Genomic DNA, 226,503 nt, shown 5'->3' with positions numbered 1-226,503 from the left:
TTCCGACGACACTACGAACCGCTACGGAAGTTTCGTTTCTCTGCCACGCGGAATGGGGCGTGAAGAATATTATCCGCGATGCGCCGTCACGACAAAAGAAGCTCCGTGGCGACGGATCTCTCGTACGGGTACGGGGTCTCCGCCGGCAACAGCGAGGCGGCGGAGTCCAGTTCGCCCGCGCGCACGTGTTCGTGCACGCGGTGGGCCAGCGGGGTCACGTCCGTGACGGCCACGGTCCACTCGTCCGCGTACTTCCGGGCCGCGTCCCCCGAGAGCCCGAGCTGGAGCGAGCGGTACGGCAGCGCGGTGAGCCGCAGATCCCGCTCCGGGTCCCACTGCACGCGAGCGGGCGCCCGCTTCAACTCCCGCTTCCAGGAGGCCTGATCGGCGTGCACGCCCCGGGTGTAGTGCGACAGACACGCGTGCCGCAACGCCCAGTCGAACCCGTCCCGCGAGATCTCGACGGCGAGAACGGTCTCCTGCCCCTCCTTGAGCCCCCACCCGCAGCGGTACATCATCCAGAGGAACGAGGGCTTGATCCATGTCATCCGGTCCCGCTTCCACACGTCGGGAAACCGCCCGTCCCGCGCGGCGGGCAGTCCGATGGCCGGCGGATACGCCTGGTACACGGTGATCGTCTCAGCGGTGTGCAGCGCGCGGATCTGGCGCGTCGGTGTCGCGGTCACAGGTCCCCGTCCTTGTGCGGCAACGCATCGCGCAGGGTCAACCTGCGCCGTGGCCGGTCGATTTCGGTGACGACGACCGTGACGTCCTCACCAGCCTGAAAGGCCTGCTCCCTCGTTCCCGCGAGCGACCGGGGGAGATCCCGAAGATGGACCAGTCCCTCGATGCCGTCGGCGACCCGGACGAAGACGCCGAACGGGACGACCTTGGTGACCTGCCCGTGCAGCCTGCGGCCCACCGGGGTCGCTTCGGCGAACGCCGCGAAGGGATCCGGCCGCATCGCTTTCAAGGACAGCCTCGCCTCTCCGTTCCAGTCGTCGAACTGGAGGAATTCACAGGAGACTTGCTGTCCGACCCGAACGACGTCCGATACGGCTTCCACGCGCCGCCAGGACAGTTCGGGGATCGTGATGAAGCCGACGCCGGGGAAGACGGGGTGGTCGGGGCCGTCGTCCAGCGACACGAACACGCCGAAGCGCTCGATCGCGGCGACGGTGCCGGTAAGGATCTCACCGCGCTGACGTGAGGTCAGGAACGCCCAGAGTTCCGGGTTCTCGGTGGCGGTCATCGCCAGCCGGACCCGACCCCGGTCCAGGTCAACGGCTGTCACCGCAGCGGTGATCCGCCGGCCGACCGTCACGGCCGTAGCCGCGTTCCAGCGCCAGGAGATGTCCGCCGGCCGGACGCTCCCCAGCGGGCGCGCGGCGAATCCGTCCAGGACCACCGCCAGCCCGTCCGACCGCGTGATCTCTGCGACGGTCCCACTACAGAGGTCACCGACGCGGATCTCAGCCAGAAAGTCCCGCGTAGCCCGATCCCCTGACGCCGCCCCCATGCCGTCCACCGTCTCATGGGCGGCCCGGTGATGGCGTGGTCGGGCTAGGACAGTTCCTCACCCTTGAGCGCCCCGACGAAAGAGGCCCACGCCGGGGCGGGAAAGGCGAGTGCGGGGCCGTGGGGGTTCTTGGAGTCGCGGACGGGAACGTGCGCGTATCCGTCCGCGACTTCCAGGCAGTTGCCATTGCCGCCGCCGCTGAAGCTGGACTTGCGCCAGTGCTCACTGTCGATCATGTTCGTATTCCTTTGCTACGGCCCTGGGCAGGGCGAGCGACTACGACAGGTCACCGCCCTTGAGGGCGGCGATAAAGGAGGTCCAGGCCGGAGCCGCGAAGGCAAGTGCGGGGCCTTGGGGGTTCTTGGAATCGCGGACAGGGACGTGCGCGTATCCGTCGGCCACTTCCAAGCACTCGCCCTGCGGGCTTTCCCCACCGCTGTAGCTGGACTTCCGCCACCGCTCACTGCTGATCATGTTCATGCTCCTCTGCTGCGTTTCTGATGAGAGTGAGGGACTCTTTGTGCGACAACGCATCGCCCAGGGCCAGATCGTAGGAAGCCTGACACTGACTGACCAGGGCCGGGTCGTCAATCAGGTTTCCGGACATGAGCCCCTCGGCGTAGGCGACCGGCGGAGCGTCATCGAAGCTCATCAAGTACAGCATGCCGCCCAACAGGGCATGTTCTCCCGCCTTGAAAGGCAGGATGTGCAGCCGCACGCGTCCGCGCTCCCCCATGTCCGCAATCTTGCGGAGCTGTTCAGCCATCACACGTGGACCGCCGACTTGCCGCCGGATCGCCGCCTCATCCAACAGCGTCCAGGCCACCGGACCTGACGGGCTGTCAAGGAGCCGGGCACGGGTCATGCGGGTGACAACACTCTCGTCAACCTCCTCGGGTCGGTGATTGGGGCGGTACGCACGGAACAGCGCACGCGCGTACGCCTCCGTCTGGAGGAGGCCCGGGATCAGCGAGTGTCCGTACTGGCGGATCTCCGCGGCATGGCGCTCCAGCTCCGCCACCGCTGCGAAGTAATCAACGAACTTCGGGTCCAGGTCGCCCAGCCACCGCAGGAAATACCCGTCCGTCCCCAGCGCCTGGTCCAGGCGCCTCGCGTCCTCCGGGTTGGGTAAGCGGCGGCCCGCCTCGAAGTGGCTGATCAGCGTGGGCGAGCACACCACCACCTCGCTCAGCGCCTCCTGCGTCAGGCCCGCCGCCAGGCGGCGCAGTCTCAGTTCTTCGCCGTACTTCTCCCTGAGCGTCCGCGACTTCCGTGCCTCCGGCATGGGACCAGCTCCTCACTTGAAACGCGTGCTGTCAGGCGAAATCACCTAGAAGCGTAGCGAGTCAAGCTCCAGGCTGTGAGCGAATCATCACATTCAGCAACGGACTTGGACTTGGAGGTGGCGGCCAGATGGCTCTCGACCCGAACGGCACCGTCGTCATGCGGTGGAGTCGGCATCCGCGATGTGTGGGGCTGGCGCGGCTGGAATTGCGGAAGGCTCTGGTCGGGTGGGGGCTGTCCGCCTTGGAGGACTCCGCCGTGCTCGTTCTCTCCGAGCTGCTCACCAACGCCGCGCGGCACGCGCGGGTTTCGCCGGGGCGGGAGATCGAGACCCGGTTCTTCGGCACGCCAGGGGGTCTGCGGATCGAGGTGCACGACGCTTCCTCCGACAAGCCCGAGCAGCGGACGGAAGATCTTGATGCCATCGGCGGGCGCGGGCTCGTGCTGGTTGCCGCGCTGGCGGACGCTTGGGGCGTCAGTGACCGGCTCGGGCCGGGGAAGCTCGTGTGGGCCGAACTCGCGCCCCCGCCGGAGAGTTGAGCCAACCAACGCGGATCACACGGCGAACCCCCTCGCCAGCGTCGCGTCCACGCGCGTGAAGTGTCCGCCGTCCTTCTTGAGCGCGCCCCCGATGATCGCCCCGTCGGCCCCCGCCCGGGTCGCCGCGATACCGGCGGGGCCGACCCGGCCGCCCACGACCAGCGGCGTGTCCGGCAGCGCTTCCCGGATACGGGCGATGGCGTCCAGCGCGTCGGGCACTCCGGAGTCCTTGGTGACGACAAGAACGTCGGCGGCGCCGAACTTGACGGCCTCCACAGCGGCCCACACGTCGTCGGCGCCCCTGGCCAGCGGCAGGCTCGTCGCCTCGTTCACGTCGGCCCAGATCCGGACGTCGGCGCCGAGCCGGGCCCGTAGCTCGGCTGTGGCCAGGCCGCAGCCGGCCATGATCCCGTCCGGGCCCACCGCCGCGCCGGTGAGCAGCTTCACCCGGATGAACGGCGCCCCCACGGCGTAGGCGACGGCGAGGGCGCCGGGACCGTCGTTGTGCGCGACGTTGACGCCCAGCGGCAGCGGGCTCGCGGCGCTCACCTCGGTGGCGACGCGCGTCATGATCGCGATGGTGGAAGGGGCGACCGTCGTCTGGGCGGGTACGTCGCAGGCGTTCTGGATCATGAGATGGGTAAAACCGGCGTCGGTGAGGGTGACCGCGTCGGCGACGGCCTGGTCGATGATCTCCGACAGCGGTGTCCCCCGGTAGTTGGGGATGCCGGGCAGCGGGGGGAGATGGACCATCCCCACCAGCCGGAAGGCGGGTGTCTCGGTCATGGGTCTGTCCTCTCGGTGAGAAGAAGGGCGGTTCTGTTACGTGCCGGGTGAGCCTCGGAGCCGTACAGAAAAAATCACCCTCGGGGCTGTACGGCGCGCCGCGCGGCGCGCCCCGCCCGGATCGCGGCGACCACCTCGGACGGATGGTCCACCACCGTGACGTGGGCCAGGTCCTCGGGCCCGACGATCAGGTTCTCGGCGATCGCCGCCAGCAACGCGCGCCAGGCGGGGCCGACCGCGACCACGGGGGGAGCCGCGGGCTCGGTCTGGAGGGCGGACCACACCACGGTGGTTTCCGCGAGCGTCCCGATGCCACCGTCGAGGGCGACGATCGCGTCGCAGCCCAGCAGATGGCCGAGACGCTCGGGATAGCCGTCGGACCAGCGGTGTTCGGTGGTCCACCGGTTCGGTACGAGGTCGGTCCAGCCCCGCATCGGAAGACCGACGACCCGCCCGCCCGCGTCGGCCGCGCCGCGCGAGACCTCGGCCATCAGGCCGCCGTAGCCACCGGTGAGCAGCGTCCACCCCTGCCCGGCCACCTGGGCCCCGACCTCCCGGGCCGTCGCGCACCGGGGGTCGTCACCGGTCAGCCGTGCCGAGCCCAGGACACCGACGGAAAACCCGCTATCCGGAGACGAGTTGGTAGCCACGGACGCCCTTCTTCTCCGACAGGGTGATGAGCGCGCCACGCAGCACGCCCTCGGAGTACTCGCTGCCGGGGTTGATGGAGCGGGTACGTCCGAAGCGGGCCTCGCCGCGCGATTCGTGGATGTGGCCGTGCAGTCCGAGCAGCGGCTCGTACTCCTCCAAGGCCTCCCGGACCGCGGAGGAGCCGACTCCGGTGATCACCGGGCTGCCCGACTTCATGACCGGGCGGAACTCCTCGTCCAGCGCCATGGCCTGGTCGATCATGGTGTCCTTCGGCGGGACGTGGAGATTGAAGATGCACCGCGACATGTCCGGCACGGCCGCCGCCTGGTGGTCGATCAGCTGGCGCAGCTTGTCCTCGGGCAGCTCGCGGGGCGAGTCCCAGGGGGTCGGATTGGAGTAGCCGACGCTGACCAGGGTGTAGCCCTGCTCCAGCTCGACCATGGTCCGGTCGGGGTTGATCACCCGCGCGGAGGTGCCGAGCAACTCGTCCACGAAGAACGGGTCGTCGTTGCCGGGGGCGAGCAGGCAGGTGATGCCGGTGCCGTCGAGCCGCTCCTCGGCCAGCTCCAGCCAGGACCGCAGGGTGGCGTGCATGACCTCCCGGAACTTGGCGTCCACCAGCTCGGGCCGGTCGCGGAACGTGGCGATCTCGTCCGGGGTCGTCTCGTAGACGTAGTAGCCGGCGTCCGCTATCTGCTTGCGCAGGGCGGGCAGTTCCCCGGCCTCGACCTCGCGGCGGCGGCCGAACAGGAAGCTCTCGTAGCGGCCCTGGCCCGCCTCCACCACAGGGACCAGCATCTTGCCGGTGATGTCGCCGCCCATCAGCAGGATCTCGGCGCCGTAGAACTTCCCGGCGTTGAGGAACTTGCGGAAACAGCGCTCCGACCCGTGGATGTCGGTGGCGAAGAAGAGTTTGGTGTCCTTAGCGCGTGACAATGGTCTGCCCTACTTCCTCGGGGAGTTCGTACCAGGAGACCCGTCGTCCGATCTTCGAACGGGTCTTCCACTTCAGGGACTTCGGGGCGGCTTCGAGCCCGCCGCGCAGCCGGAGGACCCGTTCGGCGACGCGGTCGGCGAGGACCGGTTCGAGCAGTTCACGGGCCACGTCCGGGATCCGGTCCAGGTTGTCGGTGAGTGTCGTGTACCAGCCCCAGTCCCCCGAGGTGATCCGGATCAGACGGCCCAGCTCGATGGCGTCGACCCCGTCGGAGCCGTCGACCACGTCGTGGGTGAGCAGCAGCGTCACGGCGTCGATCAGGTCCTTGCGGTTGATCTGCACCACCTGGAGTTTGGTGAGCAGCAGATCGGACGGGAAGAGCGTGCGGTCACCGGTGTCGAGCCGGTCGGCGAGCGCCACACCGTGGCACATGTCGAAGCGGCCGACGAACACGTCGATCTGGCGGTCGTTGGGCTCGTCGTAGAAGAGCATCCGCTTGTCGCCGCGCAGGTTGTTGAACCGCTTGTTCGGCGTGTAGCCCAGTTCCTCCATCGCCGTACGGAACGGGGCGGACCGGTGGGGAGGGATGACGAGGTCGATGTCGCCGTAGGAGCGGGAGAGGCTTTCGGGCATCGCGGTGTGACGGTGCTCGGCGATGGCCAGGCCGCCGAGCAGGCGGGCGACGCAGCCGCGTTCCGCGAGGCCGTCGATCAGCCGTACCGCCTCGGCTTCGATGTCGGATTCGGGTACGTCGGTCATGCCGGTTCTCCGATCGTGGCGCGGTGAATGGTGTCGTAGTGTTCGGCCTTGACCTCCTCGGAACCGAAGTTGTAGCTGCGCTTGCCCAGCGTGTCGGCCAGGTGGAAGCCGATCAGGCTCAGCGGCAGCGCGGCCAGCAGCGGGGTGAACTCCTCGGGCAGGCCCGGCGCGAGGGGCAGCAGGTGCGCGGGATGGGCGGGCTCCCGGTCGGAGACCAGGATCGGACGGCCGCCGATGAAGTCGATCTCGGCGATGATCTCTTCGGCCCGGTCGTAGCCCGCGCCGTCGGGGGCGACCAGCACGACCGGTGTGCCGGGGGTGGTGACGAAGTACTCCTCGTGCGCCCACTCCTCCGTGTTCGTCGAGACACCCATGATCTGCGGTCCCTCGAAGAGCTTCGCGGCACCGAACCGCGCGCCGGCTTCGTTCGGTCCGGCGCCGAGGAAGGTCACCCAGGGCTGGTCGCGCAGCATCAGCGCGACCTGTCTGGCCGGCTCGGCGTTGGCCTTCAGCGTCGAGCGGGCGAGTTCCGGGCCGGTCTCCAGCACCGCGCGCGCCGCCGAGGTGTCCCGGCCGCGCGCCGTACCCCAGCGGAGGGCGAGGTCCAGCAGGGTGGTGACCATGCCCAGGTACGTGCTGGTGCCCGGCGAGAAGCCGAGCGTCGGCACGTCGATCGGCAGCAGGTGCTGGGCCGCGCGGGCGAGCGCGCCCTCGGGGTTGTTGGTGAGCGCGATAGTGAGGTGGCCGAAGCGTTCGGCCTGCACCAGGGCCTCTGTCGTACGCCCGACCTTGCCCGAGAACGAGACGCCGAGGACGGCCGACCGGGGCGGCAGATACCGTACGCGATAACGGGCCAGGTCCAGGGCGTGCACGCCCTCGGCGGCCACCCCGGCGTGCTTGGCGAAGGCGAGCGCGGTGGCGGATCCGGCGAAGGCCGAATCGCCGCAGCCGGTGAGGTACAGGTGCTCGATGCCGTGTTCCACCAGCAGGTCCGCGATGGCCTGGACGGCGCCGTCCGCGTCGCGCAGGTGGTCCTCGATCACCTCGGGCACGGTGTCGATCTCGTCCATCATGACGGAGATCTCGTACGGCTCCGGGTCCTGGGCCGCTGTGGCCCCGTTCTCGGCCGACGCATCCCCGTCCTCGGCCGGCGTATCACCGCCGTGGTCGAGGCGGCGGTCCGACCCTGCCGGGTCGAGACGCCGCGCCGCCTCGGCCGGGTCGGTGTCGGCCAGCGTCATCGAGCCGAACGACGTCACCGCGAAACTGGCGGAGGCGCACCCCCGCCGGACGGCGGCGAGCAGGGACTCGCCCCCGCCCAGACCGGCCGCCAGGCCACCGCAGAACGCGTCGCCCGCGCCGGTAGGGTCGACGGCTTCCACCGGGTGGGCGGGGACGAGGACCGGGTCCTCGCCGAGGCGGCAGGCCAGCGCCCCGGCGGCGCCGAGCTTGACCACCACGTCGCGCACTCCGTGGGTCCGCAGGTCGGCCACCGCCCGTTCGGGGTCGTCGTATCCGGCCAGGTCCGCCAACTCCTCGCGGCTCGGCACGAAGACATCCACCCGTGCCGCCAGTGCCAGCACGTCCGCGCGCGGCTCGTGCGCCCACCCCTCATGGGTGTCGAGGGTGATGACGGCGCCCGGCGCCTGTGCGCGGACCGCGTCCACGAGCGCCGCCGACGCCGGCAGCGGCATCGCGGCGATGTGGACGACCGGCGCCGGGTCGGCCGTGAGCCACCGGACCGGCAGGTCACCAGGCCGTACGGCGACCTCGCGGGAGCGCTCGGCGGGGGTGCGGTACACCCACTCGCGCGAGCCGTCCTCGCCGTAGAGCACCCAACTGCGCACGGTCGGGCCGGGGATGGGGACCACCCCGGCGGTGTCGATGCCCAGCGCGTCGAGCCGGGCGAGGTGTTCGGCGGGGAAGTCCTCTCCCCGGCGGGTGACGACACCGACCGGCACCTGCCACAGCCGCGCCCCGGCGGCGCTGTAGACCGCGTTGCCGCCCGGACTCGCCATGCTGGTGCGTCCGTCCGGGAGGACGACGTCATCGATGGTCAGGTTGCCGACGATGACGACCTGCGGTGTGACGACTTTCGGTGTCTCGGTCAGCTCGTTCATTGTTTCTTCCTCCACGGTGGGTGCCTCCTTCGGCCGGGTGGTGCGGGTGGGATCCCTTCGGCGGGACCCCACCCGTGGGATCACTCCGGGGATCACTTCGGGGGATCACTCCGTGGCATCACTCCGGGGGGATCTCACGGAACACCAGGCCGAGGTCGACGCCCCTGCGGCGGTTCAGCAGCAGCGCGGCGAAGTACCAGATCACGCCGGACACGACCACGCCGACCATGAAGTACAGCGACAGGGCGCGGGTGACGCCGAAGGTGGAGTTGATGGAGTCGTTGAAGATGAACGCCATCAGGAGGGTGCCCAGGGCCAGGACGCCACCGGCGCCGGCGAGCGTGATCAGCGGAACTCCGAGGACGCGCTTGCCGCCGGCCGACTCCCACACGTCCCGCAGCCGCCAGGGGAAGACGATGCCGGCGATCGACACCACGATGAACGCCGCGATCTGGGCGAGCAGCGCGCCGAGGAGTGTGGCGTTGGCGACGTTGGTCAGCAGTATCAGGGCCAGGATGCCGGTGACCGTACAGAACGCGATCGCCTTGACCGGAGTGCGGAACCGCTCGCTGACCTCGCCCAGTTGATGCGGCACGGTGCGGTCGAGCGACCAGGCCAGCATGTAGCGCGTGGCCTGCATCGCCGACAGGGGCGTACCCATGACGGCCCAGATGACGAACGCGATGCCCATCAGCGCCAGCAGGAAGATGTTGTGGGTGAGCAGCGCGGCCAGGAAGTTGAATCCGGGGGGCAGGCCACCGGGCAGGCCGAGCTTGTCGGGCTGGTTGTTCGCGAGGTAGCCGAGGCTGCCGAGCCACTTGGCCGAGACGTTCGAGGTGAGCAGCCAGGTGATGAACGCCAGGACCGCGCCGTTGGCGAACACGCCGCCGACCATCGCGAGGTACTGGCTGCGCGAGGCCCGCTTGATCTCGCCGCCGATCTGCGCCGAGCCCTGCGCGTAGCCGACCACGAAGAACACCCAGGGAAGCATCAGCAGCGTCTGCGACAGGCTGAATCCGCCCGACGCGTGGTAGCCGGCCTGTGCGGCGGCGGACTCGATCTGGTCGAACTTCAGACCGCCGGACCGGTCGGCGAAGCTGTCCCAGCCGGACGGGATGTGACCGCCGCGCAGGAGCAGCAGACCGACCGAGACCAGCAGACCGACACCGGCGACGAGGAACAGCACCTTCTGGAGCCGCCAGTACGCCTGGCCGCCCGTGACGAGCATGACGCCGAAGCCGACCGTGATGACCGCGCCCAGCAGGATGACCCACCACTGGGTGTGGATGCCCAGGAAGTCCTGTTTGGAGAGCAGTTCGTTGCTCATGTCGGCCCAGACCTGCTGGCCGGTGACGACGCTGATGGTGGTGAGGGCGACGGGCACCGCGAAGGTGAGGGCGAACCAGGCGTTGAAGCCGATCCAGAAGAAGATCATCCAGAGCCCCTGGCTCCAGGAGAGCAGGAAACCGACGATCGGGTGCAGTGTGCGGCTGACGAAGACGTAGTCACCGCCGGAGCGGGGCATCGCTGCGGAGAACTCCGCGTACACCCACAGCAGCGTGACGGCCATGAGTATGGTGCCCAGGATCACCGCGGTGAGTATGTTGCCGCGCGGGAAGGCGGTCTGTGCCTGAAGGAACAGGAAGACCGCGCCGACGGCGACGTTCATGCCGAGCGTGTTCATGATGACGGCGTCGAACAGCGACACCTCACGGATCAGCCCGGTGGACTTACGGACGAACACTCCTGCGGCGGCCTCGGCCTCGTTGGTCGGCAGAGTCTTTCTGGTTGACGCCACAACTCCTCCTTGCTGGCGTACCGCGAGAGCGGTACGGGGGACGCGCGAGCGGTACGGGGGGACCGGGGGGACGGGGGGGGACGCGAGAAGCGGTACGGGGGCGCGCGAGCGGTGCTGGGGACGCGCGTTGATCAGTCTTCGACCGGCCCGATGAGCCGGACGACGGAGTCGTCGCGGCGATGGCTGTCGATCTGGAACCGGAACCGTGAGGGGTGGTACAGCACCCGCGAGTACTCGGTGGGAACGCCGTTCTGGTCCGCCGTGACGGCGACGACCTCCAGCACCATCGAGCGCCGGGGCAGTCCGAGTACGACGCTGTCCGGCGCGGTCAGCTCCGCGGCACCGACGAGATTGCGGGCCGACACCATCTCGACGCCGAAGTCCTGGGAGAGACGCTGATAGAGCGAACCGGACAGATCGGTGCCGGCCAGCGCGCCGAACCGCCCCGCGTCCAGGTACGCGTTCAGCAGAGCGATCGGCTCCCCGTCCAGCGTCGCGAGACGGCGCACGTGCAGCATCCCCCTCGGCAGGCCGCCCAGCGCGTCGGTGACGTTCTCCTCCGCCTCGACCACCGACGCGCCGAGCACCGAGAGGCTCCAGGGCCGCCCGGTCTCCCGCAGCAGGTCCGAGAAGCTCGAAAGGCTCGACAACTGCTCGTCGACCTTCTGCTCGCAGACGAACGTCCCCCGGCCACGCGAACGTGCCAGGTAGCCCTCGGCCACCAGCGCCAGGATCGCCTGGCGCACCGGGGCGAGACTGACGCCCAGCGTCTTCGCGAGATCGCGCTCCTGCTGGATGCGCTCCCCGGCGGCGAGACGTCCGTCGTGGATCTGCTCTTTGATCGCCGCTGCGACTTGGTGGTACAGCGGCGTCGGGGAGTCCCGGTCCACAGTGATCTCAAGTGGCCGAAACCCGCTCGCTATGGTGACTGGCGATTCCATGGCCGGAACTCTACAAAGTTATAAACTTCTGTCAACGCTCTCGACCGAACTGGTTTTGGCGGCCGGGCCGCGCATGGGATGCCCCTCGCCACCGCCCCGACCTGGTGCTATCTGGAGCGGCTGCGTCACGCCACCAGTCATCGCGCTTCCGCGCGGCACGTCCGACGGCCCGTCGGATAAATCCGACGGGCCGTCATATGAAGCTGATACTGCGTCAGGAGCTTCTACTGACAGTCGACTTCGGCTGCCGCTCCAAATGCGTCAGTGGTTACGGGGGAAGCCCAGGTCCACGCCATCCGGGGCCTCGGACGGGTCCGGCCAGCGGGTCGTGACGACCTTGCCGCGTGTGTAGAAGTGCACGCCGTCGTTGCCGTAGATGTGGTGGTCGCCGAAGAGGGAGTCCTTCCAGCCGCCGAAGGAGTGGTAGCCCACCGGCACCGGGATCGGCACGTTCACGCCGACCATGCCGGCCTCGACCTCCAGCTGGAAGCGGCGGGCGGCGCCTCCGTCGCGGGTGAAGATCGCCGTGCCGTTGCCGAACGGCGACGCGTTGATCAGGGCGATGCCTTCCTCGTACGTCTCCGCGCGGAGCACCACCAGCACCGGGCCGAAGATCTCGTCGCGGTACGCGTCCGAGTCGGTGGAGACCTTGTCGAGGAGGGACAGGCCGATCCAGTGGCCGTCCTCGAAGCCCTCGACCGTGTGGCCCGTACCGTCCAGGACGACCTCCGCGCCCTGGGCCGCCGCGCCCGTGACGTACGAGGCGACCTTGTCGCGGTGGGCCTTGGTGATCAGCGGGCCCATCTCGGAGGCGGGGTCGTTGCCGGGGCCGATGACGATCTTCTCGGCGCGTTCGCGGATCTTGTCGACCAGTTCGTCGCCGATCGCGCCGACCGCCACGACCGCCGAGATGGCCATGCAGCGCTCACCGGCGGAGCCGTACGCCGCCGAGACCGCCGCGTCCGCCGCCGCGTCCAGGTCGGCGTCCGGCAGGACCAGCATGTGGTTCTTGGCGCCGCCGAGGGCCTGGACCCGCTTGTGGTTCGCCGAGGCCGTCGTGTGGATGTGCCGGGCGATCGGCGTGGACCCCACGAAGGAGACCGCCGCGATGTCCGGGTGGGCCAACAGCGCCTCCACCGCGACCCGGTCGCCGTGCACCACGTTCAGCACGCCGTCGGGCAGCCCGGCCTCCGAGGCCAGCTCCGCCAGGAGGTTGGCGGCGGACGGGTCCTTCTCGCTGGGCTTGAGGACGAAGGTGTTGCCGCAGGCGACGGCCAGCGGGAACATCCACATCGGCACCATCGCAGGGAAGTTGAACGGCGTGATGCCCGCGACCACACCCAGCGACTGGCGGATCGAGGAGACATCGACCCGGCTGGAGACCTGGGTGGACAGCTCGCCCTTGAGCTGCGTGGTGATCCCGCAGGCCAGCTCCACGATCTCCAGGCCGCGCGCGACCTCGCCGAGCGCGTCGGAGTGCACCTTGCCGTGCTCGGCGGTGATCAGCGCGGCGAGGTCGTCGCGGTGGGCGTCGAGGAGGGCGCGGTAGCGGAAGAGGATGCCCGTCCGCTGGGAGAGGGACGACGTGCCCCAGGTCGCGTACGCGGCCTTCGCGACGGCGACCGCCGCGTCCACCTCCTCGGTGGAGGCCAGCGCGACCTGGGTGGTGACGGCTCCGGTCGCCGGGTCCGTGACGGGACCCCAGTTGCCCGAGGCGCCCTCGACGGTCTTGCCACCGATCCAGTGGTGGACGGTCTTCATTGCGTTACTCCCTCAGAAATCGCGCTCACAGGACGCGCCCACGGATCGCGGCTACGGATCGTGCTCACAGATGGTGGCGCCGGGCCCGGGTGTGCCGGTCGTACTCCTCACGGGCCTTGACCGCCGCCGCGCGGGTCGCGGTCTCCGCCACGGGAACATCCCACCACGCCTGGGCCGGTGGCACGCCCGACACTGTGTCTGCGGTTTCGGTCTCCACGTAGACACATGTGGGGCCCTCGGCCGCGCGCGCCTCCGCGAGTGCTTCGCGCAGGTCACGGACGGTCTTGGCGCGGATCACCCGCATCCCGAGCGAGGCCGCGTTGGCGGCCAGGTCGACGGGGAGCGGGGCGCCGGTGAAGGTGTCGTCCCCGGCCCGGAAGCGGTACGCCGTACCGAACCTCTCCGCGCCGACCGACTCGGAGAGGCCGCCGATCGAGGCGTACCCGTGGTTCTGGACCAGGACCACCTTGAGGGGCAGCCGCTCCTGCACGGCCGTGACGATCTCGGTCGGGTTCATCAGGTACGTTCCGTCCCCGACCAGCGCCCAGACGGGCCGTCCTGGCGCGGCGAGCTGGACGCCGATGGCCGCCGGGATCTCGTATCCCATGCAGGAATAGCCGTACTCGACGTGGTACTGGTCCCGGGAACGGGCCCGCCACAGCTTGTGCAGGTCGCCGGGGAGCGAACCGGCCGCGTTGATGACGATGTCCTCGTCCGTCACCAGCGCGTCCAGCGCGCCGAGAACCTGGGCCTGGGTGGGCCGGGTCAGCTCCTCGTCGGTGGACAGGGCGGCGTCGACGCGGTGTTCCCAACGCTCCTTGTCCTCCCCGTACTCCACGGCGTAGGCGGGGTCGACCCGGTGGCCGGCGAGACCTGCGGTCAGCCCTTCCAGTGCCGTACGGGCATCCGCCACCAGCGGGTCCGCCGCCAGCTTGTGGGCGTCGAAGCCGGTGACGTTGATGTTGAGGAAACGGACGTCGGGGTGCGCGAACAGGGTGGCGGACGCCGTCGAGAAGTCCGACCAGCGCGTGCCGACCCCGATCACCAGGTCGGCGGTCCTGGCGAGTTCGTCGGCGGTGGCGGTCCCGGTGTGGCCGATGCCGCCGACATCGCTGGGGTGGTCGAAGCGCAGGGAGCCCTTGCCCGCCTGGGTGGAGGCGACGGGCACCCCGGTCGCGTCGGCGAACGCGGCCAGGGCGTCCTCCGCGCGGCTGTGGTGGACCCCGCCGCCCGCGACGAGCAGCGGACGGCGCGCTTCCCGTACGAGCCGGACCGCCTCGGCCAGTTCGTACGGATCGGGCGCCTGGCGGCGCACGCGCCAGACGCGCTCGGCGAAGAACTCCTCCGGCCAGTCGAACGCCTCCGCCTGTACGTCCTGCGGCAGCGCGAGCGTGACCGCGCCGGTCTCGGCCGGGTCGCTGAGGACGCGCATCGCGGCGAGCGCGGCCGGGATCAGCGCCTCGGGGCGGCTGACGCGGTCGAAGTAGCGGGAGACGGGCCGCAGGGCGTCGTTGACGGTGACGTCGCCCGCGAAGGGGGCTTCGAGCTGTTGGAGGACGGGGTCGGCGGGACGGGTGGCGAAGGTGTCGCCGGGGAGCAGCAACACGGGCAGGCGGTTGATGGTGGCGAGGGCGGCGCCGGTGACGAGGTTGGTGGCGCCGGGGCCGATGGAGGTGGTCACGGCGTGCGCGGAGAGGCGGTTGCTCTGGCGGGCATACCCCACCGCGGCGTGCACCATGGCCTGTTCGTTTCGTCCCTGCAAGTACCTCATGTCCCCGCCGGACTCGACAAGGGCTTGGCCGATACCCGCCACGTTGCCGTGCCCGAAGATGCCCCAGGTGGCAGGGATCAGCCGCTGCCGGTGGCCGTCCCGCTCGCTGTACTGGCGGGCGAGGAACGTGATCAGCGCTTGGGCGACGGTGAGACGGCGCGTGCTCATCGGGGGTCCTCCTCGGCTCGGTCTCCGGCGGCGGTGGCGCGGAGTTCGGTGGCCTGCGGCGCGGCGGTGGCTTCGTACAGCGGCAGGCGCGGGTCCACAGGCCGGCCGGGCCAGGTGTCCCGGATCCAGCCGTGGTCGGGGTGGTCCCGGATCAGCCACTCCCGGGACTCCCCCGGGCCCGCCATCACGTTGAGGTAGTACATGTCCCGGCCGGGCGCGGCGATGGACGGGCCGTGCCAGCCGTCGGGGATGAGGACGGTGTCGCCCGTACGGACCTCGGCGAGGACGTCCGTACCACCGGGACGGGAGGGCGAGACGCGGTGGTAGCCGAGGGCGTCGGTGCCGCGGCTTCCGCCGCCCTCACCCCCCGAGTCGATCTCGAAGTAGTAGATCTCCTCCAGCTCGGACTCGACGCCGGGCGTGTGCTCGTCGTGCTTGTGCGGCGGGTAGGACGACCAGTTGCCGCCCGGCGTGAGCACCTCGACCGCGATGAGCCGGTCGCACTCGAAGACGCCGGCGGCGGCGAAGTTGTTGACCTGGCGCGAGCAGTTGCCCGCGCCGCGCAGCTCGACCGGAACCTCCGGCGCGGGGCCGTAGCGAGCGGGGAGTCGTCGCTCGCACTTCGCTCCTGCCAGGGCGAAGCGGCCTCCCGCACCGGAGGCGATCTGCGCATGGGCATCGCGCGGTACGTACGCGAAGTCGGTGACCCCGCCGAACACGCTTTCCCTGCCCAGCAGTTCAAAAAACTCGCCCTCCGTGTGCACCGTACAACCGCCGGTGAGCGGAAGCACGATCCATTCACTGTCCCCCGTGGCGAGCGTGTGGGAACCGCCCGGGGGCAACTCCAGGACACGCAGGGCGCTGTGGGCCCAGCCGGCCCGCTCGGGGCCGATGTCCAGGGCGTAGGGGCCGCGTGCCGAACCGCCCGCCCGCACATGGCGGTCGGACGACCGGTCGTGATGGTTCGTCATGGGGTGTCCGTACCCTCCTAGAGCAGTCCGACAGCGGTGTCGACCGCCGCGGCCACGTCACCGTCGACCGGATAGAGCAGCGAGCGGCCCACCACCAGGCCCTGCACGGTGGGCAGTTGCAGCGCCTTGCGCCACTTCTCGTACGCGCCCTCCTGGTCGTCGCCGATCTCACCGCCCAGCAGGACCGCCGGGAGCGTCGAGGTCTCCATCACCCGGGCCATATCGTCCGGGTCCTGGGTAACGGGAAGCTTCAGCCAGGTGTACGCGGAGGTACCGCCGAGTCCCGAGGCGATGGCTATCGAGCGCGTCACTGCTTCGGCGGACAGGTCCGTACGGAGCCGGCCGTTCTCGCGGCGGCAGATGAACGGCTCGACGAAGACGGGGAGCCGGCGCTCGGCCATCGCGTCGACGGCGCGGGCGGCGGAGTGGAGGGTGTCGACCGACGCGCTGTCCTGGTAGTCGATACGGAGCAGCAGCTTGCCGGCGTCGAAGCCGGAGCGGGCCAGATCCTCGGGGCGGTGCCCGGTGAAGCGGTCGTCCAGCTCGAAGGCGGCGCCGGCGAGGCCGCCGCGGTTCATCGAGCCGATGACGACCCGGTCCTCCAGGGCGCCGAGGAGCAGCAGGTCGTCCAGGATGTCGGCGGTGGCCAGGACGCCGTCCACGCCGGGGCGGGAGAGGGCCAGGCAGAGCCGCTCCAGCAGGTCGGCGCGGTTGGCCATGGCGAGGCGGCGGTCACCGACGGCGAGGGCGCCCCGGGCGGGGTGGTCGGCGGCGATGATCATCAGCCGGCCCGTGGAGCGGATCAGGGGGCGCCTGACCCGCCGGGCGGCGGCCTCGGCGACGGCTTCGGGGTGGTGGGTGCGCAGCCGGACCAGCTCCGACACGTCGACGCGGGTCATGAGGCGTCCCTTTCGGGCTCGGCCGGCATCGGTCCGCCGGCGAGGACCTGGGTGACCTCGCTGTCGTACGGCATGGCGGACGAACAGGCGAGGCGGCCGGCGACGATCGCGCCCGCGGCGTTCGCGTATCTCATGGTGTGCTCCAGATCCCAGCCGGCCAGCAGGCCGTGGCAGAGGGCGCCGCCGAACGCGTCGCCGGCACCGAGTCCGTTGACCACATCGACGGGGACGGGGGGTACTTCGGCGGTGGCGCCGTCGCGGTGGACGGCGAGGACGCCCTTGGGGCCCTGTTTGACGACGGCCAGCTCGACACCGGCGGCGAGCAGCGCGCGTGCGGCGGCGTACGGTTCGCGCTCCCCTACGGCCACCTCGCACTCGTCCAGGTTGCCGACGGCCACGGTGGCGTGGCGCAGCGCCCGCGCGTAGACCTCCCGGGCGGCGGCCTGGTCCGGGCCCGGCTCCCTGTCCTCGTTCCGCCCAGGGCCCGGCTCTCCGCCCTCCGGCCAGAACATCGGCCGCCAGTCGAGGTCGAAGACGGTGATCCCGCCCCGGGCGCGTGCCTCCAGCGCCGTGAGGGTGGCCGTACGGCTGGGCTCCGCACACAGGCCGGTGCCGGTCATCCAGAAGATCCGGGCGGACCTGATGGCGTCCAGGTCCAGTTCGTGCGGGTGGATCTCCAGGTCGGGGGCCTTGGGCTGCCGGTAGAAGTAGAGCGGGAAGTGGTCCGGCGGGAAGATCTCGCAGAAGGTGACCGGGGTCGGGTACCGGTCGACCGGCGTCACCCAGCGGTCGTCCACCGCGAACTCCCCGAGGGCCTGGTGGAGATAGTCCCCGAAGGCGTCCCGGCCGGTGCGGGTGATGACGGCGGTACGGCGGCCCAGGCGCGCGGAGGCGACGGCCACGTTGGTCGCGGAGCCGCCCAGGAACTTCCCGAAGGTGTCCACCTGGGCCAGCGGGACCCCGGTCCGCAGGGGATAGAGGTCGACCCCGATCCGCCCCATGGCGATGACGTCGTACGGCTCGTACGGCTCGGGCATATGTGTTCCTCCGGTCTCGGCCACCCCAGGTGTAGTGCTCCGCCCCGCGCCCTGTCAATGTTTTGTCCTGACATTCGGACGAAGGCTTGACACTCTTTCCGAATGGCCGGAAAGCTGACCGTTATGACTTCATCCGTACCCCCACTGAACCGCATCCGCGTCGGGTCGGCCCCCGATTCGTGGGGGGTGTGGTTTCCCGACGACCCGCGACAGGTGCCCTGGCGGCGTTTCCTCGACGAGGTGTCCGAGGCCGGCTACGAGTGGATCGAGCTCGGTCCGTACGGCTATCTGCCGACCGATCCCGACCGGTTGGGCGAGGAGACCGCGAAGCGCGGGCTGAAGGTCTCGGCCGGGACGGTCTTCACCGGGCTGCACCACGGCCCCTCGGTCTGGGAGAAGACCTGGGAACACGTTTCGGACATCGCGGCGCTCACCCGGGCGATGGGCGCCGACCATCTGGTGGTCATCCCGGCCTTCTGGCGCGACGACAAGACCGGTGAGGTGCTGGAGGACCGGACCCTCACCCCGGCGCAGTGGCGCGACCTGACGACGCAGACCGAACGCCTGGGCCGGGAGGTGCGGGACCGTTACGGCCTGCGGATCGTCGTCCACCCGCACGCCGACACCCACGTCGACACCGAGGAGAACGTCAACCGCTTCCTGGACTCCACCGACCCGGAACTCGTCTCGCTCTGCCTGGACACCGGGCACTACGCCTACTGCGGCGGCGACAGCGTCAAGCTGATCGAGACGTACGGCGAACGCATCGGCTACCTGCACCTCAAGCAGGTGGACCCGGAGATCCTCGCCGAGGTCGTGGCACACGAGGTGCCGTTCGGGCCGGCCGTCGGGCGGGGCGTCATGTGCGAACCGCCCGCCGGTATCCCCGCGCTGGAGCCGGTGCTGGCGGCGGCGGGGCGGCTGGACGTCGACCTCTTCGCGATCGTCGAGCAGGACATGTACCCCTGCCCGCCGGACAAGCCCTTCCCCATCGCCACCCGCACCCGGCGCTTCCTGCGGAGCTGCGGGGTCTGAGCACGGCACCACAGCGACGCCTCCGGGCGTCCATGACCGCTCGGGCGATCATGTGCCGTATGTGTCACAAGAATCCCCTTTCTGTCACACATATCTCCATTACGCGGGTCTTCCGTCACAGGGGGGCGACAGACCCAGTCTCCTCATCACTCTCCGTCGTTCATCGGGCACAGGCTGAGTGATCGCCAGCGTCTCTGCCGCAGCTCCCCCGACGGCCCCACAGGCCGCCCCTGCGGCGGACGCAAGGAGGTGCCACTGATGACGGACAAAGGACTCTGGTCGTACAAGGAGATCGCGGCGCACATCCGGGTGCAGCCGGACACCGTCCGCTCGTACCGGAAACACGGGCTGCTCCCGCCGCCCGACCATGTGGAGAACGGCAAGCCCTACTGGTACGCGGACACCGTCCGCACCTGGGTGGCCAACCGGCCCGGCAACAGAGGGTCCAGATGATCCTGACGCGCCGGACCTGACGGGCCGACAACACAGACAAAGGGGGCGATGACCCGGCCGGGCCCCGTACCGCTCATCGGTACGGGGCCCGGCCGGGTCTCATACGCCCGCCGTGTCCCGTTCCCGTACGGGCGGCTGCCCGCCGTCCCGCGTGTCCGTCACCGGCTCCCCCGCCCCCTCGCCCTCGCTGAGGCCGAAGCGGTCGTGGAAGCGGCGCAGCGGCCCCGGTGCCCACCAGGTCGCCCTGCCCGTCAGTTTCATCACCGCGGGGACGAGGAGGCTGCGCACCACCATCGCGTCCATGATCACGGCGAGGGCTATCCCGAGGCCCAGCATCTTCGTGTTGGTGACCCGGGAGGTGCCTATGGCCACCATCACCACCGCGAGGATCACGGCCGCCGCGGTGATCAGCCCGCCGGTGCGCCGCAGACCGAAGGCCACCGCCCGGTCGTGGTCGCCGCTCCGGTCGTACTCCTCCTTGATCCGGGAGAGCAGGAACACCCCGTAGTCCATGGAGAGTCCGAAGGCGATGCAGAACATCAGGACCGGCAGGGTCGTGTCGATGTCCCCGGTCGGGGTGAAGCCGAGCAGTCCCGAGAGATGGCCGTCCTGGAAGACCCAGACCACCGCGCCGAACATCGCCGTCAGGCTCAGCGCGTTGAGCACCACCGCCTGGACCGGGATCAGCACACTGCCGGTGAGGAGGAAGACCAGCACCAGGGTCACCACCACGATGATGGCCAGCGCCCAGGGAAGCTGGTCCGCTATCGCGCCCTTGGAGTCGACCAGCGTGGCGGCCGGACCGGTCACCGAGGTGCCGAACGGCGCGGGCACCGCGCGGAGATCGGTGACGAGGTGCTGGGCCGCCTCCCCGATCGCCTCACCCCGGGAACTGACGGTGAAGTACGCGTGTGTCCCCGAGGTCACCGGGCCGTCGACCCGCAGCACCCCCGGCAGGGCCGCCGCCCGGTCGCGGTAGTCGGCGTACGCGGCCGGCGTGGCGGCCCCCTCCGCCACCACGTACAGCGCGCCGCTGGGGCCGGCCGGGAAGCTGCGCCCCATCTCCTCCTGGACCACCCGGGTCTCGGCGGTCGTGGGCAGCTGGCGGTAGTCGGACGAGCCGAACGTGACGCCCAGGAAGGGCAGTCCGAGCAGGACCAGACCGGCGGTGGTGGCCATGGCGAAGAGCGGGGCCCGCCGCATCACCAGCGCCGCCGTACGCCCCCATCCCGAGGCCTCCTCGGCCGCTGCGGCCTTCGCGGCGGCTGCGGGCCGCCCGGCCGCCGACGCCGTACCCGCGGGGGCCGTGGCGGGCTTGCGTCCGCGCCGGCGCAACAGCTTCCGCAGGTCCAGTGCGTTCACCCGGTGTCCCAGCAGCATCAGCGTGGCCGGAAGCAGGACGAGCGCCGCGACGGCCGCCAGCAGCACCACCGCGATTCCCGCGTAGGCGAAGGACCGCAGGAAGAACTGCGGGAAGACGAGCAGCGCGGCCAGCGAGGCCGCCACGGTCAGCGCGGAGAACAGCACCGTCCGCCCCGCCGTACGCATCGTGGTGCCCACGGCCTCGCGCACCTCCGCCCCCGCCGCCAGCTCCTCGCGGAACCGGCGTACGACGAACAGCGCGTAGTCGACGGCCAGTCCGAGGCCCAGCGCCGTGGTCAGGTTCTGTGCGAAGACCGAGACGTCCGTCAGCTCCGTGATCCCGCGCAGCACCGCGTTCGTCCCCAGGATGGCGACGATGCCGAGACCCAGCGGAAGCAGCGCGGCGACCGCGCTGCCGAACACCATCACCAGCAGCACCAGCGTGACCGGCAGGGCGATCAACTCGGCCCGCAGCAAGTCGTCCTGGATCAGGGTCTGCATCTCGTGCTGCACGGCCACGGGCCCGCCGAGCGAGACCGTCAGGAGCCCGCGCGACCCCTCGTATGAGGGCGCTATGCGGTCCAGCACCTCGGCCGCGGTCTTCTCGTCGCCCTCGATCCTGGCCGCGACCAGCGCCTGCCGTCCGTCCTTGGCGCGCAGCGCGGAGGCACCCGCCTGCCAGTACGAGCCGACTCCCGTGATCCCCCGTTCGGCCGCCAGCCGGTCCGTGAGCTTCCGGGCCTCCGCGGCGACGGCGGGGTCGTCGACGCTCCGGGTCCCGCTGTCGACGAGCAGGAGCAGATTCGGCTGGGAGGCGGGGAACTCCCGCTCCAGCGCCTTCGTCGCGTAGCTCGACTCCGCGTTCGGGTCCTGCCAGCCGCCGCTCGCCAGCCGGTCGCCGACCCCGCTCCCCGCGACCACGGCCAGCGCCGTGACGACCAGGGCCAGCAGCAGGGTCAGGCGTGGACGCGCCGTGACGAACCTGGTCCAGCCACCGCGGCGCGGCTCGCTGTTGACATCGGACATGGTGCGGTGTCCCCTTCACCGTGACCCAAAGTAAGGGTCGGACAGCGCCATAGAATGGCAAATACGAGTCGTCGCTCGCATTGATCCAAGAATGCGAGCGCCCACTCGCGTTTGTCAACCCGATCAGGAGAGCTGGGGATAACCGTGCAGGAGGCGAAGAGGAGCGGCGGCGCACCGGCGGCCGGGGAGGGCGCCGGCGCGGGCGCGGGAGCCGCGGACGGAGCCGACGCGGGAACGGAGAAACCGCGCCGCCGGCAGGCCCGTGGCGAGCGGCGCATCGCCCAGCTGCTCGACGCGGCGGCCAACGTCTTCTGCACCACCGGCTACACCGCCGCGAGCACCAACTCCATCGCCCGGGAGGCCGGCGTCTCGCCCGGCACGCTCTACCAGTTCTTCCCGAACAAGGAAGCCATCGCCGTCGAGCTGGGCGACCAGTTGCTGCGGCGCTGGCGCGAGACGTACGGCCAGGCATTCCTGCCCGCGCACCTGAACCTGCCGCTGGACGAGCTGCTGGACGCCGTCCTCGACCCGCTCATCGAGTTCAACCAGGCGAACCCGGCCTTCGCCGTACTGATCCAGGGCTCCGAGATCCCGGGCCACGAGACGTTGCGGCACGAGAAGCTCCACGGCGGCCTGATGGAACGGACCGAGGAGATCCTGGCCGGGTACCTGCCGGACGCGCCGCCGGCCGACATCACCAGGACCGCGAACACGATCTTCGCCGTCTTCAAGGCCGGACTCGGACTGATCCTCACTCACGAGGGCGCCGAGCGCGACGCGTACACGAAGGAGCTGAAAACCGTCCTCCACCGCTACCTGAGCCCGCTCGTGGGCGAGGCGGGCTGCTGAGCCGACACCGGACGGATCGGGCGGGGCGGCGGGGCGCGGGTGCCGCGCGAGGGTGACCCCCGGCTTCGCTTTCATACCCCCTAGGGGTAAAGTTCGAAGAGTCGGGGCGTCATGGGAGAGGCGTCACGCGTTTCCCGCGATCCCCCGGCGCACCCCGAAGCGGGTACCGATGCTCTCGAATGCTCTCGAAGAGGAGAACGCCATGACCACCGAGACGACGACCGAGTCGACCGAGGCCTCCGGCGGAGTCACCACCGTCTACCAGGTCAAGGGCATGAGCTGCGGCCATTGCGAAGGTGCCGTCTCCGGTGAGATCTCCACGATCGAGGGCGTCACGTCCGTCCAGGCCACGGCCGCCACCGGCCAGGTGACAGTCGTGTCCGAATCGGTACTGGACGAGAGCGCCGTACGCGCCGCCGTGGACGAGGCGGGATACGAGCTGGTCGAACACGTCTGACCGTCGACAGTCACATAATCGTAGGTCTGGGTGTGGGTTGAACCCTTGTTTCCGTGGTTTCCGACCTCGATGGCCTGTAGCTCTACATGTGAGCCACAAGACCTTCACAAAGAGATCTAGATCACATAGATTGAGGGGTAACCATTCGGGCAGCTCGCGTGTCTTAGAAGGCGATGCCGGAGAACGTCTTGGGGGACGTTCGAAGGCATGTCATGGGACGTCTTGGGGGACGTTCCGGACAGGCGCGATCGACCGGGGCACGTGCACCGCGGGGAGCTTTGAGCGGCCCTCCCGTACGTACGTACCCCGGTCAGAGCGCAGCGAGAAGCCCGCTGTTGGTTTCAGCAGACGCCCGGTCCGGATCCCGTGGGGGGAATCCGCATCCGGGGATATGGAGAGCGCCCCGCTCGCCGACCCGTGGGGGGATCGGCGGCGGGGCGCTTTTCGCTGTCCGCAGGCCTGTCTTGCGGGCCTGTCCTGCGGGCCTGTCCGCGGGCCTCCTGGGAAGCCCGCGGCGCCCGCGAGGGTCAGCGGCCCTCGACCGGGACGAAGTCGCGCAGGACCTCGCCGGTGTAGATCTGGCGCGGGCGGCCGATGCGGGATCCCGGCTCCTTGATCATCTCGTGCCACTGGGCGATCCAGCCGGGCAGCCGGCCGATCGCGAAGAGCACGGTGAACATCTCGGTCGGGAAGCCCATGGCCCGGTAGATCAGGCCGGTGTAGAAGTCCACGTTCGGGTAGAGCTTGCGCTCGACGAAGTACTCGTCGGCCAGCGCGTGCTCCTCCAGCTTGAGCGCGATGTCGAGCAGCTCGTCGGACTTGCCGAGCGCCGACAGGACGTCGTGCGCCGCCGCCTTGATGATCTTCGCCCGGGGGTCGAAGTTCTTGTAGACGCGGTGCCCGAAGCCCATGAGCTTCACGCCGTCTTCCTTGTTCTTCACCTTGCGGATGAAGGAGTCGACGTCGCCGCCGGCCGCCTGGATACCTTCGAGCATCTCCAGGACGGAGGCGTTGGCACCGCCGTGCAGCGGGCCCCACAGGGCGCTGATGCCCGCGGAGATCGAGGCGAACATGTTCGCCTGCGAGGAGCCGACCAGACGCACGGTGGACGTCGAACAGTTCTGCTCGTGGTCCGCGTGCAGGATGAAGAGCTTGTCGAGCGCGGCGACCACGACCGGGTCCGGCACGTACTCCTGCGCGGGGACGGAGAACGTCATGCGCAGGAAGTTCTCGACGTACCCGAGGTCGTTGCGCGGGTAGACGAAGGGGTGGCCGATCGACTTCTTGTACGCGTACGCCGCGATCGTCGGAAGCTTGGCGAGCAGCCGGATCGTCGAGAGGTGGCGCTGCTTCTCGTCGAACGGGTTGTGACTGTCCTGGTAGAACGTCGACAGCGCGCTGACCACGGAGGACAGCATCGCCATCGGGTGCGCGTCGCGCGGGAAGCCGTCGTAGAAACGCTTGACGTCCTCGTGCAGCAGCGTGTGCTGGGTGATCTCGTTCTTGAACGAGGCCAGCTGGTCGACGGTCGGAAGCTCGCCGTTGATCAGCAGGTACGCCACCTCGACGAAGCTGGACCGCTCGGCCAGCTGTTCGATGGGGTAACCGCGATAACGGAGGATGCCTTCCTCGCCGTCGAGGTAGGTGATCCCGGACTTGTAGGCGGCGGTGTTGCCGTACCCGCTGTCCAGTGTCACCAGGCCGGTCTGAGCACGGAGCTTTCCGATGTCGAAGCCCGAATCGCCGACGGTGCTGTTGATCACCGGATAGGTGTACTCGCCGTCGCCGTACCGCAGTACTACCGCGTCGTTCGCGTCGTTGTCGCGTTTCTCGCTCACGTCATCCCTCACCGACGTAGTGCCTCTTCTTCGAGGTGCCCTGACTGTCTCTACCATCCCCCATTTGGCTCAGGAGAGTGCACTCGGGGTCGGCCATTAGGCCTATCCGCGGCACTCAGTGCCGCGAACCTGTTCATCCTGCCTTCTTCGCACTCGTTCTGAAAGTCCACGCGCTCAGGTACCTGCGACGGGCCGGCTGTCGGAGAGCTGGACGCCGGACAGCCGGTGGTCGAGGGCGGTGAAGCGTCTGCCCGCCGAGACCGTCCGTACCGCCTGCCCTATGGCCTTGCGCGAGCCGACCAGCACCACCAGTTTCTTGGCGCGGGTGACGGCGGTGTAGAGCAGATTCCGCTGGAGCATCATCCAGGCCCCTGTCGTGACCGGGATGACCACGGCCGGGTACTCGCTGCCCTGGGAACGGTGGATCGTCATCGCGTACGCGTGCGCCAGCTCGTCCAGCTCGTCGAAGTCGTACGGCACCTCTTCGTCCTCGTCCGTCAGCACCGTCAGCCGCTGGTCCTCCAGATTCAGCGAGGTGACCACCCCGACCGTGCCGTTGAAGACCCCGTTCTCGCCCTTCTCGTAGTTGTTGCGGATCTGGGTGACCTTGTCCCCCACCCGGAACACGCGGCCGCCGAGCCGCTTCTCGGGCAGGTCGGGGCGGCCGGGCGTGATGGCCTGCTGGAGCAAGCTGTTCAGCGCCCCCGCGCCGGCCGGCCCCCGGTGCATCGGTGCCAGCACCTGGACGTCACGCCGGGGGTCCAGCCCGAACTTCGCGGGGATACGGCGGGCCGCCACCTCCACCGTGACGCGGCCCGCGTCCTCCGTCTCGTCCTCCACGAAGAGGAAGAAGTCGGAGAGGCCCTGGGTGATCGGGTGCACCCCCGAGTTGATGCGATGGGCGTTGGTGACCACGCCCGACTGCTGGGCCTGGCGGAAGATCCGGGTGAGCCGGACCTGGGGCACGGGCCCGCCCTCCGCCAGCAGATCCCGCAGCACCTCCCCCGCCCCGACCGACGGCAGCTGGTCGACATCCCCCACCAGCAGGAGGTGCGCGCCCGGCGCCACCGCCTTCACCAGCTTGTTGGCCAGCAGCAGGTCGAGCATGGAGGCCTCGTCCACCACCACCAGGTCCGCGTCCAGGGGTCTTTCCCTGTCGTACGCCGCGTCCCCGCCCGGTTTCAGCTCCAGCAGCCGGTGCACCGTTGACGCCTCGGCGCCCGTCAGCTCGGCCAGCCGCTTGGCCGCGCGCCCGGTGGGGGCGGCCAGCACCACCTTGGCCTTCTTCGCGCGCGCCAGCTCCACGATCGAGCGGACCGTGAAGGACTTCCCGCAGCCGGGGCCGCCCGTCAGGACGGCGACCTTCTCGGTCAGCGCCAGCCGGACCGCCTGCCGCTGCTCGGGCGCCAGCTCCGCGCCCGTACGGTCCGCGAGCCACGCCAGCGCCTTGTCCCACGCGACGTCCCGGAAGGCCGGCATCCGGTCCTCACCGGTCCGCAGCAGCCGGAGCACCTGGGCGGAGAGGGACAGCTCCGCGCGGTGGAACGGGACCAGGTAGATCCCGTTGACCGGCTCCCCGCCGTCCGGCCCCGGCACGCGCTCGCGCACCGCCCCCTCGTCCTCCGTGGTCAGCTCGGCCAGGCACTCGATGACCAGGCCCGTGTCGACCTGGAGCAGCTTCACGGCGTCCACGATGAGCCGCTCCTCGGGCAGGAAGCAGTGGCCCTGGTCGGTGGACTGCGACAGCGCGTACTGGAGGCCGGCCTTGACCCGCTCCGGGCTGTCGTGCGGGATGCCGACCGCCTGCGCGATCCGGTCCGCGGTGAGGAAGCCGATGCCCCAGACGTCGGCCGCGAGGCGGTACGGCTCGTTCTTGACCACCGAGATCGAGGCGTCCCCGTACTTCTTGTAGATCCGCACCGCGATGGAGGTGGAGACGCCGACCCCCTGGAGGAAGATCATGACCTCCTTGATGGCCTTCTGCTCCTCCCAGGCGGCGGCGATCATCTTCGTCCGCTTGGGCCCCAGCCCGGGGACCTCCACGAGCCTCTTCGGCGCCTCCTCGATGATGTCCAGGGTGTCCAGCCCGAAGTGCTCCACGATCCGGTCCGCGATGCGCGGCCCGATGCCCTTGATCAGGCCGGAGCCGAGGTAACGGCGGATGCCCTGGATGGTGGCGGGCAGGATGGTGGTGTAGTTCTCCACCGTGAACTGCTTGCCGTACTGCGGGTGCGAGGCCCAACGCCCCTCCATCCGCAGCGACTCGCCGGGCTGCGCCCCGAGCAGCGCGCCGACAACGGTGAGCAGATCGCCGCCCCGGCCGGTGTCGACCCGGGCGACCGTGTAGCCGTTCTCCTCGTTCGCGTACGTGATGCGCTCAAGGACGGCTTCGAGCACGGCGAAGGCGGAGGCCGGGGCGGGGGTCGCGGTTGGCGTGGAGGTCGGACGAGTGGACTGGTTGGGCATGAACTGACGCTACCGCCCGACTCCGACATCGTGCCGAGCCTGTGGATAACTTCCCTGGAGGGCGTCTCCGGTACACCCCGATGCGCTACCAGGGGCCCGGTCGGAAGACCGGGCCCCGCGCGCTCCCCCCAGCGGCAAGGCTTCCTGATCCCCCCGGATCCGTCCCCCGAAAACCTTGCCGACCTGTACGACTCATCTCACGCTGAGATGGTTGCACGAATTCGCAGCGTTATTTTTTTGAGGCCGCGTCACTGAGGGAGGGAGTGCGTGACATACCGCTCCACGACCTCCGTCAGCAGCTCCACGCCGTCCCTCTTCCACAGCTCGTCGTTGAACAGCTCCACCTCGATCGGCCCTTCGTAACCCGCGGCGTCCACCCGTGCGCGCCAGGCCCGCAGGTCGACCGATCCGTCGCCGAGCTGGCCGCGGCCGTTCAGGACTCCGGCGGGAAGTGGGGTGGTCCAGTCGGCCAGTTGGAAGGAGAACACGCGGTCGGCGGCCCGGGCGACGGCCGCGGGCGCCCGGTCGTCCCACCAGACGTGGTACGTGTCCACGACCACACCGACCTGTTCCGCCGGGAAGCGTTCGGCCAGTTCGAGGGCCTGGTCGAGGGTGGAGACCACACACCGGTCCGACGCGAACATCGGGTGCAGCGGCTCGATCGCGAGCCGGACACCCCGTTCGCCGGCGTACGGTGCCAACTCGGCCAGCGCCTCGGCGATCCGCTCCCGGGCTCCGGCCAAGTCCCGGCTGCCGGGCGGCAGTCCGCCGGAGACGAGGACCAGCGTGTCCGTGCCGAGCGCCACCGCCTCGTCGATCGCCGCCCGGTTGTCGGCCAGGGCCTCGGTACGTCCGGCCGGGTCGCTCGCGGTCAGGAAACCGCCCCGGCAGAGTGTGGTGACGGTGAGCCCGGCGTCCCGTACGAGCTTGGCGGCGGCCTCGACTCCGTACTCCTGAACAGGCGCACGCCACAAGCCGATACCGGGGATTCCGAGCCGTCCGCAGGCCTCAATCAGTTCCGGGAGGGAGAGCTGTTTGACCGTCATCTGGTTGATGCTGAATCGGGTGAGGTCGGGGGCGTTGGCGGTGGCGGTGGCGGTGCTCGGATCTGTCGTCATCGGCTCACTCCGTATACGTCCAACAATGACCTCATCCGTGCCTCCGCCACCGCCGGGTCCGGGAACAGGCCCAGCCCGTCCGCCAGTTCGTACGCCCGCGCCAGATGCGGCAGCGAACGTGCCGACTGGAGTCCGCCGACCATCGTGAAGTGGTCCTGGTGGCCCGCCAGCCACGCCAGGAACACCACACCCGTCTTGTAGAAGCGGGTGGGTCGTCGGAAGAGGTGGCGGGACAATTCCACGGTGGGATCGAGCAGTTCGCGGAAGCCCTTCACGTCACCGGTGTCCAGGACCCGTACCGCCTCCGCCGCCACCGGTCCCAGCGGGTCGAAGATCCCCAACAGGGCGTGGCTGAAGCCCTGTTCGTCGCCCGCGATCAGCTCGGGGTAGTTGAAGTCGTCGCCCGTGTAGCAGCGCACGCCCCGGGGCAGCCGGCGGCGCAGCTCGGTCTCCCGCCGGGCGTCCAGCAGCGAGACCTTGATGCCGTCGACCTTGTCGGGATGGGCGGCGATGACCTGGAGGAACGTCTCGGTGGCGGTGTCGAGATCCTCGCTGCCCCAGTACCCGTCGAGCGCGGGGTCGAACATCGGTCCGAGCCAGTGCAGTACGACGGGCTCCGCCGCCTGGCGCAGGAGGTGCCCGTAGAGGTCGAGGTAGTCGTCGGGGCTCGTCGCCGCCGCCGCGAGCGCGCGTGAGGCCATGAGGATGGCCTGCGAGCCGGTCTCCTCGACGAGCGCGAGCTGCTCCTCGTACGCGGCCCTCACCTCATCCAAGGTCCTTACGCCCGACGGCAGTTGGTCGGTGCCCACACCGCAGGCGATACGGCCGCCGACCGCCTTCGCCTCGGCGGCGGAGCGCCGGATCAGCTCCTCGGCGCCCGCCCAGTCGAGTCCCATGCCGCGCTGCGCGGTGTCCATGGCCTCCGCGACCCCGAGCCCGTACGACCAGAGGTGGCGGCGGAAGGCGAGCGTGGCGTCCCAGTCGACGGCGGCGGGCGCGTCGGGGCTGGTGTCGGCGTAGGGGTCGGCGACGACGTGCGCCGCCGAGAAGACCGTACGGGAGGTGAGGGGGGCGGGGCGGGGTGAGGAGACGACGAAGTGCGCGGGTTCCGTGCGGGGTGTGTACGTACGCAACTCCCTTCCGGCGGACGGCAGTCGGAGGGTCACAGCGTCAGCTCCGGTACGTCGAAGCGGCGCCCCTCCGCCGAGGACCGCAGTCCCAGCTCGGCGAGTTGGACCCCGCGCGCGCCCGCGAGGAGGTCCCAGCGGTACGGCTCGTCGAGCGCGAGGTGGCGCAGGAACAGTTCCCACTGCGCCTTGAAGCCGTTGCCGAACTCCCCGTTGTCCGGCACCTCTTGCCACTGGTCGCGGAAGGACTCGGTGACGGGGAGGTCCGGGTTCCACACCGGCTTGGGGGTGGCGCTGCGGTGCTGCACGCGGCAGCGGCGCAGACCGGCGACCGCCGAGCCGTGCGTACCGTCGACCTGGAACTCCACGAGTTCGTCGCGGTTGACCCGTACCGACCAGGCGGAGTTGATCTGCGCGACCACGCCGCCCTCCAGCTGGAAGATGCCGTACGCGGCGTCGTCGGCGGTGGCGGCGTACGGCTTGCCCCGCTCGTCCCAGCGCTCGGGAATGTGCGTGGTGATGTGGGCCTGGACGGTGGTGACGCGGCCGAAGAGTTCGTGGAGGACGTACTCCCAGTGGGGGAACATGTCGACGGTGATGCCACCACCGTCCTCGGCGCGGTAGTTCCAGGAAGGGCGCTGGGGGTCCTGCCAGTCGCCCTCGAAGACCCAGTAGCCGAACTCCCCCCGTACGGAGAGGATTTGTCCGAAGAAGCCGCCGTCGATGAGGCGCTTGAGCTTGAGCAGGCCCGGTAGGAAGATCTTGTCCTGGACGACGCCGTGCTTGATGCCGGCGCTCCGGGCGAGCCTGGCGAGGTCGAGGGCACCGGCGAGGTCGGCGGCGGTCGGCTTCTCCGTGTAGATGTGTTTGCCGGCGGCGATGGCTTTTTTGATCGACTCGACGCGGGCCGAGGTGACCTGCGCGTCGAAATAGAGGGAGATCGTGTCGTCCGCCAGGACGGCGTCCAGGTCCGTCGACCATTCCGTGAGGCCGTGGCGCTCGGCGATCTCTTTCAGGGCGTGTTCGCGGCGCCCGACGAGGACCGGCTCCGGCCAGAGCACCTCGCCGCCGCCGAGGTCCAGTCCGCCCTCTTCGCGGATCGCGAGGACGGAGCGCAGCAGATGCTGCCGGTACCCCATCCGCCCCGTGACGCCGTTCATGGCGATCCGCACTGTCCTGCGTGTCACGAAGTTCCCTCCATACGGCCGTAGCAAGCGCTTTCTATAGGGTATGAAGCTAGCCTGCGATTCCGGGACGGACAAGAGCCGGGCCGGGATCTCGCCCCTCGTGGCCACCTCGTGGTCCGCCTCGTGGTCCGGTCCGTGGTTCGCCTCGGGGTCCGGTCTGCGGTCCGGTCTGCGGTCCGGTCTGCGGTCCGGTCCGTGGTCCGGTCCGTGGTCCAGTCCGTGGTCCAGTCCGTGGTCCAGTCCGTGGTCCAGTCCGTGGTCCGGTCCGCCTGGCACTCACCCCCGTACCCCTCGGAGGAAAGCGATGACAGTAAGCCCGCTCTGTGGAGGCGAACGATGACGGTCACCCTGGCGGATGTGGCGGCCCGCGCGCGGGTGTCGCCCGCCACCGTGTCCCGTGTGCTGAACGGCAACTATCCGGTCGCCGCGACCACCCGGGAGCGGGTGCTGCGGGCGGTGGACGAGCTGGACTACGTACTGAACGGGCCCGCCAGCTCGCTCGCCGCCGCCACGTCCGACCTGGTCGGCATCCTCGTCAACGACATCGCCGACCCCTTCTTCGGGATCATGGCCGGGGCGGCGCAGACGGAGATCGGCGGCCAGGAGGGCACGGGGCGGGCGGGCGGCGAGAAGCTCGCCGTCGTCTGCAACACGGGGGGCTCGCCGGAGCGCGAACTGACCTATCTGACTCTCCTCCAGCGCCAGCGGGCGGCGGCCGTGGTCCTGACGGGCGGGGCCCTCGAAGATCCGGACCATATCGCCGCGATGGCCTCGAAACTGGCGAAACTCGCCGACGCGGGGACGCGGGTGGTGCTGTGCGGACGGCCGCCGCTGCCGGACGGCGAGGCGATAGTGGCGGCGCTGGCGTTCGACAACCGCGGGGGCGGGCGGCGGCTGACGGAACACCTGCTGGCGTTGGGGCACCGGAAGATCGGCTATGTGGCGGGGCCGGCGGAGCGTACGACTACGCGGCATCGGCTGGAGGGGCATCGGGCGGCGTTGGGGGCGGGTGGGTTCGGCGGGGTTGATGGGGTTGGGCTCGGTGATCAGGAGCTGCTGACCGTGCACGGGCCGTACACCCGGCGGTCGGGGTACGAGGCGACGCTTGAGCTGCTGCGCCGGGCGCCGGATCTGACCGCCGTGATCGGGGCGAACGACACGGTCGCGCTGGGGGCGTGCGCGGCCGTCCGCGACCAGGGGTTGCGCATCCCGCAGGACATCTCGGTGGCGGGCTTCGACGACCTGCCGTTCTCGGTGGACGCGATGCCCGCGCTGACGACGGTACGGCTGCCGCTGTACGAGGCGGGGGCGCGGGCGGGGCGGCTGGCGATGGGGACGGAGGCGCCGCCGCCGGGCGGGATCGCGACGATCGGGGCGGAGCTGATGGTGCGGGGGTCCACGGGGGCGGCTCGGGTCGTGGGGTGAGGGGGGTGTGGTCGAGGGTGGTCGGAGGTGGTTCGGGGGTGGTTCGGTCGAGGTGAGGGGGTGTGGTCGGGGGTGACGGGGTACTGGGGTGTGATGGCTTGATGCCCTGGAATGCGTCGGGCAGAGGCCTCGTGCAGATGCCTCGGCCCAGACGCCTCGGCCCAGATGCCTCGTACAGAAAGGACCCATCTCGTGAAGTTCGCCTTCTCCACCCTCGGAGTACCGGGCCTGCCCATCCCTGAGGTCGTCGGCCTCGCCACCGCCACCGGCTACCAGGGCGTGGAACTCCGCGCCCACCCGGAGGAACCGGTCCACCCCGGCATCGGAGCGGCCGAGCGGGCCGCGGTGGTGGACGACTTCAAGCGGGCCGGCGTCGAGATCCTGACGGTCGCCGGGTACGTACGGGTCGCCGACACGACCGCCGACGAGGACGCCGTACGGCAGGAACTGAACGACCTCCTCTGGCTGGCCCGGGACCTGGGCGCCGCGAACGTCCGCGTCTTCCCGGGCGGCGGGGACCAGGACCCGGCGGAGGCCGACGCGGCGGCGGCGAGGCGGCTGGGCGCGGCGGGGGAAGTGGCCGCCGACTTCGGCGTACGGATCCTGCTGGAGACCCACGACTCGCACCGCACGGGGGTGGACGCGGCGCGGGTGCTGGGGACGGTGGGGCACCCGCAGGTGGGCGTGTTGTGGGACGTGATGCACACGTGGCTGGGCGGGGAGGACCCGATCACCACGCACGCGGTACTGGCGCCGCACCTGGGCTACGTACAGGTCAAGGACATCGCCTCGGCGGAGGACATGACTCCGCTGGCACTGGGGGCGGGGGTGCTGCCGCTGGCGGAGTGTATGGCGCTGCTGGCGCAGGACGGTGGGGACGGTGGGGACGGTGGGGACAGTTGGGTGTGCTGGGAGTACGAGAAGCGCTGGTATCCCAAGGCGGCGGAGTTGCAGGGGCTGTTGGAGGCGGGGCGGGGGTATTTGGAGGGGTTGGTGGGTGGGCGTTGAGGTGGGTGGGCGTTGAGGTGGGGGGACGTTGACGTGGGGGCGTACAAGTAGGTAGGTGTACGTGTACGAGTACGTCGGCCCGGTCGCGGTCAGAGCCGCTTCGGTGCGGCCGGACGGTGAGGGTGCGGAGATCCGTTCTCCCCGGGACTTCGCGTCCTGGATCGCCGCGCGAGCGGGTGAACTGACGGAGCCGTTCACCTTCGTGGTGGATGGGGCGGGTGTGCTGCGCCTGGCGCCGCGCCGCAGCGAACATGTGGCCTGCGCGGGCGGCGGGGCGGTCCTGAGCGCCGGGGAGATGGCCTTCGTACGGGAGGACGACCGGTGGGTGGTCGGCGAGGTCAGCAACCAGTCCACGGGCTACTGCCCTGACGGCAGCTCCTGGCCGTCGGTGGCGGCGGCACTGGAGGGGGCGGGACTGGCGCATCCACCGGGCTTCACCCACGAGGTGGTGTTCCGCCGCTGCCAGGGCAGGGGCATGGATCCGCAGTGCCGAGAGGTGAACGTGGTGCGGGAGGGGGACTTCTTCTGCGTGTTCTGCGGGGGTGAGCTGCCGGCGGAGTGGAATGCGGGGGTGAGGAGCGTTCCAGGTTGGGTGCGGGCTCAGACCAAGGAGTAGTCGGGGGCACCCGGCATGAATGAGGCGGGTGGGGCCGCCCCTTGCGGTTGAGTGTCGCGGTTTCGGGCCGGGCGTCAAGGGCGCTCCTGCGTCGCGTCGGCTGCGCCGATTCCACTGCGTTCCACCCTTGACCCCCACCCCGAAACCGCAAGGGAAGGCTGGGGGGGGCGGCCCGGGGGAAGGTTCCCCGACAACCCCCGGATGCGGTCGGGCTTTCGTCGCGGACCGCGCCTCTCGGCGGGGTGTTGCGCACCACTTGAATGGGGCGGTGGCCACTCGTCTCGGCGGCTGACGACCGCCCGTTGGCCAGCGCACAAGCACCGTGTCTGTGGTGAGTGGGTGGTGGGGCGGTGGTGGTGGGGACAGGCGGCTGGTCTGGCCCGTTTCGGTGGGTTGTTTGCTCTGAGAGCCCTTTAACGCAACACAGGACACAAGACCGGGCGGGACGAGCCCCCGGGAGTCCTCAAAGCTAGGGCAAATGGGGTATTTGGCCTGGTGGGGTGTGGTGGTGGGCAGTCTCGGCGGCCGACTGCCGCCCACCGGCCCTCACGCAGGCGTCAAGCCGGAGCTGGGTGGGTGGTGGGGGCATTTTTGCGGTGGGTGGGGTGGCTGCCGGGCCCGTTTCGGTGGATTGTGTGCTGTCAGAGCCCCTTAACGAAACACAGGACACAAGACCAGGCGGAAGAGGCCCGCAATGAGCCTCAAAGACTGGGCAAATAGGGCATTTGGTCACCAGGGTGGGCCGGGGCCCTGCCCAACCCCGCAGCTGACCACGGATCTCAGACACGGTGCCTGCACACCCACCAACAGACGGTGGCTGGCCGCCGAGACGACTCGCCACCGCCCCATTCAAGTCGTGCGCAACACCCCGCCGAAAGGCGCGGACCGCGACGAAACACCAGGGACAAACAAGCCCCCCGGGGACCCCTCCCCCCGGGCCGCCCCCCTCCGCCTTCCCTAGCGGGGCCGGGGTGGGCGTCAAGGGTGGAACGCAGTGGAATCGGCGAAGCCGACGCTCCGCAGGAGCGCCCTTGACGCCCACCCCGGCCCCGCGACAATCAACAACAAGGGGCGGCCCCACCCCGCACACAACAACCCGGGCACCCCCGACTACCCCTCGGCCCGAACCCGCACCCAATCACCCTCCCGCACCAGCCGAGGCAAACAGTCCGTCTCCCCAAGCCTCCACCGTCGTCATCACCACCACCACACCCGAGAAGCTCCGCGCCTTCATCACTCGGCCTCATCCTCGGCCTCAAACTTGGCCTCAAACTTGGCCTCAAAGCACGCGCGTTCGATCACTTCGTTGCCGCCGCCGGCCCCCAGCAACCCCGCTGAATTAAGCTTTGCTTACGTATGGGTCGAGTCAGAGTCATCTGGCCGGATCTGAGGAGGGGTGGTCATGCTCGATCTCGGTCGGCTTCGTGCTCTGCACGCCGTTTCCGTCCATGGGTCCGTCGGGGCCGCCGCCTCCGCCCTCGGGTATACCCCCTCCGCCGTTTCCCAGCAGATCACCAAGTTGGAGCGGGAGACTCGTACAACTCTGCTGGAGCGGCGGGGGCGTGGAGTGGTGCTCACCGACGAGGCTCGGCATCTCGCTGCCACCGCCGAGCAGTTGTTCGCCATCGTCGAGCGGGCCGAGACCACGTTGGAGGAGCGTCGGGGGCAGCCCACCGGGCAGCTCGTCGTGGCGGCGTTCGCCTCCTCCGCGCGTGGGTTGCTTCCCCCTGTGCTGGCCGAACTCGCCCTGCTCCACCCCACCTTGGACATTCGGCTGCGCGAGATCGACCCTCACCTGTCCTCCGACCTCGTGGCCCGGGGTGTGATCGACCTCGCCGTCACCCACGACTGGGACATCGCCCGGCTCCCCACCCCCGAGGGGGTGGAACAGGCCGTCATCGGTGACGATCTGTGCGATCTGCTCGTGCCGGACGGGCATGCCCTCGCCGCGCGTGCCGTCGTGCGGCGGGCGGATCTGCGGGGGCTGCGGTGGATCTGCCAGCCGCCCGGCACCGTCTGCCACGACTGGCTCGTGCGTACGCTGCGTGCCGCCGGATGTGAGCCCGATCTGGCTCATCAGGCCGAGGAGAACCACACCCAGATCGCCCTGGTCGCGGCCGGGTTGGGCGTCGCGATGGTTCCCCGGCTGGGGCGGGGGCCGCTGCCCCCGGGCGTACGGGCCCTGACGCTCGAACCTGTGCCCTCGCGACGGTTGTACGCGCTGTGGCGTGCCGGTGCCGCGCGGCGGCCGGCCGTCACCGCCACCGTGGCGGCGCTGCGGCGGCGTTGGCCCGAGGTTGCCGCCGTAGCCAGTTGAGGGGGTGGTCCGCCGGGCGGGCCCTGTTCGGCCCGCCCGGCGGAGGTGCCTTACGGCCTCAGCGTCTGCTGACGCTCCACCTTCTGGCGGTCCAGCTTCGCGTCGAACGGCGCGAGCGGCTTCGCCTTCGCCGCGTCCTGCTGTACGGCCGCCGGCGCGACGCCCGCCCAGTCGAGGATCCGGGCCGTGGCCTTCGCCGACTGGTCGGGGTTCAGGGCCGCCACGTTGGCGCCGTGGTTGGCGCCCGGGGCGACGTACACGTAACTGTCACGCGCGCCGCGCCCGACGCGGAACTGCTCCGCGCCCCACGGGTCGTTCTGCCCGTACACAAAGAGCATCTGGTCCGCGTGGTGCCGCACCCAGCTGTCGACGTCCGGCATCACCCGGGGGTCGAACTTCATGGGGATGTCGCGCGGCACGAAGTTGCGCGGCGGCTGGTAGCCGTAGCGGCTCAGCTTGCCCAGGTGCGGCTGCTTGATGTCCGGCGAGCCCAGCTGCGTACCGGCCTGGTAGTAGTACGGCGTGTACGTCGCGAGGCCCTGGTCCGTGTAGGCGGAGAAGCCGGAGATCGCGTCGATGATGTCGTAGATCTCCTGGTCGGAGGCGGTGGCCGGCGGGATGCTCTCGCAGTCCGCGAGCAGGCTGTACTGCCAGAAGGCCCAGACGAAGTCCAGGACGACGGCTTCGTACGCCTTGTCGAGCGAGCCGACGGTGGTGAAGGTCGCGCCGTTGGCCTCGGCCCACTCCGCGTACGTCTTCTCCAGGGGCTCCCGCCGGATCAGCGCCTGGCGCTGCACGGCGTTGAGCTTGTCGCGGCACTCCTTGGTGCCGACCTTCTCGAAGAACCGGTCGTACGCCGAATCCTCCTTGTTCACCACGTCGTTGGGCGCGACGTACGCGACCACGCCGTCCATGTCACGCGGGTAGAACCGCTCGAAGTAGGTGGCGGTCATGCCGCCCTTCGAAGCGCCCGTGGAGAGCCAGTTCTTGGTGTAGATCTTCTTCAACGCCGTGAAAATACGGTGCTGGTCGCTGGCGGCCTGCCAGATGTCCAGCTTCGACCAGTCGGCCGGCTCCGGGCGCGACGGGGTGAAGAAGCGGTACTCCATCGAGACCTGGTTGCCGTCGATGATGCGCGTCGGCTCACTGCGGCTCGGGTTGGTGGAGACGTTGTAGCCGCCGGTCGAGAAGACCGTGGGGCGGCTGGTGTCCTTGTGCAGCAGCGTGATGCGCTGCTGGAAGGTGCCCTTGGACGGGTGCCGGTGGTCCACCGGCTGGGTGTAGTTGAGGACGAAGTAGCGGTAACCCTCGTACGGCTTCTCCTGGATCAGGCTCATCCCGGGGATCGCCAGGACGCGGTCCTTGATGTCCGTGGTGTCGGTGACGGCCGTACCACTCGCGGACTTCTGGTCCGCGGCGGTGGCCGCACCCGCTGTTGCCACGGTGCCTATGATCAGCGACAGCGACAACAGCCATCTCAGCGTCTTGCGCATGCACTCTCCCTGTGTTCATGACAGACACCGAGAACCTAGCGTCCTGCACCCGGAATCAACCAGCAGTCGGGAGAACGCGCGTGATCGGAACCATGGGAGCATCGACGGCCATCGCGGCCGTGGTCGGGCTCGTTGTCGTAGTCGGCGCCGCGATAGCGGTGGCGGCCTTGCTCAAACGATGAAGCCGGGGAGGGCAGCTCCGCCGGCCCCGCCCGCCTCCGTGGAAGCAACCTTCCCGGGCTCCCGCGCGTCGTACGCATGTACACCCGACTGATGACAGGGGCATGCGTGTTCGCCGGGACTGGGTTGGGCGGGAGTGGGTTGGGCGGGACCGGGTCGGGGAAGCGCGCGCTGCCGCGCTGGTTCGCGGCGGGGACGGCTGTCGTCGCGCTGGCGGCGCTCGTTCTGGCCGATCCCGCCGCGGCGGATGCCGCGCCGCTCTCCGTGTGCTCGGGGCAGCCGCAGAAGACCGTGCCCTTCGCCCACGGCGAGTTGCGGATCTACAAGGCGCGGGGGTACGCGTGCGCGCTCACCGTCGCCGACCGCCCCGGCGCCAAGCGGGCGATGCGGGTGAGCCTCCAGGCGCGCGGCGGCAGCCCGTTGGTGGACAGCGGGGACTTCACGCAGCACGCGGGGCCGGTGACCGTCCACGCCCTCAACCGGTGTGTACGGGCCTCCGGCGCCATCTCCGGCGCCTCGGCGTCCACCGGGTGGGTTCTCTGCTGATCGCGGGTCGGCGACGAGCCGCCTCACACCACCGCCGCCGTCTCCTCCTCCTCGCCGATGAAGCTGCGCCACAGCTTGGTGTAGCGGCCGTTCAGCGCCAGCAGTTCGTCGTGCGTGCCGTCCTCCACCACCCGCCCGTGGTCCATCACCACCACCCGGTCCGCCCGCGCCGCCGTGGTGAGGCGGTGGGCGACCACCAGGGTCGTACGGCGGCCGGTGAGGCGGTCCGTGGCCTGGTTGACCAGGGCCTCGCTCGCCAGGTCCAGCGCGGCGGTCGCCTCGTCCAGCAACAGGACGTCGGGGTCGACCAGTTCGGCGCGGGCGAGGGCGATCAGCTGGCGCTGGCCCGCCGAGAGGTTACGGCCCCGCTCGGCGACCTCGTGCACATACCCGCCGTCCAGCGTGGCGATCATCTCGTGGGCACCCACCGCGCGAGCGGCGGCCTCCACCTGCGCGTCGGTCGCCTCGGGGCGGCCGTACGCGATCGCGTCGCGGATCGTTCCCGCGAAGAGGTACGCCTCCTGCGGGACCACCCCGAGCCGGTGGCGGTACGCCGTCAGGTCCAGGTCGCGCAGGTCCGTACCGTCCGCCGTGACCCGGCCGCCGGTCGGGTCGTAGAACCGCGCGACGAGCTTCACCAGCGTGGACTTGCCCGCGCCGGTCTCGCCGACGAACGCCACGGTCTGGCCCGCCGGGATCCGCAGGTCGACGCCCATCAGGGCGGCCTCGTCGGCGAGTTCACCGTCCTGGCCGGTGTAGGCGAAGTTCACGCCCTCGAAGGCGATCTCCCCGCGCAGCGACAACACGTCGAGCGGCGCATTCGACGCCGCCGTCGTGGTGGGCTCCCGCAGCAGCTCCTGGATGCGGCCCAGCGAGACGCTCGCCTGCTGGTAACCGTCGAAGACCTGCGACAGCTGCTGCACGGGGGCGAAGAACAGGTCGATGTAGAGGAGGTACGCGACCAGCGCGCCGGTCGTCAGCGTGCCCGCCTCCACCCGTCCCGCGCCGACGATCAGCACGGCCGCAGCCGCCACGGAGGAGAGCAGCTGGACGAACGGGAAGTACACCGAGATCAGCCACTGCCCGCGCACCCGCGCCTCGCGGTAGTGGTCGCTGCGGCCGGCGAAGCGCTCCGCGCCGTCCCGCTCGCGCCGGAACGCCTGGACGATCCGCAGGCCGGAGACGGACTCCTGGAGGTCGGCGTTGACGGCGCTGATGCGCTCACGGGCCAGTTCGTACGCCTTCACGCTCTTGCGGCGGAAGAAGACCGTCGCCACGAAGAGCACCGGCAGGGTCGCGAAGACCACCAACGCCAGTTCCACGTCGATCGCGAGGAGCACGACGAGGATGCCGAAGAAGGTGACGACGGAGACGAACGCGGTGACGAGCCCTGTCTGGAGGAAGGTGGACAGCGCGTCCACGTCCGTCGTCATCCGGGTCATGATCCGGCCGGTCAACTCGCGCTCGTAGTAGTCGAGTCCGAGCCGCTGGAGCTGCGCGAAGATCTTCAACCGCAGGGAGTAGAGCACCCGTTCACCGGTACGGCCCGTCTTGCGCGTCTCGCCGATCTGCGCGAGCCACTGGACGAGCACGACCAGCAGCCCGAGACCGGACGCGACCCACACCGCGCCGAGGGCCATCCGCTCGACGCCCTGGTCGATGCCGTGCCGGATGAGGACGGGCAGGGCCAGGCTCATCGCGGCGTCGACCGCGACGAGCGACAGGCTCACCAGCAGCGGCAGCCCGAAGCCGCGCAGCAGCCTGCGCAGTCCGTACGACTCCTCGGCGGCGACGGCACGCGCCTCGTCGATGTCCGGGAGGTCGGTGGCCGGCGGCAACGCCTCGACCTGCGCGAGCAGTTCGGGAGTGGCGCCGGGGGCGGCGGACTCCTCGGCGGCGATCTCGTCCCGCTCCCACAGGGCGGGCGTGATGCCGCGCTCCGCGTCGAACTCGGCGTCGATCTCCTCCTGTACGGAGCGGTCCTCCTGGACGGCCGCCGTTGCGCCGGCTGTTGAGCCCGCCGGCACGTTCGTCTTCACGAGGGCGGGCACGTGCCCAGGGGAGACCTCGCCCAGCTCGTCCGGGTCCGTCAGCAGCTTCCGGTAGAGGGCCGAGCGCCGCTGGAGCTCGTCGTGGGTGCCGATGTCGGCGAGCCGGCCGCCGTCCAGCACCGCGATCCGGTCGGCGAGATTCAGGGTGGAGCGGCGGTGGGCGATGAGCAGCGTCGTACGCCCGGCCATCACCCCGCGCAGCGCCTCGTGGATCTCGTGCTCGACCCGGGCGTCCACGGCGGAGGTGGCGTCGTCCAGGAGCAGCAGCCGGGGGTCGGTGAGGATCGCGCGGGCGAGCGCCACACGCTGGCGCTGGCCACCGGAGAGGGTCAGGCCCTGCTCCCCCACCTTGGTGTCGTAGCCGTTCGGCAGGTCGCTGATGAAGCCGTGGGCCTGGGCGGCGCGGGTGGCCCGGAGGATCTCCTCCTCGGTGGCGTCCGGCTTCCCGTACGCGACGTTGGCGCGGACGGTGTCGGAGAAGAGGAAGCTGTCCTCCGGTACGAGCCCGATGGCCGCGCGCAGGGAGGCGAAGGTCAGCTCGCGGACGTCGTGGCCGCCGACGAGGACCGCGCCGTGGTTCACGTCGTAGAAGCGGGGGACGAGCAGCGAGAGGGTGGACTTGCCGCTGCCGGAGGAGCCGACGACGGCGACGGTCTCGCCGGGGCTCATCTCCAGCGAGAAGCCGTCGAGGACGGTCCTGCCGTCGTCGTACGAGAAGGACACGTCGTCGAACTCGACGGAGGCCCCGGCGTCCGCCGGCAGCTCCTTCGTGCCGTCCTCCATCGTGGGCTCGGTGTCGATCAGCTCCAGGACACGTTCCACCCCGGCGCGGGCCTGCTGGCCGATGGTCAGGACCACGGCCAGCATCTTGACCGGGCCGACGAGCTGGGCGAGGTAGGTGGAGAAGGCGACGAACGTGCCGAGGGTGATCTCGCCGCGCGTGGCGAGCCAGCCGCCGAAGGCGAGCATCGCGACCTGGCCGACGGCGGGGACGGCCTGGAGAGCGGGGGTGTAGCGGGCGTTGAGCCTGATCGTACGGAGGCGTCCCGCGAAGAGCTTGCGGCCGACCTCGCGGAGCTTGCCGGTCTCCTGGTCCTCCTGCCCGAAGCCCTTGACGACCCGGACGCCGGAGACGGCGCCGTCCACGACCCCGGCGACGGCGGCGGCCTGCGCCTGGGCGTACCAGGTGGCGGGGTGGAGGCGGGTGCGGCTGCGGCGGGCGATGAACCAGATGGCGGGGGCGACGGCGAGGGCGATGAAGGTGAGGGGCAGGGAGAGCCAGGCCATGATCCCGAGCGAGATCAGGAACAGCAGGACGTTGCCGATGGTCATCGGCAGCATGAAGAGCAGGCCCTGGATGAGCTGGAGGTCGCTGGTGGCGCGGCCGATGACCTGGCCGGTGGAGAGCTTGTCCTGGCGCCGTCCGTCGAGCCGGGAGATGGTGGCGAACATCTCCGTACGGAGGTCGTGCTGGACGTCGAGCGCGAGGCGTCCTCCGTAGAAGCGCCGTACGTACGCGGAGACGTACACGAGGAGCGCGGCCAGGAGCAGGAGGCCGGTCCAGACGCCGAGGGAGCGGTGGCCGCCGCCGATGACGTCGTCGATGACGACCTTGGTGATCAGCGGGACGAAGGCCATCACGGCCATCCCGAGGAGCGAGGACCCCAAGGCCAGCACCACGTTACGGCGGTACCGCCACGCGTACCCGGTGAGCCGCCGTGCCCAGCCCCGCTCCGCCGCCACTGCCGCCGCCACTGATGCCTCCCGTTCGGCCGACCGACCTGATCTGCCGGAATGCCCAACGCGCGCGTCGGCGGATTTCATCCCTCCGCAACAATTCGTCGCCCCTGGAACAGAAAGATGGGCCGCTGGTCCTAGGACGCGACGTAGGTCTCGTCCTAGGACATGCGGCCCTTTGCAGGAGGGTCAGCGGGTGGCGGGGACTGCCTCGCGGGCTGCCTTCTCCGGGGTGGCCGGGACCGCCTCGTACGGTGTCGAGGGCACCGCGTGGAGAGCGGCCTTCGCCTTCGTGGCGGCGGGATTGAGGTCCTTGTGGATCGCCTTGGCCACCGCCTGGATGGTGTTCACGCCGTCGTTCATCGTCTTGTTGTCGTGCGTGAGCACGGTGATCAGGTAGTTGTGGCCCTTGCCGGTGAAGGCGCCGATGCTGTGCACGCGCCACCCGTGGGTGGACCGGGACAGCCAGCCGTTCTTCAGCTGGACGGTGGCGGTGGCCGGGGCCCCGGCCGGGACGCCCCAGCGCTGGGACGTGACGACCTTGTTCATCTTGCCGAGGATGTAGCTGCGCGAGTTGTCGCTCAGGACCGTGTTCTTCGAGGTGATGAGCGCGAGCAGCCGCTCCTCGTCGTGCGCGGTGATCTGGGTGAGGCCCCAGTACTGCCCGGCGCCCGGCGTGGTCTGGGTCAGGGCCGCGGCCTTGAGGAAGCCCTTGATCTTCGTCGGGCCGAGCTGCTTCCAGAGCGTGCTGGTCGCCGCGTTGTCCGACTTGGTGATCATGGCGGTGGTGAGGTCGACCTCCTTCTTCGTGAGAAGGCGGTTCGTCTTCTTCGCGTCCCAGAGCAGGGTCGCGAGGACGGTCACCTTGACCACGCTGGCGGAGTCGAACTTCTGCGTCGCGCGCAGGCTGCAACGTGTCTTGGTCGTGCGGTCGTACACCGAGACGGCCGCGGTCGTCTTCCGGCCCTTGAGGGCCGCGGTGATGTCCTTGGAGAGCTTGGCGGCGAGGCCCGCCTTGTCCGAGGTGCAGGTGACCGTGGGTGTGGCGGCCGTGGCGGGCGCCGCGGCGGCGGCCACCGGCACGAGCACACCCGCGGCCAGCGCCACGGAGAGCGCGCCACGGGCACGCCGGGACGCACGTCCGGATATTCGTCGGTTGGTCATGAGAAGTGTTCCGCCCCCGTCACTACGTCTGCATGTCTGCACTTCTGTACGTCTGCACGTGGTACGAGCGCACAGTCCGGCGCACTCGCAGACATGACAGCCGGACGGGGGCGAATGGTTGTACGAGCGTCTCGCCCTTTACCGAACCGTGCCGAGGTGCGTCGGGGCGAACATCCTCAGCCGCGCCGGGAGCACCACCACCGAGGGGCCCGGCGACACGAGCGCCTTCGCCAGGTCCTCGCGCAGCGACTCCGGAGTCGTACGGACGGCAGGGACGCCGAAGGATTCCGCGAGCGCCACGAAGTCCGGCCCGGTCAGGTCCGTCCCGGTGGTCTCGCCGTACGCGTCCGTCAGGTACTCCCGCAGGATGCCGTAGCCCCCGTCGTCCACGATCAGCCAGGTGACCGGCAGGCCGTACTGGCGGGCGGTGGCCAGTTCGGCGATCGAGTACAGCGCGCCGCCGTCGCCGGAGACCGCGAGGACCGGCCGGGTGGGGTCGGCCGCCGCCGCGCCGAGGGCGGCGGGGAAGGCGTACCCGAGGCCGCCCGCGCCCTGCGCCGAGTGCATCGGTCCCGGCCAGGCGGCCCACGCCCAGTAGGTGAGGATCGTCATGTCCCAGAAGCTCGCGGCGCGCGCGGGCAGCGCGTCCCGTACCGCCGCGAGGATCCGGCGCTCCGGTTCGAGGTGCCGGCCCGCGATCCGCGCCTCGACCGCGTCGAGGACCGCGCGGACCGACCCGGCCGCCTCGGTGGCGTCGCGCCGGTCGGCGGACTCCAGCGGTTCCGACTCCAGCAGCGCCGACAGCGCGGCCCTGGCGTCGGCGTGGATGCCCAGCGCGGGGTGGTTGGCCTCCAGCTTGCCGAGGTCCGCCTCGATCTGGATCACCCGGCCGCGCGGGGCGAACGTGTGGTAGTTCGAGGACAGTTCACCGAGTCCCGAGCCGACGACGAGCAGGACGTCCGCGTCTTCGAGGAAGTCGGTGGTGTGCCGGTCCTCCATCCAGGAGCGCAGGGACAGCGGGTGCTCCCAGGGGAACGCGCCCTTGCCGCCGTACGTCGTCACCACCGGCGCGGCCAGCTTCTCGGCCAGCGCGCGCAGCTTGCCGGACGCGTCGGCCCTGACGACCCCGCCGCCCGCGACGATCACCGGGCGGGCCGCGCCGGCCAGCAGGTGGGCGGCGACGGCGATCAGTTCGGGGCGCGGCGTCAGCTCGCGCGGGGTGGCGTCCACGGCGGTGACCTGCGGGAGGGTCGTGGGCGCGCTCAGCACGTCCGCGGGGATCTCCACCCAGACCGGGCCGTGCGGGGCGGTGAGCGCCGACTCCCAGGCGGCGGCGATCGCCGACGGGATCTGCGAGGCCGTACGGACGAGGTGCACGGACTTCACGACGTCGCGGAACGACGCCTGCTGGTCGCGCAGTTCGTGGAGGTAGCCGTGGCGTCCGCCGCCGAGGCCGGCGCGCGGCACCTGGCCGGCGATCGCCAGGACGGGCGCGGACGCGGCGGCGGCCTCCTGGAGCGCGGCGAGGGAGGTGAGGGCGCCGGGGCCGGTGGAGAGGAACAGCGGGGCGACCTCGCCCGTCGTACGGCCGTACGCGTCGGCCGCGAAGCCCGCGTTGTTCTCGACCCGCAGGCCGACGTAGGTGAGAGGGGAGCGGCGCAGGGCGTCGAACAGGGCGAGGGTGTGCTGTCCCGGCAGCCCGAAGACGGTCGTCGCGCCGAGCCCGTACAGCGTCTCGGTGACCAGGTCGCCGCCGGTGCGGCCGGCGGGCGGGGAAAGGGCGGCGGCGAGCTGCGCGGGGGTGAGGCGGGGGGTGTCGTGGTCGTGGTCGTGCATCACTTCGCTCCGGAGCCGCGGTCCGCCGCAACAGCACGGAGATCGCGGGCGGGCATCACAGCGCCCCCGCGCCCAGGTCTCGGGCGTCCGCGATCTGGCGGGACATGATCGTTGTCAGTTCGTACGCCGTGTGCGAGGCGGCGACGGACGTGATCTCGGCGTGGTCGTACGCGGGCGCGACCTCCACGACGTCCGCCGAGACCAGCCGGCAGGAGGCGAGCCCGCGCACGATCTCCAGCAGTTCGCGGGAGGTGAGCCCGCCGGCCTCCGGGGTGCCGGTGCCGGGCGCGTGCGCCGGGTCCAGCACGTCGATGTCGACGGAGATGTAGAGCGGGCGGTCCCCGATGCGCTGCCGCAGCTGGTCGGTCACCTCGTCCACCCCGCGCCGCATCACGTCGGCCGAGGTGACGATCCCGAAGCCCATCTTCGCGTCGTCGTCCAGGTCCTTCTTGCCGTACAGCGGACCGCGTGTGCCGACGTGCGAGAGCGCCTCCGTGTCGAGGATGCCCTCCTCGACCGCCCGGCGGAACGGGGTGCCGTGGGTGTAGGCGGCACCGAAGTACGTGTCCCAGGTGTCGAGGTGGGCGTCGAAGTGCAGCAGCGCGACAGGCCCGTGCTTCTTCGCGACGGCGCGCAGCAGCGGCAGCGCGATGGTGTGGTCGCCGCCGAGCGTCATCAGCCGGGCGCCGGTCCCGAGCAGGTCGCCGGCCGCCGCCTCGATCGTGTCCACGGCCTCGTTGATGTGGAAGGGGTTCGCCGCGATGTCCCCGGCGTCGGCGACCTGCGCGAGCGCGAACGGCGAGGCGTCCTGCGCCGGGTTGTAGGGGCGCAGGAGCCGGGAGGCCTCGCGGATCGCGTTGCCGCCGAAGCGGGCGCCGGGGCGGTACGAGACCCCGGAGTCGAAGGGCACGCCGACGACGGCGACGTCGGCCCGGCCGCCCACCTCGTCGAGCCGGGGCAGCCGGGCGAACGTGGCGGGCCCCGCGTACCGCGGGACGCGGGACGAGTCGACGGGGCCGCGCGGCTGCTCGGTGCTGCTCATCCGAAATGCCTTTCTTCGTACGATCGGGGTGCCGGCCGACCGTACCAAGCGAGCGGCACCTCTTCCTAAGGAAGTCGCGGGGACGCCCCGTCCTGTCGCGGGGACGTCCCGTCCTTCCTAAGGAAGCCGCTTGGGTGCCTCCTCCTAAGAAACCCGCAGCGTCTTCAGCGCGCCGCCCCAGGCCACCACCTGGTCGAGCACCGTGGTGAGGGTCTCCTCCAGCCGGGGCGTCGGCTTGAGGGCGGAGTAGTTCTCGAAGTTCGCGTGCAGGTCGAGCGCGACCTGCGCGCGGACCGTCGCGACCTGGAGCTCGGCCAGGGACAGCCGCAGGTGCTCCACCGCGCGGACCCCGCCGGCGGCGCCGTAACCCACGAACCCCGCCGCCTTGTTGTTCCACTCGGCGTACAGGAAGTCGAGGGCGTTCTTCAGTCCGGCGGGGACCGAGTGGTTGTACTCGGGCGTCACGAAGACGAAGGCGTCGAAGCCCGCGATCGTCGCCGCCCAGTCCTTGGTGTGCTGCTGGCCGTACTGGGCGGCGGCCGGGGGCATGCCCTCGTCCAGCAGGGGCAGACCGACGTCCGCGAGGTCGATCAGGGTGAACTCGGCGTCGTCGCGCTTGGTCGCGACCTCCATCACCCACTTCCCGACGGACTCGCCGACGCGGTTGGGGCGGGTGCTGCCGATAATGACGGCGATCTTCAGCATTTTTGCCTCTTTCGGTCGTTCCGCTGTTGAATGTCTCCTATCACCCACGTGATCAGGCCGGGCGGTGACACGACTCACGCGGCCCCGGAAGGTGTTGCGCCCGCCCACCCTGGACACCTTCACAAACTCCCCGGTAACTTAAATTGAGCAAGCGCTTAGGACAGCGGGCGCTGAGGAATCGAGTCGCGGCCGCGCCGTGGGGCGGCAGCCGCAGAGGGAGGGCCCGAGCCGTGCGCCGTACCGTGTACAACGAGGACCACGAGGCGTTCCGGGAGACCATCCGCGCCTTTGTCGAGGCCGAGGTCGTCCCCGTCCACGACGCGTGGCTGGCGGCGGGCCAGGCCCCCCGCGACTTCTACTACAAGCTCGGTGAGCTGGGCATCTTCGGGATCGAGGTCCCGGAGGAGTACGGCGGCGCGGGCGAGGAGTCGTTCAAGTTCCAGGCCGTCATCTCCGAGGAGTGCGCCCGCGCGGGTGTCTCCTTCGGCGGCTCCGGCGTCCATGTCGCGCTCTGCCTGCCGTACTTGAAGGCGTACGCGACCGACGAGCAGAAGAAGCGCTGGCTGCCCGACTTCGTCAGCGGCCGGACGATGTACGCGATCGCCATGACCGAGCCGGGCACGGGCTCCGACCTGGCCGGCATGAAGACGACCGCCAGGCTCTCCGAGGACGGCACGCACTACGTGCTCAACGGCGCCAAGACGTTCATCACCGGCGGGGTCCACGCGGACCGGGTCATCGTCTGCGCCCGCACCGCCCCCTCGACCCCCGAGGACCGCCGCTTCGGCATCTCGCTGCTGGTCGTGGACACGAAGACGCCGGGATACGCGGTCGGCCGCAAGCTCGACAAGCTGGGCCTGCGGACCTCCGACACCGCCGAGCTGTCGTTCACGGACGTCGAGGTGCCGGTGGACGACCTGCTCGGCGAGGAGAACAAGGGCTTCTCCTACCTGGGCCAGAACCTGCCGCAGGAGCGCCTGGCCATCGCCGTCGGCTCGTACGCGCAGGCCGCCGCCGCGGTGCGGTTCGCCCAGCGGTACGTGCAGGACAGGACCGTGTTCGGCAAGACCGTCGCGTCCTTCCAGAACACCAAGTTCGAACTGGCCGCCTGCAAGGCCGAGGTGGACGCGGCGGAGGCCGTGGTCGACCGCGCGCTGGAGGCGCACGACCTGGGCGAGCTGACGCCGGCCGAGGCGGCGTCGGCGAAGCTCTTCACCACCGAGGTCGCCCACCGCGTGATCGACAAGTGCCTCCAGCTGCACGGCGGCTACGGGTACATGAACGAGTACCCGATCGCCCGGCTCTACGCCGACAACCGGGTGAACCGCATCTACGGCGGCACCAGCGAGGTCATGAAGACGATCATCGCCAAGTCGATGGGTCTGTAGACACGGCCCATGAGTCCTGTAGGCACGGCCCATGAGTGAGGACATCAACGCCTTCGGCGAGCTGGACGCCCTGGACGACCTGCTCGATCTGCTCGACCTGGAGCGGATCGAGCGGGACATCTTCCGCGGCGTGAGCCGCTTCGGGGTCGTCCCCCGCGTCTTCGGCGGCCAGGTGGCCGCCCAGGCGCTGGTGGCGGCGGGGCGTACGGTCCCCGAGGACCGCCTGGCCCACTCCCTGCACGCGTACTTCCTGCGCCCCGGCGACCCCGCCGCGTCGATCGTCTACACCGTCGACCGCATCAGGGACGGGCGCTCCTTCTCCGCGCGCCGGGTGGTCGCGGTCCAGCACGGGCAGCCGATATTCCACCTCTCGGCCTCCTTCCAGCCGGCCGAGGAGGGTCTGGAGCACCAGGCGCGGATGCCGGACGCGCCGGACCCGGAGACGCTCCCGACCGCCGCCGAGACGCTGCCTCTGTACGCGGACCGGTTCGTCGACCCGGGCGTCGCGGACCGGCTGCTGGTGGCGCGGGGAGCGGTCGACCTGCGGTACGTGGACGCGCCGCCGTACGGCTCGGTGGGCGCGCCGCGCGAGCCGCGCTCGCGGGTGTGGTTCCGTACGGCCGGGAAACTCGCCGACGACCCGCTGCTGCACGTCTGCCTAGCCACGTACATCTCCGACATGACCCTGCTCGACCCGGTCCTGCTGGCCCACGGGCGCGGCGGCTGGGCGGTCGGGGACGTGGTGGGCGCGAGCCTGGACCACGCGATGTGGTTCCACCGCCCGTTCCGGGTGGACGAGTGGCTGCTGTACGACCAGGAGTCGCCGTCGTCGTCCGGCGGCCGGGGACTGGGTCAGGCCCGGATCTACACGCGGGACGGCAGGCTGGCGATCTCGGTGATCCAGGAGGGCGTGGTCCGGACGCCGCGTGACTGACCGCGGGCCGTCCGATCGCACGTCGTCCTACGGAGGACGGTGAGCGCGCACGACAGGCGGGGGGGTCAGATCAGCCCGGCCTCGTTGAGCAGGTACGCCGTCATCGGGTCGTAGAAGCGCGGGTCCGTCACGTGGTCGTCCAGCGGGACGGTCACCTGGAGCGTGCCCTCGGCCTCACCGATGAACAGCGCCGGGTCGTTGCAGTCCGCGTACCCGATCGCGTCGAGGCCCCGCTGGCCCGCGCAGCCCGCCCAGCCGTGGTCCGCGAGGACCAGGTCGGGCAGGGGGCGCCCCTCGCGCTCCAGGCCGTCCAGGATCGCCCGCATCGGCTCCGGCGAGTGGGTGTGCCAGAGGGTGGCGCCGCGCTCCAGCACGGCCACGTCGGCGAACTGGAAGACCATGCCCTCGTCGGCGGTCAGGCCGCCGGGGATCCGTACGATCTCGCATCCCGCGCTCCGCAGCGCGTCCGCCGTCTGGCGGTGGACGTCCAGCAGGCCGCCCGGGTGGCCGGTGGCGAAGAGCACGCTCTCGCGGCCCGAGGCCGCCTTGCGCAGCCGCGCGGCCATCCGTTCCAGGGCGTCGACGGTCAGCTCGGGGTCGATGGTGTCCTGCCCGGCCCGGTGCTCCGGGTCGTCGCTCACTCCGCAGCGCTCGGCCATCACGGCGAGCACGTCCTGCTCGTCGGTCCAGCGGTCCCCCAGCTCCAGGCCGAGCCAGTAGTGGCGGTCACCGTTGGCAAGCTTGCGGTAGTGCGAGAGGTTGTTGTCGCGGGGCGTGGCGACGTCTCCCGCGATACGGGTTCGGACGAGGTGGTCGACAAGGGCGGCGCGGCTCGGTATCGGCATGAGCCCATTGTGCCGTCAGGTGTACGGGCTGTGCCCCTCGTCCCGGTTTCCGGACAGGTCGCCGACCGGATCGCCGGCCCGTTCGCCGGTCGGTTCGTCGGCCGGATCGCCGGCCCGTTCGCTCGCCGCCTCGCCGAGCGCGGCGAAGGCGCCGTGGGCCAGGCGGCGCAGCAGCGATTCCATCGCCGTGCGGCCCGGCAGGCCCGTGCCGTACGAGCCGAGGTGCGGGGTGGAGTTCAGCAGGCCGAAGACGGCGTGGACGGCGCCGCGCGCCTGGGCCTCGGGGATGCCGGGGTGGACCTCCCGCACGACGCCGACCCACAGCTCCACGTACTGGCGCTGGAGCTGGCGCACCAGCTTGCGGTCACTGTCCCTGAGGCGGTCCAGCTCGCGGTCGTGGAGGGTGATCAGCGGGCGGTCGTCGAGGGCGAAGTCGATGTGCCCGTCGATCAGCGAGGCCAGGACGGCGGCGGGCTCCGGGGCCACGGGCGTCACGCCGGGCGCTCCCATCGGCCGCGGGGCGGCCCCCGCGCCCCGTACACGCTGCCTGCCGCCCTCCAGCAGCCGGCCGCTGATCCCGACCAGCAGCTCCGCCAGCATGGCGTCCTTGCCCGCGAAATGGCGGTAGAGACCCGGGCCGCTGATGCCGACGGCGGCCCCTATCTCGTCCACGCCGACGCCGTGGAACCCCCGCTCGGCGAAGAGGCGCGCCGCCTCTTTGAGGATCTGCTCGCGGCGGGTCGGGGCCGCGGTCCTGGTGCTCATGGGAAATCATTCTAGACAGAGCTGTTAGCGGTCGTTAACCTGGACGCGTAGGTTAACGCTCACTAACCCAGCGAGGGAGCTACGAGCGATGCGGCAGGCACCTGTGCTGGCGAGCGCGGCGGATCCGTCCGCCGAGGCCTGGCGGGCCAACGAGAGCGCCCACGAAGAGCTGGCCGACGGCCTGCGCGCCCGGCTGGCGGCGGCCCGCCTCGGCGGCGGCGAGAAGGCCCGCGCGCGGCACACGGCGCGCGGCAAGCTGCTGCCGCGCGACCGCGTGGACACGCTGCTGGACCCCGGCTCGCCCTTCCTGGAGCTGGCACCGCTCGCGGCGGAGGGGATGTACGGCGGGTCCGCGCCTGCCGCCGGGGTGATCGCCGGGATCGGCCGGGTCAGCGGCCGTGAGGCGGTGATCGTCGCCAACGACGCCACGGTCAAGGGCGGCACGTACTACCCGATGACGGTGAAGAAGCACCTCCGCGCCCAGGAGATCGCGCTGGAGAACCGGCTGCCGTGCCTGTATCTGGTGGACTCGGGCGGTGCCTTCCTGCCGATGCAGGACGAGGTCTTCCCCGACCGGGACCACTTCGGTCGGATCTTCTACAACCAGGCGCGGATGTCCGGCGCCGGGATTCCGCAGATCGCCGCCGTGCTCGGCTCGTGCACGGCCGGCGGGGCGTACGTCCCGGCGATGAGCGACGAGGCGGTCATCGTCCGGGGCCAGGGCACGATCTTCCTGGGCGGCCCTCCTCTGGTGAAGGCGGCGACGGGCGAGGTCGTGACGGCGGAGGAACTGGGCGGCGGCGAGGTCCATTCCCGTACGTCGGGGGTCACGGACCATCTCGCGGAGGACGACGCGCACGCGCTGCGGATCGTCAGGACGATCGTCTCCACGCTCCCCGCGCGCGGCGCGTTCCCCTGGGACGTCGAGCCGGTCGAGGAGCCCAAGGTGGACCCGGCGGGGCTGTACGGAGCGGTGCCGGTGGACTCCCGTACGCCGTACGACGTCCGCGAGGTCATCGCGCGGATCACGGACGGCTCGCGGTTCGCGGAGTTCAAGGCCGAGTTCGGTACGACGCTGGTGACGGGCTTCGCGCGGATCCACGGCCACCCGGTCGGGATCGTCGCCAACAACGGCATCCTGTTCTCCGAATCCGCCCAGAAGGGCGCGCACTTCATCGAGCTGTGCGACCAGCGCGGCATCCCGCTGCTCTTCCTCCAGAACATCTCGGGGTTCATGGTCGGCCGGGCGTACGAGGCCGGCGGCATCGCCAAGCACGGCGCGAAGATGGTCACGGCCGTGGCGAGCACCCGCGTGCCGAAGCTGACGGTGGTGGTCGGCGGTTCGTACGGGGCGGGCAACTACTCGATGTGCGGCCGGGCCTACTCGCCCCGCTTCCTGTGGATGTGGCCCAACGCCAAGATCTCGGTGATGGGCGGCGAGCAGGCGGCGTCCGTGCTGGCGACGGTGAAGCGGGACCAGTTGGAGGGCCGGGGCGAGGAGTGGCCGGCGGCGGAGGAAGAGGCCTTCAAGGACCCGATCCGCGCGCAGTACGAGACCCAGGGGAACGCCTACTACGCGACGGCCCGGCTGTGGGACGACGGCGTGATCGACCCGATGGAGACCCGCCAGGTGGTGGGTCTTGCCCTGACCGCGTGTGCCAACGCCCCGCTGGGTGAGCCCGGCTTCGGCGTCTTCCGGATGTGAGGGTGGGAATGTTCGACACGGTTCTGATCGCCAACCGCGGCGAGATCGCGGTGCGTGTCATCCGTACGCTGCGCCGGCTCGGGGTGCGGTCGGTCGCGGTGTTCAGCGACGCGGACGCGGACGCGCGGCATGTGCGGGAGGCCGACACGGCCGTGCGGATCGGTCCCGCCGCCGCCTCGGAGAGCTACCTGTCGGTGGAGCGGCTGCTGGAGGCGGCGGCGCGCACGGGCGCGCAGGCGGTCCACCCGGGGTACGGCTTCCTGGCGGAGAACGCGGAGTTCGCGCGGGCGTGCGCGGCCGCCGGCCTGGTCTTCATCGGCCCGCCCGCCGACGCCATCGCCCTGATGGGCGACAAGATCCGCGCGAAGGAGACGGTACGGGCGGCGGGCGTCCCGGTCGTGCCCGGATCGTCGGGCAGCGGGCTGACGGACGCCGAACTGGCCTCCGCCGCCCGGGAGATCGGCATGCCGGTGCTGCTCAAGCCCTCGGCGGGCGGCGGCGGCAAGGGCATGCGGCTGGTGCGGTCGGAGTCCGCGCTGGCGGAGGAGATCGCGGCGGCGCGGCGCGAGGCGCGCTCCTCCTTCGGGGACGACACGCTGCTGGTGGAGCGCTGGGTGGACCGCCCGCGCCACATCGAGATCCAGGTCCTGGCGGACGGACACGGGAACGTCGTCCACCTCGGCGAGCGCGAGTGCTCGCTCCAGCGCCGCCACCAGAAGGTCATCGAGGAGGCCCCGTCCGTCCTGCTGGACGCGGCGACGCGCGCGGCGATGGGTGAGGCGGCGGTCCAGGCGGCCCGGTCGTGCGGGTACGCGGGCGCGGGCACGGTCGAGTTCATCGTGCCGGGCGGCGACCCGGGGTCGTACTTCTTCATGGAGATGAACACCCGCCTCCAGGTCGAGCACCCGGTGACGGAGCTGGTCACGGGCCTGGACCTGGTGGAATGGCAGCTGCGGGTCGCGGCCGGTGAGGAACTGCCCTTCGCCCAGGAGGACATCACGCTCACGGGGCACGCGGTGGAGGCCCGTATCTGCGCGGAGGACCCGTCCCGGGGCTTCCTTCCCACGGGGGGTACGGTCCTGTCGCTGCGCGAGCCCTCGGGCGACGGCGTGCGGACGGACTCGGGCCTGAGCGAGGGCACGGACGTCGGCAGTACGTACGACCCGATGCTCTCCAAGGTCATCGCGTACGGCCCCGACCGCGCCACGGCCCTGCGGCGGCTGCGGGCCGCCCTGGCCGACACGGTGACGCTGGGCGTGCCGACCAACGCCGGTTTCCTCCGCCGCCTCCTGGCCCATCCGTCGGTGGCGGCGGGCGACCTGGACACGGGGCTGGTGGAGCGGGAGGTGGCGGGGCTGCTGCCGGCCGGGGTGCCGCCGGAGGTGTACGCGGCGGCGGCGGCCGTGCGCCAGGCCGCGCTGGAACCGGCCGCGTCCGGAGGGTGGGTGGACCCCTTCTCCGTACCGAGCGGCTGGCGTCTCGGCGGCGCACCGGCGCCGGTCGTCCATCCGTTGCGAGTGACGGGACTCGAACCCGCGATACACGAGACGCGCCCCACGGACCGCTTCCGGGTGGAGCAGGACCGGGTCACGGTCACCGTGGACGGGGTGACGCACACGTTCCACCGGGCCGGGACGTGGCTCGGCCGGGACGGCGACAGCTGGAACGTGACGGACCACGACGCGGTGACGGCCGCCCTCCTCGGCGCGGCCGGGGCGGGCGGGACCCACTCGCTGACCGCGCCGATGCCCGGGACCGTCACGGTGGTGAAGGTGGCGGTCGGGGACGAGGTGACCACCGGGCAGAGCCTGCTGGTGGTCGAGGCGATGAAGATGGAACACGTCATCTCCGCGCCGCACGACGGCACGGTCACCGAGCTGGACGTGACGCCGGGGGCGACGGTCGCCATGGACCAGGTGCTGGCTGTGGTGACCCCGGAGGACGTCCCCCAGCCCGTCGTCGGTCCACCGTCCGCCGCCACCCCGCAGGAGGAGTCGTGACCGAAGGACTGCCCATGGCCGTCCCCGCGCAGGGGTTGCCGGCCCGGGTCCGGATCCATGAGGTCGGCGCGCGCGACGGCCTCCAGAACGAGAAGGCGATCGTCCCGACCGCGCTCAAGGCGGAGTTCGTGCACCGCCTCGCCGACGCCGGGCTGACCACCATCGAGGCCACCAGCTTCGTGCACCCGAAGTGGGTGCCCCAACTGGCGGACGCCGAGGAGCTGTTCCCCGCCCTCGCCGACCTCGGCGGGGTCGCCCTGCCCGTCCTGGTGCCCAACGCGCGCGGCCTGGACCGCGCGCTGGCCCTCGGCGCCCGCCGGGTCGCCGTGTTCGGCAGCGCCACCGAATCCTTCGCGAAGGCCAACCTCAACCGGACGGTCGACGAGTCGCTGGCGATGTTCGCGCCGGTGGTGGCCCGCGCCCGCGAGCAGAAGGTCCACGTCCGCGGGTATCTCTCCATGTGCTTCGGCGACCCCTGGGAGGGCCCGGTCCCCGTGCACCAAGTGGTGCGCGTGGCCAAGGCGTTGATGGACCTCGGCTGTGACGAGCTGAGCCTCGGCGACACCATCGGCGTCGCCACGCCCGGGCATGTCCAGACCCTCCTCGCCGAGCTGAACGAGGAAGGGGTGCCGACCGACGTCATCGGGGTGCACTTCCACGACACCTACGGCCAGGCGCTCTCGAACACCCTGGCCGCGCTCCAGCACGGAGTGACCACCGTGGACGCCTCGGCGGGCGGCCTGGGCGGCTGTCCGTACGCGAAGAGCGCCACCGGAAACCTCGCCACCGAAGACCTCGTGTGGATGCTCGACGGCCTCGGTGTGGAAACCGGCGTCGATCTCGGCCGGCTCACCGCCACCAGTGTGTGGCTGGCCGAACGGCTGGGCCGCCCCAGCCCCTCCCGTACCGTCCGCGCCCTCTCCCACAAGGAGTGACTGACCCGATGTCCCTGGACCACCGGCTCTCCCCCGAGCACGAAGAACTGCGCCGCACCGTGGAGGCCTTCGCGCACGACGTGATCGCGCCGAAGATCGGCGACCTGTACGAGCGGCACGAGTTCCCGTACGAGATCGTCCGCGAGATGGGGCGCATGGGCCTGTTCGGGCTGCCCTTCCCCGAGGAGTACGGCGGCATGGGCGGCGACTACCTCGCCCTCGGTATCGCCCTGGAGGAGCTGGCCCGGGTGGACTCCTCCGTGGCGATCACGCTGGAGGCGGGCGTCTCCCTCGGCGCGATGCCGGTCTTCCGGTTCGGCACGGAGGAGCAGAAGCGGGAGTGGCTGCCGCGGCTGTGCTCGGGCGAGCTGCTCGGCGCGTTCGGCCTGACCGAGCCGGACTGCGGCTCGGACGCGGGCGGTACGCGCACGACGGCGGTCCGGGACGGCGACGAGTGGGTGATCAACGGGACGAAGTGTTTCATCACCAACTCGGGTACGGACATCACGGGTCTGGTCACGGTCACGGCCGTCACCGGCCGCAAGGAGGACGGCCGCCCGCTGATCTCCTCGATCATCGTCCCGTCCGGCACCCCCGGCTTCACGGTCGCGGCCCCCTACTCCAAGGTCGGGTGGAACGCGTCCGACACCCGCGAACTGTCCTTCGTGGACGTCCGGGTGCCGGTGGCGAACCTGCTGGGCGAGGAGGGCCGGGGGTACGCGCAGTTCCTCCGCATCCTGGACGAGGGCCGGATCGCGATCTCCGCCCTCGCGACAGGCCTGGCGCAGGGCTGCGTGGACGAGTCGGTGTCGTACGCGAAGGAACGCCACGCGTTCGGCCGCCCGATCGGTGCCAACCAGGCCATCCAGTTCAAGATCGCCGACATGGAGACGCGGGCGCACATGGCCCGGATCGGGTGGCGCGACGCGGCGTCGCGCCTGGTCCAGGGCGAGCCGTTCAAGAAGGAGGCGGCGGTGGCGAAGCTCTACTCCTCGACGGTCGCCGTGGACAACGCCCGGGACGCCACACAGATCCACGGCGGATACGGCTTCATGAACGAGTACCCGGTGGCCCGCATGTGGCGCGACTCCAAGATCCTGGAGATCGGCGAGGGCACGAGCGAGGTGCAGCGGATGCTGATCGCGAGGGAACTGGGCCTGCCGTCCTGACCCTCTCCTTGCCCGCCTTGACCTGAAGCGGGGTTGAGGTCCTACGTTCGTCCTCACCGGCCGGGAAGCCACCGGCACCCGGATCTTCCGACGGTGAGGACGGACGATGGAGTACTCACACAGCGACGAGGAACTGCTCACGCAGCCGATCGGCTACTGGAGCTCGACCGCCGGGAAGGCCGTCGTCACGGCCATCCGCGAGGGCCTGGCAGGGTTCGGCGTCACCCAGCCCCAGTGGTGGATCATGGCCCAGCTGGCCACGGGCGAGAACGGCCGCTCCCGCGAAGAGGTACTGGCGGTCCTCTGGGGCTACCTGGACGTGGGCGAGGCCCTCGTACCGGAAATCGACACCCTCCTGGACCGGGGCCTGATCACCCCGGACGCCGGGGGCCGCCTGCACCTGACGGCAGAGGGGGAGGCCCTGTTCCAGGAGTGCGCGGCGTTCCAGAAGACCATGCGGGCCCGGGTGCACACGGGCATCACGGACGAGGAGTACGTCACCACCCTCAAGGTGCTCCAACGCATGATCCACAACGTGGGCGCGAAGGCGTGGCACCACTAGACGCACCATGTACGTGGCCTCGATCGGGGACGGCCGGCCGGTCATCGACATGCTCGTCGGGGCGTTGCAACGGCTGGTGATCTATCCCGATCAGGGGTTCATGACGAGACAGGTCGTCCCCGACGAGGTGACCGCCGCGTATGAGCGGCTGTGTCGCGCGGGGTTCACCCGCCGTCAAGGCCGGCCAGGTCATCCCCCGTACCACCGAGCCGATCTTCTCGTACGACAAGTGCGCCCCGATCCTGGACGACCTGGCCGCCGCCCTCGAAAAGGCGAAGAAGGTCGCCTGACCTGCTGCCGGTGGTCTCCGTCCTGCTGGGCGCGCTGGTGCTCGGCGAGGATCTCGGGCTCCGGGGGGTCGCCGGCATGGTGGTCGTGCTGGCGGGGGTGGCGATGACACGACGCCGGGGGGCGACGCCCCGGCTTCGGGGGGAGCCGGACGGGCGCCGGGGGTTCTCGGACCGAACCCCCGGCGCCCTGCCCTCCTCAGACGAGAGCCGCCAGAGCCGCCAGACCAGTCGAATCAGTCGAATCAGTCGGACCAGTGAGACCCCTCACTCCGCCGGCCACGGCACCAGCGGCGAGCGGTAGTAGTCGATCCCCAGGGCCGTCATCCGGGGCCCCTGCGCCGCCAGCCGCACCTTGAAGGCGGACCAGTCGTGCGTCGCCGCCGGGGACCAGCCCAGCTCGGCCACCCCCTGGAGCCTCGGGAACGTCATCGTCTCCAAGTGGTCACTCGTCGAGAGCGTCTCCGTCCACAGAGGCGCCTCCACGCCGAGGATCGCGCTCGCCGGCACCCCCGAGGCGGCGAGATACGTCGCCGGATCCCAGTCGTACGCCCGGTCCACCTCGATGTACCCGGCCCACGTCTGGCCCAGCACGGTCGACGGGTCGTACTTCATGTCCAGGTACACCCGGTCCGCCGGGGAGAGGACCAGCCGGGTGCCGCTCCTCGCCGCCGCCGCGACCTGCTCGCGCACCGCCGCGCTCGTACGGTCGCGGCCCCAGTACTGCGCGACCGCGCCCTCGACGGGGTGCGCGCCGGTCAGCTCGTGCCAGCCCACCACCGTCTTGCCGTACTTCCCCACGACGGCCTGCGCCTTCTCCATGAAGGTCACATAGTCCTCGTGGCTGGTGGCGTGCGTCTCGTCGCCGCCGATGTGGAGGTAACGGCCGGGGGTGAGCGCGGCCAGTTCGCGGACCACGTCGTCCACGAAGTCGTACGTCACCGCCTCCGGCACGCACAGCGAGCTGAACCCGACCTGGGTGCCGGTGTAGAGCGGCGGCGCGACGCCGTCGCAGTTCAGTTCCGCGTACGAGGCGAGCGCCGCGTTCGTGTGGCCCGGCATGTCGATCTCCGGGACGACCTCCAGGTGGCGCGAGGCCGCGTACGCGACCAGTTCGCGGTACTGCGCCTTGGTGTAGTAGCCGCCCGCGCCACCGCCGACCTGGGTGGACCCGCCGTACGTCGCGAGCCGTGGCCAGGAGTCGATCGCGATCCGCCACCCCTGGTCGTCGGAGAGGTGCAGATGGAGGGTGTTGATCTTGTAGAGCGCCAACTGGTCGATGTAGCGCTTGACCTGACCGACCGTGAAGAAGTGCCGCGAGACGTCGAGCATCGCGCTGCGGTACGCGTACCGAGGCGTGTCCGTGATCGTGCCGCCCGCGACCGTCCACGGGCCGCTCTGCCGGCTGCTCCTCTCGACCGTGGCGGGGAGCAGCTGGCGCAGGGTCTGCACGCCGTGGAAGAGCCCGGCGGGGCGGTACGCGGTGATCGTGACGCCGGTACGCCCGGACTCCAGCCGGTAGCCCTCCTCACCGAGGCTCCGGTCGCCGGAGCCGGCGCCCAGCCGCAGCCGGACACCGCCTCCGGGGCCGAGCCCGAGGTCGGGGACGACCGGCAGGGCGTATCCGGTGGAGGGGCGCAGGACGCCGGCCAGGTACGAGCCGACCGTACGCGCGGCCTTGGCCTGCCCGGGGCCCGCGACGACCCCGATCCAGGTGAAGGGGGTGATCGTGTACGGCGAGCCGCCCGGCCGGACGGACGCCGGTACGGGGACGACGTCTCCGAGGGAGCGGGGGGTGGGCGTGGGGGTGGGGGTCGGGGAGGCGGGCCGGTCGGAGGGCGCCGGCGCGGCGGCGACGGAGGAGATCCCGGCGGCCACGACCAGCAGGAGCGATCCGAACATGCGGAAGAACGTTCTGTGCTGTCTCACAAAGGTGTCCCTTCGACAGGGCGACGAGGTACTCACCTGTGGGGGTGCGGACGGCCGAACCTCCCCATGGGACCCGCCCGCGGCTACGGCGGTCAAGACGCCCTGCTGCGCCAGCCCGACACCGCTCCCGGGCGACTCCGACCACTTCCTGCCCGAATTCGGGCAGAAATGTTGCGTACGGCGGCGCACACCAGCAGTATCAACGGGTGCTCGAACGACGCCCGTCGCACGACGACCTCATCGACCACTTGGTCCGCAGCACCGCGCTCCAGCGCGGTGAGGCCGCCCGGGTGATCCTCGACGTGCTGGCCTACTTCGACGAGACGACCGAGGACTACGTCCGCCGCCGCCACCGGGAGATGCAGGCCGGGGGCGCCGTGAACGCGGAGATCTTCGAGCGGATCGCGGCCGAGCTGCCGTACCGCGCGGTGGCACCGCCGGAGCTCTCGCTCCGGCAGCTGCGCCGCATCGTCTACGGATAGGTGCTGTCCGGGCGGACCACGCAATCAGGAGGGGCAGAGACTGTCATGTGCGGAATCGTCGGTTACATCGGAAAGCGTGATGTCGCACCGCTGCTGCTGGAGGGCTTGCAGCGGCTGGAGTACCGGGGGTACGACTCCGCCGGCATCGTCATCACCGGCAAGCCGGCCACGGGCAAGGCGGCCACGCTGCGGATGGTCAAGGCCAAGGGCCGCGTCCGTGAGCTGGAGGCCCGGGTCCCCAAGCGGTTCGCGGGTACGACCGGCATCGCGCACACCCGCTGGGCCACCCACGGCGCCCCCAGCGACGACAACGCGCACCCCCACCTGGACGCCGAGGGCAAGGTCGCGCTCGTCCACAACGGCATCATCGACAACGCCTCCGAGCTGCGCGTGAAGCTGGAGGCCGACGGGGTGGTGTTCGCCTCCGAGACCGACACCGAGGTCCTGACGCACCTGATCGCCCGCTCGCAGGCCGAGACGCTGGAGGAGAAGGTCCGCCAGGCCCTCCGGCTGATCGAGGGCACGTACGGCATCGCCGTGCTGCACGCCGACTTCCCGGACCGCATCGTGGTCGCCCGCAACGGCTCCCCCGTCGTCCTCGGCATCGGCGAGAAAGAGATGTTCGTCGCCTCCGACGTCGCCGCGCTCGTCTCCCACACCCGCCAGGTCGTCACCCTCGACGACGGCGAGATGGCCACCCTCAAGGCCGACGACTTCCGTACGTACACGACCGAGGGCTCCCGTACGTCCGCGACGCCGACCACCGTGGAGTGGGAGGCCGAGTCGTACGACATGGGCGGCCACGACACGTACATGCACAAGGAGATCTCGGAGCAGCCCGAGGCGGTCGACCGGGTGCTGCGCGGCCGGATCGACGACCGGTTCTCCACCGTCCACCTGGGCGGGCTCAACCTCGACGCCCGTGAGGCGCGCGGGGTGCGGCGGATCAAGATCCTGGGCTGCGGCACGTCGTACCACGCGGGCATGATCGGGGCGCAGCTGATCGAGGAGCTGGCCCGGATCCCGGCGGACGCGGAGCCGGCGTCCGAGTTCCGCTACCGCAACCCGGTCGTCGACCCCGACACCCTGTACGTCGCGGTGTCCCAGTCCGGCGAGACGTACGACGTGCTGGCCGCCGTCCAGGAGCTCAAGCGCAAGGGCGCGCGGGTGCTGGGGATCGTGAACGTCGTCGGTTCGGCGATCGCCCGGGAGACGGACGGCGGGGTGTACGTCCACGCGGGCCCCGAGGTCTGCGTCGTCTCGACCAAGTGCTTCACCAACACCGTGGTCTCCTTCGCCCTGCTGGCGCTGCACCTGGGCCGGATCCGCGACCTGTCGGTCGCCGACGGCAAGCGGATCATCGCGGGGCTGCGGAAGCTGCCCGCCCAGATCGCCGAGATCCTCGCGACCGAGGGCGACATCGAGAAGCTGGCCGGTGAGTACGCGCACTCCAGGTCGATGATGTTCATCGGGCGGGTACGGGGCTATCCCGTGGCGCGCGAGGCGTCGCTGAAGCTCAAGGAGGTCTCGTACATCCACGCCGAGGCGTATCCGGCCTCCGAGCTGAAGCACGGTCCGCTCGCGCTGATCGAGCCCGCGATGCCGACGGTGGCGGTCGTGCCGGACGACGACCTGCTGGAGAAGAACCGCGCGGCGCTGGAGGAGATCAAGGCGCGGGACGGGCGGATCCTGGCGGTGGCGCACCAGCCGCAGGAGAAGGCCGACCACACCATCATCGTGCCGAAGAACGAGACGGAGCTGGACCCGATCCTGCTGGGCATCCCGCTCCAACTGCTGGCGTACCACACGGCGCTGGCGCTGGGCCGCGACATCGACAAGCCGCGGAACCTGGCGAAGTCGGTGACGGTGGAGTAGGCGCGCGGCAGGCGTGGAGGAGGCGTGGAGTAGGCGCGCCTGCCGGTGTGTCCGGTGCTGTTCGGGGGTCTACGGAGCTTCTCCTGACGCGCCCTCACGTGCCGGGCGCGCCAGGAGCGGAGGGCCGGCGACGCCCGGCGCCGGCCCTCGTCGCTGCCCAAGGACAGTCAGGTCCTCAAGGACAGTCGGGCCCTCAAGGACCGTCAGATCCTCAGCCGGCGGCCGTCACACCCCGGCCGGCAGCGCGTCGACGCGGGAGGGCGGTGGGCCACTTGGCGAGCGCGGCCGTCGCGCCGTACCAGGACGCCAGGCCCGCGAGGGCGGCGAGCCAGCCGCCGACCTTGGCCAGGCCTCCGCTGTCCGCGAACTGGGCGACCCCGAGCAGCAGCAGCGCGACGGTCAGCAGACCGTACGTGCCCTGGACGAGCGGGCCCGAGCCCGCGGCGCCTATGGTGAGGCTGAGGGCGAGGAGCGCCCACAGGATCAGGAAGAGTCCGGCCGCGTCCGCGGAGACCTGTTCGCCCGCGCCGGTGCCCCAGGTGAACCAGAAGGCGCCGAGGCCCGCGAAGGCCGTACCGGTGAACGAGTCGCCCGCCCGGAAGGCGAACAGACCCGCGACGAAGAGCGCGACCCCGCCGACGTACAGGGCGAGGGTGACGGCGTCGGCCGCCGTCACCCCGTCCACCACGTCGGTGAGGCCGATTCCGAAGGCCAGCAGGGTGAGTCCCAGCGCGAGATGGCCGAGAACCGAAGTTGAGGTTGCGCTTCCCGCGGAGACGTCATTGTCCACGGCGGGCTCCCTTCACGAAGTGCGGGTGCTGTTGTCCCAGCGACCGTTATGTACCCTTCGCAAGGGCGCAATCCACCTCTCGGAGTGAGTAAATTCACGCCGGGGGCAAGGAAGTTGACGGACGATCAGCGTTTCTGGGCGCTCGACGCGGGAAGAACAGGCGGTTTCGCGGGACGACGGCCCGGACGATCACGGCGTACCGGACCACGGCTTACGGGATGACCACCACGGGCCGCTGCGCGCGCCGCGCGAGCCGGCCGGCCACCGAGCCGAAGATCCGCCCGACGATGCCGTGCGTCGACCCGACCACGATCGCGTCCGCCGAGTACTCCTGGCCGACCTCTTCCAACTCGTGGCAGATGTCACCGCCGCGCTCCACCAGGATCCAGGGCACCTCGGCGAGATAGTCCGCGCAGGCCAGTTCGAGGCCGAGCACCTCGGTGCGGTGGTCGGGAACGTCCACGAACACCGGCGGCTCACAGCCCGCCCAGACCGTGGTCGGGAGCCTGTTGGCGACATGAACGATGATCAGGCCGGAGCCGAGCCGCCGGGCCATGCCGATGGCGTACGCGAGCGCCCGCTCACTGGAGGTGGAGCCGTCGAAGCCGACGACCACTCCGTGCCGGAAGGCGGGATCGCAGGAGGCGCGCGTCTGTTCCACCGCCAGCGGGTCCGACACGGGGTCGGCTACCTGCTTGCGGTCCGCGGGTTCAGGGATTTCGTGACCGGCCATGGGCGTCTCGGCGAAAGAGGTCCTCTTGGGAAAGGATCAACAAGTGGCGTGGCGTGCGGAGCATGTGACGGATCTGTGTCCTGTGTCCGGGAATCATCTTCCCAACTCCATACCCCCAAGGGTACGGCGACACTCCTCTGGTGCACAGAGTTCGCAGCCCCTTACGCGGCGTTTCAGGGAGCATGCACGAGGGCGCCCAGGATCGCAACGCCGGATGGCATCTACAGCTGTCCAGCGGAGTGGGCGGAGTGACCGGAGGGGCGCGCTCCTCGTTGGCCATCGGCCACGCCGCCGCCGCCAAGGAGCTCCCGTGCCCGCACCGTCGACCGTCACGTCATCCGTTCGGGTGTCCGCCGAGGCGCCCGCCGGGAGCCCGGGGCCGGCCCCCGGCCGCGCGTCCGGCCACGCCCCCGGCGCGGTCCGCGAGGACGCCCCGCGCCCGCCGCGCTCCCCGGCGTCCGCCCGGCCCCCCGCCGAGGCGGCGGACGATCTCCTCCGCTGGGCGGTGTTCAGCTGCCTGCTGGTCCCTGTCGTGCTCACCGTCTACGGGACGTCCTTCGGAGGGACCGCCTCGGCGGCGTTCGGTCTCGCCGCCGTGGCCGCCGTCTGCCGGCTCCTGCTGCGGCGGTCGGAGCGGACGGCGGCGCGGCCGTGCGCCGAGGAGGCGGGGGCGGACGCGGGGGCGTCGGTGGGGGCGTCCGCGGGGGCGGACGACGTACGGGACGGGGAGGCCCGTACCGCCCGGGAAGGCGATGCGGCACATGCGCCCGGAATGTACGGAACGGCCGGAAGCCGACGGTCCCGTGGCCGACAGGGGGCGCACCGGGGCTCACGCGCGTGTGAGGGGAGTGCGCCGGGAGACTGATGGTCTTCGCACAGACACACCCATCGCTTTTCGGCCAACTTTGCACATGAACCGAAGCCTTGGCGAAAAGGCCTGTCAACCCCCTTGCCACCTGGGAAGAAAGGACTGAACCGGCCCTCCGCACCCTACGGGGACGGGCCATGCGCGCGAGGCCCACTTCCCTGCGCGGCCCGCGAGTGGAACGCTTCGTGATCGAATGCTTCGCGCCAAGTTGCCTTGTCGACATAACGCCGGTGGGAGAACTTGTCACGCCGGCACCACGGGACACAGTAGATTCGATCATGAGGATCCAAGGCTGGGGACCCGTGCAGAACCGAGGGGAATCGTGCAGGAGCGAGAGGCCCGACAAGAACGGGGAGACGCGAACACCGAGGGGGGCTTAGCGACATGAGCCAGGACTCCACTGCCGCGCCGGAGTCGGCACGGAAGCTTTCCGGGCGCAGGCGCCGGGAAGTTGTCGCCGTGCTGCTTTTCAGCGGTGGGCCCATCTTCGAGAGTTCCATCCCCCTCTCCGTGTTCGGAATCGACCGCCAGGACGCCGGGGTTCCGCGCTACCGCCTGTTGGTCTGCGCCGGAGAGGAAGGACCGCTGCGGACCACCGGCGGACTCGAACTGAGCGCGCCGTACGGCCTGGAGGCCATCAGCAGAGCCGGCACGGTGGTCGTACCGGCCTGGCGGTCCATCACCTCACCACCGCCCCCGGAAGCGCTCGACGCGCTGCGCCGGGCGCATGAGGAGGGCGCGCGGATCGTGGGTCTGTGCACCGGCGCGTTCGTGCTGGCGGCGGCCGGTCTGCTGGACGGCCGGCCGGCCACCACCCACTGGATGTACGCGCCGACGCTGGCCAAGCGGTATCCGTCCGTCCATGTGGACCCGCGCGAGCTGTTCGTCGACGACGGGGACGTGCTCACGTCCGCCGGCACGGCGGCCGGAATCGATCTGTGTCTGCACATAGTCCGGACGGACCACGGCGCGGAGGCCGCGGGCGCGCTGGCCCGCCGGCTGGTGGTGCCGCCGCGGCGCAGCGGCGGCCAGGAGCGCTATCTCGACCGGTCGCTGCCGGAGGAGATCGGCTCCGACCCGCTGGCCGAGGTGGTGGCCTGGGCGCTGGAGCATCTGCACGAGCAGTTCGACGTGGAGACGCTCGCGGCCCGCGCGTACATGAGCCGGCGGACCTTCGACCGGCGGTTCCGCTCGCTCACCGGCAGCGCGCCGCTCCAGTGGCTGATCACGCAGCGGGTGCTCCAGGCCCAGCGGCTGCTGGAGACCTCGGACTACTCGGTCGACGAGGTGGCGGGCCGCTGCGGCTTCCGCTCCCCCGTGGCGCTGCGCGGCCACTTCCGGCGGCAGCTGGGGTCCTCCCCCGCGGCCTACCGCTCCGCCTACCGGGCGCGCCGCCCGCAGGGCGAGCCGGGGCCGCACGGGGTCACGGAGCCGGTCGTACCGGCGCAGGCGTCCGCGCAGTCCCGGCGGACCGCCGCGGCGGCCGGGGCACCCGGTCACGCGTCGGCGTCGTCACCGGTGGCGGACCAGGGAAAACCGGGTTCCGACCTGTACGCGGCGGGTCCGGGACGTCCGAGTCTGCCCGGCCAGCGGAGCGCTCCGTAGGGTGCGCCCCGTAGGGTGAGGCCCATGAACGACCGCATGGTGTGGATCGACTGCGAGATGACCGGGCTCTCGTTGACGGAAGACGCACTGATCGAGGTGGCCGCCCTGGTCACCGACTCGGATCTGAACGTGCTCGGTGACGGGGTGGACATCGTGATCCGCCCGCCGGACCGGGCGCTGGAGACCATGCCCGAGGTGGTACGGCAGATGCACACCACCTCGGGCCTGCTCGACGAGCTGGCGGCCGGCACGACGCTGGCCGCCGCCGAGGAGCAGGTGCTGGCGTACGTACGCGAGCAGGTCAAGGAGCCGGGCAAGGCGCCGCTGTGCGGAAACACGGTCGGCACCGACCGCGGCTTCCTGCTGCGGGACATGCCGGCGCTGGAGGGCTACCTCCACTACCGGATCGTGGACGTCTCCTCGGTGAAGGAGCTGGCACGCCGCTGGTACCCCCGGGCGTACTTCAACAGCCCGGAGAAGGGCGGCAACCACCGCGCCCTGGCGGACATCCGCGAGTCCATCGCGGAGCTGCGCTACTACCGCGAGGCGGTCTTCGTCCCGCAGCCGGGCCCGGACTCGGAAACGGCCAAGCAGATCGCCGCGAAGCACGTACTCAAGGCGGACTGACCCCGCCGCGACCTCGCAGAAAAGCGGGCGCGAGCACCCTCGCGGACCCTGTACACTTTTTCTCGGCCGGTCAGGGAAAAAGACCGGGCATGGTGGGTATAGCTCAGCTGGTAGAGCACCTGGTTGTGGTCCAGGATGTCGCGGGTTCGAGTCCCGTTACTCACCCTTGTCGGCAAAGGCCCGATCTGTGAAAACAGGTCGGGCCTTCGTCGTATCCGGCTTTGCCGCCGGCAGTACCGTGGAGGCCTGACTCTCCGGCGGGGGTACACATGGACGCCACAACCATCGGCGACCGCATTCGCAGCTTGCGAGAATTCCGTGACCGCACCCAAGAGGCGCTCGCCGAGCAGGCCGGCGTCTCCGTCGACACGATTCGCAAGCTGGAGCGGAACCGACGGCTGACGGCGCGCATCAACACCTTGCGTGCGATCGCCCGCGCCCTCGATGTCCCGCTCGAACGCCTGCTGGGACAGCCCGCCGTGGTGACGCGGGACCGGGCCGGCGATGGAGGGCTGATCGCACTCCGGGACGCGATCCAGGACGTGGGCTCGCTGCCCGGACTCCGGGCCGCCGACGATCTCGAGGACCCACCCGACGAGACGACGTGGGTCACCTCGGTGGACGAGGCGGTCAACGCCTACTGGAGCGGCCACTACTCGGACCTCTCGAACACGCTTCCCCTGTTGCTCCGCGACGGCAGGGCCGTGGCCCGCGAGACACCCACCGAACGCGTCTGGCGACAACTTGCCCTCGCCTACCAACTGGCCGCGTGCTTCGCGACGCAGGCAGGGCACCCGGACTGGGCGTTCGCCGCCGTGGAGAAGCAGCTGGCTGCCGCCCGGAAGGCAAGCGACCCGCTCATGGAGGGCATGGGCGTGTCCACCCTGTCGTGGGTGCTGCTGCGCCAGGGACGCTGGGAACAGGCGCGGGCCGTGGCCGAGCGGAAGGCGGATTCTCTGGAGCCGTCGATCCGGCGGGCGGCACCCGAGCAGTACGCCGTGTACGGCAACCTGCTCATCTCGGCGGCCACCCCCGCCGCGCGCGGCGGGAACCGGGAGGGCGCACTGGAGCTGCTGAACCTCGCCGAGAGCGCCGCGACGAGAAGCGGACCCGTAAGGATGTACGGGTCGGCGTTCTCCGTCACCGACGTCCGTACACAGAAGGTCAACGTCGCGCTCGCGGGGCAGGACAACGAGCCGGCCGAGGCGCTGCGGCTGTCCGCCCGTGTCGACGTGGAGGCCATTACCCGGCCGATCCACGCAGCGTCCCACCGCGTTGATGTGTCGCAGGCGCGATACCAGACCGGCGACAGTGACGGCGCGCTGAAGACCCTCCTCGAGATCGAGGCCGAGCAACCCGAGTGGATCCGTCTCCAGACTCTCGCCGCGGCCACCGTCCGGGAAATGCTCGAAACGGAGCGCCGGAAGAACACACCGCTCCGGTCGCTCGCAGCACGGCTCGGCGTCGACCCGGCCCACTGAGCCGGGTAGGACAACACGTCCTGCACGAGCCGCAGTTGACGGACCGACTGGCACACTCTGTCACTGGATCGTGACCACGCGAGCACTTAGCGTGGTCACCCGGACGTGGCACCGGTCCCGGGTGCCCCCGCATCGATCCAGGAAGAAGGCGATTCAGATGGCCGAAGACGGCAAGCACCGTGGCGAGCCCTCCGACAAGCCGTGGACGCCGCCCGCGCCCACCCCGAGCCCGGACGGGTCCGGACCGGCGAAGTCCGGTGCGGGCACGGCCGCCGATCAGGGAAGTGATGCGTGACTGACACCACGCGGGTGAAGACGGACGGGTATGCCGGACTGGTGGACGGACTCGCGCGGAGGGGTCTCCTCTCCGCCCGCTGGCGTGAGGTGTGGGAGAAGCTCCCCCGGGACCGCTTCATCCCCCATCACGCCTGGCGGCAGGACCAGGAGCGGTGCGTGCCCGTCGTACGGGGGCCGGACTGGTGGGACCTCGTCCACTCCGACCAGCCTGTCGTGACGCAGGTGGACGACGGGCAGCCGGACGGGCCCGGCGTCGCCACCTCGTCCAACTCCCAGCCGTCCATGGTCGCCAGGATGCTCCAGCTCCTCGACGTCCGGGACGGCGACAGGGTGCTGGAGATCGGCACGGCCACCGGGTACGTCGCGGCGCTGCTCTCCGAGCGGCTCGGCAGCGACCGGGTGGTCAGTGTCGAGATCGACGCGGCGCTGTCCCAGCAGGCGGCCGACACCCTCGCGGACCACGGCCTCTCGCCCCGGCTGGTCGTCGGCGACGGTGCGGAAGGGTGGGCGGAGGACGCTCCGTACGACCGTCTGATCTCCACCTGCGCGCTACGGCACATCCCGCACGCGCTGGTCCGGCAGGTCGCACCCGGCGGCATCGTCGTCGCCCCGCTGGCCCGGGCCTTCTGGAGCGGCGCCCTGGTGCGGCTGTCCGTACAGGACGGCGGCATCGCGCGGGGGCCGTTCCGGGGCGGCGCGTCGTACATGCCCATGCGGTCCCACCGGCTGCCCGACGCGGGGCCGGTGGACAGCGGAACCGCACGGTCCTCGGAGGCCGTGACCGACCCCGGTCAGCTGCTCAACCTCGGCTTCGCCCTGTACGCGGGCGCCCGCCTGCCGGGCGTCACCATGTCCCACGCCGAGACCGGCACCGCGGCGACGGTCTGGCTCCAGGACACAACCGGCTCGGCGGCCGTCGCCGCCACCGGCGAGTCGGTGTGGGAGTACGGCGAGCGGAACCTGTGGGCCGAGGTCGAGGCCGTGTACGCCGAGTACGCGGCCCTCGGACAGCCGGACGGCGACAGCTTCGGCCTGACCGTCACGCCGTCCGGCCAAGAAGTCTGGCTGCGCTCGCCTCGAACGGTGATCGCGGCCGCGTAACAGAAACACCTGGCCCTGGCCGACGTCGTCCCGCGTGACGCCGGCCGGGGCCTACGCGCGTGTACGGTCCGACAGCGGTACGCCGATCGCGTCGCGTCCCAGGGGCGGTGTTCAGGTGGGGTCGATGGCGATTTCGTAGGCGATCTCGTAGCGGACGTCCGCGATGGTGATGTCCGCCGTTTCCACCGGGCGGCCGTCGGTGTCGTAGTACGTGCGCTCGATCTCCGTGATGAGGTCGCCCACCGAGATGCCGAGGAGGTTGGCCTGCTCCTGGGTGGCGCGGGCCGGGCGGGGGAGTTCTACGGCGGTGTCGATGTCGACGCCGATCGAGCGCATGCGTTCCACCACGCCGGCCCCCGCGTGCGGGCCCATTTCGGGGAGCACGATCGGTGTGCCGTCGGTGATGGCCATCGGTTCCCAGGACTCGGACAGCTGGACCGGCAGCCCGTCGCCCAGGAACTCGTACGCGGTGTGGACGCAGAGGTCCCCCGGCTCGATGGCCAGGCGTTCGGCGATGCGCTCGGGGGCCGGTACGCGGGCGTTGCTGCGGGAATCCCACGTCCCGGAACGGCGCTGTTCCTCCATGTCCGCGCGGAACGGGCTGCCGTTACGGCGTTCCCGGCGGCGGGAGCGGATCATGCGCAGGCGCTCGCGCGGGCGCCGGACGTACGTTCCCGACCCGGCGCGGCCCTCCAGGAGTCCCTCGATGATGAGGCGCTCCATCGCGCGCTGCGCCACGGACTGGCCGACTCCGTACTCCTCGGCGAAGCGGGCCCGGCTGGGCAGCTTCTCGCCCAGCGTCCACTCGCCCGCCTTGATGCGGGTACGCAGAGCGTCAGCGACCTGCAAGTACGGCGTCTCTCGTGGCATTTGGGCGGCTCCGGGTGGTGTGCGTCGACATTGACAAAGCTAACCCATCAGGTGAAGCTGAATACTCAGCATTACGAGGCGTGATCGAGCGCTCACCAGGGGAGGGCTGTGCCCACTGTGGACATCCAGGCGGCCGCGCTGGTCGGCATGCTCGCCGCCGCGACCGGCGGCGAGCCGCGGACCACCGGCACCGAGGCCGGTGCCGTGCGGATCGAGGCCGACCTCCCCGAGCAGTTGAGCCCGGCCACGCGGAACGCGATCCTCGCCGCCCTCGCGACGGCCGACCGGTACGGACACACCCACACCGACGACGGCGACACCGTCTGGGCCGAGCTGGACCGGAAGGTCGAGGTGGGAGGGGAGTCCGGCGTCGATGGTGAGGCCGCGGTGGAGACCGACGCCGGGCTCGATCGTGAGGCGGATCTGTGACCGCGCTTCCCCATCCACGAGAACGGGAGGAACCACCCATGACTGTCACCGTCGCGTTATCGGCATCCCTGTCGGAGACGGACGTCCGTACCTGCGAGGCCTGCTGGCGCGCCCCGGTCGGTGCCGTCCGTACGGATGCCGACGGCCGGGCCCTGCTGTGCGTGCCGTGCGCGCAGGGGGGTTACCCGCGACGCGTCGACCTGTTCCCGCCGCTCGGGATCTACAAGCTGACAACCCGTCTGGTCAGGGTGGACGACGGCAAGCACGGCGGTGGTACGCCGCAGACCCCGCCGAACCCCGGGCCCGCCCTGCCCAGCCCGCCCCCGGCACCCTCCCCGCCCGGCACCCCGCCCGTGTAGCCCGCCTCGGGGGCGGGACCGCGTGGCGTGGTCCCAGGGGATGATCTTTGCGGTCGGCCCCCGCCCGGTTCCTTGACCCGCCGGTGGACAGCCGCGACGCTGCGCGCAAGGTGCGGGGTCCCCGTGCCCGTACCTCCGTAGCGCGGGAGGATCGTGTGCGCCGGCTCGGCAAGGACTTCCGGCTCGGCAAGGGCATCCGGCTCGGCAAGGGCTTCCGGATCAGCCGTACGTCCCGTCGGGCGGCCGTCCTCGGGATCGTCTGCGTCCTCGGGGCCGGGGCGGCGGCCGGGTGCGGAGGCGGGGCGTCCGACGGGCGGACCACCCTCACCGTCGGGGTCTTCGGGGCCTTCGGGTTCGAGGAAGCCGGGCTCTACGAGCGGTACATGACGCTCCGTCCGGACATCGCGATCAAGCAGACGTCCATCCAGCGCAACGAGAACTACTACCCCCAGCTCCTCACCCACCTGGGCAGCGGGAGCGGACTCGCCGACATCCAGGCCGTCGAGGTCAGCAACATCGCCGAGGTCACCGCCACCCAGTCCGGCAAGCTCGTCGACCTCGGCGCGGCGGCGGGTGTGGACCGGGGCGCCTTCCTGCCGTGGAAGTGGGCGCAGGCCACGGACCGTCGGGGCAGGACCCTCGGCCTCGGCACCGACATCGGGCCGCAGGCCATCTGCTACCGCAAGGACCTCTTCGCCCGGGCCGGCCTGCCCACCGGCCGCGCGGCCGTGGGGCGGCTGTGGGCGGGAGACTGGGGCAAGTACCTGGCCACCGGCAAGCGGTACCGGGCGAACGCGCCCCGGGGCACGGCCTTCGTGGACTCGGCGAGCGGGGTGATGGCCGCCGTGACCGGCAGCGACCCGCACCGCTTCTACGACCGGCGCGGCAAGGTCGTCTACCGGACCAGTGCGACGGTACGGAACGCCTGGCGCACCGCCGCCCGGTTCGCGGCCTCGGGCCTGACCGCCAAGCTCCAGCAGTTCACGCCCGCCTGGGACCAGGGGTTCGCCAACGCGTCCTTCGCCACCGTCTCCTGCCCCGCCTGGATGCTCGGCTACATCCAGGACAAGTCCGGGGCGGCGGGCCGTAACCGGTGGGACGTGGCCGCCGCGCCCCGTCCCGGCAACTGGGGCGGCTCGTTCCTCGTGGTGCCCAGGACCGGCCGCCGTACGAAGGAGGCCGCCGCGCTGGCCGCCTGGCTGACCGCCCCCGCCCAGCAGGCCACGCTCTTCGCCGAGCGCGGCAGCTTCCCGAGCGCGCGGGCCGCGTACGCGCTGCCCGTGGTGGCCGGCGCCCGGCACCCGTACTTCGGGAACGCGCCCATCGGGCGGATCTTCTCCGAGGCGGCGCGGGGCGTCCCCGTACAGATCGTCGGACCGAAGGATCTGATCATCGCCCAGAACCTGTCCGACGTCGGGATGCTCCAGGTCGACCAGAAGGGCACGTCCTCGGAGGACGGCTGGGACGCCGCGGTGAAGGCCATCGACAACGCGCTGGACCTGTGACCGTGGGAAGCGCCCTGAGCGCCGGTGACCTGTGACGAGCGAGGCGCCGGTCGCCGGTGGAGGGCCGGTCGCCGGGGAAGCGCCCGTCGCCGGTGAGGTGCCTGCCGGTGACGTGTCCGCCGCCGCTCCCCCGAGAGCCGGACACGCCGACCTCCGCGATGAGCGGCGGCGCGCCCGCCGCAGCCGCCGGCACCGACGTGACCTGCGCTGGAGCCCGTACGTCTTCGTCGCCCCGTTCTTCACCTTCTTCGCCGTCTTCGGGCTCTTCCCCCTGCTCTACACCGGCTGGGCCGCGCTCCACCGCGTCGAACTCACCGCGCCCGACCACATGGAGTGGGTGGGCCTGCGCAACTTCTCGCGGCTGCTGGACGACGACTTCTTCTGGAACGCGCTGGCCAACACCGTCACCATCGGGCTGCTCTCCACCGTCCCGCAGCTGCTGATCGCCCTGGGCCTCGCGCACCTGCTCCACCACCGCCTGCGCGGCTCGGCGTTCTTCCGGGTCGCCGTGCTCACCCCGTACGCCACCTCGGTCGCCGCCGCGACCCTCGTCTTCGTGCTGCTCTTCGGCCGCGACCACGGGCTGGTCAACTGGGCGTTGGGAGCGGCCGGTCTCGACACGGTCGACTGGCAGAACGGCGACTGGACCTCCCGGATCGCGGTCTCCACGATCGTCGTCTGGCGGTGGACCGGCTACAACGCCCTGATCTATCTGGCGGCCATGCAGTCCGTTCCCGGCGACCTGTACGAGTCGGCGGCCCTGGACGGCGCCTCCCGGTGGCAGCAGTTCGTCCATGTGACCGTGCCGTCGCTGCGGCCGACCATCCTCTTCACCTGTGTGGTCTCCACGATCGGCGCCACCCAGCTGTTCGGGGAGCCGCTGCTCTTCAACGGCGGCGCGGGCGCGACGGGCGGGGTGAACCACCAGTACCAGACCCTCGGGCTCTACCTGTACGAGCAGGGCTGGGTGAATCTCCATCTCGGCCGGGCCTCGGCGATCGCCTGGGCGATGTTCCTGATCCTGCTGGCGGTCGGCGCGGTGAACTGGCTGGTCGCCCGGCGGATCGCCGGAGGAGGCAAGCGATGAACCGTACGACCGGGGGAATGCGGCAGCCGACCGGCGGCCGGGTCGCGCACGCCGTGCTGATCCTCTTCGCCGCCGGGTCGCTCTTCCCCCTCGTCTGGACGGCGGTCGCGGCCTCCCGTACCAGCGGCCGGCTCGCGCAGACACCGCCGCCGTTCTGGTTCGGCGGCCGTCTCCTCAAGAACCTGGAGATCGCCTGGACCGACGCGAACCTCGGTACGGCCCTGGTCAACACGACCGTCGTCGCGGGCAGCGTCGCGGCGGGGACGGTGTTCTTCTCGACGCTCGCCGGGTTCGCCTTCGCCAAGCTGCGCTTCCGCTTCCGGAACGCGCTGCTGGCCCTGGTGATCGGCACGATGATGGTGCCACCGCAGCTCGGCGTCGTCCCCCTGTACCTGCTGATCGCCGAACTGTCCTGGACGGACCGGCTCCAGTCCGTCGTCCTGCCCGGCCTGGTCAGCGCCTTCGGGGTGTTCTTCATGCGGCAGTACCTGACGGGGGCGCTGCCCACCGAGCTGATCGAGGCGGCCCGGGTGGACGGCGCGAGCAGCTGGCGCGTGATGTGGCACGTCGTCTTCCCGGCCGCGCGGCCGGCGATGGCGGTGCTGGGGATGCTGACGTTCGTGATGGCCTGGAACGACTTCTTCTGGCCGATCATCGCGCTGACGCAGAGCGGCAACCCGACCGTGCAGGTGGCGCTGACCGGGCTCGGCCGCGGTTACATCCCCGACCAGTCGGTGATCATGGCGGGCGCGCTGCTCGGCACCCTGCCGCTGCTGCTGGCGTTTGTGCTCTTCGGCAGGCACATCGTGGGCGGGATCATGCAGGGCGCGGTCAAGGGCTGACCCCACCCCGCGTGGTGGCGGTACGAAGCGCGCCCCGGCCGGGTGGGGGGTTCGGGGATCCGGCCGGGACGCGCGGGGCGGCTGGTGGGGGCAGCCTTGGGGGGGTTGGTCGAGGGGGACGGGGGCGGTCGGGGGGAGCGGCGGGCGGTCGAGGGGGGACGGCGCTTACGCACGCTAGCCGCTCCGATACCGACAAAAGGCCTGTTCGGGGCGGTGGTCGAGGTTCTTAGGGCGCCCTTAAGGAAGGCATGGGGGCCGGTTAAGACCGATCGGTGGGTGGAGGTGCCCGGAAGGTCAGACGTCGGCGCCCCGGCGGCCCGGCGTGCCGCGTTTCCTCCCGCGCAGCCGGTGGCCGCGCGGCTCGCGGGCGGGGCGCCATCCCTCGCGCCCGATCCAGATCCGTACTTCCGTGCCGCCGAGCACGGACCGCCCGATCCGTACGTCCCCACCGGTCGACTCCGCGACCCGGCGCACGATGTCCAGGCCGAGGCCCGTGGAGCCCTCCCGGCCGCCGCTGTTGCCCCGTACGAGCGCGGCCTTCGGGTCGGCGATGCCGGGGCCCGCGTCCGAGACGAGGACGATCACCGCGTCCTCGCCGTTGTGCACGTCCACGGAGAACGCGGTGCCCTCCGGCGTGTGCCGGAAGACGTTCCCGAGCAACGCGTCCAGGGCGGCGGTGAGTTCGGGGCGGGCGACCGGGATGCGGATCGGCGCGCCGACCCCCGCGAGCCGTACCTTCCGGCCCTCGTCCTCGGCCAGCGCCGACCAGAAGTCCATGCGCTCCCGGACGACTTCGGAGACGTCACAGCCCACGGCGGGCGTGTGGGCGACCGTGTGGGAGGTGGATTCGCGGGCGGTACGGATGATGGTGTCGACCTCGCGCTCCAGCTGGGCGACCGCCGCTCTGGTCTGGTCGGCGGCGGGCCCCTCCCCCAGCGAGGCGGCGTTCAGGCGCAGCACGGTCAGCGGGGTGCGCAGCCGGTGGGAGAGGTCGGCCGCCAGCTCTCGCTCGTTGGCGAGGAGTTGGACGACCTGGTCGGCCATGGAGTTGAACGCGACGGCGGCGGAGCGCAGTTCGGGCGGTCCCTCCTCGGGGACGCGGACGCCGAGCTTGCCCTCCCCCAGGGCGTGGGCGGCGCCCGCGAGCCGCTGGGCGGGCTCGACCATGCGCAGGCCGAGGCGGTCGGCGACGGTCACCGAGCCGACGATGAGCGCGATGCCCACGCCTGCGAGGACGAGCCAGGCGGTGGTGACCCCGTTGGAGACCTCCGGCTCGGGGACGTACACCTCCACGATGGCGATCCAGTTGGAGCCGAGGCTCGATCCGAGGGCGGTCGGCTGGAGCAGCGCGAAGCCGCCGGGGACGTCGGTGATGGAGGCGCGGCCGAGCCGCCGTACGGTCGCCAGGTCCTTCTCGGCGGCCCGGCGGGTGCCCAGCTCCAGCGGGAGGCTGCCCGGTTCGCCGGAGGGCGGGACGTGGACGGCCATCTTGCCGTCGGCGCCGGCCTGGGTGGAGGCGATCGCGCGATCGAGCTGGTCGCGGTCGGAGGTGATGGAGAGGGTGGGGCCGATGGCGGCGGCCTGCCGTTCGGCGTTGGTGAAGGCCCGGTCCCTGGCCATCTCCTTGATGACCATGCCCAGCGGTACGGCGAAGGCGATGACGACCATCACGGTGACGGCGAGGGAGACCTTGATCAGTGCCCACCTCATACGGGGCGCTCCGTGGCCGGGGGTTCGAGCTTCACGCCGACACCCCGCAGGGTGTGCAGGTAGCGGGGCCGGGCGGCCGTCTCGCCCAGTTTGCGGCGCAGCCAGGACAGGTGGACGTCGATCGTCTGGTCGTCGCCGTAGGACTGCTGCCAGACCTCGGCGAGCAGTTCCTTGCGGGGTACGACGACACCGGGGCGCCCGGCGAGGAAGGTCAGCAGGTCGAACTCGCGCCGGGTGAGGTCGAGCCGGGTGCCGTCCAGCTCGGCCTGGCGGCGCAGCGGGTCGATGGCGAGGCCGCCGACCCGGATGACGCGGGGGGACGCGGCCTCGCCCGAGGTGGCGCGGGAGCGGCGCAGGACGGCCGCCATGCGAGCCGACAGGTGCTCGACGGAGAAGGGTTTGGTGAGATAGTCGTCGGCGCCGTCGTTGAGGAGCCGTACGATCTCGGTCTCGTCGTCCCGGGCTGTGGCGATGATCACGGGTACGTCGGTGATGCCGCGCAGCATCTTGAGCGCCTCCGACCCGTCGAGATCGGGCAGGCCGAGGTCGAGAATGACCACATCGAAGTGGAAATGGGCCACTTCGCGCAACGCCTCCAGGGCCGTCCCGACACTGCGTACGGTGTGGGAGGCCTCGGTCAAGTGCCTGATGAGGGCGGAGCGTACGAACTGGTCGTCCTCGACCACGAGCACACTGGGCATGGGCGGCACCGTACGCCATTCGGGGGATACCGGCAGGCGGTTCCCCGTCGCACCCCCGGTGGTGCACCATGGGCCCCGATGCGTATCGGACTCATACATGCCATTGCGTGGTCGCTCGCGACCGGCGCCGCCGTCACGCTGTCGTGGTGGGGTGTCCACACGGTGATGGCGGGGACGGCGTACGACCCGCCGCGCGCGGTGCCGATCGGCAAGGACAGCGCGACGACGCAGGGCGCCCGGCCGGTCGTGTCCTCCACCCACCGCCCGCCGAGTCCGTCCCCGTCGCCGCCGTCCCCCTCGGCACGGAAGCCGGAGGAGTCCGCGAAGCCGTCCCCGACGCTCACGTTCACTCCCGTTCCCGTTCCGTCGCAGAGCTACGGCGGCCCGGCCTCGAAGCCCGCGGCGGCGCCGTCCTCGCCCGCGCCCCAGGGCAACGTGAAGAGTTACGCGGTCGACGGGGGCCGGGTGGTCCTGGACATCGGTGAGGCCGCGGCGGAGCTGGTGTCGGCGACGCCGGACTCGGGGTGGCAGATGCAGGTGTGGACGCAGCCGACCTGGATCCGGGTGACGTTCACCCGGGACGGCCGGGAGGTGTCGGTCTTCTGCACCTGGCACGACCACCCGCCGCTGGTGGAGTTCGACGACCGCTGAGGGCGGCCCCGAGGGCTTACGAGAAGGTGCCCGCGGGCGGCGGCGGGGACGGCTTGGCGTTCGCGTCGGTGACGACGGCGGCTCCGCCGGTGAAGTCCCTGAGGGCGCGGCCGTGTTCGACCCGGCCGGGGTGCGGGTCGCCCGCGATGCGGCGGGTCAGTTCCGGGACCGGCAACTCCCGGTCGGACGCGAGGAGTACGGCGTTGCCGAAGCGGCGGCCCCGCAGGACCGTCGGGTCCGCGGCCAGCGCGAGATGGCCGAACAGCGAGGCGGCGGTGGCGATCTGGCCGCGCAGATGGGCGAGAGGAGGCCCGTCGGCGAGGTTGGCCGCGTAGCAGCCGTCCGGGGCGAGGACCCGCCGTACCTCCGTCAGGAATTCGGCGCTGGTGAGGTGCGCGGGGGTACGGGCTCCGCCGAACACGTCGGCGATCACCAGGTCAGCCCAGCCGTCCGGCACCTTCCCGAGACCGGCCCTGGCGTCGGCGGACCTGACCTTGATCCGGGCCTGGGGGTCCGGGGGGAGGTGCTCACGGACGAGGTGGACGAGGGCCGAGTCGACCTCCACGACCTGCTGGGTGGAGCGGGGCCGGGTGGCGGCGACGTACCGGGCGAGGGTGAAAGCCCCGCCGCCGAGGTGCAGGACGCGCAGGGGCCGGTGGGCGGGGGCCACGAGGTCGGCGACATGGCCGAGTATGCGCTGGTACGCGAAGGACAGGTGGGCGGGGTCGTCCAGATCCACGTGGGACTGCGGGGCGCCGTCGATGAGCAGCGTCCAGGCGCGGGGGCGCTCCCGGTCCGGTACGAGCTCGGCGAGGCCGCCGTCGACCGGTGCGGTCACCGTCTCGACCGTACCCCGTCCGCCCCGCCTGTTCCTGGCCATCCCCCCAGTATCGGGGTCGTGGCGGACATGCGGAGATCCGGCGGGGGTGCGGGCCCCTGCGCCGGGTGTGGGACGGGTGTCGCCGGGTGCGGGACAGGTGTCCCGGTGCCGGCCAGGACACCCCTAACGGCAGCGGTCCGCCGCCTCGATGAGTCTCGCCGCCTCGCCGAGCGCCGCGCGCAGGACCGCCGGGTCCGTGACGGGGTCGGAGGCCTCCGGCGGCAGCAGCCAGCCCGTTCCGGTGACCGGCGGCTCCTCGGCGGGGGTGCGCGGACCGCGCCCGCCCGTCCGCGTACAGGCGCTGCCGGGGACGTCCCACTCCTCCGCCGTACCGGGCGGCACGAGGAAGCCGAGGGTGTGACAGGAGCCGTCGTGCAGGACGGGCCCCACGGACGGCGTGGCCCCGCGCCGGAGGATGTCCACCGCCTCAAGACCCTGCCGGGCCGGGACCGTCACCAGGTCCAGCGCCTCGCCGCCGTCGTGCTCGGGCGCGTACCGGTCTCCATACCGACCTCCACCTAACAAGGGAACCCTCCTCGTCGAGCGGAGACGCGTTGAACGTCTCCGCGGTCTCCATAGGGTTCAACGTCCGCCGGCGTCAACAGCTACGGAGGCACACCGCCGCAAAGGATGGCAGTTCATGGCAGATCGTGGGTGAGATATCCCCTTTGTAGGCAAACACCGTATGTGCCCCCCGTCCCAGGAGGTACGTTCTTGCCCGCCGGACCACCGGAGCACAGGAGAGGGCTCGGCCATGGCGTCGTCTCGGGCAGTTCCCAACCTCCCCTTCCGCCGGCAGCGCGGACAGCGCTCGCCGGGGGAGTTCGCCGCGGCCGTGCGCAGGGCCGCCCGGGAGATCGGTGAACACGTCGCGTGCGACGCACGTTATATCGGTCGGGTGGAAGCGGGTGAGATCCGCTGCCCCAACTACGCGTACGAACGGGTCTTCCTGCACATGTTCCCCGGGCTGACCCTGACCGACCTGGGCTTCACGGCCCGCGAGCACGTTCGCGGCCGGGCGGCGCGGGTACCCGTGGAGCAGTCCGCCCACGACCCGGGACACAGCGAGATCAGCGAGGAGAGCGACGTGCTGCGTCGCGCATTCATGACCAGCGGCTCCGTCACCATGGCCGCCGCGACCCTGGGCCTCGGCGGTACGGCCGCCGCGGCCGCGCCCTCGATCCCCGCCCCGCGCAGGATCGGTGACACCGAAGTGGCCGCCGTCGAGGCGGCGGTACGGCGCATCCGCCTGCTGGACGACCGGCACGGCGCCGACGGGCTCTACCGCCAGGCGGCGCTGCCGCTGCGCGGCGCGTACGCGCTGCTCGACGCGGGGACGGCGACCCGGCAGTCCACCGTCGACCGGCTGCACTCCGGCGCGGGCGAGTTGTCGATCTCCGTAGGATGGCTGGCGCACGACTCGGGACGCTTCGACGACGCCCGCTCGCACTACGCGGAGGCGCTCGCGACCGCGCGGGTCGCGGGCGACCCGGCGCTGGAGGCGCACGCGTTCTGCAACACGTCGTTCCTGGCGCGGGATTCGGGCCGGTACCGGGAGGCGTTACGGGCCGCGCAGGCCGGCCGGGGCGCGGCCAAGCACCTGTCGTCCGCCCGGCTGCTGTCGCTGCTGGCCCTGCGGGAGGCGGGCGGCTGGGCGGGGCTCGGGGACCGTTCGAACTGTGAACAGGCCCTGTCCCAGGCCCACACGCTCTTCGACAGCGGCCCCTCGGACGCGGACCCCGAGTGGATGTCCTTCTTCGGCGAACCGGAGCTGGAGGCCCTGGAGGCGCAGTGCCACGCGGCGTTGGGCGACTGGTCCCGGGCGGCCCGGCACGCGTACCGCGCCTCCGTACTCCAGAATCCGCACTTCACCCGCAATCTCGCGCTCTACCGGGCCGAGTTGGCCACGGACCTGGCGCGCGCGGGCCGGCCCGACGAGGCCGCGGCGGCGGGGCGGCAGGTGCTCGACCTGCTGGACGAGGTCCAGTCGTCCCGGATCCAGGGGATGCTGGCGGTGACGGCCCGGCTGCTGCTGCCACGGCGGCGGTCGCCGGAGGTGGCGGCGTTCCTGGAGCGGCACGCGGCGATATAGCGCCACGGGGCGATGCAACACGCAGGGGGTCCGGGTCAGCCCACCAGATGCGCCGTGTCGTTCCAGACCTCGATCGCCGGGCTGCCGTACGCCCAGTTCAGGACGGACACGGACGTCGGGTCCAACCGTATGCGGGCCGCGAACGACACGTCCTCGCCCAGCCAGCGCGCGCCGATCGTCCGCAGGATGTGGCCGTGGGCGAAGACCAGCACGTCACGGTCGGCCGACCGTGCCCAGGCGACCACCTCGTCCGCGCGGGCGGCGACCTGCGCCAGGCTCTCGCCGTCCGGGACGCCGTCGCGCCAGATGAACCAGTCGGGGCGCGCGGCCTTGATCTCGGCCGGGGTCAGCCCCTCGTACGCGCCGTAGTCGAACTCCATCAGCGCGTCCCACTCCGTGGCGCGCTCCCCGAACCCGGCGAGGTCGCACGTCTCGCTCGCGCGGACCAGCGGGCTGGTACGGACCTCCGCGCCGGCCAGTCCGGACCACGGCGCGCGGTGCAGGCGTTCGCCCAGCAGCGCGGCGCCGCGCCTGCCCTCGTCGAGGAGCGGAATGTCCGTCCTGCCGGTGTGGCGGCCGGAAAGTGACCAGGCCGTCTGGCCGTGCCGGGCCAGCAGGACGCGCGGTGCCATCGGGGCTCTCCCTGGAGTTCTCAACGGGTGCCGCCCCATCATCGCGTACCTGAACATTGGGCAACCCCCAGGGGGATATCGGCGTCCTCTTTCGGGGAGAAGGTGATGTTGTCGAACGTTGATCCGGAGGGACACCCGGCCGAAACGTCCGACAGGCCGCACCGTACGGTTGAACGTCGGCCGAAAACCGTATGACAACATGATGGAGATCGTCCGGATGCCGTACAGCGCCAGCGCGGAGACCAGGCCGCACCCCCGGCCTCGGCTCCGGCTCCGGCCGCGCTGGTGGGCCGAGCTGGTGCTGATCGTCGCCGTCTACGCCGCGTACTCGGCGGGCCGGCTGATGGCGCGCGGTGACGTGTCCACGGCGGTCGGCCACGGACTGGCGATCCTGCGGATAGAGAAGGCGTTGCGCATCAACGCCGAACACCCGCTGAACCGGCTCTTCACCAGCACTCCCGCGCTGGGCATACCCGCCGACTTCGCCTATGCCTCGCTGCACTACCTGGTCACGCCGGTGGTGCTGATCTGGATCTTCCGCAGCCGCCCCGCCCGCTACCGGGCCGCCCGTACGTGGCTGATGCTCTCCACCCTCCTGGGACTCATCGGCTTCACCCTGCTGCCGACCTGCCCGCCCCGGCTCCTGGAGGCCGGGCACGGCTTCGTGGACACGATGGCGCAGTACAGCTCGTACGGCTGGTGGGGCGCGCAGGCGAGCGCGCCGCGCGGGCTCGGCGGGATGACCAACCAGTACGCGGCGATGCCGAGTCTGCACGTCGGGTGGGCCGTGTGGTGCGGGGTGCTGTTGTGGCGGCACGCGCGTACGCCGTTCATGCGGTGGGTCGGGGTCGCCTATCCCGTGGTCATCACGATCGTCGTGATGGGCACGGCGAACCACTACTTCCTGGACGCGGTGGCGGGTGTCGTGGTGATGGCGGCGGGGGCGCTGCTGACCCGGCCCGCCCTGCGCCTGGCGGACCGCCTGTGGGCCGCGCTGCCGTTCGCGCCCGCCGGAGCCCGCGCCGGAGCCCCCGCCGGGCCGCCCGCCCCGTCCCGCCGGTCCCTCCCGTCCGCCGAACCCCCGATTGTCAGCGGCGGATGCGACACTTCCGCGGGTGACCGATTCTCTGGGCACCGGACCCGCACCAGCGCTCCCTCCAGCCCCTCAGTCCCCGCCGCCTCCTCCGCGGACGACGCTGCGGCAACGGCTCGCTGAGCTGCGCGGCCCGGCTGTCGCGCCGCATCCCCTGGACGCCCGCGCGCTGGCCGCCCTCGCGGCCAACCCGGGCTGCCGCCGCCGCGCGCTCCTGGACGGCGCCGGGGTCGACAAGGCGGCGCTCGCGACGGCGCTGGGCTCCCCCGCCCCGTTCGGCCAGTCCCAGTTCGCGTTCATGCGGGGGAACGCGTTCGAGGCCAAGGTCAAGGCCGACGGCGGTACGGAACTGATGCGCCTGGTCGCCGAGCGGCTGGGCGCCACCCCGCCCGCGCCCGGTGAGGTCCTCGTACCGGATCTGTCGGCGGCCGGCCCGGAGGGGCGCACGGCCAGGACGGCCCTCGCGCTGCGGGAGGCGACGGAGGCGGGCGCCTGGGCGCTGCTGGACCATCCGCTGCTGGCCCTGGAGGTGGCGGGCTCACCGGCGTATCTGGAACCGGACGCGGTGGTGGTACGGCCCGACGGGCGGTGGACGGTCGTCGAGATCAAGTCGTTCCCGATGATCGACGGCTCGGCGGACGCGGCGAAGGTGGGCGCGGCGGCGCGCCAGGCGGCGGTGTACGTACTGGCGCTGGAACGGGTCGCCGTCCGTACGGAAGGCGCGGAGGTCGACCACCGGGTGCTGCTGGTCTGCCCGAAGGACTTCTCGAACCTGCCGACGGCCTCGGTGGTCGACGTACGGAAACAGCTGTCGGTGACCCGGCGGCAGCTGACCCGGCTGACACGGATCGAGGACATCGCGGACGCGCTCCCGGAGGGCACGACGTTCGACGTGGAGCAGTGCTCGGGCGCGGAGCTGACGGCGGCCGTGGAGTCGGTCGCGGCGGCGTACGCGCCCGAGTGCCTGGCCGCCTGCGAGCTGGCGTTCCACTGCCGGGGCAGGGCGCGCACGGACGGCGCGGTGGAGGCGCTGGGGCGGAGCGTACGGGGGGAGCTGGGCGGCCTGACCACGATCGGCGCGGTCCTGGCGGCGGCCCGTGGCGAGTCGGGCGACCCGGACGATCCGACGGTCGTGGCACTGCGCAGGGCGGCACGTCTGCGGGCGGAGGCGCTGGCGGAGGCGGCGGCCCGCGCGGTCGCGCGGGAGCGGGCGGCCGGCGAACTGGCCGCGGCTGTGTCCTGCGGGCCGGCGGCTTCCGGCGGGGCCCGCCCGCGAGGGGAGGGCTGATGTCGCTGATCGGTACGCTCGCCCGGCTGGAGGCCATGGAGAGCGGGCGCGCGCGGCCCCTGGCCACCGTGCGCCACCGGCGGATCTCCGGCCGCCCGCTCGTGCTGGTGCCGCTGACCACGTCCGGCGAGGCCGGCGCCCCGCTCGGCGCGCTCGTCGGGACCGACCGGGACGCCCCCCGGCTGCTGACCGTCGCGCAGCCGCGCGACCGTGACCTGCGGTTCGCCTTCCTCGCCGAGCTGGCCGAATCCGTCCTGCCGTACGTGGACGCGTACGCGGACGACGTGGAGGCCGCCGAGCGCAACGAGACCGACCCGGAGAGCGGGAAGCGCGTCAAGGTCGAGGTCGAGCTGTGCGCGGACGCGCCGCAGTTGATCGTGCCGAGCCGGCCGGGGATCGATTTCGTACGGCTGCTGGGGCGCTCGATGCGGTTCCGGCGTACGGCGGAGGACGACCCGGAGACGCCGTACCCCGCGCCCCCGCGTGTGCCGCTGCTCGGCCGCTGGCTGACGCACTACGGCGAGCGCGCGCGGGTCCCGGGGTCCTCGCTGCTGCTCGCGACGACCGACCTGCTCAACCGGCACTGGGCGACCGGGCAGTCCAACCTGGAGGACCAGCATCTGGGCGCGCTGCTCGCGTGGATCGACCCGCCGGACGGTTCCTCCGGCGAGGAGGCCGCGCTCCGCGCCGAGCTGGAGCGCGACCGGGACGGCCAGCTGGTGTGCCCGCCGGCCGGGCCCGCCACGGACCCGGCGTTCGACAACCGGCTGCTCGCCCCGGCGATCGAGCGCTACGACAGCGCGCGGCAGGCGCTGGCCGCCGCCGAGGACGGTCCTGGCGCGGACGAACAGCTCGCCCGGCTCACCACGGCCGAGCGGGAGATCCGCCGGCTGCTCGCCGGGGTCATGCGCCCCACCTGGGACGCGGTGTGGCACGGTCTCGACCTGCTGGCGGAGCTGCCCGAGGGGGCCAGGGTCACGGACCGCTGGACGCGCGACCGCTGGTCGTTCACCGGCCACCGCGACCGGGTGCGGGCCGGCGAGCCGCCGCAGCCGCGCCGCGACGACGCGGTGACGGCCGCCCAGAAGCTCGCCTCGCGGGAGACCGCGCAGGGGCAGTTGGAGGCGCAGGAGGCGCTGGACGACCCGCTGGTGCTCGCGGGGCGGCGGCTCGCCGGGGAGGCGTTCCTGGGCGAGGTGACGGAGGTGGAGATGGCGTACAGCGACAGCAAACGGCCCTCGCCGCGCCCGCTGGTCACGGTCCTGACCGACGACCTGCCGCATCTGGGCCACCGCACGAAGGTCTTCCGCTCGCTGGACGGCAAACCCCAGTCGGCGGAGTTCGTACGGGCCGACCCCACCGCATCGGACGACGGCCCCGGGGCGCTCGTGCTGCGGCTGCTGGACCGGATGGGGCGGAGCAAGGACCCCGCGCCCGGCTCCGTACCGGGCAAGGGCGACCTGGTCGTCTGGACCCTCTTCGAGCACGACCAGCGCGGCGGCCCCAAACTGCCGGACCCGGAGGAGACGCCGTGGACCCACGGCGGCCCGCCGGGCGGCGAGGCCACCCTCGACGCGCCCGCGCCTGCCCCCGATCCGGTCACGGAGGACGACTTCCTATGAGCAGCAGCGGTACGGACGAGGCCGCACACCCCCGTACGACAGGCGTCTTCGACCCCGGCGCCGCCGCCGGCCGGGCCACCGACGCGATCCTGCGCGACACCCTGCACGGCGCCCACCGCGGCGTGGTCGTGGACTCCCCGCCGGGCGCCGGGAAGTCCACGCTGGTCGTGCGCGCCGCCCTCGAACTGGCCGCCGCCGGACGGCCGCTGATGGTGGTCGCCCAGACCAACGCCCAGGTGGACGACCTGGTCACCCGGCTCGCCGAGAAGGCACCCGGCCTGCCGGTCGGGCGGCTGCACAGCAACGACCCCGATCCGTACGACAAGGTCCTCGACGAGCTGCCCAGCGTGCGCAAGTCCGCGAAGGCCGCCGATCTCGCGGGGCTCGACATCGTCATCTCGACGGCCGCGAAGTGGGCCCATGTGCAGGGCGTCGAGCCCTGGCGGCACGCCATCGTGGACGAGGCGTACCAGATGCGGTCCGACGCGCTGCTCGCCGTCGCCGGGCTCTTCGAGCGGGCGCTGTTCGTCGGCGACCCGGGCCAGCTGGACCCGTTCAGCGTGGTGGGCGCGGACCAGTGGGCGGGGCTGTCGTACGACCCGTCCGCCAGTGCCGTGTCCACGCTCCTCGCACACAATCCGGAGCTGCCCCAGCACCGGCTGCCCGTCTCGTGGCGGCTGCCCGCGTCGGCGGCGCCGCTGGTGTCGGACGCGTTCTACCCGTACACACCCTTCCGCAGCGGTACGGGCCCCGGTGACCGGACCCTGGCCTTCGGCGTCCCGTCGGACGGCTCGGGGCCCGACCGGGTGCTGGACGAGGCGGCCGGGGCGGGCTGGGGGCTGCTGGAGCTGCCCGCGCGGCGCACGCCCCGTACGGACCCGGAGGCGGTGCGCGCCGTAGCCTTGGTGGTACGGCGGCTGCTGGACCGGGGCGGCGTGGCGACCAGCGAGCGCTCCCCCGACCCGGTGCCCGTCACGGCCGACCGGATCGCGGTCGGTACGGCCCACCGCGACCAGGCGGCGGCGGTCCGCACGGCCCTGGCCGAGCTGGGGGTGTCGGGCGTCGCGGTCGACACGGCGAACCGCCTCCAGGGGCGGGAGTTCGACGTCACGGTGGTGCTCCACCCGCTCTCGGGGCGGCCGGACGCGACGGCGTTCCACCTGGAGACCGGCAGGCTGTGCGTCCTGGCGTCCCGCCACCGGCACGCGTGTGTGGTGGTCTGCCGGGCCGGGGTGGCGGAGCTGCTGGACGAGCATCCGTCCACGGAACCGGTGCAGCTGGGGGTCACGGTCAAATTCCCGGACGGCTGGGAGGCGAACCACGCGGTCCTGGCACGGCTGTCGGAGCACCGGGTGAGCTGGCGGCCGTGACGGCCGCGCGGGGGCCTTTCACCGCTGTACGGACAGTGGCTCCCGGGCACCGGACGGCGGAGGTCCTTTCGCGGGAAGTCAGAGACTGTTTCCCGGCGCGTCGGAGGCCCTCTTGCGGGGGGTTGGACAATGGACGGTGGCCCAGAGGCCGGCACAGGCACGAGCAGGAGGAATCACATGGCGGATCCCGAGCGGAGCGAGCGGCGGCTGCGGCCGGCACCGCTGCTCTTCGAGCCCTCGGAGGCGGTCGCCGACCCCGAGCACTTCTTCGACCTCGAATCCATGGACGACCCGGCGGACCTGCTGAGCCGCGCTACCGAGCTGAGTCTGGCCTTCCGTGCGGCGGCCGACCGGGCCGTCGAGTTCCAGGCGGTCGCGGCGGCGCAGCTCGCCGACCCGCGCCGGTTCGACCGGCTGACGGCCGCGGACATCGCGCTGCGGGCGCAGTGGACCGAGGACTACGCGAAGAAGATGGTCGAGTTCGGCCGGGATCTGCTGCGCGGTGAAGGCCTGGCGGAGAAATAGCGCCGGACGGGCGGGCGCGGCCTTCCTGGGCGGGCGCGGCCCTTCCGGGCGGGCGCGGCCTTCCGGGGCGGCGCCCGGGCGGGGAGGCGGCCGTCTCGCGCAGCGCCTCGTCGGTGAGCCCGGCGTCGAGCCGTCGCACCGCGTGCAGGACGGACGGGGGCCGGGGCGACAACCGGGCGCCGAGGGGGCCGACGGGGGCGCGCGCGGCGGCCGGGGCGGGTCCGGAGCGGTTGCGGCCGGGAGGCGGCGCTTGCGACCCCGCTGTCGACCGCCCGATCCGGCCAGGCTCCTGGCATATGCCGGGGCGAAGGTTACGCCCTGCCGCCCCGCCCTGTCCCGGTTTCCACGAACTCTCAGGAATGGGACCGTCACTCCCGGTAGATCTGGTGGCATGAGCGGATGGCTGCGAGACGAATCACCCCTGAGTCCGGGCGCGAGCGACGACGAGCGCCGCACCGACATCTTCGGTCTCCTCGGTGAGGAGGGCGGGCACCACACGGCCCGCGTCACGCCGGCCGGGGCGGACTGGCTCGCCTCGGCGGGGCCGTACCCCCGCTCGACGCTCTCGCTGTGGGCCGCCCGCCCGAGCGCCCCGGGCGTCCTTCCGTGCGGCGGGGCGTTCGACGTGGTCAGCGCCCCGGCGATCTTCGGCCGCCGCATGCTGAACCGGCTCTGGTCCGACGGCCCGGGTTCGGGTCCGGTCGCCGCGTACCGGGGCCGGACCCTGCTCTTCGCCGCGCCGGGGACCGCCCAGCGGCTGCCCTCCTTACTGGCGTGGGAGGAGTGGGGCGGTGCGCCGCAGGACGGGTCTCCGCCCGGGGGAAGCGCCGGCGACGGCGACCGGGCCGACGACGCCCTCTCCGTACCGCCCCTGCTGTGCCACGGGGCCGGGGACGCCGTGACCGTACCGCCGCTGGCGCCCGGGAACACGTCGGGTCCGCGCTGGGTGGTGGCCCCCGACACCCGCCATCCGTGGCTGCCGGGGCCGGACGTCCTGCTGTGGGCCTGCGTGCGGGCGGCCCGTACGGCGAGCCGTGCCGCGCGCACCCGGTCCCGCGTCCCCGCCCACTCCTCTGACCAGGCGATACGGCCCCGTTCCCGGTCCCCGTATATCGATTTTTCCTCACGCCGATCCGGGTGCTAAGGTCTACGACGTCACCAGGCGCCGTTAGCTCAGTTGGTTAGAGCAGCTGACTCTTAATCAGCGGGTCCGGGGTTCGAGTCCCTGACGGCGCACCGACAAGATTGAGGCCTCCCGCGGAAGCGGGGGGCCTCACTCCTTTGGCGGGGGGCCTCATTCCTTTCCCGTGGTGATCTTGACCGTCCAGGCGCCCGTCGCCGTCCGGTCCGCGACCTCCACCCTGATCCGCTCGTCCGGGACCGTGAACGTCTCCCCCACCCCCAGCGGCGCGTCCGCCAGTGGCGGGTACACCGAGGTGTCCCAGCAGGCGTCGCTGCGCGGGTGGGTGTCCACCACCTCCACCGGGCCGCCGCCGGACTCCGCCCCGCTCCGTACGCGGTAGATCAGCACGCCCTCCGTGCAGGTGCCCGCGTCGTTGCCGGTCGCGCCGCGCGCCTCGATGGCGACCACGGAGTCCCTCCCGGTCCTGACGACCGCGAGCCGCGTCCCCGCGTCCCCGCCGAGCTGGGGCGCCTCGGCGATCGGCTCCAGGGTGAGCAGTTCCGTACCGGGCAGGACGCAGCGCACCTGGCGCCGGTCCAGCCAGCCCAGCTTCCACTTGTGCCAGCCGAAGAGGTCGGGCGAGAGGCCGAACTGGCTGCCCATCACGTCCCAGTCCCCGACGTAGGTGTCCCAGTCGCCCTTGCCGTCCGAGGGCCGGTGGTAGAGATCCGGCAGGTCGAAGACGTGCCCGGTCTCGTGGGCCAGCACGTTGCGGTCCGGCGGGTGCTTCTCGAAGACGGTGACGATCCGCCGGATGTCCTTGCCGTCCGCCTCCATCGGCCGGTCGAAGTTGACGACCTTCGTGGCGTCGGAGTCGACACCGGGCGCGGTCGGATCGGCGACCAGGTACACGATGTCGTACCGCGAGAAGTCCACGACCGGATCGGCGACGCGCAGCGCGTCCCGCAGGTAGGCGGTGCGGCGCGACGGGTCCCAGTCGCGCTTTATCCCGTACGAGGTGGAGGCGTGCGGCATCCGGATCCACCGGGCCTCGGGGTGGGCGCGCAGGGCGAACTTCCCGTACGACGCCCGCGCGTAGAAGCGGCTGGTGGCCGGGAAGTGGTCGGCCACCAGCTCCTCGGGACGGGTCATCGGTTCGGCGTCCGGGAAGGACAGGAAGACCATCACGGCGTCGAGGGTGCGGTCGGGGCGGGTGTAGGAGCCGTTCCAGGTGTCCAGGCCGAGGGAGTGGTGGGCGCCGGTACGGGGCAGGGCGCAGGGCCCGGCGGCCGGCGCGGCCACGGCGGGACCCGCGACCAGGGACGTGGCGGCGAGCGCCATGAGGGAGGTGAAAGCAGCCGCGGTACTGCGCAGGCGCGGCCGTTCCACTCCCCCGGGTGGCTCCAGACGCTCCACGTCGACCTCCGGCTGGGGGATGAGGGGACCTCACCACCCACCTTGTGCCGGTTCCTCACCATTCGCCCTGTTCCGCTGCCCCACTCGGGTGAGGGACGGCGCGCGGAGCGCGACACCCCGGCCTCTCACGGAAAGTCACAACCGCTCACGACGGGATCGTGCGAGGCCACGGGCGTGCAGAAACGATCGTCCAACGACAACCCGCCGACCGTCGAAGCTCCGGATCCTTGCCACAGAGCTGGAACGGCCACCCGGACAGCCTCTATGATCGGCACACTTTCCCAGGCCGACCGTCCCGACCGACCCTGTACGACACCACTGCACCGCGGGAGCCAGCCGTGAGCGGAACCTCCGAAGGGCCGCACTCCGCGGCAGTCGTGGCGTCCGGCACCGTACGGCCGCCGGTCACGGAGCGTCATGCGGACCGGACAGATTCGGCGGACCGGGCGGATCCGGTGAACCAGGCACACGCGTCGGACCGTGCCGATCCCGGCCATCATCGTGCCGCCTTCCGGGCCGCCCCCCTCGCCATGGCCGTCGTGGACCACGAGGGCACGATCGTCAGCGCCAACGACGCGCTCGCCGCGCTGCTCGGCGTGCCGGCCGCCGCGCTCCTCGAACGGTCCGCCGCCGACCTCGTCGACCTCTCCTCCGACACCCGCACCTGGCACGCCTACCGCGAGGTGCTGCGCGGCCTGCGCGCCCGGTTCCGCTGCACCCGCCGCCTCAAGCACTCCGACGGGCGCACCCTGTGGGCCGAGATCACGGTCGCGCCCGTGCCGGACAGCCGCGGTGTCCTGCTGTCGGTCTCCGACATCACCGACCGGCGTGAACTCCAGGCGCGGCTGCGCCATCTCCAGATGCACGACCCGGTGACCCGGCTGCCCAACCGCACCCTGTTCTTCGAGCGGCTGGCCTCGGCCCTGGAGACCCCGCCGCCGCACTCCGCGTACGCGGCCGACGATCTCGGTCGCGACAGTGACGGCAGAGGGGCAGATCATGGCAGAACAGGGCGGATCGGCCTCTGTTACCTCGATCTCGACGGCTTCAAGGCGGTCAACGACACCCTCGGCCACCGGGTCGGCGACCGGCTGCTCGCCGCCGTCGCGAGCCGGCTGACCGAATGCGCCGACCACGACGGCTACACCCGCAGCGGCAGCCATCTGGTCGCCCGGCTCGGCGGTGACGAGTTCGCGATCCTGGTCGAGGACTCCACCGGTACGGAACAACTCGCCGATCTCGCCCGGTCGGTGCTCTCCGCGCTCCAGCGCCCGTTCGACCTGGCCGGCCAGCGGCTCGCCGTCTCGGCCTCGATCGGGGTGGTGGAACGTACGGCCGAAGGCACCACCCCCACCGGTCTGATGCAGGCCGCCGACACCACGCTCTACTGGGCGAAGGCCGACGGCAAGGCCCGCTGGACCCTCTTCGACCCGGAGCGCAACGCCCACCGGATGACCCGTCAGGCGCTGTCCTCGACCCTGCGGCCGGCGGTCGAGCGGGGTGAATTCCTGCTGGAGTACCAGCCGTTGGTGGGGATGGCCGACGGGACGGTACGGGGGGTGGAGGCGCTGGTGCGCTGGGAGCACCCGCAGTTCGGCACCCTCGCGCCCAACCGCTTCATCGGGATCGCCGAGGAGGACGGCTCGATCGTGCAGCTGGGCCGCTGGGTGCTGCGTACGGCCTGCCGCCAGGCCCGGCAGTGGCAGAAGGACCACCCGGGCGCCCGCCCGCTGTTCGTCAGCGTCAACGTCGCCGTACGGCAGGTGTGGGACTCCGACCTGGTGGCGGACGTGGCCGGGATCCTCGCCGAGACCGGACTGGCCCCGTACCTCCTCCAGTTGGAGCTGACCGAGTCCGCGGTGATGGGCTCGGCGGGCCGGCCGCTCCAGGCGCTCCAGGCGCTGAGCGACATGGGGGTACGGATCGCCATCGACGACTTCGGCACGGGGTACTCGAACCTCGCGTATCTCAGCCGACTGCCCGTCTCCGTACTGAAGTTGGACGGTTCGTTCGTCCGGGGCTTCCGTTACGACGAAGGAGTCCACCCGAGTCCGGCGGACGAGGTGATCGTGGAGACGCTGGTGCACCTCGCGCACCGGCTGGGGCTGACGGTCACGGCGGAGTGCGTGGAGACGGAGGGGCAGGCGGAGCGGCTGGGCCGTATCGGCTGCGACACGGGGCAGGGCTGGCTGTACTCGCGCGCGGTCACCCCGGAACGGATCGCCGAGATGATCGCCCCCGGCCTGACCCGCGGCGCGAACCGCCAACAGGCGTGAGGACCACGAGTCGCCGACAGGCCCGAGAACACAGAGAAATGCCCCCGGCCGTGTAGGCACACGGCCGGGGGCATTTCCCGCGTCACATCACCTTCCCGAGGTCTGCCAGATGGTCAGCGCCAGCGCGGCGCACGACGTGACCGCCGCGAGCGACGACAGGGGCCAGCGCGAACGCTCCAGTGCCTCGATACGGTCCTCGTGGTCACCGATGGCCTTGTCGGTCTGGTCGACGCGCTGGAGCAGCAGCGCCAAGTCGCCCCGGGTGGTGGCGAATCCGACGTCCACGGAACGGTGCAGGCGCTCCAGTTCGACCGCGATGTTCTCGGCTTCCGACTGGGTCACGCGGGCCCTCCCTCCTTGGAGACGGCTCCCCCGGCACGGGGGACGCGCAGCCGGTCCCAACTGGTCCGTCCCGGGATGCCGTCGGCATCGGGGCCGGTGTAGCCGAGCTCGCGCTGCCACGCGGCGTACGAACGGGTGTCGGCCGCGCCCCACACGGGCCCCGGGCCGATCTCGTACCGTCCGCAGCCCTCGGCGACCAGCCGTCGGCCGACAGCCGTGATCAGCGGGCTGTTCCTGCCGGGCACGAAGAAGGCGGCGCCGGGGAACGTCTCGTACCCGGGTTTCTGCGGGGTGCCGGGACCGGTGGGAGGGGCCGGAGGGGCCGGCTCCGAGCCCAGGCGGGCGGTGACCCGGTCCCGCATCGCGGGCATCGCGAACGAGGGATCGATCTTCCGTCGCGTCCACTCCTTGTGCGCGATCACACTCCGCGCCGACCAGCCGTGCGCCCGGCACAGCGCCGCCGACAGCCGCTCGGCGGCGTCGAGTTGGACGGCGGGATAGGGGTCGCGGCCGTTGCCGAGGTTCTCGATCTCGAAGCCGTAGAACCGGGCGTTGCCGTCCACGGCGTCCGGTCCCCGGGCGGGCAGGGGCCTTTCGGCGCGTACGGCTTCGAGGACGGCGGCCGAACCGTTGCCGGCGTGGTTCGTCCGCCCGTAGCCGACGAGATGGACCGTGCCGTCCTTGGTGAGCAGGCCGATGCAGAGGGGGCCCGGCAGGTCAGGAGTGCCGCCGCGGCAGAGCGCGAGGCTGTCGACGCCCGCGGTGTGGTGCAGCATCACGCCGTGGACGGGGCCCCAGGGGCCCTTGTGGTTGCGGTTGTGGGTCTTCCAGTCGCCGTGCTCGGCGACGCGGACGCCCTCGCCGCGCAGGGCGCGGACGAGGGCGTCGGCGGACAGCGGTGCGGCCATGGGCCGGCTCCTCACGTCGTGGGCGTCGTCGTGAACGGATGCCGCCGAGGGCGTCACATCAGCGGCGTCACGGTCACGAATCGGTTGGTGAAGGTGGAGGTGTTGGACGCGGCCGACTTGTAGGCGGCGGTCGCGGTGCAGACGGCTCCGGACGTGAGCCCGTTGACCTGGAACTGCGTGGAGGCGGAGCACTGGTTCGTACCGGTGACGATCGCCGCGCGCGCGTCGGCGGCCGCCAGCGTGACGGTCGTACCGGTGCGGATGTTCGCCGACATGAAGGACGCGGCGGCGGCGCTGCTGCTGATGCGCGCGCCCACCGAGACCAGGACCGAGCCGGAGAGCGGCACGGTGAACGTGACCGCCGTCGGGTCGCCGGTGGAGCCGGTGAGTGTCTCGGTGTACGTGGTGACCGCCGCGAGGGTGCCGGCCGTCGTGTTGGCCTTGTGCACGGCGCCCGGGACGACGGGCTGCCACTGGGTGCCGGAGTAGAGGAAGAAACGGCCGGGGGTGGTGAGCCAGACGAGCATGCCGGCGACCGGCGCGGTGACCCTGGCGTCCCGGGTGGCGGCGTCGGCGAAGCGCAGGACGGTACGGCCGTCGATGGCCTCGGCGAGCGACTGGATGTGGAGAGGGACGTTGGCGGCGTCGGTGGGCTGCGGGTAGGGCAGATTGCCGAGGGGGGTGAGCACGGCCATGGCAGGACCTCCTGGGTGTACGGAAGGGGCGGCGGGGCGGCGGGGCGGGGGCGGCAGGGGGCGGCGCCTGGTCAGCCCTCGCGCGACGGGGGCAGGACGTCGGGGCTCGTACCCCGGTCGCCCGCGCCCGCGCCGGGGCTGTCGATCGGTACCGGTGGCTGCGGAGGTTCCGGGGGCAGCGGATCGTCGGCCGGCTGTTCGGCGTCGGGCGCGGCCTCGGGATCGGGCGCGGCCTCGGAATCCGGTACGGCCACGGGATCAGGCACGGCCTCGGGATCGGGCGCGGCCTCGGAATCCGGTACGGCCACGGGATCAGGCACGGCCTCGGAATCCGGTACGGCCCCGGACACGGCGGCCGGCGCGAGCGCCGGCACCCCCCGCGCCCCGGCCGCCGGGCCGTTCCGCTTCTTCTGCGCGCTCACCGGCTCTCTCCTCCCGCCACCGCGACGGCGGTTGTGGTGGTCGTACCGGTCCTGGCCGCCGCCCCGAGGGTCACCGGTACCGCCACCAGCAGCGCGCGGTAGTCCGGCTCCCCGGCCCTCAGGTCGGCGAGCGTCGCGTACTGGGCGGTGACCTGGGCGTACGTACGCCGCGTGCCGTACGACGGGTCGACCGGTCCGTCCGGGGTCAGCCCCGCGTCCCGCGGCACGCCGTTGTACGACGTCCCCCGCAGCGTGAGTGTCTGCTGCGGCGCGGCGCCCGCGGTGTAGGTCGTACGCGTCCCGACCACCCAGGCGAGCGTGTCGAGTTGGGCCCCCGCCGTGTCGACCACCCGTACGGCGTCACCGAGTTGGATCCGCGGATCGTGGAGCACCTCGACCTCCCCCAGCACCGGTACCGGATAGCGGCCGGCGTTGAGCATGGTCTGTGCGAGGCCGCTGGCCGAACTCCCGTTCTGCACCCACTCGGAGGCGGGGGCCGCGTACTGCTGGCGGCCGTAGTACTGCTGGCTCTCCGGGCTCCACCAGGCCGCCTGGCGCAGCTGGGGATCGCCGGTCGCCTTCTGGGGGACGATCCTGGCCGAGGGCTTGCCGTCCTTGGTGACGGTCCACAGCGGTACGGTCCCGGTGTTGGTGAAGCGGGCGATGTACGTGGGGCCCTCGCGGCGGCAGCTGACGGAGACCACGCCCTTGACCGCCGTACCACCGGTCGCGGCGGTACCGAAGCGCACCCGGTGGCCGTCGTTCACCACCGAGTCGTCGGTGACGACCAGCGGTCCGATGTCGAACTCGTCCTCGGCGACCGCGTAGGAGATCTCCACCGACGTACCGGGATCGATCCGCCGGACCGCCGTGTCGTCCACGACGTCACCGTTGACGCGGGCGACGCCGGACCAGTCCTGGTAGGGCTGCTCGCAGTGGTTGCGGCAGGCGTCGATCTCCTCGCTGACGGTGAGGGCGGCGATGTCCCTGCGGGTGGTCACGGTGAGGTCGGGCTCGGCCGGTACCCTGCCGAAGCGGGACGGGCCCTTCCAGTGGAAGACGCCCTGTTCGTCGAACTCCGCGGTGGACATGCTCGCGCGGGCGATCTCGGTGATCACGTCCCACTGCGAGCCCGTCACCCTGGGCATGGCGTAGATCGGCAGCGCCTCGTCGTCCAGCACCGCGCCCTTGGTCCACTTCCCCTTCTGCTCCCACTCGTCGCGGGGGTAGGACGGGACGTCGGGCCAGATCCGGTCGGTCAGCTGGAGGCACTCCACCGCCATGTCGGTGGTGAGGTCGACGTGGTGGACCTCGGCGCGCGGCTGGCTCATCACCGTCTGGGTGAAGGTTCCTGTGCCACCGACGTGGTACGAGCCGTCAGGACCGGTCAGCCGGGGTGCGACGGTCGGCAGCACACTGGTCCCCGACGACCGGGTGTCGAAGAGGAATCCGATGTGCCAGTTGCCCTTGAGGGCGGCCAGCGCGCCGAACGTCCAGACGAAACCGCCCACCGGGGTGCCCTGGGTCCCGGAGTACATGGCGAGGGTGCCCGCCGCGATGTCGATGCTCCCCGTCAGGTGGCCGTAGGCGCCACCGCTCCGGTCGAGCACGACACTGAGTTCGAGCTTGTTCCCCCTGCTCTTCGCCGTGTTGACCCAGCATTCGAGCAGGAAGACCTTGCCGGGCACGACAAACCGCGAGCGCGGCATCCAGGAAGCCGTGAGTCCGGCCGCCTTCGGCATCAGGGCCATCTCGAAGGGGGCGCCTTCGCGGATCCAGTCGTACTGGCTGTTCGCGGGAACCGACTCGGGCTGGCCGTAGGTCGCGTTGACGCCGCCGTGCAGGGAGGCGTAGAGCGCGGTGAAGGCGTTGGTGTCGTCGGCGTCGGCCTGCGGCGCGCGGGGCGGCGGGCAGGTGTGGATGCCGCCCTGCCGCAGCAGTTCGTCCACGCACCAGGGGGCGGACGCGATCCGCAGGCCGGTCCAGACGCCGTGGTAGGGGCGGGGCAGCGAGGCGGGGCCCCGCAGCCGCTCGGCGCCGTCGAGGGCCTGGACGGTGACGGTGTCGCTGCCGGAGGCGGCCGTACGGGAGCGGATGGTGCCCCGGAAGGCCGGCAGCGTACGGCCGTTGACGCCTGTCTCGTGGACGACGGACTGGCCCGGGCGCACGGCGTCGCCGGTGGCGCGGTCCGCCCAGGCGGAGTACAGGCGCGGAGCGGGCTCGGCGACCGGGCCCCTCCCTTCGGTGTCCTGGTCCTCGACCCGGCCGCTCAGCTGCGCCTCGAACTGCGCCGAGGCGCTGCCGCTGAACGCCCGCATGGCTTCGGGGAGATCGGTGTTGTAGGCCCGCTCGACCTTCCAGGACTGGATCTGCTCGCCGAGTTCCTCGCCGCCGAGGCGGGTGGAGTGGACGGGGGTACGCTCCGGCGCGGCGAGGGCCGCGTCGAACCGCTCCTCAGAGGGCTGCACCTGCCACCTCCACCAGATCGATGCTGACACCGCGGTACGGGAGACGGGTCGCGGGTGTCTCGGTGCAGCCGGTGACGGCCATGGCCGGGCAGCCGTCGCCGAGCGACAGGGCGACGGGCTCCTCGCCGATGGTCAGGCTCGCGCCGGCGAGACCCGTCATCCCGGTCGCGCCGGGGGCGCCGACGGGGGTGACGAAGGCGGCGTTCGCGGGCGCCGTGCCGGTGACCAGCGGGCCGGCGGCGGACGTGGTGGACAGGTAGGCGCCGTCCACGTCCTTCCAGTCCAGCTGGGCGGTGGCCAGGGCGGGATTCCAGTCGGGCGGCAGCAGCCAGGAGGTCCGCATGCCCGGCATCACGGGCCAGCCGGTCCAGGTCCCGTGCCGCCAGCCGATCTTGGTGGCCGGGTCGTCGCAGCTGCCGAGGACGACGTCGTCGACGGCCGGACTGATGGTGATCGCTCCCTGCACGGTGAACCAGTGGTCGTGACCGGCGGGGTGCAGCGTCTGTCCCGCGGCCTGGTAGGGGTCGAGCAGATTGCCGGCCGCGGGATCGAGTACGGCGACGGACCGGCCGGCGTACACATTGCGTCCGAGCATGCCGGGGCCGTTGACGCGCCGGGCGAGCCGGATGAGGTGGTCGGCGTCGGCGGGCTCCAGCCAGTCCCAGGCGAACTTGAGCCGGCGGGCGGTACGGGCGGGCGAGACCGTGGTGATCTGCCCCTCCAGCGACTTGAACTCGCTGACGTTGAGCTCGGCGCTGCGGTCCCAGCTCTTGGCGGCCTGTGTGATCTCCCGCAGGAGTCCCGGCTTTCCGATCCACAGATTCCTTGCCATGTCCTGTCTCACCTCCTGGCGAGCTTGCGCTGTCCGACGAGGACGGCGCGAGCGATGGTCTGCGAGTCGACCTCGATGTGTACGGGGCGTTCGGCGAGGCGCTCGACGGCCTGGGCGAGCCGGTTCATCCCGGCGGCGCCGCCGGGGTGCTGGCCGAACATGCGCTCCAGCCGGGAGAGCGGGATGACGGCCTCGGCCTCGCCGCCCTCCCCGATGAGCGCGAGCCGGCCGCCGGTCCTGGCCTCGACGATGCCGCCCTGCGCGAGCTGGGGCACCGGGATGCGGGGCAGGTTGAACGCGAAGCCCTTGCCGCCGATGACGGGCACCCAGTCGGGAACGCTGAACTTGACCTGGTTGAGGCCGCCGATCAGGGAGTTGAGCCCCCTGACGAGCATGCGGGTGGGCAGCAGGAACGCGTTGACGACGCCCTTGAAGAGCGGACCGAGGAACCGCGCGGCGGCGGAGGACGCGGACCGCATGGCGTTCCAGGCCGCGGTCATGCCCCGCTTGGCGACGGCCATGACCTTGTCCATGCTGACGAACCGCGCGATGAGGGGCGCGAGCAGCGTCATGATGAGCCCGAACGGGCTGGCGGCCATGGCGAGGTTGAGCCCCTTCTGCGCGAGCGACGCGCCCTTGAGCCCCTTCCCGAGCCCGTCCATGGACTTCCCGCCCTTGTCGGCGTTCTTCCCGGCCTTCCCGACGGACTTCTCCACCCCGTCGGCCTGCCGCTTGACGTCCTGAAGCGCGTTCTTGGCCTTGTCGGCGGAACTCTTGAGCCGATCGAGCGAGGTCTTGAACTTGTCGGTGGCCCCCTTGGACTTGGTCAGAGAGCTGTCAGCGGTACGCAGGCCGGTGCTGAGCTTCCCGATCGAAGCGTCCGCCTGCCCCGCCGTCGTTTTGATCTTCAGCACAGAATTGGATGCGGATCCGGTCGCGGTCTGCATCCGCCCCAGCTGTGAAGCCGTCTGCGCGACAGCGGCGCGCATGCGGCTGAGCTGGGCAGCCGCAGTGCTGATGGACTGGTTGAGGCCCATGTCTACCTCCCTGCCTAGATGGGTCAGAAACGACTGTTCAGCCGCGCTATCTCGTCGTGCAGCCGACGCACTTCGAAGATGGCCCGGTCCGCACGCAGTTGGGCGGTGGCGACCTGACTGTTCTGGCGGGTACTGGTTGCGCCCACAGCGGACTTGTCAGCCTTTCGGCGCAACTTTTGATTGAGATCCCGAGTCAGATCGGTGATGCGCTCATGGGCGAGATTCGTGATATTCCTGTCACTTTGCCCCTTTCTCTTGACCTTGATGATGCGGCGAAGGAGCCCCTTCGGATCGAGCTCGGCCCGTTCGAGCGCCTTGTCCTTCAGGTGCTGGCGCAGGTCGAACTCAAAGTTCGCGAGCTTCACCCCACTGGTGACCAGGCTGGCCTCGCCGGACACACCGGTCAGAGCACCGACCGCAGCTACACCGTCCGCCTTGGCCCAACCCCTTTCCGCCTTTACCTCGAATCGCTGGAACTCTTCCTCCAGCTCTGCCACTCTGTGCTGGAGCGGCTTCTCATCCGCGTTGCTCATCGATTCCTCACAGGTGATTCAGGGATTCAAATGTCAAATGGATCGGGCTCAACCGTGTCGGGACGGGGAGAGTCCAGAATTGAACTTCCAGCAGGCACCCTCGATCGGGCACTGCTCATCGAAGCATGGGGAGGATTACTGAGCCGCACTTTCAACATCGAGGGCGAACTGACGTCCCGCCAGGGAATAGAAAGAGAGGATCTCGGATCTTCGGGGTGGGGCAGAGACAGATCCCACATAATCGTGCCACCCGGGTATTCGAGTCTCCATGTCACAGGGGATCCCATCCGGAAGCCCGGAAAATGGAATCTGCTGATCAGCGAGCCTGCGGCAGCGCCGGAAATCGGGATCGAAGCGGCGGGGGCCGGCGCATCGCGCGTGTTCGCCTACCACGGCGGAAAGGTCCGGGCGTCCGTCGAATTCGAGTCGCGAGGGTGCCTGGCGTTCTACAGCTTCGACGGAACGCAGCGCCGCGAGCTGATCTCCCGCGAAACAAAGTTTCAAGGATCGGTGAATATCCCCGGCCCCGGGCTGATCGCCGTCCAGTCACCGGTGGATCCGCACTGGGGAACCATTCCGCCTTGGCGGATCACTCTCCAGGGCAAGTAAAGCGCCCCACGGACAGCCCTCTGCCATTATCTATTCGTCGTAGTCGAGCCTGTTACGATCCACGCATGAATCTGGGAAATATTGCTGCATATGCCGAGATTTGTGTCGGCCTCGGCGCCACAGTCTGGGCCTTACTTCTTGCCTGGAGCTGCCTCCAGGAGCACCGAAGGAGCGTGACCGCGGAAGTCGAGATACTCGGCAGCCTGAAACTTCCAGAAGGGCCGGCCTACCGATTTTCGCCGACCGAAGGCAGGATCGAGAGTCCGGGATCTGAACTGGACTGGGTAGCCCGCACTCCACAGAAGTTCAGGAGCCGCCAATTCACCGAGGGTGAAATCGTCGCGATCGACTACGACCCCGGATATGGGCCTTCCTTCTACCCTGCGGGAAAATACCCTCGCTTTCGACTGTGGCCGATCTTCCTGGTTGCGGTGGCCATCGGAGCAATGACCGTCGCCTTCGGAACAATCAATCTGTCGTAGCGTCAGAGATTTCTTGGCGATGCCGGAGGCTGCCTTTCCCTCTACGACCACGACGGCAAGCAAATGGGGTCCCATGACTCCCTGGTCCTTGCGGGTACTGAACGACGGGTAAGCCGTATCAGGCGAAGAAGGCGGAGAGTTCGTGCACGCCCGGTCCCTTGGCAATGTCCGGTGTGCTCCGCTCTTCCGGGCCGTCTCCCGGCTCCCCCGGTCTCGGGATCGGTGTCGGGAATTCGAGCGGATCGGCGTCCTCGTCGCGGTTGACCGTGGCGAACATCCAGTTGGCCTCGGCCAGTTGGTCGGCCACGTGGGCCAAGAGGTACTCCGTCACCGACCAGTCGGCCGACTCGCCGTGGAGTTCGCGGGCGACCGCGCTGTCCCTGGGGAGGTGCTGGATCAGTACCGCGAGGCGGCGGGAGGAGAGGCGGCCGCGGTGCCAGTCCAGCAGGTCCGTGCCGTAGTAACGCAGCAGGTCGGCCTCCAGGGCCTCGGCGTGCTCATCGACGAGCTCGCCGAGGCTCAGTCTTCCCCCAGGCCGAGACCCGTCTCCTTGCCGTACGCCTCCAGGATCGCCGCGATGTCCTGCATCGTGACGTCGTGCCGCTCGAAGCGCGTGAACTGCTGCTCGCCGAGCAGCAGTCGCAGCAGACCGTCGACGTCGTTGTCGTCGAGGTCCCGCAGCTTGCGCGCGGTCGTGCGGGTCAGCTCCGTCGGCAGCTCGAACGAGTCCTCGTCCACATCGAAACTCCAGGCCCGGCCGAGCGCTTCGAGGCGCTGGGCACGGGCGGCGTTGACGTTGAATCCCGCCATGTCGGTCTCCTGTTGGGTGGGTTGGAGGGGAAGGGGAGGGGGAGGTAGGGGGGGTAGGGGTAGGGCGAGTTGCGGGTACGGGGGTGGCGCGCCGGCCACCCCCGTACCCGTAGCGGTTACGCGAACGCCGTGTCCTTCATCAGCCACGTCGCCAGCGGCAGCGACGTGTCGTCCTGCGCGTAGGCCGTGAAGGTCACACCGAGCTTCATCGCGCCCGTACGGGTCATCGAGATCTCCTCGGTCTCGGTGACCTGGCCGCGCGGGATGACGAAGCGGTACGAGACGTCGCCGGTGCCGTTGCTGTCGGTGAACTCGAAGCCGAGCTGGCGCTCGTCCGCCTTGGGGTTGGCGGAGAGGTCGTACTTGAACGTGCCCGCCGCGGCCGGGGACGACAGGAGCGCCGTGGCGCCACCGCCCATGAAGAACGGCAGGGTGTTCTTGTTGATCTGGAGCAGCTGGAACTTCACGGTCAGCTCACGGTCGGAGTAGATGTAGCGCAGCGCGCTCACCGACTGCCAGCCGTCCACCTGGTCGATCTTGTCCTTCTTGCTGAGCTTGATGCCGTCGGTGGAGGTGTAGCCCAGCTCGGTCCAGCCGATCCACGCCACGGTGGTGTCGATCGGCGCGGCCGGCGCTCCGGTGGCTCCGACCGGGGCCGCCACCAGGACCTTTCCGGTACCTGCGACGCGGATTTCCTTGCTGCTGTTGGGACCTGTTGCCATGTGAACTCCTCAGGAAGGGTTGAGCGTTGTGGATTTACGCGGGGCGGATGGACAGGCGGAGCGTGGCCAGGTAGCGGTTGCCGGCCGGGCGGTTGTAGTCGGGCAGCCAGCGGGGCCCGTCGGCCTCGTCGACGTCGGTGACCACCGCCGTGCCGTACCGCGTACCGATCAGCTCCAGGACACAGGCGCGGGCGGCGAGGGCCACGGTGTGGGCCGCGGTCTTGTCGGGGCCGTACACCTCAAGGTCCAGCAGTGGTTTGTCGAGATGCAGGTCGTCGACCCACACGCCGCCGACGCGGGAGACCAGGACGGCCTTCTGGGTGCCGTCGAACCCGGCGGGCGGGCGGTTGTCGACCGTGACGCCGACCATTTCGGGCCGGTCCTCAAGGAAGTCGACGACGAGCCGTTCCACATCGGGAAAGTTCAAAACGCTCACATGGACGCTCCTTCGCGGAAGGCGATGGGCCGTGGGGCGGATGCGCCGATCGGTGATGCCGATCACGGGTGTCGATCAGTGGTGAGGCCCGGTCGCGACCCAGGGGAGTGGGATTCCGGGCAACACAAAGCGGCAGGTCCGCCGCCCCTCGGAAGGGGCGCAGCTCTGCCGCTGCTTCAAGTGTGATCGAGGGGGGCTGATCCCGCAACCGACCTTTCCGGAGGTGTGGTTGGCGGTCCCGGGGAACGAAGAGGGCAACGGGAAAGGCCCCGCCGGCGTCCTGGCGGGGCCTCTCTCGGTCGTACGTCGGTCGCGCGTCGGTCGTACGTCGGTCGTACGCTCAGCTCCTGCGGCGCACCGCGCGCTCCGCCGCGAACACATCCTCCAGCCGGTAGAGCAGCCGTCTGCCCTGGCGTCCCGCCGCGGTGAGGTGTCCCAGCTGGACCCACTTGCGGATGGTCGCCGGTGACACCTCGACCTCGGCGGCGGCCAGATTCCCCGAGATCAGCGCGACGCTCGCCGGTCCACCCGCACCCGTCACACCGCCCGCGCTCACGACGCCGCCTCCACCGCCGGTGTGTGGCGGCAGACGGGATTCACGCACATCACCGTCGCCCGCTCGGGGAACGCCCGCAGGGACACCGAGTCGCAGGCGGGGCAGCGCCCGGCGACGCGGACCAGTTGCTCGGGATCGCCCAGCGCCCGGGCGCACCGGCGGGCCATCCGCCGGGTCTCGTCCTCCACGTGCGCGGCCAGGTCCGGGTCTCCGCCGATCCGCTCCAGGAGGCCGGCGATACGCCGGAGTCGTACGGGTACGGGGGCGGCGGCCACGCGGGGCAGGCCGAGCCGTTCCCGTACGGCCTCCTCCAACTCCACGACGCCGTCGGTGACATCGCGGACGGCGTCGGACACGTACAGCCGCAGGGGCGCGACGGAGCCACCCGCCGGGGAGGCGCCGGGACGCTCGCGCAGGACGCGTCCGGCGGTCGGGGCGAGTTCCGTCAGGAGTTCGGGGAAGTGCCGCAGGAGCGCGGCGATCCACAGCGCGCTGGCAGCGCTGCCAGCGCTACCGGTGCTACCAGCGCTACCGGTGCTACCGGTGCTACCGGTGCTGCCGGTGCTGCCGGTACTGCCGGTGTTCGTCACGCCGCCCGCCTTACCTCGCGGCCGTTGCGCCACAGACGCCCGCCGCTGACCCCGTCGAACCAGGTCCGCATGGGGTCCACGACGGCAACGCACTCCTCGCGAATCGGGCAGTGATTGCAGGCACGCAATACCGGTTCGGCCTCGGAAGGGACTTTGGTGAACACAAAACGCTGGGGAAGATCGGCGCAGGCGGCGTCCCTGCGCCAGTCAAGATCTTCGTCCGTACGGCAGAAGCCCAAGGTCACGGCGGGTGTGGACACTGTGATCGGTGAAGGCACGTGCAACCCCTCCCCATGTATGGGAATATTTGTTCGACAATTGCGGACGCGTGATCAGCGTTGCATGGTGCGAGCGCGTGCGCAAGCGACTACGTTCTGTCAGGAGGTGTCCGCGCTGCGCCCCAAGTCACCCCTCAGGCCCGCCCGTTGCCAGCGCGTTGTACGGCATCTCCACAACAACGCGCGAGCGCGCACACCAATAGGTGCGCGCGCGATCGGTACTCTGTCCCCCGCGACGAGGGGAGATCGAGACAATGGGTTCAGGCTCGCGGGCGGACGCCCGCAACAGCACGGGTTTCCGCGGTGACGGCGTCAGGAACCGCGCGGACGGACTGGACGTGTTCGCCGGCTGGGTGGAGTCCCTGATGCGCCGCCAGGGGTACGACATCGACAGTCCGCGCGGCGGCGGCAAGTCGAAGCTCGCCGACGACGCGGGGGTGCACCGGGCGGCGGTCAGCCGGCTGCTCCAGCGGCAGAGCATGCCCGACCTGGAGACCATGCGAAGACTGGCGGCGGTGCTCGGCATCCCGCTGAGAGAAATGCTCATCCGGTCGGGGCGGTTGTCGGAGGAGGACCTGCCGATCGCGGCGCGGCCGCAGACGGACGCGGCGGGGCCCGAGTCGGCGGAGGACTCCCCGCGACTGAGTCCGGAAGAGGCGGCACGGAGAATGGGGGTGCCCCCTGAGCTGCGGGAAGTGTTCGTGAAGGTCGCGAAGCAATTCCTGCCGGCAAGTAGTTAGGGGATCAGCTGCCCCGTGGGGGGGGCGTGAAGGAGTGCGCGCATGGGCAACGACGGGGACGGTGGCGTTCCGGTCCCACAGGACCGGCTGGCCATGCTGTTGGGTGATTTATTGATCGAGCTGGGCCAGAAGGTCCAGCAGGCCGGTGTCGACGGTGTGCGCATCCTCACGGACGAAGAGGTCATCCGGGATCAAGTGCGGTGGTATCGCACCGGCTGGGCGGAGCACGCCCGGGCGGCCGGCCAGACGCAGCCCGCGGCGGCGGGTCACCCCGACATGGAGGACTTTCCCGTGCCCTCCGGCAGACTGCTCCGTTTCCCGGACCAGTCGACCGACACGGAGCCGGCGACCCCGGCGACGGACACACCCGGTCCGTCCCGTGCGTCGGAGAGACCGGAGGCAGCGGAGACACCGGAGGCGCGTGACGGGCTCGCGCGCCCGCACTCCCCTCTCCCCGGAGACCCGGAATCCCCGCCCGGGCCGGATTCCCCACCGGCGTCACAGGCGCAGCGGCTGCCTCTCGTGGGCGCGGGCGACGCGAACGTACGCAACCTGATGCCGCACCGGCCGCGGCAGAGGCGGGCGGCGCGGGAGCGGGGAGACGAGGGCTGAGCCGAGGCCTGGAGACGAGAGGCGAGCCGACGGGTGAGCCGAGGGGTGCGGCCTCCGGGCCGTCCCGTCGGCAGGGCGCCGGTGCACCATTCCACCTAAGATGCACATATGGGCGAATCTCTGACGCGGGCGGGGTACACCACACGGCCGCTGCGCCCCGCGGACACCGACGCGGTGATGGAGCTGCTCATGCAGACCAGCGCCTGGGACATCCGTTACCGCCTGCGGGAGCAGCTCCGCGCCGCCGCCGCGCACGACGCCCATCTCGCCTTTGTCGCCGAGCGCGACGGCTCCCTGCTGGGCGCGGCGAAGCTCGCCCGGGAACCGGCCTTCCCCGGTACGGCCTCGGCGCTGATCGCCGTGGTACCGCAGGCCCGCAGGACCGGCATCGGGACGGCGCTCGCCGGGCTGCTCGAAGAGGGCGCCGGGCGTCTGCGCGGGACGGGGACGATCACCTGCACGCTGCGTGACGACCTCCCCGAGGGGCGGGTGTTCGCGGAGGGGTGCGGCTTCCGGGTGACGAACCACAGTGTGGGGCGGTTGTACGAGCTGCCCGCCCACGGCGAGAAGCTCGCGGAGGCGGCGGCGCGGTCGGCGACCGTGGCGCGCGTCAGCGTCCGGGCGGCCACCATGGAGGACGAGGCGCGGACGATCATGGAGTGCGCCGGCCGGTGCCTGGAGGGCGCCAAGCTCCCGTTCCAGGAGGGCCAGGACTTCAACCTCGACCACGCGCGAAGACTCATCCCCGAGAAGGCCGTGATCATGCTGGCGGAGTCACTGGACGGGTCGGAGCCCGTGACCTGCGGGCTGACCATCCTCACCCCCCAGGCGGCCTCCGACACGTGGTACACGATCTTCACCGGGGTGGACGCGCGCTACCGGGGGCGGGGCATCGCGGCCGCGGTCAAGTCCGCGGCGCTGCTGCACGCGTACCGGGCGGGGGCCGGTGCCGTCATCACCCACAACGACGAGACGAACGAGCCCATCCTCCGCCTGAACGACTCGCTCGGCATGAAGCCGGCGCTCGGCGTCTGGGGTCTGGTCCGCCCGCTGGACCTCTGAGCCCCGTCCCCTGCGGATGTCGGGGTACGGGGCTCGCCCGGCCGGGCGAGTCAGCCGGGCGCGTCAGCCCAGTCAGCTCAGTCAGCCCAGCGTCGGCAACCCGTAGGCGTCGGCGATCAGTTCGTAGCTGCGCAGCCGCGTCTCAGGACTGTGGGCGTGCGCCGTGATCATCAACTCGTCGGCGCCCGTGCGCTTCTGGAGATCGTCCAGGCCCGCCCGTACGACGTCCGGCGTCCCGTGCACGATGTTGACGAGCCAGCCGTCCACGAACTCCCGCTCCAGCGGGCTGAATTGGTACGCCGCCGCCTCTTCCGGCGTCGGGATCAGACCCGGGCGGCCGGTGCGCAGCTGGAGCATCGACAGAGCGCCCGTGAGGACCTGGCGGCGCGCCTCCCGCTCCTCGTCGGTGGCCAGGGCCGCCACCCCGATCACGGAGTACGGGGCGTCCAGCACCTCCGACGGGCGGAACGACTCGCGGTAGAGGTCCAGCGCGGGAATCGTGTTCTGCGCCGAGAAGTGGTGGGCGAAGGCGAAGGGCAGGCCCAGCACACCGGCGAGGCGGGCGCTGAAACCGGACGAGCCGAGGAGCCAGATCGGCGGCCGTCCCTCGGGCCCCTGGACCGGGCCGGGGATCGCGTGGATCCGGCCGTAGCGGTGTCCGGAGGGGAAGTCGTCGTCCAGGAAGCGGGTCAGCTCGGCGAGCTGCTCGGGGAAGTCGTCCGCGCCTTCGTTGAGGCGTTCCGTACGGCGCAGGGCGGCGGCGGTCGCTCCGTCGGTGCCGGGCGCGCGGCCCAGGCCCAGGTCGACGCGGCCGGGGGCGAGCGCCTCCAGCGTGCCGAACTGCTCCGCGATGACCAGCGGGGCGTGGTTGGGCAGCATCACCCCGCCGGAACCGAGCCGGACGCGCTCGGTGTGAGCGGCGAGGTGGGCCAGGATCACGGCCGGGGACGACGAGGCGACGCCCGGCATCGAGTGGTGCTCGGCGACCCAGTGCCGGTGGAAGCCGCGGCGCTCGGCCAGCTTCGCCAGCGCGACGCTGGTGCGCAGGGAGTTCGCGGCCGTCGAGCCCTTGCCGACCGTGACCAGGTCCAGGACGGACAGGGGCACGGGCGCCGTACCCCGGACCACACCACGAATCCTGTCCGTGGCCCGGTCCGCGTCCGTATCCCTGTCCGTACCTGTGTCTGTTGTGTCTCGGCTCGCGTCAACCACCGGTGAACACCCTCCTGCGCATGAAGAACCTGGCAACACGCGACAACAGGAGGGGCTCTCCGCTTATTCCCGGCAGGTAGTCCCGACCGGAGGCGCCGGGAGCGTCAGGACAGAGCCGTCACTCCGGCCCCGCGAACAGGGTGCCGAGACCCCGCCCCCGCGCCCGTCGCTCCGTCAGCCGAAGCCCTTCCCAGACCGTCACCTGGTTCGCCGTGAGCACCGGCTTGCCCAGCGCCTCCTCCAGCTCCGGCAGGTACGCCACCGTGTGCAGGGCCGTGTCCGGAAGGAGCACCGCCTCCGCGTCGGGGTGATCACCCGCACGGGCCAGCTCCATCACCCGTTCGCGCGTGTCGGCCTCGCTCGCTTCCGGGTCCGCCGCCTCGCCGGGCGCACCGGCCGAAGAACCGCCCGCCCCGGGCGAAGCAGCGGCCCCGGCCGCCGGTCGGCTCCCCCGCTCCGGTACGACCTCGGTCCCCGCCGCCTCCAGGAACGCGACGAAGCGGTCGGTGACGTCCCGGGGATAGCGCGCGGCGACGGCGACCCGGCCGACCCCCAGGGCGCGTACCGCGTGGGCGAAGGCGAACGACGTGCTCGACGCCGGCAGCCCCGCCGCGACGGCCAGCGCGCGTGTGTGCTCGTGCGCCCCGTCCCACCCGTACATGAAACTGCCACTGGCGGACGCCCAGACGACGCACTCCGCGCCCGCGAGCCTGAGTTCCGCCACTCCCTCGGCCAGCCGCTCGGGCTCGCCCATGTCCGCGTGGACCAGGGGCAGCCTGACGTCGGTGCCCAGCAGCATCTCGATGCGCGGAAAGTCGTCCTCGGCGGCATGTCCGGGACAGAGAAGTCCAACGGTCGTCATGTCCAGCCTTCCTGTGTCGTCACGGGATCGATGACGAATACCCCCTCCTCCGGTGCGTACTCCCCACCCCCCAGTGCGCTGTTGACGACCTTCGTACGAGGTGCGAGCGTGGTCGATCCGCACACCTCCCGGACGCCGCTCCCGGACGCCGGCAGAAGGGCTCCGTCGGCAGAAGGGCTCCCCCTCATGGCCGCACCGACCCTGCTCGTCCTGGACGCGGCGGGCCAGGACCCCGCCCCGCGCCTCGGCAGGCTGACCGGGCGGGCGAGGGTCCTGCACACCGACGAGGCCGGGCTCCCCGCCCGGCTGCCCGCCGCCGACGTGCTGCTGGTCTGGGACTTCACCTCCGACGCGGTACGGGAAGCGTGGCCGGGTACGGGCCCGCGGCCCCGCTGGGTGCACACCGCGAGCGCCGGGGTGGACCGGCTGCTCTGCCCCGAACTGGTCGCCTCCGACACCGTCGTCACCAACGCGCGCGGCATCTTCGAGGAGCCCATCGCCGAGTACGTGGCGGGCCTGGTCCTCGCCATGGCCAAGGACCTGCCCGGGACGCTGGAGCTGCAACGCAGACGGCAGTGGCGCCACCGCGAGGGACTGCGCGTCGCGGGCAGCAGGGCCACCGTGATCGGCTCGGGCCCCATCGGCCGGGCCGTCGCGACCACCCTGCGCGCGCTGGGCGTGACGGTCGCCGTCACCGGCAGCCGCGCGCGGCCCGGCGTCCACGGACCCGAGCAGGTGCAACGGCTGCTCACCCGCGCCGACTGGGTGATCTGCGCCGCCCCGCTGACGGAGTCGACCCGGGGCATGTTCGATGCCCAGCGCTTCGGGCTGATGCAGCCGTCCGCGCGTTTCATCAACGTCGGGCGCGGGGAGCTGGTCGTCGAGAGCGACCTCGTCGCCGCCGTGTCCAAGCGCTGGATCGCGGGCGCGGCGCTGGACGTCTTCGACCGGGAGCCGCTGGATCCGGCGAGCCCCCTGTGGGACGTACCGGGTCTGATCGTGTCCCCGCACATGAGCGGCGACACCGTCGGCAGGCTCGACCGGCTGGGTGAGCAATTCGTCGATCTGTACGAACTTTGGGCCGCCGGAAAGCCCCTCCGTAACGTGGTCGACAAGAAACGTGGGTACGTCCCCCCGCATGACTGACCCCGCGTCGCCCACGTTCCTGACCGACCTGACGGCACACCAGCTCCTGGCCGGGTACGCGAAGGGGGACTTCTCGCCCGTCGACGTCACCCAGGCCGTCCTGGAGCGGATCGAGACCGTACAACCGCTGGTCAACGCGTTCGTACGGCTGAACGCGGACGAGGCGCTCGCGCAGGCGGAGGCGTCCGCCGGCCGGTGGCGCGAGAAGCGGCCCCAGGGGCTGCTCGACGGTGTGCCGGTGTCGGTGAAGGACACGTTCCGGCAGCGCGGCCTGCCCACGCTGCGCGGTTCGCGGACCGTACGGGCCGAGGGCGAGGGCCCGGCGGGCGGCTGGGACCAGGACGCGCCGGCGGTCGCGCGGCTGCGGGAGCACGGCGCGGTGCTGGTCGGGAAGACGACGACCCCGGAGTTCGGCTGGAAGGGCGTCACGGACTCCGCGCTGTCCGGGGTGACGCGCAACCCGTACGACCTGGCCCGTACGTCCGGCGGGTCGAGCGGCGGCAGCGCGGCGGCGGTCGCCCTCGGCGCGGCCCCGCTCTCCATCGGTACGGACGGCGGGGGTTCGGTCCGTATCCCGGCGGCCTTCTGCGGGATCTTCGGGTTCAAGCCGACGTACGGGCGGGTGCCGCAGTACCCCGCGAGCCCCTTCGGCACGCTCGCGCACGCCGGGCCGCTGGCCAGGGACGCGGCGGACGCGGCGCTGCTGCTGGACGTGATCAGCGGTCCCGATCCGCGCGACTGGTCCCAGCTCGCCCCGACCGCCGGGGTGTCCGGCTCGCTGACGGACGGGCGGGCCGGGCAGGACGGGCGGCACGGGCGGCTCGGGCAGGACGGCGACGGGACCAGGGGTGTACGAGGGCTGCGGATCGCGTACTCCCCGTCGCTGGGCGGCCAGGTGGCGGTGGACCCCGAGGTGGCGGCTGCCGTACGGCGCGCGGTGGGCCGGCTGGCCGGTCTCGGCGCGTACGTGGAGGAGGCGGACCCGGACCTCACCGATCCGCTGGCGGCCTTCCACACGCTGTGGAGCAGCGGGGCCGCCCGGCTGCTCCAGCCCCTCAACCGGGAGCAGGTGGCGCTGGTCGACCCGGGGCTGCGGGAGATGGCGGCGGCGGGTGCCCGCCACAGCGCGCTGGACTACGTGGCGGCGACGGAGGTCAGGGTCCTGCTGGGCCGCCGGCTGGGCCTCTTCCACACGGCGTACGACCTGCTGGTCACGCCGACCCTGCCGATCACCGCGTTCGAGGCGGGCCGCGAGACGCCCGCCGGGTCGGGGCAGCGGCGCTGGACGGCGTGGACGCCGTTCACGTACCCCTTCAACCTCACCCAGCAGCCCGCGGCGACCGTGCCGTGCGGGGTTGACGGGAAAGGGCTGCCGATCGGCATCCAGCTGGTCGGGGCGCGGCACGCGGACGGGGTGGTGCTGCGTGCGGCGCACGCGCTGTACGTGTCGGGCGCCGCGCGGATTCCGGCTCCCGCCGAGACTTACTGACACCTACTGACACCTGCTGACACCTACTGGCCACGCCCTCCGACGCCCACTGACGCCCACTGACCGACTGCGAGCGTACGGTGAAGCCTTGCGGAAGGGTCCGCTTGCGGGTCGCGTGCGGGAGGCGCACTCCGCTCCCCGGCCTGTCCGGAGCCCGGCGGAAGGTACGCCCGGGGCTCTGACCTCCCACTCCGCTTACGCGGTATGACCCTGTCATATGCCATGGTGACAGCGCCCGGCGCACGGCTCGGGGCCGCTCCGTTCTTCTCCTCAACAGCCGCCCCGCACGGGGGTCTTGGCGGTTATCGTGGGTCCGTAATCCTGCGGTCACTACCTGCTGTCAACCCGCTGACAACCTGCTAGGGGGAGCCGTGGCGCTGAAGCCGGAGCCGACCGCGCCGTTCCACTCGGTGCACTACGTCCTGCGTGTCCTGGAGACGGTGTCCAAGTACGGCGGCGGGGTGACGGACGTCCAGATCGCGCGCGAGACGGGCCTGCCCACCGGGCATCTGGCGCCGATGCTCTCCATGCTGCGGCGTGAGGGGTACGTGGAGCAGGTCGCGGACGGCGCCTACGCGATCGGCGACTCGCTCGTCCTGCTCGGTTCCGGGGCCGCCCGGAAAGAGGCGCTGGAGGCCAAGCTCCAGGACGACCTGACCAAGCTGCGCGACTCCGTGGGCGCGGCGGTCTACATGAGCCGGTACATCGACGGCGAGATCAAGGTGACCTGGATCGCGGACGGGCCCGGCACGCCGGCGGTGAACGAGTGGGTGGACTTCCGGTCCGCCGCGCACGCCAGCGCGATAGGGAAGTGCCTGCTCACGCAGTTGGACCAGAACGGGCGCCGGGACCATCTGGCGCGCCACAAGGTGGCCCGCTTCACGTCCCGCACGATCACCAGTGAACGGCTGCTGCTCTCGCGGCTGGAGGGCCAGCCGCCGACGGTACCGGTGCTGGACCTCCAGGAGTACGCCGTGGGGACGGTGTGCGCGGCCGTGCCGCTGACGGCCGGCTCGGCGGTGGGCTGCCTCGCGCTGTCGCTGCCGGTCGAGGACGCGCACCGGCTGAGGTCGGCGGCGGCGAGGCTGAACCGCGGGGCGGCTCCGATGGCGCTGTCGCTGACGCTCTGAATCCGCGACCGGGCTGACGCCCCGAACTCCGCGTCTCGGCTGACGCCCTGAATTCGCGACTCAAACCGATCTGGCGACCCTTCGCCAACCTCGGCTGCGGCCATTCACACCACGTCGCCGAGTAACTACGCTTGGTGACTGTGCTGCTGGGAGGTGCCCGTGGCGCAGACACGAAGGGCGATCGCTTGTCCAGTTTCCGTATGGCTGTCCGCGTACGCGTGCCGCTCGCCGCGGCCGCCGCGCTCGCCGTCTCCCTCTCCCTGTTCGGCTCGGCCTCCGGGGCGCAGGCCACCGGAGGCCGAGCCACCGACGGCCGGGAGCGGGCCGGGGCGGCGGCGCGGGCCGAAGCCCCGCCGCGTTACGTGGCGCTGGGTGACTCGTACAGCGCCGACGTCTGGGTCCGCCCCTGGGACGACAGCGACGGCTGCGGCCGGTCCGCGCGCAACTACCCGAGCCAGGTCGCCGCCGAGCTGGGTCTCGACCTCACGGACGTCACGTGCGGCGCGGCGGAGGTGCAGGACGGAATCCTGGGCCCGCAGCCCTCCCAGAAGATCCTCGGTCCCCCGACCGTGCCTCCCGAGGGCGGCTGGGCGGAGAAGCCGCCGCAGCTCGACGCGCTCAGCCCCGACACGGACTTCGTGACCGTCGGCATCGGCGGGAACTCCCTCGGGTTCGGTGCGATCGTCACCGAGTGCCTGGAGCGCGGCCTCGGCACGCTCGGCTTCGGAACGCCGTGCACGAAGTACTTCACGCAGGGCGAGGGCCGGGACTGGCTGGCGGACAAGTTCGCCCAGCTCGACCTGGAGTACGACGCCATGATGACGGCCATCAGGGAGCGCGCGCCGAGGGCCGAGGTCCTGGTGGTCGGCTATCCGGCGATCGTCCCGCACAACAACGGCTGCACCTGGGGCGTCTGGCGCCAGCTCGGCACCGTCGCCAAGGGGGACATGCCCTGGCTGGACGGTGTGGAGCGGGAGCTGAACGGCCTGCTGGACCGGCAGGCCGCCGAGCACGGTGCCACGTACGTCGACATCTACCGGTCCAGCACCGGGCACGGCCTCTGCGAGCCCGTCGGGCAGCGCTGGATGTACGGGGTCAAGGACGACCTGACCGGGGACGGCGACCAGACGGACGCCCCGTCCGGGTTCTGCGAGCAGATCCCCGGCAACGGTGAGGCGTGCACGTTCGTCCACCCGAACGCCGCCGGTGCGGACAACCAGGCCCGCCAGGTGAAGGCCGCCTTCGACGGCCTCCTCAGGACCGCCCCGCCCAGGGGCTGACAGGACCCGGGCCACGGCCTCCCCCCTTCCTCCCCGGGGCGGGGAAGGCCGTGGTCCGGAGCACCCCCGGGCACCGGGTATTATTTTCGAGTCAGCAGGCGCCGTTAGCTCAGTTGGTTAGAGCAGCTGACTCTTAATCAGCGGGTCCGGGGTTCGAGTCCCTGACGGCGCACAGACAGGGAAGGCCCCTCGCGAGAGCGAGGGGCCTTCTTCGTACATCCGGGGTACGGGGCGAGCGGCCGGTCAGCCGACCAGGGCGACGGACCGGTTGCCGTCCACCGCGGGCGTCACGCCGAAGATGTCGACCGCGTGGTAGTACGTCCACGCCGTGGCGTCGCAGGACGCCTTCTTGGCGCCGGAGTACCCCGAGCAGACGCGCTTGAGGTCGGTGTAGAACGCGGAGTCGAGCCGCGCCTTGTTGGAGCTGAACGTGCCGGCCGCCTTGTAGTTGCGGTAACCGAAGTCGTGGCGGGCACAGGCCGTCTGGAACGGGAACCCGAAGGGGTTGTCCGGCGAACTGGAGCAGTAGTCGGTGGACCAGTCGAAGCCGTACGCCGACCAGGCTCCCTGATTGCCACGGGCGGAGACCCACGCGTTGTAGCTGCCGACGGTTCCCTGGGTCCAGCCGCTCAGCACCTGCGGCTTGTCCGCGGGCGCCGCGACGGCCTGACCGGTCGACAGCAGGGCGGCGGGAAGGGCGAGCAGGGTTGCCGCGAGCGAAAGTGCCAGACGTCTGCGCATGGGAAAACCTCCGGGCGAAAACGGGCGTGACGCCATGCGGTGGCACGGCGCTTCCTCACACTGAACGGGGCGGATCTCGTACGGGTCTACGCGCGATGACCGCTGCGGAAATCCTCCCTGACATTCGAGTGCCGGGAAACCCCCCTGCACCGCCCGCACCACCGAAGGCCCCTTCAAACAGCCCTAGTTGATGGCTTCGGTGCGGATATCCGTGCGGATGTCGCACGGGATCTCGACCCGCAGGACCGTGGGCCCGCCGACCGGGCTCGACAGGGACAGCCGGCCGTCCAGGACGGAGACCCGGTCGGCCAGACCGGTCAGTCCGCTCCCGCCCTCCGCGCGCGCCCCGCCCCGCCCGTCGTCCTCCACCGCCAGCACCAGCCGCCCGTCGCCGTACCGCCCGGTCACCGCGGCCCGGGCCGCCCCGCTGTGCCGCGCGACGTTGGCGAGCGCCTCGCACACCACGAAGTACGCGGTGGCCTCCACGGCGTCGGAGTACCGGCCGGCCACCCCGTCCAGCGCCACCTCCACCGGCACCACCGAGCGGTCGGCCGCGTCCGCGACGGCGGCGGCGAGCCCGTAGTCGGTGAGCACGGCCGGGTGGATGCCCCGGATCAGCTCGCGCAGCTCCGCGAGCACCTCGCCCGCCTCCTCGTGCGCCGTACGGAGCCGGCCGGCGAGCGGGCCCGGCGGGGCGTCGAGCCGGGCGAGCCCGAGGGTCATCGTCAGCGCCACCAGGCGTTGTTGCGCCCCGTCGTGCAGGTCGCGCTCGATCCGCCGCCGCTCGGCCTCGAACGCGTCCACGAGCCGGATCCGCGACCGGGTCAGTTCGGTGACACGCTGCCCGAGCACGGTGTCGCGGGGGGCGATCAGGAGCCGGGTCAACTCCGCGCGGGCGCCGGCCACCGCGCCGAGCACGTACCAGCACCCGGCCAGGAACACCACGCCGAGCACGGCGAACGCCCAGGCGGCGGGCCAGGACGTGACCGTCCAGAGCTTCACGACCTTCACCTCTCCGCCGTCCCACACGGTCGCCATCAGCACGGGCGTGGCGATCATGTCGAGGGGCAGCAGCAGCCCGAAGCCGACGGCGATCAGGTCCAGCGGCCAGAGCACCAGGGCGAACAGCAGCGCGTGGCCCAGTTCCCGCCAGGTCGCCTGTTCCCGGAACCGGGTCAGCGCCCAGGGCCACAGCCCCGGTTCGGCCGGCCGGCGGTGCGGGTCGGGCAGGGGCCGGGCGTCCACCAGCCGTGTCCTGCGCCGCTCCAGCCCGGCCACCGGGATCCCGCCGAGCGCGAGCAGGGCGAGCAGCGGAAGCCCGACCAGCACGAGGGAGAGCAGCCCGCCCGCCACGGCGAGGGCGCCCGTCACCACCAGCACGGCGATCCCGGCCGGGACCCCGCTCAGCAGGTACGCGGCCGAGCGCCAGGGCCAGGGAGTCAGCAGATAGCCGGGCCGGGCCAGCGCCTGCCACACGGTTTCGGGGGACGTGGCGCGGGAGGGCCCGGCGAGGGCGGCAGGCACGGCGCGTGAGGGCATGGCACGACGGTAGAGGCGGCGGCCGGGGCCGGACCATCGGGCGGGACGGAGTCCCTGGGGTATGGCCTGCCCTACCCCAGGACTCGGTCCCGCACTGCTGCGCCGGGCTTCCGTCCCGGATGGAGTGGGAGCCATGACCCACCCCAGCAGAAATGACACCGGCGACGCCGTGCGGCTGGCCTCCGTGAGCCGTACGTACGGGACCGGGGCGGACGCCGTCACCGCCCTCGACCGGGTCTCGCTCGCCTTCCCCCCGGCCACCTTCACCGCCGTGATGGGCCCTTCGGGCTCCGGCAAGTCCACGCTGCTCCAGTGCGCGGCCGGCCTCGACCGCCCCACGTCCGGCTCGGTGACCCTCGGCGGTACGGAACTCACCGCGCTCTCCGAGGCCCGGCTGACCCGGCTGCGCCGGCGCCGGGTCGGATTTGTCTTCCAGGCCTTCAACCTGCTGCCCGCCCTGACCGCCGAGCAGAACGTGGCACTGCCCCTGCGGCTCGCGGGACACCGCGCCTCGCGGGCCCGGGTACGGGAGGCGCTGGCGGAGGTCGGCCTCGGCGACCGGGTCCGCCACCGGCCCTCGGAGATGTCCGGCGGGCAGCAGCAACGGGTCGCGCTGGCCCGCGCGTTGATCACCCGCCCCGAGGTGCTGTTCGCCGACGAGCCGACGGGCGCCCTCGACTCGCGGACCGGCCGCGAGGTGCTCTCCCTGCTGCGCGCCATGGTCGACCGGGAGGCCCGGACGATCGTCATGGTCACCCACGACCCGGTCGCCGCCTCGTACGCCGACCGTGTGGTGTTCCTGGTCGACGGGCGGGTCGACGGCGAACTGCCCGCGCCGACCGCCGAGGACGTCGCGCGCCGGATGACCATGCTGGAGACCGTCCGGCCGGAGGTAGCGTCGTGCTGAGTGTCGCCCTGCGGACCCTCCGCGCCCGCTGGACCACCTTCGTCGGCAGCTTTGTCGCCCTGGCGCTGGGCGTCGGGCTCATCGCCACGATGGGGCTGGCCCTGGCAGCGAGCCTGGACGCCCCCGACCGCCGTCCCGAACGGTTCGCGGTGGCCCCGGTGGTGGTGAAGGCGTCCGACACCCTGCGCGTACCGACTCCGAGCGGGGCCAGGACCAAGGAGCTGGACTTTCCCCCGCCCCTGTCCGCCGCGCTCGTGACGAAGGTGGCCGCCGTCGGCCGTACGGTCGAGGACCGCTCCTTCGCGGTACGGGCGTCGGGAGCGGCGGCCCCCGCCGTTCTGGTGGGTCATCCGTGGTCCACCGCCGCGTTCGCGCCGTACCGCCTCGGCACGGGCCGGGCGCCCTCCGCCGCCGACGAGGTGGCGGCCACGGGGAGTTGGGCCGCCCCGGGCCTGCGGATACGGACCGACCGGGGCACGGTCACGGTGGTCGGCACCGTACGGGACCTCGGCTTCGAGGACGCGCTGTTCTTCACCGACACCCGCTCCGCCGAACTCTCCCCGCCGGTGCGTCAGTTGGCCGTGGTGGCGGAGGCCGGAGCCGTACGGGCAGCGGTGGCGGACACCCCGGGGGTACGGGTGCTGACGGGCCGCGGCCGTGCGGAGGCGGACGCCGATCCGGACCGGGACGGCGAGGCCCTGGTCGTGGTGAACACGATGCTGGGCACGGCGGCGGGGGTCACCGGCTTTGTCTCCGTCTTTGTCGTCGCCTCGACCTTCGCGTTCGGAGTCGCCCAGCGGCGGCGGGAGTTCGGGCTCCTGCGCACGGCCGGCGCCACTCCGGGACAGATCCGGAGCACGGTGTTCGCCGAGGCGGCGGTGGTCGGCGTACTGGCCTCGGCGACGGGATGTGTGCTCGGCGCCGCCGCCGCGCCGAAGCTGGCAGCCTGGCTGGTGGACAGCGGTGTCGCGCCCGCCTGGTTCGCGATCGGCACGTCCAGCTGGCCGTACCACCTGGCCTTCTGGACCGGGCTGTCGGTGGCCCTCGCCGGGGTGGTCGCCGCGTCCTGGCGGGCGGGCTCTGTCGGCCCGGCGGAGGCACTGCGCGACGCGGCGGTCGACAGCGGGATCATGACGTGGGGCCGCAGGGTCTTCGGCGCGGGGCTGCTGCTGACCGGGCTGGGGCTGCTCGCCTTCACCCTGGCGACCGAACCGGGCAGCCTGCTCGGCCGCAAGGCGTACACCAGCCGCCCGATGCTCCTGATCACGGCGTTCGCCCTGCTCGCGCCCGTCCTGGTCCGCCCGCTGATCCGGCTGCTGACCTGGCCGCAGGCCCGACTCCGGGGCGCCACCGGCCTGTTGGTGCGGGCGAACGCGTGCGCCGGGATCCGCCGTACGTCGGCCGTCGCCGCGCCCGTCCTCGTCACCGTGGCGCTGGCCGGTTCGCTCCTCGGCGCCGTGGCCACCGTCGCCGGCGCGAAGACCGGGGAGATCCAGCGGCGTACCACGGCGGACTTCGTGGTGTCCGGCGCCGCCGACACGGGCTTCGACGCGGCGACCGTCGCCCGGATGCGCCGGATCCCCGGTACCGAGATCTCGCCGACCTCGGCGGGGGCCGTCTACGTCCTGGAGGACGGGGTCGCGCTGATCAGGTCCGACGCCCGCGCGGCGGAGCCGTCGGCGCTCGCCGCGACGGCCCGGCTCCCCCTGGTGGCAGGGCGGGTGGCCGATCTGGACGACCGCTCGATCATCGTCAACGACGAGTGGCGGCAGCACACGGTCGGCCGGTCCGTGGACGTCCGGCTCGGCGACGGTACGCGCAGAACGCTCCGTATCGCGGCGGTGATGCGGGCCGGGACCGGCGGCAACGGGGTGTACGTGACCCCCCGCAACGCGGCGGGCGCGCCGGTGGACCGCGTCGACGTCACGCTCGGGGAGGGCGCGGACGCGCGTACGGTAGGCGCCGCCCTTCGGACGGCTGTCGCGGACGGCGGCCGGGTCTTCACCAAGGCGGCCTATGTGGCGGCCAGTTCCCCGGAGACCGACGGCAGAACCCGCGTCGGCCTTCTGCTCGTCCTCGGCATCGCCCTGCTCTACAGCGGGATCGCCCTGGCGAACACGATGGTGATGGCGACCGCCGACCGGGTCCGCGACCTGGCCGTCCTGCGGCTCGCGGGGGCGACGAAGGCGCAGGTGCTGTGGCTCGTCGCGGCGGAGGCGGTGACGGTCGTGGCGGTGGGCGCGGTGGGCGGCGTCCTGGTCGCCGGGCTCAACCTGCTGGGAATGTGGGGCGCGCTGGGCGTGCTGCGCGTGCCCTCCGTACCGGTGATGCCCTGGTCCGCACTCGTCACGGTCGCGGCCGCCTGCGCGGCGACGGCGGTGGTCGCGGCGGTCGTACCGGCGTGGCTGTCGCTGCGGCGGCGGCCGGTTCAACTGGCCGAGGTACACGAATGACACCGCGCACGCGCCCGCCCGGGTGAAGGGCGGCGTCCCGGGGAGCGGGGCCGACGGCGGCGGACCGACGGTGCCCCGCTCCCCGGGCGCCTGACTACGACGTACCGGCCCCGATCGCCGCTGCCACCACGGCCGCCGGGGTCGCTACCTCATCCTGAGGACTGAGGACTGCGGACTGCGGACTGACGATCGACGAACCGTCAGAACTGGACGTCCGAGCAGGAGTAGAACGCGTTCGCCGTGTCGGCGATCGTCCACACGCCCAGGATCATGTGCCGGCCGGTCCGGGAGGGAAGCTTGCCCGAGTGCGACAGCGTGAACGGCGGCCGCGCGTTGTTGTACGGCACCGTCAGGAACGGCTGGGTCTCCAGAGCGGCGCGGGTGAGCGGCGCGTTGGAGTTCCAGCCCTGCTTGGTGATGTAGTACTTGAAGTCCGTCGTGGCGTGGCTCGCGGTGAACTGCCAACGGAAGTTGTAGTTCGCGCCGCTCGTCACCTTCGTGGTCGGCCAGGCACCGTTGCGCTGGTCGTTGAGCTGGTTGAACTGGCCGAGGCCGGCGGAGCACAGCTGCCCGTCGGGGGGGCCGGCCGCCGGGAAGCCCTTGGGGCCCTCGGCGCTCTGCGGCTCCCACTGGATGTTGCCGCAGTTGGACACCGTGCCGTTGGCACAGAGCTTCTGACGGCTGAGCGGTTGGTCGGTGTAGCCATGGCTGCTGGCGCTGCCGGTGCCGACGAAGGACACGCCGGCGATCGCGAGGCCGACCACGGCCGCGCCTATTTTCTTTCGCATGCTTCGCTCCAGAGAACGTGGGGAGTTCGGTGAGCCGTACTGCACGCGTGCAGGTGAGAACAGTCTGCGGTCTAGACCAAGCACTAGAGTATTAACGGAACTTGACCGTGTCCATAACAAGTGCGGTCCAGACCAATCAGAATCTCTCCGCGGCGCCCTGCCGGCCGGTGTAGAAGGCCACCGTGAGGTCTTTGACCAGGGCTTTACGCTCGTAGTCGTCCAGTTCGACCAGTCCGCGCGATGTCAGCCGGTGCACGGTGTCGTCCACCGCGTCGACCACCGACGTGAGCACGCTGTCCCGGTGCCGGGCGTCGATCGCGGCGATCCGGCTGCGCTGCATGGCCTCGGCGATCTCGGGGGCGTACTCGATCCGCGTCGGCTGCGCCGAGAAGACCTCGACGCCGACAGGCCGGCACTCCGCCGACAGCATCCGGGTCAGCGCGTCACCGACGGCCTCCGCGTCGCGCAGGGTCGGGGCGTCGTCGTGGAACGCGTCGGCGGGCAGCTGCGACAGGACACGCGCCATCGCCGCCTCGACCTGCTCGCGCAGGTACTCCTCGTGGTCCCGTACGCCGAGCGCGGCGCGCACGGTGTCCTTGACCCGCCACACGACGAGGACGACCACCCGCAGCGCCGTACCGTTCGCGTCGACCGCCGGCACCGGCTCGCTGCGCCAGTGCCTGAGCCGTACGTCCACCTTGTGGCGCAGCAGCAGCGGGCTGACCCAGAGGAGTCCCGTACGGCGCACGCTCCCCCGGTAGTCGCCGAACAGCGTCAGCACCCAGGCCTGCCCGACCCGCCCGCGCCCGAGCCCGCCGAAGGCGAAGAGGGCGACGGTCACCCCGAGCGCCAGCAGCGCCCACTCCCCCAGGGTGATGCCGTGGTACGCGGGGGAGGGCAGCCGGAGCACGGTGTTGACGGCGTCGGGGACGGCCCCGGCCCACCAGACCACCACGGCGCAGGCGACGACGGCCGCGAGCCCGGCGAACGCGGCGACCCAGCCCGGCAGTACGGGCCCCGGCCGCTCGACGAGCTTGGGATCGACGGGCGGAGCGGCCCGTACCGGCACGACGGGCCCGGCCGCGGAGGCGGGCACCCGCCGCATGCGCCGCGCGCCGGCGGCGGGGAGGGAGGGGCCGGTCTCGTCGCGGAAGAGGAGATGGACGGGGATCTCGTGGGTGGACTCCCCCACGATGAGCGGACTGCTCCAGCGGGCGGTCTCGCCGGAGGCGTCGGCGGTGACACCGGCTGCGGTACCGGCTCCTTCGCCCTCACCGGCGCGCGGGCCCGCACCGTCGCCGGAGACGCGGGCGTGGGGCGTGGAGGGGGTCGACGCGGACGATACGGCGGGCGTGGAGGCCGCCGGAACGGACGGCGACCCCGTCCGGGGCGCGATCGGCGGTACGGCGGCAGGCCCGACCGACCGGGGCTCTGACGGCGGTACGGAAGAGGTCAACGCCGCCGACGGCGGTTCGGGCGCCGACGGCACCGGCGGCACGGACCGGGGCTCGGGCTCCTCCGCCGAGGAGGCGAGCGGGGCGATTCCGGCGGGCGCGTTCAGCTCGCGCCCGGGGATCGGGCGCAGCGCCGGGGTGAGCGGGTGGGCGGGAGCGAGGTGCTCCACGGGACCGGGCAGATCGCGTCCGAGAACCTGACGCACCGACGGACGGGAGGCCGGATCCACGACCGGGCCCGGCTCGGAGTCCCGTTCGGCGTCCCGCCCGGGACCGCCGGTGGCGAGGACAGCGGGAAGGACGGCGGTGTTGTCGGACGTGTTGTCGGACGTGTTGTCGGAGGCGTTGTCCGCGGTGTTGTAGGCCGTGTTGCAGGCCGTGTCGCCCACACCCGCCTCGCGCTCCCGGACGCCGGAACCGCCGCTGTCGGCGGCCCCCGTGTCGTCCGGCCCCTCCCTCCGCCCGCCCCGAGCCGGGCCGCCGGGCCCCACCGCGTCCGCCCTCTCCGTGTCGGCGGAGATCCCATGGACCGGCTCCGGCTCCGCCGTCACGGCGGAAGAAGGCAGCACCGGCTCGACGCGGCCGTCCGCGTGCACCGTCACCGGCCGGCAGTGTGTGCCGTCGAACGCGGGCATCCGCGCCGGCGCGACGGGGCCGGAGGCGTGCCCCTCCGGACGAGGCCCCGGACCCGTACCCCGACCCGGTCCCGGACCACCTTCGTCGTGCTGTCCCGCCCTCGTCGTCATCCTTGCCTCCGTCATCCGAAGAGTCGCCGCCACGTCTCGGGTCCCGGGTAGCCGTCCGCCGCGCTGCCGCGCCAGCCCTGGGCGCGCTGGAACGCCTCGACGTTGCGGCGGTCCGCCTCGCCCCAGCTCGGGCCCGGACCCGAGGTGTAGTGCCTGCCGAAGCCCTTCCTCACCAGCCGTTCGCCGAGCCGCTCGACGTACGGACCCGACCGGCCGGGCCGGAAGGACCCGAGGCCCGGATACGCCGGCACCCCCGCCGTCGTACCACCGGAAGCGGCCCGACCGGCGGAGGCGCCACCACCGGAGGCCGCGCCACCCCCGGCCGCCCGACCCGTGTTCTTCCCGCCCGCGTCCGCGATGCCCTTGCCCAGGCCGTTCACCAGGAGCCGCCACGTCTGCGGCCCGGGCAGCCCGTCCGCCTCCGCGCCGCGCCAGCCCTGGGCGAGCTGGAACGCGCGCGTGGCCCGCCGGTCCGCCTCCTCCCAGCGCGGCCCCGGACCCAGGCTGTAGAAGCGTTCGGCGCCGCGCTCCACGAGCATCCGGCCGAGCTGGGTGACGTACGTGTTGTGCGCGCCGGGGCCGAACGCCCGCGCGCCCGGGTACCGCACCGTTGTCGACGTGCTGCCGCCGGCACCCTCGGTGCCCTCCGTCAGCCCCCGGTAGCGATACGGCACGTACCGCGCGGAGTTGTTCCAGTACGCCATCGGCGTGGACTGCGTCCGCGTGTGCGGCTGGGTCTGCTCGTACGCGATGTAGTACGCGTGCGTGTAGTCCGTCCAGCCGCCGAAGAGCGTGACGTGCGACCCCTTGTTGGGGTCGGACGGGTTGTGGAAGAGCAGCATGTCCCCCGGCTGGAGGTCCTCCCGCGCGATCTTCACGCCGTACTGCGCGAGGCTGCCGGTCCATTCGTTGCCCGCGAGGTTCCACGCCATCGAGACATAGCCGGAGCAGTCCTGGCGGTATCCGTCGGACCAGTACTTGCTCATGCTGTACGGCACCTGTGCGCTCACCCACCGCTTGGCGCGGTTGATGATGTCCGCCCGGGTCGTGGCGCGCAGCGGCTCGACCGTCCCCGCCACGGGACCGGGCGACGGCCGCCCGTACAACGGGCCGCTGCCGCCCTGCGGGGTCTCCGGGTCGGGTTCGCCACCGGGCACGGCGGTGAGCACGGCCCCCGGCACCGCTCCGGCACCGGCGACGGCGCCGACCGAGGCCCCGGCACCGGCACCGGACAGGTCGGCCGAGGACGCGATCCCGTCGAAGCCCGTCCCGTCAGGCCCGATGTCGGCCCGCGCATCCAGTCCCGTCGCGCCGAAGGCGACCCCCGCCGCTGTGACCAGCACCAACGCCCGCCGGGCGCCGTGTGCGCCCGGGTGGCCGCCGGCCCGTACCGGCAGCCCTCTCGCCAGATCCCGGCGCCGCCCGGCGCATCCGGGGCAGGGGCAGTCAGGAGCGGGCTCGTATTCCTCGAAGGCCGGGACGGTCATGCGAATCCCCTCCACACTCATCAAGATCTGTCGACGCGACTGCACGGGCGCCAGTGTCTCAACTGTCTGGACAAGTCGCATTTTGACGGATCAAAGGTAAAAAACGACTATCCGACAGGCCGCAAGGGCCCTCACCTGGTCCGGCCCACCGCCGGCGATCGGGTAGAGTTCTCCAGGTCAGCGCGCGCCGTTAGCTCAGTTGGTTAGAGCAGCTGACTCTTAATCAGCGGGTCCGGGGTTCGAGTCCCTGACGGCGCACCGACGGTCGAAGCCCTCTCACGTCACGTGAGGGGGCTTCGCCTGTTCCCGTACGAAGCCACGCTTCCCGTACACCTCGGAAACGTGGCGTATGTCCGCCATTGTTAGGGTTCGCACGCCGAGGGCGTGTGCCGGGAGCGTGCGCGTGCGTGCGCCCTCCGCGTACGTACGCCCTTCACCCGCGCACGCCGGTTTCACGCCCCGTTGCGTGCCAGCCCCACCGCGTACTCCGCCCACCACTCGCCCGCCCGCGGGCCGCCCCTGCACTCGCCGTCCGACTCCCCCGGCCGCTTGATCCACAGATACGCCTTGACCAGCGGATCACCGGTCCTGACGGTCGGCGCCTCGCCGAGCGCGCGGCCCGGCGGGTTGCACCAGTTCTCGCCGGGATCCCCCGAGGTGTACGAGCCGTTGCCGTTGCGGCTGGTGTCGATCACGAACGGTTTGCCGCCGACCCGCGCGGAGAGCCGCTTGCCGAAGTCCACGCTCTCGGCGGTCGGGAAGAAGTTCGACACGTTCACCGCGAAGCCGTCCGCCTGCGCGAGGCCGGCGCGCCGCAGCGGCTCGAAGAGCGCGTCGGGCGTGCGCCAGCCCGGATTGCCCGCGTCGAGGTAGACGGAGGTGCCGGGCTGCCGGCCGAGCCGCTCGACCGCCGCGCCGAGCAGGCCGTACCGCTCCTCGCGGAACGCTTCCGGAGTGCAGCCGTCCGCCAGGTGCAGGACGGCGTCCGGCTCCAGGATCACCGTGGCCCGGCGCGCGCCGATCCCTTCCGCGACCTCGTCGATCCACGTCCGGTACGCGTCACCGTCGGCGGCGCCGCCCTTCGAGTACTGGCCGCAGTCGCGGTGCGGGATGTTGTAGAGCACCAGCAGCGCGTCCCGGTGGGCCTCGGTGGCCGCCGTCGTCACCGCCTCCGCCCGCGCCCTCGGGTCGTCGGGGCCGATCCACGACGCGGCGGGCTGTTCGGCGATCTTCCTGAGGAGCCGCGCGCTCTTCAGATCGCCCCGGTCCGCGTACACGACGGCCTCGCGGGCGGCCGTGCTGTCGGGATCCACCCAGTACGGCACCTCCGCCTCGGGGCGCTGGCCGACGGGCGCGGAGGAGGCGGCACGCTCGCCCCGGCCGGGACCGTCGGGCCCGTCGGGACCATCGCCGCCGGAGCCGCCCGAGCCACCGGACGAGCAGCCCGCGAGCAGGAGCAGCGCACCCGCCGCGAGGGCCGTGGCCCGTACCGCACTGCCGTCCATCCGCTCCCCCAAGTCAAGGACCACGGCCCCCACATTACGGTTTCCGGGCCCCCTCGCCCGGGCGAGTCCGGCATGAAGTCTCCGGGCCCCGCCTCTCGGGGGCCCGGGGAAACGCTCAGCTGTCGCGGGCCTCGTCCACGCCCGTCAGGTACGCCGACACCACCACGTTCGCCGTGTACGCGCCGGCCTTCTTGTCGAACGTCCCGCCGCACGTGATCAGCCGCAGCTCGGCACGCGACTTCTCGCGCGGTCCGTAGACCTTCTTCGCGTCGAACCGCTCCCGGCTGAAAACCTGCACGTCGTCGATGGTGAACTCGGCGACGGAACCGTCGCTCCTGGCCACCCGGACCTTCGCGCCGGGCCGCGCCGAGCTGAGCCCGTAGAAGACGGCCGGCTTCGTCTCGGTGTCGACGTGCCCGACGAACAGGGCGGTGCCCGCCGCGCCCGGCTGCGCACCGCGGCCGTACCAGCCGACCGTCTGTGGTGTCCCGTACGGCGGTGGGTCGACCGCCCCCGCGCTGTCCAGCCCACGGGGCGCGACGGGCGCCGCGATCCCCAGCGAGGGGACCTCGACGCGCCGCGGCTCCGACGGCTCCAGCGGTTCGCGGGCGGCGGGCAGCGGTACGCCGTCCAGCGGGCGGCCGACCGCGGCCACGTCACCGGTCGTGGGCTGCGACTGGCCGCCGGTGCCGCCGGTGGCGTCGCGGCCCCAGAGCCACAGACCCAGCAGCAGGACGGCCCAGGCCACTCCGGTCAGCAGCCTGCCGGAACCCTTGGTGCCTGTGGCGCCTTTGGTGCCTGCGGTGCCCGTGGTGCCTGCGGTGCCCGTGGTGCGCTCGCCGGTGGACATGTCAGTCCGCGTCCCGCGCGGCCGACCGCTGCCGTCGCACGCTCCTGTACGCCACCGCGACCGCGGCGACACCGGCCAGGACGAGACCGATCACCGCGTGACGGGTGCCGGGGCCGTCCGCCTTGCCGGAGTCCCGTCCGTCCGCGGCGAGGACCGCCGTACCGCCGCCGCCCGCGCGGACCGGTGCGACCGGGCTGGCGTGGTGGGTGGGCCGGTGATGGGTCGGCCGGGAGTGGACCACCTGGACGATGCCCGCGCCGGAGCGGCCGTGGCCGTCGCACTTGACCTTGACCTCGTAGGTGCCGGAGGCGGCTTCGGACTTGATGGCCGCCTGCCCGAACAGGGGTGATTTCCGGCCGTCTTCGCGACCGGCTTCTTCACTGCCGTACGCGCCTTCTTCGCGGGGCGGCGGGCCCTCGTCGCGGCCCCCTCGGCCGAACAGCGGGCCCGAGAGGCCGGCCTCCAGGACGAAGACCTGGGACCTGGCCGTACCGAACCGGCTCTTGCAGCCGTCGACCCGGATCGCGACCTCGCCGCCGGGGGCGACGGTCGCCGGGGTGACAGTGACACGTACGGACTCGTCGGCCTGTGCGGCGGTGGCGCCGAGGACCGTGGCGCCGAGAACGGTGGCGCCGAGGACGGGGACGACCACCAGTGCGGCGGCCGCACCGGTGGTACGGAGAGCGAGCAACCTTGAACGCATGGTGAACCTCCTGGTAGACGCCAGGCTCACCCGCGCGGCGGGTTTTCGCATCCGCAGCGGCCGCCTACCTCTTGGCGCACCCCGCTGACCTGCTCAGATACGGTCCACAAGGTCGGCGATCGAGTCAACGACCGACGAGGGACGGAACGGATAGCGGTCGATCTCCGCCGGTGTGGTCACTCCGGTGAGCACCAGGAAGGTCTCCATCCCGGCCTCCAGGCCGGCCAGTACGTCCGTGTCCATCCGGTCGCCGATCATGGCGCTGGTCTCGGAGTGCGCGCCGATGGCGTTGAGCCCGGTGCGCATCATCAGCGGGTTCGGCTTGCCCGCGAAATACGGGTCCTTGCCGGTCGCCTTCGTGATCAGGGCGGCGACCGCGCCGGTGGCGGGCAGCGGGCCCTCGGTGGAGGGGCCGGTCTCGTCGGGGTTCGTGCAGATGAACCGCGCGCCGCCGTTGATCAGCCGGATCGCCCTGGTCAGGGCCTCGAAGCTGTACGTACGGGTCTCGCCGAGCACCACGTAGTCCGGCTCGTGGTCCGTGAGGATGTAGCCGATGTCGTGCAGGGCGGTGGTCAGTCCGGCCTCGCCGATCACGTACGCCGTTCCGTCGGGCCGCTGGGACTCCAGGAACTTGGCGGTGGCGAGCGCCGACGTCCAGATGTTGGCCACCGGCACGTCGAGCCCCATGCGGGCGAGTCTGGCCTGGAGGTCGCGGGGGGTGTAGATGGAGTTGTTGGTGAGAACGAGGAAGGGCTTCCCCGACTCCCGCAGCGCCTTGAGGAACTCGGCCGCGCCGGGGATCGGAACCCCTTCGTGAATGAGGACACCGTCCATGTCGGTGAGCCAGGATTCGATCGGCTTGCGCTCTGCCACTGGATTGTTCTCCGCTCTGCGGTGGCCAAAATGATGCTCGGTCCGACCCATCCAGCGTAACGAGCGGACGGCGGGACCGCGCATGCGTCCGGGGCGAGCGGTGCGGGGCGGGGGTGGGGGGCGGCGGGGAGGTCGAACTCCTTTTGGGGGCGGGCCTGTTGGGAGTGCTGGCGGACGCCGGCGGCGGGGGCCGTGCACCGCGCCCCGGGCCCGCCTCTCAACCCCGCCGGCCCCGCAGGCGCCGGAAGGCGACGAACAACACGCCTCCGATGGCGAGCAGCGCACCGGCGGCGAGGGTCCGGCCCAGGGTGCCGCCGGGGCCGGTCGCGGCGAGTTCGGGGTCGTCGGGGAGCGCGGGGGCGGGCGACAAGCCACCCGGCGGCTGCCTGACCCCTGGGGTCTCCTCGCGGTGGCCGCCGACGCCGGGGCTCGCGGCGCTGTCGGCGGGCCGGCCGGTGGCACGCCCCCCGTCCGGACGATCGGTGGGCTGCCCGCTGGGTGGGTCGACGGTGACGTCCCGATCGATGTCAAGGCCGAGGTCAAGGTCGGGGTCGGGGTCGAGGTGGCCGCCCCGCTCCACACGGCCGACGGAGAAACGATAGGAGTTGGACTTCCCGACCCAATCACCGTCGTCACCACGGCGCTGCACGGTCGCGGAGTTGATCTCGATCGTGTTGGCGCGGGTGCCCTTGGCGAAGGTGAGCCGGGCTCGGACGGTGACGGTACGTCCCGCGGGGACGGCGAAACCGGGCGAACCGTCGTCCAGAATGCCGAGCGTCTCGTCCTCGTCGGACCGCTCCAGCGAGAGGGTCCGCCAGGGGCCCCGGCCGTCGGACATCTGAAGCCTGACCTGGGAGGACTTGAGGACCCGGGCCCGGTCGACGAGGACGATCACGGGGTGGATGTCGTGGCAGGTGTCGGCGGTGGTGTTGGTGAGATCGAGGTACCAGGTACCCGGACCACCACCGGGCCGGTAGGAGCGCGGACCCCCGTGGATACGGGTGTCGATGGGAAAGTCAGGATCGGACGCCTTCCCGCAGCGAGGCTGCCGATCGGCCTCGGGCGCGGCCACGACGACGCGGGCGGCGCCTACGACGCCGGGCCCGCGACCGATCCCAGAGGCCCTACCTCCCCCATCGCGCCGGCGAGTCGCACCGTCACCGGCGCCTCCGGACGCACGAACGTCCCGCGCGTCCCTGACGAGGGCAACGACATGCGCGACCCAGGCTGTCCGCAGGGTGGCAGGCGTACGGGCCGCGTCCCCGGTGTCGGAGAGACCGGCCCTGCCGGCCGTACGGGCAACGTGCGCCGCGCCGACCGCGTCGGCGGTGTCGACTCCGGTCGGGGCGGCGGCTCCGGTCGGGCCGGCGGCTCCGGTCGCGGTCGTGGCACGTACGGGCTCGGCGGAGCCAACCGCACCGGCGGCGGCCGCCGCGACGGCGGGCGGGGCCGCGTGGGTGGTCGCGGGCAGGTCGGGGACCGTGGCGTGGGCCGGGGGTGTCAGGGCAGGGGCCACGGCGGTTGCCGCGAGGACTCCGAGTGTGGGGGCGAGGGCATGACGCAGTCGCATGGGGGCACGGCCTTTGCTGCTCGCGAAGCGGTCAGGGCACGGACGGTGCCGGTTCCTGGCTCTGCCAGCCGGGCATCGGCCGGCACCGGATCCGACGCTGCCACGCGCGACCCCCGCCCCTGGGGCACCACGACACAGAACGGTATGAAAGTCGTATGAATACGCTCAATCGGCCCAAGCTCGCACGCCTCACGCCGGATCACGCCGCCGCACATCGTGTCACCGCCACGCCCCGACAGCACCCACCGCCGCCGCAACGGCCCCGCACCCCTGTGCCACGAGATCGCCGATACCGCCGCAGCGGCCCCCCATCTCCAGGGCACCACACCACCAGAGCGGCCTCCTCCCGCCAATCACCCCACCCCTCACCCCAGTTCGGCCCCCCGCCCCCGCCCGAACACCGGAGCCAGCACCAACTGCGCCGCCCCCTCCGCCACCGGATAGGCCCCCTCCGCGCCCCGCACCGGAATCACCGCACCCCGGCCCCGTTCCGCGACCGCCGCCCCCACGCCCCGTACAAAACACTCCTCGTGCGCGGCGATCGTCCGGCCGCCGAGCAGCACCCGGTCGATGTCCAGCAGTTCCACCAGGTTCGCCGCCCCCGCGCCGAGCACCCGCGCCGCCTCCGCCCGATCGCCGCGTGCCACCGCCGCCAGGCACAGCGCCTCGATACAGCCCCGGTTGCCGCAGTCGCACAGCGGCCCGTCGAGCTGGATGACCTGGTGGCCGAACTCCCCGGCCCCGGTGCGGACCCCCCGGTGGAGCGCGCCGCCGAGGACCAGCCCGGCGCCCAGCCCCGTACCGAGATGGAGGTACGCGAAGGAGTCACCGGGCCCGCGCAGGGCCAGGCCGAGGGCGGCGGCGTTGGTGTCCTTGTCCAGGACCACCGGGAGCCCCAGGCGTTCGGCGAGCGCGTCGCGCAGCGGGTAGCCGTCCCACGCGGGGAAGCCGGTGACGCGCTGGAGCACGCCGGTGCGGTGGTCGAGGGGGCCCGGCATCGCGACCCCGACCCCGAGCAGCCCCCCGCCGCCCGCCGCCTCGCGCACCCCCACACCCTCCCCCACCACCCGCCCCACCTGCACCACCGCCGTCTCGACGACCTCCGCCGCCCCCGCGCCCAGGTCGAACGGAACGGTCCGTGCCGCCACCACCGCCCCGGCCAGGTCCACCAGGACCGCCGTCAGCTCGTCGCGGTCCAGGTGGAGGCCCACCGCGTACGCGGCGGACGGCACCAACCGCAGGACGGTCCTCGGCTTCCCCCCGGTGGACGCCCGGCGACCGGCCTCGACGGCCAGCCCCTCCGTACGCAACCGGGCGGTGATCTTGCTGACGGCCTGCGGGGTCAGGCCCGTGCGCTCGGCGAGCTCCAGCCGGCTGATGCCACCTGCCCCCGCCGTACGGAGCAGGTCGAGCACGAGCGCGGCATTGTGCCCGCGCAGCACCGGCAGATTCGCCCCCGGCCCGACATGCGCGCCCGCCACGCCCCCCATACCCGCCGCGCCTCCCGCACCCGCCGCCCTGTTCACCCCGCCATTCTGCACCGCTCTTGCACTTTGGCAACAGCGTTGCTTAAGTGGACCCATGACTGATACCGGGACTGGCACCGCGCTGCGCGTCGCCCTTGTGGGCTACGGCCTCGCGGGCTCCGTCTTCCACGCCCCCCTGATCACCGCGACCGACGGCCTGGTGCTCGACACGATCGTCACCTCGAACCCCGAGCGCCAGGAGCAGGCGCGCGCCGAGTTCCCCGGCGTACGGTTCGCGGCCTCGCCGGACGAGCTGTGGGAGCGCGCGGACACGCTCGATCTGGTCGTCGTCGCCTCCCCCAACAAGACCCACGTACCGCTCGCGACCGCCGCGCTCGAAGCCGGCCTGCCGGTGGTCGTGGACAAGCCGCTCGCCGGATCGGCCGCCGAAGCACGGGAGTTGGCCGCGCTCGCCGAGGCGCGCGGCCTGCTGCTCTCCGTCTTCCAGAACCGCCGCTGGGACAACGACTTCCGCACCCTCGCCCGCCTGATCGAGGCCGGCGAGCTGGGCGACGTACAGCGCTTTGAATCGCGGTTCGAGCGGTGGCGCCCCCAACTCAAGGGCGGCTGGCGCGAGTCGGGCTCAGCGGAGGAGATCGGCGGGCTGCTGTACGACCTGGGCAGCCACATCGTCGACCAGGCGCTGGTCCTCTTCGGCCCGGCGGTACGGGTGTACGCGGAGTCCGACGTACGGCGCCCCGGCGCGCGGGCGGACGACGACACCTTCCTCGCGATCACGCACGCGAACGGCGTCCGCTCCCACCTGTACGCCAGCGCCACCACCGCGCAACTCGGCCCCCGCTTCCGGGTGTTGGGCTCGAAGGCGGGTTACGTGAAGTACGGCCTCGACCCGCAGGAGGCGGACCTCCGCGAGGGCAGGCGGCCGGGTACGTACGCCCCCTGGGGGCTGGAACCCCCCTCGATGTGGGGCCGGATCGGCGCGGGCGAGTCCCCGGCGACCGGAGGCGGCGAGCCGGTGGAGACGGCGCCGGGCGACTACCCGGCGTTCTACGCGGGGATCGCCACCGCACTGCGCGAGGGTACGGCCCCGCCGGTGTCGGCGCACGAGGCCGCGGCGGCCCTGGACGTCCTGGAAGCGGCCCGGCGCTCGGCGCGCGAGGGTGTCACGATCAGCCTGGAGGCCCGCTCATGAGTACCCCGCTGTCCACCCCTCTCTCCACGCCCCTCTCCACCCCTCCCACGGCGGCCGAACTCGAAGCGCAGGAGGCAGAGCTGATCCTCCGTCACTTCACTTACGACGACGCGTGGGTGCTCGGCACGCTCCTCGTCGAGCTGGCGAGGGAGCGGCGGGCGCCGGTGGCGATCGACATCCGCCGGGGTCCCCAACAGCTGTTCCACTACGCCCTGCCCGGCTCGACGGCGGACAACGACGCCTGGATCGACCGCAAGAGGCGGGTCGCCGAGCGGTACGGCGCCGGCTCGTTCCTCGTCGGCACGCGTTTCCGCGAGAAGGGCACGACGTTCGAGGAGTCCTCACGCCTGGACCCGGACCGGTACGCGGCCCACGGCGGCGCGGTCCCGATCGCGGTCGAGGGCGCCGGCGTCATCGGCACGGTCACGGTCTCCGGACTGCCGCAGGCGGAGGACCACGCGATGGTGGTGGAGGCGCTGGAGAAGCTGAAAGCGCTGTCGGCGGAGTGAGGGGGTGGGTGCGGGCGCGGCCCCGCACCCACCACCCCGCCCCACCTCCACCGGTACGCGCCCTACGCGCCCTTGAGTTCCTGACGCTGCCGACCCAGCCCCGCGATCTCCAGCTCCACCACATCGCCGGGCCGCAGGTACGGCTTGGGCTCGGGCTGCCCCAGCGCCACACCCGCCGGAGTACCGGTGTTGATGACGTCTCCCGGGTACAGCGTCATGAACTGGCTGACGTACCGCACCACTTCCCCGACCCCGAAGATCTGGTCCGCCGTCGTACCGTCCTGCTTGACCTCACCGTTCACGCTGAGCTTCATCGCGAGGGCCTGCGGGTCCGGCACCTCGTCCGCCGTGACCAGCCAGGGGCCGAGCGGATTGAACGTCTCGCAGTTCTTGCCCTTGTCCCACTGCCCCCCGCGCTCCAGCTGGAACTCGCGCTCGGAGACGTCGTGCGAGACGGCGTAGCCACCGACGTGCGCCAGCGCCTCCTCCACGGAGTCGAGGTAGCGCGCGGTGCGGCCGATCACCACCGCCAGCTCGACCTCCCAGTCGGTCTTCACACTGCGGCGAGGGACGAGGACCGTGTCATCAGGTCCGACCACTGTGTCCGGAGCCTTGAAGAAGATGATCGGCTCGGAGGGGATTTCCGCGCCGGTCTCGCGGGCGTGGTCGTGAAAGTTCAGGCCGATGCAGACGATCTTTCCGATGCGCGCGACCGGGGCCCCGATGCGCAGACCGCTCGGGTCGAGGACGGGCAGGTCGCCGGAGGCGGCGGCGGCGCGTACCCGTTCCAGGGCGGCGTCGTCGGCGAGGAGCGCCCCGTCGACGTCCGTGACCAGGCCGGAGAGGTCCCGGAGGGTCGTACCGTCCTGGTCGAGCAGCGCCGGGCGCTCCGCCCCCGCCGTACCGACTCGCAACAACTTCATTGGTGTTTCTCCCTCTGGTCGGGCGGGGTGGAGCTGGGCCGGGTCGGACCGGGTCGGCCGGACGGGGCGGGCCCCGGGCCGGGTGTCCGGGGCGGCCCGGCCCGGGGACACAGCCGCAGGCGGGCCGTCCGATCCTCCAAGACATCCGATCACTGTGCAAGCCCCGTTCATCACCTGGACCGACCAGGAGCCCTTCCCCGCGCCGCTGCTCCTTACGCCGCCCCCGCGCGTCGTCCCCCTCACACCGGGCTGGCCAGCGCCCCCGCCAGTGGCATGTCCCGGTAGAGGAAGTACCGTTCGGCCGCTGTCCATGTGGTGCTCGTCACCACGTACAGCGCGGCCGCCAGCGGCACCACGGCGACCGTGAAGAGCGTCGCGAAGGACATCAGCGGCATGAACTTCATCATCGTGCCGAGTCCGGCGACCTGCTGGCCGTCCGGCCCGGCGGGCATCGCGGGCGCGGCCGCCATCTGCCGCTTCATCCGGCGGAAGTTGAAGGTCGCGACCCCGGCGACGATCGCGAAGAGGACCACGTACACCGCACCCGCCGCACCGAACATCCCCCCGTGCGCGAGCGCGTCGGCCCAGCGGTCGCCGAGGGGGGCGGCGAAGAGGGAGTGGCCGAGGAGTTCGTTGGCCCCGCCGCCGATCTGACGGCTGGAGAACAGGTGGTACATGAGGAAGAACGCCGGCATCTGCAACAGGCTCGGCAGGCAGCCCGACAACGGCGAGACCTTCTCCGCCGCGTGCAGTTCCATGAGCGCCGTCTTCATGCGCTCGGGGTTCTTGGCGTGCTTCTTGCGCAGTTCGGCGATCTGCGGGGCCAGCCTGGTACGGGCCTTCTGGCCGCGCGCGGACGCCCGGGAGAGGGGGTGGATCGCGAGCCGTACCAACGCGGTGAAGAGGATGATCGCCGCCGCGGCCGCACCGTGGTGGAAGACCGGCTGGAGCAGGTCGGAGAAGTTGCCGACCAGGTCGGCGAAGACAGACATGAAGACAGACATGGTGAGCCCTCCGTGGGGTCTCGTCGTGCCGGACGAATGGGAATTCGTGAATGCGGCAGGACGACCCGCGCGGGGACACCGGGGTGGAGAGGGTGCGGGGGAGGGAAGAGCGGTGGAGCGCTAAAGCGGTGAAGCTCCGAAGCGGTGGTGAACCCGGTGAACCCCTACGCGGCCGTCGGCAGACGACGGCCGGGCGCTCGGGCCCTGGTGCGGCCGGAGGCGTCGGGATCCCGTTGCGGCAGGAAGGCGGTGCGCTGCTCGCGGTCGCGGATGGCGGTCCGTACCCGCTGATGCGGTACGGCGGGCACGGAGCGCGCGCTGATGTGCGCGCACACGGCGAGCGCGGTACCGGCCGCGGCGGTGGCGGCGAGCGCGACGGCGGCGGAGAGGCTGCCGGCGTCCAGCAGCATGACTTCGGTGAGGAGGAAGAGCAGCAGGCCGGCGGGGCGCAGCTGGCGCAATGCGGTACGGATCATGGCCTGCCCCCTTTTGTCGTCCTCGGCGCCCTGCTCGTCGGGCTCGTCGTCCCGACCGGGCGGGTCGGGCGCACTCCAACCGTTATACAGGATCGGTCTTACGGGACAGGTCCGTACGGGACAGGTCCGTACCGGAGGGGTCCATACCGGACCGGCCCCTACCGGACAGGTCGTACGCGATCGGCTACGCGGGATCCATGGCGAGCGGCCGGAGCAGCCGGCGGGGGTGCAGCAGGGCCCGGCACACGGCGTCCTCCGGATTCCGGTCGAGTCCGGGGCCCGGGAGCATCTCCACGTCCTGCGGCGGTACGGGCACGGCGCACGCGGAGCACTCCCCGTACGCGCCCAGTTCGGTGCCGCACACGGCGTGGGTGAAGATCCGCAGCTGCTCGGAGCCGTCGAGCTCGCGGCCCCAAACGCTGAGCGAGCGCACGATCGGCCAGAGGCCGAGACCGCGTTCGGTCAGGACGTACTCGTCGCGGGGCGGGGTGTCCTGGTAGCGGCGCTTCTCCAGTACGCCGGCCCGCTCCAGGCTCTGGAGGCGGGAGGCGAGGACGGCGCGCGGCAGGCCGAGGTGGGAGAGGAAGTCGTTGTAGCGACGGACTCCGTAGAAGGCGTCGCGGACGACCAGGAGGGTCCAGCGTTCGCCGATGATCTCCAGCGCGCGGGCCATCGAGCACTGCTGGGTTGTGTAGTCCTTCCCGAGAGCCATGCGGTCACCTTAACAAGTCCAGGTTCAATGAATGAACTGACCATGCTACGCTCGGCGCCGACCGGTCAGGTTCAATGAACGAACCAACTCGGTCGCGCGGAACACCGGACCGTAGGGGACGAGAGACGCCATGGCTGGAACGAAAACAGACACAAGCGGGCAGGTGGCCGTCCCGGGAGCACCACCCACGGCCTCGCCCGAGCGCGAGCCCGCACCCGCGCCCACCGGCGCGACCGCGCGCCTCCCCGCCGCCACCCTCGCGGTCACCAGCCTCGCGACGATGGTCGCGCTGATGAACTACACGACCCCGATGCTCAGCCTTCCCACCCTCACCGCGGAGTTCGGCACCCCGCTCTCCGCCCAGGCGTGGCTCCTCAACGGCACCCCGCTCGGTCTCGCCGCCCTGCTCCTCGTCGCGGGAAGCCTCGCCGACGACTACGGCCGGCGGCGGCTCTTCCTCGTCGGCACCTTCGCGCTGGGCGTCAGTACGGCGCTCGGCGCACTCGCGGGCGACAGCCTCTTCTTCACCCTGGCCCGGGTCGCGCAGGGCGCGGCGAGCGCGGCCATCATCGCGAGCAGTCTCGGCCTGCTGGTCCACGCCTTCCCCGCCGGGCACGCGCGGATCAGGGCGACGGGGGTGTGGGGCGCGTTCGTCAGCGGCGGGATCGCCCTCGGCCCGCTGCTGACCGGCGCCCTGAACAGCACCAGTTGGCGCCTGCCGTACGTGATCCTCGGCGCCGCCGCACTCGTCACGGCCGCCTTCGCCACCCGCGTACTCACCGAATCACGCGCCCCGCACCGCACGCGGCCCGACCTGACGGGCGCGCTGACCCTCGCCCTGGCCCTCACGGCACTCATCAGCGCGCTCACCCTGGGCCGGGACGGCTGGCTGCGCGCGCCGGTCCTGCTCCTGCTCGGCGCGGCCGTCGTACTCACGGCGGTTTTCGCCGTGGTGGAGAGGCGTACCACAGCCCCCCTCATCGACCTGGGCCTGCTGCGCCGCCCGCTGTTCCAGGCGGCGTCGGTGGGCGGGCTGTTCACGGGGCTCGCGGTGATCGGGATGATGAGCTATCTGCCGTCGCTGCTCCAGGGGACGATACGGCTGTCGGCGCTCGGCGCGGCCTGGCTGTTCGTGCTGTGGGCGGGCACCGCCTTCGTGGTGGCGCTCCAGGCCAGGCGGCTGAGCGGGAGGGTGGCGGCGCGCCACCAGCTGGCGTTCGGCTTCGTCCTGCACGCGGTGGGGGCGCCGGCGATCCTGGTGGCGCTGGACGCCGGTTCGCTGGTGGGCCTGCTGCCGGGGCTGTTCGTCGCGGGGGTGGGCAGCGGCCTGCTGAACGCGGCCCTGCCCCGCCTCTCCGTCGAGTCCGTACCGCCGGAACGCGCGGCGATGGGCTCGGGCGCCAACAACACGGCCCGCTACATCGGTTCGGCGGCGGGCGTGGCCCTGATGATCGCGGTGGCGACGTCGGGCGGGAGCCGGGAGGCGGGGGCGAACGCGGCGATCCTGGTGGCGACGGCGCTCTCGCTGGTGGCGGCGGCACTGATGCTCGTACTGAAGGACCGCACACCGCGCCCCTGACGCGACGCCCCACGGCTCCCCCGTCCCGCAACCCCACCACTCCCTCCCCTCATCTCCCTCATCTCCGCCCACCGGCCTCTGTCCGGACCACCCACGGCAGTACGGTGTGGACCATGCGCCCCGACATGCCTGCTGACCACACCACGGAAGCCGAGCGCCTGCTCCGCACGGCGGCCCAGTACCCGGAGGACCACGAGCCCCTGCTCCTCCAGGCCGCGGCCCATCTGGAACTCGCCGGCGCCCGCGACCGCGCCACCGGGCTCTACGACACCCTCCTCGCGGGCTCCCCCGACCGCCCCCACCTGGTGAAGGCCCTCAAGGCGGCCAACCTCTGGGAGTACGGGCACGAGGCCGAGGCCCAGGCGATCATCGCCGGCCTCCGCGCCGCGGCCCCACTGGACCCGGCCCCCTGGGAGATCGTGGCGGAGACCCTGGAGGCCCACGACGAACTCGAAGCGGCCCTCGATTCCTTCACCACGGCCCTCGAACTGCTCCTCACCCCCGGCGAGGACGTCCCGTACCGCACCCAGTCGCTCCTGACAGGACGCCACCGCGTCCGCCGCCTGCTGGCCCTGGACCACGACGCCTGGGACACCCTCGCCGACAGCCTCCACCGGGCGACGGTCCCCCTGGACGAACTCCACGACCCGAAGCGCCTCTGGTCCCTGGGCTCGGACAACCCGGCCGAACTCCAGGCCGAGATCACCCGCCTCCGCGCCGAGCTGGGCTCGTACCGCACGGCCCTGTCCCGCCCGTTCCCGGTCGCGGTACTGCACTGGCCCACCCAAGAACTGGGCGAACTCCTCACGGCCTACCCGCCCCTCACCACGGAATACCCGACGGAGGAAGCCCACCTGACGGCCCTGGAGTCCTCCCTCCGCGACCTGGCGGCAACGGGCACCCCGAACCTGGGCATCGTCACCGGCACGGTCCCTTCGTACGAGGCTTTCGCAGCCTCAGAAGCCGCCTCCCCCGAAGACCCCAACCTGCTCCCCCAATACGCCACCACCCTCGCAGCCCGAGGCCGAGCCACCCCCTGGCCCCCCACCAAAACGGCCCCCTGCTGGTGCAACTCAGGCACCCCGTACAAGGACTGCCACGGCACGGCATAGGCAATGAATTACCTCTGGCCCTAGTGGCTCTAGGGCTTACTCACGAATAAGAAGGCGCATTTGCTCCCTCTCGACTTCTCCGCAGCTTCCAATATGGCTTCGAGCACGGCCATGCTCCACGATCCGGATTGGGTCGCTGTCCACCAACACCTGCATTCCCTTGATCCATCAGGGCAGCGTTTCGCCAGAGTAATCCGGGACACCATCGATCAACTACTCAATGGCGAAGTGACGGGCCGGTATGACTGGAAGACCCTCTTCAAGACCGAAAAGACTCACGCGGGTACGGTAGTAGAAATCAATCTGCAGAGAGAATTTAAGTTCGAAGACGGCGCCGACATGGACTACCAAATCCAGGGGATCGACGTTGACTGCAAATACTCGCAGCAGTTTGGCGGCTGGATGATCCCTCCCGAGGCAGTTGGACACTTGTGCCTACTGGTTTGGGCCGATGACTACACCAGCCGCTGGAGTGCAGGACTGCTCCGCATAAAGAGTGAATGGCTCAACCAGGGCAACAACCGCGATATGAAACTGACAGTGAAAGCGGAACACCGCAACAAAATCGCCTGGCTGTGGCGGGATTCAGCTTTGCCCGAGAATGTACTCCTGCACATGGACGCCACCGACCGCGCTGCCGTGTTTGCTCAGCCGTCAGGACAAGCCCGCCTCAATGAACTGTTCCGCCGCGCCCAGGGACGCCGCGTGGGCCGCAATGTGGTTCGCACCGTGGCCCAACAGAAGGATTACATGAAGCGGGTTCGCGGCAATGGCGGCGCCCGTTCAGCTCTTCGTTCCGAGGGCATCGTCATCATGGGCGACTACGCCAGCCACCAGAATATTGCCAAGCTGCTCGAACTTCCCGTTCCACAGGAGGGGGAGTTTGTGAGCGCCCGCCTGGTTCAAGCAAAACCAGAGCACGCGGGCCTGCCCCAGGCCTTCTTTGACGGAGCCTGTTGGGCCGTCGCCAGGAGCGAGGATCCCCTGGAAACCGGCCCCGTCCTCCCCACGCACACGTCCCCGGAATAGGTCATGAAAGAGGTGATGGACAGTGGAAGATCAGCATGACGAACTCCCCCTCATGCGCCGGTACCGGGAAACTAATGCGAGAACTTCGAGAGCTCGGCTTCGATATTGCCTCGACTAAGAGCAGCGGAGTCGACGTTTACACACTGAGATCACTTGATATCGACACCGCCAAAACTTCCTCGAAGTTCAAAATCTCACAAAGAAGGACAAAAGCTTGCCAGGTGAGACATGCAGGGAACTCTTGGCTATGGTATCGAATCGTTAGGAATTACTACGCACGGAGACCTCTCGCTCATGCAAGCGACACCCGAATGGAACCCGCCCGAGGGCTCTTGGGCGTCCTCCGCAGCCATCCGCCGCAATATGCAGGCAATCAGGAGCCGTGACACAAAGCCGGAACGGCTGATCAGACGGCTAGTTCATGCGCAGGGCCTTCGTTACCGCGTCGCCGCTAGGCCTCTGGCAGACCTTCGCCGGACAGCTGACTTGGTCTTCCGCCCGGCAAAGGTCGCCGTCTTCATCGATGGATGCTACTGGCATGGCTGCCCGGAACACTATGTCTCGCCCAAGACCAATACCGGCTACTGGTCCGGCAAGGTCGCCGGCAATATCGCCCGTGACCGCGATACTGATCAACGCCTCGCCGAGGCTGGCTGGGCGGTACTCCGCTTCTGGGAGCACGAGTCAGCCGACAAATGCGCCCTCCTCATCGCGAACACGGTCAACGACCGGCGTGGGAAGAGCATCTGACTGCCCAGGGATCTCGAAGAGGACATCACGCACGTCATCCTCATACTGATCTAGGGAAAGCGGGTTCTTCACGCCCGCCTCCAATGCCGAAATGATCTGCTTTCCGATAGCTTCGGCAACAGGGGGCGGGAAAGCGTTTCCTACCTGCCTGTAGGCCGCAGTCTTCCGGCCAGAGAATTTCCAGTGACTCGGGAATCCCTGGATGATTGCCGCCTGACTCACCGTAAGCTTCGGTCCGCGCACCCCGTAGAGGTCGCGACCCGCATCTGTCATGTCAACAGATTCATTGGCTACGCCCAAGCCGTCTACACCCAGCTTCTCCCAGGCCTTCTTCGCGCGTGTAGGGCCAAGATCCGCGCCCCCATGCTTCTTTGAACCGCCGACCAGCGTAGGCGCCACTCCCTGCGCGGCCTGCTTGTGCCAGCGTCTGTAGGCAGCCTTGCCTTCGGGCGAGCTCCCGAACCGCTTCCTCATGGACGGCCCGAGAGCCTCAGCCACCGTCACGAGCCGACTCTCAGATGGGTCAGGCCAGGAAAAATATCCGGCATACTCCGCGCGCATGGCCACCAGGATCGCCCTGGGACGCAACTGCGGCACTCCGTAATCGCGGGCTTCGATTACCTTCCAGCCACAGATTACGTACCCAGCCTCACGGAGCCGTCGCTTGATCGTATTTTCACGATAGTCACGGAACTTCTGAGGGGGTTCCAGCAACCCGCGCACATTCTCGATCATGACTGCCTTCGGTTTCAGGTAGTCAACAAGATCAAGCATCGTAGGGAATAGGTCACGCTCGTCGTCCTCTCCCAGCTGCTTGCCCGCTGCCGAGAACGGCGGGCACGGCACGCCGCCAGCCAGAAGATCCAGCGACCCCTGCTCCAGGTCCAGGTCGGCTGGGTCAAATTCAAGCAAGTCGGCAGGAATAACCTTGCACCCTGCCCAGTCGGGGCGTGAATTCACGTTGAGCGACAGCGTGTTGCACGCATGAGCGTCGATCTCAATCAATGCAAGGTGACGGAATCCCGCCCCATGCAGTCCGACCGCCTGTCCCCCCGCTCCAGCGCAGATCTCCACTGAGGTAAAGGTGGATTCAGTGTTCATGCACCCTCCTTCCAGACTTGCCCAGCCGGCACTTGTGCAACCAGCCATCACCGAGGGTGACACGCCCCACTGACAACACGACCTTTCGCAGTGCGCAGCACGCAGGGCAACGCCCCTCCGCACCACTCGCCTCAGAGCGAACCTTCATCGGGATCTTCCCTGAGCACGACTCCAGGCACAAACTACCGAGTGCTCGGCACCCGGCGCGGCCCGGCCCGCCCTTCAATGCCCCGAAGATGCCGAGGAAGCGTCAGAAGGCCTGCCCTCTGAGGGCAAGACGCTGACTGCCGTACCTGGCAACGCCCGAGCACCGCTCCGGACAGGCCGCTGGCTGAGGAACTGCTCAGCGCCCGCCGCAGGTCTCCACGCCTGTCGCGACTCCAGGATGGTCAGCCGGTTCCGGCTCTCAGAGGTAGGGCCTGATGATCAGGTCCGGGGGGTGGGGGCGGGATTTGGATTGGTGGAGTTTGGTCGTGATCGCTGCTACCAGTTCCTGGGGGTGGTCGCGGATCAGGGCGGGGACCGCGCTGATCACGTCTACTCCGTGGGCCTCCAGGCAGAGGCGTCTGCGGAGGGTGGTGCGGTATTCCGTGATGCCCAGGTGGTATTCCTCGGAGTCGACCTCCAGGGCCACGCCCGCGTGGGGCCAGTAGGCGTCCGGGCGGGCCAGGAAGGTGCCCTTCGGGGTGAGGAGGGTGGGGTTCCAGAGGGGGTGGGGGAGGCTGGCCCGGAGGAGGGTGTCCCTTGCCTGGGCCTCGGCCATGGACTGGGTGCCCGCGCGGAGGTCGTCGAGGACCGTGCGTGCCGCCGGGTTGCGGAGGGCGCGGGACGCGTGGAGTTCGGCCCGGAGGTCTTCCGGGTGGCAGCTCGTCTTCTGGACCGTCGCCGTGAGGATCGCGCGGACGCGGTCCGGGGAGCGTTCGTGGGCCGCGAAGTCGGCGGCGGCGCGCACCGGGCGTACGCAGGGGATGCCGTCCACCAGCAGGGTCGGTGGCCAGCGGCTCGTGCGGTGGAGGTGTACGTACCTTCTGTTTCGCAGGCCCCGCGTTGCCGGTACCAGGACCGCCGCTCTGTTGGTGGTGGTGCCCGGCACCCCGTAGAGGGCCAGTGCCGACTCGCCCGTCAGTACCGCCGTCGTGCCTGACAGGGCGTTCAGGTCCGTCGCCCCGTACAGCACCGCCGCCAGCAGGCGTTGGCGCGGGTCCGGCGCCCCCGTCTGGAGGAGGACCACGCCCGGCAGCAGGCGCTGCCAGGGGCCGTTCGGTGCGCAGCGGTGGGCGGTGGTGCTCGGTGCCAGGCCGGTCGCGCGGAGCTGGCGTGAGGTCGCCAGGCGCTGCTGGGCGCGGGCGAGGCGGGCGATGGCCGGGTCCGCGGCGGTCGTTCGGAGCATATGGGTTCTCTGCCCGGGTGGGGGCGGGGGGCGAACGCCGGGGGGTGGGTTGTGACCATCTGTTGTGTCCTCCGTTGCGTTGAGGGGGCGGGTGCCTTCAGGGGTGCCCCTTCGCGCGACGTACGCTCTTCGCGTTGGTGACAGCATCGGCAGAGGTGGTTGTGATGGCTCAGGTTCCCGCAGCGGTGGTGGCGGCCGGGGGGCTCGTCGGTGGATACGCGGTCGCCCGGTGGACCAAGAAGCGTCCCCTCGGCGGGGTCGCGCTGGCCGCCGCCGGCGCCGTGGCCGCGCGGCAGTGGCACCAGGTCGGCGGGGCGAAGGCCTCGGTCGGGCTGAGCGCCGCCTACCTCGCCGCGTTCGGCGCCTCGCACCCCCTGGCCAAGAAGGTCGGCGCCTGGCCCGCCGTCCTCACCGTGGCCGGTACGGTCGCCGCCGCGTCCTGGGTCGTCACCCGGCGTACGGACGGCTGAGCACGGTCACTGAGCACAGTGACCCTCGCGGCTGGGCACAGTGACCCTCGCGGCTGAGCAGCGCCGTCCCGCCCCCGCCGCCCCCGGGGGAGGTGCGAAACCGGCATAAACCGCCCGCTCCAGGCATGATGTGGGCCATGAGGAGACAGGTGCCGGGGAAGGACCTGCGATGGGGTCTGACCCGGCTCACCGTCGTGGCGAGCGGCCTGCTCGCGCTGCTGATCGGGTTGATCTTCGGTTTCATGCTGTGGGCGATCAACGGCATGCGCGATTCGGCGGACGCGCGCAAAGAGACCCGCATGGGCGTGGTCGAAACCGAACGGTTCGAACAGCTGCTCGCCAATCTCGAAACCGGGCAGCGGGGATTTGTCATCACCAGGCAGGACGTGTTCCTGGAACCCTGGCGGGCCGCCCTCAAGGCCTTTCCCACACAGTCGCGGGATTTCCAGGCGCACGCCACGTCCCCCGGACAGAAACGGCTCGCGGACAAGATCACGCGGGGCGTCGACTCGTACATCCGCACCTACTCGATTCCGCTGGTCAGCGCCGCCCAGCGGGGCGATCCCAACGTGTCGAGCCTGCTGACGACGGCACGGGGGAAGCGGCTCGCCGACACGCTGCGGGCCGATTTCACCCACTACATGACCTCCGAGCGCGAACTGCTCGACGAACGGACGGACACCGCCACCGCCAACGCCGACCGGGCCGTGATCGCGGCGTCCGCCGGGCTCGGCGCGTCGATCCTGCTCATCGTCGGCTTCGCCGTCTACCAGTCCCGCGCGATCGTACGCCCGGCGCGCAAGGCGGCCGCCGTGGCGAAACAGATCGCGGACGGCGACCTCAGCGTGCGCATGGAGACGACGGGTCCCTCCGAGATCGGGGCGCTGGGCGCGTCCTTCAACACCATGGTCCGATCCCTCCAGGAGAGCCGCGGCCGGACCGAGGCGGCGCGCCGGCGCCTGCGGCTGCTCTACAACACCAGCGTGTCGGTCGGCACCACGCTCGACGTCGAACAGACCGCGCGGGAACTGGTCCAGGTGGTCGTGCCGCAGTTCGCCGACTTCGCCACCGCCGACCTCCTGACCCCCGTACACGGCGAGGTGCCGCCGGCCGGGGCGGGAGAGCTGCCCGGCGCGGGAGAGCTCCAGAGAATCGCGGTCGGCGGCATCCGTGAGGACCACCCCTTCCGCCCCGTCGGGACCCGGCGCACGCCCCCGTCCACCACCCTGTACGCGCGCAGCCTCAGCACCCGGCTCGGCCACATCGAGGCCGACCTGCGGACGTCGACCTCCTGGCGGGCCGGGGATCCGGAGTACGCCGGGCGCATCCTCGCGGAGGGCGTCCACTCGCTCATCACCGCGCCGATGCTCTCCCGGGGCGACACGATGGGCGTGCTCAGCTTCTGGCGCTCGCGGCAGGACGAGCCGTTCGACGAGGAGGACGTCTCCCTCGCCGAGGAACTGGCGGCGAAGGGCGCCGTGGCCATCGACAACGCCCGCCGGTACACCCGCGAGCGCTCCACCGCGCTCACCCTCCAGCGCAGTCTCCTCCCCCAGCGGCTGCCCGAGCAGGCCGCCGTGGAGGTGGCCTCCCGCTACCTGCCCACCGGCGAGCTGGGCGGGGTCGGCGGCGACTGGTTCGACGTGATCCCGCTGTCGGGCACCCGGGTCGCCCTCGTCGTCGGCGACGTCGTCGGCCACGGCCTGCACGCCGCCGCGGCCATGGGCCGGCTGCGCACCGCCGTCCGTACGCTGGCCGATGTCGACCTGCCGCCCGACGAACTCCTCACCCACCTCGACGACCTGGTCATCCGTCTCGCCGACGGCGAGCAGTACAGCGCGGAACTGCACGATCCGGCAGCCGTGGCCGACCTCGGAGCCACCTGCCTGTACGCGGTGTACGACCCCGTCTCCCGCCGCTGCACCCTGGCCACCGCCGGCCACCCGCTCCCCGTCGTCATCACCCCCGACGGGTCGGTGGCACCGGTCACCGGCCACATCGGTCCTCCCCTCGGGATCGGCGGCCTCCCCTTCGAGACCACCGAACTGGAGCTGGAGCCCTCCAGCGTGCTCGCCCTCTACACCGACGGCCTGATCGAGTCCCGCGAACACGACATCGACCGGGGCATCGCCGAGCTGTGCCGGGCGCTGGCGCGGCCCGCCGCGACGCTGGAGGAGGCGTGCGACATCGTGACCGGCGCTCTGCTCCCCGAACGCCCGGCCGACGACGTGGCCCTGCTGCTCGCCCGTACGCGCGCCCTGTCGCCCGATCAGGTCGCCACCTGGGACATCCCCGCCGATCCCGCCGAGGTCGAACGGGCCCGGAGACTGGTCGTCGACCAGCTCGACGCGTGGGGGCTCGCGGAGGCCGCCTTCATCACGGAACTGGTGGCCAGCGAACTCGTCACGAACGCCGTCCGCCACGGCGCGCCCCCCATCCGGCTGCGGATCATCCGCGACCGCACCCTGATCTGCGAGGTCTCCGACGGCAGCAGCACCGCGCCGCACCTGCGCCGCGCCAGGGAGACGGACGAGGGCGGGCGGGGGCTGCTGCTCGTCGCCGGCCTCACCCAGAGCTGGGGCACGCGCCAGACGACCACCGGCAAGACCATCTGGTGCGAGCAGCCGCTGCCCGGCTACTGACAGCCCATGCCCCGGCCCCATCATCGGGTCGCACGCGGGGAGGATGGCGCCGCCGGGGATCCGCCGACCTCACGCCCCCAGCGCGTGCGACACCGTATAGATCACCAGACCCGCCAGCGCCCCCACCACCGTCCCGTTGATGCGGATGAACTGAAGGTCACGCCCGATGTTCGCCTCGATCTTGCGGGACGTGTCGTTCGCGTCCCAGCTCTTCACCGTGTCCGAGATCAGCGACGTGATCTCCCCCCGGTACGTCGACACGACATACCCCGCCGCGTCCTCCACCCAGCCCTCCACCTTCCGCTGGAGCCGCCCGTCCGTCGCCAGCCGCGCCCCCAGGGACAGCAGCGAGGCCCGCGCCCGCAGGCGCAGTTCACTGTGGTCGTCGCTCGCCGCCGAGATGATCATTCCGCGTACGGAGGACCACGCCGACGCGATGATGTCCTGCACCTCCGGCCGGGCCAGCAGCTCCGACTTCAGGCGCTCGACCCGCGCCCGCGTGTCCGTGTCCGACTGGAGGTCCACCGCGAAGTCCCGCAGGAAGCGGTCGATCGCGCCCCGCGCCGGGTGCCCCGGCATGTCCCGCATCTCCGTGACGAACCGCAGCAGCTCCCGGTACACGCGGTCGCCGATCTTGCGGTCCACGAACCGCGGCGTCCAGCCCGGCGCCCCGCCCTGCACGGCGTCCATGACCGAGTCGCCGTGCTCCACCAGCCAGTCGTGCGCTCGCGTGCAGATCAGGTCCACGGCGCGGTGGTGCGCCCCGTCCGAGACGATCCGGTCGAGCATCTTGCCGAGCCCCGGCGCGATCTCCGCCGCGTCCGCGCGCCGCGTGATCGCCTCGCCGACCACGGCCTGCACGTCCGAGTCCCGCAGCACGGTCAGGGCGCCCCGCAGCGCCGTGGACAGTTCGGCCGTCACCCGGTCCGCGTGGGCCGGTTCGGCGAGCCAGGAACCGAGCCGGCCGCCGATGCCGAGCGCCCGCAGCCGGGCCCGTACGACATCCGCGGACAGGAAGTTCTCCCCGACGAACGCGCCCAGGGACGTGCCCAGCTGGTCCTTCTTGTTCGGGATGATCGCGGTGTGCGGGATGGGCAGGCCCAGCGGGCGCCGGAACAGCGCCGTCACCGCGAACCAGTCCGCCAGCGCGCCCACCATCCCCGCCTCGGCCGCCGCCGCGACATAGCCCGGCCAGCCGTCCACGCCCGAGTTCTTCGCCCAGGTGGCGAGCACGTAGATCACCGCGACGAGCAGCAGCAGCCCGCCGGCGGTGGTCTTCATCCGGCGGACGCCCCGCCGTTTCTCCTCGTCCGCCGCCGTGTACGAGAAGGCGGGCAGCCCGCCGACGGGCAGCCCCCCGGAGCGGCCGGCAGGGCGGCCCGCGCCCGTGCCGGGAGGACGGCCCGCGTCCGAGTCGGGAGAACCGCCGGCGTCCGTGTCAGGTCCGGCCGCTCTCCCCTTGTTGGTACGTTCCATCCGCTCCACCCGTCCGCGTACGTATCGTGCCCCAGCTCGTGCACAATTCCACCCGTACGCATTGTCCCTACCTGTGGTACTCCCGGGGCGCACATCGAGTTCCCGGAGATGCGTCCCGTACGCACGGGACCCATGGGGCGACCGACGCGAGGAGAGACCGGGGCCATGACACGACCTCGTGGATTCGCCCTGCTCGGGGCTCTCATAGGGGTGGTGGCGCTGGTCTGCGCCGCCATCGTCTCGGGCTTCGGGTTCGGATACGGGTACGGCTCCGGAGGCGCCCGCCCCGGCGCCTCCCCGGGGCGTACGTCCCTCGGCACCGCGGCGCCCGCCTCCGCCGGTGCCTGGACGGGCACCTGGGCCGCGGCGCCGGGCGGACCCGAGCCGGGCGCGCCGCACGGCTACCCCGGGCGTTCCGTCCGCAACATCGTGCACACCAGCATCGGCGGTACGAGCGTCCGGATCACCCTCTCCAACCGGTACGGCTCCGGGGACCTGCGCATCGGTCACGCGTCCGTGGCGCTCCGGGGGCCGGGCGGCGGGACAGGCAGGAGTAGTGGAACCGGCGCGGTCAACGCGGCCGACACGACCGCCGGTGGGGGCGGCGCGTCGGCCCTCGCCGGGACCATGCGCCGCGTGACGTTCGGTCACGCCCCCGCCGTCACCGTCCCGCCCGGCGGCCAGGTCGTCAGCGACGCCGTGCCCCTGCGCCTGCCGCCCGGCGGCGATCTGCTGGTGACGGTCTACACCCCGGCCGCCGGAGGGCCGGTGACGTACCACCGCAACGCTCTCCAGACCTCGTACCTCGCACGCGGCGACCGTACGGAGGACATCGGCGGACGCGCGTACACCCTGCCGACCACCAGCTGGCGCTACCTGACGGCCGTCGACGTCCTCGCCGCCGACGCGCGGGGCGCCGTTGTCACCTTCGGTGACTCCATCACCGACGGTGTGGGCTCCCACCCCGACACGAACCGGCGCTGGCCCGACCACCTCGCCGCCCGGCTGCGCGACCGGCACATCGGAGTCCTCAACGAAGGCATCGGTGGCAACCGCCTCCTAGGAAGCGGGGTGGAACGCGGAAAGGGCGCGAGCGGTCTCGTACGGTTCCGCAGTGACGTCCTCGACCGGGCGGGCGTCCGCGCGGTGGTCGTCGACCTCGGCATCAACGACATCCTGGCCGGGCGGGAACGGGACCCCGCCAGGATCATCGGCGCTCTGGAGGACCTCACCGCGCAGGCACACACCCGCGGTCTGCGGGTGATCGGCTCGACCCTCACACCGTTCGGCGGGTACGGCGGTCACACCGCCGCCGGGGAGGTCGTGCGCCAGCGCGTGAACGAGGCGATCCGGGCGGGCGGGGTCTTCGACGACGTGGTCGACTTCGACCGGGCGCTGCGCGACCCGTACGCGCCGGACCGGCTGTACCCGGCGTACGACTCCGGCGACCATCTGCACCCGAGCGACGAGGGGTACCGGGTGATGGGCCGGGCCCTGGACCTGGCGGTCCTGGAGGCGCGGAGCGCCGCGCAGTTGTAGGACCCGTTTCGGTGAGCGGTGGCGTTCCGGATCAGGGCGGGATCAGCACCGGATCAGAGCTGGATCAGCACCGGGTCAGAGCTGTTTGCGCTCCGCCTTCTTCTCCAGCTTGAGCCTCTTGCGCTCTTCCTTGAGACGGAGCCGGTCCGCCTCCCTCAGCTTGCGCTTGACGCCGACCCCGCCCATCAGCGCGAACCCGGTGACCACCACCCGCGGCGCCCCCGGATCCACCTCGCCCCCGCCCACCTGGTCGAACCCGCCCATGAAACCGAAGCCGTTGACCTGGACGTGCATCCCCGGCGGCACGACCACGTCGATCCCGCCCATGATCGCCACGCAGCGGATCACCACGTCCCGGTCCGCGAACCGCGCCTCGCGCAGGTCGATCTCGCCGCCCGCCTGGAACACGACGCCCGTGAACGTACGGCCGACCGTCCAGGTCCCTTTACGGCTGAAGCCGCTCCAGAACGCGAATCCGCCGGTGGACGTCGGCTCACCGCTGCCGACCCGGTCCGCCCAGCCGGCGTCGCCGCCGGACCCCACGGCGGACCCGGCGGTGGACCTGGCACCGGACACCAGATCGGCCGTCGTCCCCGGCGCGGGGAGGTCCCGGACCAGTGGCGCCAACTCGCCATGGGTACGGGCCTGGAGCGCGGCCCCGAGGCGTTCCTCGAACTCGTCCATGTCGAGGCGCCCTTCGGCCACAGCCTCGCGCAAACGCTCGGCGACCCGCTCCCGCTCGGCGTCGGAGGCACGCGTCTCTGGCTGCTCGCTCGTCATGGAACCAGCCTAGTGCGGGAGCTTCGAACGGTCAGTGCCCAAACGGTCGCCAGTACGAACCGGTGCGCCCTCGGAAGCGGAGTCCCCCGCCTCCGGCCTCTCCGCGTACATCTTCGCGATCACCGTCTCGATGTCCGGCTCCCGCACCGACAGGTCCACCAGCGGATATTCCGCCGCGATCCGCGCCACCAGCGGCGCCGCCGAAGCCGCCGCCGGGAACGCCAGCCACTGCCGCGGCCCCTCCACCTTCACCACCCGCGCCCCCACCACCTCCACCGGCGGGAGTTCACGCTCCAGGTCGACCACCAGCGTCCGCTCGCTCTCGCCCACCACGTGCAGCCCGGCCAGCGCCCCGTCGTACAGCAGCCTGCCGTGGTCGATCACCATCACCCGCTTGCAGAGCTGCTCGATGTCGGTCAGGTCGTGGGTGGTGAGCAGCACCGTCGTCCCGCGCTCCCCGTTCAACTGCCGCAGGAAATCCCGGACCTTCGCCTTGGAGATCACGTCGAGCCCGATCGTCGGCTCGTCCAGGTAGAGCACCTCGGGGTCGTGCAGCAGGGCCGCCGCGATGTCGCCGCGCATCCGCTGGCCGAGCGAGAGTTGCCGTACCGGTACGTTCAACAGCTCCCCGAGGTCGAGGAGTTCGACGCAGCGCGCCAGATTCGCCTTGTACCGCGCGTCCGGGACGCGGTACATGCGGTGCATCAGACGGTACGAGTCGATCAGCGGCAGGTCCCACCACAGCGTGGTGCGCTGCCCGAAGACGACGCCGATGCGCTGCGCCAGGCGCGTACGCTCCCGCGACGGGTCGATGCCCGCGACCCGCAGCCGGCCCCCGCTCGGCGTCAGGATGCCGGTGAGCATCTTGATGGTGGTGGACTTGCCGGCGCCGTTAGGGCCGATGTAGCCGACCATCTCGCCGCGCGGCACCCGGAAGCTGATCCCGTCCACCGCCCGGACCTGCTGCTTCTCCCTACGGAAGCGGCCCACCTTGCGCCGGACGTCGAAGACCTTCTCGATCCCGTCCAGCACGATGAAATCCGTGTCGTCGTCCACCGGTCCAGTCCCTTCCTTATCCTTTTCGTTCCTTCTCGGTCCTTCTCGGTCCTTCTCGGTTCGCTAACTGCCCGTACTGCGGTACGACCGCAACCCCACCCGCCACGCCGCCCCCGCCGCCGCGCAGCACACCCCCGCCACCACCGGAGGCAGGAACACGACCACCTCCGGCAGCCCCAACGGCACCTCGCGCCCCAGCACGTACAGCGCGGGGAACCAGTTGACGAAGGCCAGCGGCACCACGAAGGTCACCCCGCGCACCAGGTCCTTCGCGAACAGCGAGGGCGGGTACTGGAGGAGGGTCGTCCCGCCGTACGTGAAGGCGTTCTGCACCTCGGCGGCGTCCTGCGCCCAGAACTGGAACGCGGCCCCCGCCACGAACACCGCCGCGAAGATCGCCGTCCCGCTCACGATCATCACCGGGACCATCAGCACCCGGACGAGCGTCCAGTCGATGTCCAGCGCGACCAGCGCGAAGCCCAGCACCAGCGCGCCCTGGAGGATCCGCCCCAGCCTGCGCGGCGCGAACCGGTCCGCCGCCACCTGCGCGAGTATCGGGACCGGCCGCACCAACAGGGAGTCGAGCGTGCCGTCGCGCACCCGGCGGCCCAGCCGGTCCATCGAGCCGATGAGCAGATCGGCCAGCCCGAAGGCCGTGCTGGACGTCCCGTACAGGAAGGCCACCTCGGGCAGCGCGTAGCCGCCCAGCGAGTCCACGTGGGAGAACATCAGCAGGATCGCCACGAAGTCCAGGGCACACGCGGTGAACGTCCCGATCGTGGTCATGGCGAAGGACGCGCGGTACGCCATCGTGGACCGTACCCACATCGCCACGATCAGCCCGTACGCCCGCAGTCCGCTGCCCAGCCGGACCCGCCACGACTCCCGGGGGGCCCACCGCTCCCCGGCGATCCGCGGTTCGCCGGAAACCCACAGCTCCTCAGCCACCCTGCACCACCACCCTCCGCGTCGCGACACCCTGGAGCGCCCGCCCCAGCGCCAGCAACGCCACCGCCCACCCCGCCTGGAACCCGTACGCCTGCACCAGCCCCCACCCCGTGTGCTTGCCGAGCAGGACGTCCACCGGGATCTGGAGCATCGACGACCAGGGCAGCGCCTGCGCCACCGTGCCGAGCGCCCCCGGGAAGAGGGTCAGCGGCAGCAGCTGCCCCGAGAAGAACATCCCGGTCAGCATCGCCATCTGCCCCACCCCCGCGCCGTCCATCAGCCAGAACGCGCTGAGCGCCACCAGGTAGCGGATCGCGAAGCTGACCACGACCGCGAGCAGCACGGAGAGCAGGAAGGCCGACCAGACCAACGGATTCGACGGCAGCGCCAGATCGAAGGCCAGGGCGCCGAGCACCATCGGCACGATCCCCCGGCCCAGCAGATGGAAGGCCGCCCGCCCCAGGTCACCCGCCAGCCACCACAGCTGGAGGTCGGCGGGCCGGTAGAGGTCGACGGCGATGTCGCCGGTACGGATCCGTTCGATCAGCTCGTCCTGGAAACTGCCGCCCAGCATGGCGCAGGTCATCAGGAGCGCCTGGCCGAGCCACACATAGGTGAGCGCCTGAGCCTGGTCGTACCCGCCGAGCCCCGGCCGCTCGTCCCAGAGCGCGATGTACGTGTACGCCAGGATGAAACCGAACACGGTGTTGGCGAAGATCCCCGCGAACGTGGCGACCCGGTACGTCGCATAGCGCCGGAACCCACCCGCGGCCACCACGGCGTAGAGCCGCACGACAGCCCCCCTTTCCCAAAACGCCCGACCCTAGCCCCCGGCCCGGCCCGGCGCGACCGATATTCGGCCCGGCCACCCGCCGCCCGTACGGCCCCCGAAGTGGCAATCCACACAAACCACCCCGATCCGTTTCCCGGCCCGGACATGTTTCATGGATGAGCGCAGCGTTTCTTGGGGCTCCGCGACGAATGGCCTGATACGACACCGTTATGCCGGACAGCGAACCGCCGGCGCCCGCCGAGGAGTCTTCATCCACATGAGCGACGAGCCACAGCAGCAGAGCTGGGCCCCACGGGACCCCACGGCCACGCCACCGGCCGGGCAGGGGAAGAAGGGGCCGGGGAAGAAGGGCAAGAAGGCGGGGCGCCCGAAGCGCACCGGCTGGCGCCGCCTCTTCCCCACCTGGCGCCTGCTGCTCGGTACGTTCCTCTTCCTCGCGCTGCTCGTCGTCGGCGGCTTCCTCGCGGGCTACCACTTCGTCCACATCCCCGCCGCCAACGCCGCCGCGACCGCGCAGTCCAACGTCTACCTGTACGCGGACGGCACCCCGCTCGCCCGGGACGGTGACGTCAACCGCGAGAACGTCCAGCTGGCGCAGGTGCCCAGGACCGTACAGCGGGCCGTGCTCGCCGCCGAGGACCGCGGCTTCTACAGCGAGCCCGCCGTCGACCCGCAGGGCATGGTCCGCGCCGCGTGGAACACCGCGACCGGCAAGGGCACCCAGGGCGGCTCCACCATCACCCAGCAGTACGTCAAGAACTACTACCTCGGCCAGGAACAGACCGTCACCCGCAAGGCCAAGGAGTTCTTCATCGCGATCAAGCTCAACCGCGAGGAGAGCAAGGAACAGATCCTGGAGGGCTACCTCAACACCAGCTACTTCGGCCGCAACGCCTACGGCATCCAGGCGGCCGCCCAGGCGTACTACGGCAAGGACATCGAGGACGTCACCACCGCCGAGGGCGCGTACCTGGCGTCGCTGCTCAACGCCCCCAGCGAGTTCGACGTCGTCGCGCACCCCGAGAACAAGCCGGCCGCCCTCGCCCGCTGGAACTACGTCCTCGACGGCATGGTCAAGGAGGGGTGGCTGAGCCCCGCCGACCGCGCCGCGACGAAGTTCCGCACGCCAGGACCGATCAAGAACACCGCCGCCGGCCTCTCCGGACAGCGCGGCTACATCGTCCAGGCCGTCAAGGACTACCTGATCACGAACCACATCATCGACGAGAAGACCCTCGCCACCGGCGGCTACCGGATCACGACCACCCTCCAGCGCGGCAAGCAGGACGCGTTCACCCAGGCGGTCAAGGACCAGGTCACCTCCAAGCTCGACCCCGACCGGGCGGCCGACAAGAACGTGCGCGTCGGCGGCGCCTCCGTCGACCCGGCCACCGGCAAGGTCGTCGCGATGTACGGCGGGATCGACTACACCAAGCAGTACGTCAACAACGCGACCCGCCGCGACTACCAGGTCGGCTCCACCTTCAAGCCCTTCGTCTTCGCCTCCGCCGTCCAGAACGGCTCCGAGACCCAGGACGGCGAGGCCATCACCCCCAACACCGTCTACGACGGCGACAACAAGCGGATGGTCGAGGGGCCCGCCGGACCCACCGGCTACGCCCCCGCGAACGAGGACGACGTCGACTACGGACCCATCACCGTCAGGACCGCCACCGACAAGTCCGTCAACGCGGTCTACGCCCAGATGGCGCAGGACGTCGGCCCCGCCACGGTCAGGAAGACCGCCGTCTCCCTCGGCCTCCCCGCCACCACCCCCGACCTGACCGCGTCCCCCTCCATCGCGCTCGGCCCGGCCACCGCGAGTGTCCTGGACATGGCGGAGGCGTACGCGACCCTCGCCAACCACGGCGCGCACGGTACGTACACGCTGGTCGACAAGGTCAGCAAGAACGGGGCGGGCATCCGCCTGCCCGACCGGAACCCGAAGCGGGCCATCAGCCGCGAGGCCGCCGACACCACGACGTCCATGCTGCGCAGCGTCGTCGACAGCGGCACCGGCACCGCCGCCCAGGCCGCGGGCCGCCCCGCCGCGGGCAAGACGGGCACGGCGGAGAACGACAAGGCCGCCTGGTTCGCCGGCTACACCCCGAACCTCGCCACCGTCGTCTCCGTCATGGGCGCGGACCCCGAGACGGCGAAGCAGAAGCCGCTGTACGGGGCGCTGGGCCTGGCGCGCGTCAACGGCGGCGGGCCGCCGGCCCAGATCTGGGGCCAGTACACCGCGGCGGCCCTCAAGGGCACCCCCGTCAAGGCCTTCGACCTGCGGGTGGAGGACGGCGCGCTGAACGCCTCACCCGACCCGCAGACCTCGGACGAGCCGACCGATCCGGAGGAGTCGCAGTCCCCCGACACGCAGGGCGGGACGGACGGCCCGTCCCAGGGCCAGAGCCCGCCGCCGGGCCAGGACCAGGGCCAGACCGGCACACCCAGCGGCGGCGGCCCCACCACCCAGGGACCGACCGAGGGCACGGCGGCCGGGGGCACGGACGGCGGCACCGACACCGGCGGTACGGGAACGGGCGGCGACGGGACCGGGAGCGCGGGCCAGGACACCGGCGGGGGTACGGGCGACGGAGGGACGGGCGGCGACACCGGCGGCGGCCCGGGGGGCGGCACGAACGGCACGACGACGGGCGGGGAAGACGGGGGGACGGGCGGGACGGGAGACGTACCGCCGCTCCCGGGGGCGGGGCGGTAGGGGGGAGCCCCACCCCCCTCCCCGGGGGCTGTCGGAGCTGTCCGGGTTACGGACACAGCTCGTCCGGGTCAGAGATACAGCCCGTCGTTACGGATACAGCCCGTCCGGGTCAGAGATACAGCCCGGTCGAGTCGTCGGAGCCCTCGAAGCGGTCCGCCGCCACCGCGTGCAGGTCGCGCTCCCGCATCAGGACGTACGCCACCCCGCGCACCTCGACCTCGCCACGGTCCTCGGGGTCGTACAGCACCCGGTCCCCCGGCTTCACCGTCCGTACGCTCTGCCCCACCGCGACCACCTCGGCCCAGGCCAGCCGCCGGCCGACCGCCGCCGTCGCGGGAATCAGGATGCCGCCGGAGGAACGCCGCTCGCCCTCCGCGATGTCCGTGCTCACCAGGACCCGGTCGTGGAGCATGCGGATGGGCAGCTTGTCGTCGGTGTTCTCACTCACGCCCCAGAACCTACCTGCCCGCGCGGGGCCCACCCGCCACAGGGGCGCGGCGGCCGCCGCGCCCCTCCCGGTCAGGTCAGCCGCGGCGGCGGCGCGCCGACATCGCGTACAGCCCCACGACCCCCACCGCGAGCAGCGCCACCGGCACCACCCGCTCCAGGCGCGGAGCGCCGTCCATGCCGACGAACTGCGCCCGCAGACCCGCGACCGCCCTGTTCACGGCGACGAACGCCCGTCCGGCCGTCTGGTCCACACTGGAGGCCACCTTGGCCTTCGCGTCGCCGACGATCGTCTTCGGGTGCACCCGCACCCCGATCTCGTCGAGCGTCTCGGCGAGCTGCCCGCGCCGGCGGACGATGTCCGCCTCGATCTGCGCCGGGGTCCTGGAATCCGACACCGCGCTGCCTCCGTCGTCGTGTCCGGTAATCCTTCGTCAGTACTTCTGTCCGTACCGCTCGACAGTCTGTCAGTTCAGCGGCCCGCGCACCCGGCGGCACCCCCTATCGGGCCCGGCCGCATTACCCTCGGCAACGTACCTCCGTACGCCCGGGACCTCGGTGCGCCTGACCGCGTGTACCCCGAGATCGGGCGATACCCCCACCTCCACCGAGGAGAACCAGAACCATGAGCGAGCGACTTCAGCCCGGCGACACCGCCCCCGCCTTCACCCTGCCCGACGCGGACGGCAACGACGTCTCCCTCGGTGACCACAAGGGCCGCAAGGTCATCGTCTACTTCTACCCGGCCGCCATGACCCCCGGCTGCACCAAGCAGGCGTGCGACTTCACCGACAACCTCGACCTGCTGGCCGGCGCCGGTTACGACGTCATCGGCGTGTCGCCGGACAAGCCGGAGAAGCTGGCGAAGTTCCGGGACAAGGAGAACCTCCGGGTGACGCTGGTCGGCGACCCCGAGAAGGCCGTCCTGGGGGCGTACGGCGCCTTCGGCGAGAAGACGATGTACGGCAAGACCGTGACCGGCGTGATCCGGTCGACGATCATCGTGGACGAGGACGGCAAGGTGGAGCAGGCGCTCTACAACGTCCGGGCGACAGGCCATGTGGCCAAGATCATCAAGGACCTGGGCCTCTAGGGCGTGACCCCCTGAACAACCTCTGCGACCGGGATCCCTCCTCCGAGGGATCCCGGTTCGCGTGCGCCCTGGAGCGAGATCGCGTTCTTGACACGGACAACAAACTCCTCGGAGGCGGGGCCGCGCCGGGGTTCTCGCTGGCCAGGGCCTGGTTGAGCGTGACGAAGGGCCGCATCCGGTCCTCGTACCGGGAGAAGGCGCCCTCGTGGCCGCCGTCCCCTTCCTCCGCCCGGCCCAGCTCCTCGGCCAGTACATGGGCGCCGACCAGGGCCAGGCCGGCGCCCTGGCCGGACAGCGGTGACGCGCAGTACCCGGCGTCGCCCAGCAGGACGACCCTCCCGCGCGACCAGCGCGTCACCGCGCTTCCCGGTCGTGGGCTCCCGCCCAAAGAGGCAACCTCCGTTCCGGTTATCGGACGTAACCAACCGATATCCGGTTCGTTGTCCCGTACGGAGAACGAACGCAAACACTGAGCGGAGGAACGAAATCCATGCCAGCGAGCCCATACACACGAGAACGCCTCGCGGAGGCGGCGAGCTCGTCGAGGACGATGTCGGAAGCGCTGACGAAGTTAGGGGTGGACCGGAAACCGGCGAAACGGCGGTACATAGCCGAGCGGATGAAGGAACTGGGCGTCGAGACCTCACACTTCGAGCGCGAAGGACTCCGCTGGTCCCGCCAGACGCTCGAATCGGCCGTCGCGGCGTCGACCAGCATGTGCGAGGTGCTGCGACACCTGGGGGTCGAGGTGGTCGGCGGGCAGCACACGCACATCAGCCGCCGGGTGAAATCTCTGGGCATCGACACCTCCCACTTCACGCCGCAGGTGCGCACCGCGCGGATGCGCATGAACCGGAATCGCCGATCGGCCGAGGAGATCCTGGTCGTCACGGACGAGGCCCACGCCCGCCGCACGCCCAGCTCGCGCCTCAAGCGGGCGATGGTCGATCTGGGGCGGGAGGAGAAGTGCGCACTCTGCGGCTGCGGTTCCACCTGGCGCGGTTGCCCCCTCCCCCTTGAGGTCGATCACATCAACGGGCACTGGCGCGACAACCGCATCGAGAATCTGCGGATCCTGTGCCCCAACTGCCACTCGACGACGGACACCTACCGCCGGAGCAAGCAGCGGGCGGAGAGCCGATGAGCCAGGTCCAGCGCTATACACACCGGAGGCTGGCCGAGGCGGCCGCGCGATGCCACGACATCGATGAGGTGATCGCCTTACTGGGGACACGCCCCTACGAGCACCTGCGGCGGTATCTGACCCGGCGCTTCGCCCACTTCGGAATCGACATCTCGCATTTCCGTCCCACCAGTGCCCGCAGGCGGGGGCCGCGCCCCTCGGGCGAGGCGCTGAGGGAAGCCGTCGCCCCGTCCCTCTCCATGGCCGAGGCCCTGCGGCGGCTGGGCCGGCCGGACAACGGCAGGCAACGAGCCCTGCTGAGGCGGTGGACGAGCGACGAAGGCATCTCGACGGCCCACTTCCTGGGCCAGGCGCATCAACGCGGGAAGCCCGGCAGAACACAGGCCAGACCCCCCGAAGACGTACTCGTCAAGCACAGCGGGCCGCAGCGGGCCCGCGCCGTTCAACTCCGCCGGGCCCTGTACGCGGTGGGAGTTCCCCAACTGTGCGCCGAATGCGGGACGGGGCCGGTCTGGCGGGGCAAGCCGATGACCCTGGAGGTCGACCACATCAACGGTGACTGGAGCGACGACCGCCGGGACAACCTCCGACTCCTGTGTCCCAACTGCCACGCCGTCACCCCCACGTGGTGCCGGGGAGGCACTCGGAGCCGTACGCCCTAGAGGACCGCTTGGATCCAGCTCAGCCGCCTGCCCGGTACGATGGCAGGCGGCTAGCGGCGGTGGCGCAACGGCGACGCGGCAGACTTAGGATCTGTGGCCTGTGAAAGGGCTTGAGGGTTCGAATCCCTTCCGCCGCACGGCAAACGGCCTGCGCATCGAAGGATCGATGCGCAGGCCGTTTTTGTCCCTCCGGCCTCAGGCCAGCAGCTCCCGCACCACCGGTACCAGCGCCCGGAACGCCTTCCCCCGGTGGCTGATCGCGTTCTTCTCCTGGGGGGACAGCTCCGCGCACGTCCTCGTTTCGCCCTCCGGCTGGAGGATCGGGTCGTAGCCGAAGCCGTTCGTGCCCGACGGGGTGGTGCGGAGGGTGCCCAGGAGGCGGCCTTCCACCACACGTTCCGTGCCGTCGGGCAACGCCAGGGCCGCCGCGCACGCGAAGTGGGCCGTGCGGTGCGGGGGTGCGATGTCGGAGAGCTGGGCCAGGAGCAGGGCCAGGTTCGCGGGGTCGTCGCCGTGGGTGCCCGACCAGCGGGCCGAGAAGATGCCGGGCGCGCCGCCCAGGACGTCCACGCACAGGCCGGAGTCGTCGGCGACCGCCGGGAGGCCCGTGGCGTCGGCCAGGGCGTGGGCCTTGAGCAGGGCGTTCTCGGCGAAGGTGACGCCGGTTTCCTTGACGTCCGGGATGTCGGGGTAGGCGTCCGCGCCGACGAGGTCGTGGGGCAGGCCCGCGTCGGCGAGGATGGCTTTGAGTTCGGTGAGTTTCCCGGCGTTGCGGGTGGCGAGGATCAGGCGCGTCATGCTCTCAGTATCGCCTTGAGCGTCGGCGCGCCTCACGGAGTGCAGATCTTGCCTATCTCCGTCGCCGCGTTCGTGATCGGCGTGAGGTCGGGGCTGTTGTCGCCGTCCTTGACCGCCGTACGGACGTTGTTCACGCCGTCGGACAGCTGGTCGACCGCCTTGCTCAGGTCGGCGTTGTCCGTCTTGTCGTTGAGGTTGTCGAGTTCGCTGTCGATGCCGCTGAGCGCGTCGTCGATCTTCAGCGGGTCGTCGCCGGCGTCGGATATCGCCTGCTGGAGGTTGCCGACGCTGTCGCTGATGGCCTCGGCGGTCTGGACGCAGTCCACCGCCTTGTCGAGGGCGCCGCATCCGGCCACCGCGCTCAGGGTGAGCATCGTGGCTGCTGCGGCGAGTGCGGTACGGCGGTGGCGCGGGCCCATCTCGGATCCCCCCGGGGATGATGAAAAGTGGAGCGAGGAAAGTCGTGCGCGGACGGGCGTACGGTTCGGCCCGTACGCCCGTGCGCGTAAAGACGCCTGGGGGTGATCCTTGGTTGCGCCTTTACCCGGTGGCCGGATCCGTCAGCCGCCGAGCGTCCCCTCCAGCGCCGCCCGCTGGATCGTCGCGAGGTCCGCGCAGCCGGCCGTCGCGAGGTCGAGGAGCGTGTTGAGTTCCTTGCGGTCGAACGGCTCCGCCTCCGCCGTGCCCTGGATCTCCACGAAGCGGCCGTCGCCGGTGCAGACGACGTTCATGTCGGTGTCCGCCCGGACGTCCTCCTCGTACCGCAGGTCGAGCAGCGGTGTGCCGTCCACGATGCCGACGCTGACCGCCGCGACCGTACCGACGAGCGGCTTGCGTCCCGCCTTCACGATCTTCTTGCCCTGGGCCCACGCGACGGCGTCGGCGAGGGCCACGTACGCGCCCGTGATGGCGGCGGTGCGGGTGCCGCCGTCGGCCTGGAGGACGTCACAGTCGAGGACGATGGTGTTCTCGCCGAGCGCCTTGTAGTCGATCACGGCGCGCAGCGAGCGGCCGATGAGCCGGCTGATCTCGTGGGTACGGCCGCCGATCTTGCCGCGTACGGATTCCCGGTCGCCGCGGGTGTTGGTGGCGCGGGGCAGCATCGAGTACTCGCCGGTGACCCAGCCTTCCCCGCTGCCCTTGCGCCAGCGGGGGACGCCTTCGGTGAAGGAGGCGGTGCAGAGGACTTTGGTGTCGCCGAAGGAGACGAGGACGGAGCCCTCGGCGTGCTTGCTCCATCCGCGTTCGATGGTGACGGGACGGAGCTGTTCGGGGGTGCGGCCGTCGATGCGAGACATGGCCATGAGCCTAGCGGGGATGGGTGAGGGACCCGTTCCGGTGGTGCGCGTACGGGCCCCGGCGGGCGGTCAGGCCGCCGTCACATCATGTCTTCGAGTCAGGCCGCCGTCACATCATGTCTTCGATGTCCGCCGCGACGGGGTCCGCGTCCGTGCCGATGACCACCTGGACCGCCGTGCCCATCTTGACGACACCGTGGGCCCCGGCGGCCTTGAGCGCCTTCTCGTCCACGAGGGAGGGGTCCACGACCTCGGTACGGAGGCGGGTGACGCGGCCCTCGACCTCTTCGATGTTCCCGAGCCCGCCGAGCCCGGCGACGATCTTCTCAGCCTTGGTGGCCATGTCTTTCTCCAGCTCTAGAGCGTTTTGTCACAGTAACGTTTTGTCACGGTAACGCACAGTTGCCCCCTCTTCGCGGGCGGGCGACCGGCCCATCACTGAGTGGTGCGGACCACACGGCTCGCGCGCTGTGGTTCGAGCCGACGCCGCCGTCTCCCCTGTTCGGCTTCTTCAACGGACGCCGGCTCGTCCCGATCATCCCCGCCGGCATGCACCAGTTCGTGAACACGGTGGCGTGCTTCCAGCTCGGTGACTTCACGAGCGCGTCCGGTGCGGTGGTCCACGACGACCTCACGAAGGCGTGGAGGACAACACGGTGAAGCCCCCGCCTCTCCTCGGAGGGACGGGGGCTTCGACGCGCCGTCAGACGGGAGATGTAAGGCGTCAGACGGCAGACGTCAGAGCTCGTACACCGCTCCTGGTACGGCCAGTTCGGCCGGACCGTCGTACACCGCGCGCGCGTCGGCCAGGTTCCGCTCGGCGTCCGTCCACGGCGGGATGTGGGTGAGCACCAGCCGCCGCGCCCGGGCGCGGGCGGCGTGGGCGCCGGCCTCGCGGCCGTTGAGGTGCAGGCCGGGGATGTCTTCCTTGCCGTACGTGAACGCCGCCTCGCACAGGAACAGGTCCGTGTCCTCGGCCAGCTCGACCAGCGGTTCGCACACGCCGGTGTCTCCCGAGTAGGTGAGCGAGCGGCCGTCGTGCTCGATCCGTACGCCGAAGGTGTCGACGGGGTGCGCGACCTTCTCCGTACGTACCTGGAAGGGGCCGATGTCGAAGGAGCCCGGCTTGAGCGTCTGGAAGTCGAAGACCTCGCTCATGGACTTGTCCGTCGGGGTGTCCGCGTAAGCCGTGGTGAGCCGCTGTTCGGTGCCTTCGGGGCCGTACACCGGCAGGGCGCCGCAGCGCCCGCCGTCGAAGCGGTAGTAGCGGGCGACAAAATACCCGCACATGTCTATGCAGTGGTCCGCGTGGAGATGGCTGAGGAAGATGGCGTCGAGGTCGTACAGACCGACATGGCGTTGCAACTCGCCCAGGGCGCCGTTGCCCATGTCGAGGAGCAACCGGAAGCCGTCGGCCTCTACGAGGTAGCTGGAGCAGGCCGATCCCACCGAGGGAAAGGAGCCCGAGCAGCCGACGACGGTGAGCTTCATGGAGCGTGAACCTCCGTTGCGTGGACGGGGGTCGTTCGGTCTTCGAGCGTAAGGCGCGAAAGGGCCGGTCGCTCCTCCACACCGGTCGTCTGTGGGCGAACTCACCTGCTCTGTCACCGGTTCGGATGGATCGCCGGTTCGGCGCGATACCTTCGGCGGGGCGATACCTTCGGCGTCATGAATACGACGTGGTGGATCGTTCTGGTCGTCGTGGTGGCGCTCGCGCTGGTCGCCTCGGTGGTGGACGGCTGGGGGCGCAGCCCCCGCCCGGGTGGCAGGACCCGCCCGAGCGGGAGGACCAGGCCGCCGGGGCGTCCCGCCCGTGCGCCGAAGCGGACGGGGCGGCCCGTCCCGGGGGAGATCTGGTGGGCCAACGTGCCGTTCGAGGACGGCCCCGGGTCGAAGGACCGGCCGTGTCTGGTCCTGTCGGTCCGGGGGAACAGCGCGCGGGTCGTGAAGATCACGACGAAGCAGCACGACGGCCCGGGGGTCATCCTGCTGCCGCCGGACACGGTGGGCGACGCGCAGGGCCGCCGGAGCTACCTGGAGACGGGTGAGCTGAGGAGCGTACGGCTCAAGGACTTCCGGCGGCGGGCGTCGCGGGTGGATCCGGCGTTGTGGGAGCGGGTGCGGGATCTGGCGGGGTGACGGGCGCGGGTTCGCGTGCGGGGGCGGGTGCCCGTGGGGGCGCGCGTGGGGCACACGGCCTTCGGCCGCGTGGTGTCCTCAATCGCCGGACGGGCTCGACGGGTGCCGGGACGGGCTCGGTTCCGCTCCCGTCACGCCCACAGCTGGCCGTGCAGCGTCTCGATCGCCTCTTCCGTCGTGGCCGCCGTGTACACGCCGGTCGACAGGTACTTCCAGCCGCCGTCCGCCACGACGAACACGATGTCCGCGCTCTCGCCCGCCTTGACCGCCTTCTTGCCGACGCCGATCGCCGCGTGGAGCGCGGCGCCGGTGGAGACGCCGGCGAAGATCCCCTCCTGCTGGAGGAGTTCACGGGTACGGGTCACCGCGTCGGCCGAGCCGACGGAGAAGCGCGTGGTGAGGACGGACGCGTCGTACAGCTCCGGTACGAAGCCCTCGTCCAGGTTCCGCAGCCCGTAGACGACGTCGTCGTAGCGCGGCTCGGCCGCGACGATCTTGATGTCGGGCCTGTGCTCGCGCAGGAACCGGCCGACGCCCATCAGCGTGCCCGTCGTGCCGAGGCCGGCCACGAAGTGGGTGACGGACGGCAGGTCGGCGAGGATCTCGGGACCGGTGGTGGCGTAGTGGGCGCCCGCGTTGTCGGGGTTGCCGTACTGGTAGAGCATCACCCAGTCCGGGTTCTTCTCCGCCAGTTCCTTCGCGACCTTCACGGCCGTGTTGGAGCCGCCCGCCGCCGGGGACGGGATGATCTCCGCGCCCCACATGGTGAGCAGGTCGCGCCGCTCCCGTGAGGTGTTCTCCGGCATGACGCAGACGATGCGGTAGCCCTTGAGCTTGGCCGCCATCGCCAGCGAGATGCCGGTGTTGCCGCTGGTGGGCTCCAGGATCGTGCAGCCGGGGGTGAGCCGTCCGTCCTTCTCGGCCTGCTCGACCATGTGCAGGGCGGGCCGGTCCTTGACGGAGCCGGTCGGGTTGCGGTCCTCCAGCTTGGCCCAGATCCGGACGTCGTCCGAGGGCGACAGCCGGGGAAGCCGTACGAGAGGGGTGTTGCCGACCGCCGCCAGCGGGGATTCGTAGCGCATCAGGCCGTGTGCGTCTCGGGAGCGCCGCCCGCGACCGCGGGGAGGATGGTGACGCTGTCGCCGTCGGAGAGGGTCGTGGAGATGCCGTCCAGGAAGCGGACGTCCTCGTCGTTCAGGTAGACGTTGACGAAGCGGCGGAGCTGGTTGCCCGCGGCCGGGTCGATGAGCCGCTCGCGGATGCCGGCGTGGCGGGTGTCGAGGTCGGCGAACAGGTCCGAGAGGGTGTCGCCGGTGCCCTGGACGGCCTTCGCTCCGTCGGTGTAGGTGCGGAGGATGGTCGGGATGCGGACCTCGATGGCCATGACGTGGGCTCCTTGTCGGGTGCGGCGGGACGGGCGGGGAAAACGGGCCGGGCGGGAGAAGTATGGGCGCGCGGCTCGCGCCCCCGCACGGAGGGGGTGGTGCGGCGGTGCTGCGCTAGGGACGCCGACGGCGAACGGGCCTGACGGAGGCTCTTGTTCCGTCCGGGGCGAACGGTGCGTCCGGGCTCAGCCGACCGCGTCAGGACACGCGTCGGTACAGATGGCGCTCGCGAGGCGGCACAGGTCGACGTGCAGCCGCGCCACGAGCAGCAGCGGGGTGCTCGGCGTCTTGTCGCTCACGTCGGGAAGAACCATGCGGTCATCGTATCGATTCCCGCTTCGCATCCGGATAGGCCGTCTCGCGCGACGGACGAAAGGTGTTCGTCAGGTGGACGGCGGCAGGTAGACCACCAGGGGTCTGCCGGTCACCGGATGCTCGCTGACCTCGGCTTTCACTCCGTAGACCGTGTCGAGGAGTGCGGGGGTGAGGACGTCGTGCGGAGTGCCGGACGCGACGATCCGGCCGGCCCGGAGGACGTAGATCCGGTCGCAGTAGTGGGCGGCGAGGTTGAGATCGTGCAGGGCGAGGAGGTTGGTGGTCCCCGCCTTTTTGATCAGGGTGAGGATGCCGAGCTGGTAGCTGATGTCGAGGTGGTTGGTCGGCTCGTCCAGGACGAGCAGCGCCGGCCGCTGGACCAGGGCGCGGGCGACGAGGGCGCGCTGGCGTTCGCCGCCGGACAGGGTGGGGAAGGCGCGCGGCGCGAGGCCGGCGATCCCGACCCGTGCGAGGGCCTCGTCGGCGAGGGTGGTGTCGGCGGCGGTGTCGGCCTCCCAGAACCGTTTGTGCGGGGAGCGGCCCATGGCGACGACCTCCCTGACGGTGAGTTCGAACTCGGTCCCGCCGTCCTGCGGGACGGTGGCGATCCGGCGGGCCCGTTCCTTGGGGGTCATCGTGTGCAGGTCGCGCCCGTCGAGCAGGGCGTGTCCGTGGCTGGGCCGCAGGGTCCCGTACACACACCGCAGCAGGGTGGTCTTGCCGCTGCCGTTGGGGCCGACGAGTCCGACGGTCTCGCCGGGCACGGCGGTGAGGTCGGCGCGGTCGACGAGGAGGCGTCCGCCCGTCTCGTACGACAGTCCTTCGAGGGACAGCGAGGCGGTCATACGGGTGCTCCTTCCGGACTCGTCATACGGGGGCTCCTTCGGGGCGGCGGCGCATCAGCCAGAGGAAGAACGGGCCGCCGGTGAGCGCCGTGAGCACGCCGACGGGGAGGTCCTGCGGCGCGGCGACGGTACGGGCCGCGAGGTCGGCGGCGACGAGGACGACGGCCCCGCCGAGCGCGGCGACGGGCAGCAGGACGCGGTGGGTGGCGCCGACGGCCATCCGGGCGGCGTGCGGGACGAGCAGCCCGATGAAGCCGACGGCGCCGCTGGCGGCGACCATGACGCCGGTGACCAGGGAGGCGAGGACGAAGACGGCGGCGCGGAAGCGGGCGGCGTCCAGGCCGAGGGCGGTCGCGCCCTCCTCGCCGAGGAGGAGCAGGTCGAGCGGCCGGGCGAGTGCCATGAGGAGGGCGGTGCCGAGGGTGAGGACGACGCCGGGCAGCAGGAGGGTGGACCAGCGGGCGCTGCCGAGGCCGCCCATCGACCAGTAGAGGGCTTCTTGGAAGTGCTCGGGGCGGGCGGAGACGACCAGGACGAGGGTGGTGAGGGCGGTGAGGATGTACGAGACGGTGACGCCGGCGAGGACGAGCCGGCCGCCGGTCAGTTCGCCGCCGCGCCGCGCGAGTCCGTAGACGAGGACGAGCGCGACGAGGGAGCCGGCGAAGGCGGCGGCGGGCATGGCGACGGTGGTGGTGACACCGCCGCCGATGCCGAGGACGAGGACCAGGACGGCTCCGGTGGACGCGCCGGAGGAGATGCCGAGGAGGAAGGGGTCGGCGAGCCGGTTGCGTACGAGTGCCTGGAGGACGGTCCCGACGACGGCGAGCCCGGCGCCGACCACCGCGCCGAGGAGGACGCGCGGCAGCCGTACGTCGAGCACGATCGTACGGAAGGGGCTGGGGTCGGCCCGCCCGGCCAGGGCGGCGACGACCTGACCGGGCGGGATGCGGACGGAACCGAGGGCGAGGGCCGCGACGACAACGGCGGCGAGTGCGGCGGCGAGGCCGGTCAGCACGAGGGTGTGGCGTATCCGCCCGGGGGCGGGCGGGGTGGTGGTGCTCACCGGGTCTTACTTCACGGTCTCGGGGTGGAGTTGCGCGGCGAGTTCCGCGAGGGCGCCGGGGGCGCGGACGCCGAGGACGACCTCGGAGAGGGGCATGACGGCGAATCGTTTGTTCTTGATCGCCGGGACGTCCTGGAGGACGGGGTCGTCCAGGAGGCGCTTCTCCTTCTGGGCGACGGTGGTGGAGCCGTAGTCGTAGATGACGACGGTCTGGGGCTTGCGGGCGACGACCTGTTCCCAGGTGGCGTCGCCGAAGGACTTGTCGAGGTCGGCGAAGACGTTGCGGCCGCCGGCGCGGGTGATCAGTTCGTTGCCGATGCCCTTGCCGCCGGCGGTGAAGGCGGTCTTGTCGCCGCTGTCGTAGACGAAGACGGAGAGCGGCTCGACGGCCTTGAGCTTCTCGGCGGTGTCGGCGACGGTGGTGCGGGCGTGGGCGATCCACTTCTCGGCGCGGTCGGGGACGCCGAAGGTGCGGCCGACCTCCCGTACTTCCTGGTAGACGTCGTCCAGGGTGGTCTTGCCCCGGGTGCAGTTCTCCAGGTTGAGCCGGGTGTCGACGCCGGAGCTCTTGAGCGCGTCGCGGGCGCGGCCGTCCCCGGCGTCGAAGGCGCTGGAGTAGCCGCCGTAGACGAAGTCGGGGTCGGCGGCGAGGAGTTTCTCCTTGGAGGGGTACTCCTTGGCGAGGACCGGGACGTCCGCGTAGGCCTTGGCATAGGCGGGGAGGATCTTGTCGTCCAGGTAGGCGGTGCCGACCAGGGACTTCTGGAGGCCGAGGGCCAGCATGACCTCGGTGGCGTGCTGGTTCATGGTGACCACCCGCTTCGGCGGGGCCTGGTAGGTGGTGGTCACCCCGCAGTTGGTGACGGTGTACGGGAAGCCCTGGGGGGCGCCGGCGGCGGGCTTCGCGCCGGTCGCGTCCTTCGTGTCCGTGCCGTCCGTACCGCCTCCGCAGGCGGCGAGCGGGAGGAGGGCGGCGGACAGGGCGACGGCTATGAGCGCGCGGCGGCGCCGGGGAATGACATGCACGGCTGGGCCTCCTCCAGGGGATTTCCGCGTCCCCTGGTTGGTGGAAGAAGGGCGGCAGGTCAGTTCCTGGCTGCCGAGCCGTAAGGGGGCTCGGTCACAGTGGCGGGACCGCGCCGGATTCGCACCGGCTTCCTGGGTCCTGCCGCCTCGGGTTCGCCGGTCAGTCTCTCAGACACCACCTCGCGGACACGCCCTAGGGGCCGTCCGCGACGACCTCGACGTCCTCCTCCGTGACCTGGCCGTCGACGATGCGGTACGAGCGGAACTGGAACGGGCCGAGGCCGTCGCTGTCGGCGGTGGAGACCAGCACGTAGTGGGCCCCGGGCTCGTTCGCGTACGTGATGTCGGTACGGGACGGGTAGGCCTCCGTCGCCGTGTGGGAGTGGTAGACGATCACCGGGTCCTCGTCGCGGTCGTCCATGTCCCGGTAGAGCTTGAGCAGGTCGGCCGAGTCGAACTCGTAGAACGTGGGCGAGCGCGCGGCGTTGAGCATGGGGATGAAGCGCTCGGGGCGTCCGCTGCCGGCCGGGCCCGCGACCACGCCGCAGGCCTCGTCGGGGTGGTCGCGTCGGGCGTGCGCGACGATCTGGTCGTGCAGGGCCTGGCTGATGGTGAGCATGCTGGAAATATAAACGGACCCGGCCCCGCGGAGGGCGGGGCCGGGTCGGGTGTACGGAGACCAGGAGCGCGTCCGGTACGGAGGCCGGGGGCCGGTCCCGTACAGAAGCGCGTTACTCCGTCGCGGAGGCGTACTCGGGCGCGTCGCTCTCGGTGCTCCCGGCCGTACGGCGCCGGAGGAGCCGCCAGCCCACCGCGAGGCCGACCGCCCAGACCGCGCCGACGTACAGGGAGACCCGCGCGTCCTTGTCGTACGCGATCAGGCAGGTGACGAGCGCCAGGAAGGCGACCGCGACCCAGCTGAACACCGCCCCGCCGGGGGCCGGGAACGGGGAGGCCGGCAGGCGGCCCGCGTCGACGGCGCGGCGGTAGCGGATATGGCTGACCAGGATCATCAGCCAGGTCCAGACGCCGGCAGCGGTCGCCACGGACGTGACGTATCCGAACGCCTTCTCCGGGACGATGTAGTTGAGGATCACGCCGATGCCCATCAGGGCGACGGAGACGGTGATGCCGAGCGCCGGCGTCCTGCGGGAGTTGAGCCTGCCGAACGCCTTGGGCGCCTCGCTGTTGGCGGCGAGGCCACGCAGCATCCGGCCGGTGGAGTACATGCCGGAGTTGCAGGAGGACAGCGCGGCGGTGAGCACCACGAAGTTGACGATGCCCGCGGCGAGCGGGATGCCCATCTTCTCGAAGGCGTACACGAACGGGCTGGTGCCGGCGGAGAACTCGGTCCATCTGACGACGGCGAGAATGACGGAGAGCGCGCCGACGTAGAACACGATGATGCGCCAGGGCAGGGTGTTGATCGCCTTGGGGAGGGTCTTCTCGGGGTTCTCGGACTCGCCCGCGGTGACGCCGACGAGTTCGACGGCGAGGTAGGCGAACATCACGCCCTGGAGGGTCATCAGGCTGGAGCCGATGCCGTTCGGGAAGACGCCGTCGTGCGCCCAGAGGTTGGAGGCCCGCGCGGTGTCACCGGCCTCGGAGAAGCCGAGGGTGAGGACGCCGAGGCCGATCACGATCATGCCGATGATGGCGGTGACCTTGATCATCGAGAACCAGAACTCGACCTCGCCGAAGATCTTCACCGAGATCAGGTTCACCCCGAAGAGGACCACGAGGAACACCAGCGCGCTGACCCACTGCGGGATCGCGGGAAACCAGAAGTGGATGTAGATGGCGGCGGCGGTCAGCTCGGCCATGCCGGTGACCACCCACATCAGCCAGTACGTCCACCCCGTCGCGAACCCGGAGAACGGGCCGAGGAACTCCCGGGCGTACTCCGCGAAGGAGCCCGACACGGGGCGGTAGAGCAGCAGTTCGCCGAGGGCCCGCATGATGAAGAAGATCACGACGCCGGCGAGGGCGTACATGAGGATGATGCTGGGTCCCGCCTTGGCGATGTTCGCTCCGGCGCCCATGAAGAGGCCGACGCCGATGGCGCCGCCGATCGCGATCATCTGGACCTGCCGGCTGCCCAGTCCGCGCTCGTAGCCCTCTTCGCCGATGTGGTCCTCATCGGTAGGGGGAGCCGCTCCGCCGCCGTCGTCCTGCCCCTGGTCGACCTGCGCAGAGGTCATGGTGATGCGCCCTTTCTGCCTGCCGGCCCGCGCCGTCGTCGGCGGCGGACCGGTTTCCGATCCCCCCGGATACGCCCCCCGGATACGGCCGTCAGGCCGACAGCGTCTCGATGAGGCTCTCCTGGAGCGCGCCGAGCCAGAGGTACGCCATCACCATCGGCTTGCGCGGATCGGTGTCGGGCAGCCGGTACAGCTCGGCGCCCTCGTCCTCGTCGGTGACCTCCAGGCGGGTGCCTATGGTCAGCCGGAGGTCGTTGAGGGCGCCCAGCCAGTGGAGGCACTCCTCACCGCTCAGCTTGAGGACGGCGCCGCCCTCGCCCGTGGGGCCCAGCGCGTCGAGCGAGCGGACGACGGCGATGCCGTCGGCGCGCTTGCGGTCCCGCAGGTCGTTCTCCGTGAAGCGCCGGAACTCCGAGGAGAACTCCTTCAGTTCGTCGTCGTCATCGCCGTACGCGTCCGGGAAGAGCCGGGCCAGCGCGGGGTCCTCGGGCGGTTCGCTGGGGCCGACCGCGAAGAGCGAGGCGAGCGGGTCCTCTCCCTGGGCGGGCTCGTCGCCGGGGCCGATCAGCTCCAGCAGCTGCATGGCCAGGGAGCGCAGGATCGAGATCTCCACCTCGTCGAGCGCGACGGCCGCGCCGCCGCCCGGGGTGGCCTCGAAGTGCCCGGCCATCAGTCGCGGTCCTGGGTCAGGGTCGCCCAGAGGCCGTATCCGTGCATCGCCTGCACGTCGCGTTCCATCTCCTCGCGGCTGCCGCTGGAGACGACCGCGCGGCCCTTGTGGTGCACGTCGAGCATCAGTTTGTGTGCCTTGTCCTTGGAGTAGCCGAAATACGTCTGGAAGACGTACGCCACATAACTCATGAGGTTGACCGGGTCGTTGTGCACGATCGTCAGCCAGGGCACGTCGGGTTCGGGGACGACGAACGTCTCCTCGGCCGATTCGGGGCGTTCGATCTCTGTCGGAGCGACACTCACGGTTCGGGACGACCTTCTTCTCTGCCGGGTGCAGCCCGGGATTCAGCCCTGCACGACCCATGCTGCCACCCACGGGGGCCGGTCGCACAAACGACTCCGGGGGTGACGCGGGAGGCGGCGGAAAAGAAATCGTCACTCTGACGAGTATTGGGGGTAGCATCGTCCGTATGAACACTGCGGACCTTGGGCTGCCGGTGGACGTGCCGTCGACCGCGCTCTTCACCGACCAGTACGAGCTGACCATGCTCCGAGCCGCCCTCCGGGCCGGTACGGCCGACCGCCGCTCGGTCTTCGAGGTCTTCACCCGGCGGCTGCCCGAGGGACGCCGTTACGGGGTCGTCGCGGGCACCGGGCGCGTCCTGGACGCCGTGGAGAACTTCCGCTTCGACGCGGACGTGCTGCGCTTCCTGCGGGAGCGGGAGATCGTGGACGAGGAGACGCTGTCCTGGCTGGCCTCGTACCGCTTCGGCGGGGACATCTGGGGTTACCCGGAGGGCGAGACGTACTTCCCGGGATCGCCGATCCTGCGGGTGGAGGGCTCCTTCGCCGAGTGCGTGCTGCTGGAGACCGTGATCCTGTCGATCCTCAACCACGACTCGGCGATCGCCGCGGCGGCCTCCCGGATGTCGGCGGCGGCCGGGGGGCGGCCGCTGATCGAGATGGGCGCGCGGCGCACGCACGAGCTGGCGGCGGTGGCGGCGGCGCGCGCCGCGTACGTCGGCGGGTTCGACACGACGTCGGACCTCGCGGCCGGCTTCCGGTACGGCATCCCGACCGTGGGGACGAGCGCGCACGCCTTCACGCTGCTGCACGACACCGAGCGCGACGCGTTCCGGGCGCAGGTCGACGCGCTCGGGCGGGGCACCACGCTGCTGGTGGACACGTACGACGTGGCCGAGGCCGTGCGTACGGCGGTGGAGGTGGCCGGGCCCGAACTGGGCGCCGTCCGCATCGACTCGGGCGACCTGCTGCTGGTCGCGCACCGGGTACGGCAGCAGCTGGACGAGCTGGGCGCGGTGAACACCCGGATCGTGGTCACCTCGGACCTGGACGAGTACGCGATCGCCTCGCTGGCGGCGGCCCCGGTGGACGCGTACGGCGTCGGCACCCAGCTGGTCACCGGCAGCGGGCACCCCACGTGCTCGATGGTCTACAAGATCGTGGCGCGCGCGGAGTCCGCGGACCCGGCGGCGCCGCTCGTACCGGTCGCGAAGAAGTCGCTGGGCGGGAAGACGTCCATCGGCGGCCGCAAGTGGGCCGCGCGGCGGCGGGACGCGGAGGGCCGCGCCGAGGCCGAGGTGCTCGGCACCGGGGCCGTACCGCCCGAGCTGCTCGACAGCCAGCTGCTGGTGCAGCTGGTCAAGGGCGGCCGGGTGGTGGCCCGCGAGCCGCTGGACGCGGCACGGGACCGGCACATCGCGGCGCGGGCGGGGCTGCCGATGTCGGCGATCCAGCTCTCGCGCGGGGAGCCGGTGATTCCGACCGTGTACCTCTGACCGACGCCCGTCCCCTCCCCCAGGAGCGGCGGAGTCTCTAGGCTCGAACCCGCCCCGAAGCCGTCCGCTCCCACCGAAGGAAATCCGCCATGCACCGCGCCTTGATCGTCGTCGACGTTCAGAACGACTTCTGCGAGGGCGGGAGCCTCGCGGTGGAGGGGGGCGCCGATGTGGCCGCCGCCATCACCGACCTCATCGGCGAGGCGACCGCCGTGTACCGCCACGTGGTGGCGACCCGCGACCGCCACATCGACCCGGGCACCCACTTCGCCGCGGCTCCGGCCGTCCCGGACTACGAGACGACCTGGCCCGCGCACTGCGTGGCCGGTACGGAGGGCGTGGGCTTCCACCCGAACTTCGCCCCGGCGGTGGCGTCCGGCGCGATCGACGCGGTCTTCGACAAGGGCGCGTACACGGGGGCGTACAGCGGCTTCGAGGGCGCGGACGAGAACGGCACCGGCCTGGCGGACTGGCTGCGCGAGCGCGGGGTGAGCGAGGTCGACGTGGTCGGCATCGCCACGGACCACTGCGTACGCGCGACGGCCCTGGACGCGGTACGTGAGGGATTCGTCACCCACGTACTCCTGGACCTGACGGCGGGCGTGGCCCGGGAGACGACGGAGCGGGCCCTGGAGGAGATGCGCACGGCGGGCATCACCCTCACAGGCAAACCGATAGTGGCCTGACCAGCCACTTTTCAGCCCACCCCGGCCATGTCAAGGCCGTCCGGCGATTGAGGACACCTACGGCCGAAGGCCGTGCCCCACCACCGGCCCGCGGCCGCAGAACCGCGCACACAGGGCCGCGAGCGGCCCTACGCCGCCCAGCCCGCCGGCCTCCGCAGCAACGCCCCTATGGGCTGCCACAGCTGCTCCACGCACTCCGGAGTGGTCCGCCACAGCAGCCCGTCGGGGTGATGCAGCACCGCCGTGATCTCGTCCAGCGTCGGCGGCTCCGCGTTCCCCCGCAGGTATACCGCCCGGAGCCCCAGATTCCGCAGCCTGGTCAGGGCGCGGGCGCGGTTTCCCGCGTGGACCAGGACGCGGACCGTGCCGCCCTCGGTCGTCGGGCTGGGCAGGGTCAGTGCCACCACCACCGTGCCGTTCGGGAGTCTGCTGAAGCCTCCGCCTGCCATGGTCTTCCTCTCCCCCGTGTGCCGGTCGAGCGTCGCCGTGAGACGTCTTGTCAATAAGACGCCCGTAGGACGCACCTAAACACGATCGGCCGCCGCCCGCTAGAGGGCGACGGCCGATCATGCTTTGACCTGCGGTTACTTCCGGTTACCGACCGGAGGGACCCACGTGGACCGTGAGCGTCTGGCCGTCCAGCGGCTGACCGACGATCGTGATCTTCGTGTTCGTGTCAGGAACCTGCACACTTCCCTGCGGGTTCGCCGCGTCGAAGTAGGTGCCCTTGCGGTCGTCGAAGACCGGCGAGCCCAGCTTCGGCTTGATCTTGGCCGCGACGTTCGCCTTGTGCAGCGTCAGACCCTGCGTCGGCCACCAGCTGAACGTGGAGTCGTAGGCCTGGATGCGGTTGCGCATCAGCGACCCGTCGGCCCACTTCTCGGCCTTCGCGTGCGCGTCGATCGGCAGGACAAGACCCTCGCCCGCGTGCTGGCTGGTGTTGTTGTCCTTCTGCGAGGTGTCCCACAGCCAGATCAGCAGACCGGTCTGGTACGGGAAGTGCTCCACCTTGCTGTCGTTCGGCGCCGCGAACCCGAAGTTGTACGGACCGACCTTGAGGGTCTCGTCGTACGACACGTACTGGCGGTTCTCGGCGATGTAGTACTGCGGGTAGTCCTGGGTGAAGGACTCACCGATGCGCGAGAAGCCCTTCGCGGTCCAGCCCGCGTCGTCGCCCTCGGCGTTGTCCGTGAACAGCGGGGCACCGTTGGCGACCACGCTGATCGCGTCCGCCGCGAAGCCCTTGCCGCCCGCGCCGCCGTCCGTCTGGTAGCGGAAGCGGACGTCGACCTTCTTGCCCGCGTACGCGTTGAGGTCGTAGACGAGCTTCTTGTACGAGCCCGAGCCACCGGTCAGCGCCGGCTTGTCGGCCGAGTCGCGGGTGATCGGCAGACCGTCCGCGGTGCCTTCGGCCGGCGTCCAGTTGGAGCCGTCCGTGGAGACCTCGGCGTACAGGTAGTCGTAGTCGGCCTCGATGTCCCACCAGCCCTGGAGCTCCAGGGACGCCGTGGACTTGCCCGTCAGGTCGACCGAGCGGGTGAGGGTGTTCTTGAGGTCGTCACCCATGTCGCTCCACCACTGCTTGGAGCCCTCGGCGGGCTTCACGACCGTGGTGGTCTCTTCCTTGGGCGGCAGGTCCACGACCAGCGCCTGCGGGTTCTTGGTGTTGTACTCCGAGACACCCAGCTTGACGGTCGAGTTCGTCGCGGCCTTGGCCTTGGCGTAGTTGAGCCAGCCGAGCTGGAGCTTGTCCCAGGCCGTCATGTCGCCCGGCCGGTCGCCGATGGCGTCCTTGCCGTTGCCCAGCCAGGAGCCCGACGACATCAGGGTCCAGAAGGCGGTGGAGTTGTCGCCGCCCGCGGTGTCGTACAGGTCGGGCAGGCCCAGGTCGTGGCCGTACTCGTGCGCGAAGACGCCGAGTCCGCCGTTCTCCGGCTGCATCGTGTAGTCGCCGACCCAGATCCCGGTGTTGCCGATCTGCGTACCGCCGGACTTGTTCTCCGCCGGGCCGGTGCGGCCCGCGTCGGTGCCGTACGCGTACCAGCGGTGCGCCCACAGGGCGTTGGGGCCCTCGGCGCCGCCGCCGGCCGACTCGTCCTCGCCCGCGTGGACGATCTGGAAGTGGTCGATGTACCCGTCGGGCTCGTTGAAGTTGCCGTCGCCGTCGAAGTCGTACCGGTCCCACTGGTCGTAGCCGGAGAGGTCCGCCTTGATCTGCGCGTCCGTCCGGCCCTTGGCCTTCTGGTCCGCGGCCCAGGCCGTGACGCCGTCCTTGACCGTGTCCCAGACGTTGGCGCAGTTGGAGCTGCCGCAGTAGTTCGAGCCGTAACGGGCCTCGTTGTACGGGACCTTGACCCAGTCGGAGACCTCGCCGTCGACCGAGTAGCGCCCGGAGGACGTCTTCTCGTAGTAGGTCTTCAGCGATTCCTTCGGCTTGCCCTTGCGGTCCTTGCCCTCACCGAAGTAGAGGTCCTGGAAGTGCGTCTGGTTGTAGTCGGCCTGCCAGGCGGTGGAGTTGTCCACCTTCCGGTCGGGCTCGGCTATCTCGTTGTGCTGCGGCCCGGGCGTGCCGCCGAACTTGACGACCGGCGGCTTGGGGCCGGCCGCGCCGTCCGGGTCGTACTGGGTGGTGGTGTCCACCTGGTCGCCGAACTCCACCAGCACGGTGAAGATCTTGTCGGTCTTCTCGCGGCCCAGCTCGACGTACTTCTTGTTGCCGAGCTTGACGACCTGCGAGCCGCCGCGTGTCTCCACCTTGGCGTCACCCGAGATGACCTGTTCCATGGCGGCGCTGCGCTCGGCGGCCTGCTGCTTGCTGAACGGGCCGTCGAGGTCGTGGTCGACCTCGGCCTTCTGAGGAGCCGGGTCGCGGCGCTCGATGCCGGCCGAACCGGCTGAGGGGTTGCCCTCGGCCTGTGCCGTGGTGAAGGCAGAAGCGGTGGCGGCGGTCGCGGCGAGTGCCACGATCACCGCGGACACTCTTCTTGCCCGTCGGTTGCTGATCACGTGATGCTGTCCTCCCCGGCGCATGCGGGCGGCGGTCCGGGAGTTGGGGGATCCGCGCGCGTATGCGCGTCATAAGTGGCTGTATTTGATCTGAGTTGAAGGAGAAAAGCCAGACCTTGACTTGAACTGGTCAAGTGCATTATGTGAGGGAGGACCTCCGGTATACGGACGGGGGTGGGGTACGGCTCCCGGCCCCGCCGGGGCCCCGGGCCCTGGGCGCGTCCGGATGCCGGGATATTCGAACAACAGGCGCACCGAATGGCCCACTTGGCGGGAGAAGTGACTCCATGCGCCCCCCGTGCGACGGCACCGTGGGTCAGCTCACGCTTACTGTTGGTTCCGCCGGGGCATCCACCGTCATAGAGTCGGCGAAGACTGCGACCGACCGTGCGATCACCAGCGCGACCCGTGCGATCAGCGCGACCAGTGCGACCTGTGCGACCTGTGCGACCTGTGCGACCACTGCGAGCGGCAGTGCGGCGTACGTGCGAGACACGCGAGACACCACACCGATGCTCCGAGGGACGGATTCCGCCATGCCGCGTCCGACTGCCGCACAGCTCGCCTACGGTTCCGCCACGGTCGTCTGCTCGACCCTCGTCATGCTGCTGCTCTCCGGTACGTCCACGGGAATAGGCGTCGCGGTGATCGGTATAGCGGCTCTCGCGCTGGGGCTGCTCGTCGCCGTGACCGTAGCGCTGCCCGGCCGGGCCAGGGCGGCTCGCGCCGCGGGCCGGGCCCGTACGTCCCCCGGTGCCCCGGCCGGGAGTGCCGGGAATGCCCGGGTGCCGGCCGCACGCGCCCACGCGGGTGCGGGCGCCGAGTCCCGCTCCGGCCAGCATTCACTGCGCCGCTGAGACGACGACGGTCCTGGCGGCCCGGTCGTGCAGGCCCTGTCTGTAGGGCTTGCCCGTCCAGATCGTCAGGATGATGATCGCCCACCAGAGGCAGAAGCAGCAGAGCAACGCGGGCAGCCAGAGGATGACGGCCCGCAGCAGCGAGGCGTTCGTGTCCGGCACCGCGCCGTTGTTGAGCATCGCGACGCGCAGCCTCAGCCAGCGCTTGCCGAGCGTCTGGCCGTTCCTCTTGGTCAGCAGGGTGTCGTAGGCGACGTAGGCGATGAGCGAGATGAGCGACCAGAGCCACTGCCTGCCGGTGTTCACCTGATCGGTGAAGTCGTTCCATTCGTTGTTCCCGTTCGACGTCGACGTGTCGAAGCCGCCGACGGCGAGCGAGAGGACCGCCACGGGGATGGCGATGATCAGGACGTCGATGATCCGGGCCGTGAGGCGCTTGCCGAAGGGCGCGACGGGCGCCATGCCCGCGTAGGGGTCCGCGCCACCGTAGGGACCGCCGCCGCCGAGCGGGTCCCCGCCGTACGGACCGTCTCCTCCGCGTCCGCCGCCTCCCCCGTACCGGCCGCTTCCCGGGGGGCCGCCGAAGGGGTCGGAGCCTTCCGGGGGAGGCGGGGGCGGGACGCCCGCCGCTCCCCCGTACGGAGATCCGTAGGGCGATCCGTACGGAGGGTCCCCGGACGGCCCGTCACCCCCCGGCCCTGAGCCCTCCGATGACCCTGAGCCCTCCGACGACGGAGACTGCCGCGGTTTCTTGCGAAACGGGTCGTCGTCGGGTGGCTGCTGGTCGGGCGGCGGCCGGTCGTTGCTCATGGGGGCAGTGCACCGCGCCCGCGAAGGGCCCGCAACGGCTTGCCCGCCGTTCGGAGGTACGGCGGACACGCGAGAGCGGGGTCGGCACGAAGCTGACGGAGGGTCGGCCGATCCCCCGTCAGGCCGCCCGGTCTCCCCTCACCACCGCCGCGCGGTCAGCCCGCCACGAAGGTGTGCGCCGCCTTGTCGTGCCAGCACTGCCGCCAGGGCCGGTCGAACAGGCACCACAGGACGTTGAGCACACCCACCGCGAGCAGCCCCAGCACCCCGTAGACCAGCCAGCGGCGCAGGGCCGCGCCGAAGGTCGGGGCCTCGTGGGACTCGATGTCCCGCACCTGGAGACCGCAGAGCTTCTTGCCCAGCGTGCGGCCCCACTTGGCGGTGGGCAGCGCCTCGTACAGGACCCCGAGGACCAGCAGCGCGCCGAGCACGGCGCCGAGATACCCGGCCGTCGTCGAGTCGAGCAGCCAGACGGTGACGGTCTCGCCCGTCTGCTTCGCCGCCTCGATCTTCTCGTCCACATGCGTACGGGCCTTGGCCGCGAGCGGCAGGGCGACGGCTCCGACGATCGCGCCGAGCACGAGGGTGTCGATCAGCCGGGCCACGAGCCGCTTGCCGAGCCCGCCGGGCCTGGCGGCCGCCTGGGCCTGCGCGGCCTGGAGGAACGGATCGCTGACCGGGGGCTTCCACGGTACGACCGGCTGCTCGCCCTCGGGCTGCGCGAGTTGGTGCACCTGCTGGGCCCAGGAGGCGGAGCCGCCGCCCGCGCCGGCCTGGCGGGGCTGCCGTGGTTGCTGGGGTGACGGTTGCGGCGCCTGTTGCCGCGACTCGTTCTGCGACTGTGGCGGTACGGTGCCCGCCCCGGCCGCGCCGGGGGTCATGGAGCGGACCGGCAGGGCGCCGTCGGCCTGGTCCGTACGGCTGCCGGCCGCGGCGTCCTCGTCCTTGGCCCGGCGGGCGGCGCGCAGGGCGCGGATGGCGATCGTGCTGTCGACCGGGGGCTGGTTGGCCGCTCCGGAGGACGGGATCTGGCCGGGGACGGCGGCGGGCCGGTCCGTACCGCCCTCGCCGGTGCCCGGGGCGCCGCGCCGGTCGCCGGTGTCGGCTCCCGTACCCGTACCCGTACTCGTGCCAGGGCCGGTTCCCGTACCCGTACCCACGCCCGGTCCCGACGGGACACCGCGGCGCATGGCGCGGATCGCGACCGTGCCGTCCGTGACGGGCGTGCCGTCGTCCGTACCGGGAGCCGGCGCGCGGACCCCCGGCAGGGCTCCGCCGGTGGGGTCGACGCGCGCGGGGAAGGGCGGGATGTCGCGGCGCGGTGAGGCGGGCTCGGGGGCCGGGTTCGGGACACGCGGGTCCTGCGCCGGCGCGCCCCACGAGACGCGGTTGTCCCGCTCGCCGCCGAAGCCGGTCTGCCGGGAGACGTCGGCCTGCCACGCGGACGCCGGTTCCTGCCGGGGCTGTTCGGCGGCCCGCGGCTCCTCGTCGAAGAACACCGGCCCCGTCTCCTCGACGGCGGGCACCGCGGGCGCCGCCGCCTCGGCACCGGGCGGTGCGGGGCGGCTCGATCCGGGCACCCACGCTGCTCCGTTCCAGTACCGGACGTATCCGGGGATGGACGGATCGGGGTAGTAGCCGGGAGCGGGGTTGCCGTCTCCGGTCGCCGAGGTTGGGGCGCTCATCACCGTGGTCCCGTATCTCCTCTGAGCCAATTCAGAGTCCACATCTATCAGACCACCGGGGTCCCCATGGCCGCTCCTGTCGTTTGAGCCACTTTCCGGTCAGGGTGACGGCGGTGCGCGACCGCGTGGGGGCCGCTCGGGAGGCGCTCGGGAGGCGCTCGGGAGGCGCTCGGGGACTCGTACCGAAAAGTCGTGCCGAGAAGTCGCGTCATGAATCGTCCGCACCGCGCTCTCTTCCGGTACGGCCCGCTGTCAGGGCCCGTACCGAGAGAGGAAGTGCCGCCCATGCACACCGTGGTGGAACGCGAGCTGGAGCTGAACCTGGTGCTGTCGCCCGAGCGCAGCATCCCCGTCCCGGCCCGGCTGACCTATCGCACGGACGATCCGTGCGCCGTGCACATCGCCTTTCACATCGGCTCCGAGGCGCCCGTCCACTGGACCTTCGCCCGTGAGCTGCTCGTGGAGGGGATCTTCCGGCCGTGCGGGCACGGTGACGTACGGATCTGGCCGACGAAGTTCGGCGGGCGCAGCGTCCTGTGTGTGGCCCTCACCTCCCCGGACGGCGACGCGCTGCTGGAGGCGCCGGCCGTGGCCGTGTCGGCCTGGGTGGAGCGGACGCTGCGGATCGTGCCGCCGGGGACGGAGTGCGAGCGGCTGGGCATCGAGGAGGGGCTGGCGGGGCTGCTGGCCCCGGCGCCCGCCGACGACCTGTGGCTGCGGGACCCGTGGCCCTCGGACGGGTCGGCGGAGCCGGCCGACTCCGCCGAGGGGGAGATGGAGGCGGGGTGACCGCCGGGACCGCCGGGACCACCGGGAGGCCTCGTCAGAAGAGCTTGCCCGGGTTCAACAGGCCGAGCGGGTCGAACGTCTGCTTGATGCCCCGCTGCAACTCCACTCCCACCGGGCCCAGTTCGCGTGCGAGCCATTCCTTCTTCAGTACGCCGACGCCGTGTTCGCCGGTGATCGTGCCGCCGAGTTCGAGTCCGAGCGCCATGATCTCGTTGAAGGACTCGCGGGCGCGGCGGGACTCGTCGGGGTCCGCCGCGTCGAAGCAGACGGTCGGGTGGGTGTTGCCGTCGCCCGCGTGGGCGCAGACGCCGATGGTGAGCCCGTACTTCTCGCCGATCCGCTCGATGCCTTCGAGCAGGTCGCCGAGGCGGGAGCGGGGTACGCACACGTCGTCGATCATCGTCGTGCCCTTCACCGTCTCCAGCGCGGGGAGGGCCAACCGCCTGGCCTGGAGCAGCAGTTCGGATTCGGCGGTGTCCTCCGCGGGGACGACCTCGGTGGCGCCGGCCGCCTCGCACAGCAGGCCGACCGCCGCCAGGTCGGCCCCGGGGTCGTGGGTGTCGAAGGCGGCCAGCAGGAGGGCCTCGGTCGTGTCGGGGAGGCCCATGTTCGCCATCGCGTTGACGGCCCGGACGGTCGTACGGTCCATCAGTTCGAGGAGGGAGGGCGTGTGGCCGCTCTCCATGATCCGGCAGATGGCGTCGCACGCGGCGGTCGCGCTGCCGAACTCGGCCGCGAGGACCAGTTGGCGTGGGGGCTGAGGGCGCAGGGCGAGGACGGCCCGGACGACGATGCCGAGGCTGCCCTCGGAGCCGACGAAGAGGCGGGTCAGGTCGTAGCCGGCGACCCCTTTGGCCGTACGGCGGCCGGTGGTGAGGAGGCGTCCGTCGGCGAGGACGACGTCGAGGCCGAGGACGTACTCGGCGGTGACGCCGTACTTGACGCAGCACAGTCCGCCGGAGGCGGTGCCGATGTTCCCGCCGATCGTGCAGGTCTCCCAGCTGGAGGGGTCGGGCGGGTAGTACAGGCCCTGTTCGCCGACGGCGCGGGAGAGCGTGGCGTTGACGACGCCGGGCTCGACGACGGCGATCCGGTCGACCGGGTTGATCTCCAGGATCCGGTCCATCTTCAGCAGGGAGAGGACGATGCACCCGTCCGAGGCGTTCGCGGCCCCGGACAGGCCCGTGCGGGCGCCCTGCGGGACGACGGGGACGCGCAGGGCCGTGGCCGTACGCATGACGTGCTGGACCTGTTCGACCGAGCGGGGCAGGACCACCACCGCCGGGGTGCCGGCCTCGCAGAAGCTCGCCATGTCGTGGGCGTAGGACGCCGTGATGTCGGGGTCGGTGATCAGGGCTTCGCCGGGCAGTCCTGCCCGCAGCTGTGCGAGGAGATCGTCCATGATCCCAGCGTCGCATCCGGGGCCATCGGTGTGAACCCGTCTGCGATCCACCACGCGGGAGCGGGTGTGCTCTTCGTATTGACGCACAGTAATCAGCATGAACGCCATGAAGACGGATCAGCTCAAGCAGGTCAGGCGGGCGGCCCTGGCCGCCGGGGTCGGCGGAGCGCTGGTCGCCGGTGTCCTGCTGGTGGTACCGGACCGGGGGGCGGAACCGGCGCCCGCGCTCGGCCCCGAGGCGCGTGCGATGGCCGCGGTGGGGGCGGGTGCGCCGGCGGCGCTGCCGGACCTGGCCGCGCTCGTCCGGGGCCGGGAGAACCGGGTGCGGACGCATCCTGAGGACGCGGGGGCGTGGGCGGTGCTCGGCTCGGCGTATGTGGAGCGGGGGGTACGGCGGGCGGATCCGGCGTACTTCCCGAAGGCGGACCGGGCGCTGCGGCGGTCGCTCCAGGTGCTGCCGGGTGGGGCGGGGGCGAAGGACTCGGCGGGCGCGAAGGATTCGGCGGGCGCGGGGGGCTCACGCGGGAAAGGCGTGTCCGCCGGCGCGTCCGGCCGTACGGACGCGCTGATCGGTCTCGGCGCGCTCGCCAACGCCCGGCACGACTACGGCGCCGCCAGGAAGTGGGGCGAGGAGGTACGGAAGCGGGAGCCCGGCCGCTGGGCCGCGTACCCGGTCCTGATCGACGCGTACAACGGTCTCGGCGACTACGCGGCGGCGGGCAAGGCGCTCGACAGGCTCAAGAAGCTGCACTCGGGCGCGCCCGTGCTGGAGCGGTCCGCCGAGATCTACCGGGACCGCGGCTGGCGCGAGGACGCGGCGGCGAAGGCCGTCGAGGCGACGGCGCGCGCGGCCTCTCCGGTGGAGAAGGCCGAAGCGCTGTCCACGCAGGGCGAGTTGTCCTGGGAGCGGGGCGAACCGGCGGAGGCGCTGGGGCACTACGACGCCGCGCTGAAGGCCGTACACGACCACGCCGTGTCCCTGGCGGGGCGGGCGAGGGCGCTGGCGGCGCTGGGCCGTACGGAGGAGGCGTACGCGACGTACCAGCGGGCGAGCGAGGAGATGCCGAGGCCCGAGTACGCCCTGGAACTGGGCGAGTTGTACGACGCGCGGGGGCTGGACGGCGACGCGCAGAGCCAGTACGCGGCGCTGCGCGCCCGCGCGGAGGAGGCGCAGACGCAGGGCGTGAACGAGGAGTTGGTCCTCGCGCGCTTCGAGACCGACCACGGGGATCCGAAGTCGGCGGTGGAGCGGCTGCGGGCGGAGTGGGCGCGCGGGCACCGGAGCATGGAGGTCGCGGACGCGCTGGGGTGGGCGCTGTTCCGTACGGGTGAGGGCGAGGAGGCGCTCACGTACGCCAAGAAGGCGACCGGACAGGGCAGGCGCAGCGCGCTGTTCTCGTACCACCGGGGCGAGATCGAGCGCTCGCTGGAGATGAACGGCGCCGCGCGCCGCCATCTGGAGGAGGCGCTCCGTACCCATCCGGCGTTCTCGCCGCTGCTGGCACCGAAGGCGCGGGAGGCGCTGGACGCGCTGGGGGAGCCGGCGGCGGGTGGTCCCAAGGACATGTACGGGAAGGCGGGTTCGGGTCTCTCGGCGAAGGCGGAGTAGGTCCTCCGATGTGCGCCAGGGGCGGGACCGGGTACGGCCCCACGGGTCAGTTTCCGTGGGGCCGTACGGCGTTCAAGCGTTCAACACCCGTGCGGAAGCGGCACGTCAGAGATTGCCGCGCTTCTCCTGCTCGCGCTCGATCGCCTCGAAGAGCGCCTTGAAGTTGCCCTTCCCGAAGCCCATCGAACCGTGCCGTTCGATCATTTCGAAGAAGACCGTCGGGCGGTCCTGGACGGGCTTGGTGAAGATCTGGAGCAGGTAGCCGTCCTCGTCACGGTCGACCAGGATCTTGAGCTCGCGCAGCGTCTCCACGGGGACACGCGTCTCCCCCGCCCACTCGCCCAGCGTGTCGTAGTACGAGTCGGGGGTGTCGAGGAACTGGACTCCGGCGGCCCGCATGGCCCGTACGGACGCGACGATGTCGTTCGTCGCGAGCGCGATGTGCTGGACGCCGGCGCCGCCGTAGAACTCCAGGTACTCGTCGATCTGCGACTTCTTCTTGGCGATGGCGGGCTCGTTGATGGGGAACTTCACCTTGAGCGTGCCGTCCGCGACGACCTTCGACATGAGCGCGGAGTACTCGGTGGCGATGTCGTCGCCCACGAACTCCTTCATGTTGGTGAAGCCCATCACCTGGTTGTAGAAGCCCACCCACTCGTTCATCCGGCCGAGTTCGACGTTGCCGACGCAGTGGTCGACGGCCTGGAAGGTGCGCTTGGCGGGGGGCTCGACGGTCGGTTCCGCGGTGGCGAAGCCCGGCAGGTAGGGGCCGTCGTAGCCGGAACGCTCGACCAGGGTGTGGCGCGTCTCGCCGTACGTGGCGATGGCGGCGCGGACGACCAGGCCGTGCTCGTCCTTGGTCTCGTACGGCTCCTCGATGCCGCGGGCGCCGTGCCCGATTGCGTAGGCGTACGCGGCCCGGACGTCGGGCACCTCGATCGCCAGGTCGACCACTCCGTCGCCGTGCTCGGCGACGTGCGCGGCGAGGAAGCGGCCCCAGTCGGTCGAGGGCTTGATGACGGACGTGAGGACGAAGCGCGCGGAGCCGTTGGTGAGGACGTAACTCGCTGTCTCGCGGCTGCCGTTCTCCGGTCCCGCGTAGGCGACGAGTTTCATGCCGAAGGCCGTGGCGTAGTAGTGCGCGGCCTGCTTGGCGTTGCCGACGGCGAAGACGATCGCGTCCATGCCCTTGACCGGGAAGGGGTCGGCGGCGCGCGCGGTGTCGGGAGCGGTACCGAGGTGCATCGAGGTGTCTGCCATGGGCTCAGCGTCACCCCGTTCCACAAGGTGCGCAACAGTTCGCGGCTTCACTGGGCAATCTGTCCGGTGGAGGGCGAGAATGACGGGGCGATCTGCACAGAGTGACCATGGAGTGGCTGTGTAGTGGCCATGGTTCGACCTCGGGGAGACGGTCTTGGGTATCGACGGACTCGACGGCAGGCTCATCGTGCTGCTGGCGCGGGAGCCCCGGATCGGGGTGCTGGAGGCCTCGCGGCGGCTGGGGGTGGCGCGCGGGACCGTACAGGCGCGGCTGGACCGGCTCCAGGCGCAGGGGGTGATCCGGGGGTTCGGCCCGGCGGTGGATCCGGCCGCGCTCGGCTATCCGGTGACGGCCTTCGCGACGCTGGAGATCAAGCAGGGGCAGGGCGTGGACGTACGGGCCCACCTGGCGACCGTTCCCGAGGTGCTGGAGCTGCACACCACGACGGGGCAGGGCGACATGCTGTGCCGGCTGGTGGCGCGCTCGAACGCGGATCTCCAGCGGGTGATCGACCGGGTGGTGGGGTTCGAGGGGATCATGCGGGCGTCGACGGCGATCGTGATGGAGAACCCCGTACCGCTGCGGATCATCCCGCTGGTGGAGCAGGCGGCGGGGGACTCGGCGCTCGACTGATCGGGTGCAAAGGAGTGGCTGCAAAAGACTGGTTGCAAAGAAACCCTTGCATCGTGTTCTTTGCATGTCTATCGTGGAGGCATGCCGGAAGCTTCGCGTCCCTCCGCCCGTGACGACGTCCATGCCCTGGACCCGCACACCCTCCGCGGGCTCGCCCATCCGATACGGATGCGCCTGCTCGCCGCGCTGCGCCACCACGGCCCCGCCACCGCCTCCCAGTTGGCCGGGCGGCTCGGCGAGTCGAGCGGTGCGACCAGCTACCACCTGCGGCAGCTGGCGGCGTACGGGTTCGTGGAGGACGCGCCGGAGCTGGGCAAGGGGCGGGAGCGCTGGTGGAAGGCGGCCCGTCAGGGCACGAGCCTCGACCGTTCCCTGTACACGGACTCCGACCCGAGCACCCGCACGGCGGTGGAGGTCTTCCTTGAGGAGCTGGCGGATTCACACGCCCGGGAGGTGTCCACCTGGGTCCACTCCGCCATCGACTGGCCCGTGGAGTGGCACGGGAGCGCCAACCTCAGCGACTACACGCTACGGCTCACACCGGAGATGGCGGCGGAGATGAACGCGGAGGCGCACGCCCTGATCGAGAGTTACCGGGACCGCGCCCTTCCGGAGGACGCCGAGAACGTGGCGCAGGTCCGTGTCCATCTCCACGCGCTGCCGCAGGCCGAAGACTGACGACACCGTACCGACCGTTCCTCACGGCGCCGGGCACCTCGGCGCCCCACCGTCGATCGCGACCCGGGGGTTCCTCATGCATGCCGACATTCACCTGATGCTGCACAGCGAGCACTCCACCGAGCTACGGAGGCAGGCCGACGAGGACCGGCGCGCGGTCGCCGTCGCACATGCCGCACTCGCTCTGCGCGTCGCCTCGTCCGGGGAGCCGGACCCTGCGTCCCACGCTCTCCGGGCGCGGCTGGGCTGGACGATGGTGGAGTGGGGTCTGCGCCTCGCGAGCCGTCCCCCCGGGCGAGAAATCCCCCTCGCGTGAGCCGCCGGAAGGCGGCGCCCGCGCCCGGGTACGACAGGCGGCCGCTGACCGCGGTCCTCGCCGCCAACACCGTCTCCATCGCCGGGAGTTCACTGACCCTGATCGGGGTCCCGTGGTTCGTCCTCCAGACCACGGGCAGCGCGGGGCGGGCCGGGATCGTCGCCTTCTGCGCGACGCTCCCGGTGGTGATCGCGGCCGTCGTCGTCGGCCCGGTCATCGACCGGCTGGGCCGGCGCCGGGTGTCCATCGCCTCCGACCTGGTGTGCGCGGTCGCGGTGGCCGCCGTCCCGCTGCTGCACTTCGCGGGGGTGCTGGAGTTCTGGATGCTGTGTGTGCTGATGGCCCTCAGCGGTCTGGTGCACACCCCCGGCCTCACGGCGCGTTCCGTCCTCGTCCCCGACCTCGCCGAGCGCGCCGGGACGACCATGCCCAGGGCCGCGAGCCTCCTCGACGCCGTCTCGCGCGGGGCCCGCATGCTCGGGGCGGCGCTCGCGGGTGTCCTGATCGCGCTCCTCGGCGCCGAGACCGTCCTGCTCCTGGACGCGGCGACCTTCGTGGTCTCGGCGGCGCTGACAGCCGCCGGGGTACGGGGGGTGCGCGCGGCCGAGCCGCAGCGCCTCGCGCCCGTCTCCGTGAAGCGGTACCGCGCGGAGCTGCGCGAGGGTTACGCCTTCCTGGTCCGTACGCGCCTGCTGCTGGGCATCACGGTCATGGTGATGATCACCAACGGTCTCGACCAGGGCTGGGGCGCGGTCCTGCTGCCGGTCCACGCGCGGGAGGATCTGGGCGGCCCCACCGATCTCGGGCTGCTGACGGCCGTGTTCGGCGGCTGCGCGCTGCTCGGGGCCCTGCTGTACGGGGCGTTCGGCGACCGCTTCCCCCGGCGCGTGGTGTTCGCGGTCGCGTTCCTCATATGCGGGGCGCCCCGGTACGTGGTCGGGGCGCTGGTGGACGGGACGGTGCCGCTGGCGGTGACGATGGCGGCCGGCGGGCTCGCGGCCGGTGTGCTCAACCCGATCCTGACCACGGTCATCTTCGAGCAGGTGCCGGCGGAGCTGCGCAGCCGGGTGTCGGGGGTGACCATGGCGGGCGTGGAGATGACCATGCCCCTGGGCGGGCTGGTGGCCGGTCTCCTGGTGGACCGGGCGGGGCTGGGCCACGCGATGCTGGTCTTCGGGGGGATCTACCTGCTGGCGACGCTGAGCCCGCTGGTCTTCCCCGCCTGGCGGGCCATGGAGCGCGTGCCGGAACGGGACCGGGCGGGTGGCACGTCCGCGGAGGTGGCGGGCGCCGCCTTGGCCGCCGGGGTCAGCAGCTCGGGACCGAGCCGCCCTTCTCCAGCGCCCGCAGGGCCGACACCGCGCCCTTGAGGGTGGTGACCGGCACGAGCCGCATGCCCTGGGGCAGTTCCGCCTTGGCGTCCCCGCACTCCGCCTTCGGTACGAGGAAGACCGTGGCCCCGTCCCGGCCGGCGGCCTGGGTCTTCAGGGACACCCCGCCGACCGCGCCGACCTTGCCGCCCCCGTCGATCGTGCCCGTACCGGCGATGACGCGGCCCCCGGTCAGGTCGCCGCCCGAGCCGTCGCCGTCCAGCTTGTCGATGATGCCGAGGGCGAAGAGGAGCCCCGCACTGGGGCCGCCCACGTCGGCGAGGTGCAGGCTGACGTCGACCTTCGCCGGGTCCTCGCCCAGGAAGCCGAGGGCGGCCTCGGTCGCGGAATCCTGCGAGTCCACCATGTCGCGGGTGTTGTGCCGCTGGATCTCCTGGTCGGACTGGCCCGACGGGTAGACGGCGTCACGCGGCAGGACGGCCTCGTCGGTACGGAACCAGCCCTTGGCCACGTCGGCCAGGTCGACGTCGGCGGAAGGACCGGTCGCCACGATGGTCGTCAGCCGCAGCTGCCCCTTCGTCGTGCGGGTGGGCGCGCCCTTGATGGTGATGACCTCCTGCCCCTGGTCGGACCCGAGGACGTCCGCGGTCAGTCCCGGCTGCGCCACGGCGTACGGCAGCGGCGCGGCGCCCGCGACGGCGAGCAGCGCGACCACCGGGAGGGCGCAGAGACCGAGACTGAGGGGGCGCGAGAGACGAGGAGGCACGCCGCCAATGTATCGGCCGCTCAGCGCAGGGCGTCGGCCACCTCTCGGGCCGCGTCCACGACGCGCGGGCCGACCCGTTCCGGCACGGAGTCGGCGAGCATCACCACTCCCACGCTCCCCTCTATGCCGGTCACCCCGATCAGCGCGGCGGCGGCGCCGCTGGCGCCCGCCTCCAGCTCGCCCTGGGTGAGGGTGCAGAGGGGCTCGGTGAGCGCGTTCTGCCGGGCGGCGAGGATGGCCTTGCCGGCCGCGCCCCGGTCCAGGGCGTGCCGGAAGCCGGCCCGGTAGGCGACGTGGTAGTCGGTCCAGGTGGGTTCGACGACGGCGACGGCCAGGGCCTCGGCGCCGTCGACGAGGGTCAGGTGCGCGGTGGCCCCGATGTCCTCGGCGAGGGAGCGCAGGGCGGGCAGGGCGGCCTCCCGTACCAGCGGATGGACCTGGCGGCCCAGGCGCAGCACTCCGAGGCCCACCCGGGCCCGGCCGCCCAGGTCGCGGCGGACCAGCGCGTGCTGCTCCAGCGTGGCGAGCAGGCGGTAGACGACCGTCCTGTTGACGCCGAGCTTGTTGGACAGCTCGGTGACGGTCAGGCCGTGGTCGGTGTCGGCGAGCAGTTTGAGGACACGCAGTCCCCGGTCGAGCGTCTGGGATGTCTCCGCGGTCACGACGCCCTCTCCTTCGGAGTGAGTGGCGACGGCTCTCTCACGGTGTGACGGCACCGGTCCCATCGGCGACGCACGGAGAGGCCGGCGGCGAGCCTTGGCGCACCGGCTGCGCTCCGAGGCGGCTTTGCCACGAAGCGTATGCATTGCGGGGACAGTAGCGATCGGCACCGCTGAGCGGAAGACCTCGTCCAGAATCCGGGCACGGGAGGTGAGTTACGCCGAGTTCCTCACCCAAAAGGGAATGAAAAAGCACTTCCGAGGAACAGTCGGCCTATATCGGGCGCGAGTTCGCGCTCCCTTCCCCGGCGCGGTCCTCACACCGGGGAGTCCTCGCCCCGGGGAGTCCTCGCCCCGGGGAAGGGAACGGGCGGCGGAGTCACCGCATCCGGGTGGCCCACTCCTGGACCTTCTTGACCCGCTCGCGCAGCTGGCCGGCCGTCGCCTCGGCGCTGGGCGGTCCCCCGCACACACGGCGCAGTTCGGTGTGGATGACGCCGTGCGGCTTGCCGCTCTGGTGGACGTACGCGCCGACCATGGTGTTCAGCTGCTTGCGGAGCTCCAGCAGCTCCTTGTGGGAGACCACGGGCCGCCGCTCGGCGGGCAGTTCCAGCAGGTCGGCCTCGGTGTCGGGCTTCTTGCGGCTGTGCGCGATCTGCCGGGCCTGGCGCTTCTGGAGCAGCATCTGCACCTGGTCGGGTTCCAGCAGTCCGGGGATGCCGAGGTAGTCCTGCTCCTCCTCGCTGCCCGGATGCGCCTGCATGCCGAACTCGGCGCCGTCGTAGAGCACGCGGTCGAAGACGGCGTCGGACTCCAGTGCCTCGAAGGGCAGGGACTCCTGCTCGCCGGTGTCCTCGTCCTGCTGCTTCTCGGCCTCCGCCATCTCCTTCTCGGACTCGGCGTACGGGTCGTCCTCGCCGGCCTTCTTCGGCTTGTCGAGGACGTGGTCGCGCTCGACCTCCATCTCACCGGCGAAGCCGAGGAGGTTCGGGATGGTGGGGAGGAAGACCGACGCGGTCTCGCCCCGGCGTCTGGAGCGCACGAAGCGGCCGACGGCCTGGGCGAAGAAGAGGGGCGTGGAGATCGTGGTGGCGTACACGCCGACGGCCAGGCGCGGCACGTCGACGCCCTCGGACACCATGCGGACGGCGACCATCCAGCGGTCGCCGCTGTGGGTGAAGTCGTCGATCCGCTTGGAGGCGCCGGTGTCGTCGGAGAGCACGACGGTCGCCTTGTCCCCGGTGATCTCCCGGATGAGCTTGGCGTACGCGCGCGCCGAGTCCTGGTCGCTCGCGATGACGAGCCCGCCCGCGTCCGGGATGCTCTTGCGCACCTCGGTGAGCCGCTGGTCGGCGGCGCGCAGGACGTTCGGCATCCAGTCGCCGCGCGGGTCGAGCGCGGTGCGCCAGGCCTGGGAGATCGCGTCCTTGGTCATCGGTTCGCCGAGCTTGGCGGCGATCTCGTCGCCGGCCTTGGTGCGCCAGCGCATGTTGCCGCTGTAGCTCAGGAAGATGACGGGGCGGACGACACCGTCGCCGAGGGCGTTCCCGTACCCGTACGTGTAGTCGGCGGACGAGCGGCGGATGCCGTCGTTGCCCTCCTCGTACGCCACGAACGGGATGGGGTTCGTGTCGGACCGGAACGGCGTACCGGTGAGCGCGAGGCGCCGGGTCGCGGGCTCGAACGCCTCCAGGCAGGCCTCGCCCCAGGACTTGGAGTCACCGGCGTGGTGGATCTCGTCGAGGATGACGAGCGTCTTGCGCTGCTCGCACTTGTTGCGGTGGAGCATGGGCCGGACGCCGACACCCGCGTACGTGATGGCGACGCCGTCGTACTCCTTGCTCAACGGACCCGCGCTGTAGTCGGGATCGAGCTTGATCCCTATCCGCGCGGCCGCCTCCGACCACTGCTTCTTGAGGTGCTCGGTGGGCGCGACGACGGTGATCTGCTGGACCACGTGGTGGTGCAGCAGCCAGCTGGCGAGGGTCAGCGCGAAAGTCGTCTTCCCGGCGCCGGGCGTCGCGACGGCGAGGAAGTCCCTGGGCTGCTCCTGGAGATACCGCTCCAGCGCCCGCTCCTGCCAGGCGCGCAGCTTGTTGGCGGTACCCCAGGGGGCCCGGCCGGGGAAGGCGGGTGAGAGGTGGTGTGAGGAGGCGGTAGTAGTCACGGTCTCCGGTTCGGACGTGGGTGTACGGGCGGTCGCGCCGCGCGGGCTTACGTACGACAACCGGGCCACCTTATCGGGGGCCCGGGGAGATCCTCGTACGAACGAGGTCCGGGTCGCACGGGTGCGGCGAGGGTCACACCGGGAGCGCCACGTGGCCGTGAGGGGGCAGCGCCCGGCCCCTCATGTCCGTACGGGCCGCACGCGGGTCGCCACCCACACCCCCACCAGCGCCACCGCGGCCATCGGCAGGAAGACGGCCGCGAACGCCGTCGGGTGGGAGCCCGTCGCGGTGGAGACCGCGTGGCCGCCCACCGAGCCGCCGCCCAGTGCGGCGAACGCCGCACCGCCCACCGCCAGCAGCAGCACGTTCGACAGGCCGTCGGAGATCTGGAGCGCGGCCGAGTTGAGGCCCGCCTCCTCGGGCGCCGAGAGCTTGAGGAGCAGCACGCTCGTCGAGGAGAGGACGAGCCCCATGCCGAGGCACCCCACTCCCCACGCCACCCCGACGATCCAGACGGGGACGGACTGGATCAGTACGGTCGGCGCGGTCGCGATCGCCGCGGCGACCAGCACCATGCCGCCCGTCATCAGGCGCACCCGGTACGGCTCCAAGCGCGGCCTGGACTGGATGTACGAACCGAGCGCCCAGGTCAGGCCACCCACCGCGAGCGACAGCCCGGCCATCGTCGGGGACAGCCCGCGCTGGGTGACCAGCATCAGCGGTACAAAACTCTCGGCGGCGATGAACGACCCGGCGGACACCCCGCGCAGCAAAATCACGGCGGGCAGCCCGCGAGTGGCGCGCCAGGTACCGGCCGGCAGCAGCCCAAGAACGGCAGGAACCAAAAAGGCCATCCCACCCACGGCGGGAAGGAGCGAAAGAGGACGCAAATCCTGGGCGGCGTACTGAAGGAGCGCCGCGCCGAGCGAGATCCCGAGCGCGAGGCGGATCCGGCGGCGGTCGAAGGCGGGCGCGGGCCCCGAGGCGTCGGCGGGCCCGGAGGCCATGCGCCGTATCGCGGGCAGGGCGAGGACCAGCGGCAGCACGATGAGGACGGGAATGCCCAGGAAGACCCAGCGCCAGCCGAGGTGCTCGGTCACGGTGCCGGAGGCGAGCGGCCCGACGACGGACGGGATCACCCAGCTCGCGGCGAACGCGGCCATGATCGCGGGCCGCAGCCGTTCGGGATAGGCGCGGCTGATGGTGACGTACAGCGCGACGATGACCAGTCCCCCGCCGAGCCCCTGGACGGCCCGGCCGAGGATGAACAGCGCCATCGTGCCGGCCGTACCGGAGAGCAGCAGCCCGGCGGCGAAGGCGGAGATGCCGGTGGCGAGGGGGGCGAGGGGCCCCTTCCTGTCGGCCCACTGACCGGACAGGACCATGGCGAAGAGGCTGGTGGTGAAGTACGAGGAGAAGGCGAAGGCGTACAGCGAGATCCCGTGCAGCTCCCGCGCGGCCACCGGCATCGCGGTCCCGACGGCGGTCGCCTCGAAGGCGATGAGCAGCACGACGGACACGATCCCGATACTGAGCGCCCGGTGAACCGGCCCCAGCACCCCGTCCTGACCGGGAAACTCTCGTACGGGCAGGTCGGCGGAGACGACGGTGGCGTCGCCAGGTTCCAGGGCGGTCATAAGGCCAGGGTAAGGGGCATGAGCCTCATTGATCCCTGTCGGAGGACTGATCCCCCTGGTCCCTTGGTCGTACGCCCGCCCACCCCACCGCCCGATCCACCGCCCCGCCCCGCATGAACGGAGTGTGGCAGTCCCGTTGCGCACCCCCCGCGCCCCTTGAGCATGACGACCCACGCGCCTACGGTCATGACCAGTGAGAGCACGGCCGTGTGCCCGAGTGGTTCAGGGGCTCGCCTGCAAAGCGAGTTACGTGGGTTCGATTCCCGCCACGGCCTCAAATGGCCTGACCAGCCAAAAAGAAAAGGGCGGCGCCCATCCAGGGTGCCGCCCTTTTCAGTCGCCCGTCTCAGTTGGCCGGTACCAGGACCCCGACCGCACCATCGTCGTCATCGTCCGGCCGGTGCGTCTCAGGCTTCCAGATCAGACCATCGACCTGCCGCGCGATGTCGGTCCGTACAGCGTCCACCATGTGCTGATACCGGGCGGCCATGGCCGTGGTCGACCACCCCATGAGACCCATGACGGCGCGCTCGGGGACACCGAGGATGAGCAGGACCGTGGCGGCCGTCCCGTACCTTCGCCTCCGTCAGGAGACCGCGTCAAAGAGAGCGTCCCGCCAATCACGGTAGTCGCTGGTTGGGAGGGCGGAAGGCAGACTCGTGCTGTGGGCCGCGTACGGCTCAGGGGCGGCAATTGGTACGCCTCAGGCACGTGTTCGCAGGTCAGCGGGGGATGTGGTTGGGGCAGAGGCGGCCGTCCTGAAAAACCTTGCCCGGCTGGCGGTAAAAGTTTCCCTACTTCGTCAAGGCACCCGGCTCCGGCTGCGCTCCTGCCTACGGCCCGCTCGGCGCTGCCGCCGCCGACGCGCGCCCGCTGTGTAGGCCCGTGGGGCGTGAGACGAGAACCAAGCCTGCGGCTTCAAGACGATGCCTCCGGCGGAGGCGCTCAGACTCCGGGATGGACGGGGAGCCCCACGGGTGAGCGATGGGCCTGGGAGAGTTGTCGATCGATATGCCCTTACTACTTCTCATTCCCCTCTTCGGTATAGGCTTTTATAAGCACGTCAATGAGAGCTGGTACGGAGCTCGAAGGGTTAGGTGGAGAATGCTTGAATCGAGCTTCTTCGCACCGACTAGCACGCTTTGCCGCAACGTCATAATTTCCGTAAGGGAAGCTTTCGGGTATACTCTTGTCGGAAAATCCCCATTTGACTTTTAGGGTGCGGTGCAGCGCACGCCCGTCAGAGCTAGTCGCCATGTCCTCAAAGTGCCAAAGAAGCCAGACTTCGAAACTCGGCGCACTAATAGCCATGTCGATGCTTAGTCGCCCCGCCTCGACGCAAGCCCGCTCCAAGCTTGCGTGGTCATCGACATCCACAACGCACCACACCTCATCAAACGGGTCACCGATCCTCTTCTCGACAACACGCCGCCGATCAGCTTCCCTTACCACACTTAATGGGTCACGTCCCACTCCGACGGGCCTTACGCTAACGACTCGCACAGCCTTAGCCTTCAGGGTTTTCGCGAGTCTCTCAAAATACTGCGGCTCGGTTTTAACTCCTTCGGCAGCAATTAGAATTTTCCTGTGCTCGACACGCTTGTTTTTCGACTTGGCGATTCTCTGTGATCCTCGAATGCGTCTCCCGTTAGTCACGCGTTGACCTCCGCCAACGTGGAACGCAATTCTTCCCAGGCAATCGCCGGGACTGCACCATATCGCCCGCCGAGATACCGTTTTTCGATATTTTGGTCCTTCTTTACGGGGAAATCAGTTAGGGGGTAGATGGCGGTAGAGCCATCTTCAACCTTCTCCGAGAACCAAACGTCCTCCGTTTCGAGGTTATCTCCTGACAAATGACCCATCAGGGAGGTGTCATGGGAAGTAAAGATCATCTGCGCACCGCGGGCATTAACCTCTGGCGATTTGAAGATCGAAATAAGGGCAGACGCCAGGCGAGGATGCAGGCTGGCATCGAGCTCGTCAACCAGCAGCACGCCCCCGTATCTAATTTCCCGCAGAGCCGGAAGAGCCAATGAGAGCCACGCTACGGTGCCGCTACTTTCATCGCCGATGTCCAGTTTTTGGGATCCGGAACTCGCGCCACTTTCATGCCAAAAGGAAATCACCTTCTGTTGCTCCTCAAAGATTTCCTCGAAGCGATCGTCTTCACTCTCCTCATCATCAAAAAGAGCGCGCATGGCTTTGCGCATCGCATTTTGCATCTTTTCGTCTACGTCAACTCTATCAAGAGAAACACGAGAGATGCCCAAATCTGCAAACCGAAGCAAGCTCTGCGCTTGCGCCAAAATATCCGGATCTTCTATCCACTTCTTTACAGAGCTCATCCTTCCATGTTGATTGATCTCAGAGAATGCCGCATAGCGCATGTGGCGGGTTAGGTAGTGATGAATACCCTTGAGGTGCGGGTGATTCGCCATAGCGGCTACTGAAAGGTAGAGATTTTTACCAGCCATAAGCCGAGCGATGCGCGTGTTCTCGCCTCTCAGATTTCTACTGAAAGTGATATCTTCCGGGCCTGGTCCAGCCCGATCAAACAGTGCACGTCGTCGCCCTTCAGGGAATGAACTCAACCACTCTGAGGCGACGCCGCTCGAATTGGATTCGAATCCGTACACGTGGCGGATTCCACCTACTGTGAAATCGAATTCGTAGGCCGATGTCTCGCCCTTTGAATGTTCGTCAAGCATGAAAGGCTGGTGGGGAAAGTTCTCCCTGTTACTCCAGTTCGTTGAAGAATTAATCACGTTTACAGCAAAGGACATCGCATCAAGAACCGTTGTTTTCCCGGATGCGTTGGCCCCGAAGAGGCCAGCAATGCGGTTGGTGACCGATCCCCAGTCACCACTTTTCGGGCGAACCGCATTAAAATCCGCCCTGGTCAGAACGAGCTCACTTGCGTCTCGGATGGACTTGTGGTTCGTGACGCGGAACCTCAGCAACATGGCTTCCTCGCTCCCTGGGTGCACTTTGATCCCTCACTGGGACGATTACCATCCCTGGTGCGTGTCAAACGGTACGCCAGATGTTGCCTCACAGCCAGGCTGAATCTGTCAAGGCTGAGCCTCAGTTTTCTCCTCGCGTCTCAAAGGGTGATCTGCGCGGCATGTCCGAAGGTATGGAAACGCACCGAGCACTCGTTGGAGCTCTGCAAGCCCAGGCTGCCCAGCGCGTTGTGCCCCAGGCCATCGAGCGATACGCAAGGCACGTCTCTGAGCCGCCGACGAGCTGATGGAGCGACTGCGGTGAGCGCGACAACAATGATGCACAGCCGCGTACAACCGTGGGCGTCGGCGGACCATCAGCACAGGTGACAGGCACAACAGCCCTAGAGGAATGAGCAGCCCAAGTTGCTTCGGGACGAAGAGGTCGCCGCCACCTGAGACAGCCGTAGGCATGAGGGGGTGGGGGAAGTGCGCCACTCACATCTACATGCATGGGCCGTCTCAGTTCCCGTCTCATTCACCTCCGTCCGGAGGCGTTCGCGCGGGTCCATGGCCTGACTCGGGATGGCGCTCAGGCGCCGCCGTGAACGGCTATGAATGGCCGCGTACACGGTGCTGACCTGCGGGGACAAACCTGCAAGCGAGTTACGTGGGTTCGATTCCCGCCACGGCCTCCACGACGCGGTCGGCCGTCCCCGTGCGCGGGGGCGGCCAACCGGCGTTCACGGGCTACGCCAACCCCGCCGTCTCCGGCAGCCCGGCCCGGTCCTCGCAGTCGAGTCGCTTGACGAGTGCGAGCGTGACCGAGTGGAGAAGGGTCAGGTTGGCCTTGCGCAGCTGCTCGGGGTCCCCTTCGGGTTCGTTGCGATTGTTCAGCGCCGCGCGCAGCATGACGGGACCGCCCTCGAACTTCTCGCTGACGCACTCCGCGTAGAGAACCGCCTTCCGCGGAGACGCAAGCCCTTCACGCCCGAGGTCGTACTGCTTGAAGGCGCCGGCGAACTTCCCGTCGCCGACACCGTCGCCGTCCTCCAGCGACACGTCGATGCTGACATCGACCAGCGTCGATTCCGGCAGGTAGATCTCACACATCCGGTGGGTCTCGCCACCCGCCCCGTCCCGCCAGGGCAACGTGGTACGTGGAGTGAGCGGTCAGCGCAGGGCCGCGCGGAGGGCTGTCACGCGGGCTACCGCGTCGTGGAAGGGGGTGGTCGGGAGAGTGTTGTTGTGGAGGGCTGTTGTCAGGGACGTCACTGCCGACTCGCCCTGGGACACCTCTCGGGATGAGCAGAGCAGGAGGTCCATGCCCGCCTCGGCGGCCAGGACCGCGCGTTCGCCTGTGGTGAGGGTGTGGCTGAGTGCCTTGGCCTCCAGGGCGTCCGTGATCGTGACTCCCTTGAAGCCCACGTGGGTGCGGAGTTCCTTGACCACGGCGGCCGACAGGCCCGCCGGGTGTTTGGCATCGAGGGCCGGGTAGACCGCCCAGGACAGCATCACGAGTTGTGTGCCCGCCGCTACGGCCTGTTTGTACGGGGCCTCGTCCACGGTTCGCAGGGTCGTCAGCGACTGGGTGAGTGTCACCGGGCCCAGGTCCGTGTTCTGGTGGGCCGATGCCGCGCCCAGGCCCGGGAAGTGCTTCGCGGTCGCGGCCACCACCGTGTGCTGCTGGGCCGTGACGAAGGCCGCGCCGAGCTTGCCGACCTGCGCCGCGTTCTTGCCGTAGGAGCGCTGGGCCTGGTCCGTGAAGTCGCCGGTCTTGCGGTAGACGTCCAACACTGGGGCCAGGTTGAGGTTCAGGCCGGCCCCGGCGAGGTTCTTCCCCGCGCCCGTGCCCGCCGCCTTCGCCGCCGCCACCGGGTCGGACGCCAGCCCTATCTGCTTCTCCGACAGCGCGGGAGCGCCCGGGAGGCGCCGTACCTGGCCACCCTCCTGGTCGGTCATGAGCAGGAGCGGGAGGCGGACCGGGCTCGACCTGTTGGCCTTTTCGAGTTGTTTGACCACCGTCGCCAACTGCTTCGCGCTCGTGATGTTCTCGGCGAAGAAAATGACCCCCGCCACCTCACCCGCGCTGATCTTCTTGAGCAGGGAGGCCGGCGGGGTGTGGCCCGGGTAGGAGTAGATCACCCGCTGGCCCGCCAGCTGCCGTTCGGTCAGGCCCTTCGGCACCGCCCCGGCCTGTGGATAAGCCGAGGTGGAGGCGGAGGAAGGGGTAGAGGAAGGGGTGGACGCGGCCAGGGCCCTGCCTCCTACCGCCAGCGCGGCGGCCGCCGCCCCCGCCCCGGTCAGTATGGTCCTGCGCCCTATGTGCGGCGAGTCTGATGCGTCCATGGGAAGTTCCTCTCTCCCCGCACCCTACGACCGTCCCCGCGGAATCTCAGGAGCCAGTGTTCAGCGTCACCTTCTCCGTGAGACCGCCGTCGTCCCGGCAGTCGAGCTCTTCCGCGAGCTTGTACGCCACGGAGTGCAGCACGGTGAGATTGGCCTCCCTGATCGGCCCGGGGCCGCCTTTCGGCTCGTCCTCCTCGCCCGGCTGAACCCTGTTGTGCAGCTTTCCGAAGACCACTGCCGGATCGCCGTCGGAGCTCCCCGCCATCTTCGGACCGACGCAGTCGAAGTAGAGGTAGGTGAATTTGCTGTTGGCGAAAGCCCCTCGCCCCGCGTCGTAATGTACGAGGTTGGGCACCTTCGAGGTACTGACCACTGCTTGTTCCGTGGCCATTCCGAACTCGATCTCGGCGGCGACCGCGCCTCCGGACCTCCTGATCCAGCAAGCAGGAACGAGATCAGGATTCGCACTGCCGCCCAGACGCTCGTAATCGTCCGACAATTCGGCAGCCACCTTCGGAAGCCCCGGTGTATTTTCGGTGTCCCCCGCCGAAAAGGACTTGGTCCCGGCCAGGAAATCAAGTGCCGTCGCCGCTTCAGCGGAGAGTACGCCGCGACATGTCCCGGCCGCCGAGGACGGTTCCGGAGGGTTGTCATCACCACCCCCGTCGCCGCCGCATCCGAGGAGAGAAACCCCGAAGACAGCTCCGAGAGCGACCGGGCGCATCGCCCCCCACATCCTGTCAGCCAGTCTCGGGGCTGTTCCCTGACGCATTCTCCCGATCCTTTCCTTTGAGATATCCACCGTCCACGGCCTCTTCCAGATCCTGTCCGAGTACGCTGTTCGGATCGATCCCGTTGTGTGCGAGGAAGGCCTTCATCGGAGCTTCGACATTCCGTTCACCGGCGTTGAACACCGCCTCGCGGTCCTTCCGGGTCTGCTCGTCGATATCGTCCGTGTGCTGTTCCTGCGACGGCTCCGCCCAGTCGCCGAGGATCTGGTTGGCGTACTGCTCAACGCCACCGGTGGCGGTGTCCACCGCCAAGGGGACCAGAACGGCTCCGAGGCCGGCCACGGGCGCGGAGATGGGAAGAAAAGCGATGCCCGCCCCGACGACCGCTCCCGTGCCGAGCTCGATCCAGCCGGACCTCCGCTCCATGGCCTTCGCGTAGTCCTCGTTCTTCTTCGCACCCTCGGCGCCGATCTGGTCCGCCCTGGACTGGTCGAGCATGCCCTGTACCTCCGCGCCCGTACGCACCGCTTCCCGCGCGCGTCCCGAGTCGACCTCACCCCCGTGTACCTGCGCGTCCAGCACCGACCCCGTGTAAATCCGCTCCGCGTTGGTCACCGACGCGTAGGCGTCAGGGTGCTGACCCAGGGTGCTCAGGAAGTCCCGGGCGCCGTCCCGGCCGAACACCGCGTGCGACGACGCGTCCTTGGACGGTGAGAACAAGCTCGACGGCTCGTTGTCGTTCAGCGCCCAGTTGATGTCGTCGACATATCCCGCGCCCATGTTCCCCAGGCTGTCGGCCATCGCCGCCTGTTGCTTGAGCAGCGCGGGATCGCCGCCGTACTTCTCGACGACCTGCTCCATGATCCCGGCGGAGGTCTCGTCCCTGACCAGCCGGGGATGCGGGTCGTCCCACGCGTGGCCGAGGGTCGCGGACTCCAGGGCGTGCCCGAAAGCGTCCGGCATGTCGTCGAGGGACTTCTCGGCGTCGTCCGGGCTGTGCCCCGTGATGTCGGGGAAGGACTCGTAGTCCTTGTTTCCGAAGTGGTCGAGGTAGCTCGTCAGCTCCTTGCCGTCCGCATCCTTGGGAAGGCCTCCCACCAGCACTCCGTCCTCGTCGTACGCCCGCGGCGTGGCGGAGAAGAACTCCTTCGACGCGTCGGAGCTGTGCCCGAGCGCCTCCAGCATGCTGATCACCGGGTCGTATCCCGCGCCGTTCTTCCCCGACGGGTTGAACGGGTACTTGTCGCTACTCAGATCGCTCTTGTTGCCGGCGAACAGGTACGGGTCCTTCGCGTGCAGTTGGGTCACGTGCTCCGCGATCGGATTCAGGAACTTCGCGTCGTAGTTCCCGAACCGCATGATGCCGCCGAGCAGCTGGTACCCGTAAGGACCGCTGTAGTCGTTCTTCGACAGGGGAATGCGCTCGGTCCCGAGCTTCCGCATCTCGTCGCCCCACTGCCGGGCCCATGTGTCGTCCGACGTGGTCGCCGTGGCCAGGTTCAGACCCAGGTTCCGCTGGAGCGCCTGGACGTCCGCCAGGCGCTCCTTGTCCTGCTCGGTGTAGTCGTACGTGTCGGTGGAGAGCCGCCCGAAGAACTCCAGCGCCTTCTCCGGCCCTCCGACGCCGTCGTAGAACCCCCGGGAGAACTCCTTCGAACCGTGGTTGTCGGCGAGGAGTTCGTTGAGCGCGCGGAGTTCCGTGTGGGTGAGGTCGCTGCCCTTCTTCGCCAGGTCGGCGGCGCGGCGCGCCTCCTCGGCGTCGAGGCTCTCGTACTGGGGGGCGCTGAAGTTGTGCCGGTCGCCGGTGATGTTGGCCCTGAGCGCGTTGGCCGTTGCGACGTCGGCGTCCTCGCACGTCTCCACAATGGCGTCGATACGCCGTTGCAGGGCCTCGATCCTGGCGTTCTGGCTCCGCAGGATGTCGGCGTAGTCCGGATCGTGACGGGCGCCCACGCTCTCCTGCACGGGGTGGGCCGCCGTCACTCTTCCGGCCGCGTCCACGACCAGGTACTGCGCCCGCGCGTCCGTCTCCACAATCGCCCTGAGGTCGTCCTTGGCCTTCTTGAAGGCCCTGTGGCCGTCCTCCAGGATCAGCTGGATGCCCTTGGCGGCCTTCGCCGCGTCGTCGAACTCTTTGGCGGTCTTGTCGATGAACGGCTTGGTCACCGTGGCGTTCGCGCCCTGCCAGAGGTCGTCCCTGGCCTTGGCCGCCATCGTCGTCCGCGCGTCCTCGGCCAGCTTCTCCAACTTGCCGGTCATCGCCGACCAGTCGTCCGCCGCCGTCTTCAGCTTGCCGAGCGGGGCCAGGTACACATCGTTGAAGGTCAACATGATCGCTCCGCGCGCTTACTTGAAGTAGTCGCTGATGACGGAGACCGCCAAGCTGGTACTGATCTCGGCGTCGTCCTTCGCGTGCTGCGCGATGCTGTAGTCCAGATGGTTGGAGATGTGCGCACAGGCGTCGAGCAAGGTCTTGAGCTGTGCGTTCCAGGTGTCGTGCACCGTTCCGATGGCGGAACCGGTACGGAACCCGCTGACGGTGAGCCCCGACGCGGCCTCGGCGGTGGCTGCGCGCGCGGTGTCCCCGTCGGTCCTGAGCCGCGCGTAGAGATCGTTGGCGGCGGCGCCGATCACGCCGAGCTTGTCCTGGTTGACGCTGAGATCCGCGGTACCACCCGCTCCGCCCGGTTCGGCAGGAACGTGGTTCAACCGCATGTGTACGCCTGGCTGATCAGCAGCGTGGGCCGCCACCAGGCCCTCCCCGAAAGACATGGTCTCCCCGTGGATGAGATGTGGTCAGGGGATCACTCTCGCATGTTCAACAGGATTCTTCCCAGGGGGAGTTGCGGTCGTGTCCCGGGCCACGGGGGCAACAGCGGCCTCCCCCTACGCCCCCGGCACCGCCACCGCCGCCTGCGGGCGGATCGGGAGGCGGCTGATCGGGCGGCCCGTGGCCGCGCGGACCGCTGAGGCCACTGCCGCGGGGGACGTGACCACCGGGGCCGCGCTCGCCGGTTTGGCGCCGAAGGGGGCCACCACGTCTCGCTCCTCGACCAGTTTGACGATCCGGATGTCCGGGGCGTCCAAGGACGTCGGCAGCGCGTAGCCGGTGAGGTCGGGGCGGCGGACCAGGCCGCGGGTCGTGCGGAGGTTCTCCGTCAGGGCCGTACCGATGCCCTGGGTGATGCCCGCCTCGATACGGGTCGCCAGCTGCGCCGGGTTGAGGACGCGGCCCACGTCCTGGGCGACCGCCATCTCGACCACGCGGATCGAGCCGAGTTCGATGTCGACGTCCACGACCGCGCGGATCGCGCAGAACGCGAGGCCGACGAACGCGTCGCCCTGGCCCGCCTCGTCCAGCGGCTCGGTCGGGTGGGGGCGGCACTGCGCCGTCGCCCACAGCTCCTTGCCGTCCATCGCCTCCGTGACGGTGGTGGACAGCACACCGTCGTACGAGGTGATCTTGCCGTCCGTGATCTGGAGCAGCTCGGTGGACATCCCGAACTTGTGGGCCAGCGGCTGGAGCAGCTGCGTACGGACCATCTTGGCCGCCCGCTCCACCGCGCCGCCCGAGACCCACGTGTGCCGGCCGTGCGCGGCCGGGCCCGCCGGGGGCTGGTCCGTGTCGACCGAGGCGACGTGGACCTCCTCGATGCCCAGCGTCTCCTGGACGATCTGCCGGGCGAGCGTGGAGAAGCCCTGGCCGGTCTCGACGGCGGCGCAGATGACCGTCGCCACGCCGTCGTGGACCTTCACCGTGGCCGTGGAGACCTCGTCCGCGCCCTCGGCGCCGAGCATGTGGACCATGCCGAGCGCGTAGCCGACACCGCGCCGTACCGCGCCGGGCTCCCCCGCGCCCTCCGGTCCGCCGGGGAGCAGCCAGGCCGCCTCCGGAGTGTCCTTGGGCAGGGCGGGCAGCGGGAAGTCCCGTACGGAACGCAGCAGTTCGGCCACCGGCGCCGGGCAGGTGACCGTCTGGCCGGTCGGCAGGATGTCGCCGGTCGCGAGGACGTTGCGCAGGCGCAGCTCGGCCGGGTCGAGCCCGAGGGTGTTGGCCAGCTTGTCCATCTGGCCCTCGTAGGCCGCGCAGACCTGCATGGCGCCCTCGCCCCGGACGTGCCCGGACGGCGGGTTGTTGGTACGGACGGCCCAGCCCTCGATGAAGGCGTGGGGGACGACGTACGGACCGCAGGCGAACGCGACGGCGGCGGCGAGGGACTCCGACGAGTCGTCGGCGTACGCGCCCGCGTCGAGCAGGATCTGGGCCTCGACCTTGATCAGGCGCCCCTCGCTGTCCGCGTGGTGGCGGTAGCGCAGCAGGGTGGGGTGGCGGTGGGCGTGACCGAGGAAGGACTCCTCGCGGGTGGCCGCGAGTTTGACCGGGCAGCCGGTGCGCAGCGCGAGCAGGCCGAGCGGGATCTGGAAGCCGGGGTCCTCGCGGTCACCGGTGGCGCCGGGGACTCCCGTGACGACGACCTTGACCCGCTCGGGGTCCAGGCCGAAGCAGGCGGCGGCCAGGTCGCGGTCGGTGTGCGGGTCGGTGGAGGCGGTGTAGATCTCGACCCCACCGTCGGGTCTGGGGACCGCGAGGCCGGCCTCGGCGCCGATCGGGGCGGGGTCCTGGCGGCCGATGCGGTACAGGCCCTCCACGACGATCTCGCCCTGCACACCGGGGTCGCCGTACCGCAAGGGGATGTGGCGGATCAGGTTGCCGTCGGGGTGCAGCGGCTCGGCGGCGAACGCCTTCTCGGGGTCCGTGACCGGGTCGAGGATCTCGTACTCGACGGCGATGGCGGCGGCGGCCATCCGCGCGGTGTCGGGGTGGTCGGCGGCGACGGCGGCGATCGCCTCGCCGTGGTGCCGTACGACCTCCGAGGCGAAGACGGGACGGTCGGCGACCCTGCGGCCGTACGCCGAGTCACCGGGGACGTCCTCGTGGGTCACGACGGCCCGTACGCCCGGCATCTCGGCCGCGGCGGTGGTGTCGATGGAGACGATCCTGGCGCTCGGGTGCGGGGAGCGCAGGATCGCGGCCCACAGCAGGCCCTCGGCCCACAGGTCGGCCGCGTACGGGAACGTGCCCTCGGTCTTGGCGCGGGCGTCGGCCGGGGGGAGGGAGGCGCCGAGGCCGTGCGCGGGAGGCTCCTGGCGGGGGCCGTCGAGCGTCGGTGTCCCGGTGGCCGCGTCGTTGCTCACGCCATGCCTCCGTCGTGCGAGTGCGAGTGGGAGTTCGCGGGCGAGTGGGGATGGGGGCGCGCGCCCCCCGCCCCTGGGGACGCCTGGTGCGGGACGCGCGCTTCCTCGGAGGCGGCGGCGGCCGCCTCCGCGCTCGCGGCGCGCTCCGCGGCGACCTCGTTCACGGCGTCGAGGACACCCCGGTAGCCGGAGCAGCGGCAGAGGTTGCCGCACAGCGCCTGCCGGGTCTCCAGTTCGGTGGGGGCGTGGTTGCCCTCCAGGAGGTCGTGCACGGTCATGGCCATGCCGGGGATGCAGAAACCGCACTGCACCGCGCCGCACTTGGCCAGCGCCCGCTGGACGTCGGAGGGTTCGCCGTCGACGGCGAGGCCTTCGACCGTACGGACCTCGGAGCCGGCCGCCGTCGCGGCGGGCACGAGGCAGGAGGCGACGAGCCGGCCGTCGACCTGGACGTTGCAGGCGCCGCACTCACCCTGGGCGCAGCCGTCCTTGGCGCCGGCGAGACCAAGGCGCTCGCGCAGCACGTACAGCAGGGACTCGCCGATCCACGCGTCGGTGACGGGGCGGTCGGCGCCGTTGACGCGCAGGACGTAGGAGCCTGCGGGGTGTTCGGTGCTGTTGTTGCTGCTGGTGAGGGGTGCGGGCTCGGTGTCCGGTACGGGCTCCGCGTCCGCTTCGGGTACGAGGTCGGCCTCGGGCGGGGCCGTGTCGTCCGGGGACGGATCGGCACCGGAAGGCTCGGACTCCCCCGGGGCGTCCCCGGGCGGCGCGCTCTCCCCGTAGGCGTCGGCCTCGGGAAGCGGCGCCCACGGCGCGGCCGCGCCGCCCGGGAGGGTCGCGGGCGGGGTGCCGCCGCCCCACTGCGAGGCGAGGACCGAGGCGCTGAACTCCCCCGACTCGTCGGGAAGGTCGCCCTGGGCGACCGGAATGGTCCACTCACCGGTCAGCTCGGAGGGGGTGTCGCCGCCCTGCGGGGGACCGTCCGCGAGGGCGCTCCCCCGGCCGTCCGTCCCGCCACCGCCGCCCTGACCCTGACCAGCGCCCTGACCCGGCTGACCTGCGCCCTGGCCCGGCTGCCCACCGTCGCCGAAGTTCCAGTGCCCCGTGGCCCGCGGGTCGTACGACGTGTCGTACACCTGCCCCTGGCCGCCCTGCTGCTGCGGCTCGGGCCAGCGCATGTGGTCCGGTACGGAGGGCTCCGCGGCGGGCGTCAGCGGGACGATCTGCGGCGGTACGTAACCGTGGCCCGGCGCGGCCAGCGGCGCGTCCATGAAGTCCTCGGGTGGCAGCTGCACGAACGCGGTCGACTCGGCGTCGTACTCGCCGCCGTGCTCGACCGGCTGCCAGCCGCCGTGCCCCTGCTGCCCACCGGGACCGGATCCGGAACCCGTACCGGAATGCTCGTTGGTGCTCACGACAGGGCCCTCCCCAGTGCTCGCCGGGCCAGCGCGGCGACGGTACGCCGCAGGTGCAGTACGGCGGGGGCGAGCGCGGGCGGCTCGCTCCCGTCGGCGGGTGGCGCCGGGTCCGGGACACACGCGGCGGCCACGTACTCGCCGAAGGCCGCCAGGGCCTCCTGCGTGAGGCCGCGCGCGCCGTCCCAGTCGATCAGCGAGCCGATCCACCGCTCCGCCTCCAGCGGGCGCAGGGGCATCGGCGCGATCGCCCCGACCGCGCAGCGCACTCCGCGCCGCGCCGGGTCGAGGACCACGGCCACGGAGGCGGTGGCGCGGCCGGGTCCGGTCCGCCCCGTCGCCTTGAGGAAGACCTGGGGGGCGTGCAGCAACGGCACGCGGACGAAGCCGATCAGCTCGGCGGGCGCCAGCATCTCGCGCCCGGCGAGCAGGTGCGTGACGGGGATCTCGCGGCGCGCGCCGCCCGGTCCCGCGACCACGAGGTCGGCTTCCAGGGCGGCGAGTACGGGCAGGGCGTCGCCCGTCGGCGCGGCGGTGGCGATGTTCCCGCCGAGCGTCCCCGCGTTGCGGATCTGGGGCGGGCCCGCGGCGCGCGCGGACGCGGCGAGCGCGGGGATGAGGGCCGCGAAGTCGGGCCTGCCCATGCGCGCGTGGGTGAGACCGGCGCCGAGGAGGGCGTGGCCGTCCTGGTAGTGCCAGCCGCGCAGCTCGCTGATCCGGCCGAGGCCGACGAGTCCGGCAGGCCGCAGGAGGCCCCTGTTGACGGCCGCCATCAGGTCGGTTCCCCCTGCGACGGGTACGGCGGCGGGCATCGCGGTGAGCGCCGCCACGGCCTCGTCGAGCGAGGCCGGCAGCGTCACGGACTGCGCCGTCTGCGGTGCGTGCGTGGTCAACCCAGCTGCCCCTTTCCGGTGTCCCGCATGTGTTGCCGTACCGGTACCTGTGTTGCCGTACCGTACGTGCTCACAGCCCGGACGTGGCAACTCTGGCACATCTTCGGAGCCGACCGGCGCGAGGGTCCACGAAGGACGGATCCGTCCCCGGCCAGGGCAAAGGTCCGGTTCACCCCGTCTTCGGCGCCTCACGCGCCCCGCCACTCCCCGGCATTCAAGGGCGTGACACGCCCTTGACGGGGATACGGCGCGGAGCCGCGGGGAACAGGGCCCCGGGGACGCGAGGACGGGGCGGCCACCCCCCGCGCGGCTCACACGATCGGAGGCAGTCCCTCGATCGGGCGGCCGAGCACACCGGGCCGCCGCTGCCACGGCAACGGGCCCCCGGGCGGCCGGTATTCGACCCCCAGGACGTCCAGCCGCCGGTAGTGCTCGGTCATCCGCTGCTCGAAGTCCTCGAAGTCCCGTTCGGCCGGGGCCGGGAGGTCGGACCACGCGACCTCCGCGAAGGCCGCGAGTCGGGGGAAGACCTGGTAGTCGACGCGCGAACGGTCCTGCATCACCTCGGTCCAGACGTTGGCCTGGGTGCCGAGGACGTGCTTCGCCTCCTCCTCGGTGAGGTCGGCGGGTACGGGTTCAAAGCGGTAGACGTCCTCCAGGGTCCTGACGTACCCGATGGGCATCGGTTCGTCCTCGCCGGCCGCCTGACGGTGGTCCAGATAGACGTGCTGCTCGGGGCACATGACCACGTCGTGGCCGGCCCGGGCGGCCGCGATGCCGCCCCCGTACCCGCGCCAGGAGGACACGGCGGCGCCGGGCGCGAGGCCGCCTTCGAGGATCTCGTCCCAGCCGATCAGCCGCCGGCCGCGCGCGGTGAGCCAGGCGTCGAAGTGGTGGATGAACCAGGCCTGGAGCTCGTCCTCGTTGGCCAGGCCGTTCTCCTCGATGCGGAGTTGGGCCGCCGCGGAGTCCTTCCACTGCTCCTTGCGGCACTCGTCGCCGCCGACGTGGATGAAGGTGGAGGGGAAGAGGGCGAGCACCTCCTCGAAGACGCCCTCGTAGAAGCGCAGGGTGTGATCGGTGGGGGCGAGGACGTTCGCGTTGACGCCCCAGGTGTCCCAGACGGTGAGCGCGGCCGTGTCGACGACATCGGCGTTGCCGAGTTCGGGATACGCGGCGATGGCCGCCTGCGAATGCCCGGGGATATCGATTTCCGGGACGACGGCGATATGCCGTGCGGTGGCGTACGCGACGATCTCGCGGATGTCGTCCTGCGTGTAGTAACCGCCGTGCGGTTTCTCCTCCCACAGCTCCGAGGCGCGGTGGCCCCATTTGGTACGGCCCCGCCAGGCGCCGGTCTCCGTCAGTTTCGGATAGCGCTTGATCTCGATGCGCCAGCCCTGGTCGTCGGTGAGGTGGAAGTGGAAGACATTCAGCTTGTGGGCGGCGAGCAGGTCCAGATAGCGCAGGACGCCGTCCTTGGACATGAAGTGGCGTGACACGTCGAGCATCAGGCCGCGCCAGCCGAAGCGGGGGGCGTCCTCGACGACCGTGGCCGGGACGGACCACTGCCGTGCGGGGTCCACCGGCGCGGCGCGGTACGCGTCGGGGCCGAGGAGCTGACGGAGGGTCTGGGCCCCCCAGAACACCCCGGCGGGGCCGCCGCCCTCGATCCGGACCGCCTGCGCGTCGGCGGTGATCCGGTAGCCCTCGGGGCCGAGTCGGCGCTCCAGTTCGGGGCTGATCTCCAGGACGACGCTGTTGCCGTCCTCGGCGCCGTCCGCGAGCGGCAGCCCGGTCGCGGCGCCGACGGCCGTACGGAACCAGCGGGCGACGCCCTCCGTGCCGGGGCCCGCGTCGATCGTCGTCCCGTCGTCGAGCGGGAACGGGTCGGAGCCCTGCGGGGCCGGCCAGGTGTGCCGGGGGTCGGGAATCAGATCCATGGGTCGGTCCTCACCGGGTCTCTCTGGGTTCTCTCTGGGTTCTCTGTCAGTCCTTGACCGCGCCGCCCAGTCCGGAGACCAGCCGCCGTTGTACGAGCACGAAGAAGACGAGCACGGGAACGGTCATGACGGTGGAGCCCGCCATGATCCCGCCCCAGTCGTTCTCGTCGGGTTTGAAGAAGACCAGCAGCGCCATGGGAAGCGTCGACTGGGACGTGTCGCTGATGATGAAGGACTTGGCGAAGAGGAAGTCGTTCCAGGTGGAGATGAAGGAGAAGACACTCGTCGCGACCAGCCCGGGAAACACCAGCGGGAAGAGGATCTGCCACAGGAATCGGGTTCGGCTCGCGCCGTCGATGTACGCGGCTTCCTCCAGCGCGTCGGGGACCGCCTTGACAAATCCCCGCAGCATCCAGATCGCGAACGGCAGGGAGAACGCGAGATGCGGCAGGATCAGCGAGCCGAGGGTATTGAGCAGGCCGATGTCGCGCATCTGGAAGAACAGCGGGATGGTGAGCGCCTCGATCGGCACCATCTGCGCGACGAGGAACATGATGAGCAGGGTCGTACGGAAGCGGAAACGGAAGCGGGTGACCGCCGTGGCCGCGAGAAAGGCGACCAGCGCGGAGACGATCACGACGGTGCCGGCGACCAGCAGGCTGTTGAGGAAGTACCGGCCGAATTCCTGCTGTTCGAAGACGCGGCGGAACGAGTCGAGCGACGGGGACAGCGTCCAAGGACGCGGCCGGGTGGATTGGATCTCGCCCGCCGGTTTGAACGCGGAGAGAACCATCCAGTAGAGCGGAAACGCCACCACGACGGCGATGACCAGGGCGGATGCCTCGGCGGCGAGGCGCCAGGGGCGGCGGACGCGCGGCAGGTTCACAGTTCTTCCCCCCGGCGGCGCAGCAGCCGCAGATAGACGAGCGTGACCGCCAGCAGAATCAGCAGCATGACAACGCCGATGGCCGAGCCCAGGCTGTACTGGGAGGACGCGAAGGCCTTTTGATACGCGTAGACATTGAGGACGAGATTCTGGCCGGCGATTCCGCCGCCGTTGGTCATCACATAGATCTGGGTGAAGACCTTGAAGTCCCAGATGATCGACTGGATGGTGACGACGACCAGGATCGGGCGCAGCATCGGCGCGGTGACGGACCGCCAGATCCGCCACTGCGAGGCGCCGTCGAGCGAGGCGGCCTCCAACACCTCGCCGGGGATGGCCTTGATGCCCGCGTAGACGGTGACCATCACGAACGGGAAGGAGCACCAGACGACTTCGAGCAGGACGAGCGTGAAGGCGCTGTAGCGCCCGTACGTCCAGGAGAAGTCGCCCAGGCCGAACACCCGGTTGACCGGCCCGTAGTCGGGGTCGAAGAGGAAGACGAAGACGGTGGAGCCGGTGATCGCGGGGGTGGCCCAGGCACCGAGGGCGGCGAGCATCAGCGCGAGGCGCGGCAGGGCCCGTACGCGCGTCAGGAGGACGGCGAGGGCGCAGCCGAGGCCGAGCGTGGTGACGACGCACGCGGCGGCGAACAGCACGGTGGCGAGCAGCACCTGCCAGAACTGGCTGTCGCGGAAGAGCGTGGCGTAGTTCCCGAAGCCCTGGAAGGTGGTGGGCTGCCCACCGCTGACCTGGGCCTGGGTGTACTCCAGGAAGGAGATCAGGCCCAGTTGGTAGATCGGGTAGACGAGCAGGCCGCCGAGGATGACGAGGGCGGGCGCGAGGTAGAGCCACGGGGTCCGGCCGCCCTGGCCGGCCCGCCGGGGGCCTCGGCGGGGTGCTCGGCCGGGGGCCTTGCCCCCGGCCGCCGGGAGGGCTTTTTCCGGCCTCTCCGGCGAACGGGGGCGCGGCGCGTGGCCGGTGGGGGACGTCATCCGGTTCAGCCCGCGGACGCGAACGCCGCGTCCATCTTCTTCGCCGCGTCCTCGGACGCCGCCTTGACGTCCTTACGGCCGCTGACGATCTCCTGGAACATCGTCGGCAGGACCAGCGAGGAGTCGATCTGGGCCCAGCCCGCGGAGGCGGGGACGAACTTGGCGCCCGCACCGAGGGTCTTGACGAAGGGGGCGACGAACGGCTGCTTCCGCGCGGAGGCGGCGAGGACGTCCGTGTACGTGGGCAGGAAGCCCATCGCGTCGAAGAGCTTGGCCTGGGTGTCCTTGCTGGTGAACGACTTCATCAGGTCGACGGCGAGGGTGCGGTGCGCACTGCTCTTGAGGACGCCGATGTTGTTGCCGCCGGCGAACGCGGGGGCGATGGAGCCCGCCTTGACACCCGGCAGCGGGACCACCGCGTACTTGCCCTTGACGGTGCCCGCCTCGACGGCCTGGTGGCTGAAGTCGCCGCCGATCGCCATCGCCGCCTGGCCGGAGGCGAAGGCGGTGACGGTCGCGTTGCCTCCCATGGAGGCGCACTTGGCGGCCGGACAGTTGTCGTCGCCGAACAGGGAGGTGTACGCGGCGATGCCCTTGCGGGCGGCGGGACTGTTGACGGCGGCCTTGTATGTGCCGCCGCTCTCCTCGGCGAGTTCGCCGCCGTTCGACCAGACGAACGGCATGGCGCCGTAGGTGTACGCGCCGCCCACCGCGAGCCCGTACAGGGCGGGCTTCGCCTTGTGGATCTTCTTGGCGGTGGATATCAGCTCGGCCTGGGACTTGGGGGCGGAGAGTCCCAGCTCCTTGAAGACGTCGGTGCGGTAGTACAGGGCGCGGACGCCGACGAACAGCGGCGCCCCGTAGATCTTCCCGTCGACCGTGACGGACTGCTTCGCCGTGGGGTCGGTGTCCTTGGCCTCGTCCCAGGCGCCGAACTCCTCGGTGACGTCGGCGAGTCCGCCGTCCTTCACGTATCCCGCCGTGTCGGTGTTGCCGTACTCGACCAGGTCGGGTGCGCTCTTCGGGTCGTTGAACGCGGCCTTGATCCGCTGGGCGCGGGTCTCGACGGGGATGTACTCGATCTCGACCTTCGTGCCCTTGTGCTCCGCGCGGAACGCGTCGACGGCCCCTTGGACGACCTGCTCCTTGGGCTTGTTGTTGACCTCCTGGAAGAGCCACACGCGGAGCGTGCCGCTCTTCTCGTCCTTCGTCGCGGTGTTGTCGGACGTCTGCGGAGCGCAGGCGGAGGCCGTCAGGCCGGCGAGCACCAGTGCCGCGATGGGGGCGGCCATACGGGAAAGCTTCATCCGGGAGTTCCCTACGGGTCGGTGGGGACGACAGAGGCATACAGAGGCATCCGTTGCAGCATGCGCAACGTGCGTTTCGTTCTGCACAACTCGCAGGAGATAAGCATGTCCGGAACACGTCGACAAGTGGTCTCTACCACTCTGTGACCCGCTGAAGCATCCTGTGCAACGGCCCGCCCCGCATGCCGGACAAAACGCGAACGGCCCCCCGGGCGCGCACACGCGCGCACCCGGGGGGCCGTCACCGACGGACAGGACCAGAGGCTACTTCTTGCTCTTGTCCTTGCCGCCCTTGTCCTTGTCCTTGTCCCCGCCGGGACCCATGGACTCGTAGATCTCCTTGCACATCGGGCAGACCGGGTACTTCTTGGGGTCGCGCCCCGGTACCCAGACCTTCCCGCACAGTGCGACCACCGGAGTGCCGTCGAGGGCACTCGCCATGATCTTGTCCTTCTGGACGTAGTGGGCGAAGCGCTCGTGGTCGCCGTCGCCGTGCGACACCTGTGGTGCCGGCTCCACGAGGGTGCCCGTCCCTGCCCCGCGCTCGGGCTCAAGAGTGCTCATGAGAGCCAAGGGTACCCACGAAGGAGGCCGAGCGGAGGCTCCGGGTCCCTGCACTCCGGAACCATTCGCTCACGCATCGCTCCGACCGGCCCGCCGCGCGGGCCGGAGCCTCAGTTGAGTGACGGATCGTCGGGGTAGGTGGCCACCATCGCCAGCTCACCGCGCTGTCTGCGCAGCACGGCGCGCCACAGCCCCTCCGGGCGCGGCGACGAGACGTCGCCCGGCTCCGACTCGACCACGTACCAGGCCCCTTCGGCCAGCTCGGCCTCCAGCTGCCCCGGCCCCCAGCCCGCGTACCCGGCGAAGATCCGCAGCGAGCCCAGCGCCCGTACGAGCAGCTCGGGCGGGGTCTCCAGGTCGACCAGGCCGATCGCCCCGTACACCCTGCGCCAGCCGAGCGGCCCCTCGTCGCCGGGGATGACGGCGAGCCCGAGCGCGGAGTCGAGCGAGACAGGACCGCCCTGGAACACGACCCCCGGCTCCCCCGCGTGGTCCGCCCAGGACTCCAGGATGTCCCCCACGTCGACGGGCGTGGGCCTGTTGAGGACCACGCCGAGGGAACCCTCCTCGTCGTGGTCGAGCAGCAGCACAACAGCGCGATCGAAATTCGGGTCCGCCAGAGCGGGTGTCGCGACCAGCAACCGCCCTGTGAGCGAGGACACCTCGGTCATGCGACACATGATCTCGCACATTCGCGCCGTACGGGCCCCGCGCGGCAGAGTGAGCGGGGTACGCAGCTCACGACGCACCGGGGCGGCTCGGACACCGCGCGGCGGGAAAATGGGACGGTGACCCTCCGCGAGGAACGCGGAACACAACGTGTCATGCCGAATTCATTACGAGTTCGGGACGTCCTCGCCCTTACGGGGCAGGGGCTCCGGCCCCTTACCCTTTTGCTTGGCCACCTGCCCGCCCACTCCGGAACGCGAGATTCATGACCGTCAAAGACGATGTAATGCTTGTCCACGGCGGAACCCCGCTGGAGGGTGAGATCCGCGTTCGCGGTGCGAAGAACCTGGTGCCCAAGGCCATGGTCGCCGCACTGCTCGGCAGCGGCCCCAGCCGGTTGCGCAACGTACCGGACATCCGTGACGTACGGGTCGTACGGGGACTGCTCCAGTTGCACGGCGTCACCGTCCGCCCGGGTGACGAACCGGGCGAGCTGATCCTCGACCCGACGTACGTCGAGAGCGCCAACGTCGCCGACATCGACGCGCACGCGGGCTCGTCGCGCATCCCGATCCTGTTCTGCGGCCCGCTGCTGCACCGGCTCGGGCACGCCTTCATCCCCGGTCTGGGCGGCTGCGACATCGGCGGCCGGCCGATCGACTTCCACTTCGACGTGCTGCGCCAGTTCGGCGCGACGATCGAGAAGCGCGCGGACGGCCAGTACCTGGAGGCCCCGCAGCGGCTGCGCGGCACGAAGATCAGGCTGCCGTACCCCTCGGTCGGCTCGACGGAGCAGGTGCTGCTGACGGCCGTCCTGGCCGAAGGGGTCACGGAGCTGTCGAACGCCGCGGTGGAGCCGGAGATCGAGGATCTGATCTGCGTGCTCCAGAAGATGGGCGCGATCATCTCCATGGACACCGACCGGACGATCCGGATCACCGGTGTCGACCGGCTCGACGGCTACACGCACCGCGCCATCCCCGACCGGCTGGAGGCCGCCTCCTGGGCGTCCGCCGCGCTGGCCACCGAGGGGAACATCTACGTCCGCGGCGCGCAGCAGCGGTCGATGATGACCTTCCTCAACACCTACCGCAAGGTCGGCGGCGCCTTCGAGATCGACGACAAGGGCATCCGGTTCTGGCACCCGGGCGGCTCCCTCAACGCGATCGCCCTGGAGACGGACGTCCACCCCGGCTTCCAGACCGACTGGCAGCAGCCGCTGGTGGTGGCGCTGACGCAGGCGTCGGGGCTGTCCATCGTGCACGAGACGGTGTACGAGTCGCGGCTCGGCTTCACCTCGGCGCTCAACCAGATGGGCGCGCACATCCAGCTCTACCGGGAGTGCCTGGGCGGCTCGGACTGCCGCTTCGGCCAGCGGAACTTCCTGCACTCGGCCGTCGTGTCGGGCCCCACGAAGCTCCAGGGCGCCGATCTGGTCATCCCCGACCTGCGCGGCGGCTTCTCGTACCTGATCGCGGCGCTGGCGGCGCAGGGCACCTCCCGGGTGCACGGCATCGACCTGATCAACCGCGGCTACGAGAACTTCATGGACAAGCTCACCGAGCTGGGGGCGAAGGTCGAGCTGCCGGGCGGCTCGCTCGTCTGACGCTCGTCCGGCGCACGATCCACCCGCCGGTGGCACATGCCACTGGAATCCCTCTGTACGGCGCTGATGGCCTCGCTCCCCCGGGCGGGGCCATCAGGCGCACCGGGGCGTTCTGGGCCGTACACGCCCGGTCTGTGGCCTTCTGGGGGACAACACAGGGCGTCGGGACGGCGTCCGGGGCACAACACAGGGGCGGCCATCCGGTTGGATGGCCGCCCCTGTGCCGTGCTTGTTCGCCTGTGGGTGTTACTTGCCCTTGGCGGCTTCCTTGAGCTTGGAGCCCGCGGAGACCTTCACGCTGTAGCCGGCCGGGATCTGGATCGGGTCGCCGGTCTGCGGGTTACGAGCGGTCCGAGCGGCACGGTGGGTGCGCTCGAAGGTCAGGAAGCCGGGGATGGTGACCTTCTCGTCGCCCTTGGCGACGATCTCGCCGACGGTCTCGGCGAGAGCGGCCAGCACGGCGTCGGCGTCCTTGCGGGTCACCTCGGCGCGGTCGGCCAGGGCGGCCACCAGCTCACTGCGGTTCATGTTGTTACTCCCGTGTTCTTCTTGCCTGTGAGGCGTGAGATCGAAGCCGATGCTGCCAGGGCCCTCGGACAGTCCCCGGACCCGGGTCTGCTGACAGACCCTCGCGCCCGAATACGCATCCTGCCCCCACCAGCGGCGGGAAAGCCAATCCGGCACCCTCCGGAGTCACACGAAAAGCGCCACTGCCTCGTCGTCGTGACGTTCCGTCGACTCTGTGGAGACTCCTTGGAGCCTTGGCCGCCCTTTGGGCCCCCCGGAGGCCCTGAAAACCTCACTGGAGCGGCGGGGCCCATGGTCCGCCACCCTAGAGGGGGCCGTGACGCCCGGCGAATCGCGACGCGCCGGGCACAGGGCGGACGGTCGTGACGTTCCTCGGACAGAATCTCAGACGGACGTCGCCGACGCGGAGGGCGACACCGTCACCCCGGCCGCCTTCGCGGCGTCCCGTACGGCGCCCGCGACCGACGACGCGACCTTGTCGTTGAAGACCGAGGGCACGATGTAGTTCGGGTTCAGCTCGTCCTCGCTGACGACGTCCGCCAGGGCGGTCGCCGCGGCCAGCATCATCTCCGTGTTGACCGTCCGCGACTGCGCGTCCAGCAGGCCGCGGAAGACGCCGGGGAAGACCAGCACGTTGTTGATCTGGTTGGGGAAGTCGGAGCGTCCCGTGGCCACCACGGCCGCCGACTCGCGGGCGACCGCCGGGTCGACCTCCGGGTCCGGATTCGCGAGCGCGAAGACGATCGCCTTGTCGGCCATGGCCTTGACGTCGTCGCCGTCCAGCACGTTCGGGGCGGAGACGCCGATGAACACGTCCGCGCCGACGACGGCCTCCTTGAGGGTGCCGGTGACGCCCTCCGGGTTGGTGTTGTCGGCGATCCAGCGCAGCGGCGACTCGGCGGCGGCCTCGACCAGGTCCTCGCGGCCCGCGTGCACCACCCCATGGATATCGGCGACGACGGCGTGCTTGACGCCGGCCGCGATGAGCAGCTTGAGGATGGCCGTACCGGCGGCGCCCGCGCCGGACATGACGACCCGTACGTCACCGATGCCCTTGCCGACCACGCGCAGCGCGTTGGTCAGCGCGGCCTGCACCACGATCGCCGTGCCGTGCTGGTCGTCGTGGAAGACCGGGATGTCCAGCGCCTCGCGCAGCCGCGCCTCGATCTCGAAGCAGCGGGGCGCGGAGATGTCCTCCAGGTTGATGCCCGCGAAGCCGGGGGCGATTGCCTTGACGATCTCGACGATGGCGTCGGTGTCCTGCGTGTCCAGGCAGATCGGCCAGGCGTCGATGCCGGCGAAGCGCTTGAACAGGGCCGCCTTGCCCTCCATCACGGGCAGCGCGGCCATCGGGCCGATGTTGCCCAGGCCCAGCACCGCGGAGCCGTCCGTGACGACCGCGACGGAGTTGCGCTTGATGGTGAGGCGGCGGGCGTCCTCGGGGTTCCTGGCGATCGCCATGCAGACCCGGGCGACCCCCGGCGTGTAGATCATCGAGAGGTCGTCACGGTTGCGGATGGGATGCTTGGACTGCATCTCGATCTTGCCGCCGAGGTGCATCAGGAACGTACGGTCGGAGACCTTGCCGAGGGTGACACCCTCGATGCCGCGCAGCTGCTCGACGATCTGTTCCGCGTGCCCGGTGGAGGTGGCCGCGATCGTGACGTCGATCCGCAGCTTCTCGTGGCCGGACGCGGTCACGTCCAGGCCGGTCACCGAGCCACCGGAGGATTCCACGGCCGTGGTCAGCTGGGACACAGCCGTCCCGCTCGCGGGGACCTCCAGCCTGACCGTCATCGAGTACGAGACGCTTGGCGCCGTTGCCATGACCGTGTTCCTCTGCTTTCACTGGCTCTCATTTGAAAGGCACCGTCGCACGTCGGAGCCCTGGGCCCGGCGCGCCTACGGATGGTCGCACCTACCGGCGCGTAGCCGGTAAAGGTCCCGCGTCCCCCGCGTCCGTGGAAGGTGCCTTCCATCAGGCGGGTGAGCGTAACAAGCGGCCCTGCCGACAGAAGCAGGCCCCCACCAACCATCGGTGAAGGCCCGCTGAACGGAAACCCCGTCGCCGCGCTGGGCGGAGAACTCAATGAACTCAATGCGCCGAGGCTGGTCGAACGACGAGTGAAACCGGAAGAAAAGGCGGCACCGACCCGCCATGCTCGCCTCGCGGCAAGAGGTCGCTCTAGGCGACGAAGGTTGGGCCCGGGGGCTTGGATCGGGTCGGTGCCATGACCAGGCTAACAAACCACTCCCGAAAGTGATTCCTTCCTGCCGAGTTGACCGGGAATCAATCCCGGAGCAGGTCCGGCACCCCCTCCGCGTCGGGCTCGTCCCGGACCCCCGACACGACCGTGAGCTGCTGCGTCGCCCGGGTGAGCGCCACGTACAGCACACGCAGCCCGGCCGGGGACTCGTCGGCGATCTCCGCCGGGGAGACGACGACCGTCGCGTCGTACTCCAGGCCCTTGGCCTCCAGACTGCCCAGCGCCACCACCCGCGGCCCCAGTTCGGCCAGCCAGCGGGCCGCCTGCTCACGGCGGTTCATGGCCACGACCACGCCGACCGTGCCGTCCACCCGCTCCAGCAGGTCCCGCGCCTCCGCCCGTACGGTCGCGGCGAGATCGCCGTCCCGTACGACGGTGAAGCGCGGGCGTACGCCGGTGGAGCGCACGGCTGACGGCGACTCCATGCCGGGCATGGCGAGCGCCAGCACCTTCGCGGCCAGCTCGGCGATCTCGGCGGGGTTGCGGTAGTTGACGGTCAGGGTGAAGCGGCGGCGCGGGCGGTTGCCCAGCGCCTCGTCCCTGGCCTCCGCCGCCTCGTCGGGATCCGTCCAGGACGACTGCGCCGCGTCGCCCACGACCGTCCAGGTGGCGTGCCGGCCCCGGCGGCCGACCATGCGCCACTGCATCGGCGTCAGGTCCTGCGCCTCGTCCACGATGACGTGCGCGTACTCCGTGCGCTCCGCCGCCAGCCGCTCGGCCCGCTCGCGCTGGGTCTCCTCGCGTTGCGGCATCAGCTCCTCCAGACCGGTGAGCTGGTCCAGCGGGTCGAGCTCGCGGCGCTGCTTCCTAGGACGCGGCGGCGAGCCCAGGAGGGTCTCCAGTTCGTCGAGCAGCGCCACGTCGTGCACGGACAGCGGTCCCTTGCCGTCGGCGCCCAGCCGCCGGAGCGAACGGGCCAGCCGGCGGTTCTCGCCCTGGTTGAGCACCCGCCGGCTCCAGCGGCCGAGGCGGCGCTCGTCCGCCATGGCGGCGAGCACTCCGCGCGGGGTCAGCTCGGGCCACCAGGCGTCCAGGAACTCGATGAAGCTGTCCTCGGACGCGACGTCCTCGTCGAAGCCGCCGCGCAGTTCGGCGGCGAGTTCCGCGTCGCCCCTCGACGCGTACTCCCCGGCCCGGGCCGCCGCGCCGGACTTGGACCACAGGGCGTCCAGGAGGAGCTTCCTGGCGCGCGGGCGCAGCAGGTTCACAGGAGCCGTACCGCTGAGCGCGGACTGCCGTACGCGGTTCAGCTCGCCGGCGTCCAGCTCCAGGCGCCGCCCGAAGGCCACGACCCGCAGCAGGTCGGTCCGTACCGCCGGGGTGCGCGGGTCGCCTTCCGGTGCGCCCTCCCCGCCGGGGTCCGTACCGGATTCCTCACCGAAGGCGAGCTGTCCGGTGCCGAGCTGTCCCGTACGGGGACCACCGCCCCGCCGCCGGTCACGGCCGCCCCGGCCCTCCTGCGCCCCTGCCCGCCCTCCCGCCGCCCCGCCGGACCCAGCGGGACCCGCCGAGGGCTCCAGGGCCCCCCTGACCGCTGTACGCAGCACCTTCAGCATCCGGGCAGAACCCTTGACACGGGCGACGGCCGGTTCGTCGTACGCCGTGGCCTCGGCGCCGTCCACCAGGGAGCCGACCGCGCGGATGGCGACCTGGCCCTCCTCGCCGAGGGACGGCAGCACGCCTTCCGTGTACGCGACGAGCAGCGGCGTCGGCGAGACGATCAGGATGCCGCCCGCGTACCGCCGCCGGTCCTGGTAGAGCAGATAGGCGGCCCGGTGCAGCGCGACCGCCGTCTTTCCCGTGCCGGGCCCGCCCGACACCTCGGTGACGGAGGCGGCGGGAGCGCGGATCACCAGGTCCTGCTCCGCCTGGATGGAGGAGACGATGTCGCGCATGGTGTGGCTGCGGGCCTGGCCCAGCGCCGCCATCAACGCGCCGTCCCCGATCACGGCAAGTGCGCGGCCGTCCAGCGAGGCGGTCAGCTCGGGGCGCATCAGGTCGTCCTCGACCCCCAGGACCCGACGGCCCTTGGAGCGGATCACGCGCCGGCGCACGACCCGGCCGGGATCGACCGGGGTGGCGCGGTAGAAGGGCGCGGCGGCCGGCGCCCGCCAGTCGATGACCAGCGGCGAGTAGTCGGAGTCGAGGACCCCGATCCGGCCGATGTGCAGCGTCTCGGCGATGTCGGCGGTCAGATCGGCCCTGATGGCGTCGTCGGCCGGGTCGACCGAGGTGTACGCGCCGTCCGGGCCCTTCTTGCCGTCCTTGCCGGGCAGCAGGTCGATCCGCCCGAAAAGGAAGTCCTCGAACTCGTTGTTGAGCCGGTTGAGGTGGATCCCGGCCCGGAAAACCTGTGCGTCGCGCTCGGCGAGGGCGCCCGGCGTGCCGACCTGCCCCCGTTTGGCGGCGTCGTTCATCAGGAACTCCGCCTCGTGGATCTTCTCCTCAAGACGGCGGTACACCTGATCCAGATGGTGCTGTTCGACGCCGATCTCCCGGTCGCGTACGGAGTCGTTCCCCGTGTCGCGTCCGGGATCTACAGCGGGTCCAGCGGATTCAACAGCGGCATCCTGCGCGGCCACCGAGGCCCCCTTCGTGACGTGCAACGGGCAGCCGTCAACCGTACGCGAAGGGGGCGGCTGTGTCAGGCGTCGACCTTCACCAGTGACTTGCCGTCGAACGTCCGGACCTCGAAGTGATCGATGTCCTTGGCCTGCATGGCCGTACCGCCGTGCACGTACAGGGGCGCCCTGGACCACTTGTTCGGCCCGTCCGGGATGCCGTACCCCCACGCGGGGACGGTCCAGGAGCTGGTCGTCTCCTCCTCGCCGGTCTTGGAGACGGCGATCAGGCTGCACTTCTCCGGGCCCTTGAGGTTCTTGAGCTCCAGCACCGTGTCGGTGCCCCAGCCCTTCGCCCCCATGGCGACGGTGGCGGTGACCTTGGTGGTCGGGTCGGTCGCCGTGACCTTGTCGGCCATCCCGGCGAAGGCGTCCTTGGCCGTGTCGGCCGCGGGCCTGGAGGTGGGTGTGCCCACCGCCACGTTGTCCGCCTTGCCGTCGTCCGAGGTCGCGACCACGGACGCGAGGGGTCCTCCGACGATCAGCGCGGCGGCCGCCGCTACCAGGTACATGCCCCGGCGCTTGCGCTTGGCGCGCTTGGCCGCGACCTCGTCGACCAGCCGGTCGAGGAGCTGCGGGCTCGGCTGTACGGACACGCTGGGGGTCGCCTGCCGCGACGGCGGGACCGGCAGCCGCGCGAACGGGTCCAGCCGCCCCGAGGCGCCGGCCTGTCCGAAGGGCAGCTGCCCGAAGGGAGCCGCCCCGGGCGGGGCCTGCCCGAAGGCACCCTGCACGACCGACCCGCCGCCACCGGCGGCACCGGGCGCGCCGAACGCTCCCGGTCCGTCCGCGAGCATGGCCAGCATCGGTTCCATCCCGGAGAACTCCTCCAGGTGGACGGCGCAGATCTGGCAGCCGGCCAGGTGTTCCTCGAAGGCGGTGGCCTCGGCGTCGTCCAGAACACCCAGGACGTACGCGCCGACAGTTTCGTGCACAGCACTGTCGTCGCCCGGTCCGTACTGATCGTGCGTGGTCATGCCGAGACCCCCCTCTCCTCCAGCGCGAGCTTCATGGAACGCAGTGCGTAGAACACACGTGAACGCACGGTCCCGCTGGGTATGCCGAGCGTCTCTGCGGCCTCGTTGACCGTACGGCCCTTGAAGTACGTCTCTACGAGCACTTCCCTGTGGGCAGGGGTCAAATCATCGAGCGCATCTGAGAGCGTCATCAGCCACAACGCCTTGTCGATCTCGTCCTCCGCGGGCATGACCTCCAGCGGCGACGGATCGACCTCTTGTGGCCGGGCCTGCCGGCTGCGGTGACCGTCGATGACGATACGCCGCGCGACCGTCACCAGCCAGGGTCGGACAGAGCCGGTCGCCCTGTTGAGCTGACCGGCGTTCTTCCAGGCACGGATGAGCGTCTCCTGCACGACGTCCTCGGCCCGCTGCCGATCGCCTGCGACCAGACGCAGTACGTAGGCGAGCAACGGTCCGGCGTGTTCCCGGTAGAGGGCGCGCATCAGCTCTTCATCAGGTGCTGAGGAAGAGTCGGTACGGGGTGCCTCGCTCCGGTGTCGGGCCCGGTGAGGACGGTCATCGGCCACGGCCGCATCCTTGCGCACCTGGAACCTCCCGGTCGAGACCTTCATGGCTGCTTCTCATGCATCACTACGGTCACGGTGGGAGGGTTCACTCAACGAGGAGTGAGAAAGTTTAAAAATCTTCTTCCGCGTTGTCTTGCCGTCCTGTCCATCCTGTCAGAGGACCGCGGCGGCCCTGCGCCGGTGGCGCGCGACCCGCTCGCGGTTGCCGCAGACCTCGCTGGAGCACCAGCGCCGCCGCCCGCCGCGCGAGGTGTCGAGATACATCCGCCGGCAGCTGTCGCCGTCGCACTGCCGCAGCCGGGACCGGGCGGCGGGGTCGGTGAGCAGGTCCACGGCGTCCCGCGCGACCGCCGCGAGGAGCGCCTCGCACCCGGGCTCGCCGGCCAGGACCCGTACCAGAGCGCCGTCCTCGTCCCGTACGGCCCTGATCCCGGGCGGTGCCCCGGCGGCGAGCGCGTTGACGCGCTCCAGCGCGCCCCCGGCGTCGTACCCCTCGATCTCGGCGCGCACCAGCCGGTCGATGCCCTCGCGCAGCTCCGCGAACCGCCCGACCCAGCCGGCGTCGACGGCGACGAGCGCGGTGCCCTCCGGCACCAGTCCGGAGCCGACCAGCCACCGCTCCAACCGCTCCGCGCGGTCGAGCCGTTCGGGCCTCTCGGCCCCTCTGGGAGCGGGTTCCCCGGTCGCGACCAGGTCCAGACAGACCCGTCCTGAGTCGAACCGCCACTCGTACGAGCCCATGCCCGCCGCCATGTGCCTGTCACCGCCTCGGGGTTCACCGGGACGCGCCGTCGCCGCGCCGTCCTTCTCAGAGTGCCTGCCCCGAAGCGCGTCCGGAACCCCTGCTACCGGCACGCCGTGTTGTCAGCCGGTGCCGTACTTGGTGTCGGCCGACGGGTCCAGCGCCAGCCGGTATCCGCGCTTGACCACCGTGTGGATCAGCTTCGGTGCGCCCAGCGCGGTCCTCAGGCGGGCCATCGCCGTCTCCACCGCGTGTTCGTCGCGCCCCGAACCGGGCAGCGCCCGCAGCAGCTCCCCCCGCGAGACCACCCACCCCGGCCGCCGGGTCAGCGCGTGCAGCAGGGCCATGCCCGCCGGGGGTACGGGGCGCAGGTCGCCGTCGACCAGGACGGCGTGGCCGCGTATCTCGACACACCGTCCCGCGACCGGCAACGTACGGGCACGGGCGGGCAGTTCGGCGCAGAGCACGTCGACGAGCGGGCCCATGCGGAAGCGGTCGGGCTGGACGGTGTCGATGCCCCGCGCCTGGAGCGGCAGCGCGGTGACCGGTCCCACGCAGGCCGCCGGCACGTCGTGGTGGAGGGCGTCGAGGAGGTCGGTCAGCCGGCCGCGGTGCTCGGCGCGGGCGAGCAGCGAGGCGGCGGCGGGCGCGCTGGTGAAGGTGACGGCGTCCACGGACCGGGCGACGGTGGCGTCGATCAGGCGGTCGAGGGGCCCGGGGTCCGCCGGGGGCATCCACCGGTGGACGGGTACGGGCACGACGTCGGCGCCCCCGGCCCGCAGCGCCTCGGCGAATCCGGGCAGGGGTTCGCCGTGCAGCTGTACGGCGATCCTGCGGCCCTCGACGCCCTCCCCGAGCAGCCGTTCCAGCACGTCGGCCATGGACTCGGAGGCCGGTGACCACGCCTCGACCAGCCCGGCGGCCCGGACGGCGCCCCTGGCCTTGGGCCCGCGGGCGAGCAACTCCACGCCGCGCAGGCGGTCGAGGAGTTCCGCCCCGCGTCCCCACCCGGCGGCGGCCTCCACCCAGCCGCGGAGGCCGACGGCCGTGGTCGCCACGACCACGTCCGGCGCGTGCGCGATCACGTCCTCGGTGGCGGCGCGGAGTTCGGTGTCGTCGGCGAGCGGCACGATCCGCAGGGCGGGCGCGTGCAGGACGACGCCCCCGCGAAGCCGGAGCAGCTCACCGAGTTCGGCGGCCCGCCGGACAGCCGTGACGCCGATCGTGAACCCCGAGAGGGGGCCGTGCTGTTGTCCGTCCATGCCTCTCCGGCCCCGCTCGTCCGTCACCCGTCACCGTTGATGGCGGCCGAGCCTGCCAAGGGTGCGTGACGGGCCCGGTGCGCGGGGATGTCGGCGGTGTTACGTACGGGCCGCGGCGGACCCGTACGTCACGGGGCCTGGGCTCGTACGGCATCCGTACGGGCCCCCGCGCGGGCGGGCGAAGGTATACCGCCCGGGTGGGGCGGCGTTCAGACGCCCAGGGCGGGGAGGACCACCGCGTCGAGGTAGTCCGAGAGGAACGCGCGGTCGACCGGCTTGTCCTCGATGAGCTGACGCGCGACAAACGCGCCCACCAGCATGTGGGTGACGAAGGGGAACGCGGGATGGTCGGCCGGCACCTCGCCGCGGTCCACGGCGCGCCGCAGCAGTATGCCGAGCCCCGTCATCTCCGGCTCGACCAGCAGCTCGCGCAGCGCCCGGTGGAGATCGGGGTTCGCGTGCACGACGTGGAGCAGGCTCCGCATCAGGGCGGCGTCCTCCTCCATCTTGCAGTCGTCGCCGAGCTCGGCCATCGCGTGGAAGTCGCCGCGCAGCGATCCGGTGTCGATCTCCTGGAACGCGGCGGGCTTGTTGTGCCGCAGGGCGCGGACCACCAGCTCGGGCTTGCTCCCCCACTGGCGGTAGAGCGTCGCCTTGCTGGAGCGCGTACGGGCGGCGACGGCGTCCATCGTCAGCGCGTCGTACCCGACCTCACGCAACAGGTCGAGCACCGCCCCGTACATCTCGGCCTCACGCTCCGGCTTGAGCCTGGTGCCTGCCACGGCCGATCACCTCCACCAACGAACGAAACTGTTTCGTACACTACCAACGTACCCCGGACCTGCCCCACCCCCGCGACCTGGAGCGTTGCACATCCGCGAACGGGAGCGTCGCACATCCAGGGCGTGAGGAGGTAGCCACCGGCAGTGAATCTTTTGCGTTTCGGCCGGGGCGGTCCTATGGTCATTCGAGTACGAAACAGTTTCGTTCTCCTCTGTCGTCCCACTTCAGGAGTCCGGCCCATGGCAGCCAAGTCCCCCGCCGACACGTCCGTCGGTGACGTACCCCCGCAGAACAAGGTCCCGCCCGATACGGCGCGGGAGACGGACAAGCCGGAGCGCGCCGACCACCGGTGGTGGGTGCTGACCGTCATCGCGCTGGCCCAGCTGATGGTGGTCCTCGACGCGACCGTCGTGAACATCGCCCTGCCCTCGGCCCAGCAGGCGCTCGGCTTCGACGACAACAACCGGCAGTGGATCGTCACGTCGTACGCGCTCGCCTTCGGCAGCCTGCTGCTGCTCGGCGGACGGCTGGCCGACCTCATCGGCCGGCGGATCGTCTTCCTCATAGGCGTCGTCGGCTTCGCCGGCGCCTCGGCCCTGGCCGGGGCCGCCCAGAACTTCGAGGTGCTGGTCACCGGCCGCGCGCTCCAGGGCGTGTTCGGCGCGATGCTCGCACCGGCCGCGCTGGCCCTGCTCAACACCACCTTCACCGGGGCCAAGGAACGCGCCAAGGCCTTCGGCATCTACGGCGCCATCGGCGGCGCGGGCGGCGGCGTCGGCCTGCTGCTCGGCGGTCTGCTCACCGAGCACCTGAGCTGGCGCTGGACGCTCTACGTCAACCTCTTCTTCGCCGTGTTCGCCTTCGTCGGCGGCCTGGTCTTCCTGCGCAAGGGCGCCCCGGCCGACCGGCCGAAGCTGGACCTGCCGGGCACCGTCCTCGTGACCACCGGCCTCTTCGGGCTGGTCTACGGCTTCTCCAACGCCGAGACGCACGACTGGAGCTCCCCGCAGACGTGGGGCTTCCTGCTGGCCGGCGGAGTGCTGCTGACGGCGTTCAGCTGGTGGCAGACCCGGTCGAAGCACCCGCTGCTGCCGCTGCGCGTCCTGCTCGACCGCGACCGCGGGGCGTCCTTCACGATGCTCGCCATCTCCGGTGCGGGCATGTTCGGCGTCTTCCTCTTCCTGACCTACTACCTCCAGTCCTCGCTGCACTACACGCCGGTCAAGACCGGCCTCGCCTTCCTGCCGATGATCGGCATCCTGATGGTCGCCGCGACGCTGGTCACCAACAGCCTGCTGCCGAAGTACGGCCCCCGGCCGATCGTCCCGCTGGGCATGGCGATGGCCGCCGTCGGCATGGCGTGGCTCACCGCGCTCGACCTGACCAGCACCTACTCGGCCCACGTGCTCCCGCCGCTGCTGGTCATCGGCTTCGGGCTCGGCCTGGTGATGCCGACCGCGATGAGCGTGTCCACCTCCGGGGTCTCCGTGGAGGACGCGGGGGTGGCCTCGGCCACCGTCAACACCATGCAGCAGGTGGGCGGTTCGATCGGCACCGCGCTGCTGAGCACGCTGGCGGCGAGCGCGGCGACGAACTATCTGTCGGACCGCGAGCCGTCCCCGGGGGCGCTCGCCCAGGCGCAGCTGGAGAGCTACTCGACCGCCTACTGGTGGTCGGCCGGCATCTTCGCCGTCGGCGCGGTGCTCGCCCTGGTGATGTACCGGGGCGGCCGCCCGCAACCGGCTCCGGAAGGGGTCCAGGCCGTCCACATGTAGGCGGTCGCGGACGGCACGCCGGGCCCGACGCGGACGGCGTGGCCGTCAGCGGGGGGCGGCGGCCGGGTGCGGGTGGTTCTCCAGCTCCCGGCCGTACGCCAGCGCCGCACCGTAGTCGCCCACCCGCCGCGCGTCCGCCCGCTGCTTGAGCAGGGCGGCGCAGACATCGCAGCCGGGGAGCGCGCGCTCCCGCGCTCCCCGGTGGTCGCGGCCTTGTTCCGACTTTCGCATGTGCCTTCCGTCCTCGTGCCGATTCCGTCCGTTTCCGTCCTTCCCATAAGGATCGGTACGTTTCGGGGCGTCCGGGCAGAGGCGGGCCGTAGCCGGGGCGACAGAGGACACAGACGGGGGACACGGGGACGCCGATGCGGGCGCACACCCCGGGTCGCGCACAGGGATCAGGCCGGCCAGAGCCGTGGGCGGCGTCGCGCCGCCGCGTCCTCCACCCAGCCCACCGCCAGGATCATCAGGGCGATCAGCGGCCAGACCAGGAGCAGGGTCAGCACCCCGTACGAGGCGTCCAGTTCGGCCGAGAACGCGTCGATGCCCGGGATGTTCCAGAGCTGGTCGATCATCGGGATCGTCGCCATGATCAGCAGGTTGTGCCAGAGGTAGATCGTCACGGCACGGTTGTTGGCCAGGGTGACCAGCGGGTCGAACCGGGCCAGCCGGCCCGGGAGTTCGCGCCACGACGGGGCGTACTGGAGCAGGATCGCCACGAACCCCAGCGACCAGGTCGCCTCGGTGAGGGGCATCTCGTCGAGGTTCCACCCCTCGGGTCCCGGATGGCCCGAGGCCCACCACAGGCCGAAGGCCATGAGCAGCACGGCCAGCGAAACGGTCAGATAGCGCGGGATCCTCCGGAACAGCCCGTCCTGGTGGGCGAATCCGAGCACCCAGCAGGCGCCGTACACCGCGAAGTCGGTCAGCGCGAGACCGGTCTCGCCGGGGATCGTGAGCAGACCCGTCTCGATCGCGGCGGTCAGGATGAGCGGGAACGCCAGCGTCGCCCAGGGCACCTTGCGGAACGCCCACAGCAGCAAGGGGGACGCGAGGACGAACCAGACGTACGCGCGGATGTACCAGAGCGGCCCCACCGCCTGCTCCGCCCAGGACTCCTCCAGCCAGCCGCTCGCCGACCCGCTCACGTACGGGTACGGCGGCGCGCCCAGCGGCAGCAGGTAGTTGCCCAGCTTCGCCAGGCCCCACATCCCCTCCTCCCGCGCCGGGTCCCAGCCCAGCACGAAGATCACCGGTACGACCACCGCCGCGAACGCCCACATGGGCGGCAGCAGCCGGCGCAGCCGCCCGCGGATCACGCTCCACGGGGTGCGCCGGGAGAGCGACCGGGCCATCAGCGAGCCCGCCAGCGCGAACATCACGCCCATCGAGGGGAAGACGATCGTCAGCCAGGCCCATCCGAAGATGTGGAAGACCACGACGCGGACCAGCGCGACCGCGCGCAGCAGATCGAGGTAGCGGTCACGGCCGGGAGCGGCCTCCGCGGCGCCGGTCCGCGAGGTGCCGGCCTTCCCCGCGCCGGCCGGTGCCACCGCTTTGTGCCGCGCCCGGGGTACGCCCCCGGTGTCCACCGAAGGAACGCTCATGCCACCGGCCTCCGCTCACCGCTCGGCCCACGCGGGGCCGGCACCGAGCCCGGCGCCTCCACCACTCCCGTACGGCGCAGCTTCTGCCAGCGCAGCCGGCCTCCGGTGAGCGCGGTGATCCAGGACTGGAGCAGCACGACGTACATGAGCTGCCGGTAGAGGATCTGCTGGAGCGGCAGGGAGATCAGGTGGGTCATCCGTTCCCGGTCGAGCCGGAAGGCGTACGCGGCGCAGACCGCCTGCACGAGCAGGACGCCGAGCCACGCCACGATCGTCTTCTGGGTCGGGCCGAAGACCAGGCCGTACAGCAG

Annotated in this window: 208 protein-coding genes, 6 tRNA genes, 5 pseudogenes and 1 riboswitch (1 of these 220 running past the window's edge); of the genes and pseudogenes, 83 read left to right on the top strand and 136 right to left on the bottom strand. The window is 71.1% G+C overall.

Annotated features, from left to right (window positions below; genetic code table 11):
* Positions 1–86: 86 nt before the first annotated feature.
* Genes OG349_RS24080 through OG349_RS24060 form a run of 5 tightly spaced genes read right to left on the bottom strand, consistent with a single transcriptional unit; the run spans position 87 to position 2,804 of the window.
* A complete protein-coding gene (locus tag OG349_RS24080) occupies positions 87–686 on the bottom strand; it encodes a DUF4291 domain-containing protein (RefSeq protein WP_327236576.1) in 600 nt (199 codons plus the stop codon).
* Positions 683–1,519 carry a S1 RNA-binding domain-containing protein gene (locus OG349_RS24075; protein WP_327236575.1) on the bottom strand — a complete coding sequence of 279 codons (837 nt, stop codon included), beginning with the start codon at positions 1,517–1,519 and terminating at the stop codon, positions 683–685. Before OG349_RS24075 ends, OG349_RS24080 begins: the two co-directional genes overlap by 4 nt.
* Before the next feature lie 44 nt (positions 1,520–1,563).
* The gene (locus OG349_RS24070; protein ID WP_327236574.1) at positions 1,564–1,755 is read right to left on the bottom strand and encodes a DUF397 domain-containing protein; all 192 of its coding nucleotides are present in this window, start codon (positions 1,753–1,755) and stop codon (positions 1,564–1,566) included.
* Positions 1,756–1,795: 40 nt separating this feature from the next.
* Complete coding sequence (locus tag OG349_RS24065) at positions 1,796–1,993, bottom strand: DUF397 domain-containing protein (RefSeq protein ID WP_442806302.1); 198 nt, start codon at positions 1,991–1,993, stop codon at positions 1,796–1,798.
* Complete coding sequence (locus OG349_RS24060) at positions 1,980–2,804, bottom strand: helix-turn-helix domain-containing protein (protein ID WP_327236572.1); 825 nt, start codon at positions 2,802–2,804, stop codon at positions 1,980–1,982. The genes OG349_RS24065 and OG349_RS24060 overlap by 14 nt, the downstream gene beginning before the upstream one ends.
* A gap of 128 nt (positions 2,805–2,932) precedes the next feature.
* Here OG349_RS24060 and OG349_RS24055 point away from each other — a divergent pair, with 128 nt between their 5' ends.
* Positions 2,933–3,343, top strand: a complete 411-nt coding sequence (locus OG349_RS24055; protein WP_327236571.1) for an ATP-binding protein — start codon at positions 2,933–2,935, stop codon at positions 3,341–3,343.
* A 15-nt stretch (positions 3,344–3,358) separates the two neighbouring features.
* Here the strand turns inward: OG349_RS24055 and OG349_RS24050 are convergent, their stop codons facing one another.
* The 12 genes from OG349_RS24050 to iolC all read right to left on the bottom strand — a co-directional run bounded on the left by OG349_RS24050 (position 3,359) and on the right by iolC (position 17,942).
* Positions 3,359–4,129, bottom strand: coding sequence for a BtpA/SgcQ family protein (locus OG349_RS24050; protein ID WP_327236570.1), 771 nt, complete (start codon positions 4,127–4,129; stop codon positions 3,359–3,361).
* A gap of 74 nt (positions 4,130–4,203) precedes the next feature.
* On the bottom strand, positions 4,204–4,779 hold the full coding sequence (locus OG349_RS24045) for an LOG family protein (RefSeq protein WP_327236569.1): 576 nt from the start codon (positions 4,777–4,779) through the stop codon (positions 4,204–4,206).
* Positions 4,754–5,716: a metallophosphoesterase family protein gene (locus OG349_RS24040; protein WP_327236568.1), complete on the bottom strand. Its 963-nt coding sequence runs from the start codon at positions 5,714–5,716 to the stop codon at positions 4,754–4,756. Before OG349_RS24040 ends, OG349_RS24045 begins: the two co-directional genes overlap by 26 nt.
* The gene (locus OG349_RS24035) at positions 5,703–6,476 is read right to left on the bottom strand and encodes a nucleotidyltransferase family protein (RefSeq protein WP_327236567.1); all 774 of its coding nucleotides are present in this window, start codon (positions 6,474–6,476) and stop codon (positions 5,703–5,705) included. The genes OG349_RS24040 and OG349_RS24035 overlap by 14 nt, the downstream gene beginning before the upstream one ends.
* Positions 6,473–8,596, bottom strand: a complete 2,124-nt coding sequence (locus OG349_RS24030; protein WP_327236566.1) for a PfkB family carbohydrate kinase — start codon at positions 8,594–8,596, stop codon at positions 6,473–6,475. The genes OG349_RS24035 and OG349_RS24030 overlap by 4 nt, the downstream gene beginning before the upstream one ends.
* Positions 8,597–8,714: 118 nt before the next feature.
* The gene (locus tag OG349_RS24025; protein ID WP_327236565.1) at positions 8,715–10,394 is read right to left on the bottom strand and encodes an APC family permease; all 1,680 of its coding nucleotides are present in this window, start codon (positions 10,392–10,394) and stop codon (positions 8,715–8,717) included.
* Positions 10,395–10,525: 131 nt separating this feature from the next.
* On the bottom strand, positions 10,526–11,335 hold the full coding sequence (locus OG349_RS24020) for a GntR family transcriptional regulator (protein ID WP_327236564.1): 810 nt from the start codon (positions 11,333–11,335) through the stop codon (positions 10,526–10,528).
* 261 nt (positions 11,336–11,596) lie between these two features.
* Entirely contained in the window at positions 11,597–13,096 is a 1,500-nt protein-coding gene (locus tag OG349_RS24015) for a CoA-acylating methylmalonate-semialdehyde dehydrogenase (protein ID WP_327236563.1), read from the bottom strand.
* 64 nt (positions 13,097–13,160) lie between these two features.
* The gene (iolD, locus tag OG349_RS24010) at positions 13,161–15,035 is read right to left on the bottom strand and encodes a 3D-(3,5/4)-trihydroxycyclohexane-1,2-dione acylhydrolase (decyclizing) (protein WP_327236562.1); all 1,875 of its coding nucleotides are present in this window, start codon (positions 15,033–15,035) and stop codon (positions 13,161–13,163) included.
* Positions 15,032–16,006 carry a 5-deoxy-glucuronate isomerase gene (iolB, locus tag OG349_RS24005; protein WP_327236561.1) on the bottom strand — a complete coding sequence of 325 codons (975 nt, stop codon included), beginning with the start codon at positions 16,004–16,006 and terminating at the stop codon, positions 15,032–15,034. The genes iolD and iolB overlap by 4 nt, the downstream gene beginning before the upstream one ends.
* Positions 16,007–16,023: 17 nt before the next feature.
* Positions 16,024–16,905, bottom strand: coding sequence for a Cgl0159 family (beta/alpha)8-fold protein (locus tag OG349_RS24000; RefSeq protein WP_327236560.1), 882 nt, complete (start codon positions 16,903–16,905; stop codon positions 16,024–16,026).
* Positions 16,902–17,942 carry a 5-dehydro-2-deoxygluconokinase gene (iolC, locus tag OG349_RS23995; protein WP_327236559.1) on the bottom strand — a complete coding sequence of 347 codons (1,041 nt, stop codon included), beginning with the start codon at positions 17,940–17,942 and terminating at the stop codon, positions 16,902–16,904. Before iolC ends, OG349_RS24000 begins: the two co-directional genes overlap by 4 nt.
* Positions 17,943–18,065: 123 nt before the next feature.
* On the opposite strand from iolC, the gene OG349_RS23990 reads away from it, so the two are divergent.
* Together OG349_RS23990 and OG349_RS23985 are read left to right on the top strand one after the other, a co-directional pair.
* The gene (locus tag OG349_RS23990) at positions 18,066–18,977 is read left to right on the top strand and encodes a sugar phosphate isomerase/epimerase family protein (RefSeq protein WP_327236558.1); all 912 of its coding nucleotides are present in this window, start codon (positions 18,066–18,068) and stop codon (positions 18,975–18,977) included.
* Between the two features lie 258 nt (positions 18,978–19,235).
* The gene (locus tag OG349_RS23985; protein WP_161307998.1) at positions 19,236–19,430 is read left to right on the top strand and encodes a helix-turn-helix transcriptional regulator; all 195 of its coding nucleotides are present in this window, start codon (positions 19,236–19,238) and stop codon (positions 19,428–19,430) included.
* 99 nt (positions 19,431–19,529) lie between these two features.
* Here the strand turns inward: OG349_RS23985 and OG349_RS23980 are convergent, their stop codons facing one another.
* Positions 19,530–21,818 (bottom strand): MMPL family transporter, encoded by a 2,289-nt coding sequence (locus tag OG349_RS23980; protein ID WP_327236557.1) that lies wholly within the window; start codon positions 21,816–21,818, stop codon positions 19,530–19,532.
* Between the two features lie 144 nt (positions 21,819–21,962).
* On the opposite strand from OG349_RS23980, the gene OG349_RS23975 reads away from it, so the two are divergent.
* Positions 21,963–22,667 carry a TetR/AcrR family transcriptional regulator gene (locus OG349_RS23975; protein ID WP_327236556.1) on the top strand — a complete coding sequence of 235 codons (705 nt, stop codon included), beginning with the start codon at positions 21,963–21,965 and terminating at the stop codon, positions 22,665–22,667.
* Between the two features lie 202 nt (positions 22,668–22,869).
* Positions 22,870–23,124, top strand: coding sequence for a heavy-metal-associated domain-containing protein (locus tag OG349_RS23970; RefSeq protein WP_327236555.1), 255 nt, complete (start codon positions 22,870–22,872; stop codon positions 23,122–23,124).
* 527 nt (positions 23,125–23,651) lie between these two features.
* Here the strand turns inward: OG349_RS23970 and OG349_RS23965 are convergent.
* From OG349_RS23965 to OG349_RS23945, 5 genes are all read right to left on the bottom strand, one after another.
* On the bottom strand, positions 23,652–24,974 hold the full coding sequence (locus OG349_RS23965) for a citrate synthase (protein WP_161309812.1): 1,323 nt from the start codon (positions 24,972–24,974) through the stop codon (positions 23,652–23,654).
* Positions 24,975–25,136: 162 nt separating this feature from the next.
* Positions 25,137–27,428: an SF1B family DNA helicase RecD2 gene (gene recD2 / locus OG349_RS23960; protein WP_327236554.1), complete on the bottom strand. Its 2,292-nt coding sequence runs from the start codon at positions 27,426–27,428 to the stop codon at positions 25,137–25,139.
* A 248-nt stretch (positions 27,429–27,676) separates the two neighbouring features.
* A complete protein-coding gene (locus tag OG349_RS23955) occupies positions 27,677–28,546 on the bottom strand; it encodes a sugar phosphate isomerase/epimerase family protein (RefSeq protein WP_327236553.1) in 870 nt (289 codons plus the stop codon).
* Complete coding sequence (locus tag OG349_RS23950; RefSeq protein WP_327236552.1) at positions 28,543–29,712, bottom strand: dihydrodipicolinate synthase family protein; 1,170 nt, start codon at positions 29,710–29,712, stop codon at positions 28,543–28,545. Before OG349_RS23950 ends, OG349_RS23955 begins: the two co-directional genes overlap by 4 nt.
* The gene (locus OG349_RS23945) at positions 29,709–30,860 is read right to left on the bottom strand and encodes a Gfo/Idh/MocA family protein (protein WP_327236551.1); all 1,152 of its coding nucleotides are present in this window, start codon (positions 30,858–30,860) and stop codon (positions 29,709–29,711) included. The genes OG349_RS23950 and OG349_RS23945 overlap by 4 nt, the downstream gene beginning before the upstream one ends.
* A 336-nt stretch (positions 30,861–31,196) precedes the next feature.
* Between OG349_RS23945 and OG349_RS23940 the strand changes: the two genes are divergently transcribed.
* The 4 genes from OG349_RS23940 (at position 31,197) to OG349_RS23925 (ending at position 36,226) form a co-directional block, all read left to right on the top strand.
* Positions 31,197–32,285: a LacI family DNA-binding transcriptional regulator gene (locus OG349_RS23940; RefSeq protein WP_327236550.1), complete on the top strand. Its 1,089-nt coding sequence runs from the start codon at positions 31,197–31,199 to the stop codon at positions 32,283–32,285.
* Positions 32,286–32,477: 192 nt separating this feature from the next.
* Positions 32,478–33,293 (top strand): sugar phosphate isomerase/epimerase family protein, encoded by an 816-nt coding sequence (locus tag OG349_RS23935; protein ID WP_327236549.1) that lies wholly within the window; start codon positions 32,478–32,480, stop codon positions 33,291–33,293.
* Between the two features lie 55 nt (positions 33,294–33,348).
* The gene (locus tag OG349_RS23930) at positions 33,349–33,909 is read left to right on the top strand and encodes a hypothetical protein (protein WP_327236548.1); all 561 of its coding nucleotides are present in this window, start codon (positions 33,349–33,351) and stop codon (positions 33,907–33,909) included.
* 1,402 nt (positions 33,910–35,311) lie between these two features.
* Positions 35,312–36,226, top strand: coding sequence for a LysR family transcriptional regulator (locus tag OG349_RS23925; RefSeq protein ID WP_327236547.1), 915 nt, complete (start codon positions 35,312–35,314; stop codon positions 36,224–36,226).
* Between the two features lie 50 nt (positions 36,227–36,276).
* Here the strand turns inward: OG349_RS23925 and OG349_RS23920 are convergent, their stop codons facing one another.
* Positions 36,277–37,719, bottom strand: coding sequence for a S28 family serine protease (locus OG349_RS23920; protein WP_327236546.1), 1,443 nt, complete (start codon positions 37,717–37,719; stop codon positions 36,277–36,279).
* Positions 37,720–38,007: 288 nt separating this feature from the next.
* Between OG349_RS23920 and OG349_RS23915 the strand changes: the two genes are divergently transcribed.
* Positions 38,008–38,445: a hypothetical protein gene (locus OG349_RS23915; protein WP_442806301.1), complete on the top strand. Its 438-nt coding sequence runs from the start codon at positions 38,008–38,010 to the stop codon at positions 38,443–38,445.
* A gap of 23 nt (positions 38,446–38,468) precedes the next feature.
* On the opposite strand, the gene OG349_RS23910 is transcribed toward OG349_RS23915, so the two are convergent.
* From OG349_RS23910 to OG349_RS23890, 5 genes are all read right to left on the bottom strand, one after another.
* Positions 38,469–42,251 carry an ABC transporter ATP-binding protein gene (locus OG349_RS23910; protein ID WP_327236545.1) on the bottom strand — a complete coding sequence of 1,261 codons (3,783 nt, stop codon included), beginning with the start codon at positions 42,249–42,251 and terminating at the stop codon, positions 38,469–38,471.
* A gap of 171 nt (positions 42,252–42,422) precedes the next feature.
* Complete coding sequence (locus OG349_RS23905) at positions 42,423–43,397, bottom strand: serine hydrolase (RefSeq protein WP_327236544.1); 975 nt, start codon at positions 43,395–43,397, stop codon at positions 42,423–42,425.
* A 138-nt stretch (positions 43,398–43,535) separates the two neighbouring features.
* Positions 43,536–45,236, bottom strand: a complete 1,701-nt coding sequence (locus OG349_RS23900) for a thiamine pyrophosphate-binding protein (protein WP_327236543.1) — start codon at positions 45,234–45,236, stop codon at positions 43,536–43,538.
* 52 nt (positions 45,237–45,288) lie between these two features.
* The gene (gene speB / locus OG349_RS23895) at positions 45,289–46,275 is read right to left on the bottom strand and encodes an agmatinase (protein WP_327236542.1); all 987 of its coding nucleotides are present in this window, start codon (positions 46,273–46,275) and stop codon (positions 45,289–45,291) included.
* Between the two features lie 144 nt (positions 46,276–46,419).
* Positions 46,420–46,980, bottom strand: coding sequence for an NADPH-dependent FMN reductase (locus tag OG349_RS23890; protein WP_327236541.1), 561 nt, complete (start codon positions 46,978–46,980; stop codon positions 46,420–46,422).
* A 230-nt stretch (positions 46,981–47,210) separates the two neighbouring features.
* Here OG349_RS23890 and OG349_RS23885 point away from each other — a divergent pair, with 230 nt between their 5' ends.
* Entirely contained in the window at positions 47,211–48,368 is a 1,158-nt protein-coding gene (locus OG349_RS23885; RefSeq protein ID WP_327236540.1) for an acyl-CoA dehydrogenase family protein, read from the top strand.
* A 31-nt stretch (positions 48,369–48,399) separates the two neighbouring features.
* Entirely contained in the window at positions 48,400–49,302 is a 903-nt protein-coding gene (locus OG349_RS23880) for an acyl-CoA thioesterase (protein ID WP_327236539.1), read from the top strand.
* Between the two features lie 65 nt (positions 49,303–49,367).
* On the opposite strand, the gene OG349_RS23875 is transcribed toward OG349_RS23880, so the two are convergent.
* Complete coding sequence (locus OG349_RS23875; RefSeq protein WP_327236538.1) at positions 49,368–50,147, bottom strand: phosphatase; 780 nt, start codon at positions 50,145–50,147, stop codon at positions 49,368–49,370.
* A gap of 15 nt (positions 50,148–50,162) precedes the next feature.
* Positions 50,163–50,912 (bottom strand): SACE_7040 family transcriptional regulator, encoded by a 750-nt coding sequence (locus OG349_RS23870; RefSeq protein WP_327236537.1) that lies wholly within the window; start codon positions 50,910–50,912, stop codon positions 50,163–50,165.
* 88 nt (positions 50,913–51,000) lie between these two features.
* Between OG349_RS23870 and OG349_RS23865 the strand changes: the two genes are divergently transcribed.
* From OG349_RS23865 to OG349_RS23835, 7 genes and pseudogenes are all read left to right on the top strand, one after another.
* Positions 51,001–52,617, top strand: coding sequence for a carboxyl transferase domain-containing protein (locus tag OG349_RS23865; RefSeq protein ID WP_327236536.1), 1,617 nt, complete (start codon positions 51,001–51,003; stop codon positions 52,615–52,617).
* 8 nt (positions 52,618–52,625) lie between these two features.
* A complete protein-coding gene (locus OG349_RS23860; protein WP_327236535.1) occupies positions 52,626–54,617 on the top strand; it encodes an acetyl-CoA carboxylase biotin carboxylase subunit in 1,992 nt (663 codons plus the stop codon).
* Positions 54,618–54,631: 14 nt separating this feature from the next.
* Positions 54,632–55,552: a hydroxymethylglutaryl-CoA lyase gene (locus OG349_RS23855; protein ID WP_327238695.1), complete on the top strand. Its 921-nt coding sequence runs from the start codon at positions 54,632–54,634 to the stop codon at positions 55,550–55,552.
* Positions 55,553–55,560: 8 nt separating this feature from the next.
* Positions 55,561–56,721: an acyl-CoA dehydrogenase family protein gene (locus tag OG349_RS23850; RefSeq protein ID WP_327236534.1), complete on the top strand. Its 1,161-nt coding sequence runs from the start codon at positions 55,561–55,563 to the stop codon at positions 56,719–56,721.
* Positions 56,722–56,827: 106 nt separating this feature from the next.
* Positions 56,828–57,283, top strand: coding sequence for a MarR family winged helix-turn-helix transcriptional regulator (locus OG349_RS23845; RefSeq protein WP_327236533.1), 456 nt, complete (start codon positions 56,828–56,830; stop codon positions 57,281–57,283).
* A 10-nt stretch (positions 57,284–57,293) separates the two neighbouring features.
* Positions 57,294–57,458 (top strand): annotated as a pseudogene (locus OG349_RS23840) (YdcF family protein); the annotation flags it as partial.
* A pseudogene (locus OG349_RS23835) lies at positions 57,451–57,573 on the top strand (ABC transporter substrate-binding protein); the annotation flags it as partial. The pseudogenes OG349_RS23840 and OG349_RS23835, both read left to right, overlap by 8 nt.
* Before the next feature lie 264 nt (positions 57,574–57,837).
* On the opposite strand, the gene OG349_RS23830 reads toward OG349_RS23835, so the two are convergent.
* On the bottom strand, positions 57,838–59,472 hold the full coding sequence (locus tag OG349_RS23830; protein WP_327236532.1) for a beta-N-acetylhexosaminidase: 1,635 nt from the start codon (positions 59,470–59,472) through the stop codon (positions 57,838–57,840).
* A 233-nt stretch (positions 59,473–59,705) separates the two neighbouring features.
* Here OG349_RS23830 and OG349_RS23825 point away from each other — a divergent pair, with 233 nt between their 5' ends.
* Positions 59,706–59,981, top strand: coding sequence for a hypothetical protein (locus OG349_RS23825; RefSeq protein WP_327236531.1), 276 nt, complete (start codon positions 59,706–59,708; stop codon positions 59,979–59,981).
* A gap of 45 nt (positions 59,982–60,026) precedes the next feature.
* A complete protein-coding gene (gene glmS / locus OG349_RS23820; RefSeq protein WP_327236530.1) occupies positions 60,027–61,856 on the top strand; it encodes a glutamine--fructose-6-phosphate transaminase (isomerizing) in 1,830 nt (609 codons plus the stop codon).
* 211 nt (positions 61,857–62,067) lie between these two features.
* Here the strand turns inward: glmS and OG349_RS23815 are convergent, their stop codons facing one another.
* Both OG349_RS23815 and OG349_RS23810 read right to left on the bottom strand, forming a co-directional pair.
* Positions 62,068–62,646 (bottom strand): acetate uptake transporter, encoded by a 579-nt coding sequence (locus tag OG349_RS23815; RefSeq protein WP_327236529.1) that lies wholly within the window; start codon positions 62,644–62,646, stop codon positions 62,068–62,070.
* Positions 62,647–62,857: 211 nt separating this feature from the next.
* Positions 62,858–63,379 carry a universal stress protein gene (locus OG349_RS23810; RefSeq protein ID WP_161306639.1) on the bottom strand — a complete coding sequence of 174 codons (522 nt, stop codon included), beginning with the start codon at positions 63,377–63,379 and terminating at the stop codon, positions 62,858–62,860.
* Positions 63,380–63,689: 310 nt separating this feature from the next.
* On the opposite strand from OG349_RS23810, the gene OG349_RS23805 reads away from it, so the two are divergent.
* The 6 genes from OG349_RS23805 to OG349_RS23780 all read left to right on the top strand — a co-directional run bounded on the left by OG349_RS23805 (position 63,690) and on the right by OG349_RS23780 (position 69,358).
* On the top strand, positions 63,690–64,244 hold the full coding sequence (locus tag OG349_RS23805; RefSeq protein WP_327236528.1) for a hypothetical protein: 555 nt from the start codon (positions 63,690–63,692) through the stop codon (positions 64,242–64,244).
* A gap of 387 nt (positions 64,245–64,631) precedes the next feature.
* Positions 64,632–65,852, top strand: a complete 1,221-nt coding sequence (locus OG349_RS23800) for a GlxA family transcriptional regulator (protein ID WP_327236527.1) — start codon at positions 64,632–64,634, stop codon at positions 65,850–65,852.
* Between the two features lie 24 nt (positions 65,853–65,876).
* The gene (gene orn, locus OG349_RS23795; protein WP_327236526.1) at positions 65,877–66,479 is read left to right on the top strand and encodes an oligoribonuclease; all 603 of its coding nucleotides are present in this window, start codon (positions 65,877–65,879) and stop codon (positions 66,477–66,479) included.
* A 92-nt stretch (positions 66,480–66,571) separates the two neighbouring features.
* Positions 66,572–66,644: transfer RNA gene (locus OG349_RS23790), tRNA-His, on the top strand.
* Between the two features lie 104 nt (positions 66,645–66,748).
* The gene (locus OG349_RS23785; RefSeq protein WP_327236525.1) at positions 66,749–67,960 is read left to right on the top strand and encodes a helix-turn-helix domain-containing protein; all 1,212 of its coding nucleotides are present in this window, start codon (positions 66,749–66,751) and stop codon (positions 67,958–67,960) included.
* A gap of 291 nt (positions 67,961–68,251) precedes the next feature.
* Positions 68,252–69,358 carry a methyltransferase domain-containing protein gene (locus tag OG349_RS23780; RefSeq protein WP_327236524.1) on the top strand — a complete coding sequence of 369 codons (1,107 nt, stop codon included), beginning with the start codon at positions 68,252–68,254 and terminating at the stop codon, positions 69,356–69,358.
* A gap of 111 nt (positions 69,359–69,469) precedes the next feature.
* On the opposite strand, the gene OG349_RS23775 is transcribed toward OG349_RS23780, so the two are convergent.
* A complete protein-coding gene (locus tag OG349_RS23775) occupies positions 69,470–70,228 on the bottom strand; it encodes a GntR family transcriptional regulator (RefSeq protein WP_327236523.1) in 759 nt (252 codons plus the stop codon).
* A 108-nt stretch (positions 70,229–70,336) separates the two neighbouring features.
* Between OG349_RS23775 and OG349_RS23770 the strand changes: the two genes are divergently transcribed.
* The 5 genes from OG349_RS23770 (at position 70,337) to OG349_RS23750 (ending at position 74,450) form a co-directional block, all read left to right on the top strand.
* Entirely contained in the window at positions 70,337–70,657 is a 321-nt protein-coding gene (locus tag OG349_RS23770) for a hypothetical protein (RefSeq protein WP_327236522.1), read from the top strand.
* Between the two features lie 38 nt (positions 70,658–70,695).
* Entirely contained in the window at positions 70,696–71,016 is a 321-nt protein-coding gene (locus OG349_RS23765; RefSeq protein WP_327236521.1) for a hypothetical protein, read from the top strand.
* A gap of 218 nt (positions 71,017–71,234) precedes the next feature.
* Complete coding sequence (locus OG349_RS23760; protein WP_442806412.1) at positions 71,235–72,521, top strand: extracellular solute-binding protein; 1,287 nt, start codon at positions 71,235–71,237, stop codon at positions 72,519–72,521.
* Positions 72,522–72,633: 112 nt separating this feature from the next.
* Complete coding sequence (locus OG349_RS23755) at positions 72,634–73,608, top strand: carbohydrate ABC transporter permease (RefSeq protein ID WP_327238693.1); 975 nt, start codon at positions 72,634–72,636, stop codon at positions 73,606–73,608.
* Positions 73,605–74,450 carry a carbohydrate ABC transporter permease gene (locus OG349_RS23750; protein ID WP_327236520.1) on the top strand — a complete coding sequence of 282 codons (846 nt, stop codon included), beginning with the start codon at positions 73,605–73,607 and terminating at the stop codon, positions 74,448–74,450. Before OG349_RS23755 ends, OG349_RS23750 begins: the two co-directional genes overlap by 4 nt.
* Positions 74,451–74,744: 294 nt before the next feature.
* On the opposite strand, the gene OG349_RS23745 is transcribed toward OG349_RS23750, so the two are convergent.
* Positions 74,745–76,160, bottom strand: coding sequence for a HAMP domain-containing sensor histidine kinase (locus OG349_RS23745; RefSeq protein WP_327236519.1), 1,416 nt, complete (start codon positions 76,158–76,160; stop codon positions 74,745–74,747).
* A complete protein-coding gene (locus OG349_RS23740; protein ID WP_327236518.1) occupies positions 76,157–76,861 on the bottom strand; it encodes a response regulator transcription factor in 705 nt (234 codons plus the stop codon). The genes OG349_RS23745 and OG349_RS23740 overlap by 4 nt, the downstream gene beginning before the upstream one ends.
* A gap of 78 nt (positions 76,862–76,939) precedes the next feature.
* Here OG349_RS23740 and OG349_RS23735 point away from each other — a divergent pair, with 78 nt between their 5' ends.
* Entirely contained in the window at positions 76,940–77,512 is a 573-nt protein-coding gene (locus OG349_RS23735) for a hypothetical protein (protein ID WP_327236517.1), read from the top strand.
* 16 nt (positions 77,513–77,528) lie between these two features.
* Here the strand turns inward: OG349_RS23735 and OG349_RS23730 are convergent, their stop codons facing one another.
* Positions 77,529–78,392: a spermidine synthase gene (locus OG349_RS23730; protein WP_327236516.1), complete on the bottom strand. Its 864-nt coding sequence runs from the start codon at positions 78,390–78,392 to the stop codon at positions 77,529–77,531.
* Positions 78,393–78,515: 123 nt separating this feature from the next.
* Positions 78,516–78,917 carry a hypothetical protein gene (locus tag OG349_RS23725; protein WP_442806300.1) on the bottom strand — a complete coding sequence of 134 codons (402 nt, stop codon included), beginning with the start codon at positions 78,915–78,917 and terminating at the stop codon, positions 78,516–78,518.
* 229 nt (positions 78,918–79,146) lie between these two features.
* Between OG349_RS23725 and OG349_RS23720 the strand changes: the two genes are divergently transcribed.
* Entirely contained in the window at positions 79,147–80,484 is a 1,338-nt protein-coding gene (locus OG349_RS23720) for a tetratricopeptide repeat protein (RefSeq protein WP_327236515.1), read from the top strand.
* Between the two features lie 35 nt (positions 80,485–80,519).
* Here OG349_RS23720 and OG349_RS23715 read toward each other — a convergent pair whose 3' ends face one another.
* Entirely contained in the window at positions 80,520–81,116 is a 597-nt protein-coding gene (locus tag OG349_RS23715) for a histidine phosphatase family protein (protein ID WP_327236514.1), read from the bottom strand.
* Positions 81,117–81,333: 217 nt separating this feature from the next.
* Between OG349_RS23715 and OG349_RS23710 the strand changes: the two genes are divergently transcribed.
* The 7 genes and pseudogenes from OG349_RS23710 (at position 81,334) to OG349_RS23680 (ending at position 88,250) form a co-directional block, all read left to right on the top strand.
* Positions 81,334–82,332 (top strand): phosphatase PAP2 family protein, encoded by a 999-nt coding sequence (locus OG349_RS23710; protein WP_327238692.1) that lies wholly within the window; start codon positions 81,334–81,336, stop codon positions 82,330–82,332.
* The gene (locus OG349_RS23705; protein WP_327236513.1) at positions 82,232–83,497 is read left to right on the top strand and encodes a hypothetical protein; all 1,266 of its coding nucleotides are present in this window, start codon (positions 82,232–82,234) and stop codon (positions 83,495–83,497) included. Before OG349_RS23710 ends, OG349_RS23705 begins: the two co-directional genes overlap by 101 nt.
* The gene (locus OG349_RS23700) at positions 83,497–85,119 is read left to right on the top strand and encodes a hypothetical protein (RefSeq protein ID WP_327236512.1); all 1,623 of its coding nucleotides are present in this window, start codon (positions 83,497–83,499) and stop codon (positions 85,117–85,119) included. Before OG349_RS23705 ends, OG349_RS23700 begins: the two co-directional genes overlap by 1 nt.
* Positions 85,116–86,489, top strand: a complete 1,374-nt coding sequence (locus tag OG349_RS23695) for an AAA family ATPase (RefSeq protein WP_327236511.1) — start codon at positions 85,116–85,118, stop codon at positions 86,487–86,489. Before OG349_RS23700 ends, OG349_RS23695 begins: the two co-directional genes overlap by 4 nt.
* Before the next feature lie 177 nt (positions 86,490–86,666).
* On the top strand, positions 86,667–87,014 hold the full coding sequence (locus tag OG349_RS23690) for a hypothetical protein (protein ID WP_167032813.1): 348 nt from the start codon (positions 86,667–86,669) through the stop codon (positions 87,012–87,014).
* Positions 87,015–87,405: 391 nt separating this feature from the next.
* Positions 87,406–88,186 (top strand): annotated as a pseudogene (locus OG349_RS23685) (hypothetical protein).
* Positions 88,177–88,250: transfer RNA gene (locus OG349_RS23680), tRNA-Lys, on the top strand. The pseudogene OG349_RS23685 and the gene OG349_RS23680 overlap by 10 nt, the downstream one beginning before the upstream one ends.
* A 58-nt stretch (positions 88,251–88,308) precedes the next feature.
* Here OG349_RS23680 and OG349_RS23675 read toward each other — a convergent pair.
* Positions 88,309–89,553, bottom strand: coding sequence for a M6 family metalloprotease domain-containing protein (locus OG349_RS23675; RefSeq protein ID WP_327236510.1), 1,245 nt, complete (start codon positions 89,551–89,553; stop codon positions 88,309–88,311).
* Between the two features lie 338 nt (positions 89,554–89,891).
* On the opposite strand from OG349_RS23675, the gene OG349_RS23670 reads away from it, so the two are divergent.
* A complete protein-coding gene (locus OG349_RS23670) occupies positions 89,892–91,829 on the top strand; it encodes a putative bifunctional diguanylate cyclase/phosphodiesterase (protein WP_327236509.1) in 1,938 nt (645 codons plus the stop codon).
* An 87-nt stretch (positions 91,830–91,916) separates the two neighbouring features.
* Here OG349_RS23670 and OG349_RS23665 read toward each other — a convergent pair whose 3' ends face one another.
* From OG349_RS23665 to OG349_RS23630, 8 genes are all read right to left on the bottom strand, one after another.
* Entirely contained in the window at positions 91,917–92,171 is a 255-nt protein-coding gene (locus tag OG349_RS23665; RefSeq protein ID WP_327236508.1) for a hypothetical protein, read from the bottom strand.
* Positions 92,168–93,079: a peptidoglycan-binding protein gene (locus tag OG349_RS23660; RefSeq protein WP_327236507.1), complete on the bottom strand. Its 912-nt coding sequence runs from the start codon at positions 93,077–93,079 to the stop codon at positions 92,168–92,170. Before OG349_RS23660 ends, OG349_RS23665 begins: the two co-directional genes overlap by 4 nt.
* A 53-nt stretch (positions 93,080–93,132) precedes the next feature.
* A complete protein-coding gene (locus OG349_RS23655; protein ID WP_327236506.1) occupies positions 93,133–93,774 on the bottom strand; it encodes a hypothetical protein in 642 nt (213 codons plus the stop codon).
* Positions 93,775–93,845: 71 nt separating this feature from the next.
* On the bottom strand, positions 93,846–94,196 hold the full coding sequence (locus OG349_RS23650; protein ID WP_327236505.1) for a hypothetical protein: 351 nt from the start codon (positions 94,194–94,196) through the stop codon (positions 93,846–93,848).
* Entirely contained in the window at positions 94,193–96,664 is a 2,472-nt protein-coding gene (locus OG349_RS23645) for a hypothetical protein (RefSeq protein ID WP_327236504.1), read from the bottom strand. The genes OG349_RS23650 and OG349_RS23645 overlap by 4 nt, the downstream gene beginning before the upstream one ends.
* Complete coding sequence (locus OG349_RS23640) at positions 96,651–97,496, bottom strand: hypothetical protein (protein WP_327236503.1); 846 nt, start codon at positions 97,494–97,496, stop codon at positions 96,651–96,653. The genes OG349_RS23645 and OG349_RS23640 overlap by 14 nt, the downstream gene beginning before the upstream one ends.
* A gap of 8 nt (positions 97,497–97,504) precedes the next feature.
* On the bottom strand, positions 97,505–98,533 hold the full coding sequence (locus tag OG349_RS23635) for a hypothetical protein (protein WP_327236502.1): 1,029 nt from the start codon (positions 98,531–98,533) through the stop codon (positions 97,505–97,507).
* Between the two features lie 23 nt (positions 98,534–98,556).
* Positions 98,557–99,066, bottom strand: a complete 510-nt coding sequence (locus OG349_RS23630) for a hypothetical protein (protein ID WP_327236501.1) — start codon at positions 99,064–99,066, stop codon at positions 98,557–98,559.
* A 30-nt stretch (positions 99,067–99,096) separates the two neighbouring features.
* On the opposite strand from OG349_RS23630, the gene OG349_RS23625 reads away from it, so the two are divergent.
* Both OG349_RS23625 and OG349_RS23620 read left to right on the top strand, forming a co-directional pair.
* Entirely contained in the window at positions 99,097–99,675 is a 579-nt protein-coding gene (locus OG349_RS23625) for a hypothetical protein (protein WP_327236500.1), read from the top strand.
* A gap of 65 nt (positions 99,676–99,740) precedes the next feature.
* Positions 99,741–100,157, top strand: coding sequence for a hypothetical protein (locus tag OG349_RS23620; protein ID WP_327236499.1), 417 nt, complete (start codon positions 99,741–99,743; stop codon positions 100,155–100,157).
* 118 nt (positions 100,158–100,275) lie between these two features.
* Here the strand turns inward: OG349_RS23620 and OG349_RS34880 are convergent, their stop codons facing one another.
* The 7 genes from OG349_RS34880 to OG349_RS23585 form a co-directional block, all read right to left on the bottom strand.
* Positions 100,276–100,473: a hypothetical protein gene (locus OG349_RS34880; RefSeq protein WP_442806299.1), complete on the bottom strand. Its 198-nt coding sequence runs from the start codon at positions 100,471–100,473 to the stop codon at positions 100,276–100,278.
* 203 nt (positions 100,474–100,676) lie between these two features.
* On the bottom strand, positions 100,677–100,967 hold the full coding sequence (locus OG349_RS23610) for a hypothetical protein (RefSeq protein ID WP_327236498.1): 291 nt from the start codon (positions 100,965–100,967) through the stop codon (positions 100,677–100,679).
* Positions 100,968–101,083: 116 nt separating this feature from the next.
* Positions 101,084–101,689: a phage tail tube protein gene (locus OG349_RS23605; protein WP_327236497.1), complete on the bottom strand. Its 606-nt coding sequence runs from the start codon at positions 101,687–101,689 to the stop codon at positions 101,084–101,086.
* 34 nt (positions 101,690–101,723) lie between these two features.
* Complete coding sequence (locus OG349_RS23600; RefSeq protein ID WP_327238690.1) at positions 101,724–102,059, bottom strand: hypothetical protein; 336 nt, start codon at positions 102,057–102,059, stop codon at positions 101,724–101,726.
* A 406-nt stretch (positions 102,060–102,465) separates the two neighbouring features.
* Positions 102,466–102,681, bottom strand: a complete 216-nt coding sequence (locus OG349_RS23595; RefSeq protein WP_327236496.1) for a helix-turn-helix domain-containing protein — start codon at positions 102,679–102,681, stop codon at positions 102,466–102,468.
* Complete coding sequence (locus OG349_RS23590) at positions 102,678–103,271, bottom strand: hypothetical protein (protein ID WP_327236495.1); 594 nt, start codon at positions 103,269–103,271, stop codon at positions 102,678–102,680. The genes OG349_RS23595 and OG349_RS23590 overlap by 4 nt, the downstream gene beginning before the upstream one ends.
* Positions 103,268–103,549, bottom strand: a complete 282-nt coding sequence (locus tag OG349_RS23585; RefSeq protein WP_327236494.1) for a WhiB family transcriptional regulator — start codon at positions 103,547–103,549, stop codon at positions 103,268–103,270. Before OG349_RS23585 ends, OG349_RS23590 begins: the two co-directional genes overlap by 4 nt.
* A 365-nt stretch (positions 103,550–103,914) precedes the next feature.
* Between OG349_RS23585 and OG349_RS23580 the strand changes: the two genes are divergently transcribed.
* The 3 genes from OG349_RS23580 to OG349_RS23570 all read left to right on the top strand — a co-directional run bounded on the left by OG349_RS23580 (position 103,915) and on the right by OG349_RS23570 (position 105,963).
* On the top strand, positions 103,915–104,289 hold the full coding sequence (locus OG349_RS23580) for a helix-turn-helix domain-containing protein (RefSeq protein ID WP_237530686.1): 375 nt from the start codon (positions 103,915–103,917) through the stop codon (positions 104,287–104,289).
* A gap of 42 nt (positions 104,290–104,331) precedes the next feature.
* On the top strand, positions 104,332–104,901 hold the full coding sequence (locus OG349_RS23575; protein ID WP_327236493.1) for a hypothetical protein: 570 nt from the start codon (positions 104,332–104,334) through the stop codon (positions 104,899–104,901).
* A gap of 108 nt (positions 104,902–105,009) precedes the next feature.
* Positions 105,010–105,963 carry a GNAT family N-acetyltransferase gene (locus OG349_RS23570; protein WP_327236492.1) on the top strand — a complete coding sequence of 318 codons (954 nt, stop codon included), beginning with the start codon at positions 105,010–105,012 and terminating at the stop codon, positions 105,961–105,963.
* Between the two features lie 81 nt (positions 105,964–106,044).
* Here the strand turns inward: OG349_RS23570 and OG349_RS23565 are convergent, their stop codons facing one another.
* Complete coding sequence (locus OG349_RS23565; RefSeq protein ID WP_327238689.1) at positions 106,045–107,100, bottom strand: LLM class flavin-dependent oxidoreductase; 1,056 nt, start codon at positions 107,098–107,100, stop codon at positions 106,045–106,047.
* A 193-nt stretch (positions 107,101–107,293) separates the two neighbouring features.
* A complete protein-coding gene (locus OG349_RS23560) occupies positions 107,294–108,037 on the bottom strand; it encodes a maleate cis-trans isomerase family protein (RefSeq protein ID WP_327236491.1) in 744 nt (247 codons plus the stop codon).
* Between the two features lie 186 nt (positions 108,038–108,223).
* Here OG349_RS23560 and OG349_RS23555 point away from each other — a divergent pair, with 186 nt between their 5' ends.
* The 5 genes from OG349_RS23555 (at position 108,224) to OG349_RS23535 (ending at position 113,254) form a co-directional block, all read left to right on the top strand.
* Complete coding sequence (locus OG349_RS23555; protein WP_327236490.1) at positions 108,224–109,183, top strand: D-2-hydroxyacid dehydrogenase; 960 nt, start codon at positions 108,224–108,226, stop codon at positions 109,181–109,183.
* Positions 109,176–110,672 carry an amidase gene (locus OG349_RS23550; RefSeq protein ID WP_327236489.1) on the top strand — a complete coding sequence of 499 codons (1,497 nt, stop codon included), beginning with the start codon at positions 109,176–109,178 and terminating at the stop codon, positions 110,670–110,672. Before OG349_RS23555 ends, OG349_RS23550 begins: the two co-directional genes overlap by 8 nt.
* 371 nt (positions 110,673–111,043) lie before the next feature.
* The gene (locus OG349_RS23545; protein ID WP_327236488.1) at positions 111,044–111,802 is read left to right on the top strand and encodes an IclR family transcriptional regulator; all 759 of its coding nucleotides are present in this window, start codon (positions 111,044–111,046) and stop codon (positions 111,800–111,802) included.
* A gap of 200 nt (positions 111,803–112,002) precedes the next feature.
* Positions 112,003–113,082, top strand: coding sequence for an SGNH/GDSL hydrolase family protein (locus tag OG349_RS23540; RefSeq protein ID WP_327236487.1), 1,080 nt, complete (start codon positions 112,003–112,005; stop codon positions 113,080–113,082).
* 98 nt (positions 113,083–113,180) lie between these two features.
* Positions 113,181–113,254, top strand: a tRNA-Lys gene (locus OG349_RS23535).
* Positions 113,255–113,325: 71 nt separating this feature from the next.
* Here OG349_RS23535 and OG349_RS23530 read toward each other — a convergent pair.
* Positions 113,326–113,823, bottom strand: coding sequence for a phospholipase (locus OG349_RS23530; RefSeq protein ID WP_327236486.1), 498 nt, complete (start codon positions 113,821–113,823; stop codon positions 113,326–113,328).
* 183 nt (positions 113,824–114,006) lie between these two features.
* Positions 114,007–115,287: a sensor histidine kinase gene (locus tag OG349_RS23525; protein WP_327238688.1), complete on the bottom strand. Its 1,281-nt coding sequence runs from the start codon at positions 115,285–115,287 to the stop codon at positions 114,007–114,009.
* A 208-nt stretch (positions 115,288–115,495) separates the two neighbouring features.
* On the opposite strand from OG349_RS23525, the gene OG349_RS23520 reads away from it, so the two are divergent.
* Both OG349_RS23520 and OG349_RS23515 read left to right on the top strand, forming a co-directional pair.
* Positions 115,496–116,269: an ABC transporter ATP-binding protein gene (locus OG349_RS23520; RefSeq protein WP_327236485.1), complete on the top strand. Its 774-nt coding sequence runs from the start codon at positions 115,496–115,498 to the stop codon at positions 116,267–116,269.
* Entirely contained in the window at positions 116,263–118,722 is a 2,460-nt protein-coding gene (locus tag OG349_RS23515; RefSeq protein ID WP_327236484.1) for an ABC transporter permease, read from the top strand. The genes OG349_RS23520 and OG349_RS23515 overlap by 7 nt, the downstream gene beginning before the upstream one ends.
* A gap of 200 nt (positions 118,723–118,922) precedes the next feature.
* Here OG349_RS23515 and OG349_RS23510 read toward each other — a convergent pair whose 3' ends face one another.
* The 3 genes from OG349_RS23510 to OG349_RS23500 all read right to left on the bottom strand — a co-directional run bounded on the left by OG349_RS23510 (position 118,923) and on the right by OG349_RS23500 (position 123,197).
* Entirely contained in the window at positions 118,923–119,510 is a 588-nt protein-coding gene (locus OG349_RS23510) for a lytic polysaccharide monooxygenase auxiliary activity family 9 protein (protein WP_327236483.1), read from the bottom strand.
* Between the two features lie 136 nt (positions 119,511–119,646).
* Positions 119,647–121,566 (bottom strand): SPFH domain-containing protein, encoded by a 1,920-nt coding sequence (locus OG349_RS23505; protein ID WP_327236482.1) that lies wholly within the window; start codon positions 121,564–121,566, stop codon positions 119,647–119,649.
* A gap of 155 nt (positions 121,567–121,721) precedes the next feature.
* Positions 121,722–123,197: a peptidoglycan-binding protein gene (locus tag OG349_RS23500; protein WP_327236481.1), complete on the bottom strand. Its 1,476-nt coding sequence runs from the start codon at positions 123,195–123,197 to the stop codon at positions 121,722–121,724.
* A 184-nt stretch (positions 123,198–123,381) separates the two neighbouring features.
* Here OG349_RS23500 and OG349_RS23495 point away from each other — a divergent pair.
* Positions 123,382–123,455, top strand: a tRNA-Lys gene (locus OG349_RS23495).
* Between the two features lie 194 nt (positions 123,456–123,649).
* On the opposite strand, the gene OG349_RS23490 is transcribed toward OG349_RS23495, so the two are convergent.
* The 6 genes from OG349_RS23490 to OG349_RS23465 form a co-directional block, all read right to left on the bottom strand.
* On the bottom strand, positions 123,650–124,702 hold the full coding sequence (locus OG349_RS23490; RefSeq protein WP_327238687.1) for a glycoside hydrolase family 6 protein: 1,053 nt from the start codon (positions 124,700–124,702) through the stop codon (positions 123,650–123,652).
* Positions 124,703–124,817: 115 nt separating this feature from the next.
* Positions 124,818–125,552: a class F sortase gene (locus OG349_RS23485; protein WP_327236480.1), complete on the bottom strand. Its 735-nt coding sequence runs from the start codon at positions 125,550–125,552 to the stop codon at positions 124,818–124,820.
* A 1-nt stretch (position 125,553) separates the two neighbouring features.
* The gene (locus OG349_RS23480; RefSeq protein ID WP_327236479.1) at positions 125,554–126,255 is read right to left on the bottom strand and encodes a hypothetical protein; all 702 of its coding nucleotides are present in this window, start codon (positions 126,253–126,255) and stop codon (positions 125,554–125,556) included.
* Between the two features lie 93 nt (positions 126,256–126,348).
* Positions 126,349–127,128: an HAD-IIA family hydrolase gene (locus OG349_RS23475; protein WP_327236478.1), complete on the bottom strand. Its 780-nt coding sequence runs from the start codon at positions 127,126–127,128 to the stop codon at positions 126,349–126,351.
* Positions 127,129–127,345: 217 nt separating this feature from the next.
* A complete protein-coding gene (locus tag OG349_RS23470) occupies positions 127,346–128,698 on the bottom strand; it encodes a hypothetical protein (protein ID WP_327236477.1) in 1,353 nt (450 codons plus the stop codon).
* 365 nt (positions 128,699–129,063) lie between these two features.
* The gene (locus OG349_RS23465; RefSeq protein ID WP_327238686.1) at positions 129,064–130,188 is read right to left on the bottom strand and encodes an ROK family transcriptional regulator; all 1,125 of its coding nucleotides are present in this window, start codon (positions 130,186–130,188) and stop codon (positions 129,064–129,066) included.
* Between the two features lie 91 nt (positions 130,189–130,279).
* On the opposite strand from OG349_RS23465, the gene OG349_RS23460 reads away from it, so the two are divergent.
* Together OG349_RS23460 and OG349_RS23455 are read left to right on the top strand one after the other, a co-directional pair.
* Positions 130,280–131,377 (top strand): Gfo/Idh/MocA family oxidoreductase, encoded by a 1,098-nt coding sequence (locus OG349_RS23460; protein WP_327236476.1) that lies wholly within the window; start codon positions 130,280–130,282, stop codon positions 131,375–131,377.
* Positions 131,374–131,886, top strand: a complete 513-nt coding sequence (locus tag OG349_RS23455) for a heme-degrading domain-containing protein (RefSeq protein WP_327236475.1) — start codon at positions 131,374–131,376, stop codon at positions 131,884–131,886. The genes OG349_RS23460 and OG349_RS23455 overlap by 4 nt, the downstream gene beginning before the upstream one ends.
* 62 nt (positions 131,887–131,948) lie before the next feature.
* Here the strand turns inward: OG349_RS23455 and OG349_RS23450 are convergent, their stop codons facing one another.
* From OG349_RS23450 to OG349_RS23435, 4 genes are all read right to left on the bottom strand, one after another.
* Positions 131,949–132,809: a fumarylacetoacetate hydrolase family protein gene (locus OG349_RS23450; protein WP_327236474.1), complete on the bottom strand. Its 861-nt coding sequence runs from the start codon at positions 132,807–132,809 to the stop codon at positions 131,949–131,951.
* A 239-nt stretch (positions 132,810–133,048) separates the two neighbouring features.
* Entirely contained in the window at positions 133,049–133,813 is a 765-nt protein-coding gene (locus OG349_RS23445) for a YidC/Oxa1 family membrane protein insertase (RefSeq protein WP_327236473.1), read from the bottom strand.
* 164 nt (positions 133,814–133,977) lie between these two features.
* Positions 133,978–134,289: a DUF6412 domain-containing protein gene (locus tag OG349_RS23440; RefSeq protein WP_327236472.1), complete on the bottom strand. Its 312-nt coding sequence runs from the start codon at positions 134,287–134,289 to the stop codon at positions 133,978–133,980.
* A gap of 184 nt (positions 134,290–134,473) precedes the next feature.
* On the bottom strand, positions 134,474–135,001 hold the full coding sequence (locus tag OG349_RS23435) for a winged helix-turn-helix transcriptional regulator (RefSeq protein ID WP_327236471.1): 528 nt from the start codon (positions 134,999–135,001) through the stop codon (positions 134,474–134,476).
* A gap of 130 nt (positions 135,002–135,131) precedes the next feature.
* Between OG349_RS23435 and OG349_RS23430 the strand changes: the two genes are divergently transcribed.
* The 4 genes from OG349_RS23430 (at position 135,132) to OG349_RS23415 (ending at position 139,471) form a co-directional block, all read left to right on the top strand.
* Positions 135,132–136,580 carry an MFS transporter gene (locus OG349_RS23430; protein WP_327236470.1) on the top strand — a complete coding sequence of 483 codons (1,449 nt, stop codon included), beginning with the start codon at positions 135,132–135,134 and terminating at the stop codon, positions 136,578–136,580.
* A gap of 113 nt (positions 136,581–136,693) precedes the next feature.
* Complete coding sequence (locus tag OG349_RS23425; protein ID WP_327236469.1) at positions 136,694–137,692, top strand: SEC-C domain-containing protein; 999 nt, start codon at positions 136,694–136,696, stop codon at positions 137,690–137,692.
* A gap of 93 nt (positions 137,693–137,785) precedes the next feature.
* Complete coding sequence (locus OG349_RS23420) at positions 137,786–138,721, top strand: NaeI family type II restriction endonuclease (RefSeq protein ID WP_327236468.1); 936 nt, start codon at positions 137,786–137,788, stop codon at positions 138,719–138,721.
* Between the two features lie 294 nt (positions 138,722–139,015).
* Positions 139,016–139,471 (top strand): very short patch repair endonuclease, encoded by a 456-nt coding sequence (locus OG349_RS23415; protein ID WP_327236467.1) that lies wholly within the window; start codon positions 139,016–139,018, stop codon positions 139,469–139,471.
* Here OG349_RS23415 and OG349_RS23410 read toward each other — a convergent pair.
* Positions 139,406–140,572, bottom strand: a complete 1,167-nt coding sequence (locus OG349_RS23410) for a DNA cytosine methyltransferase (protein ID WP_327236466.1) — start codon at positions 140,570–140,572, stop codon at positions 139,406–139,408. The two genes, OG349_RS23415 and OG349_RS23410, sit on opposite strands and share 66 nt — an antisense overlap.
* 406 nt (positions 140,573–140,978) lie before the next feature.
* Positions 140,979–141,962: a hypothetical protein gene (locus OG349_RS23405; protein ID WP_327236465.1), complete on the bottom strand. Its 984-nt coding sequence runs from the start codon at positions 141,960–141,962 to the stop codon at positions 140,979–140,981.
* A 164-nt stretch (positions 141,963–142,126) separates the two neighbouring features.
* Between OG349_RS23405 and OG349_RS23400 the strand changes: the two genes are divergently transcribed.
* The gene (locus OG349_RS23400) at positions 142,127–142,432 is read left to right on the top strand and encodes a hypothetical protein (RefSeq protein WP_327236464.1); all 306 of its coding nucleotides are present in this window, start codon (positions 142,127–142,129) and stop codon (positions 142,430–142,432) included.
* A gap of 137 nt (positions 142,433–142,569) precedes the next feature.
* Entirely contained in the window at positions 142,570–145,074 is a 2,505-nt protein-coding gene (locus OG349_RS23395) for a SpoIIE family protein phosphatase (RefSeq protein WP_327236463.1), read from the top strand.
* Between the two features lie 69 nt (positions 145,075–145,143).
* Here OG349_RS23395 and OG349_RS23390 read toward each other — a convergent pair whose 3' ends face one another.
* Complete coding sequence (locus OG349_RS23390; protein WP_327236462.1) at positions 145,144–146,550, bottom strand: DUF445 domain-containing protein; 1,407 nt, start codon at positions 146,548–146,550, stop codon at positions 145,144–145,146.
* 165 nt (positions 146,551–146,715) lie between these two features.
* Between OG349_RS23390 and OG349_RS23385 the strand changes: the two genes are divergently transcribed.
* The gene (locus OG349_RS23385; RefSeq protein ID WP_327236461.1) at positions 146,716–148,089 is read left to right on the top strand and encodes an SGNH/GDSL hydrolase family protein; all 1,374 of its coding nucleotides are present in this window, start codon (positions 146,716–146,718) and stop codon (positions 148,087–148,089) included.
* Positions 148,090–148,164: 75 nt separating this feature from the next.
* Here OG349_RS23385 and OG349_RS23380 read toward each other — a convergent pair whose 3' ends face one another.
* The 4 genes from OG349_RS23380 to OG349_RS23365 all read right to left on the bottom strand — a co-directional run bounded on the left by OG349_RS23380 (position 148,165) and on the right by OG349_RS23365 (position 151,666).
* Positions 148,165–148,869, bottom strand: coding sequence for a DUF1707 SHOCT-like domain-containing protein (locus OG349_RS23380; RefSeq protein ID WP_327236460.1), 705 nt, complete (start codon positions 148,867–148,869; stop codon positions 148,165–148,167).
* A gap of 9 nt (positions 148,870–148,878) precedes the next feature.
* A complete protein-coding gene (locus OG349_RS23375) occupies positions 148,879–149,925 on the bottom strand; it encodes an ABC transporter ATP-binding protein (protein ID WP_327236459.1) in 1,047 nt (348 codons plus the stop codon).
* 63 nt (positions 149,926–149,988) lie between these two features.
* A complete protein-coding gene (locus OG349_RS23370; protein WP_327238685.1) occupies positions 149,989–150,837 on the bottom strand; it encodes an ABC transporter permease in 849 nt (282 codons plus the stop codon).
* 28 nt (positions 150,838–150,865) lie between these two features.
* Entirely contained in the window at positions 150,866–151,666 is an 801-nt protein-coding gene (locus OG349_RS23365) for an ABC transporter permease (RefSeq protein WP_327236458.1), read from the bottom strand.
* Between the two features lie 256 nt (positions 151,667–151,922).
* Here OG349_RS23365 and OG349_RS23360 point away from each other — a divergent pair, with 256 nt between their 5' ends.
* The gene (locus OG349_RS23360; RefSeq protein ID WP_327236457.1) at positions 151,923–154,385 is read left to right on the top strand and encodes a transglycosylase domain-containing protein; all 2,463 of its coding nucleotides are present in this window, start codon (positions 151,923–151,925) and stop codon (positions 154,383–154,385) included.
* 109 nt (positions 154,386–154,494) lie between these two features.
* Here OG349_RS23360 and OG349_RS23355 read toward each other — a convergent pair whose 3' ends face one another.
* The gene (locus OG349_RS23355) at positions 154,495–154,833 is read right to left on the bottom strand and encodes a GroES family chaperonin (RefSeq protein ID WP_327236456.1); all 339 of its coding nucleotides are present in this window, start codon (positions 154,831–154,833) and stop codon (positions 154,495–154,497) included.
* A 76-nt stretch (positions 154,834–154,909) separates the two neighbouring features.
* A complete protein-coding gene (locus OG349_RS23350; protein ID WP_327236455.1) occupies positions 154,910–155,230 on the bottom strand; it encodes a DUF3618 domain-containing protein in 321 nt (106 codons plus the stop codon).
* Positions 155,231–155,457: 227 nt separating this feature from the next.
* Between OG349_RS23350 and bcp the strand changes: the two genes are divergently transcribed.
* Entirely contained in the window at positions 155,458–155,925 is a 468-nt protein-coding gene (gene bcp, locus OG349_RS23345; RefSeq protein WP_327236454.1) for a thioredoxin-dependent thiol peroxidase, read from the top strand.
* Here the strand turns inward: bcp and OG349_RS23340 are convergent.
* Complete coding sequence (locus OG349_RS23340; protein ID WP_442806298.1) at positions 155,906–156,283, bottom strand: FAD-dependent monooxygenase; 378 nt, start codon at positions 156,281–156,283, stop codon at positions 155,906–155,908. The two genes, bcp and OG349_RS23340, sit on opposite strands and share 20 nt — an antisense overlap.
* 132 nt (positions 156,284–156,415) lie before the next feature.
* On the opposite strand from OG349_RS23340, the gene OG349_RS23335 reads away from it, so the two are divergent.
* The 3 genes from OG349_RS23335 (at position 156,416) to OG349_RS23325 (ending at position 157,868) form a co-directional block, all read left to right on the top strand.
* The gene (locus tag OG349_RS23335) at positions 156,416–157,069 is read left to right on the top strand and encodes an HNH endonuclease signature motif containing protein (RefSeq protein ID WP_327236453.1); all 654 of its coding nucleotides are present in this window, start codon (positions 156,416–156,418) and stop codon (positions 157,067–157,069) included.
* Complete coding sequence (locus OG349_RS23330) at positions 157,066–157,731, top strand: HNH endonuclease (RefSeq protein WP_327236452.1); 666 nt, start codon at positions 157,066–157,068, stop codon at positions 157,729–157,731. The genes OG349_RS23335 and OG349_RS23330 overlap by 4 nt, the downstream gene beginning before the upstream one ends.
* 53 nt (positions 157,732–157,784) lie before the next feature.
* Positions 157,785–157,868 (top strand) — tRNA-Leu (locus OG349_RS23325).
* A gap of 58 nt (positions 157,869–157,926) precedes the next feature.
* Here OG349_RS23325 and rdgB read toward each other — a convergent pair.
* The 4 genes from rdgB to OG349_RS23305 form a co-directional block, all read right to left on the bottom strand.
* Positions 157,927–158,529: an RdgB/HAM1 family non-canonical purine NTP pyrophosphatase gene (gene rdgB / locus OG349_RS23320; protein WP_327236451.1), complete on the bottom strand. Its 603-nt coding sequence runs from the start codon at positions 158,527–158,529 to the stop codon at positions 157,927–157,929.
* A gap of 32 nt (positions 158,530–158,561) precedes the next feature.
* Positions 158,562–158,948: a hypothetical protein gene (locus OG349_RS23315; RefSeq protein ID WP_327236450.1), complete on the bottom strand. Its 387-nt coding sequence runs from the start codon at positions 158,946–158,948 to the stop codon at positions 158,562–158,564.
* A 141-nt stretch (positions 158,949–159,089) separates the two neighbouring features.
* Positions 159,090–159,827: a ribonuclease PH gene (rph, locus tag OG349_RS23310; RefSeq protein ID WP_327236449.1), complete on the bottom strand. Its 738-nt coding sequence runs from the start codon at positions 159,825–159,827 to the stop codon at positions 159,090–159,092.
* Between the two features lie 109 nt (positions 159,828–159,936).
* On the bottom strand, positions 159,937–160,170 hold the full coding sequence (locus OG349_RS23305) for a PTS glucose/sucrose transporter subunit IIB (RefSeq protein ID WP_327236448.1): 234 nt from the start codon (positions 160,168–160,170) through the stop codon (positions 159,937–159,939).
* Between the two features lie 155 nt (positions 160,171–160,325).
* Here OG349_RS23305 and OG349_RS34875 point away from each other — a divergent pair.
* Positions 160,326–160,466, top strand: a pseudogene (locus OG349_RS34875) (PTS transporter subunit EIIC); the annotation flags it as partial.
* A 99-nt stretch (positions 160,467–160,565) separates the two neighbouring features.
* On the opposite strand, the gene OG349_RS23295 reads toward OG349_RS34875, so the two are convergent.
* A complete protein-coding gene (locus OG349_RS23295; RefSeq protein ID WP_327236447.1) occupies positions 160,566–161,318 on the bottom strand; it encodes an MBL fold metallo-hydrolase in 753 nt (250 codons plus the stop codon).
* Between the two features lie 177 nt (positions 161,319–161,495).
* Between OG349_RS23295 and OG349_RS23290 the strand changes: the two genes are divergently transcribed.
* A complete protein-coding gene (locus OG349_RS23290) occupies positions 161,496–161,966 on the top strand; it encodes a type II toxin-antitoxin system PemK/MazF family toxin (RefSeq protein WP_327236446.1) in 471 nt (156 codons plus the stop codon).
* Positions 161,967–162,097: 131 nt separating this feature from the next.
* On the opposite strand, the gene OG349_RS23285 is transcribed toward OG349_RS23290, so the two are convergent.
* From OG349_RS23285 to clpS, 10 genes are all read right to left on the bottom strand, one after another.
* The gene (locus OG349_RS23285) at positions 162,098–163,048 is read right to left on the bottom strand and encodes a PLP-dependent cysteine synthase family protein (protein WP_327236445.1); all 951 of its coding nucleotides are present in this window, start codon (positions 163,046–163,048) and stop codon (positions 162,098–162,100) included.
* The gene (locus OG349_RS23280; protein ID WP_327236444.1) at positions 163,048–163,350 is read right to left on the bottom strand and encodes a MoaD/ThiS family protein; all 303 of its coding nucleotides are present in this window, start codon (positions 163,348–163,350) and stop codon (positions 163,048–163,050) included. Before OG349_RS23280 ends, OG349_RS23285 begins: the two co-directional genes overlap by 1 nt.
* A gap of 186 nt (positions 163,351–163,536) precedes the next feature.
* Positions 163,537–163,665 carry a putative leader peptide gene (locus OG349_RS23275; RefSeq protein ID WP_327236443.1) on the bottom strand — a complete coding sequence of 43 codons (129 nt, stop codon included), beginning with the start codon at positions 163,663–163,665 and terminating at the stop codon, positions 163,537–163,539.
* Positions 163,666–163,734: 69 nt separating this feature from the next.
* On the bottom strand, positions 163,735–164,511 hold the full coding sequence (locus tag OG349_RS23270) for an ABC transporter ATP-binding protein (RefSeq protein WP_327236442.1): 777 nt from the start codon (positions 164,509–164,511) through the stop codon (positions 163,735–163,737).
* A gap of 22 nt (positions 164,512–164,533) precedes the next feature.
* Positions 164,534–165,574 (bottom strand): FecCD family ABC transporter permease, encoded by a 1,041-nt coding sequence (locus OG349_RS23265; RefSeq protein ID WP_327236441.1) that lies wholly within the window; start codon positions 165,572–165,574, stop codon positions 164,534–164,536.
* A gap of 6 nt (positions 165,575–165,580) precedes the next feature.
* The gene (locus OG349_RS23260; protein ID WP_327238684.1) at positions 165,581–166,591 is read right to left on the bottom strand and encodes an ABC transporter substrate-binding protein; all 1,011 of its coding nucleotides are present in this window, start codon (positions 166,589–166,591) and stop codon (positions 165,581–165,583) included.
* A 49-nt stretch (positions 166,592–166,640) separates the two neighbouring features.
* A riboswitch (cobalamin riboswitch) is annotated at positions 166,641–166,776 on the bottom strand.
* 17 nt (positions 166,777–166,793) lie between these two features.
* Positions 166,794–167,219: a M67 family metallopeptidase gene (locus OG349_RS23255; protein WP_327236440.1), complete on the bottom strand. Its 426-nt coding sequence runs from the start codon at positions 167,217–167,219 to the stop codon at positions 166,794–166,796.
* Between the two features lie 112 nt (positions 167,220–167,331).
* The gene (locus OG349_RS23250; protein ID WP_442806297.1) at positions 167,332–168,801 is read right to left on the bottom strand and encodes an amino acid permease; all 1,470 of its coding nucleotides are present in this window, start codon (positions 168,799–168,801) and stop codon (positions 167,332–167,334) included.
* 91 nt (positions 168,802–168,892) lie between these two features.
* Complete coding sequence (locus OG349_RS23245) at positions 168,893–169,471, bottom strand: DUF2017 domain-containing protein (protein WP_327236439.1); 579 nt, start codon at positions 169,469–169,471, stop codon at positions 168,893–168,895.
* Positions 169,471–169,776: an ATP-dependent Clp protease adapter ClpS gene (clpS, locus tag OG349_RS23240; RefSeq protein ID WP_327236438.1), complete on the bottom strand. Its 306-nt coding sequence runs from the start codon at positions 169,774–169,776 to the stop codon at positions 169,471–169,473. Before clpS ends, OG349_RS23245 begins: the two co-directional genes overlap by 1 nt.
* A 167-nt stretch (positions 169,777–169,943) precedes the next feature.
* On the opposite strand from clpS, the gene OG349_RS23235 reads away from it, so the two are divergent.
* Both OG349_RS23235 and OG349_RS23230 read left to right on the top strand, forming a co-directional pair.
* Positions 169,944–171,272 carry a nicotinate phosphoribosyltransferase gene (locus tag OG349_RS23235; RefSeq protein WP_327236437.1) on the top strand — a complete coding sequence of 443 codons (1,329 nt, stop codon included), beginning with the start codon at positions 169,944–169,946 and terminating at the stop codon, positions 171,270–171,272.
* 89 nt (positions 171,273–171,361) lie between these two features.
* Complete coding sequence (locus OG349_RS23230) at positions 171,362–171,958, top strand: nicotinamidase (protein ID WP_327236436.1); 597 nt, start codon at positions 171,362–171,364, stop codon at positions 171,956–171,958.
* 128 nt (positions 171,959–172,086) lie between these two features.
* Here the strand turns inward: OG349_RS23230 and OG349_RS23225 are convergent, their stop codons facing one another.
* Together OG349_RS23225 and OG349_RS23220 are read right to left on the bottom strand one after the other, a co-directional pair.
* Positions 172,087–172,407 carry a hypothetical protein gene (locus OG349_RS23225; protein WP_327236435.1) on the bottom strand — a complete coding sequence of 107 codons (321 nt, stop codon included), beginning with the start codon at positions 172,405–172,407 and terminating at the stop codon, positions 172,087–172,089.
* Positions 172,408–172,552: 145 nt separating this feature from the next.
* The gene (locus OG349_RS23220) at positions 172,553–174,964 is read right to left on the bottom strand and encodes an immune inhibitor A domain-containing protein (RefSeq protein ID WP_327236434.1); all 2,412 of its coding nucleotides are present in this window, start codon (positions 174,962–174,964) and stop codon (positions 172,553–172,555) included.
* A gap of 536 nt (positions 174,965–175,500) precedes the next feature.
* Between OG349_RS23220 and OG349_RS23215 the strand changes: the two genes are divergently transcribed.
* The gene (locus tag OG349_RS23215) at positions 175,501–175,821 is read left to right on the top strand and encodes a hypothetical protein (protein WP_327236433.1); all 321 of its coding nucleotides are present in this window, start codon (positions 175,501–175,503) and stop codon (positions 175,819–175,821) included.
* Here the strand turns inward: OG349_RS23215 and OG349_RS23210 are convergent.
* Positions 175,807–176,631: an RDD family protein gene (locus tag OG349_RS23210; RefSeq protein WP_327236432.1), complete on the bottom strand. Its 825-nt coding sequence runs from the start codon at positions 176,629–176,631 to the stop codon at positions 175,807–175,809. The two genes, OG349_RS23215 and OG349_RS23210, sit on opposite strands and share 15 nt — an antisense overlap.
* A gap of 155 nt (positions 176,632–176,786) precedes the next feature.
* Positions 176,787–178,316 carry an RDD family protein gene (locus OG349_RS23205; protein ID WP_327236431.1) on the bottom strand — a complete coding sequence of 510 codons (1,530 nt, stop codon included), beginning with the start codon at positions 178,314–178,316 and terminating at the stop codon, positions 176,787–176,789.
* 285 nt (positions 178,317–178,601) lie between these two features.
* Between OG349_RS23205 and OG349_RS23200 the strand changes: the two genes are divergently transcribed.
* The gene (locus tag OG349_RS23200; protein ID WP_327236430.1) at positions 178,602–179,105 is read left to right on the top strand and encodes an SsgA family sporulation/cell division regulator; all 504 of its coding nucleotides are present in this window, start codon (positions 178,602–178,604) and stop codon (positions 179,103–179,105) included.
* A 34-nt stretch (positions 179,106–179,139) separates the two neighbouring features.
* Here the strand turns inward: OG349_RS23200 and OG349_RS23195 are convergent, their stop codons facing one another.
* Positions 179,140–180,507 carry an FAD-binding oxidoreductase gene (locus OG349_RS23195; protein WP_327236429.1) on the bottom strand — a complete coding sequence of 456 codons (1,368 nt, stop codon included), beginning with the start codon at positions 180,505–180,507 and terminating at the stop codon, positions 179,140–179,142.
* Positions 180,508–180,604: 97 nt separating this feature from the next.
* On the opposite strand from OG349_RS23195, the gene OG349_RS23190 reads away from it, so the two are divergent.
* A complete protein-coding gene (locus tag OG349_RS23190) occupies positions 180,605–182,116 on the top strand; it encodes a tetratricopeptide repeat protein (protein WP_327236428.1) in 1,512 nt (503 codons plus the stop codon).
* A gap of 105 nt (positions 182,117–182,221) precedes the next feature.
* On the opposite strand, the gene hppD is transcribed toward OG349_RS23190, so the two are convergent.
* Entirely contained in the window at positions 182,222–183,361 is a 1,140-nt protein-coding gene (hppD, locus tag OG349_RS23185; protein WP_442806411.1) for a 4-hydroxyphenylpyruvate dioxygenase, read from the bottom strand.
* Positions 183,362–183,530: 169 nt separating this feature from the next.
* Between hppD and OG349_RS23180 the strand changes: the two genes are divergently transcribed.
* The 4 genes from OG349_RS23180 to OG349_RS23165 all read left to right on the top strand — a co-directional run bounded on the left by OG349_RS23180 (position 183,531) and on the right by OG349_RS23165 (position 186,374).
* Positions 183,531–184,010, top strand: coding sequence for an Lrp/AsnC family transcriptional regulator (locus OG349_RS23180; protein ID WP_327236426.1), 480 nt, complete (start codon positions 183,531–183,533; stop codon positions 184,008–184,010).
* An 81-nt stretch (positions 184,011–184,091) separates the two neighbouring features.
* The gene (locus OG349_RS23175) at positions 184,092–184,688 is read left to right on the top strand and encodes a helix-turn-helix domain-containing protein (RefSeq protein WP_327236425.1); all 597 of its coding nucleotides are present in this window, start codon (positions 184,092–184,094) and stop codon (positions 184,686–184,688) included.
* 76 nt (positions 184,689–184,764) lie between these two features.
* Positions 184,765–185,004 (top strand): hypothetical protein, encoded by a 240-nt coding sequence (locus OG349_RS23170; protein WP_327236424.1) that lies wholly within the window; start codon positions 184,765–184,767, stop codon positions 185,002–185,004.
* A complete protein-coding gene (locus OG349_RS23165; protein ID WP_327236423.1) occupies positions 185,001–186,374 on the top strand; it encodes an MFS transporter in 1,374 nt (457 codons plus the stop codon). Before OG349_RS23170 ends, OG349_RS23165 begins: the two co-directional genes overlap by 4 nt.
* On the opposite strand, the gene OG349_RS23160 is transcribed toward OG349_RS23165, so the two are convergent.
* The 4 genes from OG349_RS23160 to OG349_RS23145 form a co-directional block, all read right to left on the bottom strand.
* Positions 186,313–187,101, bottom strand: coding sequence for a S16 family serine protease (locus tag OG349_RS23160; RefSeq protein ID WP_327236422.1), 789 nt, complete (start codon positions 187,099–187,101; stop codon positions 186,313–186,315). The genes OG349_RS23165 and OG349_RS23160 overlap by 62 nt on opposite strands.
* 20 nt (positions 187,102–187,121) lie before the next feature.
* The gene (locus OG349_RS23155; RefSeq protein ID WP_161307415.1) at positions 187,122–187,763 is read right to left on the bottom strand and encodes a helix-turn-helix domain-containing protein; all 642 of its coding nucleotides are present in this window, start codon (positions 187,761–187,763) and stop codon (positions 187,122–187,124) included.
* Positions 187,764–188,139: 376 nt separating this feature from the next.
* Positions 188,140–189,927 carry a DEAD/DEAH box helicase gene (locus tag OG349_RS23150; RefSeq protein ID WP_161307414.1) on the bottom strand — a complete coding sequence of 596 codons (1,788 nt, stop codon included), beginning with the start codon at positions 189,925–189,927 and terminating at the stop codon, positions 188,140–188,142.
* Between the two features lie 180 nt (positions 189,928–190,107).
* Positions 190,108–191,565, bottom strand: coding sequence for an MFS transporter (locus OG349_RS23145; protein ID WP_327236421.1), 1,458 nt, complete (start codon positions 191,563–191,565; stop codon positions 190,108–190,110).
* Between the two features lie 203 nt (positions 191,566–191,768).
* Between OG349_RS23145 and OG349_RS23140 the strand changes: the two genes are divergently transcribed.
* Positions 191,769–191,840, top strand: a tRNA-Cys gene (locus OG349_RS23140).
* A gap of 71 nt (positions 191,841–191,911) precedes the next feature.
* Here OG349_RS23140 and OG349_RS23135 read toward each other — a convergent pair.
* The 17 genes and pseudogenes from OG349_RS23135 to OG349_RS23060 form a co-directional block, all read right to left on the bottom strand.
* Positions 191,912–192,133, bottom strand: a pseudogene (locus OG349_RS23135) (site-specific integrase); the annotation flags it as partial.
* A gap of 452 nt (positions 192,134–192,585) precedes the next feature.
* Positions 192,586–193,221: an RloB family protein gene (locus OG349_RS34870; protein WP_442806296.1), complete on the bottom strand. Its 636-nt coding sequence runs from the start codon at positions 193,219–193,221 to the stop codon at positions 192,586–192,588.
* Positions 193,218–194,531: an AAA family ATPase gene (locus OG349_RS23130; protein WP_327236420.1), complete on the bottom strand. Its 1,314-nt coding sequence runs from the start codon at positions 194,529–194,531 to the stop codon at positions 193,218–193,220. The genes OG349_RS34870 and OG349_RS23130 overlap by 4 nt, the downstream gene beginning before the upstream one ends.
* 729 nt (positions 194,532–195,260) lie before the next feature.
* Positions 195,261–195,623 (bottom strand): hypothetical protein, encoded by a 363-nt coding sequence (locus OG349_RS23125; protein WP_327236419.1) that lies wholly within the window; start codon positions 195,621–195,623, stop codon positions 195,261–195,263.
* A gap of 60 nt (positions 195,624–195,683) precedes the next feature.
* Positions 195,684–196,859 (bottom strand): glycoside hydrolase family 3 N-terminal domain-containing protein, encoded by a 1,176-nt coding sequence (locus tag OG349_RS23120; RefSeq protein WP_327236418.1) that lies wholly within the window; start codon positions 196,857–196,859, stop codon positions 195,684–195,686.
* 46 nt (positions 196,860–196,905) lie between these two features.
* Positions 196,906–197,631, bottom strand: a complete 726-nt coding sequence (locus tag OG349_RS23115; RefSeq protein WP_327236417.1) for a hypothetical protein — start codon at positions 197,629–197,631, stop codon at positions 196,906–196,908.
* Positions 197,600–199,921, bottom strand: coding sequence for a hypothetical protein (locus tag OG349_RS23110; RefSeq protein ID WP_327236416.1), 2,322 nt, complete (start codon positions 199,919–199,921; stop codon positions 197,600–197,602). The genes OG349_RS23115 and OG349_RS23110 overlap by 32 nt, the downstream gene beginning before the upstream one ends.
* A gap of 15 nt (positions 199,922–199,936) precedes the next feature.
* Positions 199,937–200,305, bottom strand: a complete 369-nt coding sequence (locus OG349_RS23105) for a hypothetical protein (RefSeq protein ID WP_327236415.1) — start codon at positions 200,303–200,305, stop codon at positions 199,937–199,939.
* A 171-nt stretch (positions 200,306–200,476) separates the two neighbouring features.
* Complete coding sequence (locus OG349_RS23100) at positions 200,477–202,786, bottom strand: xanthine dehydrogenase family protein molybdopterin-binding subunit (RefSeq protein WP_327236414.1); 2,310 nt, start codon at positions 202,784–202,786, stop codon at positions 200,477–200,479.
* A complete protein-coding gene (locus OG349_RS23095) occupies positions 202,783–204,057 on the bottom strand; it encodes a 2Fe-2S iron-sulfur cluster-binding protein (protein ID WP_442806410.1) in 1,275 nt (424 codons plus the stop codon). Before OG349_RS23095 ends, OG349_RS23100 begins: the two co-directional genes overlap by 4 nt.
* 140 nt (positions 204,058–204,197) lie before the next feature.
* Entirely contained in the window at positions 204,198–205,094 is an 897-nt protein-coding gene (locus OG349_RS23090) for an FAD binding domain-containing protein (protein ID WP_161307390.1), read from the bottom strand.
* A 311-nt stretch (positions 205,095–205,405) separates the two neighbouring features.
* Positions 205,406–207,037 carry a beta-N-acetylhexosaminidase gene (locus OG349_RS23085; protein WP_327236412.1) on the bottom strand — a complete coding sequence of 544 codons (1,632 nt, stop codon included), beginning with the start codon at positions 207,035–207,037 and terminating at the stop codon, positions 205,406–205,408.
* 46 nt (positions 207,038–207,083) lie between these two features.
* Positions 207,084–207,923 (bottom strand): carbohydrate ABC transporter permease, encoded by an 840-nt coding sequence (locus OG349_RS23080; protein WP_327236411.1) that lies wholly within the window; start codon positions 207,921–207,923, stop codon positions 207,084–207,086.
* Complete coding sequence (locus OG349_RS23075; RefSeq protein WP_327236410.1) at positions 207,920–208,915, bottom strand: carbohydrate ABC transporter permease; 996 nt, start codon at positions 208,913–208,915, stop codon at positions 207,920–207,922. Before OG349_RS23075 ends, OG349_RS23080 begins: the two co-directional genes overlap by 4 nt.
* A gap of 5 nt (positions 208,916–208,920) precedes the next feature.
* The gene (locus tag OG349_RS23070; RefSeq protein ID WP_327236409.1) at positions 208,921–210,222 is read right to left on the bottom strand and encodes an extracellular solute-binding protein; all 1,302 of its coding nucleotides are present in this window, start codon (positions 210,220–210,222) and stop codon (positions 208,921–208,923) included.
* A gap of 264 nt (positions 210,223–210,486) precedes the next feature.
* Positions 210,487–210,786 carry a DUF3039 domain-containing protein gene (locus OG349_RS23065; RefSeq protein ID WP_161307385.1) on the bottom strand — a complete coding sequence of 100 codons (300 nt, stop codon included), beginning with the start codon at positions 210,784–210,786 and terminating at the stop codon, positions 210,487–210,489.
* Between the two features lie 110 nt (positions 210,787–210,896).
* Positions 210,897–211,457, bottom strand: coding sequence for a YqgE/AlgH family protein (locus tag OG349_RS23060; RefSeq protein ID WP_161307384.1), 561 nt, complete (start codon positions 211,455–211,457; stop codon positions 210,897–210,899).
* A gap of 263 nt (positions 211,458–211,720) precedes the next feature.
* Between OG349_RS23060 and murA the strand changes: the two genes are divergently transcribed.
* Positions 211,721–213,061 (top strand): UDP-N-acetylglucosamine 1-carboxyvinyltransferase, encoded by a 1,341-nt coding sequence (murA, locus tag OG349_RS23055; protein ID WP_327236408.1) that lies wholly within the window; start codon positions 211,721–211,723, stop codon positions 213,059–213,061.
* 246 nt (positions 213,062–213,307) lie between these two features.
* Here the strand turns inward: murA and OG349_RS23050 are convergent, their stop codons facing one another.
* The 8 genes from OG349_RS23050 to OG349_RS23015 all read right to left on the bottom strand — a co-directional run bounded on the left by OG349_RS23050 (position 213,308) and on the right by OG349_RS23015 (position 222,809).
* The gene (locus tag OG349_RS23050; protein WP_003954777.1) at positions 213,308–213,589 is read right to left on the bottom strand and encodes an HU family DNA-binding protein; all 282 of its coding nucleotides are present in this window, start codon (positions 213,587–213,589) and stop codon (positions 213,308–213,310) included.
* Positions 213,590–213,973: 384 nt separating this feature from the next.
* Entirely contained in the window at positions 213,974–215,416 is a 1,443-nt protein-coding gene (locus OG349_RS23045; protein WP_327236407.1) for an NAD-dependent malic enzyme, read from the bottom strand.
* Positions 215,417–215,879: 463 nt separating this feature from the next.
* On the bottom strand, positions 215,880–218,438 hold the full coding sequence (locus OG349_RS23040) for a HelD family protein (RefSeq protein WP_442806294.1): 2,559 nt from the start codon (positions 218,436–218,438) through the stop codon (positions 215,880–215,882).
* A gap of 62 nt (positions 218,439–218,500) precedes the next feature.
* Positions 218,501–219,454, bottom strand: coding sequence for a zf-HC2 domain-containing protein (locus OG349_RS23035; protein WP_327236406.1), 954 nt, complete (start codon positions 219,452–219,454; stop codon positions 218,501–218,503).
* Complete coding sequence (locus OG349_RS23030; RefSeq protein ID WP_161307379.1) at positions 219,451–220,068, bottom strand: sigma-70 family RNA polymerase sigma factor; 618 nt, start codon at positions 220,066–220,068, stop codon at positions 219,451–219,453. Before OG349_RS23030 ends, OG349_RS23035 begins: the two co-directional genes overlap by 4 nt.
* 108 nt (positions 220,069–220,176) lie before the next feature.
* Positions 220,177–220,776, bottom strand: a complete 600-nt coding sequence (locus tag OG349_RS23025) for a CGNR zinc finger domain-containing protein (protein WP_327236405.1) — start codon at positions 220,774–220,776, stop codon at positions 220,177–220,179.
* A gap of 111 nt (positions 220,777–220,887) precedes the next feature.
* Positions 220,888–222,027: a uroporphyrinogen-III synthase gene (locus OG349_RS23020; RefSeq protein WP_327236404.1), complete on the bottom strand. Its 1,140-nt coding sequence runs from the start codon at positions 222,025–222,027 to the stop codon at positions 220,888–220,890.
* 209 nt (positions 222,028–222,236) lie between these two features.
* On the bottom strand, positions 222,237–222,809 hold the full coding sequence (locus OG349_RS23015) for a TetR/AcrR family transcriptional regulator (RefSeq protein WP_327236403.1): 573 nt from the start codon (positions 222,807–222,809) through the stop codon (positions 222,237–222,239).
* 240 nt (positions 222,810–223,049) lie between these two features.
* Here OG349_RS23015 and OG349_RS23010 point away from each other — a divergent pair, with 240 nt between their 5' ends.
* On the top strand, positions 223,050–224,585 hold the full coding sequence (locus OG349_RS23010) for an MFS transporter (protein WP_327236402.1): 1,536 nt from the start codon (positions 223,050–223,052) through the stop codon (positions 224,583–224,585).
* 45 nt (positions 224,586–224,630) lie between these two features.
* On the opposite strand, the gene OG349_RS23005 is transcribed toward OG349_RS23010, so the two are convergent.
* The 3 genes from OG349_RS23005 to OG349_RS22995 form a co-directional block, all read right to left on the bottom strand.
* On the bottom strand, positions 224,631–224,816 hold the full coding sequence (locus OG349_RS23005) for a hypothetical protein (RefSeq protein ID WP_161307374.1): 186 nt from the start codon (positions 224,814–224,816) through the stop codon (positions 224,631–224,633).
* A gap of 167 nt (positions 224,817–224,983) precedes the next feature.
* Positions 224,984–226,192, bottom strand: coding sequence for an acyltransferase family protein (locus OG349_RS23000; protein WP_327236401.1), 1,209 nt, complete (start codon positions 226,190–226,192; stop codon positions 224,984–224,986).
* Positions 226,189–226,503: the final stretch of a bifunctional polysaccharide deacetylase/glycosyltransferase family 2 protein gene (locus OG349_RS22995; protein ID WP_327238681.1), read on the bottom strand. The gene runs 1,812 nt beyond the window's last position; 315 of the gene's 2,127 nt are visible here — the last part of the coding sequence; its start codon lies off the right edge, out of view — the gene reads right to left on this strand; it ends in the stop codon at positions 226,189–226,191. The genes OG349_RS23000 and OG349_RS22995 overlap by 4 nt, the downstream gene beginning before the upstream one ends.

The sequence above is a fragment of the Streptomyces sp. NBC_01317 genome (assembly GCF_035961655.1).
Lineage (GTDB): Bacteria > Actinomycetota > Actinomycetes > Streptomycetales > Streptomycetaceae > Streptomyces.
This window is presented reverse-complemented; position numbering and strand designations above follow the sequence as displayed.

What these genes read in the sequence shown, in the direction of transcription:
- OG349_RS23125 (WP_327236419.1), bottom strand. Translation starts at nt 195,623, where the DNA reads ATGTGTGAGATCTACCTGCCGGAATCGACGCTGGTCGATGTCAGCATC.
- OG349_RS23400 (WP_327236464.1), top strand. Translation starts at nt 142,127, where the DNA reads ATGGCTCAGGTTCCCGCAGCGGTGGTGGCGGCCGGGGGGCTCGTCGGT.
- hppD (WP_442806411.1), bottom strand. Translation starts at nt 183,361, where the DNA reads ATGCACCTCGGTACCGCTCCCGACACCGCGCGCGCCGCCGACCCCTTC.
- OG349_RS23170 (WP_327236424.1), top strand. Translation starts at nt 184,765, where the DNA reads ATGCATGCCGACATTCACCTGATGCTGCACAGCGAGCACTCCACCGAG.
- OG349_RS23730 (WP_327236516.1), bottom strand. Translation starts at nt 78,392, where the DNA reads ATGGCCAGGAACAGGCGGGGCGGACGGGGTACGGTCGAGACGGTGACC.
- OG349_RS23640 (WP_327236503.1), bottom strand. Translation starts at nt 97,496, where the DNA reads ATGGCAAGGAATCTGTGGATCGGAAAGCCGGGACTCCTGCGGGAGATC.
- OG349_RS23430 (WP_327236470.1), top strand. Translation starts at nt 135,132, where the DNA reads ATGGCTGGAACGAAAACAGACACAAGCGGGCAGGTGGCCGTCCCGGGA.
- OG349_RS24070 (WP_327236574.1), bottom strand. Translation starts at nt 1,755, where the DNA reads ATGATCGACAGTGAGCACTGGCGCAAGTCCAGCTTCAGCGGCGGCGGC.
- rdgB (WP_327236451.1), bottom strand. Translation starts at nt 158,529, where the DNA reads ATGACGCGCCTGATCCTCGCCACCCGCAACGCCGGGAAACTCACCGAA.
- OG349_RS23145 (WP_327236421.1), bottom strand. Translation starts at nt 191,565, where the DNA reads ATGACCGCCCTGGAACCTGGCGACGCCACCGTCGTCTCCGCCGACCTG.
- OG349_RS23420 (WP_327236468.1), top strand. Translation starts at nt 137,786, where the DNA reads ATGGCTTCGAGCACGGCCATGCTCCACGATCCGGATTGGGTCGCTGTC.
- OG349_RS23225 (WP_327236435.1), bottom strand. Translation starts at nt 172,407, where the DNA reads ATGGCAGGCGGAGGCTTCAGCAGACTCCCGAACGGCACGGTGGTGGTG.
- OG349_RS23775 (WP_327236523.1), bottom strand. Translation starts at nt 70,228, where the DNA reads ATGCCACGAGAGACGCCGTACTTGCAGGTCGCTGACGCTCTGCGTACC.
- OG349_RS23920 (WP_327236546.1), bottom strand. Translation starts at nt 37,719, where the DNA reads ATGCGCAAGACGCTGAGATGGCTGTTGTCGCTGTCGCTGATCATAGGC.
- OG349_RS23045 (WP_327236407.1), bottom strand. Translation starts at nt 215,416, where the DNA reads ATGGCAACGGCGCCAAGCGTCTCGTACTCGATGACGGTCAGGCTGGAG.
- OG349_RS24000 (WP_327236560.1), bottom strand. Translation starts at nt 16,905, where the DNA reads ATGACCCGCGTCGACGTGTCGGAGCTGGTCCGGCTGCGCACCCACCAC.
- OG349_RS23810 (WP_161306639.1), bottom strand. Translation starts at nt 63,379, where the DNA reads ATGGCCGGTCACGAAATCCCTGAACCCGCGGACCGCAAGCAGGTAGCC.
- OG349_RS23035 (WP_327236406.1), bottom strand. Translation starts at nt 219,454, where the DNA reads ATGACCACGCACGATCAGTACGGACCGGGCGACGACAGTGCTGTGCAC.
- OG349_RS23970 (WP_327236555.1), top strand. Translation starts at nt 22,870, where the DNA reads ATGACCACCGAGACGACGACCGAGTCGACCGAGGCCTCCGGCGGAGTC.
- recD2 (WP_327236554.1), bottom strand. Translation starts at nt 27,428, where the DNA reads ATGCCCAACCAGTCCACTCGTCCGACCTCCACGCCAACCGCGACCCCC.
- OG349_RS23175 (WP_327236425.1), top strand. Translation starts at nt 184,092, where the DNA reads ATGCCGGAAGCTTCGCGTCCCTCCGCCCGTGACGACGTCCATGCCCTG.
- OG349_RS23065 (WP_161307385.1), bottom strand. Translation starts at nt 210,786, where the DNA reads ATGAGCACTCTTGAGCCCGAGCGCGGGGCAGGGACGGGCACCCTCGTG.
- OG349_RS23555 (WP_327236490.1), top strand. Translation starts at nt 108,224, where the DNA reads ATGGCCGCACCGACCCTGCTCGTCCTGGACGCGGCGGGCCAGGACCCC.
- OG349_RS23270 (WP_327236442.1), bottom strand. Translation starts at nt 164,511, where the DNA reads ATGACCGCCTCGCTGTCCCTCGAAGGACTGTCGTACGAGACGGGCGGA.
- OG349_RS23610 (WP_327236498.1), bottom strand. Translation starts at nt 100,967, where the DNA reads ATGGCGGGATTCAACGTCAACGCCGCCCGTGCCCAGCGCCTCGAAGCG.
- OG349_RS23575 (WP_327236493.1), top strand. Translation starts at nt 104,332, where the DNA reads ATGGGCAACGACGGGGACGGTGGCGTTCCGGTCCCACAGGACCGGCTG.
- OG349_RS23750 (WP_327236520.1), top strand. Translation starts at nt 73,605, where the DNA reads ATGAACCGTACGACCGGGGGAATGCGGCAGCCGACCGGCGGCCGGGTC.
- OG349_RS23880 (WP_327236539.1), top strand. Translation starts at nt 48,400, where the DNA reads ATGAGTGAGGACATCAACGCCTTCGGCGAGCTGGACGCCCTGGACGAC.
- OG349_RS23980 (WP_327236557.1), bottom strand. Translation starts at nt 21,818, where the DNA reads ATGTCCGATGTCAACAGCGAGCCGCGCCGCGGTGGCTGGACCAGGTTC.
- OG349_RS23360 (WP_327236457.1), top strand. Translation starts at nt 151,923, where the DNA reads ATGAGCGACGAGCCACAGCAGCAGAGCTGGGCCCCACGGGACCCCACG.
- OG349_RS23105 (WP_327236415.1), bottom strand. Translation starts at nt 200,305, where the DNA reads ATGCGGTTGAACCACGTTCCTGCCGAACCGGGCGGAGCGGGTGGTACC.
- OG349_RS23485 (WP_327236480.1), bottom strand. Translation starts at nt 125,552, where the DNA reads ATGTCCACCGGCGAGCGCACCACGGGCACCGCAGGCACCACGGGCACC.
- OG349_RS23905 (WP_327236544.1), bottom strand. Translation starts at nt 43,397, where the DNA reads ATGACCAACCGACGAATATCCGGACGTGCGTCCCGGCGTGCCCGTGGC.
- OG349_RS23195 (WP_327236429.1), bottom strand. Translation starts at nt 180,507, where the DNA reads ATGGACGATCTCCTCGCACAGCTGCGGGCAGGACTGCCCGGCGAAGCC.
- OG349_RS23850 (WP_327236534.1), top strand. Translation starts at nt 55,561, where the DNA reads ATGTCCCTGGACCACCGGCTCTCCCCCGAGCACGAAGAACTGCGCCGC.
- OG349_RS23625 (WP_327236500.1), top strand. Translation starts at nt 99,097, where the DNA reads ATGTCAAATGGATCGGGCTCAACCGTGTCGGGACGGGGAGAGTCCAGA.
- bcp (WP_327236454.1), top strand. Translation starts at nt 155,458, where the DNA reads ATGAGCGAGCGACTTCAGCCCGGCGACACCGCCCCCGCCTTCACCCTG.
- OG349_RS23490 (WP_327238687.1), bottom strand. Translation starts at nt 124,702, where the DNA reads ATGGACGGCAGTGCGGTACGGGCCACGGCCCTCGCGGCGGGTGCGCTG.
- OG349_RS23275 (WP_327236443.1), bottom strand. Translation starts at nt 163,665, where the DNA reads ATGGTTCTTCCCGACGTGAGCGACAAGACGCCGAGCACCCCGCTGCTG.
- OG349_RS23865 (WP_327236536.1), top strand. Translation starts at nt 51,001, where the DNA reads ATGCGGCAGGCACCTGTGCTGGCGAGCGCGGCGGATCCGTCCGCCGAG.
- OG349_RS23745 (WP_327236519.1), bottom strand. Translation starts at nt 76,160, where the DNA reads ATGAGGTGGGCACTGATCAAGGTCTCCCTCGCCGTCACCGTGATGGTC.
- OG349_RS23230 (WP_327236436.1), top strand. Translation starts at nt 171,362, where the DNA reads ATGCACCGCGCCTTGATCGTCGTCGACGTTCAGAACGACTTCTGCGAG.
- OG349_RS23445 (WP_327236473.1), bottom strand. Translation starts at nt 133,813, where the DNA reads ATGTCTGTCTTCATGTCTGTCTTCGCCGACCTGGTCGGCAACTTCTCC.
- OG349_RS23245 (WP_327236439.1), bottom strand. Translation starts at nt 169,471, where the DNA reads ATGGCCGGGCACTTCGAGGCCACCCCGGGCGGCGGCGCGGCCGTCGCG.
- OG349_RS23785 (WP_327236525.1), top strand. Translation starts at nt 66,749, where the DNA reads ATGGACGCCACAACCATCGGCGACCGCATTCGCAGCTTGCGAGAATTC.
- OG349_RS24035 (WP_327236567.1), bottom strand. Translation starts at nt 6,476, where the DNA reads ATGACCGACGTACCCGAATCCGACATCGAAGCCGAGGCGGTACGGCTG.
- OG349_RS23870 (WP_327236537.1), bottom strand. Translation starts at nt 50,912, where the DNA reads ATGAGCACCAGGACCGCGGCCCCGACCCGCCGCGAGCAGATCCTCAAA.
- OG349_RS23450 (WP_327236474.1), bottom strand. Translation starts at nt 132,809, where the DNA reads ATGAAGTTGTTGCGAGTCGGTACGGCGGGGGCGGAGCGCCCGGCGCTG.
- murA (WP_327236408.1), top strand. Translation starts at nt 211,721, where the DNA reads ATGACCGTCAAAGACGATGTAATGCTTGTCCACGGCGGAACCCCGCTG.
- OG349_RS23560 (WP_327236491.1), bottom strand. Translation starts at nt 108,037, where the DNA reads ATGACGACCGTTGGACTTCTCTGTCCCGGACATGCCGCCGAGGACGAC.
- OG349_RS23830 (WP_327236532.1), bottom strand. Translation starts at nt 59,472, where the DNA reads ATGTTCGGATCGCTCCTGCTGGTCGTGGCCGCCGGGATCTCCTCCGTC.
- OG349_RS23460 (WP_327236476.1), top strand. Translation starts at nt 130,280, where the DNA reads ATGACTGATACCGGGACTGGCACCGCGCTGCGCGTCGCCCTTGTGGGC.
- OG349_RS23210 (WP_327236432.1), bottom strand. Translation starts at nt 176,631, where the DNA reads ATGAGCAACGACCGGCCGCCGCCCGACCAGCAGCCACCCGACGACGAC.
- OG349_RS23715 (WP_327236514.1), bottom strand. Translation starts at nt 81,116, where the DNA reads ATGGCACCGCGCGTCCTGCTGGCCCGGCACGGCCAGACGGCCTGGTCA.
- OG349_RS23845 (WP_327236533.1), top strand. Translation starts at nt 56,828, where the DNA reads ATGGAGTACTCACACAGCGACGAGGAACTGCTCACGCAGCCGATCGGC.
- OG349_RS23290 (WP_327236446.1), top strand. Translation starts at nt 161,496, where the DNA reads ATGAATACGACGTGGTGGATCGTTCTGGTCGTCGTGGTGGCGCTCGCG.
- OG349_RS23470 (WP_327236477.1), bottom strand. Translation starts at nt 128,698, where the DNA reads ATGCGACTGCGTCATGCCCTCGCCCCCACACTCGGAGTCCTCGCGGCA.
- OG349_RS23540 (WP_327236487.1), top strand. Translation starts at nt 112,003, where the DNA reads ATGGCTGTCCGCGTACGCGTGCCGCTCGCCGCGGCCGCCGCGCTCGCC.
- glmS (WP_327236530.1), top strand. Translation starts at nt 60,027, where the DNA reads ATGTGCGGAATCGTCGGTTACATCGGAAAGCGTGATGTCGCACCGCTG.
- OG349_RS23925 (WP_327236547.1), top strand. Translation starts at nt 35,312, where the DNA reads ATGCTCGATCTCGGTCGGCTTCGTGCTCTGCACGCCGTTTCCGTCCAT.
- OG349_RS23530 (WP_327236486.1), bottom strand. Translation starts at nt 113,823, where the DNA reads ATGCGCAGACGTCTGGCACTTTCGCTCGCGGCAACCCTGCTCGCCCTT.
- OG349_RS23070 (WP_327236409.1), bottom strand. Translation starts at nt 210,222, where the DNA reads ATGAAGCTTTCCCGTATGGCCGCCCCCATCGCGGCACTGGTGCTCGCC.
- OG349_RS23315 (WP_327236450.1), bottom strand. Translation starts at nt 158,948, where the DNA reads ATGGGCCCGCGCCACCGCCGTACCGCACTCGCCGCAGCAGCCACGATG.
- OG349_RS23720 (WP_327236515.1), top strand. Translation starts at nt 79,147, where the DNA reads ATGGCGTCGTCTCGGGCAGTTCCCAACCTCCCCTTCCGCCGGCAGCGC.
- OG349_RS24065 (WP_442806302.1), bottom strand. Translation starts at nt 1,993, where the DNA reads ATGATCAGCAGTGAGCGGTGGCGGAAGTCCAGCTACAGCGGTGGGGAA.
- OG349_RS23380 (WP_327236460.1), bottom strand. Translation starts at nt 148,869, where the DNA reads ATGACGAGCGAGCAGCCAGAGACGCGTGCCTCCGACGCCGAGCGGGAG.
- OG349_RS23510 (WP_327236483.1), bottom strand. Translation starts at nt 119,510, where the DNA reads ATGCGAAAGAAAATAGGCGCGGCCGTGGTCGGCCTCGCGATCGCCGGC.
- OG349_RS23630 (WP_327236501.1), bottom strand. Translation starts at nt 99,066, where the DNA reads ATGAGCAACGCGGATGAGAAGCCGCTCCAGCACAGAGTGGCAGAGCTG.
- speB (WP_327236542.1), bottom strand. Translation starts at nt 46,275, where the DNA reads ATGAGCAGCACCGAGCAGCCGCGCGGCCCCGTCGACTCGTCCCGCGTC.
- OG349_RS23025 (WP_327236405.1), bottom strand. Translation starts at nt 220,776, where the DNA reads ATGGCGGCGGGCATGGGCTCGTACGAGTGGCGGTTCGACTCAGGACGG.
- OG349_RS23480 (WP_327236479.1), bottom strand. Translation starts at nt 126,255, where the DNA reads ATGCGTTCAAGGTTGCTCGCTCTCCGTACCACCGGTGCGGCCGCCGCA.
- OG349_RS23335 (WP_327236453.1), top strand. Translation starts at nt 156,416, where the DNA reads ATGCCAGCGAGCCCATACACACGAGAACGCCTCGCGGAGGCGGCGAGC.
- OG349_RS23600 (WP_327238690.1), bottom strand. Translation starts at nt 102,059, where the DNA reads ATGGTCGGCGTCACGGTCGACAACCGCCCGCCCGCCGGGTTCGACGGC.
- OG349_RS23295 (WP_327236447.1), bottom strand. Translation starts at nt 161,318, where the DNA reads ATGAAGCTCACCGTCGTCGGCTGCTCGGGCTCCTTTCCCTCGGTGGGA.
- OG349_RS23115 (WP_327236417.1), bottom strand. Translation starts at nt 197,631, where the DNA reads ATGCGTCAGGGAACAGCCCCGAGACTGGCTGACAGGATGTGGGGGGCG.
- OG349_RS23695 (WP_327236511.1), top strand. Translation starts at nt 85,116, where the DNA reads ATGAGCAGCAGCGGTACGGACGAGGCCGCACACCCCCGTACGACAGGC.
- OG349_RS23710 (WP_327238692.1), top strand. Translation starts at nt 81,334, where the DNA reads ATGCCGTACAGCGCCAGCGCGGAGACCAGGCCGCACCCCCGGCCTCGG.
- OG349_RS23280 (WP_327236444.1), bottom strand. Translation starts at nt 163,350, where the DNA reads ATGGCCATCGAGGTCCGCATCCCGACCATCCTCCGCACCTACACCGAC.
- OG349_RS23415 (WP_327236467.1), top strand. Translation starts at nt 139,016, where the DNA reads ATGCAAGCGACACCCGAATGGAACCCGCCCGAGGGCTCTTGGGCGTCC.
- OG349_RS23200 (WP_327236430.1), top strand. Translation starts at nt 178,602, where the DNA reads ATGCACACCGTGGTGGAACGCGAGCTGGAGCTGAACCTGGTGCTGTCG.
- OG349_RS23405 (WP_327236465.1), bottom strand. Translation starts at nt 141,962, where the DNA reads ATGCTCCGAACGACCGCCGCGGACCCGGCCATCGCCCGCCTCGCCCGC.
- OG349_RS23605 (WP_327236497.1), bottom strand. Translation starts at nt 101,689, where the DNA reads ATGGCAACAGGTCCCAACAGCAGCAAGGAAATCCGCGTCGCAGGTACC.
- OG349_RS23455 (WP_327236475.1), top strand. Translation starts at nt 131,374, where the DNA reads ATGAGTACCCCGCTGTCCACCCCTCTCTCCACGCCCCTCTCCACCCCT.
- OG349_RS23570 (WP_327236492.1), top strand. Translation starts at nt 105,010, where the DNA reads ATGGGCGAATCTCTGACGCGGGCGGGGTACACCACACGGCCGCTGCGC.
- OG349_RS23005 (WP_161307374.1), bottom strand. Translation starts at nt 224,816, where the DNA reads ATGCGAAAGTCGGAACAAGGCCGCGACCACCGGGGAGCGCGGGAGCGC.
- OG349_RS23550 (WP_327236489.1), top strand. Translation starts at nt 109,176, where the DNA reads ATGACTGACCCCGCGTCGCCCACGTTCCTGACCGACCTGACGGCACAC.
- OG349_RS23050 (WP_003954777.1), bottom strand. Translation starts at nt 213,589, where the DNA reads ATGAACCGCAGTGAGCTGGTGGCCGCCCTGGCCGACCGCGCCGAGGTG.
- OG349_RS23990 (WP_327236558.1), top strand. Translation starts at nt 18,066, where the DNA reads ATGACTTCATCCGTACCCCCACTGAACCGCATCCGCGTCGGGTCGGCC.
- OG349_RS23130 (WP_327236420.1), bottom strand. Translation starts at nt 194,531, where the DNA reads ATGTTGCTGAGGTTCCGCGTCACGAACCACAAGTCCATCCGAGACGCA.
- OG349_RS23435 (WP_327236471.1), bottom strand. Translation starts at nt 135,001, where the DNA reads ATGGCTCTCGGGAAGGACTACACAACCCAGCAGTGCTCGATGGCCCGC.
- OG349_RS23580 (WP_237530686.1), top strand. Translation starts at nt 103,915, where the DNA reads ATGCGCCGCCAGGGGTACGACATCGACAGTCCGCGCGGCGGCGGCAAG.
- rph (WP_327236449.1), bottom strand. Translation starts at nt 159,827, where the DNA reads ATGTCTCGCATCGACGGCCGCACCCCCGAACAGCTCCGTCCCGTCACC.
- OG349_RS23740 (WP_327236518.1), bottom strand. Translation starts at nt 76,861, where the DNA reads ATGCCCAGTGTGCTCGTGGTCGAGGACGACCAGTTCGTACGCTCCGCC.
- OG349_RS24055 (WP_327236571.1), top strand. Translation starts at nt 2,933, where the DNA reads ATGGCTCTCGACCCGAACGGCACCGTCGTCATGCGGTGGAGTCGGCAT.
- OG349_RS23520 (WP_327236485.1), top strand. Translation starts at nt 115,496, where the DNA reads ATGACCCACCCCAGCAGAAATGACACCGGCGACGCCGTGCGGCTGGCC.
- OG349_RS23700 (WP_327236512.1), top strand. Translation starts at nt 83,497, where the DNA reads ATGTCGCTGATCGGTACGCTCGCCCGGCTGGAGGCCATGGAGAGCGGG.
- OG349_RS24030 (WP_327236566.1), bottom strand. Translation starts at nt 8,596, where the DNA reads ATGAACGAGCTGACCGAGACACCGAAAGTCGTCACACCGCAGGTCGTC.
- iolD (WP_327236562.1), bottom strand. Translation starts at nt 15,035, where the DNA reads ATGAGCACGCGCCGTCTCACCGTCGCCCAAGCGCTGATCACGTTCCTC.
- OG349_RS24050 (WP_327236570.1), bottom strand. Translation starts at nt 4,129, where the DNA reads ATGACCGAGACACCCGCCTTCCGGCTGGTGGGGATGGTCCATCTCCCC.
- OG349_RS23890 (WP_327236541.1), bottom strand. Translation starts at nt 46,980, where the DNA reads ATGCTGAAGATCGCCGTCATTATCGGCAGCACCCGCCCCAACCGCGTC.
- OG349_RS23800 (WP_327236527.1), top strand. Translation starts at nt 64,632, where the DNA reads ATGAGCCAGGACTCCACTGCCGCGCCGGAGTCGGCACGGAAGCTTTCC.
- OG349_RS23075 (WP_327236410.1), bottom strand. Translation starts at nt 208,915, where the DNA reads ATGACGTCCCCCACCGGCCACGCGCCGCGCCCCCGTTCGCCGGAGAGG.
- OG349_RS23425 (WP_327236469.1), top strand. Translation starts at nt 136,694, where the DNA reads ATGCGCCCCGACATGCCTGCTGACCACACCACGGAAGCCGAGCGCCTG.
- iolB (WP_327236561.1), bottom strand. Translation starts at nt 16,006, where the DNA reads ATGACGAACCATCACGACCGGTCGTCCGACCGCCATGTGCGGGCGGGC.
- OG349_RS23955 (WP_327236553.1), bottom strand. Translation starts at nt 28,546, where the DNA reads ATGACGACAGATCCGAGCACCGCCACCGCCACCGCCAACGCCCCCGAC.
- OG349_RS23985 (WP_161307998.1), top strand. Translation starts at nt 19,236, where the DNA reads ATGACGGACAAAGGACTCTGGTCGTACAAGGAGATCGCGGCGCACATC.
- OG349_RS23120 (WP_327236418.1), bottom strand. Translation starts at nt 196,859, where the DNA reads ATGGACGCATCAGACTCGCCGCACATAGGGCGCAGGACCATACTGACC.
- OG349_RS23385 (WP_327236461.1), top strand. Translation starts at nt 146,716, where the DNA reads ATGACACGACCTCGTGGATTCGCCCTGCTCGGGGCTCTCATAGGGGTG.
- OG349_RS23020 (WP_327236404.1), bottom strand. Translation starts at nt 222,027, where the DNA reads ATGGACGGACAACAGCACGGCCCCCTCTCGGGGTTCACGATCGGCGTC.
- OG349_RS23255 (WP_327236440.1), bottom strand. Translation starts at nt 167,219, where the DNA reads ATGCTCACCATCAGCCAGGCCCTGCACGACCAGATCGTCGCGCACGCC.
- OG349_RS23690 (WP_167032813.1), top strand. Translation starts at nt 86,667, where the DNA reads ATGGCGGATCCCGAGCGGAGCGAGCGGCGGCTGCGGCCGGCACCGCTG.
- OG349_RS23660 (WP_327236507.1), bottom strand. Translation starts at nt 93,079, where the DNA reads ATGGCCGCACCGCTGTCCGCCGACGCCCTCGTCCGCGCCCTGCGCGGC.
- OG349_RS24020 (WP_327236564.1), bottom strand. Translation starts at nt 11,335, where the DNA reads ATGGAATCGCCAGTCACCATAGCGAGCGGGTTTCGGCCACTTGAGATC.
- OG349_RS23875 (WP_327236538.1), bottom strand. Translation starts at nt 50,147, where the DNA reads ATGCCGATACCGAGCCGCGCCGCCCTTGTCGACCACCTCGTCCGAACC.
- OG349_RS23395 (WP_327236463.1), top strand. Translation starts at nt 142,570, where the DNA reads ATGAGGAGACAGGTGCCGGGGAAGGACCTGCGATGGGGTCTGACCCGG.
- OG349_RS23235 (WP_327236437.1), top strand. Translation starts at nt 169,944, where the DNA reads ATGAACACTGCGGACCTTGGGCTGCCGGTGGACGTGCCGTCGACCGCG.
- OG349_RS23085 (WP_327236412.1), bottom strand. Translation starts at nt 207,037, where the DNA reads ATGGATCTGATTCCCGACCCCCGGCACACCTGGCCGGCCCCGCAGGGC.
- OG349_RS24075 (WP_327236575.1), bottom strand. Translation starts at nt 1,519, where the DNA reads ATGGGGGCGGCGTCAGGGGATCGGGCTACGCGGGACTTTCTGGCTGAG.
- OG349_RS23215 (WP_327236433.1), top strand. Translation starts at nt 175,501, where the DNA reads ATGCCGCGTCCGACTGCCGCACAGCTCGCCTACGGTTCCGCCACGGTC.
- OG349_RS23855 (WP_327238695.1), top strand. Translation starts at nt 54,632, where the DNA reads ATGGCCGTCCCCGCGCAGGGGTTGCCGGCCCGGGTCCGGATCCATGAG.
- OG349_RS23010 (WP_327236402.1), top strand. Translation starts at nt 223,050, where the DNA reads ATGGCAGCCAAGTCCCCCGCCGACACGTCCGTCGGTGACGTACCCCCG.
- orn (WP_327236526.1), top strand. Translation starts at nt 65,877, where the DNA reads ATGAACGACCGCATGGTGTGGATCGACTGCGAGATGACCGGGCTCTCG.
- OG349_RS23250 (WP_442806297.1), bottom strand. Translation starts at nt 168,801, where the DNA reads ATGACCTCTGCGCAGGTCGACCAGGGGCAGGACGACGGCGGCGGAGCG.
- OG349_RS23390 (WP_327236462.1), bottom strand. Translation starts at nt 146,550, where the DNA reads ATGGAACGTACCAACAAGGGGAGAGCGGCCGGACCTGACACGGACGCC.
- OG349_RS23620 (WP_327236499.1), top strand. Translation starts at nt 99,741, where the DNA reads ATGAATCTGGGAAATATTGCTGCATATGCCGAGATTTGTGTCGGCCTC.
- OG349_RS23655 (WP_327236506.1), bottom strand. Translation starts at nt 93,774, where the DNA reads ATGGCCGTGCTCACCCCCCTCGGCAATCTGCCCTACCCGCAGCCCACC.
- OG349_RS23440 (WP_327236472.1), bottom strand. Translation starts at nt 134,289, where the DNA reads ATGATCCGTACCGCATTGCGCCAGCTGCGCCCCGCCGGCCTGCTGCTC.
- OG349_RS23410 (WP_327236466.1), bottom strand. Translation starts at nt 140,572, where the DNA reads ATGAACACTGAATCCACCTTTACCTCAGTGGAGATCTGCGCTGGAGCG.
- OG349_RS24060 (WP_327236572.1), bottom strand. Translation starts at nt 2,804, where the DNA reads ATGCCGGAGGCACGGAAGTCGCGGACGCTCAGGGAGAAGTACGGCGAA.
- OG349_RS23285 (WP_327236445.1), bottom strand. Translation starts at nt 163,048, where the DNA reads ATGCGCTACGAATCCCCGCTGGCGGCGGTCGGCAACACCCCTCTCGTA.
- OG349_RS23060 (WP_161307384.1), bottom strand. Translation starts at nt 211,457, where the DNA reads ATGACCGAGGTGTCCTCGCTCACAGGGCGGTTGCTGGTCGCGACACCC.
- OG349_RS23765 (WP_327236521.1), top strand. Translation starts at nt 70,696, where the DNA reads ATGACTGTCACCGTCGCGTTATCGGCATCCCTGTCGGAGACGGACGTC.
- OG349_RS23330 (WP_327236452.1), top strand. Translation starts at nt 157,066, where the DNA reads ATGAGCCAGGTCCAGCGCTATACACACCGGAGGCTGGCCGAGGCGGCC.
- OG349_RS23110 (WP_327236416.1), bottom strand. Translation starts at nt 199,921, where the DNA reads ATGTTGACCTTCAACGATGTGTACCTGGCCCCGCTCGGCAAGCTGAAG.
- OG349_RS23205 (WP_327236431.1), bottom strand. Translation starts at nt 178,316, where the DNA reads ATGAGCGCCCCAACCTCGGCGACCGGAGACGGCAACCCCGCTCCCGGC.
- OG349_RS23500 (WP_327236481.1), bottom strand. Translation starts at nt 123,197, where the DNA reads ATGACCGTCCCGGCCTTCGAGGAATACGAGCCCGCTCCTGACTGCCCC.
- OG349_RS23190 (WP_327236428.1), top strand. Translation starts at nt 180,605, where the DNA reads ATGAACGCCATGAAGACGGATCAGCTCAAGCAGGTCAGGCGGGCGGCC.
- OG349_RS23940 (WP_327236550.1), top strand. Translation starts at nt 31,197, where the DNA reads ATGACGGTCACCCTGGCGGATGTGGCGGCCCGCGCGCGGGTGTCGCCC.
- OG349_RS23735 (WP_327236517.1), top strand. Translation starts at nt 76,940, where the DNA reads ATGCGTATCGGACTCATACATGCCATTGCGTGGTCGCTCGCGACCGGC.
- OG349_RS23030 (WP_161307379.1), bottom strand. Translation starts at nt 220,068, where the DNA reads ATGAAGGTCTCGACCGGGAGGTTCCAGGTGCGCAAGGATGCGGCCGTG.
- OG349_RS23305 (WP_327236448.1), bottom strand. Translation starts at nt 160,170, where the DNA reads ATGGCCACCAAGGCTGAGAAGATCGTCGCCGGGCTCGGCGGGCTCGGG.
- OG349_RS23465 (WP_327238686.1), bottom strand. Translation starts at nt 130,188, where the DNA reads ATGGGGGGCGTGGCGGGCGCGCATGTCGGGCCGGGGGCGAATCTGCCG.
- OG349_RS23095 (WP_442806410.1), bottom strand. Translation starts at nt 204,057, where the DNA reads ATGGACGCGCCGCTGGCCGCGCCGGGCCACGGTTACGTACCGCCGCAG.
- OG349_RS23860 (WP_327236535.1), top strand. Translation starts at nt 52,626, where the DNA reads ATGTTCGACACGGTTCTGATCGCCAACCGCGGCGAGATCGCGGTGCGT.
- iolC (WP_327236559.1), bottom strand. Translation starts at nt 17,942, where the DNA reads ATGCCCGAGCCGTACGAGCCGTACGACGTCATCGCCATGGGGCGGATC.
- OG349_RS23000 (WP_327236401.1), bottom strand. Translation starts at nt 226,192, where the DNA reads ATGAGCGTTCCTTCGGTGGACACCGGGGGCGTACCCCGGGCGCGGCAC.
- OG349_RS24015 (WP_327236563.1), bottom strand. Translation starts at nt 13,096, where the DNA reads ATGAAGACCGTCCACCACTGGATCGGTGGCAAGACCGTCGAGGGCGCC.
- OG349_RS23635 (WP_327236502.1), bottom strand. Translation starts at nt 98,533, where the DNA reads ATGGGCCTCAACCAGTCCATCAGCACTGCGGCTGCCCAGCTCAGCCGC.